The sequence below is a fragment of the Collinsella sp. WCA1-178-WT-3 (M1) genome (assembly GCF_009696325.1).
GTDB lineage: Bacteria > Actinomycetota > Coriobacteriia > Coriobacteriales > Coriobacteriaceae > Collinsella.
In genome coordinates this window covers 1-230,686 of sequence record NZ_VUME01000001.1, presented here as the reverse complement: position 1 = coordinate 230,686, position 230,686 = coordinate 1, and the positions used below count along the sequence as shown (strand labels likewise).

Genomic DNA, 230,686 nt, shown 5'->3' with positions numbered 1-230,686 from the left:
CCTCGGTCATGTTGTTCTTCCAGATGGAGTTGGCAAAGTGCAGCGACAGGTACTTCTCGGGGCGGCCGGTGTACTTGGCAAAGGTGCTCGGCAGCAGCGTGGAGGAGTTCGTCACGACAACGGTCTTTTGCGGGAGAACCGGGGCGAGCTTCTTGTAGAAGTCTATCTTTGCCTGGGTGTCCTCGGCCATCGACTCGATAACCAGATCGGCGTCGGCCACTGCCTTGGCAAGATCGAGCTCTAGCTTGAGTGTGGAGTAGGCACGCTCGACGGCGGCGAGCGCCGCCTCCTTGTCGAAGGGCTGGTCGCTATCGGCGATACCGGCACACCACTCGCCCGTGCCGTCCGCCATGCCCTCGATAGCCGCGATGTACTCCTCGCGCACATGATCGATCTTGGGCTGAGTGCGGCCGATGCTGCCCTCGCTGCGCAGCCAGATCGTCACATCGAAGCCGCAGTAGGCAGCCTGAAAGGCAATCTGGCTTCCCAACACGCCGCCACCGGCAACACAAACGGTCTTGTAGCTCATAGGAACAGTCCTCTCTTACGTAATTCCATGGATGTGTATTTATTCAACCGTAAGGATGATGCGTGCTGGGGGTGGGTTCCATAAACGGACGGTAATTTGCGGCGAACGGCTACATATGTTCATTATCTCAGAGTTCCAAGGGCGATTTTTGGTGCCACTGAGACGTCGCCTTCGGAAGAGGTGATAGTTGGGGCGTTTACGCAGCATATGTCCAGCAAAAACGGGTGGTAGCCGATACGGCTGCCACCCGTTTGTCTCATATCTAGCACATAGCAGGCCAACTACTTCTTAATGCCACGTCCCAGACGCTTGGCGACCGATGCAACAGCCTCCTCGCTGGCCGAGCCACAGCTCACGCAGCCATCATGGGTACGCATCTGGCCGGTGACCTCGTCCATCGCGAGCGGCGCCACCTTCTCGAGCTTAAAGCCCTTACCGGCGCGCATATTTTCCTTGGCCACGCTGATCATGAGCTTAATGCGGTTGAGCTGGTTGACCTCGGACGCGCCGGGGTCGTAGTCCACCGCGACAATGTTGCTCTCGGGGTGCTGACGGCGCAGCTCCTTGATCACGGCCTTGCCCACCACGTGGTTAGGCAGGCACGCAAAGGGCTGCGTGCAGATGATGTTGGGCGCGCCATGGTCAATCAGGTCGAGCATCTCGGCCGTGAGCAGCCAGCCTTCGCCCATGTTGTTGCACACCGAAAGCACCGTACGGGCCTTGTCCGCCATGGTGCCGATGCGCTCGGGCGCCTCAAAGCGGCGGGACTTTTGGAGCAGCTCCTCCACCGGCGTACGCATCCAGTCCACGAGCTTGATGAGCGCCTGCATACCAGCGCGCGTGGTTGCAGAGCTTCCGAGCTCATCCTTCTGCAGCTCGGCGTTGCTCATGGAGTACAGGAAGAAGTCCAGCAGGCCCGGCACCACGGCCTCGCAGCCCTCGCGCTCGATAACGTCGACCACGTGGTTGTTGGCTGTGGGGTGGAACTTGACCAAGATCTCGCCGACCACGCCCACGCGCGGCTTGGTGCCCTCACCCACGAGCGGCATGGTGTCGAACGCGCGGATGGCCTCGCGGCACAGCTTGGTGTAGTTGTGGCGGTTGAACTTGGGCGCCAGCTTGCGGGCGCGCGCCATGTACTCCTCGTAGAGTGCGTTGGCGGCACCGGGCGTAGCCTCGTATGGACGACAGCGATAAAGCATCTGCATCATCACGTCGCCAAAGAGCACCGCGTAGACTGCCTGCTTAAGCAGCGCCGGCGTAATTTTAAAGCCGGGGTTGTCCTCACCGAGCGCCACCGCCGAAAGCGAGATCACCGGAATCTCGGGGTGGCCGCTCTCGCGCAGGGCCTTGCGGATGAGTGCGATGTAGTTGGTGGCACGGCAGCCGCCGCCGGTCTGGCTGATAACCACGGCCGTCTTGGACAGGTCGTACCGGCCGCTCTCGATGGCCTCCATAATCTGGCCGGTCACCAAAATGGACGGATAGCAAATGTCATTGTTCACATAGCGCAGGCCGGCCTCGACGGCGTCGTGATCGGTCGAGGGCAGCAGCTCCAAGTTGTAGCCGGCACCGCGGAACACCTCTTTGACCAGGTCAAAGTGGATCGGCGCCATCTGCGGGCACAGGATGGTGTAGCCCTCCTCGCGCATCTGCTCGGTAAAGGGCACCTTGGGCCACGCGGTCGATGCGCTCTCGCGCTGAGCCTCGAACGTGTACTTGCGGCTCGCGAATGCGGGGGCATCCGTGGAGGGAGCCACCGGTGCGGCATCGCCCTGCTCGTAGGTCTCGCCCGCGGCCTCGGCCTCGGCCAAGCGCTCGGCCTCCTGGTCCTTAAGCGCGGCCATGAGCGAGCGGATGCGGATGCGCGCGGCGCCCAGGTTGGACACCTCGTCGATCTTGAGCACGGTGTAGATCTTGCCGCTGGCCTCCAGAATCTCCTGCACCTGATCGGTAGTCAGAGCGTCCAGGCCGCAGCCGAAAGAGTTGAGCTGGATCAGGTCCAGGTCGTTGCGCATCGTCACAAAACGGGCGACGGCGTACAGGCGGCTGTGGTACATCCACTGGTCGACGACGCGGATGGGGCGCTCGGGCTTCACCAGGTGCGCAAGCGAATCCTCGGTAAAGACCGCAAAGCCAAAGCTCGAGATAAGCTCGGGCAGGGCGTGGTTGATCTCGGGGTCGTTGTGGTAGGGGCGGCCGGCGAGCACGATGCCGTGACCGCCGTGGTCCTCGACCCACTTAAGGGCCTCCTCGCCCATGGTCTGGATGTCCTCGTGGAAGCGCGCATCGGCCTCAAAGGCAGCGTTGACGGCGGCATCGACCTCGGAGCGCGTGATCTTGGGACCGCGCACGCGGCCGCGACCGGCCTCAGCATCGGCCACGCGGTCGACGGCAAGCACCTGGTACAAGCGGCGCTTGAGCTCGGTCTTGTCGTGATAGGGCACAAACGGGTACAGGAACTCGATGTTCTGCTCACGGATCTCGTCGATGTTGAGCGCCAGCGCCGTGGGGTAGCTCATGACGATGGGGCAGTTATAGCAATTGCCAGCCGTCGGATCCTCCTTGCGCTCCCAGCGCACGCACGGCATCCAAATAAAGTCGACATCGCGGTCGATAAGGTTCATCACGTGGCCGTGGCTCATCTTGGCCGGATAGCACACGCTCTCGGACGGCATGGACTCGATGCCCGCCTGGTAGGTCTTCTTGCTCGACTGGTCGGACAGCTGCACGCTAAAGCCCAAGCGCGTAAAGAACGCGTGCCAGAAGGGGTAGTTCTCGTACATGTTGAGTGCGCGCGGGATACCCACGGTGCCGCGCGGGGCCTCGTCGGGGCTCAGCACCTCGCGATTAAAGAGCAGCTCGTTTTTCTTTTTGAAGAGGTTAGGGGCCTCGGTCTTTTGCTTTTTGTGGCCGGCGCCCTTCTCGCAGCGGTTGCCGGTAATGAAGCGCCTGCCGCCGCCAAAGTCATTGACGGTGAGCTGGCAGTTGTTGGAGCAACGGCCGCAGCGGACGTGCTTTTGCGTCACAGTGAGGTGCGCGATGTCCTCGGCCGAAAGGATGGTCGAGGTGCCGTCGGCGCCAGCGCGATCACGGGCGAGCAAGGCCGCACCATAGGCGCCCATGCAGCCGGCGATGTCGGGACGCACGGCGTGAACGCCGGTGAGCTGCTCAAACGCGCGCAGCGTGGCATCGGACATAAAGGTGCCGCCCTGGACGATCACCTGGCTTCCGATCTCCTTGGGATCGCGCAGCTTAATGACCTTGAACAGGGCATTCTTAATGACGGAATAGGACAGACCGGCCGCGATGTCGCCCACCGTGGCGCCTTCCTTTTGCGCCTGCTTAACACGCGAATTCATAAAGACCGTGCAGCGACTGCCCAGGTCCACCGGAGCCTTGGCATGGATGGCTGCGTCGGCGAACGCGCGCACGTCCATGTTCATAGAGACGGCGAAGCTCTCGATAAAGCTACCGCAGCCCGACGAGCAGGCCTCGTTGAGCATGATGTGCTCGATAACGCCGTCCTTGACGCGCAGGCACTTCATGTCCTGGCCGCCGATGTCCAGGATAAACTCGACGCCGGGCAGGAATGCCTTGGCTCCGCGCAGGTGCGCGACGGTCTCGATCTCGCCGGAATCAGCCTTGAGGGCCTCGATGAGCAGCGCCTCGCCGTAACCCGTGGTGGTCACGTGGCCGATGGTGCAGCCGGCGGGGATGTGGTTGTAGAAATCGGCCATGATGACCTTGGCCGTACCCAGGATGTCACCGTTGTTATTGCCGTACCAGGTATGCAGCAACTGGCCGTCCTCACCCACAAGCGCGGCCTTCATGGTGGTGGAACCGGCGTCGATACCGATGAACACGCGACCGGTGTAGCCTTCGAGCTTGCCCTTGGGGACGACCTCGGTGTCGTGGCGGGTCTTGAACTCGGCAAAGTCCTCGTCGGTGGCAAAGAGCGGATCCAGACGCTCGACCTCGGCGCCCTGTGTGTCACCCAGGGCATCGATGGCCTCGATGAGCTGCGGGAACGTGCTGAGCTTATTGGACTCGTGCGCCATGGCGGCACCGCTCGCCACAAACAGGTGAGCATTTTGGGGCACGATGCGGTGCTCCTCGTCCAGGTTGAGCGTGAGGTAGAAGCGATGGCGCAGCTCGGAGAGATACTGCAGCGGGCCGCCCAGGAAGGCGACGTTACCGCGGATGGGACGGCCGCACGCCAGGCCCGAGATGGTCTGGGTCACGACGGCTTGGAAGATGGAGGCGGCCACGTCCTCGGGGCGGGCGCCCTCGTTGAGCAGCGGCTGGACGTCGGTCTTGGCAAAAACGCCGCAGCGGCTGGCGATAGGATAGATGGTGGTGGCGTTGGCCGCGAGTTCGTTAAGGCCGCTGGCGTCGGTGTGCAGCAGGGTTGCCATCTGGTCGATGAACGCACCCGTGCCGCCGGCGCAGGTGCCGTTCATGCGCTGCTCGATGCCGTTATCGAAGTAGATGATCTTGGCGTCCTCGCCGCCCAGCTCAATGGCGACATCGGTGGCCGGGATGAGGGTCTCGACGGCGCGTTTGCTGGCGATGACCTCTTGGACAAACTCCAGGTCGAGCCATTGGGACAGCAGCAGGCCGCCCGAGCCGGTGATGGCGCAGGTCATCTGGGCCGTCGGCAGCACAGTCGCGGCGCCCTCGAACAGGTCGCGGGCGCAGGCGCGAACATCGGTGTGATGGCGCTGGTACTTGGCGTAGACGAGCTGGTTGTCATCGTTGAGCACGGCGAGCTTAACGGTGGTGGAGCCCACGTCGATGCCCAGGTGCAGGTTGCCGTGGGCGTTGTCGGGGTTGAAGATTGCGCCTTCGGGGGCGTGGGCGGCGGCTGCGGGCTCGCTAGCGACGGACGTCTCCCCTGCCGCGTTCTTGGCATCGGCAACTGCCTCGGCAACTTTCTCGGCAGCCGCGGTCGCGGCCTTCTGCGCGGCGTCCACCACGGTGGGCGCAGCCTCGCGTGCGGCGGCGACCATACGGTCCTTGATGCCCTCGACGAGTTTGCTCATTGTCTCTCCTCTTAGTTGTTGGACTCGACGGTTACGGCGGTGTCGGCCGCGTCCTCGAGCTGCAAGTTCAATAGCTTCATGCCGTACTCCGGCACGTTGATATCGATGGGTTGGCCATACAGGTCACCAGGACGCACAAAAGCGAGCACCGTCATCATGCGCGCCATGGCCTCGGGCGATTCGGTGAGCCCACGCTCAAACCAGCGCTGAATCATGCCGACCTCGGCACTCACGACGTAGGTGACGTAGTAGTCAAAGAACGTGCCCAGCGCCAGGCCCAAAATGCCCGTCTGTGCACGCGGCACCACAGCCTCACGCGCGGTGTCGATAATCCTTTTAATGAAGGCCTGGTCGCCGCCCGGACCCAGCAGAGCACCGATCAAGTCGCGGTTGGCCGCAAGATAACGCAGTAGCTCAACCGAACCGGGCGCCGGCTCGAGCTCATCGATGTTGTGATAGAGATCGGGCAGCCGAGCTGCGGTGATGAGCTCAATACGCTCACGGATCTCGGCCAGCAAGCCGTCCTCGATTTGATTGATAAAGTCGGGGATATCGCGGTAATGCGAATAGAACGTACGGCGCGTAAGGCCGGCGCGCTCGGTGAGCGACGCGACGTTAATGCGCGAAAGGTCGCCGCTTTCGGCAAGCTCGCTGGCAAGTGCCTGGCGAAGGGCACGCTGCGAGCGAAGGGACCGGCGATCGCATTTCTCGAGCTGGGACAAGCGTCCTCCTTGTTACTCTGCCTGTGCGCTATTGCACAGTGCGAGTATTATTGCACACCGTGTGTATCAACACGTAAAGGCAATATTTGGATGCGACGAAGGGGCAGTCCCTTTGCCACATCGAGCCGCTGCTTGGTCCCGTTAATGGGACCAACAATCGCCACGCCCGTTTCATCATGCCGGTAATGATCGATAAGGAGGCCGACATGAACAATCAGGCATGCGATGGCATCACCGATGCCGGCAAGGACCTCGTCCTCAGCTGCATCAAGAGCCAAGAGCTGCGCGACCACATGCGTAAATACCTATACTGGCCAGCGCCAATCATCGCCGGCTCTCTTAAGACGCTTGATGAAAAACGCACCATGCTCGAGCAACTCCGCAAGGAGGTTTCGCCGGAACTGGTCGAAGATATCGATTCGCATCTCGCCCAGCTCAACAGCGCACTCGATATGCTTCACAACATCGAGCGCGACCGCGGAATCCTCCTGCTATACGTCATGTTCTACAACGAGGAGGAGCGTGACGCCGACGCCCTTGACGGCCCCTTCCCCACCGCATCGTGGGAGGTCGCGCAGGCACTCATGAAGCGCTACATCGAAGAGTATCCTGAAGACGACTGGTCCGAATCGTACTGGAAGATCGACCTATACACCCCAGAAGACCTTCACGAACATCAAACGGCGCAGTCCTCCCTGGCGTTTGCGGCAACCAAGGATGGTGAGCTTATATTTCTCCGCGATCAGCGCAATAACCGCACTCGCAAATCGTATGTCGAAAGCGCCTGGCGAAACGATAGCAGACGGTTCTGCGACAGCAACGAACCCATCTATACGCCGTGGGTCCCAGGCGACATCCTCAAAATCGACGGTCGCCCCTTTGATCACGGGCCTCGCTTTGCCATTGTGCTCGAAAACGACTACGAGCACACGCTCCGGGGACAGATCTGGTGCGCAGGGCCTAGTAAAGATCACGGCGTTAAGGAGGGTTCACTTTCATCCGGCACCTACAGCGACAGTCTCCTGGACCCCTTCATCCCCTCCGCCCTCTACACCGCCGAGTGCTACACCGGTGAGCTGCCGGACGACTGCGCTTTTATGCTCGAGCTTTCGCAGATGCTGCACGACAACCCCGACTACGGCAAGCAATGGTCCGAAGGCTCGGTCGGACATGACTGCCTTCAGCCGTATCGCAAGCCCGCCAACCAAAGCGAGCTGGATATTCGTCCGGACATCTTCGAGTTTTTAGACTCGCAAAGTATTAAGGAGCATCTTCAACGAATTAACTACGAGCTCACCACGCCCGTAGCGGCTTTCATTGTCAATTGCTCGCATAAAGCAACGCTGCAGCAAAAGCTCGAAGGCTGGCAAAAGATCATCGACAATATGCCCAATTGCGCCATGAGCCGCAGAAACGACACGGTCGTCATCCCGGACTTCCATGCCTTTCTGCGCAATGTCATCAAACAGGAGAAACGAAAACTCGCGCACCTTAAAAGGACGGACGGTCAAAGCCTGTACTTCTTTGAGGACTACTCGTGGGACTGGCGCGGGCAGGTCGGCTATCTTTACGGCCCGTACAGCAGTTATCAAAAGTGCTTCGATGCCATCTGGAAAGAGCTCGACGGTGACGATCCCAAAGCCATCAGGATCACCCGTCGTCCCATCGACCCAGAAGAAGACCACTATGCCGACGACATGGTCTTACTCAATGCGAACGGCGAAGTAATGTCTTGCGATTACCGCAACAAAAGCGAGTGGGACGAGGCGGGCACCGCCAGCGATTTCGAGGACATGTGGTTTGATATCCCGACGCCTTTCCATGCCGGAGACATCGTCTGCAACCTCCAACGCCCCGACAATCCGATGGTGCTGTTTGACCTGCAAACTTGGGGATCCGAACGAGTCGACAAAGAGCTGGCCTCCTCCGTCTACAAAGAGCGCCTCGTTCAAAAGGCCGACAAGCTATTGCGCTGGCACCGATATGACGGCGACACCAGCGACATGTACGCCTACGGCTGCCAAGTCTCATCCGCCTTGCATTTCCCCTTCTACATTGGGGAGCCTGAGGGCTTTCTTTTGGACATCGACTATTACCGCAAGCCGCTCAAATCAGAGGAGCGAATCCTTTACGGCGTCAGGGCATATGTCAAAGGCGACCTGGCGGTTGATTCGCTCGCCGCAATGGCCAGCGCATGCGAGCTACAGGCGCTGGCGGAGAAAAAGGCGCGTGGCTTCGAGGACGCAGACAGCTGGCTCAAGGACCGCTACCCAGAACTGTTCGATGCGACGGCCGATCCCTTCTTAGAGGGAGGTTGCACCAGTTACGCTTAGTTTTTGAAACGCCACTACCGATTGTCCTTTCAGTACGCGCACACTCATGTACCAGTGCGTTTCCAAAAGTATGTTTGACGCGAGATTCATATCAGACCCGTTAATGGGACCACAAAGCACAACCTCTGATGGATGCTAACGGCAACGACCGAATTGGAGGTTGCAATGGACAGCCAAGCAGATACCGTGATCACCGATGCCGGCAGGGAGCTCGTTTGCAGTTGCATCAAGGACGATGAGCTGCGTGCTCATATGTTCAAACACATGGGAATGGCAGATGGCTCCCTCTGTAAAACCATCGGCGGCTCCCTCAAGACGCTCGACGAAAAACGGACCATGCTCGAGCAGCTTCGCAAAGAAGTCTCATCGGATTACGCTGAAGCGATTGACTCCGGCCTCGAACAACTCGACACTGCACTCGATATGCTTTACAACGTTGACCGTGACCTCGGTATCTTGCTGGTCTCCGGCGTGTTTTACAGTGAAGACGAGCGCGGGCACGACACCTTTGATGGCCCCTTCCCCGTTGCCTCTTGGGGAGCTGCGCAAACCCTCATGAAGCAATACGTCGATGACGACCCCGATGAAGATTGGTCCGAATCATTCTGGCAGATTAAGCTCTATACCGCCGAAGACTTACACGACCGTCCACGTGCTCAAGCCTCGCTGATATTCGCCGCAACCATAGCTGGCGATTTGGTCTTTTTGAGCGATCGCCGGAATCAGCGGACTCCGCACCAAAGCATCGATCACTTGCCGTGGAACAATAGCAAGCACTTCTGCGCCAATGGCGAGGTCTTTTACACTCCCTGGGTCCCCGGCGACATCATCAAGATCGACGGTCGGCCCTTCGATCACGGTCCCCGTTTTGCCATCGTGCTCGAAGACGACTACGATAGTTCGTTCAAAGGCCAGGTTTGGTGCGCCTATCCGAGCAAAATCTACGGCGTTGAGGAAGGCAATCTCCGCTTGAGGGATTTCACGGACGGCTTCCTCGACGACTTCACACCCTCTGCGCTCTACACCGCCGAACGCTATATCGGCGACTTGCCCGATGATTGCTCCTTTATGCTCGAACTCTCGAAAAAGCTGCACGATGACCCCGGCTGTGGCAAACATTGGTCGGATGGATCGGTCGTACACGACTGCTTGCAGCCATATCGCACATCGGCCGGCGCCGGCGTCAACGCCATACGTTCGGACATTCTCGAGTTTCTCGACTCGCCTGACATCAAGGAGCATTTGAGAGACATCGGCTACGAGTTCACCACGTCCGAGGCGGCATTTATTGTTGCCCGTTCGAACGAAAAGGCGCTACGGCAGAAGATCAAGGGCTGGCAAAAGATTATCAACAACATGCCCAATTGTGCGATGAACAGGCGATACGGCACGTTCAATATCCCCAACTTCCATGTCTTTCTTCGCGACGTCATCAGATGGGAGCGCAAGAAAATCGCCCGGTTCAAACAGCCTGGCAAGCACATGTATTTCTTTGAGGACAAGACGGGAAGTCCCCATGAGAGCGGGTGCAATTATGGCCCCTACACCAGCTACGAAAAATGTTTCGAGGCAATCTGGAATGAGCTTGAGGAGGAGAATCCTACCTCGATAGAAATAACGCGCCGCCCTATCGATCCGGATGAAGACTACTATGCCGCCGACAGGCTCATGCTCAACGCAAAAGGCGAAATTATGGACTGCCAGCTGAGCTGCATCGACATGGAACGCGAGGGCGAAGACCCCACTTTCGCTTTTGAGTTGATGTGGTTTGACATCCCGACGCCATTCCACGCCGGCGACATCATTTGTCGTCACGGCGACCCTGGCGACCCCATGCTGCTTCTCAATATGCAAACATGGACCACGAAGCGGGTCATGGATGAGCTTCCGCCTTCCATCTACAGGGAAAGCGCAGCAAAAAAATGCCGACGACCTGCTCAGGCACCATCGGCAAAATGGCGATACGAGCGACATGTACGCCTACGGTTCTCAGATTGAATATCTCCTGGAGTACCCCGTCTATATCGGAGAGCCGAGTTGTTTTCTTCTCGATATGGAATACTGCCGTACCCCACTCAAGCCGGAAGCGAGAATTCTGTACGGCGTGCGGGCATATCTCGACGGCAATCTGGGTCTTGACTCACTTATTGCGCTATCAAGTCTTTGCGAGCTGCAGGCGCTGGTCAAGAAAAAAGCCGAGCGGTTTGAAGGGGAAGACGGCGGGCTCAAGACCCGCTATCCGGAGCTGTTCGATGACACGATAGCCCCGCCGGCACGATTCAAAACAAAGAGGAGCTAACCATGGACATCTTGGATTTTGTGGACTCCCGGGACATTCGGGAGCATCTCCGCCGCATCAGTTTTCAACCCGACACCATCGAGGCCGCCTATCTGGTTTGGTTTTCGAAGACCGCCACGCTCGATCAGAAATGCGAAGCCTGGCAAGAGATCGCTCGCACTATGCCCAATTGTTCGCTGGAGGCAACCCATGCCGGTCTTGGAAGGCCGACCATCCCCGATTTCCATACTTTTTTGCGCTGGACAATCGATTACAACAAGCGGTGCGTCGATGCGTTTGCGAGTGGGACGGGCTACGTTTATCAATATGAAGAGGAGATTGTGCCCGACGGGCAACTTTGTGGGGCCTTCGGCGCGCCATTCAGCTGTTATGAGAAATGTGCCGAGGCGTTGCGCAGTGATGATGAACTGGCGAGCCGTCCAGAGGCACGCGTACGCATCACCCGGTGCCCGCTCGATGCCGATGAAGAACATCACCGGGAAGATTGGCTCCTAGTGAACGGCAAAGGTGAGGCCCTTTCCGTTTATTGCCCTTCAGCCGGCCCCATTGAGAACGATTGGGAGATCGCATTCGAGTTCATCTGGGTCGATATCCCCACGCCGTTCCACACCGGCGATATCGTCTGGACGCCGCAAGGCAGTGCCCGTGAGCCGTTCATGCTGTTCGATCTGCCCACGTGGGACCGGACAAAGCTCGAGGCAGAGCTTCGTCAGGCAGACCGTTCTGACGAATGGCTTGATCATGCGCAGCAGCGCCTCGAGCACTATCGCCATGCAGGGGATATCAGCAACATGCGTGCCACTGGCTGCTCGATTACCTACAACGAGACGTTTCCCCTCTACATAGGCGAGCCAGACCCGCTTTACCTGAATCTTGAGTACTATCGCAAACCACTCGAAGACGAGCAGCGAATTTTAATCGCCGCCCAGGCCTACCTGCGCGGCGACCTGTATGCCGACTCACTCATCGCGTTTATCGACACCATAAGGATGGAGTCCAAGGCGAAGCGCAACCTGGAAGAGCTACGTCTTGATCAGGCGCCGCTCAAGGAGAAGTACCCGCAGCTATTTGAATAAAGGCCGCCATGTCCGAATCCACAAGAAGTCGCACCAATAACTCGGAGACTATCGTGCACGAAGAAATAATCAACCTGATCGAATCTCCGGAGCTGCGAGAGCATTTGCTGCATAATCCGCAGCTCCTGAGTGGCGATCACTACATGCAGATTGTCGGCGGAGCACCGGTTGAAATTATCCGCAAACGAGAGCTACTCGGCAGACTGGTTGCTGACGGGTGCAACTCGTCAGACGACACCCCTTACTGGCACTATCGGCAGATTTGCATCGACTACATCGATGACTGTCTAGACGCGCTAAAGGTCGTCGACGGAAACAAGAAAATGCTGCTTGTCAGCGAAATTAGCTTTATCGACAGCGAAGTTGGATCTGCGATCACGCATGGCCCCTTCCCCGTGGCATCGTGGCAGGCCGCCCTTGCGGCAATGAAGGCATACGCAGACAAGTGGAGCGAAATGACAGACTTATCGTCCTCATACTGGATGATCGAGCTGTTCAACCTTGCCAACGACCCGAGCTGTTCATATCCATACGACGGCTTTCTACAGCCAGACTACACTTACTACGCAAACGCCTCCGGCGAAATCCAGTACATCTGTAGGGAAGAAGAGGGCGAATGTGGCGAGGTGCTCGACTGCATTGTGGGTGGAATCTTTGGGCCATGGTTCAAAGGGGCGTACGTTGACCTGCCCACGCCGTACAGAAAGGGCGACATTCTTGAGATCGACTGCAGACCGTGGGCACCGGGACCTTGCTATTGCCTGGTAGCAAACTCGAAATTGGACTGTCTGTACCTCGATGCCGATGGGCAGATTGGCTGCGGCTCTATCCCCTACGGCAGTTGCTTTGCCGGATGGGCACATACGAACCTGATGCTGTCGCCCGTGTTCAGGGCGAGGAGGGTAGCGCGGCCCTTGCCGGAAGCATGCGCGACCTTGCAAGCGATTGAACTGAATCAGATAGATAACCTGCTAGAAGAGTGCGCCAGCAGCAAAGAGGAAGAGCCGATTTGGCTAGACATATATCGGCATCGCGCTCGATGATGAATCATTTGGGCGGAGCTTCAAAGGCGGCAAACAGTGACGACACCAGCTCTTCCGGCAACGCAGCATTCGCAGTACCCCATCGATGGAGGCCCGAGCCACGCGCGGCTCGGGGGAGGCATACCAAGGTCATCCGCATCTCAGGCCAGAACCTTCGAGGCATTCTGCCAGAAAATAGCCTCGATATCCAAACGAACAAATAGTCCTCGCCCAAAAGGTGGGACGAGGACTATTTCATGCAATATTTGCTAGCACCCCTAATAATCGATTGAAGCCAAAGCCTGCTTTACACGCTTGCCGCTTGCACCCTTGAAGTAATACCAAATTAACCGGTCAACTTCACGGTAGCCAATTTCGCCATTCTGATTGTTTTCAGAGCGCCATTTATTGATACCCTCGAGAACGGCATCGTACAAGTTCCTATATTTGGTATATCCATCATCATCTTTTTTGTAATTCTCGATTGTGCTTACGAGTTCTTGCCCGCCCTTGCCCCGCTTAATCTTTTTCATCCTGCAACAGTCCCAGCTAGCCAGCTCCCCGCTCGCATAGTTATCCACAAAATATGGGAGAACACTGGCGACGACATTATCGTAAATGCAATACTTATCGCCCAACTCCAAATACTGACAAGTCCAATGGCAAAACTTTGTGGCAAACGAGAAATTAATCTTGTTAGCATCTGCCACATGAGCCTCATTCAGGTAGGTTGTCGAGGCATGTGAAATTTCGAAGACAAGCCGATCGTCGCCTACGCTTAATCGCTCCTTGAGATTCTCAATGCCGGCAATAATCTGAGACGTAAAAAGTACACCACCAGTTATTGTCTTTTTCTTTTCACCGTCATCAATCGTCTTTTTCTCTTCATCATCATCGGGCTCTGTCATCTCAACCGGTTTCAAATTTAGCTTTTTCATAAGGTCGTCGATTTTATACAGGCCAACAGCAGTTAAACGGGTCGAGTTTTCATTGTCGATTTCGTAAACCGCTCTTCCTATACACGCCATTCGATGATCCGCGTTGCCAACAAACATGCCTTCGAATATTTTGCAAAGTTCATCTTTGTCCGTCTGGTTGTAATTCGAATCGTTCTCAACCATGCCGTTGACAAAGGCGATGTTTTTATCCGTAAAAAGAGGCACGCCGTTCTGGTCCAGGTCAAACTTATATGGGTCAGCCGTTCGCTCCGCATCTTTCACGTAAGGCATCACCATTTTGTTTACGCCATTGACCTCTTCCATCACCGGATTAAAAAACATTTCTTGACGACTCATGTGAACTCCTTCCCAGAACTGTTCAGACATACTGCCGACAGAACATAACGCCTAATATTGATGATAATTCTTGACCCGCCCAGTAGTTTCTCTTTGGCTGTTCAGCGGTCATTTTCTGCTGCTAGACGCGCTGCTGGCCGAGCAGTTGTTATTGGCTATGACCTCAGCCGAAGGCTCGCGTGCAGGACGGCTCCATGCCATCGGAACTTATGCGGACCAGAGCATCTGCATTGCAGTGGGTCTCGGCGAATGCCGCATCGTTGTCCCTGTCCTCCACCGCAAAGCAGCCTGCTAAGATCGCCGCCGTTGGGCTGAGCATGTTGCGCAGGTCGCGCAGGATCGCATTTATCGGACGGTTGTCGTCGAGCATTTCGAGTCCGTCGATTACGACTACGACGTCCTTTAGCACCGCCCTATTCCACGCCTGGTCGCCGAGCAGCCAGCTCGTTAAAAGGTCTATGGTCATGTTGTCTTCGGCAAAGATGCCCAAGTCGCGCTGCTTGAGGCGCATCGTTGCGCGGATTGCCTCAACCTGTTGTTCCTCAGGATCCTCTGACACCTTGTCATCCATCTCGGCACGAATAAGCCGGGCAACCGCATCCTCTTCACGCTCCCGCATCGGCACGTAAAGCACAGTGCACTGCTCGCTCAGACATAAAACCGCATGCGCCAGTACGTTCGAAACGTCTTCATGCGCGCCGCCAATCACGCTAAGCTTGCCTAGTCCAATACCGCCGCCCAGGATGTCATCAACAGGCATACCAGTCTTCAATACCTGTAGGACCTCGAACACCGATGTTTCCATGGCATGATCGAGCCCGGAAGTCAGTCGATCATGGAAACGGCTTATGTCAAAGCCGCCATCGCCCCGCTCTTCACGAATCCAACCACGCTGGCTCGCATCTGTCGGCGGTATCACGCCTGATAGGCCCAGCATCTCGCCCAAACTCACAGAACGGCCAATTCGGTCGTCCCTGGAGTCCATCTTTAGCGTCATCGCAACCCTCCTAACGCCTACCGCGCTTACCAGTAGCCTTAAAATTCCAGATCGGCTTGAGTCGGTGAATAACATCAACCGTCGGGTCCATGAGTCTCAGTACATCATCCGCAGGCTTATACGCTTCGGGCGACTCATCGAGCGTCGTCTCGCATGCACTCGGACAGTAGATGCCGGCATCGTGCGTCTCGTTAACGAACGACCTGGTGTCGAGCGTTTGGAACGCTTTGGTGCGGCTCATCGCGCGACCCGTCCCGTGCGGCGCCGAACAGTTCCAGTCCTCGTTTCCCTTGCCGCGTGCGATAACGGCACCGTCGCGCATGTTGAACGGAATCAGCACCATCTCGCCCGCATGAGCGCTAATGGCGCCCTTGCGAATCATGCCGCCTTCCGAGATGTAGTTGTGCATGGTGGTAAAGCCGTCTCCGTCGAGCCGAATTCCCGTACGCTCAATAATCTGTGCGACAATCGCCTTGCGGTTCTGATTCGAGAAGCGTTGGCAGTTATGCATATCGACGAGATACTCGGCAGAAAGATCTCCCACGAGATACTTAAGCTCGTCGGGGATATCCGCCGTGCACGTCTTCTGCGCCAGCGCCTGATGATGCTCCGCCGTCTGCTTGCCCATGTTGCGCGAGCCGGTGTGCACGACCAGATATTGGCACCCATCCTCGTCCTCGTCGAGTTCAATGAAGTGATTGCCGCCGCCCAGCGTGCCCATGGAGCGCTCAACCTTGCGCTTGTCCTGAAGCCAATCACGCGACCCCATATCAAAGTCCGCGAGTGCGCAGGCAGGATCGCGATGAAGGCAAAAGCCCGTGGGCACCGCGCGCTTCACATCGCGATTGAACTGAATGAGGTCATCGCGAGCAATGGTCTCCGCAAGCGGCACACAATACATCCCGCATCCGATGTCGACCCCCACCAGGTTGGGAATCACCTTGTCGCCCAAGTTTGCCGTAAAGCCAATCACGCAGCCCTTGCCCCTATGGGCATCGGGCATGATGCGGATCTTGGCACCTTCAAACGCCGGGCAGCTGGAAATCTCCTCGATCTGCTCCTTGGTTGAATCCTCAAGATTCTCGGCAAAGACTTTGATGTCTGCCATCGCATTTCTCCTGTTCTGATCCTTGTAAACCGGAACCGGCCCCAAGCCAATAGAGCGCATGTCACACCATCCAGCCAAACCGCCGATTTCCGTTTAACCACCTTTCGCCCTATTCGAGCTCTTATTGCTGCGAATACTACGGTCGCGCGGACTACAATGAGTCCCAATAACGGGTCTTGTTTTGTATCTCCGGTTGGTATCCTGCCGGCGAAAGGAGACAACGTGGCGAACAGACCAAATCAAAAGCTCAGGCTTCTGTTCCTGCTTAAAACCTTGATGGAAAAGACCGACAGCACGCACGGGCTCACAACGCAGCAGATCATCGAGGAGCTCGCCTATCACGACCTCGAAGCCGAACGCAAGGCCATCTATCGCGACCTGCAAACGCTTCGCGACTTTGGGCTCAACATCGACCAGCGCGGTGGCAGGGAATGGGCGCTGGTCTCACGCCCGCTCGACCTGCAAGAGCTCATCATGCTTGTTGACGCCGTGCAGAGTTCGCCGTTTTTGACCGATGAGTTGACCGACCACCTCATCGGCAAGCTGCAGAGCCTCGCCAGCCTGGGCGAACGCGAGCTGATGCACAAGCGCGTCGATGTGCCTTCGCGCGTGAAGATGCAAAACTCTGATGCCCTGCTCAACATCGACTTGATTCAGCAGGCTATGCGCGAAAAACGCAAGATTCGGTTTCGTTACTTCCACTACGACGCCGCCAAGCAAAAGGCCCTTAATCATGACGGAAAGGCCTACGAACTCACACCCGTGCGCCTTATCTACTCCGACGAACTCTATTACATGATTGGCTTTAGAGATAAATGGGCTAATGCCGGCTCGGGTCATCAGCCGTTCACGCCCTACCGCGTCGACCGCATGCTCGATGTTGCGGTGTCCGAAGAGTCCGCGACCAAAGACCCGCGTATCGCGGGCTATGTGCTCGAAGATCACGTTTCGCCGTCGTTTGGAGTCTATGCGGCCGATAAGACCACCGTGGTGCTGGAACTCGATGACCGCGCAATGAACCCGCTCATCGACAAGTTCGGGCTCGATGCCGTTGTGTTTGAGAACCAGGATGGGCGCCTGTTGGCGACCGTCAAAGCCCCGCTGTCGCCTCAGTTCTTTGGCTGGCTGCTGCAGCTCAGCACCTTCATTAAGATCGTTCAACCTCAAAGTGCCATCGATACGTATCTTGACTATCTCGATAGCACGCGTGCGCTCTACCAGGAAGACAGGTAATACTGCCATGAACATGACCCCCAACTTTAACGTATCGTTCGAGCGCCTGAATCCCGAACAGCGCGAGGCCGTCGAATGCCTAGATGGTCCGTTGCTCGTCATTGCCGGCCCCGGCACCGGCAAGACGCAGCTGCTGAGCCTGCGCGCGGCGAACATCTTGGCCAAACGCGACGCCGCCCCTAGCAACATCCTCTGCCTCACCTATACCGAGGCGGGCGCGGAGGCCATGCGCAAGCGCCTGATTGAGCTCATCGGCCGCGACGCCTACGGCATCGAAGTCAGTACGTTCCACGGATTTGCAAGCAGCATCAGGTCGCGCTATCCCGAGTACTTCATGCGCCCTTCGACCGACACGCTTGTTACCAGCCTGCACCAGCAAGAGATTTTTGATCGGCTGCTCAAATCGCTGCCCTTTGGTTCTCCGTTAGGCGGAGGGTCACCTGATATGCCTGCACAAAACATCGGTAAGATGATCGGCTTTGTCTCCAAAATCAAACGCAGTGGCCTGGACTACGACACGCTGAGCGCCATCGCACAGCAGAATATCGACGCCGCTGCCTGGCTCACCGAGTATTCCGAGCTGCTTACGCTCGTCTGTGGAAGGGCAAGCGCCGTGTTAGCCGAACGCTTTGAGGAAGAGGTCGAGCGTGCCTGCGGCATGGCGCCCACATCGCTCACCCGCCCGATCGGCTGTCCTGCTGGCACGTATGTGCCGTACATTCTTGAGTTGCGCGACACCGTTCGCCGGGCCGAGCTCATCGATGAGAAGGGCAAATCCTCGGGATACACCAAGGTGCGCGATGCCTTCTTTGGAGGCAGCAACTCTCAGGGGCGCACGTTTAAGATTGCGGAGCAGAGCGAGCGACTCAAGACCGCTTGCGACGTCGCGCGTCGCTACCAGAGCGAGATCGACCAGCACCATCTCTACGATTACGACGACATGATCGGCGACTTTGTTAACGCCGTCGAACACAACGACGCGTTGCGCCAAGTGCTCCAGGACACCTATACCTATATCCAGGTCGATGAGTTCCAGGACACCAATGGCGCCCAGATGCGCATCATCGAGTTGCTCTGCGACGGCGTTGATACGCCCAATATCATGGCCGTCGGTGATGACGATCAGGCCATTATGCGTTTTCAGGGCGCCACGATCGAGTGTGCCAACCAGTTTGCGGCCGAGTTCTCGCCCCGGAGCATCGTGCTCAAGACCAACTATCGCTCCACGCCCGCCATCGTTGAGCTTGGTCAAGCTATCGCACGGCAAATTGAGTATCGCCTCGATGCCAGCTCGAACAAATCGATCGTGGCGTTTAGGCCCCAAGGTGATCAGGTCGGCTTTAGCGAGAACGTTTACACCGGCAAAGCCGAGGAATACGCCGCCGTCGCCGCAAGCATTAAGCAGCGACTTGAGGCCGGTTACCTCAATGACTGCGAAGATCCCAATGAAGGAATTGCAGTCATCTCTGCCAAACACGCCGCATTGCGCTCGCTGATTCCCTTCCTCGTTAAGGAGAACGTGCCGTTTTCCTATCGCGAACGACAGAATCTCTTTGCTTCCGAGCGCATGCAGACGACGCTGGCGCTGCTGCGCTGCGTTGCCGCGCTTACTCGCGGGAAGAAGGAGCTCGCCAGCAGCTATCTTCCGCAGATCATCTGTGCCACCGAGCTGGGCGGCGACCATCCATCGTCCGTGACGTTTGCGCTCAGCGCCAAGCGAGACCAGCATGGCGACTGGATGGCCGCCATGCGCGAGAGCAATATCGCCCGCGTCAAAGAGCTGCACGACGACCTTATGCAGTGGGCGGCCGAGGCCGGCGCCTCCCCGGTCAGAGCGTTGCTCTTTAAGATTGTAGAACGCAGCCTTGGCTATTATCAGGATCATAAAAAACAGGATCCGCTGGGTGCCGCCGAATTCAATGCCGGCATCCGCGCCCTGCTCACCTTTGCCGAAGGTGAAATGGGAGACGCGCGCCGCATGGGACGCGCGCTTCGCCTGCCCGATATTGTCGACAAGCTCGATGCCGCTCAAAAGTTTGGCGTGAGTATCGACGCATCGATCGACCTCGGCACGCCGGGAGCTGTTCGCCTCACCAGCGCCCATAGCTCTAAGGGCCTGGAATTCGACTGCGTCTACCTGCTCGATGCCGACGACTCCACTTGGCACAAAGGCGCCGGCGGCATGAGCTTGTACCCGTCCAACCTGCTTATTCGCGATGAAAAGGATGACGACGACGCGCGCCGCCTGTTGTTTGTCGCCATCACGCGCGCTAAACGACACCTCGAGCTGTGCCGCGCCGGCGGATCGGCGCTGCAGGAGCTCACGGGACTTATCGACTCTTGCGAAGTTTCTGCTGAAGCAAACCAGCTCAGCGTTGCAATCGAAACCGAGTGGCGCGACAACTACGTGCTCGATACGCCCGAGCTCCGCGCGCTTCTGGAACCTCATACCGACGTGAAGTTTCTTTCTGCCACAGCGCTCAACAACTTTGTGACGTACGAACCTGGATGCGCAAATAGTCTGCACTTCCCTGAGAAGCAGATTGTGCGCCTGCCCACGGCGCCCACGATCCAAACCGAATTCGGCACCATCGTTCACGCGATGTTCGAGGAGATCGTTAATAGAATGGCAGCCGATGGCGAGGCGGCGATTGAGACAATTGAGGCCGAGTATCGCCAGCAGATTTCGTGGCTCGATTTTGCCCCCGAGGACGTCCATCGCTATTCGGAGCGCTTCGAACGCATTTGTCGTGCATTCGTCCCCTGGCTTGTCGAGCATGTACATGGCTATCGCTGCGTCACAGAGGCGAATATGCAGTGCCTGACCACCGAAGGAACTCCGCTCTTTGGTTTTCTCGACCTGCTCCTCGTTGACGATGCAGTTAAAACGGTACAGATCGTTGACTACAAGACTGGCTTTGGCAAAGAAGTCCCTGCAGGCTACCAGCGTCAGCTCAAGTTTTACAAACTGCTGGTCGAAGCATCACCCGAGTTTTATGGCTACACCGTCACTTCCATGGGCGACTACTATGTAGAACCCGACAAGACAACGGGCGAGCTCCGCCCGCCGTTCGCGACAACCGCCAACGCCGACGACATTGCCGAGCTCGAACAACTCATTGATGCCGTATGGTCGCGCATTGAACACGGTGCTTGGGACACCAGCGCCTTTGAGCAGAGTGGTGCTTATGGACTGGCCGTTGAGGAACAAAAGGGCTGCCGCAAAAAAGCCGATAAAACCGAGGTCATGCAGCGCGCCTACGAGCACTGGCTAGTCGAGAACCCCGGAATGTGACGAAGGGGCAGTCCCTTTGTCACATTATTCGATGACGGTGCGGGAGTTTTGCTTGCGCATGGTGGCGAGCATGTGTTTGGGGACGGCGTGGACCATGCAGCTGCCGATAGTCGCGCTCGCGGCGGCCTTGGCCGCGTCACTGCCGTTTTTGGTCGTGTAGCTGTGGCGGAAGCGCTTGAGCATGGCGATGTCGTTGCCGCCGTCGCCGTAAACCGCGACCTCGTCCTCGGCAATGCCGTAGTAGCCCGCCAGCCAGGCCACGCTCTCACCCTTGTTGCACGCCACGTCCGTGATCTCAAACATCACCGGATCGAACGGCGCGTTGACCACGCGGTCCGAGCGCTCGGCCAAATACGCCTTAAGGTCGCGCTCCAGCTCGGGCGAGGTCACGCGACAATTGATCTTGCATACGTCATGGCGCAGGATGTCACCGATCGACTGGTCGAAATATTGCTCCTCGTGATACCCCCCACGTGCACGCATGCCGCGCATCACGATGCGCCTGATAGGACTGTCCTTTTTAAAGCCCGCCTGGTGCATCTCGAACGATCCGCTCGAGAACATGCCATCGGGCGTGGAGCAGTCGAAGCAAATGTCCGGGAACGCCTTGAGCAGCTCCTCGGTAACCTGCGGGTCGATGGTCCAGGTCTTGAGCACCTCGCCATGGCTGTTGCGCACGATGGATCCGTTGGAGCAGCAGGCGTCGAGTGCCAGACCTGTAAAGCCATGTTCGCCGATCGGCAACGTCGAGCGCCCGGTCGCGGGAACCACATGCAGGCCAGCCTCGGTCAGCTCGCGAATGGCACGGCGGATGGTCCCATCTGCCTCGTGCAGGGCGTTCAGCAGCGTTCCGTCTAAGTCACTCGCAAACATCTTGATCATGGGCATGCCTCTCCTTCGTCTGCACGATATTGTAGACGAGAACGGGCGCGCCCCAAGAGAAGCACACCCGTCAGGCGGTCGATTCTACACCGCGGCGGGGCCGTGTTCGCCGGTGCGGATGCGGATAACTTCCTCGACCGGCTCGACCCAAATCTTGCCGTCTCCAACGGCACCGGTGCGAGCGGCGTTGCAGATAATCTCGACAATTCCGTCGACATGTTCATCGGCGCAAATGAGCGTGAACTGCACCTTAGGGATCGTGTTGACAAGCAACTCGTTGCCGCGCACGTATTCCTTCCAGCCATGCTGCGCGCCGCAGCCCTGCACCTGGTTAATAGTCATGCCACGAACATCAGCAGCAAACAGCGCATCTTTAAGAACCTCAAGCTTCCCGGCACGAACAATCGCCGTAATTTTCTTCATAGTGAATTCCTCTCAATAAAAGAAATGAATTGCCATTCAACGACGCGGGTTTTCGAGGTGCCCGAGATTGCCCCGAAAGAGGAGCGCCGCGTACTTCGGTACGCAAGCGACGGTTTGAGGGGTAAGGTCGGGTGCCTGGAAAAGCCGCGCGACGATTGAACGGCAAGGTGCGGTGCTTGGGGAAGCTGCTAATCGAGCCCGGAGAACGAGGGATACGCGCTCTCGCCGTGCTGACTCGCATCCAGGCCCAGCGCCTCGTCTGCCTCGTCCACGCGCAGGCTACCGTGGAACAGCGCCTTGACCACCGCAGCGATCACCAAGTCGAGCACCAGTACAAGAGCGACCGTCACCACAATGCCCAAGATCTGCGAGATGAGCAGCGACACGTCGCCCGTGTAGAACAGGCCGCCCTTACCGGTCCACGAGAGCTCCGGCACGCAGAACAGGCCCGTGAGCACGCCGCCCAAGATGCCGCCGATGCCGTGGCAGCCAAACGCGTCGAGCGCATCGTCGTAGCCAGACTTGGTCTTGAGATGGCTAATGGCCAGGTAGCAGACAGGCGATACGATCAGGCCCATGACCAGCGCTGCCCACGGCTCGACAAAGCCCGCACCCGGCGTGACCACCACAAGGCCCGCAACCAGACCGGTGCTGGCACCCACCAGCGTGGGGCGACCGGTGCGCACGCGCTCAACGGCAAGCCACGAGACCATGCCCGCCGCGCTGGCCGTCACGGTGTTGAGGATGGCGAGCGCGGCCACGGCGTCGGCCTTAAACTCGCTGCCGCCGTTAAAGCCAAACCAGCCAAACCAAAGCAGACCGGCGCCCAGCGCCACAAACGGCACGTTATGCGGGCGGTAGCTCACCATGCCAAAGCCGCGACGACGGCCGAGCATTAAGCAGAGAATCAGGCCCGTGAGACCGGACGAGATGTGCACCACGTCGCCGCCCGCAAAGTCGAGCGCGCCGATGATGTCGCCGATAAAGGAACCCTCACCGCCCCAGACCATGTGGGCGAGCGGCGCATAGACCACGAGCAGCCAAATGCCCAGGAAGGCCGTCATGGCACCAAACTTAACGCGGCCGGCCAGGCTGCCCGTGACGATAGCAGCCGTGATCATGGCAAACGCCATTTGGAAGGTGATGTTGATGATTTGAGGGTAGACGGCACCGTCCGCAGCATTGCCCTCGGCCGCCTGCAGCACCTGGTTGAGCACCGGCAAGCACAGCAGCTGGTCAAGGCCTCCAATAAACGGGCTCGAGCCGTCGCCGCCGTAGGCCAGCGACCAGCCGGCAACAATCCACAGCACACCGACCAGACCAATGGTGCCAAAGCACATAAGCATGGTGTTGATAACATTTTTGCGCCTGGACAGGCCGCCATAGAAAAACGCCAGACCCGGTGTCATTAAAAACACGAGCATGGTGCAGATGAGCATAAACGTTGTCGATCCCGTATCGTACATTCGCTCCCCCTTGATCGCATGAACGTTGTCGGCGCCCATAATGCGGCCGAGGGGCAACTGGTGTAGACCAGATACGGCGTTGTTAAACGCTGCGTTGTCGAATGGAAACGGTGCCGCAATCTTGGAAACGGCGCGGCAACGGACGCGAAACGAACGGGAAATACGCGAGCAAGAGAGCCGTGTGCGCGCCCATCCCGGCTAGCGCCGAAACAGCTCGTGGGCGCGGTCGCGGAGATTAGTTGCTCGAATGACGCCCTCGTAGCGATTGATGCGCAAGCGCGGGAAAGCATTGAAGAAGCGCAGGTCGCGACGGCTGAGCGACACACTCGGCACCGGACGGCTCATGCGCTTACCGGCAAGGCGACGACTGAGCGACGGACGCGGCATGCTCGGCGCAGCATCGGCCACGCGGCGGGCGGCAAGCGCCAGGCCGCGAGCACCATCCGAGATAAACGTCGGCATCGAAGCCTTCTCACGAAGGGCATCGAGCGCCGCGTCGCCCAGCTCGGCCAGCCACGCGTTAACGGCGCGGCTACGGATATGCGTCTGCGCTACCGAGTCGATCGTCGAATCGGGAATACGTTCGAGCATGGAGTCCGAGGCATCGGCAAGCGACTCATTGATGCGGTCGGCAAGGTCGGCGCGCACACGCTCCAGCTGATCGGACAGGCGACGCCAACTGGCCAAAGAGAACACCGCGTCGACCATCATCGCAACCGCGACGATAAAGGCGGACAGCCGCACAATCAGCACCGGCAGATGGCCAAGCAGTCCCAGCAATGCCGGCTCCACTAAACGACAAATGCACAACGCGCCCAGGCCAAACGCGCAGGCCCAGTACAGGCAGATACGTCCGTGCAAGTTAAACGGCAGGTGCGAGTAGTCCCAAAAGCGTGCGCCTGTTGTCTTTTCCAGCAGCACGCCCACGCTGTACTCAATCACGCTGCATACGAGCGCTGCCGCGACAAACTGGCTCGACGCGTCAGGAATTCCGCGCAACAGCAGCCAGCAGGCAATGCCGCCCGCGCCATAGATAGGGCAGCACGGCCCCAGCAAAAAGCCACTGTTGGCAAAGCGTCCTTGGTTGAGCATGGCGCAGACTGTTGACTCCCATGCCCAACCACAAAACCCGTAAAAGGCAAACGAGAGCACCAGTGCCGAGAGCGGGCAGGCGGCAAGCGTCGCGCCGTCAAATGCCATGTCGATCGCGGTCCCCACCGTCTACCCTCTCCTCTTTTCGCTCGATTCTTCACTCACGCCATCGTCTGCCTCGTCCTTGCGCGGCAGACGGCCGGCGACCGTCTCGCGCAGAGCACACCATTTATCCGCCAGGCACACAATCCATGCCTCACGACACGTCGGCGGCACCGGCACCAGCGGAAACATATGACGCACAATAATATTCCGCTCGCGAGACGTCAGCTCAAAATCTTCCTCCGCACGCGCCAGGGCAAAAAACGGATGCCGAAATCCGTGCAGGCGATGGCTTGGGTCGGGATCGTGCCAATCGTAGAGAAAGTAATCGTGCAGCAGGGCCCCGCGCAGCAACGAGGCGCGGTCGACCGAGATACCGACACGGCCCAAGCGCTCGGCAAAGGACAGGCTCGCCCGCGCTACCGAAGTCACATGTGCATAGACCGTCACGTCGCCATGCTGGATAAACTCGTGCGTCAAGTCCAAGCGGCCCGCCTGGGCGAGCTGACGGGCGGCACAGTCGACCTCCTGCGCGATTTTCTCGGCACGAACGACATCGGACATGCTGCCTCCTTCCAGCGACTCACGGCGACAAGCCACAGCCTGCACGCATTGAATTAATCATCATCGAATCTACCAGTATGGCATCGGACAAAACGTTTTGCCCCACCAGTTGGCGAATTACCGCGCCGCCGTCACATATCAAACGCCAAAATGTGCGAGACTGTTTTGTGCAATTGTGCCGGCCGAGGGAGCGCCGGCGCTCGATTCGCATGGAGTAACCCACAACGATGCTGCTTACGCAAACGACAACGCCCGAGGACGTCAAGGCTCTCGACCGCGCCGAGCTTCCGCTGCTCTGCGGCGAGATCCGCCAGGCAATCCTCGAAAGCTCCGCCGCCGCCGGTGGGCACGTTGCCCCCAACCTGGGCGTCGTTGAGCTTACGGTTGCGCTTCATCGCGTGTTTAACTCCCCCATCGACAAGATTGTCTTTGACGTTTCGCACCAGACCTACGCCCACAAGGCGCTGACGGGGCGCGCGTACACCTATATCGATCCGGAGCGTTATGGTGAGGCTTCTGGCTTTGCCAATCCCGACGAGTCCGAGCACGACCTGTTTGCCATGGGCCATACCTCCACGTCGGTGAGCCTGGGCTGCGGCCTTGCGCACGCTCGTGACCTGGCGGGCGACGCGTACAACGTCATTACCATCATTGGCGACGGTTCGCTTTCGGGCGGCCTGGCGTTTGAGGGCTTTAACAACGCCGCCGAGCTCGACAGCAACCTGATCATCATCGTCAACGATAACGACCAGTCCATCGCCGAAAACCATGGCGGCCTGTATCGCAATCTGGCCGAGCTGCGCGCCAGCAACGGCACCTGTGAGCGCAACGTTTTCCGCGCGATGGGGCTCGACTACCGCTATCTGGACACCGGTAACGATGTGTTAGCCCTCGTCGACGCGCTGCAGGAACTGCGCAATATCGATCATCCCATCGTGCTGCACGTCTCCACCGCCAAGGGCAAGGGCTTTGAGCCGGCCCAGAGCGACCCCGAGCGCTGGCACCATGTGGGTCCGTTTGACATGGCAACCGGGCGCAAGCTCTGCCCGGGCCATCCGAGCGAGCCTGCGCCGCGCACCTATGCCGACATTACGGGCGAGGCACTCAGCGCCGCCATCGAGCGCGATCCACAGGTCGTGGGCATCACGGCCGCCACGCCCTACATCATGGGCTTTACACCCGAGCTTCGCGCTGCCGCCGGCAAACAGTTCGTCGATGTGGGCATTGCCGAGGAGCACGCCGTGACCTTTGCCACCGCGCTTGCGCGCTCGGGCGCCAAGCCAGTCTTTGGTGTGTACGGCACGTTTTTGCAGCGCGCCTACGACGAGCTGTGGCACGACCTGTGCCTCAACGACACCCCCGCAACCATCCTGGTGTTTGGCGCGTCGATCTTTGGCACCACATCCGAGACGCACCTCTCGTTCTTTGATATATCCATGCTGGGCGGACTTCCCAACATGCGCTATCTGGCACCGGCCTGCATGGAGGAATACCTGTCCATGCTGAGCTGGTCGCTCGACCACCGCGAGCATCCCGTGGCGATCCGCGTTCCGGGCATTGGCCTGGTTAGCCGCCCCGATTTGGCGCCCGCCGAGGACACCGACTACAGCGCCGTTCGCTACGACGTGGTGCGTCAGGGCCGCGACGTTGCCGTGCTCGCGCTTGGCGATTTCTTTGAGCTGGGCGAGCGCGTGACAAACCGCTTGGCTGCCGAATACGGCATAGAGGCCACGCTCGTCAACCCGCGCTTTGCAACCGAGCTTGACCGCGAGTCTCTCGATGGCCTTGCCGCCGAGCATCGCGTTGTCGTCACCCTCGAGGACGGTATCTTGGACGGTGGCTGGGGCGAGCGCGTCGCGTGCTACTTGTCCTGCACGCCCGTGCGCACGCGCACCTTTGGCATCGCCAAGGGCTTTCCCGACCGCTACGATCCCAACGAGTTGCTTGCTCAGAACGGCATGACGGTCGAGAACATGGCCGCCGAAGCGGTACGCCTGCTGAACGAGTAGAAAAACCTCCGCAAGGGAAGCACCCCTGCGGAGGTTTTTATTTTCCCAACTCAATTGTCTCGATCTGTAACACCTAGAGGACAAATCCTCGCCCAATTGTTACAGATCTAGACAAACCGTCTTTGCCCCTGTTGTTTGTCTCAATCTGTAACAGATAGAGACCTTTTGTCCGTCCAGATGTTACAGATCGAGACACTCAAATCCCCCTAAAGAGAAAATCTCAATCTGTAACAGTTACTCGGCAAAAATGGCTGCAGATGTTACAGATTGAGACAAAACAGCGAGGCAGGCCGCCACATCTGCAAGAATCACCACAAAGGTGCCCGTCCCCTTTGTGGTAGTTTTAAGTCATGGTCGGCGCGAAAAACGAATAGCCATTCATACGCGATCTCCTTACTTATATATGTCGCGTTGCCGCCATTATAGCGACCGCCGCGAGCGACCATGCCGTCCGCAAAACGCTATCTCAGCTGCAATAACTGACGTTGCCCAGATAAAACCTGCCAAAATAAACCTGTCCCTTTTTGGTAGGTAGAATTACCCATAAGGTAAGTATGTTTCTGAGTTATTTCGTGTTGACCCATTTGAGCGCGATGGGGTATAACTCTATTCAACCGCTAGGGATTTTATTGAGAAAGGTGTTCTACCATGAGCAAGAACCTCTCCCAGCAGGTCGTTTTCGACCGTCGTGGCTTCATCGCCGCCACCTTTGCAACCGTCGCCGGCCTTGGTCTTGCCGGCTGCTCCGACACCAGCGCCGAGGCCGACAAGGGTTCCGCCGCCGGCTCCTCCAAGAGCCCCGAGGACACCGAGGCTTCCACCACGCTCGATGCCAAGGCATTCGACAAGCTCGTCGACAACGGCCCCAAGGCCGATGATGACGCCATCGCCGCCAGCACCTGGGCCACGGCCGTCAAGGACGCCGGCGTCTTTAAGATCGGTGGCGTTCAGACCTCCACGCTCTTCTCCCTCCTCAACGAGAAGGACGGCAAAACCCGTGGCTTCGACGCCGGCATCGCGCAGCTCCTGTCCAACTACATTCTGGGCGAGAACAAGGTCGAGATCACCCAGGTGACCTCGGACACGCGTGAGTCCGTCCTGCAGAACGGCCAGGTCGATGCCGTCTTTGCCACCTACACCATTACCGATGAGCGCAAGAAGCTTGTCTCCTTTGCCGGCCCCTACTACTACACCCAGCAGGCCATCCTGGTGCTCGCCGACAACGACGACATCAAGAGCGTCGACGACCTGGCCGACAAGAACGTCGCCGTCCAGTCCGGCTCCAACGGCCCCGCCATCCTGGAGGAGTTCGCCCCCAAGGCCAGCCAGCAGGAGTTCAAGACCGACGAGGAGGCCCGCCAGGCACTTCAGCAGGGCCGCGTTGACGCCTACGTCATCGACAACAACATGCAGCAGAGCGCCCTGGTCCGCGAGCCCGGTAAGTACAAGATCGCCGGCAAGCCCTTCGGCAGCAAAGAGCCCTACGGCATCGGCCTGCCGCTCGATTCCGACGGCGTCGCCTTTGTCAACGACTTCCTTAAGAAGATCGAGGACGATGGCACCTGGACCGAGCTGTGGCAGATCTGCATCGGCGATCGCACGGGCGACACCAACGTTCCCGAGCTGCCCGAGATCGGCGCCTAGACAGCGAGCCCAGTAACGGCCGCTACGAAACCATACGGAAACGCACGATGCGCTTTATTGCGCTAAACTGTTTCCACACTGAGTTGTCGGGGCTTCCGTACACACGGGAGCCCCTTTCCTTATCGGCGGGAGGTCCGCATGAGTCTCTCCGAGCTCTGGTCGCTCTATGGCCAGAACTATATCGACGCGCTGCTAGCAACCTGGGGCATGACGCTTGAGTCGTTTGCCATCGCCATGGTGCTGGCCGTCGCTGTCACCGTGATGCGCGTGTCGCCGCTCAAGCCGCTGCGCATTTTTGGCGACCTGTATGTTCAGGTCTTCCGTAACATCCCCGGCATCGCGCTGCTTATCATCGTCGTCTATGCGCTGCCGCCGCTCAAGGTCGTCCTGCCCTACCGCACCTGCGTTATCGTCGCCACGGTCCTTTTGGGCTCGGCCTTTGGCTCCGAGAACTTTATGAGCGGCATCAACACCGTCGGCGTCGGCCAGGTGGAAGCCGCGCGCTCGCTCGGCATGAGCTTCAGCCGTATCCTCGCCAAGATCGTGATTCCGCAGGCGCTGCGCTCGAGCGTGCTGCCCATGACCAACCTCTTTATCGCCGTCATGCTCACCACCGCACTCGGCAGCCAGGTGCCGCTTCAACCACAGGAGCTCACCGGCGTGGTGAGCTACATCAACACGCGCTCGCTCGGCGGCGTCGCCGCGTTCTTTATCTCGGCGCTCGGCTACCTGGGCACGGCCTTTGTGGTGAGCCACATTGGCAACTACATCGATAAGAAGGTGAGGATCCTCCGATGAGCAAGCATTCCACCTCCGCGCTCACCATGCGCGATGCGCTCTACGAGGCCCCCGGCCCCAAGATGCGTGCCAAGATTCGCATCGGCACCGCCATCTCGCTTGTTGCCGTCGCCGCACTCGCCGTCCTCGTGTTGCAGCGCTTTTATGTGACCGGTCAGCTTTCGGTCCACTATTGGTATTTCTTTACGCACCTCACCACCTGGAAGTTCCTGCTTGCCGGCTTTGAGGGCACCGTTAAAGTCGCACTCACCGCTGGCGCCATCGCGCTGTTGTTGGGCCTAGCCCTTATGCTCGGCCGCACCAGCGACATTAAGCCGCTGCAGCTGGTCTGCCGCGTGCTCACCGATTTCTTCCGCGGTGTGCCGAGCCTGCTGTTCATCTACTTCTTCTTTTTGGTGCTGCCTCAGTACAAGATCGCGCTGCCGTCGTTTTGGATGCTTACGCTCCCCGTCGCGCTCGCTGCAGCCGGCGTGCTGGCCGAGATCTTTCGCGCGGGCGTCAACGCCGTGCCGCGCGGGCAGGTCGAGGCAGCCCAAGCGCTCGGTCTCTCCAAAGCTAAAATCACCTTTAAAATCGTGCTGCCGCAGGCGATTCGGTTTATCATTCCGTCGTTGATTTCGCAGCTTGTGGTCGTAGTCAAAGACACCACCGTCGCTTACGTGGTGAGCTACCCCGACCTCATGCAAAATGCCCGCGTGCTCATTACCAACTACGACGCCCTCGTGTCGGTCTACCTGGTAATCGCGGTCATCTACATCCTCATCAACGTCGCGATCAACAAGGCCGCTGTCTACGTTTCGCACAAGACCGGCGCGACCATCATCCGCTAACGCTTTACCATTTCCAGTCATAAGGAGCCGAGCACCATGGCACAGAGCACCTCTTCCACCGGCAATCAGCCGCTGATCGAGCTCAAGCACGTCGATAAGCACTATGGCGATCTGCACGTCCTCAACGACATCAATCTCTCGGTCGACCGCGGCGAGGTCGTCGTCGTGATCGGCCCCTCGGGCTCGGGCAAGTCGACCATGTGCCGAACCATCAACCGCTTGGAAACCATCGACTCGGGCGAGATCCTCATCGAGGGCGAGCCCCTGCCGCAGGAAGGCAAGGACCTTGCCCGTATGCGTGCCGAGCTGGGCATGGTGTTTCAGCAGTTCAACCTGTTCGCACATATGACCGTGCTGCAGAACGTCATGCTGGGACCGGTCGACGTGCTGGGCGTCTCCAAGGACGAGGCCCGCGAGCGCGCCATGGACCTGCTGGGCCGCGTGGGCGTTGCCGAACAGGCCGATAAGGTGCCCGCACAGCTCTCGGGCGGCCAGCAGCAGCGCGTAGCCATCGCCCGCTCGCTTGCCATGCAACCCAAGGCCATGCTTTTTGACGAGCCCACGAGCGCCCTTGACCCCGAGATGATCAACGAGGTGCTCGAGGTCATGGTCCGTCTGGCCCAGCAGGGCATGACGATGATCGTCATTACGCACGAGATGAACTTTGCCCGCCGCGTGGCCGATCGCGTCGTGTTTATGGCCGACGGCCAAATCGTGGAAACCGGCACGCCCGACGAGTTCTTCGACCACCCCCAGACCAAGCGCGCCCAGGACTTCCTCAACTCCATCAAGGGCCACTAACCAGCAACCCCGTGGGACAAATCCATTGAAAGTGTTGTCCCACGTCTCTCATGCGCCCTGTCACCTTCAGATTCGAAAGCAGCACCTATGATCGGAACACGTACTTCCTCGTCCTATACGCCGCACGTCGACGTTGCCCCCGCCGACCGCCCGCTCATCCTGGTGGCGCCGCGTTGGGAAGAGGCAAAGCCGTTTTTGAGCGAGACGCTCTCCCCCAACGAGGAAATCGCCAGTGTCTTTGTCGATGCCATCCTTGCCGCCGGCGGCCTGCCGCTGCAGATGTCCATCACCGAGGACATTGAGGTCATCCGTCATTACGTCGATATCGCCGACGGCATCGCCATTCCCGGCGGCCCCGATGTCAATCCCAAACGTTGGGGCGATGATCGACCCTACGACCCCACCCTCTGCTGCGAGATCCGCGATAGCTTTGAGTTTAAGCTGGTCGACGAGGTGCTCCGCGCCAAAAAGCCGCTCTTTACCACCTGCCGCGGCACGCAGCTGCTCAATGTCGCCACCGGCGGCACCCTGTGCATGGACGTACCGAGCCTGGGCGCGCGCGAGGGCCGCACGCAGTGGCGCCATACCCACGTGCTCAACGACCCCGTGCATCCCGTCGAGGTCGTGCCAGGCTCGCTTCTGGAGCGCGCGGTTGGCGGGCACAGGCTTATCCAGACCAACTCGGCACACCACTGCTGCGTCGAGCGTCTGGGTAAGAGCACGCGCTTGGTCGCCAAGGCAACCGACGGCGTTCCCGAGTGCATCGAAGTCGAAGGCCAGCCTTTCTGCCTGGGCGTGCAATGGCACCCTGAGTACACGTGGAAGACGCTCGAGACCGACTTTAACCTGTGGAAGTCGTTTGTCGAGGCGGCGGCAAAGGTTAAGCAGGCCCGTTAGTTCACGAACCGCACAACAGATAAGGACGCCCCGCCGGCCACATGGTCCGACGGGGCGTCCCTTTGCCTAGCTAAACCGAAGGGAACGCGACAACGTCCGCAGGACGCTCCAGCGTCTCGGCAATGCGATCCCGCACTTCGAGCAGACACTCGATAAGCAACGGATTGAAAGCGCCGCACTCACCGTCCAGAATCATCCGAATCGCCTCTTCTTGCGAAATGGCGTCCTTGTACACACGCACGCTCGTCAACGCATCGTACACATCGGCCACCGAGACCACCTGAGCGGCAATGGGGATATCGTCGCCCTTAAGACCGTCAGGATAGCCCGTACCATCCCAACGTTCATGATGCCAGCGGGCGATTTGGTACGCATAGTCCAAAAGGGCACTTCCTTCATGGTTTCTGCCCAGATTGCGCAGCATGTCGGCGCCAATGGTAGTATGCGTCTTCATTATTTCAAACTCTTCGGGCGTCAGACGTCCGGGCTTGTTGAGAATCGCATCGTCGATCGACATCTTGCCAATATCGTGCAGCGACGACGCCAACGCAATCGAAGAACGCTCCTCGTTGCCAAGAGAGTACTTGTCGCTCCGTCGCGCCAAGTCGCCAAGCAGCAGCTCAGTCAACTTCTCGATATGCGTGACATGCCTGCCGCTTTCGCCATTACGGACCTCCATGACGCTCGCCATGATGTCGACGAGTATACGGCTGTTATTGACGCGCGCATTGTACTGCTGCGACAGCAGACTCGTCAGACGACGCTGTTTGGCATACAGTCGAATAATATTGTTGACGCGACGACGCACAATGCGGTCATCGAACGGGCGACTGATATAGTCCGAGGCGCCCAGCTCGTACGCGCGCAGAACCATATCATCGGAATCTTCGCTCGAAATCATGATGACAGGTAGATTGTCACTAACCGATCGGCGCGACAGATCGGCCAGCACCTCAAAGCCGCTTACGCCCGGCATGACAATATCCAGCAGCACGAGCGACAACTCATCGCCATAGCGGTCGACCATGTCGAGCGCCGCACAACCGTTATCAGCCTCGAGGATGCAATACTCATCCTTAAGCATCTCGTTGAGAATGGCTCGGTTCATCTCGGAGTCATCGACAATAAGCACCAAAGGCTTTTCGCTTTGGAAGGCCTCGATGGAATCGGCATCGGTCACGACCGTACCGGCTTTTGCCTTAGCGCGGCTCAATAACTGGACGGCGCGGCCAACGCCCTCATCGACCGTCTCGCCATGAATGAGAACGCCACCAACACATGCCGTCAAGCTCGCGTGCTCATGGCCCGGAATAATCGTGGCATGAACGGCATCGGATACCTGATGCAGGCGACGGGTGAAGTCATCGGAGGGAATATTGGGCATGACAACCACAAACTTGTCGCAGCCATAGTGCACAAGCTCGTCAGTCGAACGGATTCCGCTGCGCATGGCTGTCGCCACAGCACCGAGCGCAAGGTCGCCGGCATGACGGCCACACGTATCGTTGAAGACCCTAAAATCATCAAGGTCGATCATCGCAACGCCGGCATTCATGCGGGCGCTACGGAGCTTTTCCTCGTAATATCGGCGATTGCGCACGCCCGTCAGCACGTCGGTGTAGACAAGGTCCTCTTCTGTGGCCTCTTGCTCATCAATCGGACGCACCATCAGCAAGACGTGAGGCTCACCCTCGACCTTTAGAGGGCGCAGACGGGCGCGGTACTCAACACCATCGTTGAGCAGTTGCTCCGACACCTCACCCGAATCTGCCAAGGCCTCAAGACTCGACTGACGCAGACAAGGGCAGCGATCGCCGGCGAGTAGGCAGTTAGGCTCGCTCTTAATCTGATCGGCCGACAGCAAACGCACCACGGGGTAGGTCTTCGCGACGCGGGCGACCTCAGCGGCAGCCTCCTCGTCGGTTAGATTTGCCTCGTGATTATTGAGCATATGGGGCCCTTTCTATCGTCACGCACGGCAACGGCGCATATCATATGATACAAGGGTATCATCTAACAGCTGCAGGCAAATGCGCGATTATCGTTGCATTTTTATGACCTGGCAAACAGCGGTAATGGAGCCGCGGGCGCGCGGTTATGGGCGCATTCGTTAACAATGACGAAACGCCAACAGTCCCCCTCCCCGCAGGTCATCGAGCGCGCTAACGCTCCAAGACATCGCGAACGGCGTTTGCCGCCGTAACGGGACGATCGCGCAGACCGTTATGCGCGCCCGGGATCGTCACGAGGGGGCAATCGAGATATTCGGCAGCCGCTCGCGTACCAGCCTCGCGGGGCGTACCGACCGAAAGCTCGCCGAGAAGCACAGCAGCAACGGACTTCGATGCGCGGACACTATCCCAATTGGGAACGTAAGTCATATTTGTTCCGTATTCATTGGCCATGAAGCAGCGACCATTGCGCAGGGCATGTTTGGCTTCCGCTTCGGTCGTCCCAGGAGCCTCGGGGTCCAAGTCGCCGAGGGCTCCCAAGAAAAGCCGGAGCGCCCTTGAAACCTTTCCAGCCGCAATCATATCGAGCAAAACCGGAGCTGCGCCCATGCCGACGCCTTCGGCCGACACAGCCGGCTCATGCAGAATCGCACGGGCGACGAGATGGGGTTCGGTGCGAAGAAGCTCCAGCGCCACCAACGTACCGGCGCTATGCGCAAGCACATTTGTCGAAGCGCCAACGTGTTCGATCACGGCCTGCAGGTCGGCGGCCTGAGTGGAAAGATCATAGCTGCCGTCTGCCGCTTCGCTGCTGCCACCACAGCCGCGGCGGTCGTAGGCAATTACGCGGTAGTTGCGGCTGAGCTCACAAGCGATGCCGTCGAAAAATGTGCCGTCGACACAAGCACCGTGCACGCACACCAAGGCAGGAGTATCAGGCGACACATCCGGGCCGGCATATTCGCGACAGGCAATCGTGGTGCCCGCATTTTCGACCGTAAAATCCATGTTGTGCCCCCATCATCAATGCCCATCCAGTTGCACGTCAGTACGGTTGGATGGACCCGCATTGCCTTATGCCTTGTTAACAGATTAACTGTACCCGAGCCGAGGCTTTTCATGGCACAGCATCATGAGCGACGTGAAAAAACGAAACTTGTAAAGCAAGAGCCCGCACCTTGTTTTGGAGCCGATGCTATGCTTAGGCACAATTGTCTAGAGGAGCATATGCCTATGTCTACGTTTTTGAATGCCAGCCCTATCTTTGGGCCCGTCCGCAGCCGTCGCCTTGGTCTCTCGCTCGGCGTCAACATGATGCCGGCCAGCGGCAAAATCTGCACGTTCGACTGCATGTACTGCGAAAACGGCCTCAACGCCGAGCGCCCCTGCCATGAGCCGTGCAACACAGCCGCCGTAGTACTCGACGCGCTCGAAGCAAAGCTGCGCGAGATGGCAGCCGAGGGCGAGCTCCCCGATGTGATCACCTTCGCAGGCAACGGCGAGCCCACTGCCGCACCGGAGTTTCCGCAGGCCATCGCCGGTGCCGTCGCGCTGCGCGACGAGCTTGCCCCAAACACCAAGATTGCCGTGCTTTCCAACGGCACGCGCGCCGACCGTCCCCAGGTGCATGATGCGCTCATGATGGTCGACGACAACATCCTCAAGCTCGATACGGTCGATCCGGCATTTATCCAGCTGCTCGACCAGCCCGTTGGTCCCTACGACGTCGAGCACCAGATCGAGACGTTCGCGAGCTTTGATGGCCACGTTATCATTCAGACGATATTCCTCACCGGCGAGTACCAAGGCAAGTCTATTGACAACACGGGCGACGAATACGTCGGCCCTTGGCTTGCGGCGCTCGAGCGCATTCGTCCGCAGGAGGCGACCATTTACACGGTGGCGCGCGAGACACCGATCGCTGGCCTTGCTAAAGCGGCTCCCGAGGCGCTCGACGCGATTGCCACGCGCGTGCGCGCCCTCGGCATCCCCTGCCAGGTGAGTTACTAGCACCCGTCTGCCCAAGAGCAGCTAATTTGGGACGGGGCTTTTTTGACTGCTTTTGGGAGCGATATGGGCGGCGCAAGGCCGCGCGGACAAAAGCAGTCAAAAAAGCCCCGTCCCAAATTAGCTGCTCTGCGGGTGGGCTATACTAGCTGCGAATGAAAGGAAGTTAGCCATGTTTGACAATGGACCCGTGCCTGGCCGCAACGACGCTTGCTGGTGCGGCAGCGGCAAAAAATACAAGAAATGTCACAGCTCCTTTGATGAGCGCCTCGAGCGCCTGTGGGAAGAGGGCTGGAACGTCCTGCCCCGCACGCTCTATAAGACGCCTGCCGATATCGAGGGCATCAAGCGCTCGGCCGCCATCAACGTGGGCGTGCTCGATTATGTGGGTGAGCATATCACCGCGGGCATGACCACCAACCAGATCGACCAGATGATCTATGACTACACCGTCGAGCATGGTGGAACGCCGGCCGACCTCAACTACGAGGGCTACCCCAAGAGCGTGTGCACCTCGATCAATGACGTCGTCTGCCACGGCATTCCCTGCGATACGGACGTACTGCACGAGGGCGACATCATCAACGTGGACTGCTCAACAATCTTAGACGGCTATTTTAGCGACTCGAGCCGCATGTTCTGCATCGGCAAGGTCTCGGCCGAGCGCCAGCGCTTGGTCGACGTCACCCGCGCCAGCGTGGAGGCGGGTCTGGCAGCCGTCAAGCCATGGCTGCCGCTCTCCGTGATGGCCGAGGCCGTTCAAAAGACGGTCGAGGACGCCGGTTTTAGCGTGGTGCGCGAGTACGGTGGCCACGGCATTGGCAAGGAGTTCCACGAGGACCCGTTTGTGGGCTTTACCACCGAGGCGCCCGATGTGGACACCATCATGGTTCCGGGCATGGTCTTTACTATCGAGCCCATGGTCAACGCCGGAGCACCCGACATTAAGATTAGCAAGGGCGATGGGTGGTGCGTGCGCACCAAGGACGGCAGCGACTCGGCGCAGTGCGAGGTACAGCTCGTGGTGACCGAGGACGGCTACGATCTGCTGAGCTGGTAGCCGTAGATGCGCCAGGTACTGACGGGCACGCTCGTCTTGCCTCCGGTGTTTTATTTGAACGTTTTGCCAGATAAAACCTGCCAAAATAAACCTGTCCCTTTTTGGCAGGTTGAGCGGAGAGGAATGCTTGTGAACATCCTGGTTTTGCTGCCCGTCAACGACCGCCATCGTGCAATTCTTGAGTCGAGCGCTCCGGGCGAGAATTTTATCTACACGAGCGCCGGCGATATCACGCGCGAACAGGTCGCCGATGCCGACGTGATCCTGGGCAACATCGACCCTGACATGCTCACGGCATGCGATCATCTCCAGCTGTTGCAATTGCAGACCGCCGGCTATGACGACTACCTTGCCGCCGGCACCGTGCCGGCTGAAGCCAAGCTGTCTTGCTCGATCGGCGCCTACGGTCAGGCCGTGAGCGAGCACATGTTTGCCATGGTCCTTTCCATGATGAAGCGCCTGCCCGGCTATCACGACTTGCAGCGCGAGCATCGCTGGGAGGATTTGGGGCCGGTCACCTCGCTCAAAAACGCCAACGTGCTGGTGCTGGGCGCAGGCGATATCGGTGGCCACTTTGCCACGCTCTGCCGCAGCATGGGTGCGCACGTCCGCGGCATCAAGCGCCATCCGCTCGTCTACCCCATTGTGTTTGAGGACATGGACGGCATGGATGCCCTGTCTGAGCGCCTGGCAGAGGCCGACATCGTCGCATCCTTTATGCCCAGCACGCCCGAGACCCGTGGTCTGGCGAACGCCGAGTTCTTCGCCGCGATGAAACCGGGCGCGTTCTTTGCCAACGGCGGCCGCGGCGATCTTGTGGTCGCCGACGACCTGGTTGCCGCTCTGGAATCGGGACATCTCGCCGGCGCCGCGGTCGACGTCACCGATCCCGAGCCGCTGCCCGCCACAAGCCCGCTGTGGGATGCACCCAACATGCTCATCACGCCGCACGTCTCGGGTTGGTTCCACCTGGCCGCCACGCTCAATAACGTGGTCGACATCGCCGCGGAGAATCTGCGTCACCTGCTGGCCGGCGAAACTTTACGTTGTTGGATTGAGCATTAGATTGTTCCGGCGTTTTACCAAACGCCGGAACCCCTCGACGCTGCGAGCCCGCCGTTTGGCCAATCTGCCGTTCAATTTCAAAGGCGCGACCAGAAGGTCAGCGCCTTTTCATTTCACGGCACCTTGGCTCAAACGGCGGGCTCTCGCTGACTTTTGCTCTACCTGCGGCGGTTCCGCTGGCGTCGGCTTCATCTGCAAGCCTTAGCAGCTCCGTCTTACCGTTGACATTGCGGCATTTGCCCAGATAAAACCTGCCAAAATAAACCCGTCCTTTTTTGGCAGGTTTTAAAGCTCCACACTTTCGGCACCGTTGATGTTTAGGTCGCGCTCGTAGAAAGCCGTGAGGGCGCGGATCGCGTACATCACGTCGCGCACGCCACCGGTCTCGTAGCTCGAGTGCATGGCCAGCTGCGGCAGGCCCACGTCCACGGCGTGCATGCTCGCCTGCATATTGGACAGATTGCCGAGCGTGGAGCCACCCGCCATATCGCTCTTGTTGGCAAAGGCTTGCGTAGGCACATCTGCGTCATCGCAGATGGCCTGGAACACTGCGCGGCTAAAGGCATCGGTGCAGTAGTGCTGGTTGGCGGCTTCCTTGATGACGATACCGCCGTTGAGCACGACCTGGTTGTGGGCATCGCACTTCTCGGCGTGGTTGGGATGCACGGCGTGCGCGTTGTCGCAGCTCACGAGCATCGAGGCGGCAAGCGCACGGTGGTACGACTCGTCATCAAAGCCCAGCGACCCGTTAATGCGACGCAACGCATCGGCCAAGAACGTCGACATGGCGCCCTGCTTGGTCTCGGAGCCAACCTCCTCGTTGTCGAAGCAGCAAAAGACCGAGATGTCGTGCGCATTCTCGGCACCCAAAAATGCCTGCAGCGAGGTGTAGGCGCAGGCTAGGTCGTCGAGCTTGGGCGTCGAGATAAACTCGTCGGCCCAGCCCCAAATGCGCGCGTCCTGACGATTGACCAGGAACAGATCGCGGCCCAAAATCTGTTCGGGCTCGACGTCCAGTTCGTCGGCGATCAGAGCATCAAAGTCGCCCTGCTTAAGCTCGCCGGCGCTGATGAGCGGGCACAAGTCGACAGCGCGGTTGGGTGCAAAGCCCTCATTGACGCCACGGTTCATATGGATAGCAAGGCTCGGAATGATAGCGACCTCGCGCTCGGTGGCAAGCAGGCGGCTCTCAATACGGTCGCCCTCGCGCACCAGCACGCGTCCAGCCAGTGCCAACGGGCGATCGAACCAGGTGTAGTCGATCATGCCGCCGTAGGCCTCGGTGTTCAGGCGCAGCGTCTCGCCCGCGCCGTCAAGCTCGGGCACGGCCTTGACCTTAAACGTCGGAGAATCGCTGTGCGACGCCGTGAGCTGAAAATGATAGTCACCGGCAACGCCGTCCTCGCCCCACGTCGCGGCCAGGTCCTCGCCCACCTTAAAGGCGATAACGCTCGAGGTGTTGCGCTGCATGTAATAACGCCCGCCCGGCTCGATGTCCCACGCCGCATTCTCGGGCAGGTAGGTAAAGCCCGCCTCGTCGAGCTCGGCCATAATGGTCGCCGCCGTATGGAACATGCTGGGGCACGCCTCGATAAAGTCGATAAGGTCGTTGGCGGCCTCGATATCGTCGGCCGTCACATGCGCGCGTTCGGGCGTTTCCTGATCCGTCATGCTCTCCCCTTTCGCTGGGTTGATGGTCCCCTCCAGCATACCCCGCCACGCCAGCGCCGCACTCTTCATTCCATGTTTAATCCCGTGCCACTCACCAGGTTGAGCCATCATGCCCGCGCTCCTTTTGCGATAATTACGCTAACAGGACGAGAGGAGCCGTCATGAAGCCACGTAACATTGCCATCGCCTGCGGTGTCGCGGGAGTCGCCGTCGGCCTTGCCGCTGCCACCGGTATCGTTTACCGCAAGCAAATCAAGTCCGCCGCGTCGCTCAAACGCTTGACCGGCTACGCGGATGGCTATGACCTGTACGCAATCGACATCGCCTACGACTACGATCTTGATCGCATCATCGCCGCTGGCGTGCGCGACGACCAGGCCTACATCGATGCCGTGGTGGCGCAGGTGCTGCCCGGTGTGCCGGCACATGTCCAGGCTCCCCAGTTTGCCTGCAGCGCTTTTGTCGCCGTAGATGCCGAAGGCCGCGTGCGCACCGGTCGCAATTACGACTTTAAGGACGACACCTCGGCGCTGCTGGTGCGCAATCACCCACGCGGCGGCTATGCCTCCATCGGGTTTGCCGCCCTTAACAACCTGGGCGATAACACTCCGCTTGACTCCGTCGCCGGACGCGCCGCCGCACTCATGGGTCCGTTTGCCCAGCTCGACGGTGTTAACGAATGCGGCGTGTCCGTTGCCGTACTCACCCTGGATTCCAAGCCCTGTGACCAGGACACGCAACGCCCTGTCATCAATACCTCGCTCGCCATCCGTCTGGTGCTCGACCGTGCCGCCACCACGCAAGGAGCTGTCGACCTGCTTTCCGCCTACGACATGCACGCCATGGCAGGACGCGATTATCACTTCTTTATCAACGACGCCACCGGTGACGCGCGCGTAGCAGAGTGGGATCCGCACGATCCGGACCGCGCTTTCAAAGCGACTCCTGTACGCCAGGTTACGAACTTCTACCCCTGCTATGGCGACGAAGTGCTGCCCAACCAAAAGAACGGCGAACTGGGCCATGGTAAAGAGCGCGCCATCGCAATCGCCGATGTCCTTGACGCCCATGTCGGTGCCCAGGACGAAACGATTGCCTGGGAAGCCCTGCGCGCCGCAGCTCAAGAGCCCAAACAGGGAGACATCACCAGCAATACGCAATGGTCGGTCGTCTTTGACAATACCGAACCCGCCGCCGCTATTACGCTGCGCCGCCACTGGGGCGACGTCGACGCCTTCGCACTGTAAGGAGCCAGGCCCGTCGACCTTACGCTCGCCTGACGTTGTTTACATTTCTATACGCTTGAGCTAACACGTTTTACCCCCGTATCAACAGTGTGCGGGGGTAAACTTATGCGCATGTTATAACTTGCCCGGAAGGATTCATCATGCTTAGGATCGGTCTTCTTACCAGTGGCGGCGACTGTCAGGCGCTCAACGCCACCATGCGCGGCATCGTCAAAACGCTTATGACCAATAGCGAAGAACCTATCGAGATCTATGGTTTTGAGGACGGCTACCAGGGCCTTATCTACAGCAGGTTCCGCGTCATGACGCCCGCCGATTTTAGCGGCATCCTCACCCGCGGCGGCACCATTTTGGGCACGAGCCGCACGCCGTTCAAGCGCCTGGACATTCCCGAGGCCGACGGTGTCGAGAAGGTGCCCGCGATGGTCCACACCTATCACAAGCTGCAACTCGACTGCCTGTTTATGCTGGGCGGCAACGGCTCCACCAAGACCGCCAACCGCCTGCGCGAAGAGGGCCTCAACGTTATCGCTCTGCCCAAGACCATCGATAACGACACCTGGGGCACCGAAATGACGTTTGGCTTTACGAGCGCCATCGACGTCGCCACCAAGTGCATCGACGACATCCACACCACCGCCTCGAGTCACGGCCGCGTGTTCGTTATCGAGATCATGGGCCACAAGGTTGGCTGGATCCCGCTGTACGCCGGCGTCGCGGGCGGCGCGGACGTCATCCTGATTCCCGAGATTCCCTACGACATGGGTAACGTCATCAAGACCATCGAGCATCGCATGGAGACCGGCAGCCGCTTTACGATCGTGGCCGTCGCCGAGGGCGCTATCTCCAAGGAGGACGCGGCGCTGCCCAAGAAGGAGTACAAGAAGAAGCTCGCCGAGCGCACGAGTCCGTCGATTGTCTACGACATTGCCAAGGAAATCGAGGCCAAGACCGGTCGCGAGACCCGCGTCGCCATCCCCGGCCACACGCAGCGCGGCGGTCAGCCCGACGCCCAGGACCGCATCTTTGCGACCCAGTGCGGCGTTGAGGCGGCACTGGGCTGCCTACGCGGCGAGTTTGGCTACATGATTGCCCTGCGTGACGGCAAGATGTGCCACATGCCGCTCGAGGAGGTCGCCGGCAAGCTCAAGTTTGTCGATCCCCAGAGCGACCTGGTACGCGAGGCCAAGGCGCTGGGCATCAGCTTCGGCGACGAATAGCCTCGGCCGAAATCCATCCCATCGGGCCCTCCGACCCCGCCCGACGTATTTCGATTTGGCTCCTCCCTTGACTCCGTCAAAGGTCGCCAATCGAAATCGTCGGTCGGGGTCGGAGGGCCCTGCGTTTACATGCTCGCCGAGGCTATTCGACTTCTTGCTGCGGGTGCCTGGTCTGAAATTCAGTTGCGGTGAAATAGTTCCTGCTCAGCCCCGCAAATGGCTGAATCTAGAAGCTATTCCACCGCAATTTACTGAGTGGGGCTCTTGGCTGCTACTTGCACTGACATTTGTCCTGAAATGGCTGGTCGTTAGGGGTTGCTACCGGTAGTTGCGGTAGGGTTGGAGCAAATTCTAACTAGAAATGGTGGTCGCTACCGGTTGTTCTCGGCATACTCGGCTCATTCGATTACGATCACCACATGAAAGGAACTGCCATGGATCTTGCGATGGCGCAGCGGCTCGTTGATCGCCGCAAGGCTGCCGGGCTTTCTCAGGAGGCGCTTGCTGCCCAGCTGGGCGTGAGTCGTCAGGCTGTCAGTAAATGGGAGCGCAGCGAATCCTCACCCGATACCGATAACCTTATTGCGCTCGCCGCGCTGTATGGCGTGTCGTTGGATGAGCTGTTGTATGGGGAGGCGGTGGATAGCACTGACGACTCGCAAGCTGATGATGAGGCACAGAACAGCAACGCCGGCACCAAAGCTTCAGATGAGGCTGAAGAGGCTGAGGCTTCTACTGAGCACGCTGGTTACAGCGATAAACCACTTGTCGATATTTCCCTCGCGCGCGGTATCCACGTTATTGATCCCAACAAAGGCGAGGAAGTCCATGTTGGCTGGAGTGGCATCCATGTGGCTAACGAGCGGAAGGGTGAAGAGGTCCATGTGGGGCCAGGCGGATTGCATATCGACACGCTTGAGGACGATGGGCATAGCGTGCATACCAACGACGACAGCACCGTCACCATCGACGGCGAGACGTTTTCCAGCTGGAAGGAAGCACACGACAAGCTCGACCATCATGGCAAGCATTTCCACACCAAGGTCGGACGTGCATGGAACAAATTCCCCTTCCCCGCACTTGTCACTCTCGCCTATCTGGTGCTCGGCATTGTCTACGGCACATGGGCTACGGGACTCTTCCTCGTCTTTTTGATTCCCGTCTATTACGCGCTTGGCGACTTTATCGACCAACGCCACTTATCTAAGCTGATCGATGTCGTCTATTCGGTCAGTGCCGAGGCATGGTTCCTCTACATGTGGCTCTGCCTGGGGCAACCCCATCCCGCCTGGGTAATACTCATTACCATCCCGGTCGTAAAAGCACTCATGCGTTGGTGCCGTAAACAATGGAAGCATCGCGAGCGTGCCTAAACCATCCCAGCCCGACGGCAGCACCCAACTAGTACCCCCCCGCCCATCCCTCCTAAGTTGCGGTGATATAGTTCCGTTTTTGGCCTTAAGTAGTCGAGTTTAGGAACTATTCCACCGCAACTTACGAATGATCGGAGCGGCTACAGCACAAGCGTCGGCGTTCGTTTGATAGTTCGCCACGAAAAGGGGCCATCTACTACGTTTAACTCGATAGGGCCAACCATGACCGCCTTTTATGAAAATCAACAGGCCTTCTACCTGCGGTTTTATTTTTCGTTTTCCCGGCATGGTTGAGGGTATCCAATTAAACGTAGTAGATAGGCCCGTTTTGTGGCATACGACCCATTCAGGCCCAATCTCGAAGGCTAAAGAGAGTCTCTCATCCACGCCTGCGAGCAGAAGATAGCAAAGCAACAAACGCCGGGTCGCCCGTAGGTGTCCGGCGTTTGCCCAGATAAAACCTGCCAAAATAAACCTGTCCCTTTTTGGTAGGTTACTCGGCGCTTTTGAGGGCACCGACCATGTCAATCTTGTTGAGGGTTCGGTTGGTGACGAGGTTGACGATAAACGTAAAGCCAAACGAAAGCACCACAGCGAGCACGAAACTCAGCGGCTCGACCTCAACATCAAAGTACAGCGACGGCATCTGAAGAACGTACGTAAAGCTCTCGGCAAGCAGGCCACCCAGCGGCACGCCCAGTGCGGTGCCAATCGCCGTAAGGATCAACGTCTCCTTATTGACGTAGTGGTGCACCTCGCCACGGCGGAAGCCCAGCACCTTGATGGTCGCCAGCTCGCGTTCGCGCTCCGAAATATTCGTATTAGACAGCGTAAACACCACCACAAACGACAGGCACGCCGCCATAAAGGTCACAAGCACTACGACCGAATTGATAATCGTAAAGTTCGCCTCATAGTTCTCCCAATGCTCGGCCGTACTCGAAATCGTAAGCCAACCGTCGCTCTTAAGCTTCTTGCTAAACGCAATCTGGTCGGCCGACGAGCCCTTAAGCAGCACAAAGATGCCGTTAAGACGCGCGCTTCGACCGAACGCGCGCTCATAGGTGCCCTGCGTCATATAAAGCGTGTTGCCCAAATAATTGAGCGAGATATCGCTAACCTTGACCTTGGTAACATTGAGCGACGAATCCTGGACCTGCGCCGTATCGCCCGGCTGAATCCCCAGCACCAGCTGTGAACTCTTGCTTAAATACACGTCCCCGTCACGCAGGGCGAGCGGTTCTTTGGACTCATCCTCCAGGCGCACGTAATCGTCCAGGTCATTCGTGCGGTCGTCGGGAATCACAATGAGCTGTACGGTCTCGCTCTTACCGCCAAACGTAAAGGTGACGTTGTCGGTCATAATCGGCAGGGTCGAGGTCACGCGTACGCCGGAGTCGCTGGCCGCGCTACGCTCTTCCAGCGCCGCACACGTCTGAGCATAGTCATCGGGATTGGCGACCGCCAGCAAGTCATAGCGCGTGATATGCCCGTACTGTTTGGGCGAAAGCGCCACCGACGTATCGCGGATGCCCATACCGCAGATCACAAGCGCCGTGCAGCCGGCGATACCGAAGATGGTCATAAAGGCACGTTTTTTGTAGCGGAACAGGTTACGTGCTGCCACCTTGTTCAAAAAGCCCATGCGGCGCCAAATAAAGCCGATGCGCTCAAGCAAGATGCGCGAGCCGGCTCGCGGGGCCTTGGGACGCATAAGCGAGGCTGGGGTCTCGGCCATCTCGTGGCGGCAGGCGATAATCGTGGCACCCACCACGCCCACGGCAAACAGCGCCACCGAGACGATCGAGGACACGATGTCGTACGAAAGCAGCATCTGGGGCAGTGAGTACATGTCGTCGAACACCGTAAACAGGAACAGCGGCAACCCCACAAATCCGATGATGTTGCCGAGTACGCCGCCGAACAGACATGCCCACAGCGAGTAGTCCACGTATTTGGACAGGATTCGCCCGCGTGAATAGCCGAGCGCCTTGTACAAGCCAATGAGCGTGCGCTCCTCCTCGACCATACGAGTAGCGGTGGTAAGGCTGATGAGTACGGCTACGACAAAGAAAATAAATGGGAAAACCGTGGCGATGGCCTCAATCGAAGAACTGTCGCTCTCGACGCTTGAGTAGCTTGCGATGTTACCGCGATCCTGGATGTACCAAGTGCATTCGCCCAGATCGGAAAGCTCGGCGCGTGCATCGGCAAACTGCTGGTCGGTGGCGGCGCGGCGCTGGTCCAAATCGGCCTGAGCCCGAGCGCGCTCCTCACTGCCCTGGGGCATGCGGTTGATGTTGTCCTGCTCAATCCCAAAGAGCATATTCGCCTGGCGCTCGGAGGCATCCAAGCTTGCCGGCGCGTCGACCGTCAGCTCTTGGGCGCGCACCTTCTCACGCTCGTCGCGAATCTTCTCGATATTACCCTTGACCTCGTTGATCTTTGTCGTGTAGGTATCTGAATAGGAGTTGAGGCTCTTGGCTCCCTCGACGATCACGTGGACCGCGGAGTAGGAAGAAGATGTCGCGGCATCCTCGCTCACATAGAACTTATAGTCCGCAGCCGAAGCAGCGCGAAAGGCGTTGACTGTCGAGTCGGAGCTCACATCAGTAGGATCGAGGACCTCGGCCGTAATGGTGTAATCACCCGCGGCAAACTGGTCCTTGGCGCTTTGGTTCGACGAGCTCGCGTCATTGGCGGCAAAACTCACCGTGTCGCCGAGCTTTTTGCCCGAAGCCTTCAGGAACTTCGAAGTCACCGCGACCTCGCCGGCGCTCTCGGGCAAATCGCCGCTCACCAGCACCGGTTGATCGATATTCTTCCCGGAAAGGCTCTGCACGACTACACGCTCGCGCGTGGTACCCACGGCGGTGTAGGCGGTCTCGGTGTAGATGCCCTCGGCCGTCTCGACGCCGTCGACCTCTTGGATAGCCGCAAGATCGTCGCGCGTAAGGCCATAGGTCGACCGCACGTTAATGTCATAGACATTCTGCTGGTCAAAATAGACGTCGACCGAATCGCGCAGATCCTCGCAGCCCGCCTTAAGACCGCACATCACGCTCACGCCGAGCGCGGTAATGACCACGATAGATAGGAAGCGCTTAAGACTGCCTCGGATTGTGCGGGAGATGCCACGGCGAAAAACCGTCGGCGCCATATCATTTGAGCTTTGAGCGGTACGGTAGGTCGCGAGCTCCCGATCGTGACCCACGTGCTCCGTATCGTGGTTTTGGCTGTTTTGGCGATCTTGGTCCATGGGCGCTACCACTCGATCGTCTCGATAGGCACGGGATTTTGCTGGACCGTCTCGCTCTCCACACGACCGCTCTTAAAGCAGATCAGGCGATCGGCCATGGGCGCGAGCGCGGAGTTGTGCGTGATGATGATGACCGTAATGCCCTGCTTGCGGCAGGTATCCTGCAGCAGCTGCAAAATCTGCTTGCCGGTTTTGTAGTCGAGCGCGCCCGTGGGCTCGTCGCACAGGAGCAGCTTGGGGTTCTTGGCCAGTGCGCGGGCGATGGACACGCGCTGCTGCTCGCCGCCCGAAAGCTGCGCGGGGAAGTTGGCGAGGCGCTCGCCCAGGCCAACCTGGCGAAGTGCCTGTTCGGCATCGAACGAATCGGGGCAGATTTGCGCCGCAAGCTCGACGTTTTCGAGCGCCGTCAGGTTGGGAACCAGGTTATAGAACTGGAAGACAAAGCCGACGTCGGCGCGGCGGTATTCCACGAGCTGCGCCTCATTGGCGGAACTCACGTCGCGCCCATCCACCGTTACGGTGCCGGAAGTCGCCGTATCCATGCCGCCCAGAATGTTGAGCGCCGTGGTCTTGCCGGCACCCGAAGCACCCAAAATGATGGCGAGCTCACCGCGCTCGACCGTAAAGCTCGCGCCATCGAGCGCGTGAATGCGGGCGTCACCCTCGCCGTATGCTTTGACGACGTCCTTGAATTCGATATAAGCCATCGATTAATTCCCATCTGGTCGGATAACTCTTTAGTATTACCCATTTCGCACCGACCAAAAAGGGACAGGTTTATTTTGGCAGGTTTTATATGGGGAAACGGCAGCTATAGATGAGGCGCCGGGGAGGCAGAGAAATCATCGACGGGGTCAGGTCGACCGCCAAACACAATGCACGCATCTCAATCTGTCAGCCAAATCATTCGAACAGCTGTTCGTTTCTATGATATGATTCAGCTATCTAAGCAGGCCAATACGCAGAAAGGCGGCCAACATGGCGTTCGACTTTAAGAAGGAATGCAAGGAGCTCTACAAACCTGCAAGCAAGCCGAGTATCGTAACTGTCCCGCCTATGAGCTACGTTGCCGTTCGCGGAAAGGGCAACCCAAATATCGAAGGTGGCGAGTATCAAAACGCCCTGCCGCTACTTTACGGCATCGCCTATACCGTCAAGATGTCGAAGAAAGGCTCAAGGAGTATCGAAGGCTATTTCGACTTTGTGGTACCGCCGCTCGAGGGTTTCTGGTGGCAAGAGTCCCCGAGCGGCGACATCGATTATGTACACAAGGACGATTTCAACTTTATCTCGTGCATCCGCCTGCCCGATTTCGTCACCCGAGATGACTTTGACTGGGCGGTCGCGGAAGCCACGACCAAAAAGAAACTGGACTTTTCCGCCGTCGAACTGCTTAAAGTTGACGAGGGCCTCTGCGTTCAATGCATGCACACCGGGCCCTACGACAACGAGCCGGCAACCGTAGACGCCATGCATGAATATGCGACCGAGCAGGGCTATGTCCCCGACTTCTCAGACACCCGTTTACATCACGAAATCTATCTCTCCGATCCACGCAAATGTGCACCGGAGAAACTTAAGACTGTGGTTCGTCATCCTATCAAGCGCGCTGAATAGCGTGGGGCGTCATTTCACGCGCTAGGTTTTAAGCCATCCAACCAGCCGCCTCCTAGGCCGTCCGGTAATAATCTTGACGCAGCCCGTCGCATCTTATAAGTTAGTTTTGCTAAAGCTGGAAAGCCTCTCAACGATGCGCAACTCCAGCTCTTTTTCTATCAAGAGAGCAAGTGTCGGAAAGCAAAATGTCAGAAAGCAGCGCATCGAGCAGAATCAAACGTCTGCTCAACACCTATAGCGGTCTTGTGCTTATGGGTGCCGTCGGAATCCCCGTCGGTATCATCGTTGGCGCCATCTGCGCGCTCTTTGGACGCGTGCTTTTGGCGATCGGCGCCTTCCGCGACGAACACATCACCCTGCTCCTCCCCTTCCTCGCCCTTATGGGCCTTGCCATCGTGTTTGCCTACCGCGCTTGGGGCAAGGGCGCCGACCGCGGCATGAGCCTGGTATTCGACGTAGGCCACGGGCGTGAGGACGCCATCTCGCCGCGCTTGGTGCCGCTCATTATGCTGAGCACGTGGGGGACGCACCTCTTTGGCGGCAGTGCGGGACGCGAGGGCGTGGCCGTGCAGATCGGTGCAACCGTCTCACATTGGATCGGCCGACGTCTACCTTTCCGAGACCCCGGCAACACGTTTTTGCTTATCGGCATGGCCGCCGGCTTTGCCGGGCTCTTTCGAACGCCCCTTGCTGCCACGGTCTTTGCTATCGAAGTACTGGTCGCAGGACGCATGGAATACCGCGCGCTGTTTCCCGCGCTTACAGCCTCGCTCGCCGCAAGTATGACCTCCGGTGCCCTGGGACTCGAGAAGTTCGAGGTCGCCGTTGTCGCCTCATGCGCGCTTGATCTCCCCGGCCTTGGACGGCTTGCGGTACTAGGCATCGCGTTTGGCATGGTAGGCGGTGCCTTTGCCTGGTGCCTTGCCCATGCCAAGACCCTTGCGGCGCGGCTGCTCCCCAACCCCTATGCGCGCATCGCCGCTATCGGCATCGCGCTATCGGCGATTCTGTTCGCACTGTGGCAGGGTCGATACTGCGGCCTTGGCACCAACCTGATATCGGCGGCGCTCAACGGTAACGGTAAGGTCGCCATCATGCCTTGGGACTGGGCGCTCAAATTCGTACTCACCATCGCCACACTTGCCGCAGGATATCAGGGTGGTGAGGTGACGCCGCTGTTTTCCATCGGAGCCAGCCTGGGCGTCGTACTCGCCGGGATTCTCGGCATGCCCGTCGAGCTCTGCGCCGCGCTGGGCTACGCAGCCGTCTTTGGCAGCGCCACCAATACGCTGCTCGCACCCATCCTTATTGGCTGCGAAGTCTTCGGCTTTGGTAATCTGCCGATGTTCTTTATTGTCTGCGTCGTGGCTTACCTGTTCAACATGGATAAGTCGATCTACGCCCTGCAAGAGCGAGCGTAGAAAGATGTCCAAGCAGGTGGTCTCAACCGGAAACGACGTCCCACTCTGAGGCTGTATTCCGGGACACGGTTTCCGCTTGGGACGCCATTCGGAAAGCGCATCCCGCTTTAAAACGGAATTCCGGGACGTGGTTTCCGTCTGAGTCTCCATTCGGAAAGCGTGTCCCGTTCTTTCACGGCATCTTGGCTATGCAAAGTGTTCGAGCGCTAGTCCTCGTACGCGCCCTCAAGCCGAAGCAGCCACTCCTTGCGATCGAGCCCGCCGGCATATCCGTTAAGCGCGCCGTCGGCGGCAACCACGCGATGGCACGGCACGATAATCGAAATAGGGTTGCGAGCGACCGCAGCCCCCACCGCACGAGGAGACATAACGGGGTCCTCGTTCCCCGGCACCCGATGGCGGGCGGCGACACGAGCCGCAATCTCGCCATACGTGGCGACCTCGCCACGCGGAATAGAAAGCAGCTCAAACCAGACTTCACGCTGAAACGCCGTACCGATCATATGCAACGGCGGCGTATACCGAGGCTCCTGCCCTGCAAAATAAGCATTCAGCCAAGCCCACGAACGCTCAAGCACCGAAGAAGCCGTACCATGAGCCGGACTCGCCGACGACATGCCACCAGCACCGGAAACCGCATCGGCCCCTTCAACATGTTCGGAGTCTTCCCGGAGAAGCGTGGAGCCAAAGTGCTCCTGCCCCTCAAACCAAAGCCCCGTCAGGCCGCGGCCATCAGCGGCAAGCAGGATTTCGCCCAAAGGCGAAGCAAACGTCGTCGTGACCACCAGCGGCTCCTTTCAAAACTCCGCACTATAATACCGCGAATTGTGCAGACAACCTGTCTGATACGCCCGGGCAGGAACGCAATTGCTTAAGCGAGGCCACTTTCCCCAATCAAGAGAAGAAGACGCGGGGCTTCGACGCCAGAGCGGTACCCATGCCAGCTGAGCTCTAATACTTTTCCCGAGAAGTGAACGAGTAAAAACGAGGCCCCGAAGCATCCACACCTTTAGACCGTAAAACCGCAGGATTCGCGCAGCAAAACCGCAGGAAATAGCGGTCAAAATATGCCAATGCTTCGGGGGTCCAAAATAGGTCGTTCACTTCTCGGGAAAAGTATTCAACTTCAATTCACCCCAACCCCAAAGTCACCTCAGGCAGCAGGCGCGAAGCGCCGCAGCTGCCGTCACGGACCCGCAGTCCCCAAAGGAGGCAGGCGCAAAGCGCCGAGGCCGCCGCCGGGACCAGGGCCCGCAACGGCCACGTGCCCTCACATCAGCCCAGCGGCCCCAACCAACAACGGCCCCATCGCAGGCCGCTCGCAGCCGAGTCACTGCAGGCGGGGCCGGGCTCAGCTTTCAGAACACTCCGCAGACCAGTGCGGCGCCTTGTCCGCGGCTCCGAAGGAGCAGGACAAGGCGCCGCACATGGTCGAGGACGTTCTGAAAGCTAAGCCCGGCCACCGCCGGACAGTTCCACCGCTACTCGCAGAGCAGCTTGGCGATCTGGACGGCGTTGGTTGCCGCGCCCTTACGGATTTGGTCGCCACAGCACCAGAAGGTGATGCCACGCGCGGCCTCGGGGTTCGAGATGTCGCGGCGCACGCGACCGACCCAAATCAGGTCCTGGTCGGAGGTGTCCATCGGCATGGGGAATCGGTCGTGCGCATCCTCGGCGCCCAAGTCGTCGACCAGCTTGACACCCGGGGCAGAAGCCAGCGCAGCACGGGCTTCCTCGACCGTAATGTCGCGCTCAAACTCGAGCGTAATGCTCTCGGAGTGCGAGCGCAGCACAGGCACGCGCACACAAGTGCAGTTCACGCGCAGCTCGGGCAGGTGCATAATCTTGCGACCCTCGTTTTGCAACTTCATCTCCTCGGAGGTAAAGCCCTCCTCCTTGACGCCGCCAATCTGCGGAATCAGGTTGCTCGCCAACTGGGCGGCAAATGCGCGCGGCTCGGGAATCTCCTCGCCACGACCCAGGGCGGCCAGCTGGGCCTCGAGCTCGGCCATACCGGGAGCACCAGCGCCCGAAGCCGCCTGGTACGTCGAGACGATCATGCGCTTCACGCCGGCGAGCTTGTGCAGCGGCCAGGTGGGAACCAGGCCGATGATAGTTGCACAGTTAGGGTTAGCGATAAGGCCGTGATGCCACTTGATGTCGTCGGCATTGATCTCGGGCACGACGAGCGGCACCTCGGGATCCATGCGGAAGGCGTGGCTGTTGTCGACCACGACGGCGCCACGCTTGACGGCCTCGGGCAGCAGCTCCTTGGCGATATCGTCGCCGGCAGCGCCGAGTACGATGTCGCAGCCCTCAAAGGCCTCGGGGCAAGCCTCCTCAATAACAACCTGCTCGCCGCGGAACTCGACGGTCTTGCCCGCAGAGCGCGCGCTCGCCAGCAGCTTGAGCTTGCCAACCGGAAACTCCTGCTCGTTGAGGCACTCGAGCATCTGGGTGCCCACGGCCCCCGTCGCGCCCAAAATAGCAACCGTGTACTGTTTCATGCTTCCCCCTTTGAAGGTTGTGGCTTTTGCCCGCACGCCAAGCAGGCAGGATATTCTTGCCCAGTGTATACAAGAACGGGGCGGACACGAAACCCACCCCGTCGAAACGAAACCGAAACGAAACGCCCCGCGCTAGATTTTTTGGAACATGCCTCAAAAACCCACTCATGCGCCAAAAGGTAGATTTCTAGACATATCCCAAAAATCTACCGGGATGGTCGCTATTTGTGGAGGGCAGCCAGGGCGGGTTCAATCGGTGCAGGAGCCTCCAGATCGGAGACCTTCACAATGCCGTTCTCGTCGGAGAAGGCACGGTAAATGGTCTGAATCGCCAGGTCGAAGTCCTTATCCTCGACACCGATAATGATGTTGATCTCGTCGCAGCTCTGCGAAATCATGCGCACGCTCACGCCAGCCTGGCCGAGCATGCCAAACAGGTGGCCAGAAATACCTGCGCGGCCGCGCAGGTTACGGCCGACGGTCGCGATGAGCGCCAGGCCCTCGACAACCTCAATCTCGAGCGGCTCAACCTCCTGCTGGATGTCGCCCACGAGCGAGTACAGCGAATCGTGCACATCCTGCTCCTGTACCACGGCGCCAAAGCGGTCGACGCCGGTGGGCATGTGCTCGACGGAAACGTCATAGCGCTCGAAGACCGAAAGTGCACGGCGCATAAAGCCGACGCGGGGCTTGGTGCGATCGCGGGCCACGTTGATGGCGACAAAACCGCGCTTGCCGGTCACGCCGGTAATGATGGGCTCCGCCTCGCCCTCATCAGCCGTCTCGCTAATGATGGTGCCGGGGTCCTGCGGCGCATTGGTGTTCTTGATGACCAGCGGAATACCCGCCTCGCGCACGGGGAACACGGCCTCCTCGTGAAGGACGCTTGCGCCCATGTACGAAAGCTCGCGCAGTTCCTCGTAGGTAACGCGCGCAATGGGCTGAGCCTCGGGAACAATACGCGGATCGGCAGAGTAGAAGCCCGAGACGTCGGTCCAGTTCTCGTAAAGGTCGGCGTCCAGACACTTGGCCAGAATCGAGCCCGAGATATCGCCGCCGCCACGATCGAGCAGCTTAATCTGGCCCTCACGCGTCGCGCCGTAGAAACCGGGCATAACAAAGCCGCCCTGCTGACCGTACTCCTGCACCAGCTCGGAGGTGCGGTTCATGCTGAGCGTACCGTCGTGATGGAACGCCACAACCGTCGCGGCGTCCAGGAACGGCAGGCCCAGGTACTCGGCCATCAGGCGAGCGGTGAAGTACTCGCCGCGGCTCACAAGCTCCTCGGTGGAGTAGCCGCCCGAGCGGGCGCGCTCGGCAAAGGCCGCGAACTCCTCACGGATGGGATAGGTGAGCTCCAGCTCGTCAGCGATATCAAAATAGCGCTGGCCAATGTCCTCGAGCAGCTCCTCACACGACACGTGATACTTAACGTGCGCGTTAACCAGGTAGAGCAGGTCGGTCACCTTGGTGTCGCCCTTAAAGCGGCGACCGCAGGCGGAAACCACCACAAAACGGCGGGCCGGGTCGGCATCGACGATGGCCTTGATCTTCTTAAAGTGTTCGGCGTCGGCGACCGACGAGCCGCCAAACTTGGCAATCTTAATCATGGGCTGGAGGTTACCTTTCTAAAAGCCTCTGCGAACCTATTTTGCGCGCTCTGATACCATGGTTTCACCGATTGGGACCAAGGCATCCGAGGAGCAGTGTTATATGGGAACTTATCATAGTACACGAGGACGCACTTTATCGTGCTCAAGTAAGGTGGCAATCCGCACCGGCATCGCTCCCGACGGGGGTTTGTTTGTCTCGGACGAGCTCGGCACCCAGCAGGTCGATATCAGCTCGCTTGCAGATAAATCGTACTTTGAAATCGCTCAAGATGTGTTGGGAATGTTACTGAATGATTACACGGGCGAAGAAATTTCGGCCTGTGTGAATGAGGCATATCGCGGCACGTTCGCGAGTGAAGAGGTTACGCCGCTCGTCAAACTCGACGCTGCGCCGGGCGCTGACGCCCCTCAGACCTATGTGATGGAGCTCTTTGGCGGCCCCACGAGTGCCTTTAAGGACGTCGCCCTGCAGATGCTCCCCCGCCTCATGGCCCGCACTTCCGCCAAGGACGGCGGCGCCGAGCGCATCATGATCGTCACCGCCACGTCGGGCGACACCGGCAAGGCCGCACTCGCCGGTTTTGCCGACGCTCCGGGCACGGGCATCACCGTCTTTTATCCCGAAGGCAAAGTCAGCCGCGTGCAGAATCTGCAGATGTCCACACAGGAAGGCGATAACGTCGCCGTCTGCGGCATTCGCGGCAACTTCGACGATGCCCAGAGTGCCGTCAAGCGCATCTTTGCCGATAAGGAGCTTGCCGAGCGCTTGGAGGCCGCCGGAACGGTGCTCTCGAGTGCCAACTCCATCAACGTCGGCCGTCTGGTGCCGCAGGTCGTCTACTACTTTGCCGCCTATGCGCAGCTGTTGCGCGCCGGCGCCATCGAGGCCGGCGACGCCGTGGAGTTCTGCGTACCGACCGGCAACTTTGGCGATATCCTGGCCGGCTACTATGCCAAGCGCATGGGTTTGCCCGTCGCCAAGCTCATTGTCGCGAGCGACAAGAACAACGTGCTGGCTGACTTCCTGACCACCGGCGTCTACGACCGCAACCGTCCGTTCTTCACGACCATCTCGCCGTCGATGGACATCCTCATCAGCTCCAACCTGGAACGCATGCTCTACTTCCTGTCCGATGGCGACTGCGAGCTTGTTGCCGGCCTTATGGAGCTGCTGGCAAAGACTGGTCACTATGAGGTTCCCGCCGACCTGCTGGCAAAGATTCAGAGCGTCTTTGGCTGCGGCTGGGCCAGCGAGGACGAGGTGCGCGCTGCCATCAAGAGCTGCTGGGATGCGAACGGCTACGTGATCGACCCGCACACCGCTTGCGGCTATCACGTCTTTGAAAAGGTCGCTCCCGCCGAGGGCGCCAAGGCCCGTGTGCTGCTTTCGACCGCCAGCCCCTACAAGTTCCCGCGTGCCTGCTGCGACGCTCTGGGTCTCAACGTTCCCGAGGACGACTTTGAGGCCATGCGCGTGCTCGAGCAGGCCACCAATACGGCCGCACCGGCACAGCTCGCCGAGCTCGAGTCCAAACCTGTCCGCTTCGAAGACGTCTGCGACGTCGATGAGATGGCAAGCTACGTCGAGTCTGCAGCAAAAAAGATGTCTACCAACTAAACCCCTCATTAGGCGCCGGCGAAAGCCGGCGCGCCTTCTTTTATCAGATAACCCCCGGGATGATGACGAACGCCCACAGCGTGCCTGGCTGTTTAGTTCGTCGCGAGTTCCGCACGCAAAGGAAAGCACTTAATGTGCTTTCCGTCTTGCGCAGGACTGCCCGAGCAGCGAACTAAACAGCCAGGCACGCCAGGAGGACCCACATGATCAAAATCACCGTCCCAGCAACCAGCGCCAACCTAGGCATCGGCTACGACACCCTCGGCATGGCCGTCAGCCTCTACTCGCACTTCACCTTTGAGCGCGCTGACAAGCTCACCATCACGGGCTGCCCCGAGGAGTTCCAAAACGAGAACAACCTGGTCTACGTCAGCTTTGTCGATGCGCTGGCCGCATGGGGCGAGCCGGCCTTTCCCGTTGCCATCGACATTCAAACCGATGTACCCGTCGCTCGCGGCCTGGGTTCCAGCTCCACTTGCGTCGTCGCTGGCATTATGGCCGCCGCCGCACTGACAGGCCACACCGTCGACCGCGCTGAGCTCGTCCGCATTGCCACCGAGGTCGAGGGCCATCCCGATAACGTCGCTCCCGCCATCCTGGGCGGCGCCGTCTGCTCCTTTACGCCGACCGATTCGCTCCCCCAGTGCCTGCGCTACGAGGTGAGCGATCGCTTGCGTTTTATTACCGTGATTCCGCCCTACGAGGTTCACACGAGCGAGGCGCGCAAGGTCGTGCCGCAGGAGATTCCGCTCTCCACCGCCGTATGGCAAATGGGCCGTATCGCCGGCATGACACGAGGCCTGGAGGCCGGCGACCTCGACCTGATTGCCGCCGCCAATGACGACCGCATCCAGGAGCCCTATCGTCGTCGCCTGATTCCCGACTACAACGCTGTGCGCGACACCTGCCTTAACGGCGGCGCCAAGACCATCTGGATCAGCGGTTCGGGCTCTACCCTTATGGCTGTGACCGACGACACCATCGTGGCAAAATTCCTGCAGGTCAAGCTGCGTGAGCAGTTCCCCAAGTGTGAGACGCACATTCTGACGTGCGACACCGAGGGCGCTCAAATCGAGTACCTGTAGCGCCCTGTCTCATTGCTCTCACCGGTCTCCTTGGGGCTTCCCCTGAAAACGTCCTCGATCATGAATTGCCCCGTCGTGCGCTTCGCGCGACGGGGCAATTCGATCTGCGGATTGTTTTCAGGGGAAGCCCCAAGGAGACCTACGCGACCTCGACAGGATAATCGCATTCGCTGATTTAATATTGCGCTCCTTCGGAGCTGCGGATAAGCGGGCCTCGTGCTGCGGAATGTTTTTAAGGGGATGCCCCCGGGTGGCCCTATGGCAACGTGGCTAGCGATGTCTATAGGGACCCACGCTTTGAAGGGGCGTCGGGCTGAAATTATGGCCCTTTATTGATAGGGGCTCTTGCTAGGCTGGAGCACTTACTAGTGACAGGCTTCGACTATGTGCTTGGTTTACGCCGCACTGGGTTCCTTGTATTCGAAGACTGGTTCTAGAAGGTCTTCGATGTTGCAGTGGAGGGCTTTTGCTATGGCTCTTACGCTTGTTACCGAAGCTTCATTGATGTTTCTCTGGCGCTGCTCGTACATTTGGATTGAGCGGAGTGACACACCCGATTCGTATGCTAGGTCTTGTTGGGTTTTCTTAAGCTTCTTTCTTGCTAACGCAAGTTTGGTTTGCCTGGACGCTTTTTTCGCCATATCGCAGACGAGGCGGACCACTCGTTCCTCCGAGGCTTCGTGCCAGGGGTAATACAGACTGCGCAGCACATCAAATGGAACGACATGCAGCAAATCTTCGAAAGACTCTCCTAGGCGCCACTGCAGGTATGCCAGCATCCAGCCCGCCCAATATTCCGGCGTCTTCTCAAATCGATAGGTGCAGTCCGGTATAGACCTGTTTTGATAGCCCGACCTTTCAGCGATAAGCGCGAACAGCTCAACACCCGATTTTCCCGACACGACCCATGCGTTGCCGCGTTCAAACTCGCGAGCAACCCCGCTCAGGCAAAAGAGTTCAGCAACTTCAGATCCTTCTGCTCCATAGTCATTGACGGCATAGTCGAAGCAGTCGCCGAGGTTGTTCATTGCGTCCTCGAGGTAGTAGACGGGATATGTCCTACTCAGTCCACGATCTGTTAACTCTTGGATCATTTAAATCAACCCTCCCTGCCATTAAATCCCTAATGTCGATGCCTTCGGAATCGAACCCATTGACCGTATCCAAGTATTTGCGTCGTGCATTCTGCTCTCGCTCAAAACGCTTGGGATAAAACTCAGACCCCGAAGCCCGCTTCCAATCGCAGAATCTAATCATCGAAAATGCGCACTCGCTCATAAGGGCATATTGGATACCCAAATCGCCCAAGCACATGATACGTTGCAGCTGTCTGAGCGATATCATGCCGCTGACAAACTGTCTTGCAAACGAAAAATAGGAGTCGTCAGCACGATAGCCTCGAATAACGTCATAAGGAGATGTATCAATTAAGCAGTTATCAAGTAGATAGCGAAGCCCTTCACGCGCCAATGGCGTCGAAACATTGAACTCTCTGTTATTCGCCAGAATTGCAAGCCAATTGAGGATTGAAAACTCCCCAGACTCCAAATCCAAGACCGAAAGGCCATCTAAATCAAGCTCATATCGATTGACAACGCCATCAGACTCGGTCCGGCATGCCCATTCCATCGCCATTTCCTCATGTGACGCGCAATAAAACCCGCGCCCATAGTCATTGAATTGTCTGCATTTATCCAACGACGGACGTTCGACAACAACCTCCGACCCGTGCCAAAGCTCCATATCGACCTCCGAATAAAAATATCACCCCAGTGATAGTGTACCAACAACTATCACTGGGGTGATATAGATAGATGCAAACTATTGTCTGCCAAGAGCCCCTACTAGAGGCAGGCCTCGGCAATGCGGCGCTTGAGCTCGTCGATGCCGGTGCCGGTCTGGGAGCTTGTGATGATTACGTTTTCGGCCGGGACGTTGAGTTGCTTTTTGATGGCTGCCGCTTGGCGTGCCTGCTGGGTGCGGCTGAGCTTGTCGGCCTTGGTGAGGCAGACGATAAAGTTGAACTCGTTGCCCTGCAGGTAGTCGATCATGTCATGGTCGAGCTTGCTGGGGTCATGGCGAATGTCCACCAGCGACACAACCAGGTTAAAGCTGCGATCGGAGTCGAAGAAGTCGCCGATGAGCTCGGCCCAGCGGTCGCGCTCGGCCTTGGAACGACGGGCGAAACCGTAGCCCGGCAGGTCCACAAAGTGCACGTCGTCGGCCTCGAAGAAATTGATATTGCTCGTCTTGCCCGGCGTGCTCGAAACCTTGACCAGGTTCTTGCGGCCAAAGAGCTTGTTCATGATGGACGACTTGCCCACATTGGAGCGGCCCACAAAGCTCACCTCGGGACAGGTGGACTCGGGGATCTGCGAAACCTTGCCGTAGCTGGCGACGAACTTGGCAAGCTGGTAGTTAATGGAATCGGCCATGGATACTCCTTGGTCGTAGGTTCTTACAATAGGGATGCACGATTACGCAGCGGCGATGCAGCGGACGATATCGAGTGTAATGCCGCTCGCGGTGCGGGCGTACTCGTCCAAATCGAACTCTCGCTCGCAAAACGCGTCATATGCCTCGTCACAATTATCGCTGATAGCACGCAGCACCAGACAATCGACACCGTTCTTGGCTGCAATATGGGCAATCGCAGCACCTTCCATCTCAACGCAATCGGCATGCGTCGCCTCGATGGCGGCGGTGCGCATGGCGTCGCCCGTTACAAAGCGGTCGCCTGTAGCGATAGTGCCAACCAGGAACTGTTTAGGGTCCTTCTCCGCAGCGGAATCAGAAGCGTAAGCATCGATAAACCCATGTTCGGCAAGCACGGTGGTGGCGATGTCAACCAGAGCCGGTGTCGAGGCAAACTCCTCAAGCTCCGGCGCCGACTCGGCGATGAGCGCCGTGTCGGTATCCAGATAGCGCAGGCACTTGCCAATAACCACGTCATTGATATGGAGTTTGGAGTTTAAGCCACCCGCAATGCCCGAAAACACAACGGCCTGCGGAGCATATCTGCTGATGAGATGCTGTGTTGCACCAGCGGCGTTTACGGTTCCCATGCCAGCGGTCGTGGCGACCACCGACAGACCGTTGAGCTCGCCGCTTACAACGCTCAAGCCCGCCTCTTGCGACACACGGGCGCCGTTCAGTTCTTCTTTAATCTGCGCAACCTCTTTTTCGAGTGCACCGATGATTGCGATGGTAGGCATACCATCCCCCAAACCTGTGAAAACTGTTTATCCACGGTATGGTACCAGCATTTTGACTCAACCGCGCAATACGAAGCCGTTAGGCCAGCGCAGCGCGGGTATCGTAGAGCGCCTTGGCGATGGCGGCCACGGCCTCACTCGAACGGTCACTCCACGGCATCGACGTCATGATGCTCATAATGTAGGTGTCGCCATCGACATCGATGAGGCCAGCATCGCACGTCGCATTGCAACCTGCCTCGCTGATCCAACCGGCTTTGTTACGCACCATGGCATGGTCGTCCGCAATGCCGTCACGGATAAAGGACCGGGTCGTAGAGGCCAGAAGGCCCGACAGCCATTGCGACGTCTCGCTCTCGCGGCTCAAATACTCGCTCATCTCGCGCCACAACTTGACCGAGGTGCGCGGGCAGTAGGTTGGGAAATCGCTCATCGAATCGAGTGCGACCTCGTCTTCGACGCCGAGTGCGGCAATCCAATCCTCGTAGCCATCTTGATCAAACGTTGCACGCAACGCGACAAACGAGTCGTTATCCGAGTTGACGACCGAGGTCTCGATCAGGTCGCGAACCGTCAGCCAACCCATACTGTAGCCGCCATAGGTGCCCAGAGTATCATCGAGCGATACTTGCCCTGTCTCGACCAGTAACTCGCAGACGTAGAGTACATAGAGCGCCTTGTAGCTGCTCGCACCGTACACCTCGGCGTCCGCGTTATACGTCACGCCCTTGCCGCTCGACAGATTGTAAAACACCACGCCCACGTCGCCCAATTCCTGGGCCTGATCAAGGGTATCTTGGAGCGCGGCGAGGCTCTCATCCTCCAGGACGGGGATCTGGTCATCAACCAGTGAGAAGGTCTGCACGGTATCGCCTGAGGGAATATCGTTAAAGTCCGCCTTCGAAAGCCTCGTCTTGAGGCTCGCTGTCGACAGGGTTTGACTTGCGGTGGCTTTAGATTTAGAGACCTTTTTGTTTTGCGTCTGTACCGTTGACGCATCTGAGTGTGCCGTTCGCTCCGACGCGTAGGTTTTAGCGGTAATTCCGAGGATAATAACCGCCAACGTTAGCATCCCCATGGCGGCAATCTTCATCACGCGGATGCGAGCGTCGGCAAGGCCACGCGAAGACGTGCCCTTCGTCTCATATCTGCTGCTATGCTGCGGCACATGCTCGTCCCGCGATGCGTCGTTTCGCACGTGGTCTCCTGGCTGCTCCCGTTCATATACGAGCAGCATAATACCGAGCAGGCATTTCTTTCCAAAGATATTCAGAAGCGTTTAAGGTGTCTTTAAAGAAACCACAAGCGTATTTATCCAAATGGCACGATTCTGTTGCACATCTCACCGCAACCCAGAGAGCAGTCTTTTTAGGACGGGGCTCTTTTAGCTACTTCTCCACCCTACCGGCCCCAAATGAGCTACCCCTAGCCGATAGCGTTTTTGAGTTCCGCGCGGCGCTTTTTCATGCCCGTCATGACGGCGTTGCGCAGCTCGGGCATGCGCGCGGTATCCATCTGTGGAACGCCCTCGAGCTTATAGGGAATCCCCAGCTGCTCATACTTGACGACGCCCATCGTGTGATACGGCAGCATTTCCAGGCCCACCACGTTATGCCACGGGGCAATCAGACGACCGAGTGCCTCGCACTCCTCTGCCGTGTCGGTAATGCCCGGTACTACCACGTGACGGATAACGACCTTGATCCTGCGACGCGCCAGCTCATCGCCAAACGCCAGGATGCGCGCAGGATCGCAACCGGTCAGCTTTTTATGCTCGACGGGATCGGCGTGTTTAATGTCGAACAGCACCATATCGGTCTCGTTGAGTACGGCATCGAACTTCTCGGGATGCGCGGGGTCGAACGCATAGCCGCAACTATCCAAGCAGGTATGTACGCGACCATCGGGGTTGTTGTGCATTGCGCGGAACAGGTCGGCCAAGAACTCAGGCTGCAGGAGCGGCTCGCCGCCGGATACCGTAATACCACCGCTGCGGTAAAACTCATGGTTGCTCTGGAACTCGTCTATCAGGTGCTCGACGGTCACCATGGTGCCGCCGTTAACCGACCAGGTATCGGGGTTGTGGCAATACGCACAGCGCATGGGGCAGCCCTGAACAAACACCACAAAGCGGATGCCGGGTCCATCGACCGTTCCCATCGTCTCGATCGAATGCACGCGGCCCAGGGCAAACGCGGAGTCCTCAGGACGAGCGTCCATACCCTCGAGCTTCATCTCAGCCATTCCCGCTACCTTGCCTCTCATTGGTTTTAGCTACATAAATGCCAGAGTCATTCTAGCCTATATGCTTGATGGCGAAACGGTTTAGCGGTCAATTGGATTGTCCTATTTGGCCCCATGCAAAAGCGGCGGGAAGGTTGTCGCAACCCGCCCGCCGCCGAGGCAATAGAAATCGATAGACGCCAGGCGTTACGCCTTGAGCGTGAGCACCGCGCCGAAGGCGGTCGGGCCGCAATGGCTCGAGATGACGCCGCCGACCTGAGTCCAGGTAACGTCCCTAAAGCCCAGGTCGTGCGCATAGACTTCCATGTCGTCGCGCAGCTCCTCGGAAAGGCCTACCGAATACGCCAGGCCAATGTGCGAGTAGTCAATTTCGCCCTTCGCAACCATGTGGTCAATAAAGGCGCGGGCGCACTTGAGCATAGAGCCGCGGAACTTCTTGGTCGCCACGAACTTGCCGCCCGTTACCTCAATGCAGGGCTTAATCTTGAGCAGATGGGCGCCTAGGAACGCGACGTTGGACAAGCGACCGCCCGCCTTAAGGAAGGCAAGGTCGGTAGGAACAAAGCCCAGCAACACGCGGTCCATAACGGAGCTCGCGAAGGCGAAGATCTCGTCGACGGTGGCATCGGGATGAGCCTCGATGTATTTGGCGGTCTCGACGACAACAAGCGACTGGCCCACCGAGACAAAACGCGTGTCCATGGAGAACACGTAGTCGCGCCCCTCTGCCGCGATCTTCGAGGACTGATGCGAACAGGTCGTGGCCTCGGAATACGCAAGATGCAAAATGGTCGCGTCGGGCTGTTCGGCGTGAATGCGGTCGTACACGCGAGAGAAATCTGCCGGCGCGCAGCCGCTGGTCTTGGGCATCACGCCAAACTCGTTGCAGCGCGAATAGATCTCGAGCGGATCGATCGAGCCGTCCTCGACGGTCTCGTCACCAATCGTGACATGCATGGGCACACGCACGATGCCGTAGCGTTCGCAGAGCTCTGGCGTCACATCCGAACCAGATTCAACCACGATTACGTACTTGCCCATTCTTATCACGACCCATCTCGACGTTGACTTTTTAATATGTGACGCACGTCCGCCGTCCTGCTACAGAACGGCCTCCAAGTGCCAAAGAGACGCCGTCCCTTGCACACAACAAAGGACAGCGTCTCCCTGGAAAACTCCGTTCTTACGTGAGATTTTACACGGTTTATTACTAAGTGTTACTTACTCCGCAAACGGTAGCTATACGCGATAAACGGTAGCAGGTAAGTATCCAGAACGCTCAACCCATTAGGAGAGTTCCGCCTAAAGGGTGACTACACAGGACCCCCGCCGGGGCTGTTTGGGCTACCCCCCAAAACATTCCGCAGGACGCAAGAAGCCCTCGCCGCACGAAGTGCACAGCGAGGGCTTCTTGCATGTCCGAGGACACCAATTAAATTTAGCGTGGTTCCCTAAAGTGCGATAACGCAGGAGACCCGGCAAGGCCGGGAGCACTTTGCCTCGAAAACATTCCGCAGCCGCGAAGCGGCGAGGACGTTTGAGAGGCAAAGTGCGTAGGCCTTACCGGGTCTCCGGTGGGAGTTGAGTCCCTTTAGAACTTGTTGTGGAAGGTACGCGAAATGACCTCGTCCTGCTGCTCCTTGGTGAGCGTGTGGAAGTTCACGGCATAGCCGGAAACGCGGATGGTCAGCTGCGGGTACTTCTCGGGGTGAGCCTGAGCGTCGAGCAGCGTCTCACGGTTGAAGACGTTGATGTTCAGGTGGTGGCCACCCTTCTCGGCGTAAGCGTCGAGCATGTGGACCAAGTTATCGGCCTGAGTCTCGGAAACTTCAGAAACCTTCATAATGTGTCTCCTTCAATCGATCGGCGCCGGCCGAAACCGGCGCACTAATCAGTAATCGTTATTGTTAGTATAGCACTAACAATAGTTACTCGCCCAGCTGATCAAGGTCGATATCACCAAAGAACACCTGGTCCTCCTTGCCGAGCGCGCCCGGGATGATGGAGAAGGTGTTGGAGATGCCGTCCTGGGCATCGCGGAACGGGAGCTTGGAAACCGAAGACAGCGAAGCGATGGCGCCCTGGCTATCGCGCTTGTGCATGGGGTTAGCACCCGGGGCGAACGGCTGGCCAGCCTTGCGGCCGTCGGGCGTGGAGCCGGTCTTCTTACCGTACACGACGTTGGAGGTAATGGTCAGAACCGAGGTCGTGGGCACGGAGTTGCGGTAGGTGTCGTTCATGCGGATGTACTCCATGAACTGGTGCACAACGTCGTGAGCGATCTGGTCGACGCGGTCGTCGTCGTTACCGTACTTGGGGAACTCGCCCTCGGTCTCGAAGTCGACGATGATGCCGTTCTCGTCACGGACGGGGTGAACCTTGGCGTACTTGATGGCGGACAGGGAGTCAGCCACGACGGAAAGGCCAGCGATGCCCGTAGCGAACCAGCGGTGCACGTGCTTGTCGTGCAGAGCCATCTGGATGCGCTCGTAGCAATACTTGTCGTGCATGTAGTGAATGATGTTCAGCGAGTTGACGTACACGCCAGCGAGCCACTTCATCATGTCGTTGTACTTGGCCATAACGTCATCGTAATCGAGCGTGTCGCCCTCGACGGCGCGATACTTGGGGCCGACCTGCTTCTTGGAGACCTCGTCAACACCGCCGTTGAGTGCGTACAGCAGGCACTTGGCCAGGTTGGCACGAGCGCCGAAGAACTGCATCTCCTTGCCAATGCGCATGGAGGACACGCAGCAGGCGATGCCGTAGTCGTCGCCGTGGTAAACGCGCATGAGGTCGTCGTTCTCGTACTGGACCGAGGAGCTGGCGACAGAAGTCTTGGCGCAGAACTTCTTGAAGTTCTCGGGAAGACGGGTCGACCACAGAACGGTCATGTTGGGCTCGGGGCTGGTGCCCATGTTCTCGAGCGTGTGCAGGTAGCGGAAGCTCATCTTGGTAACGAGCGTACGGCCGTCAACACCCATGCCGCCGATGGACTCGGTGACCCACTGCGGATCGCCGGTAAACAGGGCCTGGTACTCGGGGGTACGGGCAAACTTGACCATGCGGAGCTTCATGATGAAGTGATCCACGAACTCCTGGATCTGCTCCTCGGTAAAGGTACCGTTGGCAAGGTCGCGCTCAGCGTAGATGTCGATGAACGTAGAGGTACGGCCGATGGACATAGCGGCGCCGTTCTGCTCCTTGACGGCAGCGAGGTAGGCGAAGTACATCCACTGGATGGCCTCCTGCGTGTTGGTAGCAGGTTTGGAAATATCGAAACCATAGGTCTCGGCCATCATCTTGAGCTCGCCGAGGGCGCGGATCTGCTCCTGCAGCTCCTCGCGATCGCGGATGTTGTCGGCGGTCATGACCGTCGGGGTGGAAGCCTTCTGGGCCTCCTTATCCTTGATCAGGTAGTCGACGCCGTACAGGGCGACACGACGGTAGTCACCGATGATGCGGCCGCGGCCATAGCCATCGGGCAGACCGGTGATGATGTGAGCCGAGCGGCAAGCACGCATCTCGGGGGTGTAGACATCGAAGACGCCGGCGTTGTGGGTCTTGCGCTCGAAGGTGTAGCGCTCGACAACGTTCTCGTCGACCTTGTAGCCGTGCTGGCTGGCAGCCTGGCAAGCGATGCGGATACCACCGTTGACGTGCAGAGCGCGCTTGAGCGGCTTGTCAGTCTGGAGGCCGACAATGGTCTCCTTCTCGCGGTGGGCGTTATCGATGTAGCCAGCGGGGTGGCTCACGATACCCGTGACAGTCTTGGTGTCCATATCGAGGACGCCGCCCTGCTCGCGCTCCTTGAGCAGCAGGTCGAGGACCTCGCCCCACAGCTCCTTGGTACGCTCGGTCGGACCGGCGAGGAACGATTCGTCGCCCTCGTAGGGGGTGTAGTTCTTCTGGATGAAGTCTCGGACGTCAACCTCTCCCGTCCAGATGCCTTCCTTGAAGCCTTCCCATGCCTCCTGCATTGTGTAACCACGCTCCTAGTTACGTATAATGCGGCGCTCTCTCACACCGCTGCTTATTGAATTCTTGAATATTCGGGTTGCATGACCGGCTTCATTCGCCTTCCATCGCGCGTTAGCACAGGAAAAAACGTTTGTCCACCTTGGAACTGCAACCCAAAACCCAAGATTTCACCCGTTTGAGAAGGATAACATAGCCACCCCCTTCATCAGGGCTGTTATATGTTTCTTTTTTTATACCATTAGGGCGTTTTTAACAAATCCGCAGGAAATGCGAGCGTGAACAACTACCGTTCACCGATTTGTTTGGTATTTTTCCTTGCCTTTGTACGACGTTCACTCTAGCTGTTATGCCAGCTTTAGCAGGGTAAAGTGCCCCAGAGACCCACAGAAACTGCAGGGCGGCCACGGGATTTCCCCCGGGGCCGCCCTGTGGCGTGGCTAGTTATTTAGCTTTGATTGCCGCTTGGCATTAGGCGGCTGCGGTGACCTTGTCGGCCGCGGCCTTTTTGCTGTCGCCGTGACCCTGGCCCTCAAAATGCTTGAAGCACCAGCTGGTGACCAGCGGGGTCAAAATGGCCGTCACGATGGCGCACGCTGCAACCTGCGCCGTAGCCGTCGCAAGCACGGCACCACCGTACATGGCCTCGTTGACGCTTGCCATGGCGGCAGGCGTGGCAACATTGGCTCCGGCGCAGCTCGAAATGGCCGCACCTGCGACACCCGTACCGCCCGTGAACTTATCGACCGCGATGACGGGAATTGCAAAGACCACCGAGCAGATCACGCCGAGCAGGATGCCGGGAAGACCGCCGTTGATGAGCTGGCCAAAGGTCATGGTCGAGCCCATGGCAAAGAAGACGAGCACGATGATGGCGGAAAGTGCCGGAGCCATCATCTTCTTAAAGCTCGGGAAGAGGTTACCCAGAATAATGCCGACGACGATCGGCAGGATGGCGCCCACGAGCGACCAGCCGATCGGAGCCTGGCCAGCAGCGCCGAGCACGATCATTGTGACCGGAGGGCCGACAACGAGTGTGGTGATGGCGACGGCGCCACGTTCGGCCTCGTTGCCCATGGTGCCCATCAGACCAGCGTACATAGCGTTGTTGGCGCCGGTGCAAGCCGCCAGCATCACCATGGCAGAGATGCCAAACAGGTTGTCGTTGAATACATAAAGGATGAGCAGCGACACGGCAACGACCACGATCTGCTTGACAGCGATGATGATGGCGCCGCGTGCAGCGGCGGCAGGAGCACTTTTAAACGAAATCGTCGTACCGACGATGAGCAAAAAAGCGCCCACGAGCGGGCTTGCACCCTGCTGGGTCATGCCAAGCGTAAAGCTGCCGAGCGTTTTGAACAGGTCGGGGAATAGCGTGTTGAGCAAGCAGCCCAGCAAAAGCGGCACCAAAATATTGGCGCCCGGGATGGAGGACATCTTAAAGAACGGCTCCTTTGCAGCCGGCGCCTCCACCGCAGTCGATTCACTCATATATATCTCCTTTGGATGCATGCGAATCGTAGCCGCACGCGCCTATGTCAGAAAGAAGGCGACAACCCCGAGTCGCCAGGGTCGCCGCCAAACGATTACCGCGGGGTATTACCCGTCCAGGACGATGCCGCCGTCGCAGTCACCGATCTCGCCGTTCACGAAGCTGGCGAGGTCGGAAGCGAAGAACAGCACCATCTGCGCAGGCTCGCTGGCCTGGGCGGCGCGACCCAGAGGAATACCGTTGATGATGCGCTGAGAGTTCTCGTCAGAAAGGATCGACGTCATGTCGGTAAGCGTGAGCGACGGGCACACAGCGTTGCAGCGGACGCCGAACTTACCGCCCTCCTTGGCGACCGCCTTGGTAAGGCCGTTGACACCGGCCTTGGAGCTCGCGTAGGCCGCGGTGCCGAGCAGGCCGCCGCCGATCTTGCCAGCAACGGAGCTCACGTTGACGATAGTGCCGGCATGTGCCGCCTTAAAGTGCGGGTACACGGCATTCATCATGGTAAAGGTGCCGTTGAGGTTGATGTCGATGGTGCGACGCCACTCGGTGTCGTCGATCTCGTCAAACTTCTTGGTGCTGATGACACCGGCGCAGTTGATCAGGATGTTGGTTTGCGGCAGGTCCGTAAAAATCTGCTCGACGGTCTCGCGCGCCTTGGGCGCATCGGCGACATCGAGCTGATAGAACTTGTTGCCCTCGCCAAGCTCGGCCACAGCCGCCTCGCCCTTAGCAGCGTTCCTTGCGATGAGCGCGACGTGTCCGCCGCCCGCAACGATACCCTTGGCAATCTCGAGGCCAATGCCCTGAGTGCCACCGGTAACGATCGCGGTTTTACCCGTGAAGTCAAATGCCATGACTCCAACCCCCTTGATTCAGGTGTCTCCTTGCGGGAAGTTGGAGCATCGCACATGGCGATAAATGAGTCCCAGTCGTCATGGTGGTGACAACCCCTCGCCTAACCGCGGGCATAATAGTTCTTTGAAACGCTTCAGCAATTGAATTATTTTAGGTCTTTATGCGCTCTTAATATTGCCCACTGCATGAGGCCCGCATATGGGGGTATCATCTTCTACCAAAAATAGTTTCTAGTGTTAGGGGTTTTCGGTGAAAGATACCGATTTCCGTGAACTTGGGCGTCAACTCCTTACCGAGTTCGGCAGCATGCATCAGCGCATTTCGCGCTTTGCGGACAAAGCCCTCAGTGGTGAGATGGCCGTCATGCGCGCCCTCATGCTCGCTGGCGGTTCGCTCACGCCAAGCGAACTCGCCGATCGTGCCTGGGTCTCGAGCGCCCGCATCGCCAATATCCTGCGTGCTCTCGAAGCCAAAGGCTGGGTCGAACGCGAGCACTCAAAGACCGACCGTCGTCGCGTACACGTCACGGTGACCGACAAGGGATTCCATGATCTCGAAATCAAGCATCGGGAATTCGAGGACCGCACCGCGGCCTTCCTTGAGCAGCTCGGCGAAACAGATACCCAAGAGATGGTGCGCCTTCTTAGGCGTGCCAACGAAATTATCGACCGCAATCAAGAAAGGAGAGATGCCGAGTGAGGATTCTCAAGCTCTTTAAAAAACATGTCCTGGCACTGTTCGCAGCTATCGTACTTATCGTAATCAGCTGCAACGCCGATCTGGCGCTGCCTACGTATATGAGCGACATCGTCGACGTGGGCGTGCAGCAAGGCGGTATCGCCTCGCCCGTACCTGACACCATTCGCACCGAATCGCTCGACGACCTCGAACTCTTTATGAGCGATAAGGACGCCAAAGCTGTGGAGGCCGTGTTTAGCAAGGCAGATAATAATGGCATTCGAACGTACAAGGGCACCGAGGAGGAGCGCGCCGACGGCGGCAAGATTGCCGACATCGTGAGCCTGCCCGAGACCGTCGTCCTTTCGTTCAACCAGGGCATTGACGCCAACTCCATGGATGACATGATGGGTTCGTCCAGCGAGAAAAACAACAACGCCGCCCAGGCCATGCCCACCCCCGAGCAGATGGCGGCAATGACGCCCGAGCAGCTCGCCGAGATGCAGCAGAAGGCCGCGGCAGCGCAGAACATGCAAAAGCAGATTGATACCGACGGCGGTAAGATCACCATGAAGAGCCTGCGCCTAGGCGTTGAAGGCGGCCTAATCGACCAGGGCAAGCTCGTCGAGGGTGCCAACGATATGGCGGACAAAATGGGCTCCATGTCGGGTTCCATCGTGACCCAACGCGCCGTGAGCTATGTACAAGACGAATACAAGGCGCAGGGCATCGACCCCGCCGACGTGCAGAACGCCTATCTGGGCTGCATGGCAACCACGATGTTTGGTCTGTGCCTGATCTCGCTCATCGCCACCATCCTGACCGGCGCCGTGGCCTCGCGCACCGCCTGTTCCATCGCACGCGACCTGCGCCGCGAGACCTTCAACAAGGTTATGCACTTCTCGCCGGCCGAGGTGGGCAAGTTTAGCCAGGCCTCGCTCATCACCCGCTGCACCAACGACATTCAGCAGATTCAGATGGCCGCAACCCTGTTTATCCGCATGTGCCTGATGGCCCCCGTCATGGGCATCGTCGCCGTCATGCGCGTCCTGGCCAACCACACCGGCCTGGAGTGGACCATCGCCGTAGCCATCATCGCGGTCTCGGCCGTCGTCGGCGTGCTTATGGGCCTCACCATGCCCAAGTTCAAAAAGATGCAGAGCTATGTGGACCGCGTGAACCTCACCGCCCGCGAGCTGCTCGACGGCCTTATGCCCATCCGCTCGTTCAACCGCGAGGAGCATGAGCTCGAGCGTTTTGACAAGGCTTCGCTCGACCTAATGACCACGCAGCTCTACACCAATCGTGCCATGAGCTTTATGATGCCGCTCATGATGCTCGTCATGAACTGCATCACCGTGCTTATCGTCTGGTTTGGCGCGCAGGGCGTGTCCGATGGCGTGATGCAGGTCGGCAACATGATGGCGTTTATCTCCTACACCATGCAGATCGTCATGGCGTTTATGATCCTCACCATGGTTTCGGTCATCCTGCCCCGCGCCGAGGTCGCAGCCGAGCGCGTGGAAGAGGTCATCACCTGCCCCACGAGCATCAACGACCCCGCCTCGCCCAAACTGCCCGCCGCCAGCGCACCGCGCGGTGAGCTCACCTTCCGCGACGTGAGCTTCCAGTATCCCGATGCCCGCGCCGACGTCATTAGCGGCGTGAACTTCACCACGCATGCCGGTCAGATGCTCGGCATCATTGGTTCCACGGGCTCGGGCAAGTCCACGCTCGTACAGCTGATTCCGCGCTTATACGACGTCACGGGCGGCAGCATTTCGCTCGACGGCATCGACGTGCGCGATATGACCCTTTCCGAGCTTCGCCGCCGCATTGGTTACATCCCTCAGCAGGGGCGTCTGTTCTCGGGCACCGTGGAGAGCAACCTTAAGTTTGCCGGCGACATGGTAAGCGACGAGAACATGCGCGAGGCCGCGCGCATCGCCCAAGCCGAGGACTTTATCGCCGAGCGCGAGGGCGGCTACGACTCCCCCATCAGCCAGGGCGGCTCCAATGTCTCGGGCGGTCAGCGCCAGCGTCTGGCCATCGCCCGCGCGTTGGCAAAAAAGCCCGAGGTCCTGGTGTTCGATGACTCGTTTAGCGCCCTCGACTACAAGACCGACGCGCGCCTGCGCGAAGAGCTTGCCAAAAACGTTACCGACGCCGCACTCGTTGTCGTAGCCCAGCGCATCGCGACCATCATGCACGCCGACCAGATCATCGTGCTCGACGACGGTCACGTGGTGGGCACTGGTACGCACGAGGAGCTGCTGCACAGCTGCCCGGCGTACCTGGAGATCGCACAGTCGCAGCTTTCCGCCGAGGAGCTGGGGCTCACTCAAGAAGAAATTGCAGCCGTTATGGAGGGAGGCGAGCACTAATGGCAGACGAGACCAAGACTCAGATTCCCAAGCCCACCCGCCAGCGCGGTCCCATGGGCCGCATGGGTGGCATGGGCCGCGGCGAGAAGGCCAAGGACTTTAAGGGCGCCATGCGGCAGTTGCTCGGCTATATCGGTCAACACAAGGTTGCCGTGCTTGCCGCCGTCGCCTTTGCCGTGTGCTCGGTCGTCTTTAACATTGTGGGACCCAAGGTGCTCGGCCAGGTTACGACCAAGCTGTTCGAAGGCCTGGTCGCCAAGGTCAACGGTACCGGCGATGTCGACTTTGCCTGGATCGCCAAGACGCTCGGCTTTTTGCTCTGCCTGTATCTGGCAAGCTCTGTTTGCAGCCTCATCCAGGGCTGGCTCATGACCGGCGTCACGCAAAAGATTTGCTACCGCATGCGCAAGGAGATCGCCGCCAAGATCGCTGTCGTGCCGATGAGCTACTTTAACGGACACAGCAAGGGCGATGTGCTCAGCCGCATCACCAACGACGTCGATACGCTGGGTCAGTCGCTCAACCAGAGCGTGACGCAGCTCATCACGTCGGTGACGCAGATTATCGGCGTGCTCGTCATGATGCTGTCGATCAGCCTGCCGCTTACCGGCGTCACCGTGCTCACACTGCCGGCCGCCGCGATTATCCTGACCGTGATGATTCATTTCTCGCAGCCGTACTTCCGCGAGCAGCAGCAGGTCCTGGGCACCGTCAACGGCATTATCGAGGAGGACTTTGCCGGCCAGAACGTCATTCAGGTGTTCGACCGCGCCGAGGCCTCAATCGAAGAGTTCGACCGTCAAAACGACCGCCTCTTTATTAGTGGCTGGCGCTCGCAGTTCCTGTCGGGCCTGATGATGCCGCTTATGAGCTTGGTGGGCAACATGGGCTACGTGGGCGTCGTCGTGGTGGGCGCACAGCTCGCGCTGACCGGCAATGCCACGCCCGGCGACATCCAGAGCTTTATCCAGTACGTTCGCAACTTTACGCAACCCGTGCAGCAGCTGGGCAACGTGAGCAACACGATGCAGTCTATGGCCGCTGCCACCGAGCGCGTCTTTGAGTTCCTGGCCGCGCCCGAGGAGGAGCAGAAGGCCGACGCGCAGATTCCCGAAAAGCGCCCTGGCCATGTGGAGTTTGACCACGTCAAGTTTGGCTACACGCCCGACAAGACCATCATCCACGACTTTAGCTGCGAGGCACAGCCCGGCCAGACCATCGCCATCGTCGGTCCCACCGGCGCCGGCAAGACCACGCTCATTAAGCTGCTACAGCGCTTCTACGATGTGGACGGCGGCTCGCTGCGCGTCGATGGCGTCGACGTACGCGATTGGGACCGCGCGGCACTGCGCGGCGAGTTTGCCATGGTGCTGCAGGATACGTGGCTCTTTAACGGCACCATCCGCGAGAACATCCGCTACGGACGCCCCGATGCAAGCGATGCCGAGGTCGAGGCCGCTGCACGCGCTGCACGCTGCGACCACTTTATCCATACGCTCGCCGGCGGTTACAACTTTATGATCAACGAGGAAGGCACCAACCTTTCGCAGGGCCAACGCCAACTCGTGACCATTGCCCGCGCCATTTTGGCCGACCGCCCGGCGCTGATTTTGGACGAGGCGACATCCAACGTCGATACCCGCACCGAGGAGCTTATTCAGCGCGCCACGGATGCGCTGATGCAGGGCCGTACCAGCTTTGTTATCGCACACCGCCTGTCCACGATCCGCAACGCCGACGTGATCTTGGTAATTCGCGACGGCGACATCGTCGAGAAGGGCACGCACGACGAGCTGCTCGCCCAAGGCGGCTTCTACGCCGACCTGTACAACTCGCAGTTCGACGAAGCGGCGTAAATTCTGCCGCAGGGAACGAATAACACCCGAGAACGGGGGCGCAGGACAACCTGCGCCCCCGTTTTCGTTCTGCGACCCTCAAACCGCCTCCCCTGGGACCAAATTGACGACCTCTTCCAAGCCACGTGGCATCATTCCATTCCAGGGTCAGTTGACGTTTGACCAGATAAAACCTGCCAAAATAAACCTGTCCCTTTTTGGCAGGTTTTGGGGTGACGAGGGCTTGCACTTTAGCGTGCGACAGCGGATAATGCCGAGCATTCGACAATGCACACTTTGTCTTATTTGATTGAGGAGGCCCCGTATGGCCATGGAATTCAAGCGCAGGTTGCCGATCCCCATGGAAATCCGCGAGGAAATGCCGCTTTCCGCCGATCTTACCGCCAAAAAACAGGCATTCGACGCCGAGGTCGCCAAGGTCTTTACCGGCGAGGACGCGCGCAAGGTGCTCATCATCGGCCCGTGCTCTGCCGACCGCGAGGACTCGGTGCTTGAGTACATGAGCCGACTGGCCAAGGTCGCCGAAGAGGTCAAGGACAAACTCATCATCATTCCGCGCGTCTATACCAACAAGCCGCGCACCAAGGGCACTGGCTACAAGGGCCTGCTGCACAACCCCGACCCCGAGGCTCCCGACGACCTGCTCGAGGGCGTCAAGGCCATCCGCCATATGCACCTGCGCGTCATCGAGGAGACCGGTTTCTTTACCGCCGATGAGATGCTCTACCCGTCCAACTACCAGTACCTCGTCGACCTGCTGAGCTACGTCGCCGTGGGCGCGCGCTCGGTCGAGAACCAGGAGCATCGTCTGGTGTCGAGCGGCATTTCGGTGCCTGTGGGCATGAAGAACCCCACCGCCGGTTCCACCACCGTTATGCTCAACTCCATCTACGCCGCCCAGGCACATCAAAGCTTCATCTTCCGCAACTGGGAGGTCGAGTGCGACGGCAATCCGCTCGCGCACGCCGTCATGCGTGGCTACATTGGTCTCGACGGTCGTACCTACCCCAATTACCACTACGAGCATCTGGAGCGTCTGGCTGAGCGCTATACCGAGCATGCCGGCTACGCCAACCCGGCGGCGATCATCGACTGCAACCACGACAACTCGGGCAAGCGCCCGCTGGAGCAGCACCGCATCTGCAAGGAGGTGCTCGACAGCTGCCGCCGCAACGAGTCCATCTCCAAGCTGGTCAAGGGCTTTATGATCGAATCCTACCTGGAGGACGGCAACCAGTCTGTCGACGGCGGCGTCTTTGGCAAGTCCATCACCGACCCGTGCCTGGGCTGGGAAAAGACCGACTACCTCATCCACGAGATCGCAGAGCGGGTTTAGTTACGCGGTTTTACCAAACCGCGTAACTACTCGACGCTGCGCGGGCCGCATTTGGACAATCTGACGCTCAACTTCAAGGGCGCGACCAGAAGGTCAGCGCCCTTTCGTTTCACGTCACCTTGTCTCAAATGCGGCCCGCTCGCTGTCCGTCCTCTACCTGCGGCGCCGTCTTGCTCCGAACGCGACAGTTAGGGACGTTCCTTTTCTGCCGGCAGTCTGGGACATTCCTTGGGGTAGTCGTTGGGGACGTTCTTGTTTGACTAGTCGTTTAAGAACGTCCCCCATGACCACCGCAAAAAAGCGCCGCCGCGGACGCTCACGCATCCGCGGCGGCCTGCACTAAATCGCGACGACGGCTGGCGCCTAGCGTTCTACCGAGCAGATCGTCCGCTCTTTACCTCGATCGACCGATTATCCCTCGTATACGATACGGCCATCGGAGACAGTGAACAGAATCTTGGTATCGGAGATCTTCTTGGGATCGCAATGAAGAATGTCTTGGTCGAGCACCGTGATGTCGGCGAGCTTGCCCACCTCGAGCGTACCGATTTTATCCTCCATGTAGTTCTCGAAGGCAACGTTTTTGGTGTATGCCTCGAGCGCCTGATATGCCGTGATGGCCTGCTCGGGCCAACGGTACATATCGGTGTCCTCCTCCTCGGGATACGGGCTGTTGCGCGTAACGGCCACCTCGATCTCCTCGAGCGGCGCATAGCCGGTGACCGGGCCATCGCTCGCACCGGAGATAAAGCAGCCGGCCTCGAGCATATTCTTGACGGGGTAGAACTTCATGGCGCGATCCTCGCCCACAAAGGCGATCTCGAGGTCGCACAAAGGATCGTGATACATCCACAGGAACTGCAACGCGCACACAATGTCGAGATCGACGACGCGCTGAATGTCCTCGTCGGTGATTGCACACACATGCGTCATGGTGTTGCGGCGATCATCGCGCTCACCGTTCTCCTTGACGCAGCGCTCGTAGGCATCGAGTGTATTGTGGACGGCGCCATCTCCGATCGCGTGAACATGAATCTGAACACCCTCTTTGTCGAGAGCGGCCACCATGTCGCTGAACTCCTGCTGATCCCAGACGGACTCGCCGTGCCAGTTATCGCCCTTACCGGCGGCGGAGGTATATGGCTCGAGCATCACGGCGCTGCCGCCCTCGGTAACGCCATCGGAGTAGATCTTAACCGTACCGGTAGAGATCATGTTGCTATCGAACTTCTTGAGGTCCTTCACGGTTTTAATGGCCTCTTCAGCCGTAATGCCGGGCCTAATGGTAGGAAGTACTCGCATGCGCAGGTTAAGCTTGCCATCTTTCTCAAGGTCAGTATAGAACTGGCAATCCTCTGCCGTAGAATCTCCCACGACGCTTATGTTGGTAATGCCGGTGATGCCGTATTTCGTAGCCACCTGCTGGTACTTGTCGATAGCGTTCTCAAGCTCCTTGTCCGTATGCTCGACGGAGACAACCTCCCTCACCATACCTGCAGCAGAATCGATCAAGTAGCCAGTCGCCTCGCCGTTTGCATCGCGGGTGATGATGCCGCCCGTGGGATTGGGGGTATCGTTATCGATGCCCGCAAGCTCGAGCGCACGGCTGTTGACCCACACCGAATGATAGGAAACATCGGTCAGCATGATGGGCTTATCGGAGCAGATCTCATCGAGGATGGACTTGTTGGGGCCGGGATTGGTGCCATCCTCTTGCTCGAAGGCGTTGATCATGAACGAGCCGCCAACGTAAGCCTCATCATCGGGATGCTTGGTTACAAAATCACTGACCGCCTTCTTATACTCATCGATCGTGGTAGCCTTGGTAAGATCGATTTCGTACAGCGCGGTCACCCAGTTGCCCGGAGCGTGGATATGCCCGTCCATAAAGCCGGGGATCACCATACCGCCATCAAGATCGATGACGCGCGTGTTGTCATCGATGTACTCGTCAACACCGGAGTCTTCGCCTACATATACGATCTTGTTGCCCGAGACAGCCAGGGCGGCCGCGGTGTCGCCCTCTTTGACCATCGTCTGAATCGTGCCGTTACGAAAGACGATGGATGCCTTGTCGGAACTCGCGCTGCCGGTGCTTCCGGCATTTGAAGAATTGTTGGCGCAACCGGCGGCACCCACCGCAACAGCCGCGGCGCCCAACGTGCTCAGGCCGAGAAAGCTTCTACGGGATACGGGGGGAATAGAGGTCTTCATATAACCCACCTTTCTGTTGACATCGCCGCGCTTTCGCGACGCTTGCTATCACCTGAATAGCACCCCCGGGTATAAACTTGTCTGCACAAACGGGGTTATTGCCGTAAGCGGAGGCTTATATCCCCTATAACCCTGCCTTTAACCTGCCCAAAAGCTCTGAAGAAGCTCGGACCGCGATGAGACACCGCATTTACGGAATATCGTGTGAACATGCGATTTGACCGTGCCGACAGAGATAAACAATTCATTCGCTATGGCGCGGTTATCCTGGCCATCGAGCAGAAGGTCGAGCACTTCGCGTTCACGCGCGGAGATATCGTGCTGGTCGCAGAATGCCGAGAAGCGGACCTCCGCAATCTGCTTGGCAGAGGTGCCAGACGTTGTGGGCGGAGCAGAAAAGCGCAACGACAAGATCCGCGACGCCGCACGAACGGTATACATCGCGGCCACCACGCTCATGATGTTCTCTGGGATGTTTCTGCCGTAGGCAAAATACAGGTAATCAATGACTTCGATCCGCCCGATATTCAGCCCGAGAACGCGTACATCCTCGATCAGAACAAACACCGTCAACACAGCCATCACAATAAGAAACCTGCCGTAGCGTGCATAGAAGCTCTTTCGCGCCAACGGCTTGCTTTTGCGGTAGCAGACGAAAATCATGCCAAACGCCACGAACATGAACAAGGAGCGCAACGCATAAAATGCGAGTTGTTTGATTGAATCGGGCTGCAAAACAAGCGACATGGCCTCGAAAGCAGAAAAGACGATGCAGGGCACGAGCATGTGAAGCCGGCTCGTCTTGTTTGCGATCGCCAATGCAAATGCCCACATGCTCGCCATGATTCCAATCGATAGGACGAGTTTCGTTATGGGGTGAGTCATGGGAAATTGGCTGCTGAGGATATCTGCCATCATCTTACTGCCCTGATACTCATCGAGGAATACGAGGGCGCTTTCGAGCATGTCGAAGAAAAAGAAGGCCGAGACCGTCAAGTAGCTTGTTCGATGTGAGACGAGGTATGCGCATACCGATACGCACACCGCCACCATGCAAACCAAGACGAATGTGATTCCGTAGAAGAAGTTGAACGTACTCACTACCGGGCCTTTCGCTTATTGATATGTGCTAAGGATAAACTTTACGCCAAAGACATGCAGATCGCTGTCTTCAGCGCAAAATCCAGCCAAAGAAAGGAAGGATGGAAGACGCATATCCCCCACCCCAGCGTATGGGCGAAACTAGCCAGTGATGCGGGTGCCGGAGAGGCCGGCCATGGTCTCGGCGATGGTAGTCGTTGGGGACGTTCTTGTTTGACTAGTCGTTTAAGAACGTCCCCAACGACTACCCAGAATGAGAGTGGATAATCTCCCGTTTTTGGCCTATATCAGCGCTAAAAGTGGGAGATTATCCACTCTCGTCGAGCGGGCGTCCGATAATCCACTCTCATTCTCTCTTGGAACCCTCCGTCCCCGAGGAATCGAGGCTCGTCTGCCGAATGGTCGATGCGGCCGTCCTGCGTCCATGTCAAACTCATAGATGGCCTGACCCAACTTGGAAGGAGTCTCCATGAGCCTTGAGAACGTAGCCCTGCGCGCCGCCACACTTGATGACCTGACCGGCATCGCCGCCATCTACAACCAGCTGTGGTGCAACACGCTGCGCAACCGCGGCGACGTCGAAGCCGCCGATTTCTGCGCACGCTTTAACATCGCCATGCAGCTGCAGCGTTCCCCCATCGTACTCGTCGCCGAGGCCGAGGGCCGCATTATCGCCGCCTGCTGCATCGGCATCTTCGAGGACGGCAAGCCGCGTACCAATCCCACCTGGGAGCCCTGTTACGACGAGCTGTTTATCCAGGCAACCGAGATGGCAAAGACCGCCGATGCCAAGCTCGAGGGCTCGCTCTTTGGCGACAGTCGTGAAAAGGCCACGGCCGACCGCTTTGCCGCCACGGGCAACGAGTATGCCCAGGGCCAGCTCAACCTGATCATCATTGCGCCCGAGTGGCAGGGCAAGGGACTCGGCCGCGAGCTCATCGACCTTACGCGCGCTGAGCTCGCCAAGGCAGGCTGCACCAAGTTCTTCCTGATGAGCGACTGCAACGCCGACTGGCAGTTCTACGAGCACCTCAACATGAAGCGCATCCTAGAAGATCACAGCCAGGACACCGGCGACGGCTTTATCGTTTACATGTACGGAGGCGACACGCAGGATTAGCCCGCACATCCAAGCCGCACGGCCCGCCGTTCAGCTGAAACCACCACACAAAAAGTCCGCCGACCATTGAAGTCGGCGGACTTTCGCGTGCGGACAATCAAGCGCTGTTCACCATGGAACTGCTATTTACAGCGCGCCTTAGGCTGCTGCTGGGTGATGCAGTGGATGTTGCCGCCGCCGTAGATAACTTCACGGGTCATGATACCGATGACTTCGCGGTCCGGATAAGCAGCTTGGATATCCTTGAGCGCCTGGGCGTCATTGGGATCGCCGAACTGCGGTACAAGCACCGCACCGTTGATGGGCAGGAAATTGAGATAGCTCGGTTCGAAAGCGTCCTCGGGAGTACGCGGCAGCACGCCCTCGACGGGATCGATCGTGCTGGCCTCTTCTTCGGTCATATATACCGATGTCGCAGGCATGATCACCTTGTGGATCTTGAGCTTGCGACCCTTGGCATCCGTGGCCTCGGAGAGCGTCTTGTACGCCTCCTGGCACTCCTTGTAGAACTTGTGGTTGGGATCGTCGGTCCACATGCAGCAGACTTCGCCGGGCGCACTAAAGCATGCGACGTCGTCCACATGGCCGTTCGTTTCGTACGGATCGATTCCGTCCTTGATCCAGATAACCTTCTCGATACCGAGATACTCAGAGAGCTTCTCCTCAATCTGCTCCTTGGTGTACTGCGGGTTGCGATCCTCGTTGAGCAGACACATCTCGGTGGTCACGACGGTGCCTTGACCATCACAGTTGAACGAGCCGCCCTCGAGGATGTAATCCTCGGGACGATAACGGTTAACCTGCTCAAGCTGTGCCACCTGCAGGCCAATGGAAGCGTCCTTGTCCCACGGGAAATACAGGCCGTCAATGAAACCGCCGTAAGCATTAAAGTGGAAGTGCGAAAGGGCCACCTCACCATTGTCATTAACGAGGAATGCCGGGCCGGGATCACGAATCCAGCTGTCGTTGTACTCCATGTGGATAACGCGCACGTTCTCAACGCCGTCGAAGATCTCACACACCGCGGGGAAGTCTTCGGTGTTGACGCCCACAGTGATGGGCTGAAAGCGTGCAACGGTCTTGATGATCTCGGTGAAGACCTTCTGCGCCGGCTTGGCGCCGCAACGCCACACGTCGGAGCGGTGCGGCCATAGAATCCAGGTGCGCTCCTGCTCCTCATACTCACCGGGCATATAGAACCCGTCCTTCTTAGGCGTGGATTCACTCTCGTAGATTGTCTTCATTTCAAGCTCCTAAATCTCGGTGCTTTTGCTTGACGAGACCATGATGCGGCCGCACCGAGATGTTCTCAATGGTCCCTCGAGCCCCTTTCAGCGACCGACGGTATACCATTCGCTGACCTAAAGTTCTATTCAGGCCGAGAACATGACATACTGGGTTCCACAATGGAAAGGACGCCCTATGCCCCCATGCAATAAACAGCAGACTATTGAGTTGGACAGTACGACCTGGACTGCTCTCAACGAGCTCGCGCTTGCAATCCACGCATCACACGGTATTGATAAGCTGCAAAAGGAGACCCTCGAGGGAACGACAGGGCTCGTGCCCCATCGGATCGCCATGTTCGACCTGATCGAGGCGGCGGGCAGTGATGCCCCGCGCTACGTCCACCCCGCAAGCAGCGGAATGGACGACCGCGCACTGAGCGACTACTACAACCGCTACGCCGCGATGGACTATACAACATGGAGCTTTGACCTACATAAGGTCGGCGTTTACCGCGACCTCGACCTCGTCGACGTCGAACGACGCAATGCCACGCCCATCTATCGCAAATGGATGGAACCGCAGGGTGTCTACTTTGGCTGTACGGCCACGCTCGCGCACAACGACAGCCCGCTAGGAAGCATCGCCCTGTTTCGCGAACGCACGGCCGGAGACTTCACCGACACCGAGCTCGCAATCCTGCTCGAAATCGCTCGGCACGCGAGCCTCGCGCTCGCCAACCTCTATCCTCGGGGCATTAAACTCACCCAGACCGAAGACACAAACCAGCTGAATGCTTTCATTACAGAACATAATATCCAACCGCGTGAAGCCGAAGTCATGCGGCTCATGCTCGACGGCAAAACGAACAAACAGATGGCAAACGAGCTATTCATAAGCGAGTCGACCGTAAAGAAGCACGTCAACGCCATCTATCGCAAGCTCGGCGTCAGCAACCGACTGGGTCTTATGACGGCCGCGCAAAACATCCTGCGATAAAAAAGGCGCCCCTCCATACGGAGAACGCCCTTTGATTTCGCCATTTGAATTAGTGCCGGCTCTGGCTCAAAGAGTAGACGGGGTGATTTTGGTAGGTTTTATCTGGGTGAACGCCGATACGACACCCAAACCTCTACGGAAGGAACAGGCACTTATGTGGTGGTTCAGAAGGAAAACGGCCCGCTCCGGCGGTATATCTCAATCTGTAACAAGTAGAGGCGATTTATTAAGTTAGACGTTACAGATTGAGACGTTGGAGACAGCGCAGTAATAGCCGTCGAATTTGTGTTGGTTTTGAACTCTCCGCGACGGAATGCTAGACTGGCGACGTATACATTCGCGCCAGAACACGGGTCGCATGAAGAAAAGGAGATGCCATGGCGCCTATCGCACCGCTCAAGATGCTCGTCGCTCCTGCCGCCAAGGCCATCGTCCGCCTGAGCGACTCACTCACCTACGACGATGTCCCCTGTCTTGTCGACGAACGTACGGACTGCTGCCCTTACCTGGGACACGTCCCCTACTTTGCGCCTAAACTCGCTTTTGACCCCGAGCACCGCGAGCGGTAATCCAAGATGCAGCAAACGCCGCGCAGCTCGCGGCGTTACTGTTTTGGTGCAAAGAAACCTGTCCCCCTTGCACCAACGCCGGGATTATCGAGGCTGCGGCCGCGGCGCGATATGAGGCGCGAGACCTCGCCCAACAACACGCCGATTACCACGCCCACGAGAATCGGCAACTTTGTCATCTCGGCGGGTGAGCTGTTGAGCGGCACAATGGTGGCGACAATCGAAAGCACAAGCTCCACTACGGGAATCGCAAGTGCCACCGCGAGCACCTTGCCCTCGAAGGGCGCGCGGAACACACGCGGGCGATCGTCGTATTTGCGCAGGCGCCAAAACGCCGGGAACATCGGAATATAGCTCATAAGCAGGAAGACGACGTTCATCGAGAAGAAAACCCAAAAGACGTCGGAGCCCTCGCCCAGCGGAATCTGAAGCAGTAGTACCAGGCTGGCAAAACAACCGTTAATGAGTGCCGAGCCATTGGGCATGCCGGTCTTCTTGGACACCAGCGCAAAGGGACGCGGCATATTGCCGTGACGCGCGGCATAGCTCGCCACGTTGTTGACGCCAAAGCTCCAGCAGATCATGTTGGCGAACAGCGTCACCAAAAAGGCCGCGCCCACGACCATCGTCAGCGGATGGCTGCGCCCCAACATGGCGGCGACCGCGTCCACAATGCCCGAATCGAGCGAAAGCCGCTCGGTGGGAACCGCGGCTCCAATGCCGATGCCGCAGATAATGTAGATTGCCGCAATGGCGACGCCACCGGCGATAACCGCCTTGGGGATATCACGCGACGGGTTTTTCATCGTGCTGGCAAAGGTCGCGACCACTTCGAAACCCATAAAGTTGAACAGGATGATCGATAGGTACGTCAACGAATTGGTGTCGCCCAAATCTGGAATGAAGGTCTTAAACGACATGTCGTTGGCAAAGCCGTTATTACAGGCAAACCAGATGCCGACGATCCCCACCACGGCGGTAATGAGCACCTTGATGACGGCACCGCCGTCCATGACCCAATCGGCCTCGGCCACCGGGTGCATCGCCATGACCGTGACGCCCCACACAAAGGCAAGCTCGATGGCAATTCGGGCCCCAAGCGAAAATTCGATGCCCCATACCGAATTGATGACACTGGGGAACATACAGGCGATACTTGCAACCCACAGTGGAAAGTTGACCCAGTAGCACCAGGAGCAGTAGGCACCCCAACGGTCGCCCAAGCCCAGACGAACCCAATCGTACAGGCCGCCCTCGGAATCGAACGCCGTACCGAGCTCGGCCACCACCAGGCCATAGGGAAGCAAAAACGTAATGATGAGGAAGATCCACCAGAAGAACTGCACGTTACCCATGGCAGATGCCGGAGCAGCCGCCTCGATGGTAAATACGACGCATATAACCGAGAGGATGACCTCGAACAGGGAGAACTTTTTACCTGCCATGGCACGCTCCCCCTACAGCAAAAAAGATGGCATCTGCACCGAAGGCGCAGCCCAAGGTAGGGTTACAGGCCGCGTCACCGGTGCAGGTGCCATCCCAAGGAGAAGAAGGGATGCAATTGTTGGACCAACGCTCGCGGAACAGGCGCGTGTAGATGACGATACGCTGGTACATAGATACTCCGATCAAGACGGCCGCGCATACGACCGGGAACTTTCGGCAATTGGATACGCGTCTGACCTGGGATATCCAAGCGAACAATAGGCCTAACCCGCGATAGGTCCCAGGCCAGGCGGGTATTCAATCGAAGGGGAAGGGCACTCCGGTGTGGAGGCAACGGAGTGCCCAGGAAAGCCCGGCCGGCCGGCCAGGCGGCCCCGTTCGCCGGCCCCGTTCGCCTGGCCGGCGGGCCTCCGGGGTGCGGCGGATTCCCGTGAAAGAGGGGCGCCGCGCCCCGGCAAGCCAGGCTATTAGGCGGACGGCTCCTGCTGCGTGATGCAGTGGATGTTGCCGCCGCCGTAGACGACCTGGTCGGACTTGACGCCCACGCACTTGTAGACGCCCTCGCCCCAGACCTCGTCGTAGATCTCCTGGAGCGTGTCGACGGCCAGCTGGTCGTTCTCGTCGCCGTACTGCGGGACGATGACGCCGTGGTTGGTCACGAGGTAGTTCATGTAGGAGGCGATCAGCGGCTCGTCGGGGACGCGCGGCTCGGCGTTCTCGTCGGCGTCGATGGTGTCGCAGGAGGCCTGGTCCATGTACAGCGGCTTCACGGGCATGCAGAGCTTGTAGACCTTCAGCTTGCGGCCCTTGGCGTCAACCGCGTTGGAGAGGGTCTCGTAGGCGGCGTGGCACTGCTCGTAGAACGGGTACTCGGGGTCGTCGGTCCAGATGCAGACCATGACGCCCGGGGCGATGAAGGTGGCGACGTCGTCGATGTGGCCGTTGGTCTCCTCGGGGTCGATGCCCTCCTTGACCCAGATGACCTTCTCGACGCCGAGGTAGTCCTTGAGGTGCTCGGTCATGTACTCGCGAAGCTCCTCGCTCCAGGGCTCGAACTTCTTGCGGTACTTGGGCCAGAGGGACTCGGGGTCCTCCTCCTCCTCGAGCACCGCGGAGCAGGTGCGGCCGGGGGACAGGAGGCACTGGTCGGTGACGACGAGGGTGCCCTCGCCGTCGACGGTGATGGAGCCGCCCTCGAGGATCATGTCGTCGGGGCGGTAGCGGCGGCAGCCGGAGAGCTCGGCCATCTTGAGGGCGATCTGCTCGTCCTTGTCCCACGGGAAGTAGAGGCCGTCGATGAGGCCGCCGTAGCCGTTGAAGTGCCAGTGGTTGGCGCGCTTATCGCCCTTGCCGTTGATGACGTAGGTGGCGCCGGTGTCGCGGAACCAGGCGTCGTCGGTGGTCATCTCGACGACGGTGACGTTCTCGTCGTTCTCGAAGACGGCCTTGCAGTTGGCGTAGTCGACCTGGTTGGCGCACATGTAGACCGGGGTGAACTCGGAGATGGCGCGGGCGATGGCGGCATACTGCTTCTGGGCGGGCTTGGCGCCGTGGGCCCAGGTGTCGGTGCGGTGGGGCCAGCCTATCCACACGCGGTCCTGGGGGGCGAACTCGGCGGGCATGAAGAAGCCGTCGGCCCTCGGGGTGGACTCGGACTCGGTGATCGTACGCATAAGATTTCCTCCAAACCGAACGATCGTCTGCCGCGGGCGGGCTGCCCGCGGCCTAGGACCAAGAGATGGCGGGCGCCCGTCCCCCGGCAGAGGTCGGGGCGCCCGGCGCCGGTTTTCACGGGGTCGCACCGGCGGGCGACGACGTAGCCAGGTGCGCGGAGACAGGACGCACGAGGGATACGGGAGAGGGGTCGGGGCGGTCGGCGGCTGCCGGAGCTATCGCCTGCACCCGCCCCGGGGAATGGTTGGCGAACCTGTCGCCCGGGCACGCCTCCGGAGAGGCCGGGGTGCCCGGGGCCGGGTGCCCTAGTTCTCCTCGGCCTCCTCGGCGAGGCGCTGGGCGGCCAGCTCGGGGGTGAGGCCCTTGTACTCGGTCTCGCGGCCCTTGGCGCTGACGACGCGGACGACCTCGCCGATGAGCATGAGCACGATGAAGATGATGATCATCGGGACCTTCTCGCCGATCTCGGCGGCGGAGAACGGCACCAGCGTCGCGACGATGGCCAGGATCAGCTCGATGCAGGGGATGGCCAGCATGACCTTCATCATCGCGCCCTTGAACGGGAACGTGAAGATGCGCTCGCGGTTGGGGTCGTTCTTGCGGAGGTTGAGGAACGCCGGGAACATCGGGATGTAGGTGAGCAGCAGGAAGACGACGGAGGTGCCGAAGAGCATCCAGAAGACACCGTCGGAGATGGCGTCGACGGGAACGAGCTGCAGGCAGAGGACCAGGGAGGCGACGACGGCGTTGACCAGGTTGGCGCCGTTGGGCATGTCGTCCTCGGAGACCATCGAGGCGAAGACCTTGGGCATGTTGCCGTGCTCGGCGGCGTAGCGGGCGACGGAGTTGACGCCGAAGGACCAGGCGGCCATGTTGGCGAACAGGGTGATCAGGAAGGCGATGCAGATGACCTTGAAGAGCACGGAATCGCCCACCATGGTCTGGACTGCGAAGATCATGCCGTAGTCGGGGTCGATGGAGTCGGCCGGGATGGCGGCGCCGATGCCGAAGCCAGCGAACAGGTAGATGACGGCAATAGCCACGCCACCGACGACGATAGCCTTGGGGATATCGCGAGCGGGATCGGCCATGTCGTCGGTCATGGTGCAGATAACCTCGAAGCCCATGAAGTTAAAGATGATGATGGACAGGTAGCCCAGGGCGTTGGTGTTGGTGAGCTCGGGCAGGAAGGTGGCGGCGGACATGTCGTTCGCGAAACCGTTCTCCATGGCATACCAGATGCCCAGGGCGCCGACGATAACGGCTACGGCGACCTTGATCAGGGCGCCACCGTTGAGGACCCACTCGGAGTCGGCCGCCTTGGAGCGGCCCATGAGGTAGACGATCCACACGAAGGCAAGCTCGATGCCCATCTTGGCGATCAGGTTGAACTCGACGCCAAAGACCATGCCCAGGATGTCGGGGAACATGGTCGCCAGCGAGGCGATCCACAGCGGGTAGTTGACCCAGTAGTAGTACGAAATGCGGGCGCCCCACTTGTCGCCCAGGCCATCGCGTACCCAGTCGTAAATGCCGCCCTCGCCGTCATAGGTGGTGCCGAGCTCGGCGACGACCATGCCGTAAGGGAGCAGGAAGGTCAGGATCAGGAAGATCCACCAGAAGAACTGCTGGTTGCCAATGGCAGCAGCAGGAGCGGCGGCCTCGCAAACGAAGACGACGCAGATGATGGTCGAAATGACCGTCAGGAAGGAAAGCTTTTTCTTTCCGTCACTCATATTTAATCCTTTGCTCAGTCTTGGACAGATTCGAGGCCCTAAGTTATTAAGAATAGCTTGGGCCTCGGTGAGCGGGCGACAGGAGACGAGCATCCACCGCCCGCAAACGTGCTTTTAGAAGCCTTGAGGCTTAGAGCTGCTCGAGAGCCTCGAGAGCGGCGTGGAGCTCAGCCTTGGCGGAGTACTCGACACCCTCGTCGTTGAGCGGAGTGCGCTTGCCCAGGGCGGCAAGGAGAGCACGGATGGAGTGCTTGCGGTTCTCGGCCTCGACCCAGCACAGGGAGCGCTCGGGATCGTCCATGACCTCGTCGACGACTTCCTCGCCACGGGTGGCCGGCAGGCAGTGCATGAACTTGGAGTTGGGGCCGGCGAAGTTCATCATGTCCATGGTGACCTGATACTTGGGATAGAACACGTCCATGTAGTTCTCGCCCGAGACCTCCTCGTCGTACAGGCCATACCACACGTCGGTGTAGATGAAGTCGGCGCCCTTGATGCACTCGATGTCGTCAGAGATGACAACAGAGCCGCCGGAGACCTTGCAGTTCTCCTCGGCGATGGCCATCATCTGCTTGCCGAACTCGGCGCGCTCCTCGGCGGTGCCAACGTGCAGGCCGCCGTCGGGGATCTGGTGGCCCTTAGGTCCAAACTGGACAAACTTCATGCCGACCTTGGAGGCGATGAACATGAGGGAGACGCAGACCTGGGTGGCATCGCCGATGAAGGCCAGGGTGCAGTCCTCGATCTTCTTGCCCTCGGGGAGGTTCTCGAGCATGGTCATGAGGTCGCCCATCTCCTGCGTGGGATGGTTGAACTCGGACATGCCGTTGATGACGGGCACAGCGGAGCCCTCGGCGAGGCCGACGACGTCCTTGTGACGGTCAACGCGAGCCATCATGATGTCGAGCAGCGAGCCCATAACGCGAGCGGTGTCGCCCAGGGACTCGTGACCGCCGAGCTGGATGGTGCCAGGGCCATAGAACTGAGCATGTCCGCCGAGGTCGGTCATAGCGGTCTCGAAGGAAAGACGGGTGCGGGTGGAGACCTGCTGGAAGATCATGCCAAGGCTCTGGTTGCGGAGCAGGTGAGGATAATAACCGTCAACCTTGATGGCCTTCTTCATTGCCAGGCCAAGATCCTCGATAGCCAGGATCTGCTCTTTGGTAAAGTCGTTGGTGTCGATGAAATCCTTAGGCAGTGCCATATCGATTTCCTTTCCGCCGGTCTTGCCGACTTATTTACTGTGAGGCGCTCGTACTTCACACCTCGTGTTGACAAGACCATCATTCACCCGCGTGCAATTTTTACCTAGTTTATTCGGGATTAAAGACCGTTCACGGAGTTACACCCTCTATAAACCAATTTAAACCCGCAGGCAGCGGGCTTGCAGGGGGTTTACCGTCTGGAACCGCGAACGGTATACGGCTATGCTATGTCAGGCGTCTAATCCGCAATGGAACGACCGGCTGAGACAAGTATACCCGTGGGATATAGCGGGCTCCATAAGAGTTCAAATGAGACAGGACGGTGACAAATGGACACGCTCATGTTCTTCTATACCTTAGCGATACTCGTAATCTGTATTGTGACGGCAGTGCTTTCGCTTGCCGCCTACGCCTCGTCCCATCGACGCTTCTTTATCTATGGCAGCGGCGTCTTTATTTGCTACGCCATCGAGATGACCGAGATCTTCTTTTTTGAATACACGTTGCAAAACGAGACTTTTCCGGCCAGCGACTATTACGCAATTACCATGCCTGCGTTTCGGACCCTTGTGGCGACCATTTCACAGGCTTTTATTTGGCTGATTGCCATGGACTTGCTCGATAAGCATTCAAAAAAGCAGTTCGCTATCCCCGTCTTAACATTTTTGCTGTTAGAGTCGCTGACTATCGTCGCTGTCCCCTCCGGCCCCATGCGTCAGTGGCTCTACTACACGATGCGTCAGGTATTTCTTCTCTTTGTGGGACTGTATATCTTTTGGACGGCTCATAAAAGTACGGAGGTTGAGCTGAAGGCACGCGTTAACAACCAGCGAAAGCACCTGATTATCGGCGCTATTCTGGTCGGTTGCATCGTTGCCGAAGATTTCTACAACATCCTTGTCATCCCCATGAGTCTGGCACCCTCTTGGCTGCAGCTTTATCTATCCGAGCGCAACTTTAGCGAGAACGTCTTTGCGTGCTACTTTGCGATTCTGCTGATCATCTACTCATACCACGTGCTTTCAATTCGCATGGAGAAGGCGCCCGAGGAAAAGAACGTCAACGATCTTGATCGACACATCGAAGAGCAAATGCCCTTCTATCGCAACGCCTACAGGCTCTCCAACCGCGAGGCCGAGGTTTTGCGTCTGGTTGTGCTGGGCAAGTCGAACCAAGAGATTGCTGACGAGCTATTCCTTGCCGTTGGCACCGTCAAGACCCACATCCACAACATCCTGGTCAAAACCGAGCAGCAAAACCGCACCACGCTCATCCTCCACTTTTGGAAGCGTTAACCTGCCAAAAAGGGACAGGTTTATTTTGGTAGGTTTTATCTGGGCAAACGCCAGCCGCCGCAAGAGAGCTGCTTTCCCTTGCGGCGGTCTTCTAGCAGTAAGACCAAGTGAGTAGACTTTTTGCAGGAGGTCGAGCACAGCCCAAAACGCCGCGGCTCTGACCTGCAATTTTATTGAACATTTATCGCGATGTGCTCGGCATATCTAAATAAGTCTACTCACTTGCATCCGAGACGCACCAGATAGGCAAATAACCGCCGCGAAGGAAGGGTTATGCGGTTTTACCAAACCGCATAACGGCTCGACGCTGCAAGCGCCCCTGAGCGAGCAATCTGACGTTCAGTCGTCGGTCGCGTACAAAAGTACGCTTCCCTCCTCTTTCACGTCACCTTACTCGCTTAGGGGCGCTTTCGCTGACTTATGCTCAACCTACAATGATTCCAAACTGGATGAGTTACTCGCTGTAGCGGGTGGCTATGGCAGCTCGCACCATTCCGGTGCTCATGAGGTAGGTCACCAGGAAGTAGCCACCGTATGCTGCCAGGAAGATCGCGCAGGTGAGGCCCACAGTGCCGCCGATGCTCATATTTCCGAATATGCTCACCAGCTCGATAATCACCTTAAGTGCCACAAAGGAGTGCGCCAGACCCACTGCCAGCGGGAACAGGAAGAATACCGCCTGCTGCGCCATCACCGAATGGCGAATCTGGCGGTCGTCGCAGCCGATCTGTGCCAGCACACGATAGCTGCGGCTGCCGTCGGCCACGTTGGAGAGTTGCTGGATCGACAGAATCGCCGCGCATGCAACGACCAATACAAAGCCGATGTAGATGGCTAGGTAGCTAATCATGCCGTTCATTTGCGCTGCTTGCGCGTACATCTCGGAGCGTGTGATGAAGATTCCCCACGATCCCGGCTCCTTGCCGTCAACGAGCAGATTGTCGAGCACAGTGTATTCAATGCTCTCGTCTGCCTCGGTCGTATCCATCCCCTGTTTGTAGTTAACGAGCAGGCTACTGGAATACGGCTGCAGATTGAGTTGGGACAACAGCTCGTCGGCAACGACGACGGTACCCGGATTACTGCCCATCGCCGAGTTGGCGATGGCCGCCGTGTCCTCGTCCGACTTATCGGTTGCGGGCTTGAGCGTATGCCCGCCCAAGGTAAGGGCATGGCCGCCGGCCATATACTTGGTGTACAGGTCGACCAGCTCACCGCCCATATCACACGTAAGCAAGTACTGGTCGCGGCCAATGCTCACCGGCTCCTCGCCCATCATCTGACGCAGCTTGTTGTACTGGCTCGCCGGCGTCACAAACAGACCCATCGCATCGGCCTTGCTACCCCCGAACGCCTTGGGAAGCTTTTCGCCCATGGTCTTGCACATCTCACCCGCAGACACCGAAGGGCTCGAACCGCCAAACGGGTAACTTAGATACGAATCGATCTGCACATGCTCACCGGCAACATCGGCGATATTGACCTTCTTGCCGGTCTCGTCGTTGTTGTCCGCCGACTTGTCCTTACCGTGCCATGCGGGGTACAAATCGACCGTTGTATCGGCCAGCACCATGCGATCGGCCTCAGACGGATTGACGTACTCCTTGTAGTAGTCGAGCGTATCGGTCGTGTAATAGACATACGTCTGCGACATATCGGCCGGCGTATAGCGCTCCAGATTCTCATTCATCACATTGGCAATCGACATACCGCACGTCACCGAGGTGATGGCCAAAAACAGGAGCATCGCGATGACGCCCATCGAAAAGCACACCGTGTTGACCTTGGCCGCAAGCTGGCGCACGATAAACATGTTGAGGCCGCGCCAATACACGCCGCGCAGGCTCTGCAGCAGCTTGATAAGCATGCCCGAGAGTCCCCAGAACAGGGCAAAGGTGCCCACGGTAACCATAGCGGTCGTAATGCCAAACTGGTTCATGGCCTCTTGCAGCTTGCTGTCCGTCGCGGTTAGCGGGAACCCATCACGTAGCAGACGGTAATAGGCCACGCCCACAAGCACCACGCCCACGGCAAAGATGGCAATCGCGATCCAGGGGTTGCGTGTCTTGATGCTCTCGTTGCGACGCTCGGCACCCATAAGCTCGATGAGTTTGGTACGACGCACGGCGCGAAGGTTCAGCAGTAGCGTGAGCACAAACATTACGAGCATGCAGGCAAGGGTCAGGTTGAACGCATGCACCGAGAAAAAGAAGTGGAAATTGGCGATCTGTGTCTTAAAGAGCGAGGCCGTAAAGAACGTCATGAGCTGGGAGAGTCCCACACCCAGCACAATGCCGGCGACAAAGGCCACAACCGATACTATCACGGTCTCGAGCGCCATGATCGTGGCGACGCGCCCGCGCCCCATACCGAGCACCTGGTACAGGCCAAACTCCTTCTTGCGGCGTTTCATGATGAAGTTATTGGCATACACCATCAAAAAGGCCATGACACCGGCCAAAAAGTACGTCAGGTAGCCGAGCATGCTGCCCATAACCTGCGCCAAGCCCTCTTCATCGATTCCGGCGATGTCGACCTGCATCGAGATGGTGTTAAAGGCATAGAAGACCGTGACACCCAGGGTGAGCGTCAAAAGGTAGACGAGGTAGTCGCGGCCGGCGCGGCGGACGTTGCCCCAAGCGAGTTTACAGAGCATCGGAGCCCTCACCGCCCATCATGGCAACGACCTCCATAATGCGGTCGAAGAACTCGCGGCGGTCGGTGTCTCCGCGGCGCAGCTCGGTGAAGATCTTGCCGTCGCGAATAAACAGCACACGGCTCGTGTAGCTGGCGGCAAAGCTGTCGTGCGTGACCATGAGCACGGTGGCGCGCAGGCGGCGGTTAAGGGCCTCCAGGCTCTCGAGCAGCAGGCGAGCGCTCTTGGAATCGAGGGCGCCGGTGGGCTCGTCGGCCATGATCATGGTGGGGTCGGTGACGAGCGCGCGAGCCGCGGCAACGCGCTGCTGCTGGCCGCCGGACATCTGGTAGGGATACTTGTCGAGCACCTGACTGATGGACAGGCGCGCTGCCACATCCTGCACGCGGGTCGAGATCTCTGCCGAGTTTGTGCGGGCGATGGTGAGCGGCAGGGCGATGTTCTCGCGTGCCGTGAGCGTATCGAGCAGGTTGGAGTCCTGAAAGATAAAGCCAAGCTCCTCGCGACGGAACTGCGAAAGCTTAGCCTGCTTCATGCGCGTCACGTCCTGGCCGTTGATGCGGATCGCGCCGCTTGTGGCACTATCGATGGTCGACACGCAGTTGAGCAACGTCGACTTACCCGAGCCCGAAGCGCCCATGATGCCAACGAATTCGCCGCGGTTGACGGTAAAGCTGACGTCGTTGAGCGCGCGGGTCACGTTGCCCAGCGCTCCGTATACCTTTTCGAGATGCACGACTTCCAGTACCGGGGTCGCCATGTGCGTGGTTTGCATACCGAGTCCTTTCTTGCGATTAGTCTACGGCATCTATAGTCGCAAGAAGCCGAGTCGGCTACCATCGATATCGCTTACGCTTGCCTTACCGTTGCGTAAGGTAGGGGTAGTCTTTTTGGGACGGGGCTTTTTTAGCTACCCTATCCGTAGCCTTCGAAGCATGAGGCCGCATTTGACATAGGGCAGCTAAAAAAGCCCCGTCCCAAAAAGACTACCCAAATGAGCTACCCTGCCACGTGTCGATGTTGAGAGAGGACTCCTGTTGAAGACTGTTCATGTTGCCGCTGGGATCATTCGCAAGGAAGGATCTGACGAGCTGCTTGCCGTGCAGCGCGGCTATGGCGACATGCAGGGACTTTGGGAGTTTCCCGGCGGCAAGCTCATGCGCGGCGAGACGCCCGAGGACGCCGTACGCCGCGAGCTCATGGAAGAGTTGCAGGTAAAAGTCACCAACCTGCGCGATTTTTACACCGTTGAGTATGACTACCCCGATTTTCATCTCTCAATGGAGTGTTACTACTGCTCGCTGGCTAAAGAATCCGATGAGCCCCAGAAGCACGACCGCCAGCTCGATATCCGCTGGATTCCGCGCACCTCGCTTGCCACCGTTGAGTGGATGCCCGCCGACAAGGGGCTCATCGATGCTCTGATTGAGTTGAAGGAAGATCGGCTTGAGGCCAACGGCGCCGCCGATGACGCCACGCCCAACACGGCCGACAAACCCGCCACCAAGCCCAAGCGCGCACCTAAGCGCCGCAGCAAAAAGCGTCCCAAGCCAGGTCTGCTCGACGGCATCGATACCTCGGACCTCTCCGCTGACGAGCGCGAACTGGTGCGCCGTCGCGCCGCTATAAAAAAGTCCATGAAGGGCAACAAGCGCGCCAACACCAAACCCGAACTGCTCGTTCGCCAGCGCCTGCGGGCAGCGGGCCTTACGGGATACCGTCTGGAATGGAAGGTACCCGGCAAGCCTGACATCGCCTTTCCCGGGCGCAAGATCGCCATTTTCGTCAACGGCTGCTTTTGGCATCGCTGCCCTAAGTGCAATCCGAGCCAGCCCAAGCGCAATGTTGAGTTTTGGGAGGCAAAGTTTCGCCGCAACGTCGAGCGCGACCGAGCCGCCATCGACGCGCTTACCCAAATGGGCTGGACGCCCATCACCGTCTGGGAATGTGAGCTCAAGAAAGACCGCATTGACGCCACCATGGAAAAGGTCATCGAACAGGTACGCGCCGCCGCACCGCAGCGCTAACAGCGATCATTCACACGCTCCGCACGTCCGCGCCACATCCGAGCCGCAAACCTTAGAAAGCCCTTAAGCTCAAAACCTTTCAAGAGTGTTATTCGATACCTTTGACCTGCGGTTTCATTGTTATATCAAACCTGATTAAGCCTTTCTTTAGCGCTTCTTTGCAGCAGCCGCGGCATAATACTGCCAACGAACGGGACCTAGCAGCACACCCCGTGCACAACCTTTTGGTGGACATCGAGACGGAGGAAGCCCCGCAGCGCGTAGCGCGCAGCGGGGCTTCCGACATGTCCGAGGACGTTCTGAGAGATAGGCCCTTTTCCGTTTCCGGACGGCCCGGTGGGATCAGAGTACCCTTGCTGTTACTCTGCTTTGCCCACAGAGTTGAGGTTGGTCATGCGGATCTTAACCAGCTCGGTGATCTCACGCATGCCCTCCTTGGCCGGCTTCTTGGGATCGAAGCAGGCGGGGTTCTCGGCCATGTAGGCCATGAAGCCCTTGGTGTAGGCCTGACGCAGCTCGGTAGCGTAGTTAACCTTGCAGATGCCGTTCTTCACAGCCTCGGCAACCTGCTCATCGGGCACACCGGAAGTGCCGTGCAGAACCAGCGGCACGTCGACGGCGTCGCGGATGGCCTTGACCACGGACTGCTCGATGTGCGGATCGCTCGTGTACACGCCGTGGCTGGTGCCAACGCCAATGGCCAGCGAGGTGCAGCCGGTGCGCTCGACGAACTCCTTGGCCTCGGCAGGATCGGTGTAGGGGCTCTCGCCCTCAACCGCGGGACCGTCGTCCTCCTTGCCGCCGACCTTGCCGAGCTCGGCCTCGACGGGCACGCCCATGGCGCGGCCAGCGTCGGCGACGGACTTGGTCAGGGCAATGTTGTCCTCGAAGGACTCGTGCGAGCCGTCGATCATGACGGAGGTGTAGCCCGTGCGGAAAGCCTGCATGCAGCGGTCATAGCCATCGCCGTGATCGAGGTGCAGAGCGACGGGCACGGAAGCGCGCTCGGCAGCGGCCTTCACCATGCCGTAGAAGTAGTCCAGACCAGCGGTCTTGATGGTGCCCGGGGTGGTCTGCATGATGACGGGGGACTTGGTCTCCTCGGCAGCGGCCAGAACGGCCATAACAAACTCGAGGTTCTCGACGTTGAACGCGCCGACGGCGTAGTGGCCGGCCTGAGCGTCCTTGAGCATCTTTTCGGTGGTAACAAGTGCCATGAGCGTTTGCTCCTCTCCCTCGCCCGCATCTGGACATCGGGCGTAGTTGTTCACAAGGCGTTTTACCTTGCGTTTTACTGCGCTCATTGTATGAAATTCAGCGGCTTTGCACGTGCGAGATATTGAGTCCATGCAGGCCAATACAGTCGTTTTTGAAAAGTAAACGGAAGGAATCGGAACCGAGTGGGCGTGTTCGATATTGAATTTTGAGCGTTTAGCGTCTTTCTTTTATAGAAAAGATAAGTAATCGAAAGGTGTTTTCTTACTCAAAAAGAAAATGAACGAAAATAGAGTCAACACAATTCCTGCAAATTTAGCCGAGAATGGAGCAAACATGGCCCAAGCTACCAACCGTGCTTTTGCTGACGAGCGCCGTACCGCCATTATGGAAATACTCGAGCATAACGCCTCGGTGCAGGTAGCAGAAATCGCCCAGACCTTTGGCGTGTCCTCCGTCACCGCCCGCGCCGACCTGGACGCGCTCGCCGAAGCAGGCAAGCTGCGTCGCACACATGGTGGTGCCGTATCGCTCCACAAACGCCTGACCGTCTCCACGCAAGATCGCCGCATCAATGTCAACGTCGCCGCCAAGCAGGCCATCGCGCAATGCGCCATCGAGCTCGTTAATGACGGCGACACGCTGCTCGTCGACTCGGGCACCACGGCGCTCGAATTCGTCCGGCTCCTCGATCAGCGCGACGGCATCACCGTTATCACGGCCGACATTACCATCGCCGATTATATTGACGAGAGCATGCCCTCGGTCGATGTCGTCATGCTGGGCGGGGCACTGCGCAAAGGTCATCGCTATCTGTACGGCCCACTTACCATGCAGGCGCTCCAAATGGTCCACGCCGACCTTGCCGTCATGTGTCCTGGCGCTTTTGTTCCCGGCTGCGGCTTTACGACCGACTTTCCGCAGATGGCCGAGACCAAAGCGGCTATGGTCGGTGCCACCCGTCAAAGCGTCGCCCTCATGGATGTCAGTAAGGTCAACGGACGCGGCATGTACCGTTTTGCCGAGCTTGCCGACGTCGACATCATCGTGATGGACAGCGACCCCGACGCCGCCGTCGCCACCTCAATCGCCGAGGCCGCCGACAGCGCACGTCCAGCCCTCATCATCGCCGGCGCTTAAACAAAAACCACCACAAAGGGCCTGTCCCTTTGTGGTGGTTTTGCCCGTTAAAAGCGAAATATCGCTACTTGGAAAGCTCGTCGGCGAGGGCCTCGATCTGGGCGCGCGATGTGTCGTTGAGCGATCCCAGCACGGTCACCTTGTTCTGCGCCAGGGTGATGTCCTTCATGCCCTCGAGCTCCTTGGTCATAACCTTGGCAGCGGTGGGCGCCCAGGAACCGGCCTCGACGAGCGCCACGGTGCGGTTCTGGTAGGCATGCTCGGCGAGCGTGTGGATAAAGGTGCTCATGAACGGGAAGATCTCGCCCTGATAGGTGATAGAGGCGAGCACCAGGCGGTCATAGCGGAACGCATCCTCAACGGCCTCGGCCATGTCGTCGCGAGCCAGGTCAAAGACGGAAACCTTCTGGCCGCGAGCCTCGAGCGCTGCGGCGAGCTCCTCGACAGCGGCCTTCAGATGGCCGTAGACGCTCGCGTAGGCAATGGTGATGCCCTCGTCCTCGGGCTGGTAGCTCGACCAGGTGTTATAGGTGTCGAGGTAATAGCCCAGGTTCTCGGTAAGGACAGGACCGTGGAGCGGGCAGATGATCTGAATATCCAGATCGGCAGCCTTTTTGAGCACGGCCTGCACAAACTTGCCAAACTTTCCCACGATGCCAAAGTAGTAGCGGCGAGCCTCGCAAGCCCAACCCTCGGGATCCTCGATGTCGTTGGCGCCAAACTTGCCAAAGCCGTCGGCGCTAAAGAGCACCTTGTCGGTGGCCTCATAGGAGAAGAGTACCTCGGGCCAGTGAACGTTGGGGGCGCCGATAAAGGTCAGGCTGTGGCCGCCCAGGTCGAGCACGTCGCCCTCTTTGACAACCATTTTGCGCTCGGGGAAGTCGGTGCCAAAGTAGTTGACCATCATGCGGAAAGCACCCATGCTGGCCACAATCTGCGCCTGGGGATAGCGCTCCATAAAGGCGGCGATACCGGCGGAGTGATCAGGCTCCATATGATGGATGACCAGGTAGTCGGGCGTACGGCCATCGAGCGCGGCCTCGAGGTTGCCGAGCCACTCGTCGACAAAACCACCGTCGACCGAATCGGCGACAGCGATCTTTTCGCCCAAGATAACGTAGCTGTTGTATGCCATACCGTTCTCGGACACATCGTACTGGCCCTCGAACAGGTCAATGTCGTGGTCGTCGACGCCAATGTAGCGGATATCCTTGGTGATCTCCATCAGACAAAGCCTCCTAGATAGACAAAATAACTTGTCTATCATAGCACTTGGCAGCATTCCAACTGTTATCTGCCGGCATCCTTACCGATTGTTATTGAAATACGATAAATCGTCGTTTACCTGCGCAAACTATGAGCGTGGCATCGCCGTGCTATGTCGAATAATGAGCTGGCCGGGAATACGGATAGCAACGGTTTTGCCCGCCGTACCCGCCTCGGGAACCGCGTGCTCAAACACCTCGCGTCCACGCTGATGTAAATCGAATCGAACGGTCGTGAGCTCGTTATGCGCGACAAAGTCGTCGAGCGAATCGTCGACGCCCACCACGCTTACGTCCTCGGGCACGCGCAGGCCGCTATCACGCAGCGCGGCAATCGCGCCATTTGCCATCTGATCGTTTGCCGCATAAATCGCCGTCATGGTGCGATCGTGCTCGGCCAGGTACCTGCCGGCCTCGTAGCCGCTGTTGGCAGACCAGTCGCCCTCGAGCGGCGCCTGCGGCTTAATGTGCTTATGCTCGAGCGCATCCTGCCAGCCGGCGCGACGAAATTGCTCGTCGACCGAGAACGACGGGCCGCCAATATAGCGAATTTGCTCGTGCCCCAGCTCAAACAGATGATCCATAAGCAAGAGCGAGCAGCCGTAATGGTCGGAGTCGACCGTGGTCACCCGCGGGTGCGCGTACATGGTAACAATAACCGTGCCAATGCCCGGCAGCGGATCAAACGTCTCAAAATCGGGCGCCATGCGGCTCATGCCGATGATGATGCCGTCCACCGGCAGCGCAGCCATACGACGCGTGGCCTCGGCAAGCGAAAACTCCTCGGTCTTGGACATCTCGACCAGCGTGATGGCGCAATTATGCTCTCGAGCAGCGCTGGCGATGCCATCGATCATTGAGAGGTTGCCAAACTTGGTGATATCGTTGACGCACAGACCGACCGAATGGTAACGGCCGTCGCGCAGCGAGCGGCCGGCATAACTCGGACGAAAACCGAGCTCTTGCATAGCGGCCTGCACGCGCTGGCGCGTCTGCTCGTTAACGTTGGGCAAGCCGTTGGCGACGCGCGAAACCGTCTGCTGCGAAACACCGGCAGCGCGGGCGACGTCGGCCATGGAGACCGGACGCGTACCTGTATCGTTGGACGAGTGCCTTGCCACAGGATCACCTTCACCCTTGCGAGATCTGAATAGCGTGCATGCCGGCCCGGGCAGAAATATATCCCGCTCCGAGGCCCGCTATCGTCGGACGCATGTTAACGTACTCTACTTTTTCTATCTGTATCTCTTCTGCTTTATAAGTCCATACGGCGGTACCGTTCACGGCTGTAATTCTACCGACTACCAGATTCTCAAAAAGTGACAAGCGATCTGTTATGAGTACGTTAACATAGCCCGTAACGTGCGGCATCGTGAACACTTGGTTCATGCCGCTTCAAGTTGTTAACGTACTCATAGCGACGCAAAACTCACCCGTGCGCGCCAAGGAAAGGACTCCCATGACCACCCCCGACGAAAAGACACTCACCATGCTCACCAAGCTGTTTGAGGAGGAGTTTGGACCCATCGGCGACCGCCAGGTGCTCTACGTGCACGCGCCCGGGCGTTCTGAGATCAGCGGCAATCACACCGACCACGAGGGCGGCCATGTTATCGCCGGCTCGCTCGATGTCGCCGTTGACGGTATCGCCGTGGCAACCGACTCCAACAAGATCCGCGTCGCCGACGAGGGCTATCCTACCTTTGAGATCACGCTCGATACGCTAGATGTTCAGGAGTCCGAGAAGGGCACGTCCGCGAGCCTCGTCCGCGGTATGGCCCACGAAATCGCTGCTCTGGGCGTTGAGCCCCAGGGCTTCGACTTCGCCTTCACCTGCTCCGTCCCCTCGGGCGGCGGCCTTTCGAGCTCTGCTGCTGTCGAGGCGGCGTACGGTCGTGCCATGGAGACGCTCTGGGGCGCACCCGCCATTGAGCCCGTCGCGCTCGCCCAGATGAGCCAGCGCACCGAGAACAACTATTACGGCAAGCCCTGCGGTCTGATGGACCAGGCCGCCGTTTGCTTGGGCGGCCTCGCCTACATGGACTTTGAGGACCAGGCTCAGCCTAAAACCCAGAAGCTCGAACTCAACTTTGAGGATCACGGCTACGCGCTCGTGCTCGTTAAGGTTGGCGCCGACCATGTGGCCGCCACCGACGACTACGCCGCCGTTCCGCGCGAGATGCAGGACATCGCCGCCGAGTTTGGCAAGGCACGCCTATGCGAGGTAAACGTGGCGGATTTTGACGCCAAGCTCCCCGAGCTACGCGCCAAGCTGGGCGACCGTGCCTGCCTGCGCGCCGTTCACTACTGGTACGAGAACGGCCTGGTCGATAAGCGCTGGGCAGCCCTTAGCGCCGGCGACATCGACCAGTTCCTGGTCCTGACGCGCGAGTCCGGTGCCAGCTCCGCCATGTACCTGCAGAATGTCGTCGCCAAACTGGGCTCCGAGCAACCTTCCATGTATGCCTTGGCGCTGGCCGAGCATGTGCTCGACGGCCGCGGCGCCGTCCGCATCCACGGTGGCGGCTTTGGTGGCACCATCCAGGCCTTCGTGCCGCTCGACCTGGTCGACACCTTCATCACCAAGATGAACGGCTGGCTGGGCGAGGGCTCTGCCCGCCACTACGCAATTTCTGACAAGGGGGCTTACGCGGCATGGCTGTAATGACTGATGTGCGCGAGGCCGCGCAGGGCCTGATTGAGTATGCCATCCATCGATCCATGATCGGACAGGATGACCGCATCTGGGCCTACAACACCATTCTCGAGTGCATCGGCGCCACGGGTCCTGCCCTCGACATGGCTTGGGCGATGCAGAACGAGAAGCTCTCGCTCTTGCACCCCGATACGCTCCCCAATTTTGATCTGGAGGGCACGCTTGCCGCGCTTTCCGAGGACGCCGTTGCCAACGGCGCTGCCGAGGACACGGCGTCGGGCCGTGACCGCATCGCCATGCGCATCATGGGCGCGCTCATGCCGAGGCCTTCGGTTGTAAACGAGGAGTTCAACGGACGCATGGGCGTCAACGAGCCCCGCGCCGCGACCGACTGGTTCTATGGTCTGTGCTGTGACGCCGGTTACGTGCGCCGCGCCGCCATCGCGCGCAATATCAAATGGAGCACCCCCACCAACTGGGGCGACCTGGAAATCACCATCAACCTGTCGAAGCCCGAGAAGGACCCGCGCGACATTGCCGCGGCCGGCGCCGCAAAGAACACGGGCGAGAAGTATCCCGCCTGTCAACTGTGCATCGAGAACGAGGGCTACCCTGGACGCTCCGCCGCAGCCGACGGCGGCGCCCATCCCGCTCGCCAGAACCTGCGCGTTATCCCCATCCAGCTCAACGGCGAGCGCTGGGGCTTCCAGTACAGCCCGTACGCGTACTTTAACGAGCACTGCATCGCTATGAGCGCCGAGCATCGCCCGATGCACGTCGACCGTAAGGGACTGACCTGCCTGCTCGATTTTGTGGACCTGTTCCCGCACTACTTTATTGGCTCCAACGCCGACCTGCCCATCGTGGGCGGCTCGATTCTGTCGCACGATCACTTCCAGGGCGGCGCGCACGAGTTCCCCATGATGCATGCCGCCGAGGTCTCGCAGTTTAACGTGCCCGGCTTTGACCAGGTCAGCGGCACCGTGTTGCAGTGGCCGCTTTCGGTGCTGAGACTGCGCTCGCACGACCGCGCCCAGCTGCTCGACGCCGCCGAGAAGATTATCCTCGCCTGGCGCGAGTGGACCGATGAGTCTGTGGGCGTCATCGCACACACGGCCGACGGCGTGGCCCACAACACCGTGACGCCCGTCATCCGCCGCGTCGACTCTCGCGGCAATGCCGGCGGCGCGATCTACGAGGCCTACCTGGCGCTTCGCTGCAATATCACAACCGACGAGCATCCGCTGGGCGTATTTCACCCGCATGCCGAGTACCACCATATTAAGAAGGAGAACATCGGCTTGATCGAGGTCATGGGCCTGGCCATTTTGCCGCCGCGCTTGGTTCCCGAGCTCGGCGCTGTCCGCGAGCACTTGCTGGCAGCCAAGGCCGATGTCAGTTACGACCTTGCCGGCGCGCTCGAGGGCGACGACCTTTGCCGCAGCCACGCCGCATGGGCCGAGGACGTCTTTGCCCGCCGCGCCGACGAGCTTACGGCGGATAGCGCCATCGACATCCTGCACGAGGAGGTCGGCATGGTGTTTGGCCACGTGCTCGACAACGCCGGCGTCTTTAAATGGGACGAAGCCGGTCGCGCCGCCCAGCAGCGCTTTATCGACTCGCTGTAGAGAACGGGTCCGAACGTTCAACAGCAGCCCGCACGACATAGCCACCTATACGACAACGGCGCCTGCCGGCAATATCGCCGGCGGGCGCCGCTTTTGGTGCAAGGGCAGCTAATTTGGGACGGGGCTATTTTGACTACTTTGCATCTAGAAGTAGTCAAAATAGCCCCGTCCCAAATTAGCTGCCTCTCATGAGAGTGGAAAATCTCCCACTCTAAGCCCGCTTGCGAGCCCAAAATGGGAGATTATCCACTCTCGTTTTGTTCGGTACGCCGTAACTCTAAAGTTCGGTTACCTCTACGCTGTTGTAGACCTCGTCCCAGCGGTCCATGACCAGGTGGCCGGTCTTGGGATCCATAGCGTTGAGCTTGCCGCAGGTATTGGCGGTCTTGAGCACCGTGACGTCGTCGGCACCAGCAGCAATGGCATGCGCAAAACCGGCGATGGTCGAGTCACCGGAACCCGTCGCGTTTACAGCCGCAATCGCGGGCGTCTTGGCGCGGAACGCGCGGCCCTCATGGAAGCCCACCGAGCCGGCAGCGCCCATCGAAACGACGACCCAGGGGATACCGGCAAAACGGTCATCGGCGGCAAGCGCCTCGCGCAGGGCATCGACATCATCGGTCGTAAAGGACGTACCCAGCAGGCCGTTAATCTCGGTCAGGTTGGGCTTTACGAGCTCAGGCTTAGCGTCGGACTCCAGCGCGGCCTCCAGCGATGCACCCGAAGTGTCGAGCAGCACCTTGGCACCCGCCTCCTCGGCGATCTTGACGAGCTCGGCATAGTAGCCGGCATCGACGCCGCGCGGCAGCGAGCCCGAAAGCGTCACAACGTCCGCCTTCGCTGCAAGCTCGGCGAACTTGGCCGTAAAGGCCTCGAGCTCTGCCGGGGCGATCTGCGGGCCGCTCTCCAGCAGCTCGGTCTGATTGCCCTCGTGCAGAATATTCAGGCAAATGCGCGTCTCGCCGGCAATGGGCACAAAGTCGTTCTTGACGCCGTCGGCATCCATGAGCTCGGCCATATAGGCACCCATGTGACCGCCAAGCAGGCCAGTCGCGAGCACGTCGTCGCCCAGCTGCAGCAGCACGCGGCTCACGTTGAGGCCCTTACCGCCAGCGGTCTTTTCGGGCGTCACACGGTTAACATCGTCGATGACCAGCTTATCGAGCTGATAGCGCGTATCAATCGACGGGTTCATGGTAACAGTCAGAATCATATTGAACTCCTGTTTCCGGGGCACGACACGCGCGACCCCAAACATACGATAGCTCGTTAAAGGATCTCGATCTCAAAGCCGCGGGTGACGGTCTCCCCCGGCTTGGCCACCAGGCAGCCGCGCTTGTGCTCCAGAATATCGTCCTCGTCGGAGCAGGTGGACAGGCCGCCCCACGGTTCCACGGCCACAAAGTCACCCTCGGGCTTGCTCCACACAATCAGGTACGGCATATCGGGGAACGTCAGGCGCACGCCCTTGTCCTCGGTCTTCTTGGTCAGCGTAACCACGCGGCTCTCGAGCACGTCAAAGATGGTCTCCGCGAAGTCAAAGAGTTCGTGGGTCAGCGGCAGGTCATGGCCAACCATCGGGTTCTTGCTGCGATGCTCAACATCAATCAGGCCCGTCGAGGGAACGGCAGTGCAGAGGTCGGTGGCCTCACGCTGCTCAAAACGAAGCTCGTAGTCGTCATAGGACTCGCCCTCGTCGAGCGGGCACTTAAAGCCGGGGTGACCGCCCACAAAGAACGGCATGTCCTCGGTGCCCTCATTGGTCACCTCGTACGACACGGCAACCTTTTCCGAATCGATCGTGTAACGAGCAACGATCTTAAACGGATACGGGTACTGCTCGAGCAACTCGGCATGGTCGGCAGAGCTTAAGCTCAGCGCAACCATGTTGTCGCTCTGTTCCTCGAGCTTCCACTCCTGCTTGCGCGCAAAGCCGTGGCGGGCGAGCCTTACCTCGCGGCCGCCCATGGTCATTGCGTGGCCGTCACGAAGGCCACCGCAGATCGGGAAGCAAATGGGGGCCTGGCCCGACCAGACTGCCGGATCACCCTGCCACAGGTACTCACGGCCGTTGGCCGCAATAGAAGTGAACGACCCGCCCGCCGTGCTCAGTGCCACGCGGATAGAACCGTTATCAAGAACAAACTCCATAGGAGCCTTCCCTTTCTTACGACAGCCCACCAAGTCAATAGGGCTGATAGAAAACCGGCCCGCGCCCCCTCACAGAAACGCGAGCCGTCAATTGAAAAGCTGCAGAATGCCGGGTACCGCCAAGAGCGAAGCACTCAAGCCAAGCAAGCAAACGTGTTATCGGAGCAGCTAGCCCGCCAGATGGCTTCGCAGCGTCGGCCGGTCCGGCGTTCGGTAGAACGCCGGAACCTAATTAGTCGTGGTATTCGCCGCGGTCCCACTTCTCGAGGAACTCGTCAAAGAAGTGTGGGTCAGCCTGAGCCTCGGCGTCGGCCTTATTGCAGGCATCGATCTTGGCGATCAGGGCATCGTGCTCGGGGGTCTTCTCGTAAGGCTCCTCCAGGAAGGCAAGCATGATGTCGGCCATCAGGAACTCGCCGGTGATCTTGCCACCAAAGCCCACGATGTTGGCGTTGAGCTCACGACGGGCATACAGGGCAGAGGTCATGTCGCGAACCAGGGCGCAGCGGGCGCCGGGAACCTTGTTGACGGCGTTGGTGATGCCGATGCCGGTGCCGCACAGGGCCACGCCAAAGTCGGCCTTGCCGCTGGCAACAGCCTCGCCCACGGCCTTGCCGTAGATGGGATAGTGCGTACGGGTGTGGCTGTAGGTGCCGCAGTCGAGCACCTTGTAGCCAGCCTGCTCCAGGCGGTCGGCCAGATAGATCTTCTCGTCCGTAACGATATGGTCGCAACCGATTGCGATGGTCTTCTTCATCAGAACGTCCTTTCGTCTGAATTCACAAGTTGAGGTAGAAGTTCGAGTTCTCGGTGGCTCTCGTTAGGCCATCTTGTTGAGCATGTCGACACGGATCTGGTGACGGCCGCCGGCGTACTGTGCACGCAGGAACTCGCGGGCGATCTTCTTGGCGACCTCGGTGCCCACAACGCCCGGGCCCATGGTGACCATGCGCGAGCCGTTGTGCTCGCGGGTCATGTAGGCGGAACGCTCGTCGGAAATGTTAGCGACGACCATGCCCTTGATCTTGACGGCGGCCATATAGGAGCCGACACCGTACTTATCGAATGCGAAGCCCTGGGAATCCTTGTGCTCCAGCAGGTCCTTGGCAACGGCGGTAGCGGAATCGACAAAGTCCGCGGCAGGGGTCTCGGAATAGTCGACGACCTCGTGACCATCGGCGATGAGCATCTCCTTGATGGACTCCTTCATCGACATACCGTCGGCATCGGAAGCGATTACAACCCTCATGACATCCTCCTTGAGAGATACGCAGGTGCGTAGTTTCTGTTTGGAAGTGTTGAATCTCGTTCAGGTCCGGGCATCTGAATGTGCGATTCTTCACTGTTCATGTTTATTTGAACACATTCGAACAGTAACTGCAACAACTTTTTGTTTATCTTTGTTCTTTTTTGAACAAATACCGTTCACGGATGATTGCTGACCGTTTGGACCGGGCGCGGGAGTAGCGACCATGTGTTCAACAAACAAAAGGGCGGCCGAGAACGTGTCTCGGCCGCCCTTCGGCGGTATTCCCCGGTATATACGGCAGCTTTAGCTACTAGGACTGGCCGCCCTTCTTGGCATGCTTGGACGGAGTGCCCAGAAAGCGGCCCGTCAAATAATTCGTCGGCCCGGAAATATCAATCCCCAGCAGTGTGTGCCCCAGCCACAAAAACGCCGCGAGCACCAGCAATGGAATAACGCACGAGGTCACTATCATCACTATGACACCTTCGATAAGGTCGGTCACCTGCTGCACGATCTCGTCGGTCATCTGCTTGGCGCCGCTGGTCACCGTCGTGACGAGACCCGAGGCGCCGTCGGCAAGCTGTTCAAGCACGTTCTTGGACTCTGCGGACTCGGTCTTTTTCTTGTTTGCTTTGGAGCTATCGCTATCTGCCGCACTCGCAGCGTCAGTCGCCTTTTGCTCGGCCGCCTCGATGCTCACTCGATACGTTTCATCGACCTTCTGCGACACCCATACGCTCGCGGGCACCAACACCATGCTAATGATGGCGACCACCAGCACACGCGTTGCCACGCGACGAATGACCGTGCTCGTGCTCCAGCGTCCGTGAATGCCAAGCGACGCTGCAAAGAGCACCAGCGCAAACGGGATCAGGATGCCCAGGCCAACCGACCACAAAATCGTGAGTAAATATTTCTCTAGGTATAGCACGGCAAGCACGATACCAAGATTACCCGAAAGCTGAGCGAGCTGCTCGGCAACCGGCGTTCCCGTATCGCCTGGCAGCGCAGTGATACCCGCAGATAGGGCGACGCACGAGGTCGTGAGCGCCAATACATTGCCCTTCTTTTGATCGATGACCTCGATGGTAGAGTCCCAAGTCTTGGTATCGGCAAAATGCGGACGAGCCACAAACCCCGACAGCAGCGCCAGTACCACGAGCGCAACGATAAAGCCAATCTGCAGCTTTTTGTTTGCGCACACGACATCGGACAGGCTGGGCTGCAGCTCGGTCACCGTTGTTTGCTCGGTTATCTGGACAGGACGCCCATGAGCCATCTCGCTCGCGTCTCTCTTTTGAATCGATCCGTTGTCCGGCATTTGGATACCTCCTCATTCCGGCCTGTATTGCGGATGGAAGTATACCCACCCAGCGAAAAACCGAACGGCAAGAGGCGCAACAGACTGCTGCATGACCTGCCCGCCATGAAATGGGCCCATCTACTACGTTTAACTGCCCATCCCCGACCATGCCCCGTGGCGTAAAAACAAAACCACAGGTAGAACGCCTGCAGTTTTTCATGAAACGCAGGTGTGTTCGGGGGCACCGGGTTAAACGTAGTAGATGGTCCAGTTTCGTGGCGACGCTGCCAACCGATCCCCTGGGGACGGAGGAGAACGGATCATTTTGGGCCGTCAGCCCCTATTTCACCGCAACTTGGAGGAGAACAGAAAAAGCCCTGCCGCGGATAGCGGCAGGGCTTTTGGAAGGGGACTTGGTTGTGCGGGCTCGTTAGGCGAGCTTGGCCTCGAGCTCGGCGATGCGCTTGTAGGCATCGATGGTAAAGCGGGCCTGCTTCTCCAAGATCATAGTGGTCATGAGAGTGTCCTGAGCGTGAGCCATGATGAAGGTCATCTCCATCTCGCCGCCGCCGGCCTCCTGCGAAAGCAGCTTGGTCTGCGTGTCGTGGGCGCCGATAAGCGCATCGCTGGCATCCTTGTGCAGCTGTTCGGCCTTCTCAAAATCACCCTCGCGAGCAGCATCGAGCGCTGCAAGCAGATCAGTCTGGGCGTCACCCGCGTATGCGACAATCTCGAATCCAACCATCGAGATTTCTTCTTTGGTTGCCATATTGCGTTCCTTTCACATATGAACCAACGGAGAGCACCGCGTCCGGGCATACGCGCTGCGCTGTGTATGACAGAAACAATAACATTCAAACAAATAAGAACAATACAAAACGTAATTTCGAGCTATGAACGGTCGCTTTTCACCCGCGAACGGTTTCCAAACCATTTCGAACAATATCAAACATGATTAACGGAAACCCAAACAGGACCGCGCCCTAACGCAAATCGTGCACCGTATCGCCCTCTACGAGCGCGCCGGGGATCAGCATGTGCTCCACGCCAGACGCAACTCCCTCGGCGCCGGCAATCTTGTCGACTGCCCACATGCCGACACGCTTGTTGTCAAAGCGCACGGTGGTCAGGCGACGATCGGGCACGATGTCGCCCAGACTATCATCAACCCCCACCACGCTCACGTCCTCGGGCACACGCCTTCCGCGCGACTCGAGTCCGCGAATGCAGCCGTAGGCCATGGCGTCATTGGAGGCATAGATGGCAGTACAGGTCGGATCGTCCGCCAGAGCCTGGCCTGCGGCATATCCACTCCGCGCCGTCCAGTCGCCACGGATGAGTCGCGGCAGCTCAATACCATGCGCGCGCAATGTCTCGCGCCAGCCCTCCTCGCGCTGCATGCCCGAAAGCGAGCGTTCGGGACACGAGATAAAGTGCACGGTCTTGTGCCCCTGCCCCAGCAAGTACTCGACAACCTGGCGCGAACAATCGAACTGATCGTTATCGACCGTCGAGCACAGCGGGTGCTCCAGCATGGTAACGAGCACCGTCTGCATACCAGGCAGCGGCTCAAAGGTGCCAAAGTCCGCCGGCATGCGATTCATGATCACGACCATGCCATCCACCGGCAGTGCGCTCATGCGCGACGATGCGCTCTCGAGGGTATACGGATGCCCATCTACTTTAGTGAGGGTAATGGCGTAGCCGTGCTTATCGGCGGCGGCGGCAAAGCCCTCCATACGGTCGAGGTTGCCGGTACCGGTAATGTTGAACATGGCGACGCCGACGGTCTTAAACTTGCCGCGGCGCAGCGATCGACCGGCAAAATTGGGGCGATACCCCAGCTCGCGCATGGCGGCACGCACGCGCTCCTTGGTCTCGGGGCGCACGCTGAGCGAATCGTGGACGGTGCGCGAGACCGTCTGTTCTGAGACGCCCGCGAGGCGCGCCACATCCTTAACGGAAACCGATTTTTTAACAGCGGCCATAGGTCGATCTTTCTATGTCAACGATGCCATTGGTGGCACCCTACGCAGTCAAATGAAACGTCTTCAAGTATATCTAACGCCTCCCCCACCATACGCTCACCACCCAAAACCTACCGTTCACCGACATTTTTGCTTCCCCGAACGGCTTTTATCGTCCAAATGTTAACGTTGCCATTGTGCAAACACAGGGCCACCGGGCGGCTCAAATGTTTACGCGCAAGAAATCGACGGTCCGCAGGCACAGGGGCCATCGGTTCGCGTCTTATTTTGTGTCACAAAATGGCAACGTCAACATTTTGGCAACCAAACGTCAAAAGTTACCATCGTTGCTAACCCACCGACTCTTAGGAGCTTTGCATGGAGCAACTCATCGCCACCATCGAAAAGGGCCAGCCCTTTTTCAACGCGATCGCCCGCAACAAGTACCTCAAGGCGATCCGCGACGGTTTTATCTCCGTCATCCCCATCATCATCTTCTCGTCCATCTTCTGCCTGGTAGCCTCGGTCCCCAACATCTGGGGTTTCTACTGGCCCGATGACATCAACAACGCCCTGTGGAAGTGCTACAACTACTCCATGGGCATCCTGGCCATCGCCTGCGCCGCTACCACGGCCAAGCATTTCGCCGACGCCCAGAACCGCGATCTGCCCAAGAATAACCAGATCAACTTTATCTCGTGCATGTGCGCGGCCATCATCGGCTTCTTGCTCCTTTCGAGCGACACCATCGCCACGGATGCTGCCAGCGGTTTCAACACCACCTACCTTGGTTCCAAGGGCCTGCTGACCGCCTTCATCGCTGCGTTTGTGACCGGCATCATCTACAAGTTCTTTATCAAGCGCAACATCACCGTCAAGATGCCCGAGCAGGTTCCGCCCAACATCTCGCAGACCTTTAAGGACATCATCCCCTTCTCCGTCTGCATCACCGTCTTTTGGGTCTTTGACATCGTCTTCCGCGCTGCCTTTGGCTTCTGCTTTGCCCAGGGCGTCATCCAGGTGTTCCAGCCCCTGTTCACCGCTGCCGACGGCTACATCGGCCTTGCTGTGATTTACGGCGCCATGAGCCTGTTCTGGTTCGTGGGCGTCCACGGCCCCTCGATCGTCGAGCCCGCCATCGCCGCCGCCCTTGTTGCCAACATGACCGACAACCTGGCTGCGTTCCAGGCCGGCCAGCACGCTTCCGCTGTTCTGACCCAGGGTGCCCAGTACTTCGTCGTCTGCATGGGCGGCACCGGCGCCACGCTCGTCCTGGTCTTTATGTTCTGCTTCCTGGCCAAGTCCCAGGAGATGCGCGCCGTTGGTAAGGCCGCTATCGTCCCCGTGTGCTTTGCCGTCAACGAGCCGCTGCTGTTCGCCGCGCCTATCGTGCTCAACCCCGTCTTCTTTGTCCCGTTTGTCTTTGCCCCGATCGCCAACATCTGGATCCTCAAGATCTTTATCGACTTCTTGGGCATGAACGGCTTTATGTACACCCTGCCCTGGACCGTCCCCGGCCCCATCGGCACCATCATGGGCCTGGGCTTCCAGCCGCTCGCCTTTGTGATGCTCGCCCTTATCCTGGTCGTCGACTTCGTTCTGTACTATCCGTTCTTCCGTGCCTATGACGCCCAGAAGTGCGCCGAGGAGGCCGAGATTTCCCAGGAGGAGCTCGCCGCCAAGAACGCCGAGAAGGCCGCCAAGCTCAACGATGCCTTCCAGGGCAAGGCTGACGCCAAGAGCGTTGCCGCCGGCGCTGCTGCCGAGGCCGTGGAAGCCGGCGCTCCCGCCGCTTCCGCAGCACCCGCTGCCGAGGCAACGGCCACCAGCGACCTCAACGGCAAGCGCGTGCTCGTGCTCTGTCAGGGTGGCGGTACCTCGGGCCTGCTCGCCAACGCGCTGGCCAAGGCCGCCAAGGAGCGCGGCATCAATCTTGAAACCGCTGCCGAGGCCTATGGCAACCACGTGGACATGCTCCCCGACTTCGATCTGATCGTCCTGGCCCCGCAGGCCGCAAGCTACCTGGCAGACCTGCAGAAGGACTGCGAGCGCGTGGGCAACAAGTGCGTCGCCTGCCGCGGTAAGCAGTACATTGAGCTTTCCCAGAACGGCGATAAGTCTCTCGCCTTCGTCGCCGAGCAACTCTCGAAGTAAGTAACGCACAGGGCCAGCCGACCATCCAAGACCGGCTGGCCCTTCGATTTAGACGATTGGATCATCATGTCCGTTAACCCTGCTAGCGTTACCAACCCGCCTGCGCAGTTTCCCGAGGACTTTGTCTTTGGCGGCGCCACTGCTGCCTACCAGGTAGAGGGCGAGACCCGCACCCACGGTAAAGGCAAGGTTGCCTGGGACGACTTCCTGGAGGCCCAGGGGCGCTTTTCCCCCGATCCCGCTTCGGACTTCTACAACCAGTACCCCGTCGATCTGGAGCTGTGCGAGGAGTTCGGCATCAACGGCATTCGCCTCTCCATTGCCTGGAGCCGCATCTTCCCCAACGGCACCGGCGAGATCAACCCCGAGGGCGTGCAGTTCTACCACGATCTCTTCGCCGAGTGCCACAAGCACCACGTTGAGCCGTTTGTCACGCTGCATCACTTCGACACGCCGCTTGCCCTCTTTGAGAAGGGCGACTTCCTCAACCGCGAGACCATCGATGCCTTTGTGGACTTTGCCACCTTCTGCTTTAAGGAGTACGCCGACCAGGTGACCTACTGGTTCACCTTTAACGAGATTTGGGCCGATGCCTCCAACACCTACATCGAGGGCACCTTCCCCGGCGGCGTCAAGGCGCATCTGGCCGAGGCTTTCCAGTGCGAGCACAACATGATGCTCGCCCACGCCAAGGCCGTACTGGCCTTCCACAACGGCGGTTTTAAGGGCAAGATCGGCGTCATTCAGTCGTTGGAGTTTAAGTATCCGCTCAACGAGAACGACCCCGCCGACATCAAAGCCGCCAACAACGAGCACGTGTTGCAGAACCAGTTCTTGCTCGACGCCACCTTCCGCGGCGACTACGCGCCCGACACCCTCGAGTGCGCCAACCGTCTGGCTGCCGTCTCGGGCGGCACCATCGAGATCCTGGACGAGGACCTCGAGATTATGCGCGAGGCCGCGCTCTACAACGATTACCTGGGCGTCAACAACTACCAGTGCCGCTTCTTGAAGGCTTACGACGGCGAGAACGACCTACACCACAACGGTACGGGCGAGAAGGGCACCGGCCGCTGGCGCGTTAAGGGTATTGGCGAGCACGTGAACAAGCCTGGCATCCCCACCACCGACTGGGACTGGATCATCTATCCCGAGGGCCTGTTCGATCTGCTCGTCTACATTAAGCAGCGCTACCCCAACTACAAGCAGATCTTCATTACAGAAAACGGCATGGGCTACAAGGACCCCTACAAGGACGGTTTTGTGGACGACCAGCCGCGCATCGACTACATCGAGCAGCACTTGCGCTGGCTGCTCAAGGCCATGGAGGTGGGCGTCAACGTGGGCGGCTACTTCCTGTGGAGTCTGCAGGATCAGTTCTCCTGGACCAATGGTTACAACAAGCGCTATGGCTTCTTCTACGTTGACTTTGAAACCCAGAAGCGCACGCCCAAGGCAAGCGCCTACTGGTACAAGCACGTGGCGCAGACCCGTCGTCTGGACTAGCGGCTGGCGACCAGCGGAATTGCCCCGCTCACATAACCTGTCCCCATTTCTCAGCCGGGGGTGGCACGTCACACGGCGCGCCGCCCCCGGCCTTTTGTTTTTGTTCGGCTGGGGGGCCGTTTGTCTCGATCTGTAACATCTAGCCGAGTTTTTGGTCCCTAGCTGTTACAAATCAAGACAAACCGGGAAGACGGGGCCGAATTGTCTAAATCTGTAACACTAAAACCGGTTTTGGACGTCTGGTTGTTACAGATTGAGATAAACGCACAGGACAATCCTCTCAATCTCGATCTGTAACATCTAGCCGAGTATTTCGGTCCTAACTGTTACAGATTGAGATGAACGAGCCGAGCACGTCTACACCCGCAGGTCCTTCACGCTGGAACGCTCGACCAACACGCCCGAGACGAGCGTACGGCTTCTGGAGCTCGGGACTTCCAGACCTGCGACGACCTCGTTAAGTGCACGGATGCCCAGCTCGCGGTGACGAAACTTCACCGACGTCAGAATCGAGTTGGGAATCGTCTTGTAGAGCTCATCGTCGAAGCCGATCACGGACACGTCGTCGGGCACACTGAGTCCTTTGTCACGTAGAGCCATCATCACGCCGTTTGCCATGCAGTCGTTAGCAGCGAGGACCGCCGTGCAATCGGGTTTATCGGCAAGCACAAGGCCCGCGGCATAGCCACTATCCGCATTCCAATCACCTTGCAGAGGCTCGGGCGGCTCAATGCCACGCGTCTCGAGTGCTGCACGCCAACCTTTTATACGGCACTGGCTCGACAGCGACTCTTTTTTACCAGAAACGAAATACACGTTCTTGTGCCCGTGGTTCAAGAAGTACTCGCACGCCATGCGCGCGCCGCCCTCTTGGTCGTCGCTGACGGTGGAGCAGGTAGGATGCTCCATCGGCGTAATGATCACCGTCTTGAGGTCTTTCGGCGCCTCAAAGGTATCAAAGTCATCGACCATCTGACGCAGGTTGAAGATCATGCCATCAACAGGCAGCTGCGACATTCTACGCGCCGCTTCGGCAAGGGTCATCTTCTCCCCCGCCCGCTTTTTGATCATCGTGAGCGCAAAGCCGCGTTCTTCGGCGGCATCGGCGATACCGTCAATCATGTCCACGGCGCCGCCCGATAAGTGGAACATCACCACGCCGATGCACCCGTAACGGCCCAACTTGAGTGAACGCGCGGCAAAGTTCGCCCGGAACCCAAGCGCCTCCATGGCATCATGGACCCTATCGCGTGTCGACTCTCGTACGCTATCGGGCTCGTTGATTACGCGCGACACCGTCTTGAGAGAAACGCCCGCGGCAATCGCCACATCATTCATTGAGACATTTTTCTTGTCCATCGTTGCCACTGCTTCTCCAGTCGGTTTTGCATCGCTTGTTTTTTGTGTTCTAGCATACACTACCTGCCTGACTGATAAATCAGCCGTTTATCGGACGATATCGACCGTTCACCTGTAAATCCTTGTTGCTCATCCAAAAATGTCTTACGTTGTCATTAGCGAAATGACAACGTTGTCATTTCGCAATGCCTTCCTTAAGCAGGAAGGTTTCCGGGCAGTCCTAACAATCCATCGACGACCAGTTCCATCCACATGCATCGCGCATCAAGCAGCAAAGGAGCTCTATGGACGCCATCGTAAAGATGCTCGAAAAGCATCAACCGTTCTTCGAGAAGATCTCGAGAAACATCTACCTCCAGGCCATCAAAGACGGATTCCTTGGGTGCATGCCCATCGTCCTCACCTCTTCGATTTTTTTGCTAATCGCCACGCTTCCCGGCGTGGTCGGCATCACGTTGCCCCAACCGCTCATCGACTGGTGCAACAAGCTGTACAACTTCACCATGGGCGTCATGGGCATCATGGTTGCCGGCACCACTGCCAAGAACTTTACGGCTTCTATGAACCGTCGCATGCCCGCCGGCAAAGTGCTCAACGACGGCTCCACCATGGTGGCCGCCCAGTGCAGCATGCTGCTGCTCGCTGTTACGCAGTTCACCACCAAGTTCGACGGCTCCGAGCTTTCGGTCTTCGATTGCACCAGCATGGGTACGCGCGGTCTGTTCTCGGCTTATATCGCCGCGTTCATTACCGTGTGGGTCTATAAGTTCTGCGTCTCGCGCGATCTGACCATTAAGCTGCCCAAGGAGGTTCCGGGCGCCATCGCTCAGAACTTCCGCGACATCATCCCCTTTGGCGGCGCCGTCATCATCTGCGGCATCATCGATGTCGTCGTGCGCAACCTCATGGGCGTTCCGTTCTCCGAGCTGCTCATCAAACTGCTCTCCCCGCTCTTTACCGCTGCAGAAACCTATCCTGGCCTTATCCTTATCCAGGCAGCCACCGCGTTCTTCTGGTTCATCGGTGTCCACGGTCCTTCGATTGTCCAGCCGGGCATCGACCCCATCCGTCTTGCCAACCAGGCCGAGAACCTGCAGGTTCTGCTGGCCGGTGGTCACCCCGCCCATTCCCTCACCTTCAACATGTCGCTCGTGGGTGAGTTCGGCGGCACCGGCGCCACGTTCATCGTGCCGCTTCTGCTGATTCTCTTCATGAAGTCCAAGCAGCTCAAAGCCGTCGGTAAGGCTTCGATTGTTCCTGTTGCCTTCGCCGTCAACGAACCGCTTCTCTTTGGCGCGCCGATGATCCTTAACCCCTACATGCTCATCCCCTTTGTTGCCGCCGGCTGCGTCAACGTAAGTGTTGCCAAGTTCTTTATCGATAATGTGGGCATGAACGGCTTCTCCTTCGTGGTGCCTTGGGCCACCCCCGCCCCCATCGGCATTTTCATCACCACGAACTTCCAGCTTATTGCCCTGGTATTTGTCGCGATCATCATCTTGCTGGACGCCATCATCTACCTGCCGTTCTTGAAGGCATACGACAAGCTGCTCTGCGACCAGGAGGCCGAGCGCGCCGCCGAGCTGGGTCTTGAGTCCAATGGCGCCGCTGCCATCGCCGCCAACGCCTCTGCGCCCGCTGCCGAGCAGACTACCGCTTCCGTCGAGACGACCGTTGCCGCTGCCGACAGCAAGCCTGTCGCCGATCAGCCCGAGCCCGTCGTCGAAGCATCCGCTAAGAAGGATGTCGACGGCCTGAAAGTCCTCGTCCTGTGCGCCGGTGCCGGCACCTCTGCCATGCTTGCCAACGCCATCAAGGAAGGTGCTGCGCAGACCGGAGAGAACATTGCTTCCTCCGCAGGCGCCTATGGCCAGCACACTGCCATCATGGATCAGTACGACGTTATCGTGCTTGCCCCGCAGGTTCGTAGCTACTACAACGACATGAAGGCCGACACCGATCGTCTGGGCATTAAGCTGCTCGCCCCGCGCGGTAAGGAATATATCGACCTTACCCGCGACCCCGCTGGCGCCATCAAGTGGCTCCGTGAGAACCTCGACTAGCTCCTCCCTCTGTTGGTGCCCGGATCCCCAGTTCGGGCACCTCTCCCTATTCGTATCCCACAGAAAGGATGCCTCATGACCAATCCCATGCAGTTCCCCGACGGCTTTGTGTTTGGCGGCGCCACTGCCGCTTACCAAGTTGAGGGCGAGACCCGCACGCACGGCAAGGGCAAAGTGCCCTGGGACGATTTCCTGGCAGCTCAGGGTCGCTTCTCCCCCGACCCCGCAAGCGACTTCTACAACAAGTATCCGGTCGATATCGACCTGTGCCAGCGCTTCGGCATCAACGGTATCCGCGTCTCCATCGCTTGGAGCCGCATCTTTCCCAACGGCACCGGTGAGATTAACCCCGAGGGTGTCGCCTTCTATCACGAGCTCTTTGCCACCTGCAACAATGCCGGCGTTATCCCCTATGTCACGCTCGATCACTTTGATACGCCCGAGGCCTTTTACCAGAACGGCGGCGAAGGCTTCCTGACGCGCACGACGATCGACGCCTTTGTCGAGTACGCCAAGTTCTGCTTTGCCGAGTTCACCGAGGTCAAGCACTGGTTTACCTTTAACGAGATTCCCGCGACCGCCGAGGGCAGTTTTATCGTCGGCAACTGGCCGCACGGCGAGAAGTATCGCCTGGACAAGGCCTTCCAGCTTATGCACAACATGATGGTGGCCCACGCCAAGGCTGTCGTCGCCTTCCATGAGGGCGGCTTTGAGGGCGAGATCGGCATTGTCCAGAACCTGGAGCCCAAGTATCCCCTCGACCCCAACAACGCCGCCGACTGCGAGGCAGCTCGCATGGCCGACGTCATCAACAACCGCTGGGTACTCGATGCCACCTTCCGCGGCCACTATGCAGCCGACACCATGGAAGCCGCGACCAAGCTTGCCCATATCGCCGGCGGCGAGCTCGACGTTCGCGACGAGGACATCGCCGCGCTGACCGCCGCGCTCCCCTACAACGATTGCCTGGGCGTCAACACCTACAAGTGCCAGTTCCTGCGTGCTGCCGAGGGCGAAAACGACATCAACCACAATGGCACCGGCGACAAGGGATCTTCGCGCTGGTTCCTCAAGGGCGTGGGCGAGTCGTGCGTGCGCGAAGGCGTTCCCACCACCGATTGGGACTGGATCATCTATCCCGAGGGCCTGTACGACCTGCTACTGCGCATTAAGAACGATTACCCCAACTACAAGAAGATCTACATCACCGAGAACGGCATGGGCTATAAGGACGACTTTGAGGACGGCTTTATCGATGACGCCCCTCGCATCGACTATATGCGTCAGCATCTCGCATGGATCCTCAAGGCAATCGACGGCGGCGTAAACGTCGACGGTTACTTTGTGTGGTCGCTGCAGGACCAGTTCTCCTGGACCAACGGCTACAACAAGCGCTACGGCCTGTTCTACATCGACTTTGAGACCCAGGCCCGCTATCCCAAGGCAAGCGCATACTGGTACAAGAACGTCGCGGAGACCGGCCTGCTCATGGCCTAGTTTTCGCCGCATATCCCCTGTCGGCCGCATGCGAATCCCTCCACGGGTTCGTATGCGGCCTCTTTTGTTTTGGCGCGGCCCGAGCAGGTCGTTTGTCTCGATTTGTAACATCTAACCGAATATTTCGGCCCTAGCTGTTACAAATCGAGACAAACAGAACGCCCGAGCAGAAATATCTCAATCTGTAACATCTAACTCGCTTTTAACCGTCTAACTGTTACAGATCAAGACAAAGGTGATGGCTGGATAGACAAAATCTCGATCTGTAACACATAGTCGAGTTTTTGGATCCTAGCTGTTACAGATTGAGACAAACGGAATAGGCCGGGCCAAAAATCTCAATCTGTAACATCTGGTTGGTGACTTCACCCCTACCTGTTACAGGTTGAGACAATTTGATAGCGAAGTCCCCATTTGCGCGTCATATCGCATAGCGCTGGCGCGCCGATTCCCCACAATGACAGGGGGGCAAAAGTCCTCACACAGCGCTTGCTAGCAATCCTGCAGCGCTAGCTAGCAAATAACCTGCGTATGCTCCTCGATGGCGGCGCGATCCTCGGCGGCGATACTCGGCTCGCACACCACGGCGTCCAAATTGTCCAGGCGGCAGAAGGTGTAGAAGTCGCGCTTGCCGATCTTGCTGGAATCGGCGATCAGATAGCGCGAGTCGGCCTTGCTAAAGGCGAGCTGCTGGATACGACCCTCTTCCATGTTAGACGTAGACACGTCGCCGTCCAAAATGCCGTTTGCGCCGATAAAGGCTGCGTCGATCCCCAGTGCGCGCAAGGTGTCCTCGGCCGTGGGGCCCACAAAGGCGGCAGTGCGTCGGCGGTACACGCCGCCCACCAGGCACAGTTCGCAGTCTTCGCGCGCCTCGAGCAGGTTAAACACCGAAAGCGAGTTGGTCACAATGCGCAGGCGGCACGCCGGCAGCATCGAGGCCATCTGCTCAACCGTAGTGCCCGTGCCCAAAAAGATGGTCGAACCTTCCTCGATAAGCTCCACGGCGCGGCGCGCAATCTGCAGCTTTTCCTCGGCATGCTTGGTGCGCTTTTCGCTGTGCGAGTACTCGTGGCGCAGCATAGCGTGGGGACGACCCTGCGCACTGCGGGCGCCGCCGTGCACGCGCTCGATTTCGCCCAGGCTCGCAAGCTCCTCTAGATCACGGCGGATCGTCATATCCGAGACGCCCAGTGCATCCGAAATCTCCTTGACCGAGACCGTGCCCTGCTCCTCGAGCAGCTGACGAACCTTATCCTGTCGCTCCGCTTTAATCACGATGAATCCTCGCCGTTCTTTGCGCGCATATCATTCAAACAGTAACGAACAAATTGTATCAGACTCGTGCGCGTCAAAAATGAACGCCCGCACGGCTCCAATCATCACTTTTTTGAGAAAAATACCCCCTGCTTTAGTGGGATGTAGTGATAATCTCACCTGTTCGCGCTACAGTTTGTCGGAAATACCTCGATGTTAGGAACCAAATGATCACTTCTGAGCTTTTCGGCACCGCGCCGTGCGGTACCCCCGTTCATCGTTACACCCTCAACGGGCCCGAGATCTGCGTTCGCATTATGGACTATGGCGCCACCGTGCTGGGTATCGATGTTCCCGACATTCCCGGCAACGTGCGCGATGTGGTGCTGGGCTTCGATAAGCTCGAGGATTACTTTGACAACCCCGCCTGCTTTGGCGCGACCATCGGCCCCGTGGCAAACCGCACTGCGGGCGCCACGATCACCATCGACGGTACGGACTGGCATATGCCCGCCAACGAGGGCACCAACAACCTGCACAGCGATCTTGAGCACGGCCTGCACAAGCGCGTGTGGGATGTTGAGCTCGACGAGGCTCACAACGCCGTGCGCATGACCACCTCGCTTGAGGATGGCGAGTTGGGCCTGCCCGGCAACCGCACCTTTACGGCCGTGTTTACCGTGACGCACACCGGCCGCTTCCGTATCGAATATGGCTGCGAGAGCGACCGCGCCACGTACGTGTCCATAACCAACCACACGTACTTTAACCTTGCCGGCCATAACGCCGGCATGGACTGCGAGCACTTCTTTGTTGCCAACGCCGCCCACTACCTGCCCATTGACGACCAGAACATTCCTACTGGCGAGATTGCTCCGGTCGAGGGAACACCGTTTGATTTTCGCGAGTTACGCCCCGTCGCGCCCGGCATGGAGGCCGACGATCCGCAGATCAAGCAGGCACGCGGCTACGACCACTGCCTGTGCATTGGCGGCTATCAGTACGGCCGCAACCTGCGTCGCGCTCTGCACGTCGAGGAGATGTGGACCGGTCGTGAGCTGGACTACTACACCACCGCCCCGGGCGTGCAGCTCTACACCGGCAACTGGCTGGGCGACGAGCACGCCAAGGACGATGCTAACTATGGCTGGGGCGCCGGCTTTGCCCTCGAGGCCGAGATGTACCCCGACACGCCGCACCAGCCGCTGTTCCCGCAGGGCATTGTGGGCCCGGATCACCCCTACAGCAATGTGATCGAATACCACTTTATGAGGCACTAAGCCCACAACGCGACATATCGCACAGCAACGCCCGCCGGCACACCGCCGACGGGCGTTTTTCTACCTAGTTGTAGGCAACCAGACACATCCCGGCTTGAATGATTGGTGCATTTAACGTGAGAAAAGCTGTCAGAACACTTGCGCGGATTTGCGATGTCCCGTATCATAGACAGCCGTTGACGCCTCAGCTGCGTCACCACATGGCCGCCAGCGTAGCTCAGTTGGTAGAGCACCGCTCTCGTAAAGCGGGGGTCACCGGTTCGAGCCCGGTCGCTGGCTCCATCGCACAAGACAGCCGCCTTCGGGCGGCTTTTTTGTTTTCGATTTTGAGTGCGCGCGCCTACCCACGCATCGCAACAGCGTCAGCTCCCCTATTCAAAAACAGAAACCCCGTTAATCGTGATTCCCCTAGGGAAAACACGATTAACGGGGTCGTAGCGTGCTTCCCTTAGGGAAAACACGCCAGCATACGAACAGCTCAGTCGGGCAGCGCGCTATTCCTCCCAGTAAGCGTCTGCAAGCAGCTTAAAGCAGATCTTCTTGACCGGCTGCGCGCCATCGCCCGGGAACTCGAGCGTGGGCATGTGAGGCTCGCCGGCAACAAACAGCGCAAACTTGTCGTCGGCAAGATCGCCGGCGATCGAGGCGTCGGAATCGACCAGATCGTAGTCGTCCTTCTCGTCAAACTCCTGGACCAGCGTCAGGCTGCCCGTGGCGACCTTAAAGGCCTCGCGACCCTCGACGTCGATCTGCAGGTCGTGATAGCGCTGATGCGTCTCATAGTGAGCCTCGGCCTCGGGACGCGTCGTGGGAGCCATGACGTTTGCAAAGACCTTGTCGCCCAGAATCGGATGGCTGCCGACCTCGAGCTCCGCCGGGTCGTTCTCCTCGAGCCAGTCGATCAGCACGTCGAGGCCCTTGAGCATTCCGCGGTACTCCTCGATATCGCCCAATGCACCGTAAATCATCTAAATCCCCTCTCGGATCGTTTCTTTGGCGGCTACTCGGCAAACGCGTTACCAAAGCTGTTGCCGCCCGCATACGTCTCGACCAGGGTAAGGTCGGGAATGAACACGACAGCATCGGCGTCGCGCCCCGGCATAATGCTACCGCACTTGTCGTTGGCTCTAACCACAAGCAAACAACCGATGCCGGAGCCGACGCCCAAGTTCTTACAGCTCGGCCACGACAACGCCGTTGTAGACCTCGTCCCAACGGTCCATGACCAGATGACCGGTCATGGGATCCATGGCATTGAGCTTGCCGCAGGTGTTGGCGGTACGCAGCACCGTCTCGTCGTCCGCGCCGGCAGCGATGGCATGCGCGAAACCGGCGATAGTGGAGTCGCCGGAACCCGTAGCGTTAACGGCGGGGATATCGGGGGTCTTGGCACGGAACGCACGTCCGTTGTGGAAGCCCACGGAGCCGGCAGCGCCCATGGACACGACGACCCAGGGGATATCGGAGAAGCGGGCATCAGAGGCAAGTGCGGCCCGGAGCTCGTCCACATCATCGGTGGTAAAGCTCGTGCCCAGAAGGCCGTTGATCTCGGTTAGGTTAGGCTTAACCAGCTCGGGCTTGACCTCGGACTTGAGGGCAGCCTCTAGCGAAGCGCCCGAGGTATCGAGCAGCACCTTTGCGCCGGCATTCTCGGCAATGCCAGTGATCTTGGCGTAGTAGTCCGCCTCGACGCCGCGGGGCAGCGAACCCGAAATAGTGACGACGTCGGCCTTGCCAGCCAGCTCGGTAAACTTGGCGGTAAAGGCATCCAGCTCCTCGGGGGCAATCGTCGGGCCGCTCTCGAGCAGCTCGGTCTGGTTGCCGGCGTGGAGGATGTTGAGGCAAATGCGAGTCTCGCCTTTGATGGGCACAAAGTCGTTGTTAATACCGTTGGCATCCATGAGCTCTGCCATATAGGCGCCCATATGGCCACCGAGCAGACCGGTTGCCACAACGTCGTCGCCCAGCTGGCCCAGCACACGGGCCACGTTGAGACCCTTGCCGCCGGCGGTCTTTTCGGGCGTCACACGGTTGACGTCGTCGATAATGAGCTCATCGAGCTGATAGCGCGTATCGACAGACGGGTTCATCGTAACGGTGAGGATCATTTTAGCTCCTTATCTCGCGGGCTCCTTGTGCCTCGCGATACGAGTCGACAAAACGGAATTACAGAATCTCAATCGTGAACGAGCGAACGACAGTCTCCTTGGGCTTGGCGACAAGGCAGCCGCGCTTATGCTCAAGTACGTCGTCCTCATCGGAGCAGGTCGAGAGGCCGCCCCAGGGCTCAACTGCCACAAAATCGCCCTCGGGCTTACTCCACACGATGAGGTACGGGAAACCCTCAAAACTCAAGCGAACGCCCTTGTCCTCGCCCTTCTTGGAAAGCGTGACCTGACGACTCTCGAGCACGTCAAAGATGGTCTCCGCAAAATCGAAGAGCTCATGCGACAGGGGTAGCGTCTTTCCCACCATGGGGTTCTTTGAACGGTTAGCTACATCAATCAAGCCAGTCGAGGGTACGGCGGTGCAAAGCTCCGCAGCCTCGTCTTTCTCGAAGCGCAACTCGTAGTCCGTATAGGCCTCGCCCTCGTCGAGCGGGCACCTAAAGCCGGGGTGTCCACCGATAAAGAACGGCATGTCCTCGGTGCCCTCGTTGGTCACCTCATAGGAAACGCGCACGGCAGCGTCCTCGAGCGTATAACGAGCGACAAGCTTAAACGGGTAGGGATAATCTCTCAGCAGCGCGGCGTTATCCTCCGAAGCCAGGCACATAGCCAGCTCGTTTGCGCTTTGGCTCAGCAGCTTCCACTCCTGTTTGCGCGCAAACCCGTGGCGAGCGAGCTTTACATGATGCCCGGCAAACGTCATGGCGCTGCCATCGCGCAGGCCTCCGCAAATCGGGAAGCAAATCGGTGCCTGGCCGGACCACACGGCGGGATCGCCCTGCCACAAGTACTCGCGGCCTCCGGCCTCAATCGAGGTAAACGAACCACCAGCCGTGGACACCTTAATGGAAATCGAATCGTTGGAGAGAGCGTATACCATTGCCCATCCTTTCGAACAACTGCTTTTGCTCGCAAGTATCCGTCTCGGCCCTGACCAAAGGACAAACCCGCACGCTCAGCGATGTGTCCGGTATCCCAGCCATGCAACGGGGTACCATACAGACATTGATGCAATTACAGCTGGAAGGCCTTCTTATGCGAACCATCATCCTCTACGCCTCGCGCCATCACGGCAATACGAAAAAGCTCGTGGACGCCATCGTCGAGGCACACCCCGAGATCGATACCCTCGACGTCAAGGCGCTCGGCAAAAACGAGTATCCCAACCTGCACGAATATCATCTGATCGGTGTCGCCACGGGCATCTATTACTCCGAGATCGACAAGGATATGGCACGCGTGCTCACTAACGTGCTGCAGCCGCAGGACAAGGTGTTTGGCCTTATGACCTACGGTGGCAAAAACAAGTGGTACGGCAAGGATATCGATGGCATCTGCCGCATGAGGCAGGCCATCTTTATGGGTGTCTACGGCTGCCCCGGCTTTGATACGTGGGGGCCGTTCAAACTCACCGGTGGTGTCCAAAAGGGACACCCGACCGCTGAGGAAATTAAGGGCGCCGTCGACTTCTTCGACAAGATCGAAGACGAGTATGGCGACATCATCGTCGAAGAGTACGCCAAGCGCGAGAAGCGCCTAGCATACGAGAAGGAGCATCCTGCAGGAGGCCTGGTGGCCGGCGTTAAGCGCACGGTAAAGAAGATCGCTAACAAGCTGTAACTGTGAAGGTACTTTTGAGCGTTTAACCCATGCGGCGGGTCCGAGCAGATTCGGGCCCGCCGTCTTTTTCTATCGTTACTCGGTAAAGGCGTTACCGACGCTCTGACCGCCAACATACGTCTCGACGAGGGTGAGCTCATGGTCGAACACGACAAAGTCGGCGTCACGACCCGGCATGATGCTGCCGCACTTATCCTCGATGTGCACGGAGCGTGCCGGCACCTCGGTTGCCATGCGAATGGCGATATCGGCACTGGCAATGCCCCAGTCGACGATGTTCTTAACGCCCTGGGCAAGCGTGAGCACCGAGCCGGCAATGCTCTTGCCGTCGGCGAGCCAGCACAGGTTGTCCTTCATGATGACGTCCATGCCGCCACTGGTGTAGCTGCCCTCGGGCATGCCGCCGCAACCCAGGCAGTCGGTGATGAGCACCGTATGCTGCCAGCCCTTTGCCTGCAGCAGCGCCTTGATAGCGCCAGGGTTTACGTGCTTGCCGTCACAGATGATCTCGGCGTAGGTCTCGGGCGTGGACATGGCAGCACCCACAACACCGGGCTCACGGTGATGCAGTCCGCGCTGGCCGTTATAGGTATGCGTAAAGCAGCTGGCACCGGCGTTGATGGCGGCGATGCACTCATCGTAGGTGGCGTCGGAGTGACCGATGCTGGTCACCACACCCTTGGCGTTCAGAGCAGCCGCATAAGCAGCGGCACCGTCGTGCTCGGCTGCCATGGCGCTCTTAACGATGCGACCACCCGCAGCCTCCTGCCACTGATCGAAGACCTCCTCGGAGGGATCGATAAGATAAGCGGGGTTCTGCGCGCCCACGTGCTTCATGGTAAAGAAAGGGCCCTCCAGGTAGATGCCCTGAATGCGAGCACCGCAGAAGTCGGGGCCACGGCCCTCGTCCGCCTGAGCGATGGCGGCGCAGGCGTCCTTGATCTGCTCGACGCCATCGGTGAATGTCGTGGGCAGCCAGCTGGTGGTACCGCGACGGGCGAGCTCGGTCGAGCTGATATCGATGCCCTCGGGATCGTTATCGGTAGTCGAATGGTTATAGAAGCCATGGATGTGGGTGTCGACCATGCCCGGCGCGATCCACGACCCCGTGTAGTCCTTGATCTCGCAGGAGGGCTCGTCGGCCTGCCAAGCGCCAAAGACGCCGTCCTCGACCATAAGATAGCCGCCCAGTTGCGGGCCTGCCGGCAAGAAGAACTTGTCAGCCTTAATTGCGTACGTGCTCATATGTACTCCTTACTTCTAAAGCAGTTGACTGTGGTGATGTTTATACCCAGCTCACGTAAAACAAAAAGCGCCCGCCCGCCGTTATGAGCGGACGGGCGCCCTTACAGGGGGACGCGATTAAGCGGTGAAGGGGTGAATCGTCACGCCCTTGACCACGCGGTTGACCGTGCCGGTGGGGCTCGGCGTGTCGGGCGTGTTGCCCACGCGCACGGAGTTAAGCAGGCTGATAGCCTGAGCAAACATCACGAACGGCAGAGCAAGGTAGCCCTCGGGAAGTGCCTCGTAGCCCTTAAAGGTGAAGGACTCACCCTCGTAGACAGTAGCGCCATCCTGCTGAACGGCAACGGTGTGCTGAGCAATATCGTCGCCACCGATCTCATTGAGGATGTCGATGTCGTACTGACGGGTGTAGGCGTCGTTGTTGACGAACACGAACACGAGGGTCTTGTCGTCGACGAAGGACTTGGGTCCGTGACGATAGCCCATGGAAGTGTCGTAAGAAGTGGCAACCAGGCCGTGAGCGAGCTCGAGGATCTTGAGCTGGCTCTCCTGGGCAAGGCCACCGAAGGAGCCAGAACCCAAGTAGGTCACGCGGTTGAAGTCTCCAGCGAGGTAATCGGCGACCTCTGGCTCACGGGAGATGACCTCCTCGCCCATCTTGGCGATGGTCTCGACCCACTCGGCCTTCTGCTCGTCAGAGGCAGTGTCGAAAATAAGGGTGGCGAGCAGGGTCATGCAGGAATAAGAACCGGTCATGGCGAAGCCCTTGTCGTTGGCGCGCGGAATGAGCAGCGTCAGCGCGTTGGGATCATCGGCAGACTCGACGGCGAGCTTGCCCTCGGGAGCGCAGGTGATGTTGAGGAATTTGACGTTGTGGACAAGCTCCTTGGCAACGGCAACGGCGGCAAGGCTCTCGGGGCTGTTGCCAGAGCGGGCAAAGGAAACCACGAGCGTGGGATCCTCGGCGCGCAGGAAGTCGCGCGGGGCGCTCACGATGTCGGTCGTGGCAATGGGCTTAAAGTCGTAGAGATCAGTGTTGCCAGCGTGACGCAGGTACGGGGCGCAGGTATCGCCAACGTAGTCAGACGTACCGGCACCGGTGAAGACAACGGACAGACGGCCCTCGCCCATGGCGCGAGCCTCGGCCAGAAAGGCCTCGATGGCCTCCTTGTTCTCACGATAGATGTTGAGCGTATCACGCCAAAGCTCGGGCTGCTGAGCAATCTCGGCCGTGGTGATCTGGGCGCCGAGCTCGGTGAGCTCCTCGACACTCTTCTCGAACATTTCTAATACCTCTCTCTAGAAGTAATCCTCTGACGTGCAATTATACACTTCAGTTGGTTATCTGGTAGTAACCAGTTAACTGCAAGGAATCACCATATGGAAACGATGCGAACACTAGTTGCTACGCTGGTGGTAAACCTTGTATTTAAACTGATCGGCACGAGCAACCGAGAGCGTATACTCCACAACCTCGTTTGACTCGTTATACGTAGTCCTGACCAAATCGAGCACAGGCGACCCCTCGACAATTGCCAAAAGGTGGGCATCGGTGGGACGAGCTATGCTCGCATAGAACTCCTCTTCGGCCACGCGAATCTTTTGCTGAAAGTCCTGCTCAATCACATCGTAAAGCGGCTTACTCTCCAGCAGTGGTCGCTTTAGGGACAGAAATTGACGAACCGGCAGATAGCTGCGTTCGACCATCATGGGCATGTTGTCGGCAGAACGAAGGCGCTTGAGCTTAAAAACGCGATCACCGATATGCAATCCCATATGCTCGGCTAGATTCTTATCGGCCTCCATCTCGCAAAACTCGAGAATCGTGGTCTCGGGGTCACGACCCATCGCGCGCATCTGTTCGGTAAAGCTGTAGGACTGCATAAGATTGGTTGCCTTTGCCGAACGGTCGGTCACAAAGGTACCGCGACCGTGCTGCCGAACCACCAGTCCTAAACGCTCCAGTTCCTGCAGAGCCAGGCGTACCGTGGTGCGCGAGAGACCATAGCGCTCCGAAAGTTCGCGCTCGGAAGGAATCATGTCACCGGCACGATATTCATGGTCAATCTTTTCGGTCAGAATATCGACCAGCTGATCGTACAGCGGTTGCTTACGCGCCCCGATCGCCATCCTATCCTCCCATTTTCTCAAACTCGGCTACTACCTTGGGTGGTTAACATTATCTGTCTGCCACATCCGAATCATCAAGAAAACAAAAGCCGCGCGCTCTTTCGAGCACGCGGCTTTTAACATACACATGGCTTAAGGGGTCGGGGTGTGAGCCGCGTAGGGACACACCCCTCAAGCTAGAGCCTTACCAGATGCTCGGCCAGAGACCAAGCGGGCCAGCGCCCAGGATGCCCAGGACGAAGAGCAGCAGAATGCCCTTGGTCGGGGTCCAGCTGTGCTTAGCGAACATGTAGTAAAGCAGCAGCGTAAGCATAAGCGGGACGAGCTTCGGGACGATGGTGTTGAGGGTGTCGGCAACAGAGAAGTTGACCGGATCCTCGGTAACGGTGCCGTAGGTCACGGACTCCATGCCGTTGCCCAGATCGGTGACGCCGCACTCGACAGCGTTGCCGTCGGCATCGGAAGCGGTGAGGGCGTTGCCGTCCTTATCGGTCATGGCGATGGTTCCGGCCTCAGCGGTCTCGGTATCGATGCCCTCCATACCGGTGAAGTTCTCGGCCTCCTTCTCGGAGACGATCACGGTAGTAGCGGAGAGGCCACGGGTGGTGCCGTTGGGAATCTGGAGGTTGATCTGGGTGCCACCCATGGTGACGACCAGGCAACCGACGACGAAGACGCCCATGATGGAAGCGGCGCGCGTGAAGGCCTGCATGTTGGCGGTCAGAGCGTCAATAGCGCTGGTGCCAAGCTTGTAGGACCAGTTCATGAGCCAGAAGCGCAGTGCGAACTGGACGGCGTTGAAGATCACCAGGAAGATGATCGGCGCAGCGGCGTTGCCGTTGATGGCCATGTTGGAGGTGATGCCAGCCGTGATAGGCACGAGCGTCAGCCAGAACAGGGCGTCACCGATGCCACCGAGCGGGCCCATTGCGGCGACGCGGACGGCGCGAATCGTGGGGATGTCAACCTTGTTCTGCTCGAGCGAAAGCACGATGCCCATAACAAAGGTGACGAGGAACGGGTGAGTGTTGAAGAACTCCAGGTTGTGGCTCATGGAAGCCGCGAGGTCGTTCTTGTTGGTGTGGATCTTCTCCAGACCGGGGATGATGGAGTAGAGCCAGCCAGCGGCCTGCATACGCTCGTAGTTGAACGAGGCCTGCAGGAAGCAGGAGCGCCAAGCCATCTTGTTGAGGGTCTTCTGGTCGAGCTGCGGAGCAGGAGTGAGATCCTCGTAGTGCTCCGGGATCACATACTCATTAGATGCCATCTTCGAAGTCACCTCCGTCAGAAACAGCTGCACCCTTCAGCTCGGTCTGCTGCTGGAAGTCCCAGAAAGCGATGCCGAAGCCGATGAGAGCGAGGATGAGCAGGGCAGGAGTTGCCAGAGAATCGTTGGCAACGGTGATGATCGCGAGGCCAAAGCCCATGAGGAAGAAGCCCCACATATCGCGGTTCATCATAACCTTGAGCAGGACGGCGAAGCCGACGAAGCGCATCATGCCGCCTGCAGCGGAGAGACCGGTCTGCAGCCAAGCCGGGATGGCGGAAGCGATGGTCTGACCGATGGTAGCGCCAGCGATGAAGAACAGGGTGACGACGATAGCGAAGATCAGGCCGAGCAGAGCCATGGCGAAGTAGTTCAGACGCTCGATACCCTTGGTGTCAGCGTTGTGAGCCATGTTGTCCGCGGAGGACATGAGCGGCGACATAAGCGTGAAGACCAGGGTAACGCCAAGCTGACCAAGCAGAGCGAACGGAATGGCAAGGCCGACTGCCGCGTTGGGCTCGAGGCCCGTGGCGATTGCGAGAATGGCTGCCATGATGCCGCCGATGACGGCGTTAGGCGGCTGAGCGCCTCCGATCGGCATGTTGCCGATCGTCATGAGCTGATAGGTACCACCCACGAGAAGACCGGTGTTGAGGTCGCCAAGGATAAGACCGATGACGGCGCCGGTGACGATGGGCTGATAGAGAGACTCGAGGAAGTTGAACTGGTCGATTGCCGCGACGAACGTGACGATGAAGACCAGAGCGACCTGGATGATCGAGTATTCCATCTTGCTCCTCCTTTCAAAATGCATGTACGCACTTTTGATATCACGTACAGAACGTCAGGGTTTCACTCCTGACAATGTGGATCACGAGGATTACGAGAAGAGCTTGCTCGTGTCCTCAACAGGCGTGCTCGGAACGCGCCTGATCTCCAGCTCCACCCCCAATTCCTGCAGCTCTTTAAACGCAGCGACATCCTCGTCGTTAACTGCGACGGAGGTGGCGACTTGGCGCTTTCCTTCCGACATGTGCATGTTGCCGATGTTTACCTTCTTTATAGGCACACCGCCCTTGACGAGCGTAAGCACGTCTTCCGGTGTTTCGGCCACGATGAAGATCTTCTGGCGCGGGCTCGCCTTGCCGATGACGTCGATGGTCTTCTGCAGGGAGAAGAAACGCGTAGCGACGCCGGCGGGAGCGGCCATCTTCATGAGGTTCTGGCGCATGGTATTGGTCGAAACGTCGTCGTTGGCGACGAGGATGAGGTTGGAGCCCAAAGTGGAGTTCCACTGGGTGGCAACCTGACCATGAATCAGTCGGTTATCGATGCGGGTAAGAAGAATGTTGGGTTCTGCCATGTTGATCAGCTTCCTTTCGCTATTTGCTGACGACAGTTACTTGATCTCCTGAATCGCGTAACGCGAAACATCTACGATGGCTCCGGATCGGACTTTGATCTGGACCTTCTCGCCTTCGATGCCCTTGACGGTTCCGTAGATACCGCCGGCGAAAAGAACCTCCTGACCCGGCTTGAGCTCGGCGTGCAGCTCCTTGAAGTACTTCTGCTTCTTCTTCATGTTGATTTGCGACCAGATGGTGTAAATCAAGCCCATGATGACAAGCAGGCCTAAAAGAGCGACCGAGGAGCTCAGGACGTTGGCTCCGAAATCGGCCATTAGATGCCGTCCTCGTCGCCGAAGATATCCTCTTCGTCGGAGCCGGCAACGGATGCGACCGTCTGGGCGGTGATGCCCGTCTGACCAACGGTCACTGCCTGCTCACCAAGCTCGGCGAGCGTGGCATTGCCGCGGAGGAACAGAAGCTCAATAACCATGGGGAGGTTAGTGCCGGTCAGAACTTCGACGTTGTCGACATCCTGGGCAATCATCATCGACTGGTTAAACGGGGTGCCGCCAAGCAGGTCGGTAAAGACGAGCACGCCATCGCACTCCTCGCGCATGGCGGTAATAGCTGCGCGGAGATCCTCACCGTAGGAAGCAGCCTGATCGCCCTCAAAAGGAACGACGGTAAAAGCGGGCTGGTCACCGGCAACCATAGCGATAGCGCTTGCGAGACCGGGTGCGAACTGTCCATGACCGGTAAGAATAAAGCCAACCATTCAAATTTCCCTTCCGAAGGTGTGTACGATCTGAGTCCGATGATTTTCGGAAGCCAGCGGGCGCTCGCCCTTAAAGCTTCTTGGAAAGCGTTCTTTGAAGACCAGTGGTTTCTCAACTGGTAGTAACCACGTGACGTGTTGTTGTCACTATATCACCCCAGAAGAGGTCGCTTTCGTTGATTCATACAGTAAAACGTTTTTGCACCGCTCACGGTGATATTTCGACCGTTTACCGGTCGTTAACACATCTACCTGCGGTTTTGAAACCGTTTCGAAATGCTTTGGCAAAAGATCGGATCTTTTTCCGTGTCTAAACAACGCAGGGCGGCTAAAAATAGCGTGTAGAAAAATTGCAGGTCATTGTGAAGATATGTGAATTGGTCTTTTTGACTTAATACCAGTCTGAACCAGTTTTGAGATTATCGGCGAACGGTCGTTTTCGACCGTTCACCGGTTACTTGCAATCGTTTGCAGTTGTTTTCCCAGATGAATTAGGGAGACCCGATGAAGCACGTGCGTGATCATTCAATCTGCCCTTTCCGTCTCAATAGATAGCCCTCCAACGCAAAAAGCCCCCTAGAACGATGTCCGTTCTAGGGGGCTTCATCAGATATTTCGGCTTCGTACTCGAAGGCTCAGGTAATCTTTACGCAAACAGGCCGTAGATGCTGATATTGGCCTTGGCGTAGAGGCCGTTGGCGTACTCGGTCCACTTGGAGCTGGCGCTCGAAGCCTGCGAAGAGTACTGCTGGTAGGCGGTGTAATAGGCGGTCATGGCCTGCTTATAGGTAGCGCTATCGGCCGTAAAGGCATCGTCGGCAAAAGCCTTAGCGTAGGTGCTGTCCTTGTCCTTCCAGGTGCCCTTCTTGCTATCCCACTCGTCACCGGCAAGGTTGATGATGTAGTCGGCGTAGTCCTTGCTCGCGGTGTCCTCGTTGCCGTCAGAAGGCTCGGTCGGAGCGATCGGCATGCTAGCGGAGCTATCGCCCACCTTCTTCTTGTAGAGCTTCTGCAGCGTCGCGGACTGGCGGACGATCTGCTTGGCCTGGTCCTTGGACACGCCATACTGCGTGGCCATGGTCTTGTAGTCCGAAGTGCCGATAGAATCCTCGGCGTACTCCTTCATCTCCTTAGAAGAGACGGTGATGCCCTCATCCTCGGCAGCGTCCAGCAGAATCTGGTTGCGCACGTAGGACAGGATAACGTCGGCAGAGGGAGCGGTGTAGTTGCCATCGCTATCCTTGACGGTGTCGAGGCTGTACTGGCTCTCGATGGCCTCGCGCGCGGTGATGTCGCTCTTCTTGCCGTTGTAGCTGTAGCTTGCCACGGTCGAATCGAGCTGGTCCTCGGTGAGGGTCGCCGAGCCGACGCCCTTGCCGCCAAAACCACCGTTGCCGATAAAGAAGCCGACCACAGCAGCGATCACGATGGCGACCACAAAGGCGGCAATCATCGTCTTCTTGTGCTTGGATGCGCTGTCGTCCACGTCGGAGTCATCGTCCTCGTCCTGCTCCTCAGGCATGAGGTTCTCGTCGGCGGCATCCGCGGCAATCTGAGCCTCCAGGCGGGCGTCCTCCTCCTCGGCGGTCGTGCCGGCAGCAATGTGCTCGGCAGACGTACCTGCGACCAGATCGATCTTCTCGTCCTCGTCACCGTCGGGGCCTTCGCCGCGCTCGATGATCTGGATGCCGTCGATCTCGTCCTTCTCGTCCTTCTTTTGAATCAGACCCATATCAGTTACTCCTTGTTAAGAAACATAGTCCTCAATAGAATACGCCCGACAGAGCGCCGGGCGTATTCATTCTCAGGTTATCCGCAAACGTATAAGTACCGCTTAGGCGTTTGAAGCCGTATCCCCTTAGGCAAGATGCGCGATAACGGCATCGGCAAAGGCCTGCGTGCCCACGGCGCCCTCAATGGAGCCGGTCTGGGCACGACGCACGTCACCGGTAACCTGCTCGCCCTCGTCGAGCGTGGCAGATACGGCGGCGCGAATGCGATTGGCAGCGTCGTTCTCGCCCAGGTGATCGAGCATCATAGCCGCAGACAGAATCTCGGCCGTGGGGTTAGCGATATCCTGGCCAGCGATATCGGGCGCGGAGCCATGCGTGGCCTCAAAGATGGCACAGTCGGCTCCGATATTGGAGCCGGGGGCCATGCCAAGGCCGCCTACAAGACCGGCGCACAAGTCGCTGACGATATCGCCATACAAATTGGGCAGGACCAGAACATCGAAGTCGTTGGGGTTCTGAACCAGACCCATGCAGGTGGCGTCGACGATCTTGTCGTTGAACTCGATATCGGGATAGTTGGCAGCCACCTCGCGAGCCACGCGCAGGAACAGGCCGTCAGTCGCCTTCATGATGTTGGCCTTATGCACGGCCGTCACCTTTTTGCGTCCGCAGCGGCGAGCATACTCAAAGGCGTACTCCACAATACGGCGGCTCTTGGCGATGGAGATGGGCTTGATCGAGATGGCGGAATCCGCGGCGAAGGTTTTCTGACCCGAGCGCTCGACAAGCTGTGAGAGCTCCTCGACCTCGGCAGCGCTCTCGTCGAACTCAATACCAGCGTAGAGGTCCTCGGTGTTCTCGCGCACGATAACCAGGTCGACATCGCGGAAGCGCGAGCCATCGCCCGGTTGCGACTGGCAGGGGCGCACGCAGGCGTACAGATCGAAGTACTTACGCAGGGCAACGTTGACGCTGCGGAACCCCGTACCGACCGGCGTGGTGATGGGGCCCTTGATGGCAACTTTGGTCTGGGCGACGGCATCGAGCACATGCTGGGGCAGCGGCGTGCCAAACTCGTCCATGACGCCGGCACCGGCCTCCTGGACGTTCCAATTGATCTGGACACCGGCGGCCTCGACCACGCGGCGCATGGCCTGCGTAATCTCGGGACCGATACCGTCACCGGGAATCAGGACTACATCGTGCGCCATAATCTGTTACTCCTCGTCTTCGGCGTCGTCAGATTTTTTAACGCTAGCACGCTTCTTCTTTTTGGAGAGATCCAGGCCAAAACGTTTAACAAGCATTTCGCAAATCTCGCTCGAACGGGCCTTGAGATAGCTGCCCTTGCCGTTCTCGGCATCGAACTTAAGGCGCAGCGCAAGCTTCTCGGCGATCTCGGCATCGATCTCACCTTTGCCAAACTCGTACAGGCAGCCGAGCATATCGCGATACTCGAGGTCACCGTGGTAGCACTGGATGGCCTCGTCCAGGATGGGCCAAGCCTCGAGCGAACGCTCGACGCTCGTGGCACCCCACACGCACAGCAGGCGGAAGGCGGCATAGCGCAGCGTGGAGGAAATCTCGTCAAACAGTGCGGTCTCGGCGCCCTCAAAGGCATCGCCCAGCTGGTCGGGGCAGGTGGTGGCGAGCGCCGCCAGGGCATCGAGGGCCTCCCAGCGAGTCTGAGCCTCGGGCCGGTCGAGCGCCTCGATCAGCGCGGGCACGCAGGGCACGACGCGCTGCGGATCGCGCTCGGCAAGCAGGTGCAGCACGCGGGCGGCAAACTGGCGGATACGGCGCGTGGGGCAGCCGAGCTCCTGGACCAAGCGGTCGACGGTGTTCTCGTTCTCCTCTGCCAGCTGAAGCTGTGCCAGCTCCTCGTCGGTGAGCTGTTCGTCTTTGTTTTCTGCCATAGTTACCTCTTCTTACTATTTCTTAGTGTGCCTGCCAGCACCCTTGCTGTCATCGGTGACCGAGACGAGCTGTCGGTCAGCCGCGCCATTGCGACGCGCGCGGCGGCGCTCCTCGGCGTCGCCTGCGTCGGCGGCGGCGCGGTGAGCCTTGTTGACGTTAAAGACCTCATCGTGCTTGCGCCACGGACCAACGGACTCGCCAAAGCTCATCTTAAGGCCGGCGATAAAGCCGCCAAGCCAGCCGATCGGCGCAAACTGCACCAGCGGGAACAGCGAGAACACCCAGGTCAGCAGGACGACTGCCGCCGCTCCTGCAAAGTTGGCAATCCAGTAGTCGCGCTTGGTGATGACGCGCTTTTCGCACGCCCACTGGCCGCACAAAAAGCCAATGTAGATCGCAAAGAGAAAGAGCACTAGCGCAAGCACCACGAACGTCCAGCTCATGGGCGCTACTCCTCGTGATGGCGGCCGCAGCAGCACTCGTGGCCGTCGTCATGGCCGTGGCCGCCGCAGCACTCGTGGTCCTCGCCATGGTGGTGGCCACAACCGCACTCGTGGTCGTCGCCATGCTCGCCGCAACCACAGCCTTCCTCGTGAGCACCATGCTCCTCGGGACGATACTGCGACCAGTCCAGACCGGCGGCAATGGCGTCGGCCTCCTCTTTATAGAGGACATTGATGGCCTGGGTACCCAGCTTGGCACCACCGATGGCGTCGAGCATGTCATAGAGCGTAAAGGCCACGTCGGCGCCGGGCAGCGCAAGCTCGCGGTCGTCGGCATAGGCGAGCGCCAAGCGCAGGTCCTTGATGAAGTGCTCCACCATAAAACCGGGCTTGTAGTCGCCGTCGAGCGCCTTGGGCGCCAAGCTCTCCATGGCACCGGACTTGCCGGTGCCGCCCAGGATCATCTGACGGGTCTTCTCCATATCAAGGCCGCTCAGCTCGGCAAACGCCAACGCATCGGCCATGCCGACCATGCAGGCGCCCAGCGACACCTGGTTGGCGAGCTTGGCAGCCTGGCCCTTGCCGGCGCCGTCGAAGCAGCAGATGGTTGCCGCAAAGGTGGAAAGGATATCGCGGACCGGGGCAATGTCGTTCTCGGTAGCGCCCACGATAGCCGTAAGCGTGCCGGCGATAGCACCCGACTCGCCGCCGGTGACGGGGCAGTCAAACGCCATGCGGCCGGAAACCTGGGCGGCCTCGGCAATGTCGCGCGCCAGCTCGGGCGAGCTCGTGGTGAGGTCGATCAGGACCGCACCGGGCTTAGTGCACGCGAGCAGACCGTCGCCCGCCAGGTAGAGCTCCTCGACCTCGGAGGGATAGCCCACCATGGTAAAGACGACGTCGGCGTTCGCCGCGGCATCTGCCGGCGTATCGGCCCAGACGGCACCGCGCTCAACAAGCGCTGCAGCCTTGGACTTGGTGCGGTTGTTGACCGTGACGGGATAGCCGGCGTCCAGAATGTGGCCGGCGATAGGGGCACCCATGATTCCGGTGCCGATAAATGCGACAGAGAGCTTGTTTGCCATGAAACCTTTCCTTTTGGGTTGGGTGTTATTACCAGGTTGAATACTCGTTGCCAGCGTTTGAGCTGTGAGTCGAGGGCGATTACGGACGCAGCGCTTGCCTACTGGCCGCGCACGCGGCGGGCGATGCGGTCGGAAAGCGACGCCTTGTCGGTGCGGTTCTTGCCCCAAAACGCGCAGGCCACCATGCCGGGGCCCACGTGCGAGCCGATGGTGGGGCCCACGGAGCTGCGAATGATCGTGACGTCGGCGCAGCCCTCCTCCTTGCGGATGGCGGCTTCGAGCCAATCGCCGTCCTTTTCGGCATCGGCCGTCATGATGGCGATGGGCATGGTGCGATCGGGCACGTAGTTCTCGCGGAACGACTTGAGGATGGACTTGAGCGCCTTCTTGCGGCCGCGGTTGACGCCGATCAGCGACAGCGAGCCGGCAAGGTCGTAGGAGAGCTCGGGCTTGACGTCGAGCTTTGCCGTGAGCTGCGCCGCCGTGGGCGGAATGCGGCCGCCGGCAGCCAGCGCATCGAAGCTCTCGAGTGTAAAGTAGCCGTGCACGTAGGTCTTGGCCTCGTTTGCCCAATCGACCAGCTGCTTGGCAGTCAGTCCCGCCGAACGCTGGCGCACGGCCTCAAGCGCCAGGAGCTCGCCGGTCGCGCAGGGCAGAGCGTTGTCGACCACGTAGAGCTCAAAGTTGGGATACTCGGCGCGCACGGCATCTGCCGCCTGGCACGCGGAGTTGTAGCTCGACGACAGCGCCGAGGTAAAGCACAGGTAAACCGTGGGCGTGCCCTCTTTGGCGCACTCGGTAAAGAACTCGATATAGCGACCGAGCGACACAGCCGAGGTGGACACGCGGGCACCGGCGCGCATGCGGTCGTAGAACTCCTTAGGGCTCATGCTCGACCAGATGTCGTCCGTGCGCTCCTCGCCATCGATAATGAAAGGGAAGCCCAAGATATCGACATCGAGGTTCGCGGCGACCTCGGGGTTAAAGTCGCAACAGGTATCGACGACGATACGGCAACGGTCCGAATGACCGGCGGATGCGGCCTTGTCCATCAAAGCGACTCCTTACGTAAAAAAGGCGGCCACCCGCATGGGATGGCCGCCAACCGTTAACTCATGCAAGTTAACGTATTTTACTCGTCAAGTGTTTCGATGCGGGGCTTGATGATGCCATATCCACCATTCTTACGGTGATACACCACATTGACGAGGCCAGTCGTCGCGTTCTCGAACACGTAGAAGTCGTGGCCGAGCAGATCGGTCTGCACCAGCGCCTGCTCCTCAGTCATCGGGGTGACATCGATGACCTTCTCGCGGACGAGCAGGTCGTCGTCCTCCTCGGGCAGCAGCAGGTCGGCCAGATCCTCGACGCGCTCGACCGGTGCGACATCCGCGGCGCTGGCACCGCCCTGGCGGTTGTCCACAACCTTGGTCTTGAACTTGCGCAGCTGGCGGGTGACCTTATCGGCGGAGAGATCGATGGCGGCATACATATCTGCGCCGTGCTCGGCGACGCGAATCACAGAGCCGCGGGCACGAACCGTGACCTCGACGATTGCCGGGTTGGGGTTCGAGGGGTTCTTCTCATAACGAAGCACGACGTCGACTGTCATGGGCTCGATATCGAAAACCTTGAGCGCCTCGCCGATCTTCTCGTCCACATGCGCACGCAGAGCATCGGTTACCGTCGTCTTGCGTCCAGAAACCTTGATATCCATACGTGGCTCCAATCTGCCTCGGGGACTTACTGTACTGGCTATGTACCCATTGCCATGCATTTAATCACCCGAATTCCCAAAGGCCCGAATAACGACTGCTTGATACCGCATACCGAAGTCTCGCACTTTTCCGCGGCAAAGTGCGCTATATGAGGGCGTCGGCGGAGTTGGTTTTTCTCCTGGAAATTGCCCTTGAGCTGCTGGTTTTATCAAAATTGAAAAGCCGGGCTCCCCTATGGGGGAGACCCGGCCATGCGTGTTGAAACCGTGAAGAAGCGCCTTGTTCAATGTATGGCAGGCGCCACCCCTACCAATAACTAGCTATTGAGCTTGTTGATGTCATCGTCGGTGATGGCGCCCTCCTGGCTAGACGAGGGGCTGTCGCCGTTGTTATCGGAGGTGTCGCCATCGGAGGACTCGGTCTCGTTGGACGTGGATTCGGATGCCTGCACATTGGCCCCCGAAACAGTCTTGGCGGTAAGGTCATAGGGCATCTGTCCGTACCAGACGCAGTGGACCGCCTCGAGCGTGCCGTCGACCGTGATGTCGTCGAGGGCATCGCCCACGGCACGGCACAGCTCATCGTTAGAGCTAAGGCCTGCGACGCCAAGCGTGGAGGGTGTCTCGAGCGTGCCGACACAGGAGATCTGGCTCATCAGGCGCGCGAGGTAACCACCGGCCGTGGAATCACAGACCACGTAATCGACCTCGCCCGACTCGAGTGCCTCGAAGCACTCGTTGATGTTGGAGAAGGTCTTTTGGTTGGCCGTGATGCTCTGCTTGGCGAGCGCTTCCTGCGAGGCCGAGAAGGTCTGAACGCCCAGGGTAGCGGTGTTAAGCGTTTCGGTGGAAACGCTCGGCGACTCGCCGTCAGTGCTCTTGCCGAATACGGCGGGGGCGTCGTACAGACAGGTGCCAAGCGAGCTGATATCGCCGTCCGTAGAGCTGACGTCGCCAATGAAGATATCGGCCTTTTTATCGCTGAGCGCGGAATCGGCCGAGGACGCATCGACAAAAGCGACCTTGAGACCCATGCGGCATGCGAGGGCACGAGCGGCATCGACCGCATAGCCCGTGAGGTTTCCGTCGGCATCCTGCATGGCTTGCGGGGCATCGGAAGTATCGAGGGCGACCGTCAGGGTTCCCGGCGTGACCAGGGCATCGTCCGATACCGTGGGGGTAACGGTCTCGCGCTCGATCTGGTCGATCGTGGGTGTCGTGAACGTGGACAGTGGATTGAACGCGCATCCATTCAGGCCCAAAACGGCAATGACCGCCGCGGTCCCAGCACCCAACCGAGCTGCATGCATCAAGCTGCCCCTCACCATGTCCGCTACCCTGCCTTCTGTGTCGTATACGATCCGTGCCCTGCACGGAATACCGGGTTGTTCCCACCAGCTGACCTGGTATTTGACCCCACACTTGCGCACCGGGGCGTTTGCTCGGGAGGCCGCAGCCACCTTCACGACTGGCCCGCTCGCCCGCGAGGCGGTATTGCCCCAAAGAAAGTAGAACGGACGGTGCGGCTTACATCTAGGACGCGCCATGATCGCGCCGCGCGCACGCGGTCGCTTACGTGGATCCCTTTGACCGCGTCTGTCTTGGACTTGGATGGGCGCATTGCCCGTCCGCAACCACAGCCTGGCGGGAACGTAGCGCATTATAGCTAAGTTCAAGCTAAAGTTTAAGGTTAGGTCGTCATTCGCACCGCGAGTACAGATTTCGCAGGTCGAGGCGGGCAGCACACGGCGCTCTTCATCGGGATGGAAGTCCCTCCAACTGATGTGACCCATATGCCGGCGCTCGGCGCGCATCATGCGTAGCGCCGAGGCGCCGGTAAGGATCACAGAGGCTGCCAGTTGCTCGCCTGCCGGCTCGACGCGCCGCGCAATCTTCACTGCCACAAAACACCCCTACCAAACGCGTGCGATAGCGAGGCCATCGACGGCTTTGACGCCGGCGCGCTTAAGCTCCGCCGAGGCCGCTGCCATTGTCGCGCCCGTGGTAATGACATCGTCGATGAGCAGCAGACGACAGCCACGTACATCCTCGACCGTCTCGTACATGTCCCGGGCATGTTCCCGGCGCTCGGCGCGACCGAGTTCGCGCTGGTCGCCATGACCGTATTTGACCAAGGCGTCCAGCAATGGCACGCCCGAAAGATCGCAAAACGAGCGAGCGATTGCTTCCATGTGATCAAATCCACGCCGCCGAAACGCCGCCGCAGTTGCGGGCACAAATACCACCGCGTCGGCACCGGACAGCACGCCGCCGTAACGGTCGGGGGCTGCTGCCTGGGCATGCAATGCGGTGTCGTAGAGCAGCTCTGCCAGATACGGTGCCAGACGGCGCTCGCCCGCATCCTTGTATGCCTTGATGATGCGCGGCAACGGATGTGCATAGACAGCGCACGCCAGGCAGCGATCGAGGGCCTTAGCCACCGTCGAAGACGCACCCTCGACCGAGCACTCGGTACACAGCAGGTCTCCAAACGGAGCGCCGCACCTCGTGCAGCTGTGGCGCGGATCGACAAGCGTGAGCGACGCCAGGCACTCCCGACAAATAAGCGCACCGGCACGCTCGCAACCGGCGCATCGCGTGGGCGAAAGAACCTCGAGTGCCTCATGCGCCGCGCGCTCGGCAAACGGTAGCAATTCATCCGCAAACGGCAAGATGTCGGCACTCCGTAAGCGGCTCAAACCATTCAGATAGTTATTTATGACAAAACCCTCCCTACGCTTGGGCGAAGGGAGGGCTGTCGATTCAGTGCCATGATACCCCGTTGCACTTGGGGTCAGACAAGTCGAATCCACTTGCGGGCGCTATTCGCCGGCAGGCGGTTGCGGTGCGGACGAGGTGTGGGTCGAGCCTTCGCCACCATCCTGGCGCGGCTTGCGGGAACGGCGACGGCGACGGCGCTTCTGACTCTGGTCGGCCGAACCCTCGCCACTGCGATCCTCACGCGGTTCGCGCTCGTCGCGAGCACCGCCGCGCGAAGCCTTGGCGGCAGCTCCTCCGCCATCGCCGGGGCGACGGCGCGTGACCTTGACTTCACCATCCGAAACCTGATCGGCCACAGAAGGAACCGAGGGTTTCTGCTGCGTGCCCGAGGAATGGCGACGGCGCGGACGCGGCGCACGCTCCTCCTCGCCACGTGGCCTGCCAGCCTTGTCGGCAGGCGCGTCGGAGGCCGAGGCGCCCTTGGGAGCGGCACCGGCCTCGCGAGCGGCTGCGGCGCGGAAGGCGTCCTCGCGCTCCTCGCTCGACAGGTGGTGGCGACGACGGCGCGTGGGGTTCATGCCGCCGCCGCGGTTTTGCTGCTGGGGCTGCTGAGCCTCGCGCTCGCGAGAGGCGTTCTTGCCCGCGGTCTCGCCGTTGTCGACGGACGCCGCGCGCTTGCGGCGACGACGGCCGCCGGCCGCCTCCTCGGCCTCGGGCGCCTCGGCCTTGCCGCGGCCCTTTCCGCGGCCACGACCCTCGCCCTGGCCCTGACTGGCACAAGCATCGGATTCGGCATCGCGACGACGGCGCTTGGGCATCGACGTGCCGGCCAGACGGTCGGCACTCGACAGGCCATCGCCCACGTCGACGCCGTTCTCGCGATCGAGCTCCATGAGCGCCAGGCGCATCTCGGGCGACTCGATACGCTCGAGCACATCGCGCGTCACGCAGTCGGGGCGGCAGCTGCAGCCCTGCTCGGCGGCCTTCTTTTTGCAGCCCTCCGAGCACGTCATATCGGCCAGGTTGACCTTAAAGACTTTACCGTTCTCCAGGCGCAGCACCAGCTGCTCACGAGGCGTGTCATATTCCTGGATACGCGCCTTGCCGAGCGGCGTATCGATGAGCGTCTTCTTTTTGGGCGCACGGCTCTTAAAGTCCTTGTACGCCTCGAACTCATAGCGCAGGCAGCACATCAGGCGGCCGCACACGCCGCTGATCTTAGACGAATTGAGCGGCAGGTCCTGCTCTTTTGCCATGCGAATCGAGACGGGCTCAAACTGTCCGCCAAAGCGCGTGCAGCAGAGCTCCTGTCCGCATTGGGCATAGCCGCCCACCAAGCGGGTCTCGTCGCGCACGCCAATCTGGCGCATGTCAACGCGAATGTGCAGCGTCGAGGACAGGTCCTTGACGAGCTGACGAAAATCGACGCGCTCCTCGGCCGCAAAGTAGAACACGGCTTTCTCGCCGCCAAACAGGTATTCGACACCCACCGGCTTCATCTCGAGGTCGAGATCTTTGACCAGACGGCGGAAATCGACCATGGCCTCATCGCCCTGGATGGCCAGGTCGTCGGCAAGCTGCAGGTCGATATCGCTCGCCACACGCAGCACGGGCTTGAGCGGCTGACCGATCTCGTCTTGCGGCACCTCGAAGGGATCGGCCGTGACCAGGCCGATCTCGGTTCCGCGCTCGGTGGAGCAAATGGCATAATCGGCCTCGAGGATATCCAGATCCTGCGGGTCAAACCACAGGTCGCGCGAGGCGTAGGTAAACTTAACGGGTACGACTAACGGCATTTCAGTGCCTTCCTGATATCGAACAGCATGACCTCGATGGCCAGCTGGGGAGTAACGTTTCTGGCAATGTTGCGCTCGGCGGTCGCGACCGCCTCGAGCGCCCGGGTGGCACCCGCAACATTCGTCGCGGCGGCAAGCCGCCCGATCGTGTCGCGCACGTCCTCGTTCACAATGTCTGCCGCCTCATCCTGAAGCGTCAGCAGCACGTCGCGCATGAGCGTCCGCGCGCTCGCCAGCGCTTCCATGATACCCGAACGCTCGCGCGCATTGAGTTCGCGCTTGTTGCGGTCCTCAAGCTGCTTCAATGCTCCACGCGACAGATAATCGGCGTTTTGCTCGAGCACCTTTTCCTGCGTGGACTTGACCTCGGCGAGCGGAGCCTTAACGGCGACGATGAGCGACTTGGCACGGCTGAGTACATCGGCCTCGTCGGCGGCGATGAGCGAATCGATGGCGCGGACCATCTGGCGGCGAGCATCCTGACGCTCGGCGCTCTTAAGGAACTCGATGCCGCGCGTGGGGCTCCCCGCCACGGCGACCGCCATGCGACAGCGTGCGAGATCCTGGCCCGTCGCGCGGCTCACGGCCTTCGTGGCCACGGCGGGCGACACCAGCCGAAACGGCACGCACTGGCAGCGGCTCACGATGGTGGGCAACATCACGTCTGCCGAGGTGCCCAGCAAGATAAACATAACGCCCTCGGGCGGCTCCTCGAGCGTCTTGAGCAGTGCGTTGGCGGTGTTGGCGCGCAGCTGCTCGGCACGGTCGATGATGTAGACCTTGGCCTTGGCACGGATGGGCGCCAGCGGCACGTCGTCGAGCAGCTCGCGGGTCTGGGCGATGAGGTAGCCCGTGGCGCTCTCGGGCGTGTAATAGTGCACGTCGGGGTGCGTATGGCGGGCGACACGCACACAGCTATCGCATGAGCCGCAGCCGTCCTGCTCGCACAGGAAGGCTTGGGCGAGCGCCCAGGCGGCATCGAGCTTGCCGGCACCGGGAGCGCCCAAAAACAGGTAGGCGTGCGATGCGCGGCCGCTGGCGACGGCGTTGGTCAAAAAATCGCGTACGCGCTCTTGGGTGTCGAGCTTGGCCAGCAGGCTTGTCTGAGCGGGGGCCATGTTACTCGGCCTCCTGGGCAAGCGAGGCGGTGACGGCGTCCTGGGAAATGTCGAGACCGTACGCGCGAACCTGCTCGACCGTCTGCGCGAAGACGTCCTCGATGGAAGCGGTGGCATCGATGAGCTTCACGCGATCTGGTTCCTCGGCGGCAATGGCACTAAATCCCTGGTAAACGCGCTCCTGGAACGCCATGCCCTTGGCCTCCATGCGGTCGACCGCACCACGGGCGGACATGCGCAGCGCCGCTTGCTCGGGCGTGATGTGATAGACGAGCGTGAGTGCCGGGTGCGTCCCCGCGACAGCAAGGTTGTTGGCGTCGCGTACCATCTGGCGATCGAGGCCGTCGGCAAACGCCTGATAGCAGGTCGTGGAATCGTAGAAACGGTCGCACAGGACCACCTTGCCGGCAGCGAGGGCGGGAGATATGACCTCGTGCACCAGCTGGGCGCGTGCGGCCTCGTAGAGCAGCAGCTCGCAGGTATCCCCCATCGCCGTATTGGCGGGGTCGAGCAGCAGAGCACGGATCTTTTCACTAATGGCGGTACCACCCGGCTCACGCAGGGTCACGACCTGGTAGCCAGCGAGCTCGAGCGCACGGGCCAGCAGGCGCGCCTGCGTGGACTTACCGGCACCATCGACGCCCTCGAGCGTGATAAAGCTATGTTGAGCGGGCTCAAAAGCCATGGGCGCAGTCCCTTCCTACAAGGCGCGAAAGTGCAAGTTATAGCAACCAAGCCATGATACCCCAGCGTCCGGCGCACCCCAAATACGGCCTGGTCGCTAGGCGGCAGTTAGGGACGTTCCTAAAGTGCCGGCCGAAGAGGAACGTCCTTAACTGCCGACCCTCTAAGTTGCGGTGAAATAGGGACTGAATACGCCTTCTAACAGCAAATACAATCCCTATTTCACCGCAAGTTAGGAGTGGGCGCGAGCGTTGATGGCGAAGGAAATATCGCGCTCAAGGGCTAGGGCCTGCTCGCGTTCGAGGTCTTGGGTGAGGATTGCCAGCACGTAAGGGCGCTCGGCGTAGATGATTGCGGCATCGTGCTGAGCATTCGCCAGGCTGCCCGTTTTGTGCGCGACCAAAACGCCGCCGGGAACGCCCTCGACAATACCGCGCGCGTCTTCCTGCGCCAGCAGATATCCGCGCGCTCGCTCGCACAGCTCGGGCGTCGCGATTGTCCCCGCCGCCAGCTGCTGCAACACGGCCGCAGCATCACGGGCGCTCGTATAGTTCTCGCGACCTTGTGCCTGGGCCTCGGCATCCATCATCAAACGAGCGAGCACGGTCTGGGTCAGCCCCAATGCGGCACACGTTTCGTTGACCGTATCCATGCCAAGCCTGCCGATAACAAGGTTCGCTGCCACGTTATCGCTCTGGGCGATCATGGCGTGCAGTAGCTCGTCAATACTGTACGACACACCCGCGCCGCGCGACTGAATGTTGCCGCTGCCACCCACGATATCCTGTTGCGCTACCGTTATCTGCTCGTCGAGGGACAGCTCGCCCGCCGCCACGGTCTCGAGCGCACAAGCGAGAACGGGAAGCTTGATGATGCTTGCCGCCACATGTCGCGCGTCCGGCGCCACAGCGACTTCACCATCGAGCGACGTGAACGTTTGAGGATCAAGCGCCACAGCATAGACCGAGGTAGACCCACCATACGGCTCGACAAGGGCTTCGATATCTTGCTGGAGGCCGGCAATCCAAGAAGCCCGGGAGACAGCTTCCGCCTTTTGAGCGGACGGATGATTCGCTTTTTGTTTGACAGGGACAGCGGAGCCCTCAGCCTCGTTGCGGCGCGCGGCACAACCGCCGAGACTCATCACCGAGGCAAGCGCTCCGGTCAACATTCCGGCACAAAACACTCGACGCGAGCAATCGCGCGCAGTGAGGGGTGCATCCCCCGGCGGGAACCGGAACGCCTCTACGCTGTCGCCGCCACCCCGACCTTGCTCGCCGCAGTACACAGACTCACTCCCCACCATCGCATTCTACCGAGCCGTCGATAAACGGCCGCGCCGGACACCCAGCACGCCGCACTCATTGTGACGCATGCGACAGGGCTTGCGCGACATGATCATCCTCACATAACCAGTTGGGTCGGCGCGGCCCAACCGCACCTGAACCATCTTATAATCTAGCCAACACATCGAATGGAAGGAACCATCATGCCCCGGTTTTGTACCCATTGCGGCAAGCTTCTGAATGACGACGAGCGTTTTTGCACCAGCTGCGGAACGCCGGTAACCGATGATGGCCAGGCCTCTCAGTCGCAAGAGAATGCACAGGCAGCCGAACATGCCGCCGCACCCAACGCCGCCTTCGACACCGCCGCGACCACGGTTCAGTCTGCGCAGCAGCCCACGGCGACTCAGCCCCAACCGGCAGACGTGACCGTACAGTCTGCCCATCAACCCGCACCCGCTTCCCAGCCCGAAGTCGGCACGACGCAGCAATGGGCTGCGGCCAACGCCGCGGCTCAGCAACCCATTCCGACCGCTGCTCCGCAGTCCGGTGCTCCCGCCGCGCCCAAAAACAACAACGCTCTGTTTATCGGCATCATCGCCGTGTTGGTCGTCGTGATTATCGCGCTGGTCGCATTCTTCATGATCGGACCGTTCAACAAGAACGCCGACGATTCCAAGGGCACAACCATCGAGAAGGTCAAGATCGACCACGATGACGACGATGTGTCCGTCAAGGGCGACCCCAACAAGCTTGACGATGATAACGATGACGCCCACGATGCCGCCACCATCAGCGAGCAGAACGTCTACGACCAGCTGAGCTCCTACTACAGCAGGCTCTCCGATCTTGATCAGCAGGTTCGCGACTGCGCCACCACATTCAACACGTATTACCTTAAGGATGACCGAAGCTCGCGTCAGTCGGCCAGCGATGCCGCCGAGGCGCTCGAGGATCAGATCGGCGACCTCAAGGACGGGGTCGAGGATCTGGACGTTCCCATCGACTCGCAGAACTACAGCTCGTGGAAAGACATCATCGCGCTCTACGACGACCTGGAGAATCGCATTGACGTCATTTGCGACGCTTGGGAGATCAGCCTTGAGTACTCCAGCCCCGCCAACCACAAGGACGAGATCGTGGCGCCGCTGGCGCGCGACAACGTAGCGGGCACCAACGACAACAAATACCGTCTGGACTTTGAGGACCGCTACCCCGGCGCCGCACCCGTCGAGGTGAAGTAATCCCAACAACTGATCAAAACTTGCGGTGAAATAGGGATCAATTAGGCCTTTTGCCAGCAAAAACAGTCCCTATTTCACCGCAACTTAGAAGTGGGGCCGGGCGCGCATTTGCATTTGCGCGCCCGGCCCCGCCGTGTCTATATGTGCTCGGTTACTTGTCGGCAGCGGTCTTTTTGGTAGCCGACTTCTTGGCCGTCGTCTTTTTGGCCGTCGTCTTTTTGGCCGCCGTGGTCTTCTTCGCAGTCGTCGTCTTCTTTGCCGTGCTCGCCTTGGTCGTCGTCTTGCGGCCGCGGGCGGGCTTCTTCTCCTTGGTCGGGCAGTCCATGTTGACGCAGATACGCCACGGACCGCGCGCCGTGTTGACCACCACGATGGGAGCGCCGCACTCGGGACAGGTCTCGCCCGTCGCCTCGAGTTTGCCACGCGCCGGCAGCGGATAGCTCACGCCGCAATCGTCATAGTTGGTGCAGCGGATAAAGCGCTTGCCGCTCTTCTCGCTCTTGTGCGCAATCAGATCGCCATGGCGTCCGGCCTCGGCACACACCTTGCACTCGCCCACCTTAAGGTCGGGCTCGTAATTGGTGGGACACGTGGGGTTCACGCAGATCTCGAAAGCCTTCTGGCGGAACGGCTGGCACTTAATGCGCGGTGCGCCGCACTCGGGGCACACGGCCGCCTCGCCCTCGAGCGGGCTTACCTTGACGCCGCTCGGCACCGGATAGGTCACGTCGCAGTCGGGCCAGCCCATGCAGCCGATAAAGCTGCCGCGGGTCTTGGCGCTCGTCTTCATAACCAGATCCTTGCCGCACTTGGGGCAGGCGCCCACGCGCGCATCGGCCGTGACGGCATCGCTGATGGCGTCGCCCAGCTCCTGCGTATGCTTGAGCAGCTCATCGAGCACGCCGGCCAGCAGCGCGCGCGAGTGCGTCACGACATGCTCTTCGGTATCTTCGCCGCGCTCCACGCGGGTCATGTCGCCGTCGAGCTCGCTGGTCATATCGGGGCTCGTGATGCGCGGGGCAAACTGCGACAGTGCATCGATGATGGCGATACCCAGCTGACTCGGCTCCACGGGATCGTTTTTGAGGTAGCGCACGGCGTACAGGCGCTCGATGATGCTCGCGCGCGTGGACTTGGTGCCCAGGCCGCGCTTTTCCATCTCCTGCACGAGCTTGCCCTGGCTGTAGCGTGCGGGCGGCTCGGTCTGCTTGGCCTCGAGCTTAATGTCGAATACGTCGACCGTGTCGCCCTGCTCCAGCGGCGGCATCTGCTCGTCGCGCTTGAGTCCGTACGGGTATGCCTCGCGGAAACCCGGGGTCACGAGCACATCGCCCGAAGCCACGAACGGCTCGCCGTTCACGTCGAGCTCGAGCTTGGTGTTCTCGATGGTGGCGGGGCCCATAAGCGTCGCCAGGAAGCGACGAGTGATGAGGTCGTAGAGCTTGCGCTGGCCACCGTCGAGCGTGGACGGATCGCCCTCGCCCGTGGGATAGATAGGCGGGTGGTCGGTGGTCTCGACCTTGCCGCGCGTGGGCTTCATGGGACCGGCGAGCACCTTTTTGCATACGGGCGCCAGCGCCGGGTTGATCTTTGCCAGATCGCTCACCACGGCGCCCAGATCGAGCGTCGCGGGGTACACGGTGTTGTCGACACGCGGATAGCTGATAAGACCCGCCATGTAGAGGGACTCGGCGATGCGCATGGTGCGTGCGGGCGATATGCCCTCGGCCGCAGCGGCTGCCTGCAGCGAGGTGGTCGCAAACGGCGTGGGCGGCTGCTGCTTGCGCGAGCGCTTGGTCACCGCGGCAACGGTTGCCGTCTTGGCACCGTCAACGTGACCGTACGCCGTCTCAGCAGCATCCTTGTCGGTAAAACGCGCCGTCTTGTGCGCGATCTTAAAGCGGTCGTCCTCGGCAGCAGCCTGCGCGGCAGCCATGCCGCGGATCTGCCAGTAGTCCTCGGGCACAAACGCCATGCGCTCGCGCTCGCGCTCGACCACCAAGGCGAGCGTCGGGGTCTGCACGCGGCCGGCAGAACGCACGTTGCCAAAGCCGCCAAACTTGGCGAGCGTCAGGTAGCGCGTGAGCACCGCACCCCAAATGAGGTCGATGTGCTGACGGCTCTCGCCGGCATCGGCCAGGTTCTGGTCGAGCGAGACGAGGTTATCAAAGGCCTGCGTGATCTCGGCCTTGGTAAACGAAGAGTACTGGGCGCGGGCAACCGGCAAGTCGGGCGCAACCTCGCGCACCTTGTTGAGGGCGTCCGAACCAATCAGCTCGCCCTCGCGATCGAAGTCCGTAGCGATGATGACGCTGTCGGACTTCTTGGCAAGGTTCTTGAGCGAGCGAATGAGTTCTTTCTCGGCCGGTAGCTTGATAACGGGCGCCCAGGTAAGGTAGGGCAGGCTCTCGAGCTTCCAGCCTTTGATGGAGATACCGTCGGCAAGGAACGGTTTGCGCTTGGTGTCATAGGGAGGACGCGCCAGGCCATCGGGCATGTCGGCCGGCAGCATCTCGCCGTCCTCGGTGACCGAATACCAACCCAGCTTTTTATCGAACAGCACGCTGTCGCAAAAATCGGGCGCAAGGATGTGACCGGCAAGGCCGATTGTCACGCACTCCTCGCCCTTCCACTCAAAACGGTAGATGGGGGTGTTGTACACCTTGTCCTTTTTGGGCTTACCCGTGGAAAGACGCTCGGCAATCTGACGCGCGGCGTCGTTTTTCTCGGCGATGATGAGCTTCAAAAGAGGCTCCTATCTCGTGTGTCTGCGGCTGCGACCGCACGTACGACGGCCGACTTACGCCCTTGTTTGTTCGATCTGCCCGATGAGCCAATCGCACCAGGCATCCATGCCCTCGCCCTTGCGTGCGCTCACGGCAAACCGCGGCGCCTGCGGATTGAGGTCATCGAGTGTCTTAGTATACCTATCCATGTCAAAATCGAAAGCCGGGGCCACATCGACCTTGTTGAGCAGCTGTGCGCCAGCGTGCTGGAAGATGCCCGGGTACTTAATGGGCTTGTCGTCGCCCTCGGGCACCGAGAGAATCATGATGGACAGGTTCTCGCCCAGGTCAAAGTCGACCGGACAGACCAGATTGCCCACGTTTTCGATAAAGATAACATCGATGTTTTGAAGGCCCACTGCCTGGTCAAACGCATCAACGGCCTCCATGATCATGTTGCCCTCGAGGTGGCACAGACCGCCCGTGTTGATCTGAATGGCGGGCATGCCGGCTTCCTTCATGGTGATGGCGTCGACATCCGAGGCGATATCGCCCTCGATGACGGCACAGCGCAGGCCGGCTTTGTCGCGCAGGCGCTCGTTGGTGCCCAGAATCGTGGTGGTCTTACCAGAGCCGGGACTCGACAGCACATTGATCACATAGGTGCCTGTCTCTTTGAATCGCTGACGCAGCTGATCTGCCAGGCGCTCATTGCGCGACAGAATCGGCGATGCGATATCAATAGTTTTCTCGGCCATACTCGGCACTCCTTACTTCTACCATTTATACCCCGTCCCCAAATGGCAGGCTGGTTAATTGTCGGGGGTTTCAATCTCGATGCTGGCGATGTCGAGCTCGCGGCCGTGCAGCAGGCGCACGTTGGTGCCGCCACACTGAGGACAGCGGCAATGGAAGCGGTCGTGTTCAAAGACCTCGCGGCAGTCCAGGCACTCGCTTTGTGGATGGACTTCCTCCACGGCAAGCTCGCAGCCGCGCGTGAGCATGTCCTCGTCGCGAAACGTCTCCCACGCAAAGTCGAGCGCCTCACGCACAACTTCGGTCATATCCCCAATGCGCAGCGTTACCAAAACAGCGCGCGAGGCCCCCGCCCCACGCGCCGCGCGAATCACTGTATCGAGTATGCCGTTGACAATGCCAACCTCGTGCATACGGATTTACTCCTCGTCGTCCTCGTCGTCGTTCGAGAACAGATCCAGACGGCTCACAAACAAGCCTTCCTTGCCATCGCGCGCGGTAATGACCACGCGGGCGATGGCGAGCGAAATCTCGTAGAGCGAGAGCAGGGCGCCATACATGAGACCCAGCGTAACGGGCGAGCCGTCGGGCGTAATCACAGCCGAGCCCGCAAGCAGGCCAACGTATACGTAACGCCAGGCACCGCGGAAGGCCGCATAGGACACGATATGGAAGACAGACAGGTAGAAGATGATGAGCGGCAGCTCAAACGCCACACCAAAGCCGATCATAAAGAGCAGCTCCATGTTGACGTAGTTCTCCAGATCGGGCAGCGCCGTAGCGACGGCCGAGGTTTCGCCGATGAGCCACTCAAAGCCCGCAGGGATGATGATGAAGTAGCAAAAGATTGCGCCCAGGAAGAACAGCACCGTCGAGGCGAGCACCGTGGGCACAACCCACTTGCGCTCGTTGGGGCGAAGCGCCGGCAGGAAAAACGCCAGAATCTGCCAAATGATCATAGGCGTGCACATGACAACGGCCATCTTGAGGGCCAGCGAAAAGCGCAGACCAAAGCCGCCGAGCGTGGTGGTGATGTAGAACTTACCGTCCGGCACAAAGGAGCGGATGGGGTCTTCCAGGATGTCGAGCACCACGGGCGTGGCGAAATACAGCACGATGGCGGCGGCAAAGACCGACACGACCACGATGGTCAGGCGGCGACGGAGCTCACCCAGATGATCGAAGAGCGGCATGCGCGCAGGTCCGATAGGCATTACTCATCGCCTCCCTTCGGGGCATGGGCGGCAGCGGCGTCGTCCTCGGCCTCGAGCTCGCGAGCGAGCTGGTCGACGACGGCCTTGCGCTTGCGGGGACGACGGGCGTAGAGGTCAGCCGTCGTGGGCTCTGCCGGCTCGGGCTCGGGCTCCGGCTCTGCAGCAGGCTCGGGCTCGACGGCGGCAGCGGCAGACTCGGCGCCCTCAGCCTCACCAGCAGCACCTTCGTCCTCGGCAGCACCCTCACTCGCGGCCTTCTCGGCGGCAAGGCGGGCACGGCGCTCGGCAAAGGTCTCCTTCTTTGCGGGCGCGGCCGTCTCGACGGCATCCTCGTCCGTATCGGAATCGTCATCGACGGCAGCCTTCTTGGGCTTGACCGGAGCCGAAGCGGCCTCGCTTACCGGATCGATAATCTCGGACTGAACAACAGCCGTCATCTTTTCCTGCGTCTCGCGGAACTGACGGATGGCACGGCCGATCGTGCGGCCCATCTGCGGGAGCTTATCCGGGCCAAACAGCAAAAAGCCGAAGACCACGATGATCGCGAGCTCACCCTCTCCAATACCAAACACACATACCTCCAAGGCTCGATGTGAGTCGAGCCCGCACCGCGCCATTCGGCCGGAACTCGTCTATTCATTCGGTCAAGTATAGCGCCCGGACGTCAAAACATCCGAGCGCATCACAAACATATACCAAACGGCACGCCCTTTTTGGGGCAGGGCTTATGCCGCCGTAATTGAAATCTCCTGGTCGACACCCAGCAACTGAACCACGCGCATCACCGGGGGCTGCACGTTGACGCAGCCAAACCGCTTGTCGTGATCGGCTGCGTGGTGCGCGGCGCCCACAAGTACGCCAATACCTGTCGAGTCGATATAGCTCACCTGGGCAAAGTCGAGCTCAACGGCCTCGGTGGGCTGCTCGAGCGCCAAGTCGATGGCGTTACGCAAGCTGTCGGCGTTAGAGATATCAATCTCACCGGTCACCCTGATGGTGTAGAGCTCCGGCGTGGGGTTGGTGGAAATACCCAAATCCATGTATACGCTCCTTTGCGTATCGAGAGTGCGGATGGTACTGGACGCGTATTTGCGGGGCCCTACGCGTTAGGCGCGCTCGGCACGAGCAAGCTCGGCAGCGACAAGCTTGACGGCCAGCACCAGCACGTCGAGTGCGGCCTCTAGGTCCTCGACCGTGGGATAACTCGGCGCGATGCGGATGTTGGTGTCGCGCGGATCCTTGCCATAAGGCCAGGTGGCACCTGCCGGCGTGAGCTTGACACCCAGGTCGGCGCAAAGCGCGGCGACCTTTTGGGCCGAGCCCTCGGGGCCATCAAAGCTCACAAAGTAGCCGCCGCGGGGATGCGTCCAAGTAGCGCAACCCGTATCGCCCAGGCCCTCAGTGAGCTTGCGCTCGACGGCCTCAAAGCGCGGACGCAAGAACTCGGCATGCTTTTTCATGTGCTCCTTGACCGCCTCGATGGTGGGAAGGAAGCGCACGTGGCGTAGCTGGTTGAGCTTGTCGGCGCTGATAAGACCGGCCTTCAGGCGCTTGGAGAACTCCGCGATGACCGCGGGACTCGCACCGATAAAGCCGATGCCCGCGCCCGGGAAGGTGATCTTGGACGTCGAGGCGAATGCCACCACGCGGTCCTCGGTATCCGCCGCGCGGGCAAGATCGAAGATGTTGGCGAGCTCGTCGGTCTCGTCGTACAGGTCGTGCACGCAGTAGGCGTTGTCCCAAAAGATGCGAAAATCGGGCGCGGCCGTGGGCATCTCGACCAAGCGGCGCACGGTGTCCTCGCTAAAGGTGATGCCCGTGGGGTTGGAATACTTGGGCACGCACCAGATGCCCTTGATGGAGTCGTCGGTGGCAACCAGGCGCTCTACCTCGTCCATGTCGGGGCCGCTGCCGGTCATCGCGACGGGGACGTTCTCGATACCCAGGTCGGCGGTGATGCCAAAATGACGGTCGTAGCCGGGAACCGGGCACAGGAACTTGACCTTCTTACCGTCGTGCGCGGCCTCATAAGCCTCCCAAGGCTCGCTGCCGCACGAGCCGCAGCGCCAGAACATACCGGCGATATCGTGCTCGATCAAAAGGCTCGACGAACCCAGTACGAGCGTCTGATCGGCGGGGCAACCCAGGAACTCCCCCGCCAGCTTGCGTGCCGAGGGGATGCCCTCAAAGCAGCCGTAGTTGGAGCAGTCGACGTTACCGTCGTGCAGATCGGCGTCGGCATTGAGGATATCGAGCATGGGGCGCGAGATGTCCACCTGGGAGGGCGACGGCTTGCCGCGCGCCATGTCGAGCGCCAGGCCCTTGGCCTTGACCTCGGCAACCTCGGCTTTGAGAGCCTCGATGGCGGCATCGAGTTCGGTGGTTTCCATCTTCTGGTAGATCGTCTGCATGGGTGCGACCTTTCGCAAAGCGGGACGTTGCAGTTTGTCTAAGTATAGACCGCTACCGCCGCAACGGTATGAAGCCGTGATAGATTAAGTCCATCGCAATGAATTACGATATCCACCGTATGACCCGTATAGCCGCATGGCACATCCAAGGAGGCAGTATGGAATACGGCTCTTTTCAAGCCGAGGAGTTCGGAGACCTGCAGCGTCTGGTCGACGGCTTGTTTTATGACCGTAAGGCCATTGACCGCCTGGATCTAATCGTTCAGGCGGAGATCTTGGACCTGGCGCCCGATCTCATGGAAATCGTGAATCTTTTGCCGCCCGGCCACTACGACCGCCAATCGCTTTGCGACCAGCTTAACTCGGCCCTTGCCGCCCACGGCTGGGGCGCCGTCTACGGCACCGTGGAATAAAAATGGCAAATAAATGAAATGCCGTTTGTGACAGTGCTCACAAACGGCATTTTTTCACACGAGGGCATCCGGGGCATGTCCGGCCCCGGTTTTCGCGCTCCTACTCGTCCTTGGGCGAAGGGTGCTTGCAGACCACGCTCATGTAGATCATGCCCAGCACGGCCGCGGTAACAGAACCGGCAAGAATGGCGGCCTTGGCGGCCAGAACCTCGAACTGGGCCGTCGGGAAGGCGAGGCCGCTGATGAGGATCGACATGGTAAAGCCGATGCCACCCAAAATGCCCACGCCGGCGATCATATGCCAGTTAACGTTATGAGGCAGCTCGCAAGCCTTAAGCTTGACCAGGGCAAACGTCACGCCAAAGATACCGATCGGCTTACCCAGCAGCATGCCAAAGTACACGCCGAGGGTCACCGGGTCGGTAAGCAGCACGCTCATGTCCACGCCCACCAGGCGAACCTGCGCGTTGACAAACGCAAAGATCGGCAGGATCACAAAGTTGACCGGCGTGGAGATCAGGCGCTCCATGCGGATGAGCGGCGGGGTCACACGGTGCATGACACGCTCGACCTTGGTGGTCGAAAGGGTAAAGTCGTGCTGGCCCAGGATGTGCGCCTCGTCGTCGTAACGGTCGTCGAGCAACGGCAGGTACTCGCCTAGCCAATCGGTAAGGCTATCGAGCTTAACACCGCACTTGGCCGGGATGGTGAAGGCCAGGATGACACCGGCAAGCGTGGCGTGCACGCCGCTCTTAAACATGCAAAACCACAGCAGCAGACCAAGCACCGAGTACGGGGCAAGGCGATAATGCTGAGTCTTGTTGAGCCACACAAGTGCGCAGGTCACAACTGCAGCGGCACCCAGCCAAAACGGACTGGGGCTCTGGCCGTAGAAAATGGCGATGGCGGCGATGGAGATGAGGTCGTCGGCGATGGCGAGCGTCGAGAAGAACACGCGCACGCCGTTGGGCACGCGATTGCCCAAAAGCGACAGCACGCCCAGCGCAAAGGCAATATCGGTTGCCATGGGGATGGCCCAACCGTTGCGGGCGCCGGCATGGTTAAAGATCAGGTAGATGCAGGCGGGAACGACGACGCCGCCCACGGCTGCCAGCATGGGAAGCATGGCCTGACGCGGATTCTTGAGCTCGCCGACCGTCATCTCGTACTTAAGCTCAATGCCCACCAACAAAAAGAAGATCGCCATGAGAAAGTCGTTGACGAAAAGCTCGACGGTGAGGCCAGCCGTAAGGTTGCCCAGACCCACATACAGCGGGGTCTCCAAAAAGTGATGGATAGCCTCGTAGACATCGGTGTTGGCGCAGATAACGGCGGCGATGGCGGCGATGACCATGACGGCGGCGGAAATCGTGCCGTTCTCGGCGATGCGCTCCCAGATGTCATGACGTTCAAAGCGCTTGCGCTCACGAACGTTGAACAGCTGCTCAGTTGCTGCCATGGGCGGCTCCTTTCACGGGAAAGCTCCCGTCTTAAAAAAGCACGGCCCGCCCAAGTGGCGGCACCGCGCTCCAACGTATTACGCTTGCATCTAGCCTACCCTGCACGACAAGCACGCAGGCGTGGCCGAAAAGCGGAACCACAGGTTGAACATTATTTGCCCAACGGTACGGGCGCCCCTGTCCAATAGAGGACGCGGTCCCGCGCACAAAAAACGACCGGAGCGCGGGGCGTCCGCGGTCCGGTCGTAGCAGGCTACAAAACCTAGCAGGCGGCCATGATGGGGGCAGCGACCTGCTTCTTACGGGAGAGGACGCCCGGCATCCAGACGCCGTCGTGCTCGTCGGCAATGCCCAGGCCCTTCTGAGCGGCCTCGGTCTCGCCCTCGAGCAGGACCTGCGAGCCCTCCTCCATGATGTCGGTGATGCACAGGACGATGCCGTCGGCACCCTTCTCGGCGGCGTAGGCGCGCATGGCCTCGCGGATCTCGTCGATCATGCCGAGCGCACGGCTCTTGTCGACGGTCTCGTACTGGCCGATGAGCAGCTTCTTGCCGGCGGGCTCGAACATCTTGATGTCGTTGCCGACCATCTCGGCTGCGGTGAAGGAGCCGGACGGACGGGTGAGGAAGACCTCCATGCCAAACTTGACCGGGTCGACGCCCACCTGCTCGCCGAGCTTGGCGGCGACGGCGCGGTCGACATCGGTGGTGGTGGGGCTCTTGAGCATGAGCGTGTCGGTCATCATGGCCGAGAGCAGCAGCTTGGCCTGAACGTCGGAAAGCTCAACGCCGAGCACGCCGGCGAGCTTAGTGACGATGGTGCAGCTGGAACCCCAGGGCAGGCAGATGTAGTGCAGCGGGCCGGCGGTCTCAAAGTCGCCGATGCGGTGATGGTCAACGACGCCAAAGACCGTGGCGTCCTTAAGGCCGGCGACGGACTGGGCGGACTCGTTATGGTCGGTGAGAACGACAAGCTGGCCGGCCTCGACGGACTCAATCATGCGGGGCTCGGCAATGCCGGCGTCTGCGAGCAGCTTGGCGGACTCTGCCGGAAGCTGACCAAGAGCGCAGACCTCATAGGTGTTGCCGGCATACTCAACCTGGTTGAGCAGCTGAGACAGAACGACGGCGCTCATGATGGCGTCGTTATCGGGGTTCTGGTGACCAAAGACAAGAACGTTTGCCATGGGTATCCTCCACTTGGTATGTGTACTTAGACGTAGCTATGGTAGCACGCTGGCAGCTGGCCTTTGGGGACGGAAGGGCCACGGCATATTTTGTGGCAGGTATGGGGGCCAAGGCTGTCCCTTTTGCACCATGTTGGTGCAAAGTAACCTGGCCCCCTTGCACCAGCTATTTACCGGCAGCGCGCAGGGCTACGTAGGCAGAACCGATGATGCCGGCGTCGTTTCCGAGCGAGGCAACCTTAATGGGCGTCTCGCGCGAAGCGGAAAGCGCGTAGCGCTGGAAGTACTCGCGAACCTTATCGAGGTAGACATCGGCCGAGGCGGAGGCGCCGCCGCCGATCAGGAACATCTCGGGATCGACCACGTTGGCAATAAGCGCCAGGGCGCGGCCGAGATAGTCGGCCATGGTATCGGCCGCGGCCAGCGCGAGCTTATCACCCTCGCGGCAGGCTTGGAACACGTCCTTGGAATCGGAGGGGCCGGTGAGCTCGATGGGCTCGACGCCCGCCTTCTTGCACTCGGCAAGGTAGTTGCTCACCACGCCGGTGGCGCTGGAATACTGCTCCAGGTGGCCATGGCCGCCGCAGCCGCAAGTGCGCTCCTCAGCCGGATTCAGGCACATATGGCCAATCTCGCCGCCGGCGCCCACAACACCCGACACCACATCGCCGTTGACGATAACGCCGCCGCCCACGCCGGTACCGATGGTGACCATCACCACATTCTGCACGTCCTTGGCAGAACCGAGCCAAGCCTCGCCCATGGCAGCGGCGTTGGCATCGTTCTCGTACTTAACGACCGCATCGGGGCAGTGCTCCTGAATGGCGATCTTCAAGTCGGGCAGGTTAATGGCAATGTTGGCCTTGACCTTGGCATCGCCCGCTGCCGGAATGGGGCACGGAACAGCAAGGCCAATGCCCGCCACAAAGGCGCGCGGAATCTGTGCCTTGGCGACCACCTGGTCGATAGCCTCGGTCACCGCGGCAAAGCCCGCAGCGTCAACGATGGGAGGCGTGGGCACGCTGACCTTCGCAAGCAGGTTGCCATCCCCGTCGAACAGGCCCCCCTTAACCGAAGTGCCGCCGACGTCGATGCCGATGTAGTACTGCTTAGGTTCCATAGGGGCCCGCCTTTCTCGTTTAAACATTGTCTGTATGGTACCGCTCCCAAGGCAAAAACCTACCAAAAAGGGACAGGTTTGTTTTGGTAGGTTTTATCTGGGGAAATGCAGAATAGAGGATTCGGTTCGCTGGGTGCTAAATCGGTTCGGCCCCGTCCTCGGACCGATTAGATTTCTCAACACGACATTATTCGAATGTATATTTATTTAGAGCGCTTTTATTTTTAGAGCAAAGCGACTTTTAGTAATACATCTATCGAACTTTTCAATGACTCAATAGGGATACTTAGGTGTTGAGTATACTTTCTTTTATACTCAATCAAGTCGGAAAGGAGGTTCCATGATTCCCAAATACGAGGCGATAGCTGCAGATATTCGTCGAAGTATTGAGGATGGCGCTCTTAAACCAGGCGACAAGCTTCCCACCGTCGTTGAGTTCTGCGAGCTCTATAGCGTTTCCAAAATCACCGTCAAACGAGCTATCGAGCAAATCACCGAGGAAGGTCTTGTTACCAGCCGACGCGGATCGGGTACCTACGTTAAGGACACGGCGGGACTTCCCGGCCAAGCGTTTTTCCAGGGCAAAAACGACCGTGCCCAGGGCTTTTCGTATGAGCACCGCGGGGAGAAGGTGACCTCGGTGGTCTACGATTTCTCGATTGTTAATCCACCAGCGGACATCGCAGCCCAGCTGGGAATTGCCGAGGATGACTTTGCCTATCACATCGTGCGCGTGCGTCAGGCCGATGAGAAGCCCATCGTTATCGAGTACACCTACATGCCCCTCGAGCTGATTCCGGGCCTTAAAAAGAAGGACCTGTACGGATCGGTCTACCGCTTTGTCCGCGAGCAATGTGGGCTGAAGATCTCGAGCTTCCACCGTACCATTCGCGCCGTGGCAGCAACCGAGGAAGAAGCCGAGCGCCTGGACACCAAACCTGGCTCTCCCCTGCTCGAGCTCAACCAGATTGGCTTTTTGGACAGCGGCGCGGCCTTTGAGTATTCGGTCTCGCGCAACGTTGGCGACCGCTTTGAGTTGCACAACGTAACGTTGGCATAGGTTTTTGTAGTCATGCGGGCGCTCGTTTTGAGCTGTTTGTGCAACGCCCGCGCAACACAATGGGGTATGAATATGTCCGATTTGATTAAACTCACGCCGATCTTCCACGAGAAGATCTGGGGCGGCCGCCAGCTCGAAACCGTATTTGGCTACGACATTCCCGATGGACCCATCGGTGAGTGTTGGGCCATCTCGGCCCACCCCAACGGCGACTGCCAGATTGCGGAAGGCCCGTATGCAGGCCACACGCTGTCGTGGCTGTGGGCCGAGCACCGCGAGCTCTTTGGCAGGTGCGAGGGCAAGGAGTTCCCGCTGCTCGTTAAGATTCTGGACGCCAAGGACGACCTTTCGATCCAGATTCATCCCAACGACGAGTACGCTGCCAAGCACGAGGACGGCAGCCTGGGCAAAACCGAGTGCTGGTATGTGCTGGACTGCGAGCCCGGCGCCACAATCATCGTCGGCCAGCGCGCGCATGACCGCGCCGAGGCCGCGCAGATGATCGAGGACGGCCGCTGGGACGACATGCTCAACGTACTGCCGATCCACAAGGGCGACTTTTTCCAGATTGATTCCGGTACCGTGCATGCCATCAAGACCGGCACGCTCATTTTGGAGACGCAGCAGTCAAGCGACGTGACGTATCGCCTGTACGACTACGACCGTCCCGGCACCGATGGCAAGCTGCGTCCGCTGCACATTGAGCAGAGCCTCGACTGCATCGATTTTGACGCTCAGGCTCCGACCGACGGCACGATAACCGCGCCCGAGGTGAACGGCGTAACCGAGCTCGAGTCTAACTCCTGCTACACCGTCGATCGCGTGCGCGTCGACGGCAGCAAGACCTTGGAGCAGCGCTGGCCCTTCATGTGCCTGTCAGTCATCGACGGCAAAGGCTCCGTCTGCGGCGACCCCGTCCACAAGGGAAGTCACCTGCTGGCACCCAGCGCCGTCAGCTCCATTGACCTCGAAGGCCAGATGGAACTGATTATCAGCCACCTCTAGGTCGCGCCAACAACCAAAACGCAACAAGGGGCTCTCCCGACCATGTACGGAAGAGCCCCTACTCGTATCTATCTATCAGCCCACCCGGCTCTCCAGATCAAAAAACGAACGAGCAGAGCGACGTTCGCAAGCTGCAGGCCAAAACGCCACAAGGAAGAGGGCGCGCCGGGGGCTTTGGTCGATCGCGAGTTCCGCACGAGCCGGAGAGCACTTAATGTGCTCTCCGTGCGAGCAGGACTGTCCGAGCAGGCGACCAAAGCCCCCGGCGCGCCCGGCCAACCTCGCAGTTAGGCATTCAGCTTAACGATCGGCGCAAAGCCCTTCATAAGCTTTTTGGTCTGGCCGGTCTTTTCGAATTGGACCTCGATCATGTCTCCAGCGACCGAGATCACGGTGCCCGTGCCAAAGGTCTTATGACTCACGGTATCGCCCGCGGCAAAGTCCTGCGACGCGCTGGCGCGATCGACCTTGCGCTCCACTGTCGGGGACACCTTGGACGACGGCTTTTTGGCTCGCGGTGCGCCCGAGCCAAAGGTCGAGGCAACGCGACCGGCGTCGGGCGAGACCCCACGATGGCGCTCGGTCCCGTAGCTGCTGCCGCCAAAGAAATCGTCGAAGCTCGATCCGCCGCGCGAACCGGAACCGCCGGTCGAGCGCGTATGCGAACCAAACACCTTGCCGCCATACATATCCGAACCCATGCCCGAGCCAAAGGTGCCGCGACGGTCGCCGCGCTTCTCCCAGCCCGTGCCCTCAAAACCGGCAGAACCGATACCGCTAAACTCGATATCCTCAAACGGAATCTCGTTGAGAAAGCGCGAACGCGGGTTGGCGGAGGTCGAACCGTAGGTGCGACGCGTGGCCGCATAGGTCAAGAACAGGCGCTTGCGGGCACGCGTGATGGCGACGTAGGCCAGGCGACGCTCCTCCTCGAGCTTGCCCGGATCATCGCTGCCGCCAAAGTCGTGCACGTGCGGAAAGATACCCTCCTCCATGCCGGCCACAAACACCGCCGGAAACTCCAGGCCCTTGGCGGAGTGGATAGTCATCATGGTAATGGCATGCGTCTCGCCGGCCAGGGAATCCAAGTCGGAGCGCAAGGCCAGCCACTCCATGAGTGCCGGCAGCGCCTTACAGGTGAGCGGACCGTAGGTACGCTCGATCTCGCCGGCATGCACGGCACCCGCCGGCAGCTCCGTCGGCGTGGCATACGCGTTGCCTGCGATGGCGGCGGCCAGGGCATCCTGCGGAGACAGCGCCGGAGCGGCCAAGCCATCGAGCGGATTGGAGCCCACGGCGTCACGGGCGCCGACGAGCGCCTCAAACGAGGATGCCGGGACAGATGGCCCCGGTTCGGGCGCAGGCGCGCTCACCACGACGGGCTCGGGCTCGGCGCCGGCAGGCACGTCGGCAACACCGGCTGCGCGCAGCTCTTCTAGGCTCTCGAGCGTACCCTCGATATCCTCGTGCGTCTCCTCAAATTCGGCGGCAACGCCCAGAAATTCCTGGATGTTCTCGGCGCGGCTCTCGGACTCCATGGTGCCCTCGGCGCGAAACGCCTGCAGCAGGCCCGTCTTATCGACGATCATCTCGACAACATCCTTGAGCTCGCCGTCCATGCGGCGGCCCTCGCGCACCAGTGAGACAAAGCTCGACAGGCCGTTGCGCACCTTGGCACTAAACATGCCGGTTTCGGCGCACGCGATCTCACAAGCCTGGAAGAACGAGCAACGGTTGTCGCGTGCCAGCTGCTCGATCTTTTGGATTGAGGTGGAGCCAATGCCGCGGCGCGGTGTGTTGATGACGCGCTTGACACTCATCTCGTCGGCCGGGTTCACGATCATCTTGAGGTAGGCCATGACGTCGCGAATCTCGGCACGGTCGAAGAATCGAGTGCCGCCCACAATCTTGTAGGGCACGCCCGCGCGCAGAAACATATCTTCGAGAATACGCGACTGGGCGTTGGTGCGATAAAACACGGCGATGTCGTCGTAGCTCGTGCCTTTGGCATGCAGTTTCTCGATCTCACCGGCAATCCAGCGGCCCTCGTCGCGCTCGTCGCTCGCCTGGAAGGCCTGAATCTTCTCGCCATCGCCCTCAGCCGTAAACAGGCGCTTGTCCTTGCGCTGCGAGTTGTGGCGCACCACGGCGTTGGCGGCGTTTAGGATATGGCCCGTAGAGCGGTAGTTCTGCTCGAGCTTAACGGTCTTGCAGTTTTTAAAGTCCTGCTCAAAGTCCAAGATGTTGGTGATGTCGGCGCCACGCCAGCTGTAAATGGACTGGTCATCGTCGCCCACAACCATGAGGTTTTGGTACTTGGCGGCCAGAAGGTTGGCGATTTCGTACTGGACGTGGTTGGTGTCCTGATACTCGTCGACGCTAATGTAGCGGAAGCGCTCCTGGTACTTGTCGAGCACCTCGGGGCGGGTGCGCAGCAGTTCGAGTGTGCGCACGAGCAAATCGTCGAAGTCCATCGCGTTGGCGGCGCGCAGGCGGCGCTCCAGCTCCAGGTAGACCTGCGCGGCCTTTTTATCGTTGGGGCTATCGGCGGATTTGAGCATGTCCTCGGGGCCGATCATGGCGTTTTTGGCCGAACTGATCTTGCTGCGAATCATGTTGATGGGGAACTGCTTTTGCTCGATGCCGAGCGCCTGCATAATGTCACGCACCATGCGCTTTGAGTCATCGTCATCGTAGATGGTGAATTGACCGGTGTAACCCAGCAGGTCGGCGTCCTCGCGCAGCATGCGCACGCACATGGCGTGGAAGGTGCACACCCACATGCCGCGGGTACCGCTGGGAATGAGCGCCGTCAGACGCTCGCGCATCTCGGCCGCGGCTTTGTTGGTAAACGTGATGGCAAGAACCTGCCAAGGCTTAACACCCAGGTCGCCGAGCATATGCGCGATGCGGAAGGTCAGGACGCGGGTCTTGCCCGAGCCTGCGCCGGCGAGGACCAGCAACGGGCCCTCGGTGGTCAGGACGGCCTCGCGCTGGGCGGGATTAAGGCTGTCGATGTCGACGAGCGGCTTGACGGGCTTGGGTGCCGGCGCGGGAGCGTCGTAGATGTCGAGCGGAACGAGCTCGGGCTCCGGCGCAGCGGGGGCGGTGTATGCATCGAGCGGCACGGGTTCCGGCGCGGGCGGCACGGGTACTGCGGCGTTCTTTTCCCAGGGCAAGGGCTGGGTCATGGGCGACTCCTCATCTGACGGACGGCGCGCCTGCGGGCGGCGCCATAGTTTGAGCCGTACCAGTATACCGAGCCGCGCGGACACCGATGCAAATCACACCACGACTCCGTGCGCCGCGCTCTGGGCCACCCCAGCGGATTTGGCGCAATGGGGTCAGGTTACTTTGCACCAATCTATTGACAATCACGAAACCGCCGATGTCGTGACAGCAGCAGCGAGCGGCAGCCAGGGCGAACAAATTGGCATGAAAAGGGGGCGGCATAGACCTTATGGTCATGCCGCCCCCTTTGAATGACAAGTTGTCGCCCTGGCCGCCGCGCAGCGTCGACTAAGTTACAGGCCGAGCATAGGCTCCAGAACAAAGAAGTACGCGAGCACCACGATGCCCAGAATAATGCGGTAGACGCCAAAGCACTTAAAGTCGTGACGGCGAACGAAGCCCATGAGCCACTTGATGGCAATAAGCGAAACCACAAAGGCCACGACGCAGCCCACGCCCAGAATGGCAATCTCGTTGGTGCCAAACGTACCGCCCTTAACGAAGTACTTGACCAGCTTGAGCGCGCTCGCGCCAAACATAACGGGAATGGCCAGGAAAAACGTGAACTTGGACGCCACCGAGCGCGTGCAGCCCAGCAGCAGGCCGCCGATAATGGTAGAGCCGGAGCGTGATGTGCCCGGAATCAGCGAAAGCACCTGGAAGCAACCGATACCCAATGCGGTCTTCCAGCTCAGGTCCTCGAGCGTGGCGATGGATCCAAAATCCAAATCCTCGTCATTGTCATTGTCTTCGGCAATATCCGCCGCAGGCGCCGCGAAGTGTGCACCGGCGGAACGCCCGCCCGCCACCACAGCACGCGAACCAAACGAATCGGCAAGAGCGGCATTCTCGCGCTTACTCGCACGCCAGTTCTCAATCACGATAAACAACACGCCGTACACGATGAGTGCCAGCGCCACGACGGGAGCGTTATAGAAATGCTCCTCCATCCAGTCGTTGAGCGGCAGACCGATCGCCGCGGCGGGAATACAGCCAAGCACAATCTTGCCCCACAGCACCCAGGTGTCGCGACGACCCTCCTTGCCCTTGCTGGGCGAGAACGGATTTAAGTCGTAGAAGAACAGAACGCAGACGGCCAAAATGGCGCCAAGCTGAATCACGACCAGGAACATATTCCAGAATGTCTCGCTCACATTCATCTTGACGAACTCGTCCACCAAGATCATGTGGCCCGTCGACGAAACGGGCAGCCATTCGGTGATGCCCTCGACCAGGCCCATGAAGGCAGATTTTAGAAGCTCGATGATATCCAAAGGGACCCCCTCGTTTGTCACCCGCCGATAGTTGTTCTGCGGACGGTTGCGGGCGATGTCCCATTATCAACCGTTCGGCCGCGGCCGCGCCCACCCTTACCAAAAATCTCGCCCGTTCACAGAATTGCGAGCGGTCAAACCGAAATCCTTGGGTATAACTGCAACAAGCTAAAGTGTCCGGCGGCCAACACGTCGCCCGATGCGCGAGCCCCGCGCCCGTGCGATAGACCAAGGAGGAAACCATGAACGAGGGCTATACCAAGGTATTTGTTTCACTCGACGGTACTGAGCAGCAGGATTTTGTGCTCACACGCGCTATCAAGGTCGCCGCAAACAATGGCGCCAAGCTGATCATCGGTCACGTCATCGATTCCACGGCGCTCGAGAGCGCCGGTTCCTATCCGGTCGACCTGGTCAACGGCCTGGAGGAGGCCTTTAAGAACTCCATTGCCAAGCAGCTCGAAGAGGCCAAGGCTAATCCCAACATTCCCGAGGTCGAAGTCATGATTCGCGCCGGCCGTATTCGCGAGACGCTCAAGGACGAGATGCTCGACGTGGTCAAGCCCGATCTGGTGCTCTGCGGCGCTCGTGGCCTTTCCTCGATCAAGTATGCGCTCCTGGGTTCGATTTCGACATTCCTGCTGCGCAACACCGACTGCGACATCTTGGTCGTGAAGTAGGTTCCTTCCCGCCGGCGCAAGGCCTGCGGGGTTATCACGCCGACGTCCTCGCCGCTTCGCGGCTGCGGGATGTCGGCTTAGATAACCCCTCCCGGCCTTGCGCCTTCGTCACCGTACTTCAGCGAGTTAGCTGAATAGAGAGATGGCGTGCCGCCCCAAACGGGGCGGCGCGTTTTGTTCGGGGCGGCACGTTTTTGTTTGGGCTGACGTCTGCCGCGTGCACTACTCGAAGTATTGGAACTTGTTGGTCGAGAAAGCGAATGTTACGACAAAGCCTTCGCCCGGCTCCGATGCCGCGGTGACGTCGATGCCCATCTTGGAACACAGGCGCGCCACCAGGTAGAGGCCGATGCCCGTTGCGCGCTTGGTGGTGCGGCCGTTATCGCCGGTAAAGCCCTTCTCGAACACGCGCGGCAGGTCAGCCGCGCTCACGCCGCAGCCGTTGTCCGCGACGGTAAGCTCGATGCGCTCGCTTGCCAGGCCCTCGTCCAGCAACGCACCCGAAAACACAATCTTCGCGCCGTCCTCACGCGCATATTTAATGCTGTTCTGAATGAGCTGGCCCAGAATAAACTCGAGCCATTTCTCGTCGGTGAACACCTCAAAGTCGAGGTTCTCGCACACCGGAGCCACGTGCGCCGCGATGAGCTCGCGCGCGTTGGCTTTAATCGCGCCCGTCACCAAGCTCTTGAGACCCCAGCGGCGAATCAGGTAGTCGCGCTCTACGACTTCCGAGCGCGCATAGTACAGCGCCTGATCGATATAGCGCTCCACGCGAGCTAGCTCGCGACCCAGGTCATCCACGCGCGACAGGTCGTCTTCGCTGCCGTCCAGGTTTTCTAAAATCAGATGAGCCGCCGCCAGGGGCAGCTTGGCCTCGTGGACCCAGCTCTCGATATAGTCGCGGTAGTCATCGGTCTGGCGCCGGCCTTCCGCCACCTCGTCGCAAGCGGCTTTGCCCACCCGGCGCAAGACCTCATATTCGAGCTCGCCCTCGGCATAGGTCGGGCATTGCACCATCTCCTGCACCCAAGCGGGGCTCCCCAGCTCCTCTGCCGCGCGCTCCAGCTGGCACAGAAAACGACGACGGCGCACGTACTCGATCACGATGCCCAGCATGCCAAAGATAAAGGACACACCGACCGCCACGACCACGATGGATGCCGGGGCGCCGGCGACCGTCAGTACAAAACAGCTCAGCAGCACGCCGCAGGTCCACACGGCAATGGGAAGCAGTGCATCTTTAAAGAACTTGGCAAACGACATAACCGGCTCCTAGACCGAATAGCCTTGGCCGCGATGCGTCGTCAAATACCCCTTGATGCCGATTTTTTCGAGCGTGGTGCGCAGGCGGTTGATATTGACGGTGAGCGTATTGTCGTCCACGAAGGCGTCGGAGTCCCACAGGTCCTGCATGATAGCCGAGCGCGAGACAATCTTGCCCGCGCGGCCCAAGAGCAGCGAGAGGATACGCAGCTCGTTTTTGGTGAGCTCGGTACTGTCGCCGGTTGCCGTATTGGTGACCATGGAGCGGGCGAGGTCGAGCTCCAGCCCCTTGTGGACGAGCGTGCTGCGATCGCCCGCCGCCGCGGTGCGGCGCAGCAACGCATTGATGTGCGCCACGAGCACACGGGCGCTGTAAGGCTTGGGAACAAAGTCGTCCGCGCCAAGCGTCATGGCCATGACCTCGTCGATCTCGGTCGTGCGCGACGTGAGGACGATGATAGGAACCTCGGATTCGTGGCGAACCTCGTGGCAGATATGTTGGCCGTCCTTGACGGGAAGCGTGAGGTCAAGCAACACCAGGTCGGGCGCGGCGGCAAGGATATCGCGCGAGACATGCTCAAACGATTCGCAGGCCTCGATTTCAAACCCGGCGCGGGCAAGGATGTCGACAAGCTCACGACGAATGCGCTCGTCGTCCTCAACGACATAGATCAGCGCCATGTGTCCTCCCATTTCGCGCAACTTGCACTTTCCACACCATTATGCCCACGGCGTCGCAGCGATACGACCCCGTGGGCACCTAATGTGACAAAAGCGTTCGGTAGCCTTGAGAGAAAATAGGGGCCGACCGGTCCTAAACCGATCGGCCCCATCACTTCGACCTTGAGCCTCTACTCGAGTGTACGCATGTACGCAGAGATGGCATCCAGGCCCTTCTGCAGGTCGTCGGTGTTATCGGAGTATGCATAGCCGATACGCATGCTCTTGGGCTCCTCGAAGCAATCGCCCGGGGTGACGAGCGCGCCGGACTTCTTAATCATGTCGGTGCAGAACGTCCTGGAGTCGATATCGTAGTCGTAATACACAAGTGCGGTGCTACCCGCCTCGGGCTTGACGAACGACAGGTGCGGCTCGCTCTCGACCCACTTTTCCAGAACAGCAAGGTTCTGACGGACGATGCGACGGCTGCGCTCAAGGATCACGGAAGCGTTACCCAGAATCAACTCCGCCACCGACTCGCTGAATATGCCTTTCTGGACGAAGCGGTCGCCCTGTTCGCATCGTTTGCAGAGCCCCTCGACCCGCGTACGTTTTTGCAAATCGAACGTCTCTGTTCAAAATCGACCCTCGCCGAATGCCACAACATGCTGGCACCCTATGACGGAGGTCTGCTATTCGTAGCGACAAGCGACTCGGAGCAGACGCTCGATGTGGAGCGAATCGCGCAGGCGCTCACGGAGCTCATCGAGGTTAGCGGTATCGATGGCGGAGCGGAAGGGCTCGGCATCAGCGATATTCTGTTTGGAGACGAGGCGGTGGCGCAGGCGATCTCACAGGCGATTTACGCACAGCGCCTATCTTGTCAACGAGCCGAGGGTCCCGTCCGCTATACGCAGCTCGGCATCCTGAAAACCGTGATGCCTTTTGCGGAAACCCCGGAGATGCGATCGTTCTCGGAGGCGATTCTCTCGCCGATACGCGAGCACGACAGCGAGCATGGCAGCGAACTGGAATCCACGCTCGCCGCATTCATCGAGAACGACCGACGTATCGAGCGAACCGCCAAGCAGACGAGCCAGCACCCGAACACGATTCGATATCGCCTCGATAAGGTGACAGCTCTCACCGGACTGAGCTACAAATGCGCCCCGGAGATGGAGCAGCTGTCGCTCGCCTACGCCATCGAACGCGCTCGCTCGCTTCAGTAAGCCCACCCCGCCTTGAGGTTAGAAGCGGCAGGCACGGAGCTTTTCGTAGCCTTCGGCAAAGAAGGCAACCGTAGCGGCGTCGGACTCGACGGCGTCCGTCTCGGCGGCAGGGACCACGCCGTGCTCGTCACTCACCAGGAACAGCGCGCCCTTGAGCTGCGCGGGAATGTCCACGCGCGTGACCGGGATGCCCTTGGTCTGAGCCAGCTGCTCGATAAGCGTCGCCGTGCCACACAGGCACTCGTCCGCCGGTGCCACAAAGGCCAGCTCGCCGTTGTTGACGGCGGCGAGCAGCTCGGGTGCCACGCCGGTTTCGTCGGCCTCGGAGCGGGCCTCGGCGGAGCGGGCACGCAGCGCCTTGGCCGAAGTATCGGCCAGCGGCTCGTACTCCCCCACCGTCATGGCGGCATTGCCGTTAACGTCGATCACCAGCATGAGCACGCCGTCGCGCGCGGTGTAATCGCCCTCGGCAAGCGACCACTCAACGTGCTGCTTGGCCCAGCTGAGCATATTATGGGTGAGCGGCTCGCCCTGCACCAGGCGCTCGGACAGCGCACGAATGTGACGGTTGAGCATGGGCACCTTTTTGTTGGACATGCGCCAACGGCAGACAAGCGCGGGCTTGTCGAGCGTAAACTTCTCGACCGCCTCCTGATTGGCGCAAAAGTCCTCGTACGCACGCTGGTCCTCGGCATTGCCAAACAGCTCGGCATCATCCACAACGGCCATATCCAACCTTTCTCAAAAACATACACCGCACCGTTATACCCAAAAAAGCCGCCTGCACCAACCGGCACAGGCGGCAATAGATAGCTTTAGTTCGGGGCGAGCCAATACCGCTGGTGGAGCATAAGCCAGCGAGCCGGACCCAAGTGCCTCAGGTCGCCGCAAAAGAGGAGCGACGCGTACTTCTGTACGCGAGCGACGGTTTGAGCGGCGAGATGAGGTGCTTGGGGCCGGCGCAGCGTCGAGCAGTTACGCGGTTTGGTAAAACCGCGTAACGATCATTAGTGGCGGAAGTGGCGGGCGCCCGTGAAGACCATTGCGATGCCATGCTCGTTGCAAGCCTGGATGCTCTCGTCGTCGCGCTTGGAGCCGCCGGGCTGGATGATGCAGGTCACGCCGTGCTCAGCAAGCACGTCGACGTTGTCGCGGAACGGGAAGAACGCGTCGCTTGCGCAGGCAAAGCCGCCCTTCTCCACGCCCTCGCGCTCGCAGAAGTCCTCGGCGCGCTCGCAGGCAAGCAGTGCGGAGTCAACGCGGTTGGGCTGGCCCGGGCCCATGCCAATGCCGGCCTTACCCTTGGAGACCAGGATGGCGTTGGACTTGACGCCCTTGCAGACCTTCCAGGCAAACTCAAGCTCGGCCATCTCGGCATCGGTGGGCTTGCGGTCGGTGGGGAACGTAAAGGTCGCGGGATCCTCGATCACGTGGTCGACCTCCTGCACCAGCATGCCGCCGTCGATGGAGCGCAACTCCACCTTGGCGCCGTGGTCCACGCCGCCGGTAGCCAGCACGCGCAGGTTGGGGCGCTTGGCCATGCGCTCGAGCGCCTCGGCGGTGTAGCTCGGGGCGATGATGACCTCGACGAACTGCTTGTTCTGATCGGCAAAGTGCTCAACCAGCTCAAAGGGAACCTCGCAGTTGCAGGCGATGATGCCGCCGAAAGCGCTCTTGGGATCGCAGGCAAAGGCGCGGTCGTAGGCAGCCGTGATGTCCTCGGCAACGGCGGAGCCGCAGGGGTTCTGATGCTTGAGGATCACGCAGGCAGGCTCGTCGAACTCGCGAACCAGGTTCCAAGCGGCATCGGCGTCCAAATAGTTGTTGTAGCTGAGCGGCTTGCCCTGAATCTGCTCGGAGCCCACGAGCGGGAACTGCGAGCTCGCGGAGTTCTCGCAGCCATCGGCAAAGCGGTAGACCGTAGCCTTCTGCTGAGGATTCTCGCCATAGCGCAGGTCGTCGACCTTCTCCAGCGAGACCTCGAGTTTGGCAGAGGTGTCCGCCACGTCGCTTGCCTGGGCAGCAAGCCAACGGGAGATAGCCGTGTCGTAGGCGGCGGTGGTCTGGTAGACCTTCACCTGCAGGCGACGACGGGTGGAAAGCGTGGTGCAGCCACCGGTCTCGCGCATCTCGGCCAGGACGGCATCATAGTCGGCCGGGTCGGAGATGACGGTAACGCTCGCGGCGTTCTTGGCGGCAGAGCGAAGCATGGAGGGGCCACCGATATCGATGTGCTCGATGGCATCCGCGAAGGTGACCTCGGGGTTGGCGACGGTCTTCTCGAACTCGTACAGGTTGACGACGACCAGGTCGATCAGCTTAATGCCGTGCTGAGCTGCCTCCTGCATGTGCTGCTCGGAATCGCGGCGAGCCAGCAGCGCGCCGTGAACCTTGGGGTGCAGCGTCTTGACGCGGCCGTCCATCATCTCGGGATAGCCCGTGAACTCCTCGATGGGGGTTACGGGAACGCCCGCGTCCTCGATGGCACGAGCCGTGCCGCCCGTAGAGATGATCTCGACGCCAAAGTCGTCAACCAGCGTCCGTGCGAAATCGACGACGCCCGTCTTATCGGTAACCGAGATCAACGCGCGTGCGATCTTCACATCAGATCCCATGCAGTCCTCCTGTCTGGTACGCCGCCGTGCTCTGTGAGTCGGTGATACGTCGATCTGCAGCGCTCGCGCAGCGGCATTGAAAATACTGATTCAATGTAGCGCATCGAGCGCATCGATGCACCCCGTAACGGGCGCATGTGCAGAAAAAGCTTGCGAGCGGGGGTTGCAGGAGCGCCACTGGGCACGGTGAGTTGATGGAACACAGGGGCACCATAATTAGATGCCAATGGCGTGGTAGAACTGTGCTCGATATGCATCCGCAATAGAAAGAGGCACTATGGTCTCGCGGGTTCTCTACCGACCGTTTGATACCGAAGACTTCGACGCCATCGCGCTGATCTTGCAGCAGCTTTGGCATAACAATTCGGATAACGAAGAGTACAACCGCCTTGAGGCCGCGTGCGATCTTGCCTATTGCCTTTCTTCCTCGACGTTTTCGCAGGTCGCCGTAATCGACGGCCAGGCGCGCGGCATTGCACTCGCACGTGCGGGGCAAAGCAGCGGCGCCACCGTTAAGGAGCATTGGATGGATACCGAACGCGCATTGCTGTCGCAGATGCGTGAGCTGGAGCCCGATGCCTGTGCCGAGTATCTCTCGTTTGTGCGCGCCACCATTCGGACCAACAACCGCCTGCTCGAGAGCAGCCCGCTGCCGCATGACAACGAGGTCACGTTGCTTGCCGTGGATCGCGATGTCCACGGCCTGGGCGTTGGCTCGGTTCTGCTCGATGCCGCGGTCTCGTACCTGTCCTCGCGCGGAGCGTCGAGAGCGCACCTGTATACCGACTCCAACTGCTCGTGGAAGTTCTACGAGCTGCACGGCTTTAAGCGCACGGCCACGCACCGCGCCAACCGCGAAGAGCGCCGCCACGACATGCCGCGCGAAAGCTTCCTCTACGAACTCGACCTGACAGCCTAAAACCGGCAGTTAGGGACGTCCCCTTTGTGCCGGCGCCCCGGGACACTCCTTGGCAGCAACCACACCTAGTCGTTGGGGACGTTCTTAAATGACTAGTCGCCGGGGACAGTCTTGAACAAAAGAGTCACCGAAACCCTCGCTGGCATCACCCTATAGAGGATTCTGCAAATAGCGGTGGGCAAAAGTAAAAGATCGGCGCATTTTGGCGCATAAAAAGGGGACGGGCTTTCCCCGACGGCTGCCGAGAAAAGCCCATCCCATATTTTAGGACCGTTAGAACGTTCCGCCGCCGCCTCCGCCGACGCCGCCGCCCCCGCCGCCCGAGAAGCCACCACCGCCGCCGCCGCTCGAGCTATCGGAACTCGAAGCCAGCTCACGGATGCTCTCGTGATACACGCCATCGAACGAATCGAGCGGAGACTGGTTTCCGTAGTGATGGTAGTACCACCAGTAGCAGGGGTAATTGTCGTAGAAGCCGTCGGCCTCGCGCACCTCGGGCGGCACGGCCTCGGCAAGCTGACGCAGAACTTCCTTGGAAACGCCCAGCGCCGCACCCATCACCAGAAGTTTATTCCACAGCACCAGATCGCCGGGGACGGCTTCCTTTAGACGCGTGAAGTCCTCGAGCCAATGCTTGAGCGCCTTGCAGCGAGCCGCCACCTCGGCGCCCTCCGGCGTAAGGCGGCGGAACGTAAGGCCCACGCCAATACCCACCAGCACAATCGGCACCGAGATAACCGCGGCGACAATGTTCACCTGTGCGCCGTCGGTAAAGAAGATGGATCCCACGGGAACAAAGGCGATCAGAGTACCAAGAACCAGGCAAAACACCATTGCGACAATGCCGTCCGAGGCAACGTACTCGCTATCGGCCAGTTTGCCCTTAACGGTGCTCTGATAGTCCTTGAGCTTGTCGCCCACGGGCGTAGCGTGCTGCTTAACATAGTGTTGCAGCTCGTCAAACGTGCGCGAGCGATCGCCGTTCTCGTCGGGCTTAGCACCGGCAAAGAAGACCTTGAGCACCATGCGGTCAATGCCCTTGGCCGACTTCCAGCCCGCATCGCTCACCGTCACACGATACGTCTGCTCCTCTTTTTCGCGACGGAGCAGGCCCTTCTTGCCCTTGGTCGCGATTGCCTCCTCTAACTTGATCACGCGATCGTCGGTGAGCTTCATGAGCGTGGCGATATATGCCTGATCGGGCACCTCGTTCCAGCTCATGAGGGCCGAAAGCACGGCGGGATGGTCGGCCGAGGGCACGTCGCGGAAGTATTCGTCCTGGAACAGCGGTTTGGGCTTGCGTTTGCGCAACTTGAGCACGACGATTGTGCCGGTAAAGGCCACCGCCGCGACAACGCTAACCGCGGCAAGTGCATTGGCGATCATGCGAGCGTGAGCGCGGCGGGCGTTGGCCTCCTCGGCCCACGCCTTCTCCTCGCCCAGAATTGTCGACATGCGTTCCTTGCCCGAGGCGGCGAGCTGCGGCACCCAATCGCTGGGGAAGGCGATGCGCGCCTCGGCGAATTCGCCCTGATGCACGCAGGGTATGGTATAGGTGACCATGGGCTCGTCCGCGTCGAGCGACACGTCGCCCGTGAGCGGACCGTGGCCCCACGCACGGAAGTTATCGCCCTTGACGGCCGCCGTTCCGGCAGCGGCATTTGCGAAGTAAACTTCCATCTCGACGTCATCGGAGTCCGCAGACCAGCCGTCGCCCACAAACTTCCAGTAGAGCTCAGCGGTATCGGACCAGTTCATAACCGCACCGGTCATGGTGTAGCTCACGTAATAGATCGCGCTGTCGCCGCTCTCGTGGGGGCTGAACACCTTGATCTTTACGCCGCCGTCGGACTGCTCAACCGTATAGACGCCGTTGTCGCCTTTGTTTGCATAGTCAACCCTGCTAAACGCGGCATCATCTTCCTCGACGCTCAGCACATCGACACCCGCCGTACCACCCTGCTGGTTGGTGCCCGTATTGATATCCCAATACACGCCGTTGATGTCGTCGTCGAAATCAAACCGGCGTCCCTCGACAACGGTCAGCGACCCATCGGCTTCAACCGTGGCACCGATATAGGTTTGGGTCATGGAATACCCGTCGGCGCATGCGGCGGCGGGCAACAGCAGCAGCACGCACGCGACGAGTGCGCAAATGGAAGCAAATCGCGCAAGCAGGCAGCGCTGCCGACAAGCATTGGCAACGGGGGCGTTCATAGGCACATCCTTTGTCTGTAAAACCAACAGCGCCATTGTCCCACGTTTGCGGGTACACATGACGAACATCTAGGCGACCGGAGCGCCAAACGGGATGAAAGTCATGCCTGCCGCCAGCAGCTAATCATTGGGTAGTCATTGGGGACGTTCTTAAATGACTAGTCATGAGGGACACCCTTGGCATGGCCCGCGCCAGCAATAGATACCACTTCACAGCTCCGTCACAGGTGTAGCAGCTTTGTGTGGGCGCGGCACGCGCTGATTGAGCCGCCAGCCGAGGGGCATAAAGCAGTTGAGCGAAACCGGTTTGCCCCTTTGCCGTTCGCTCGAGGATCATGTCCCCCTTTTCCGCGGAAACCCCGGCAGTTGCGAAGAGCTGCCGGGGTTTCTGTTGTCTAAGGTACTGAGTTGATCGACAGGAATCAAAGCACCGAGCCTGCGGCCCACCATACGCAATGCGGGGCCTCGACAACTTGCGGACCACAGTGACGCCTCCCCATCGCGCCCCGCGCTATACTCGTCCGCATGGATATCAACGCACGCAACATAGCAACGCCCGCCGCGAACGCGCCAACGATGCAGCCCGCCTCCGTTCCCGTACCTGTCGTAGGCCGTTTTGCCCCGTCGCCCTCGGGCCGCATGCACCTGGGCAACGTGTTCAGCTGCCTGTGCTCGTGGCTTTCGGCCCGCAGCCAAGGCGGCAGCATCGTGTTGCGCATCGAGGACCTGGACGATCGCTGCAAGCGCCCGGAACTTGCCGCTCAATTGATTGACGACCTGGCCTGGCTAGGGCTTGAGTGGGACGAAGGCCCCTACTACCAGCACGATCGTCTGGACCTGTACGAAAGCGCCTTGCGCCGGCTGAATGACGCCGACCTCACCTATCCCTGCTTTTGTACGCGTGCCGAACTCCACGCCGCGAGCGCGCCGCATGCCAGCGACGGCACGCCCATCTACCGCGGCGCCTGTCGAAACCTTTCTGTCGAAGAGATCGCCCGCCGCAGCGTTCTGCGCGCCCCGGCCACGCGTCTGCGCGTGCCTACCGTCGATGACCTCGCCGGCGACGTGATCGAATTCGTGGACCGTACGTACGGCGCCCAATGCGAGGCACTCGCCACCGAGTGCGGCGACTTTTTGGTGCGCCGCAGCGACGGCGTTTTTGCCTACCAACTAGCCGTGGTGGTCGACGACGCTGCCATGGGCGTCACCGAGGTCGTGCGCGGATGCGACCTGCTGGGCTCCACGCCCCGCCAAATCTACCTGCAACATCTGCTGGGACTTCCCACGCCGCATTACGCGCACATTCCGCTGCTCATGTCGCCGGACGGCCGCCGCCTTTCCAAGCGCGACCGCGATCTGGACCTGGGCGAGCTACGCGCACGCTTTGGCACGCCCGAGGCACTGCTGGGATGGCTCGCCGGGCAAACGGGCATCGCGCCGGACACCACGTCGCGCTCTGCCGAGCAGCTGGTCGAGCACTTTAGCTGGAATGTCATCCGCGCGCACCGCGAGAACATCACTGTAACGGCCGAGTAGCCAAATACCTCGCCCCTACGCAACGTCCCAGGGCTGGAGTTCGTCGCCCAAGCGAACGATGCAGTCGTAGAGCACGGTATGGCGCTCGGCAGGGTTGGCATCCCGATGAAAATGCCCGTAGTACCAGCGCTTGTAGTCCAAGCGGTCTTCCAGCTCATCGAAAAATGCTGTAAGTCGGTCGACGTCGGGGCAATTCCAGCCAGGCCCCGGATAGAGCGTGGGCGAAAGCATGCGCGTAGAGCAGGTGTGGGTGACCACGTAGTCAACCTTCCAGCCCACGCTGTCGAGCTTTGTCCGCGCCTCCTCAAAGTTGCGCTCGTCCGGCAGCTCCTGTGGCCACCAGCTGGAATAGGGAATGCGGTATTCCTTATCCACGCTCGTGGCGCCGCCCATGGTAAAGATCGTTGAGCCGTCGAGCTCAAAAACCTCGCCGCGCGTCAGGCGCCGTATGGGAGAGGTATCCGACAGGCGCTGCGTCAGCCCACCGTGCCAAAGCTCCATGGGGCGCTCCGCCCAGTGATCGAAACGCTCGTGGTTTCCATCGACAAACAGCACGGTGTAGGGGCGCGACTCCAGCCAGGCGATATCGGCGCATTCCTCGGCAGAGAAATCCCACGGAAAGCCAAAGTCGCCCGCGACAATCAGATGGTCGTCGCTCGTCAGACTATCCCCAAGATCCCAGTCGCGCAGCTTTTGCATGTCGAGGCCGCCGTGAATATCGCCCGTCACATAGACCGTCATCGGATTACCACTTCCCTGTAAGTCGCTAGACCGCATTCTGCACGATCACTAAGCCAATCGTTCCAGCCCTTCCATCCCTTAGGGCTTACCCCTCGTTCTTCCATCCAAACGGGTCAAGCACCCAAAAAACCAGATCGAGCACGCCGCCGGTCATAATAGCGCCGGCAAGGGCCATGCAAACGTGCAGAGAACCGGCACTTCGGAGCACGTCGAATGGTCCCAGAACAGCCAACAGCGCGACCGCTGCGCCGACCACGCACAGCGCGAGGCACGGCCCCGCGTCCTTGACGCACTTCTTTGCGAGATGCTTGGTGCTATCACTCATCAATATCGGACTCCTTAGAGGGCCGTTGTTTGAGTACATGCCGCCGCGGCAGAGCAGGGCGGCAGGGTAAGTGTCACATGCCGTGCGGACATCAATGGAGAAACCGCGCCCCTCAGACCAAAGCCGGCAATCAATACCGTCATATGCCCAAAACACGAACGATCGATCTGTTATCCTGGCGCCAACATAGTCTTTCGAAAGGTTTGGCCGGGATGACTACGCAGCAGCAGATTGATATTGAATTCGACTCGCTTGCACGCGAGAACGATTCACCCAAGCTCATCGCCAACTCGAAGGCGACAGGCGGAACACTACTATCCGCTATCAAAGAGCAGCTCTCAACCTGCAGCTCCTTTGACTTTTGTGTAGCGTTTGTTGCAGACGGCGGTCTTCAAATCCTGGTCGAGGCGTTCCAGGAGCTCAAACAGCGTGGCATTAAGGGCAGGCTGCTCACGTCCACCTATCTCAACTTCAACTCACCCGATGCGTTTCGCAAGCTCCTGGAATACGACAACATGGAAGTTCGCGTATTCCAAGGTAATTTGCATGCCAAGGGATATATTTTTGATAAGGGCGAAACCAGCACGGTCATCATCGGCAGCTCGAACATGACGCAGACCGCCCTCACCTGTAATAAAGAATGGAACGTGCTGTATCAGACTGTCGAGAACAGCCGCTTACTCGGCGAACTGAGGGGCGAGTTCAATTCGTTGTGGAACGACACCTCAACCGTTTTGCTTTCCCAAGACTGGATTGAGAACTATGCCGCATATCGATCGGCACGTCCGCCAAAGCCCAAATCGAAACCGACATTCAGATCTGCGGAAACGCCGGTGCAGAATGACCTCGAAGAAATCAAGCCCAATAAAATGCAGCAGCGCGCCCTTGAGGCGCTCGGCGTAATCCACCGCAAGGGCGAGACCCGCGCCCTGCTGGTCTCGGCAACCGGCACCGGCAAGACCTTCCTTTCGGCGTTCGACGTGCTCGCAACTAAACCCCGGCGCGTCCTCTTTCTTGCGCACCGCCGGCGCATTATCGACGCCTCCCGCGCAAGCTACGAACGCCTCTTAGGTAGTACCTATACGTTCGACACCTATCAAACTGGCAAGAATATAAGCAATGCTACCTGCGTGTTTGCCATGTGTTCTTCGGTCGCCAAACATCTGAGCGATTTCCGTCCCGATGAGTTCGACTACATCATCATCGACGAGGCCCACCGCACGGGATCCCAGGGTTACCAATCCATCATGTCGCACTTTACGCCTCGGTTTTATCTGGGCATGACCGCTACACCCAATCGCACCGACGGCTATGACGTCTTTGCTCTTTTCAATCACGTCATCGCGTTCCAGATCACGCTGCAGGACGCTTTGGCCGAGGAGATGCTTGCCCCCTTCCATTATTTTGGCATTCACGATCTGGAGATTGACGACGAAACGGTCGAAGATATCGCCCTGTTCGGGCGCTTGACGTCCGACGAGCGCGTGCGTCATATCACCGAGAAGATCGAAGAATATAGCGTCACCAAAAGCAATCGCAGGGGCTTAATTTTTTGCAATCGAAACGCCGAGGCCAAGGAACTGTCACGCAAATTCAACGCTCTCGGATATCGAACGGTTGCGATTAGCGGTCAAGATCCCGATGAGGTCCGCGATGCCGCGATCAGCCGACTTGAAGCCGGAGAGCTCGAGTACATTTTCTCGGTCGATATCATGAACGAAGGCGTCGACATCCCCTCGCTCAATCAAATCATCATGCTTCGACGCACCGACTCCGCAATCATCTTTATTCAGCAGCTCGGACGAGGTTTGCGCTTGAATGATGGTAAGGAATACGCACTGGTGCTCGACTTTATTGGCAACTACCAGAGCAACTTCCTGGTGCCCATCGCGCTTTCGGGTGACAAGACATATAACAAAGACCGCCTGCGCCGTCTTGTTCAAGAGGGCGATTCGGCGATCCCCGGATGCTCGACCGTGAGCTTCGATCGTATTTCCGAGGCACGCATTTACAAGGCCATCGACGGCGGCGATTTCACCTCCGTCAGGTTTTTGAAAAACGAATATCTCGACTTGCGCCAAAAACTCGGCAAGATTCCCTCGCTGCTCGAATTTGATCGTAACGGCTCCATCGATCCGCTGCTTATCTTCAAGAATAGCGGCCTGGGCTCCTACCACGTATTTCTTTCCAAATACGAGCCGGACTACACGGTTCAATTTTCCTCTGATCAAACCAAGATTCTCAAATTTATTTCTCAAAAACTTGCCACGGGCAAGCGATTCGAAGACCTCTATTTGCTTCAAACGCTCGTCGAAGCCGGACACGAGGGCTACCGGCATATGCGCGAGGCTGCGCTTAGGAACTACCGCGCACAGCTTAAGGACAGCGCCGTTAGGTCGGCAATCGCAGTCCTTAAGGGCGACTTTGCCACTCCTAAGGATTTCGTTTCCCTGCTCATTGACGATGGAACCGGACCTCGTCTGACCGAAGTGTTTGCGACCGCCCTGCGCAACGCAGAGTTCAAACGTCAGATTCTTGAGGTGCTGGATTTTGGTATCGCGCGCAACCGACTCGACTATGCCGAGACGTACGAAAACACAAATTTCGTTCTCAACGCCAAGTACACGTACGAAGAGGTTTGCCGCTTGATGAACTGGGAAAAGAACATCAACGGCCAAAATCTTGGCGGCTATTTTTACGACGAAAAGACCAATACATTCCCTGTGTTTATTAACTATGACAAGGCGCCCGACATTAGTGAGTCAATTCAGTATGAAGATCGCTTTGTTTCGCCGAGCAAGCTTATCGCAATCTCCAAGGGCAACCGTACACTCAACTCTCCCGAGATTCTGCGACTGCAGGTATGGCCGGAAAACGGCCTGAAGACGTATTTGTTTATGCGAAAGAATAAGGACGATAAGGGTGGCAAGGAGTTCTATTTCTTAGGCGAAATGCATCCGACCGGTGAGTTCGAAGCTATTAAAACTAAGAGCGGCGACAACGCCGTTGAAATCGAATATGAGCTCAATGTGCCTGTACGACAGGACATCTACGAGTTTATGCTCAGCGATTTGAGCGAGGCCGAGTAAAAAAGAGCGGCCGCCATGTGGCGCCCGCCCCTTTCTTACATAAGCCCGAGTTTCTTTTCGAGCTCCTTAACGACTTTAACGTCTGCCGGAAGCCAATCGACATCCCACAGGTTATTGGTATCAAGCCATTTCATATCCTCGTGAGCATGCTCTTTGAACTCCCCCGAAAGAATGGTAGCTAGGTAGCACTGCATCGACAGGTGGAACGTCTCGTAATCGTGTTCGACCGTGCAAAGATAGTCGAGGTTACCGATCGTGACCTCGAGCTCTTCTTGAATCTCGCGCACAATTGCCTGCTCGCCGGTCTCGCCCGGCTCGAGCTTGCCGCCCGGAAATTCCCAGCCGTCTTTAAACTCGCCATAGCCGCGCTGGCAGCTCAGGATCTTCCCATCCTTCTGAATAATCGCCGCTGCAACATTGATTGATTTCATAACTAGTTATCACCTCTCCAGTTGAGCCCAACCAGTATAGGTGATCAACCGCCCGCCATGTCCCAGTCGCCTGAAAACCACCTGCTCGACCAACCCTTAACGCCGTTTTGCACCGGCACCCCATCCCCCGCTATCGAGGTCTAATACTTTTCCGCGAAGTGAACGTCTGTTTTAGGACCCCTGAAGCATCCACATTTTTCGTCGGCAAAATCGCAGGATTTCAGCATCGAAACCGCAGGAAACGGCACCTCTAAAGTGTCGATGCTTCGGGGGTCCGTTTTAGCTCGTTCACTTCTCGGGAAAAGTATTAGACCTCGTCGGCAGCAGTCTAAAAGGCGAGTCGTTTCTCCCCCGCGCAACCCAATAGACACATTCCGCTCCTCCCTCACACCACCCAAAAACTCATCCAACATTAATCTTGGCTCAAGAATCGCTTAATCTATAACCTGCACTATAGAGTTCGACCAAGGGCGGGGCGGCGCCGCGCAACGCAGGCCGCCGAACGCAACGCTCGCGCCCGGGCAGATCGCCCGACGTCGCGCCCATCGAACGAAAGGACAGGTCATGGACGACCTCGAAAAAGTTGAAACCATCCGCACCAAGTGCAACGTGAGCTACACCGATGCCAAGGCCGCGCTCGACGCCGCCGACGGCAACGTTTTGGACGCCATCATTTGGCTCGAATCGCAAGGCAAGACCCAGACCACGTCGGCGCATGCCGCCACCGAGGCCGCGCCAGTCGATGAGCCCTCGGCCGAGATGGTCGCCGCGCAGGCAGCCTACGAGAAGTCGAGCGAAAAGACCGACTTCTCCAAGAAGATGGACAGCGTGTGGGAGTACCTCAAAAAGCTCTTCCGCCTGAGCCTGGACACCAAGTTTATCGCCACGCGCCGCGACGCCATCATCCTCAACATCCCCATCCTGATCCCCATCGTCGCCCTGTTTGCCTGGGGCGCCACGATATGGCTCATGCTGATTGGCCTATTCTTTGGCATGCGCTACCGCATCGATAGCGACGGCGACGTGCCCGGCAGCATCAACAACCTTATGAATCACGCCGCTGACGCCGCGGACGACATCAAGCAAAACCTGAACGACGACAAGTAATCGCAGACGGGGACACGCATGGCACAGATCCTGATCGTAGAGGACGAGGAGAAAATCGCCCGCTTTGTGACGCTCGAGCTGGAGCACGAGGGCTACCAGGTGGAGCACGCCGCCGACGGCCGCACCGCCGTGGACCTGGCGCTGGAGCGCGACTACGATCTGATTCTGCTCGATGTGCTGTTGCCGCAGCTCAACGGCATGGAGGTCCTGCGGCGTGTCCGCAAGCACAAGGATGTGCCGGTGATTATGGTCACCGCGCGCGATACCGTGATGGACAAGGTGGCCGGGCTCGATGCCGGTGCCGACGATTACCTGACCAAGCCGTTTGCGATTGAGGAGCTGTTCGCACGGATTCGCGTGGCGCTGAAGCGCGCGGAGGCCGTGCGGGCGGCTTCGGGCGTTGGCGGCGCCGGCGCTGGGGCGGGCATGGCGGGCAGCGCGGGCGGCGACGCCGCTGCGGTGCCCCCGGTCAGCGAGTCGACCAAGGCTTCCGTCGCGCCCTCCCCCGCCGCGCTCACCGTGGGCTCGGTCGTGCTCGACCCCGACCGCCGCGAAGTCACGGTCGGCGGCTCGCCCATCGCGCTCACGGCCCGCGAGTTCGACGTTCTCGCCCTGCTTATGGCACATGCTGAAACCGTGCTCACACGCGAGCGCATCGCGCACGAGGCGCTGGGCTACGAATACGTGGGCGACACCAACAACGTCGACGTACACATCGCGCACCTGCGTGCCAAGATCGAGGACGCCGGCGGCGCCCGCATCATCCAGACCGTGCGCGGGGTGGGCTATGCCTGCCGTGCGTAACGCCGAGGCCAAGCGTGTCACCTCCATCGCCCGCGCCATCAACTGGAGCTATATATGGCGCCGCCTGATGAGCTACGTCTGGCTCGATCTGCTGCTGATGGTGATTGCGGCGGCGATCCTCGTCTATGGATACAACCAGACGTTGCCCGACGGTGCGTTTACCGCAGGATGGATCCCCAGCGCCGCCGTTCACAGCATGTCGCTGAAGCCCGCGCGCGACTGGGACCTGACAACGCTCACCTATACCGTCGAACTTGCTACCACCAAGACTTTCCCCCTCGCGCAGGACCTCGTCGCGCTATGGCCTCTCTACCTTGTCGTTGTGGGTTGGCAGGTCATCAGCGTGCTCAACATGCTCGGCGGCGCGAGGCACGTGCGTCGCACCATGGCGCCGCTCAACGACTTGGCCCTGCGCGTGGACGAACTCGGCCGCATGCAACTCTCCGGCGGCAAAATGGAAACGCTGGAACAGGCCATCGAGCGTGCAAGCGTCGACTCGCCGAGCGTCACCACCGGCGACGCCGACCTGGCAAGCATCGAGGTCGCGCTCAACCGGCTGCTGCGCCAGATGCAAGAGGCCAAGCTGCAGCAGATGCGCTTTGTCAACGATGCAAGCCACGAGCTGCGCACGCCCATCGCGGTGATTCAGGGCTACGTAAACATGCTCGACCGCTGGGGCAAAGACGACCCGGACGTGCTGGCGGAATCCATCGCGTCCCTCAAGGCCGAAAGCGAGCATATGCAGGAGCTCGTGGAGCAGCTGCTGTTTTTGGCACGCGGCGATGCCGGGCGCACGGTCCTGCGGCGTGCGCATACCAACCTGGCCGCACTGGTCGGCGAGGTGTGCGAGGAATCGCAGATGATCGACGCCGCGCACACGTATCGGCTGGCTTTTGACGCTGCATTTGCCAACGATCCGCGCTGCGATGCACCTGTCGACGTGGCGCTTGTGAAGCAGGCTCTGCGCGTGATCGTGCAGAACGCCGCCAAGTATTCGAACGCGGGAACGACCGTCACGTTTGCCATAACTCCCGATACGGGCACGGGCGCGATCGACATAAGTGTTGAGGACGAGGGTATCGGTATGAACCAGGAGTCCGCAGCTCACGCGTTTGAACGGTTCTACCGCGCCGACAACGCACGTGATGCCGGCGCGCAGGGCTCGGGCCTGGGGCTTGCCATTGCTAAGTGGATTGTCGATAGCCATGGCGGCGCCATTGGCGTGACCTCGGTCGAGGGCGTCGGTAGCCGCTTTACGATTCGCCTGCCACGGTAGGAAGCCCCCTCGTGAATCGAGGTCTAATACTTTTCCGGAGAAGTGAACGAGCGTATTTGGACCCCTGAAGCATCCACATTTTTCGACGGGAAAGTCGCAGGATTCCAGCATCAAAACCGCAGGAAACGGTACCCTCAAAGTGTCGATGCTTCGGGGGTCCAATTCTGCTCGTTCACTTCTCGGGAAAAGTATTAGACCCCGATTTCATGTCCCCTCAAAAGGTTGCCCCCTCGGCATAAAAAAGGGATAGGGCCATGCGGCCCTATCCCTTTTTTCGTTATAGCAGCTTGTGCGCTACTCGTGACACAGGTGCACGGCGAAGCCGGCGAACTCGCGCTTAAAGTACACAAGCTTGGTGCCGCCGTCGGGCAGCAGCACGCGCGACTCCTCGTTGACCTCGAGCCCGTGCTCGGCAAACCACTTCTCGGCAGCATCGATGTCGTTGACGGCAAAGCCTATGTGGCCCTTGGCGCCACGACCGTTCTGCTTCATGATCTCGACCAGCGAGTCGTTAAAGTACGAAATCGGGGTCTCGCTGACGGGCAGGCCCATCATCGTCGAGAACAGCTCCGCGATCTCCAGGGCGTCTGCCGGGTCGGTGGCGTTAATGCCCACATGGGCAACGCGCATGCCAAAGAGCTCGACCGGGTTGGCGTTCTGCTCGTTCATACAGGCAGCGTCTACTGAGCCATGACGTCGAGAACGGCCTTCTCGGCAGCGACGCGGTTCATGCCGGTCATAAAGGGCACGCCGCTCACGTACGGGCAGGTGAGGCCCTCGGGGGCAACGGTGGTGGCGATCAGCAGGTCGGCGCCCTCGTCGCAAGCGTCCTTGGCCTCGGAAATGGCGCACTGCACGATCTCATACTTGCCGGCGTAACCGTTGGCGTCGAGCATGGTGGCGACCTTCTGGGCAACGAGCGTGGAAGTAGCAGCGCCAGCACCGCAAGCCAAAACGATCTTCTTCATAGGTAATGTCTCCCTTCATGGTTTACTTTAGGTAAGTGTACCGCAGCGAGCGATGGCGCTCGGCCTCGATGCACTTTTGTGCCAGTTTGCTTGCACGCTGCGTATAATACATCTAGTACGTTTTGTCATACCGCTTGTTTTACGAGCGACCGAGGAGCTCAATATGCCCGATTCCCGCACACTCTGGACCGTCGTCGTTGTCATCTGTATCGTCGTGTCGCTGCTCTTTAGCATCAAAAAACGCACCACGTTTAAACGCCTGCAGCGGCTCATGGCCGCCAAACAGTGGGACGAGTTCGATCGTTTGCTCGACGGCAAACTCACCAGCATGCTGTACCCGCGCTACAACCGCGACTACCTGCGCCTGAACTCCTATCTGCTGCGCGAGGACCACGAGCGCGCCGACGAGATGTTTGACCTGCTGCTGGGGCTCAACCTGCCCAAGATGCAGCGCGTCGATCTGGTGATCAAGGCCTTTAACTACTACGTTGGCCAGGAGGACCGCAAAAAGTCCAAGGAGCTGCTGCACGAGATCAAGGGCTTTGAGGGCGGCCAAGCCGAGGCAGTCGCGCACGAATGCCAGCTGATGTACGACACGATGATCCTCAAGCGCCACAACGACATTCCCGAGCTGGAGCGCATGCTCGAGGATGTCGGCAACGACCCGGTCAAGCGCTGCCGACTGGAGTACCTGCTGGCCCTGCAGTACCAAAACAAGGGCGACGAGGCAAAGTTCCAAGAGTTCCTCGAGAAGTCGGGCCAACACTCGATGGCCGTCAACGCGTAACGGACGGCTTGTGCTAGACTTCTAGTCTTACGGGGGCGTGGCGGAATTGGCATACGCAGGAGACTTAAAATCTCTCGCCGCAAGGATTGTGGGTTCGAGTCCCACCGCCCCTACCACGTATTGTTTACGAGCCCGTGTCCCCCAGGGATGCGGGCTCGTTTCTTTTGGACACCGTCAAGCCTCTAAGAAGTTGCGGTGGAATAGTTCCTGTTTTGGCAGTTTATCAGCCCATTTAGGAACTATTTCACCGCAACTTATGAGGGGATGGTTAAAGGACGCTGAGGTTGGGGGTCCAGGCGATGGTGGGGGTCGCGCCGTCGAGAACCTCGTTGATGGTGGCGGCCATTCCGGCGAGCAGACTGTTCTCGCTTACAGTGAGCGCGTCGTAGCCGCCGGCTCGCATGAGCTCGCGAATCACCACAGCACCAGCCAGGATCACGCCCGCGCGCTTGGGTTGCACGCCTGGCAACGCGGCGATGCCCGCAACATCCAGCGAGGACATGCGCTCGATAGCGGCCGAAACCTGGTCCAGCGAAAGCTCGCGCAGGTGCACAAAACTCGAATCATACGGCTCCAGCTCGTGAACGAGCGCAACGAGCGTGGTGACGGTGCCACCCACCGCGACCAGGCGCTCGGCTCGCTCAAAGTCGACAGGTAAGCTCTTAAAGTAGCCCGCAAACTGCTCGTTTGCCCACGCGCCAGCGGCGGCAAGCTCGCTGCCCGTTGGCGGCAGCGCCGAGAAAAACCGCTCCGTCACGCGGCGACAACCGATGTCCAGCGAGCGCGTTCCCTCCAGCGCAAAGACCCCACGCTCCGGCGCATAGACGCCCGTCGCGAGCTCCGTGGATCCGCCACCCGAATCGGTAACAATGATGCGCTCGCCGGCAAAGTCGTGCGCCACGCCAAAAAACGTCAGGCGCGCCTCGACCTCGCCCGGAATCACCTGCGGCTCGAGCCCCAGCTCGCGCAGGCCGTCCAGCAGCAGCGCGGCATTGGACGCATCGCGCGCGGCGCTCGTGCACGTGGTGCAGATGCACGCGGCCCCAAAGGCACGGGCCTCGTCCACAAACATTCGGCACGCAGCGAGCACGCGCCCAACGGCCGCCTCGCAAAAGCGCCCCGTTGCGTCCACGCCCTCGCCCAAGTCGGTAATCTCGGTATGCTTGGACGATTCCACGATCGCCCCGTCCTCGACCTGGGCCAGCACCAGTCGCGACGACACCGTTCCCAGGTCAATCGCCGCCACCTTATATCGTTTGCAATTCGTCATTGCGGCCCCCCTCCGGGCGCTACTCGCCATTGGACACGACTGCCTGGCCCTCGACGCCGTTAAATCCAAACAGCATGTCGAGCGTCTGGATGTACCACGGCGCGTCCTTGCCGACCTCTTCGATTTCCTTGGCAACTTCGCTGGCCTTCTTGGCGTTCGACGACTTCTGGCTCGACGAGGTATCGGAATCGTCGTCTAGGCCCTGCACTTCAATCCTCTTCTCGCCGGGCATCACCAGACCCAGGTCCTCGGTCGCCGCGTCCTTAATGCCCTCCTCCGAGAGCAGCTTGTCGACGCTTTTTTGCAGGTCGTCATTATATTGCTCGCGAATCTCGACCTGCTTGGCCAAGATGTCGCTCGAGCGTTTTGCCACATACAGGTCGCGCACCGGGAAGTACAGGCTCACGAGCGCCAGGGCGACGACAATGCCAACAAACAGCCCTCGCTGGGGACCGTGGGTAAAATCATAGATTGCCTTGACCACCGCGTTATCGTTGGCGTAGTGCATAAAGTCCGAGCCCGAAAGACGGCTTGAGGGACGGCGCGGCTTGTCGGACGCCTGGGTCGAAGGGCGCGACGCATGCTTGGAACGCGATGGGCGCACCGGACTGTCCGAGGAACTATTTGGCTGAGCATTGGGATGCGAAGTCGCCGGCGAGCTATACCTGGAGCGATCAGCGCCAGCATAACCAGACCCGCCAAGCTGCACCGAATGCGCACGGCGAGGTGACGGTTCGCGCGAACCGGCGGAATAGTGCCTGTTGTCGTAAATCTGATCCATGTGCGCCTTGTGCGGTTGAGGTTTGTTTGCGCTAAGTCCTTTAGTTATAGCACGCGGGCGGACCAGCCGGACGAGCCGTAGGACAAATCCATTACTCGAGCGCGCGTGGTCGCCAACGGGCAAGTCAACGGGACGCCGCCCTTACGCCCCGCCGACCAACACCGTGTCCTACTCCTCTGCCTTTGCGGCATCCCACAGGTCGTTGAGCCCGTGGGTCGAAAGCTCGGCAAGATCAACATGGGCATCGGCCGCCATCTGCTCCATTGCGGCCCAACGGCGGCGGAACTTGGCCGTGCTCGCGCGCAGGGCGCTCTCGGCGTCGATGCCCTCTTTGCGCGCAACGTTGACCAGGGCAAAGAGCAGGTCGCCAAACTCCATCTCGCGCTCGGGCGAGCCGGGTTCCTCGGCCTCAAACTCGGCACGTTCCTCGGCGACCTCGTCCCACACATCTTGGACGGTCTCCCACTCAAAGCCCACGGCAGCCGCCTTGCGCGACACCTTCTGAGCCTGCATCAGCGCCGGCAGATGCGTGGGCACGCCGTCGAGCAGGCCCTCGGGCGCAGCCTCGCCCGCCGCCACGGCCTGGTCCTTGGCGGCCTTCTCGGCAAGCTTGACCTCGTCCCAAATCTTGAGCACCTCGTCGGAGTTGTCGGCATCCACATCGCCAAACACGTGCGGATGGCGGCGAATGAGCTTGGCGTCGATATCGCGCGCCACGTCGGCCAGCGTAAACTCGCCGGCGTCCGCCGCGATCTGCGCATGCAACACGACCTGCATGAGCACATCGCCCAGCTCCTCGCGAAGATGGGCCGCGTCATCCGCCTCGATGCAGTCGAGCGCCTCGTAGGCCTCCTCGATCATGTTCTTGCCAATGCTCTGGTGCGTCTGCTCGCGGTCCCACGGGCAGCCGTCGGGCTGACGCAGGCGCCAGATAGTCTGTACCAGATGTTGTAACTCGGCCGATGCATCGACCAGCGTGGACAGGTCGCGCGAACCTTCGGCATTTTGCTGAGCCATGTGCTCGGCCATGGTTAGTCCTCCTCCATGATCACATGGCGGAACGCGCCGCCCTCGTAGATACCATAGCTGTGCGTGCCGTCCTTGGGGATGCTCACGCTGCCGGGATTGAAGAGCCACAGACCCGGGTGCGCGGTGCTTTCCTCGTTGACCTTGACGTGCGTGTGGCCGTAGACGAGCGCGGAGCCCTCGGGCAGCGCGGGCACGTGGTCGACGCTGTTGTGCATGCCGGCGCCAAAGACGTGGCCGTGCGTCAGGAACAGCTCGCGGCCGACCTCGTCGAACAGTGTGGCGTAGTCGGCCATGACGGGAAAGTCGAGAACCATCTGGTCGACCTCGGCGTCGCAGTTGCCGCGCACCGCGATAATGCGGTCGGCCAGGGCGTTGAGCAACGGAATCACGCGCTTGGGAGCGTAGTCGCGCGGCAGGTCGTTGCGCGGACCGTGATAAAGCAGGTCGCCCAGCAGGACGATGCGGTCGGGCTGCTCGGCTTCGATGGCGGCGCAGAGGCGCTCGGTCCAATATGCCGAGCCGTGGATGTCAGAAGCGATGAGGTATTTCATGGAGGTCCTTTCGGGGTGAGGGTGGGGTTGACGTGGCCGAGCGCGGAATGTCGCCACCAGCCGCGTTATTCAAATCGCAGTGCCGCGCTCTGGGCCGCCTGCATCACGCGTAGGAGCGGCACATTGTGCTCACGGGCAAGGCGGGCGCAGTCTTCGTACTCGGGCGCCGCACGCTCACTGCCGTCGGGCAAGGTGGCCACCTTGACGGACACCTCGCCCCACGGCGTCGTTACGCGCTCAAAGTAGCGCGGCAGGCAAACGCGCTCCATAACCTGGCGGCGGATGCCATTGGTCGTGGTTTCCAAAAAGATGATCGTCTGCAGGCACTCGATATCCTCGTGGGTGCAGATTACCTGCAACTGCCAGCCAGGGCGGCCTTTCTTGCAATAGAGGGGCAGCCAGTGCACCTCGCGCGCGCCGGCCTCGCGCAGGCGGTCGGAGGCGTAGGCGAGCACCTCGGGCGACGCGTCGTCGATGTCGCACTCCAGCTTGACGATGGTTTCGGGCGCATCGGTCTCGCGGGACAGCGGAGATGTAGTTCCACGTTGCATACGGTCCGGCTCCTTTCCGCACGGGCTCGTTTTATTCACCCAAACGCTAGCACATCGCGAGCGGCGCAAGTGTGGCGGCGCGCGATGAGCGCGATTTTCCTTGTCTGCAAGAACCGACACTCCACCGCCTCGGCCAAACATGTACATCAGCCTCCAAACATGTCATTTTTTGTCGGTTTTGGAGGCTGAGGTACATGATTCGAAGCAAGGCCGATGTCGCGAGCTCGCCCTTATGCGCCGCCCGTCTTTCCAGTCGATTTCGGCCCCCGGCGCGTACATCGCACTGGGGGCCGCGCCGTTACAATGGAGCAGATTCGCTTGACGTAAAGGAGCCGCCATGCCTGCTTGCCCGCTGGTCGATTGCCATACTCACACCTCGTTTTCGGACGGACACGCCTCGTTTGAAGACAACGTCCGCGCCGCTGCTGCGGCCGGTTGCCACACCATGGTCTCGTCCGATCACCTTACCCTGCCTGCCAGCATGGATGCCACCTGCGAGGTGCAGGTTGTCGAGGGCGACCTGCCGGCGCATCGTCTGGCTTTTGAGGATGCCCGCAAGCTTGCCGCGCAGATTGCGCCGGAGCTTGAGCTTGTCTATGGCTTTGAGTGCGATTGGTACGAAGGCTGCGAGCCTTTGGTTGAGCGATGGTCCCGGGGCGCCGTCGTACGCCTGGGCAGCGTGCATTGGATTGGTAACCCGGGCAATATCATGGCAGGCGCTGCGGGCACGACGGGGACAGAGGGCGTCGCACGCCCCGATACGCCCGACTCACGCTGCGGCTGGATCGACGACGACACCAACCTGCACGTTTGGGAAAACTTAGGTGTGCGCGGCGTGTGGGAGCGCTACGTCGATGAATGGTGCCGCGCCTGCGAAAGCTCGCTCAACTTTGATGTGATGGCTCACCCCGACCTGGTCATGCGCTTTTCGAAGGAAGGCTTTGCGCCCGATTTTGACCCCGCACCGTTTTGGCAGCAGATGGCCGAGTGTGCGCACGATACGGGCCGCCGCGTTGAGGTCTCGACCGCCGCACCGCGCAAGGGGCTCGACGACTACTATCCCGCGACCGGCCTTTTGCGCTGCTTTGCCCATGCTGAGGCGCCCATTACCTTTGGCTCGGATGCGCACCGCGCCTGTGATATTTGCTGGAATATCCGCGAGGCCCAAGCCCATGCCTACGACTGCGGCTACCGAACCTTCGACATCCCCCACCCCACCGGCGAATGGGAGTCCACACCCCTCGCCTAGCCATCCCTTCATAAGTTGCGGTGAAATAGCTCCTATTTATAGCCCTAAGACCGTCTAACAAGAACTATTCCACCGCAACTTCTATGGTCATCGGGGACGTTCTTTAACGACTAGTGGCGGCGGGCGTTGAGTTCGCCGGCCAGCTCGTCGAGGGTAATGCCGTAGCGCTCAAGCGTCACGAGCAGGTGGTAGACCAGGTCGCCAGCCTCGTAGCGAATGTGATCATGGTCGTTATCCTTGCAGGCCATGATCACCTCGCTCGCCTCCTCGGCAAGCTTCTTGAGCAGCTCGTCCTCGACGTCAGTCAGCAGTCGAGCGGTATAGCTTTCCTGCGGCGACGCATCGCGACGACCGTGAATCACCTCGGCCAGCCCCGTTAGCGTCTCGCCGATATTTCCATCCTGAACATTTGCGGTACGCACACCCATGGTTCAATCCTTTCTGGTCGGCCAAGCGCCTGGTCGAGCGCCCGCCCTACGCGAGTTTCTTAAAGAAGCAGGTACGGTTGCCGGTATGGCAGGCCGGACCCGGCGAGTCAACCTTGACCAGCAGCGTATCGCTATCGCAGTCGGCCCAGAGTTCGCGAACCTCCTGCATGTTGCCGCTCGTCGCGCCCTTGTTCCAGAGCTCCTGGCGACTGCGGCTCCAAAACCACGTGGTGCCGGTCTTGAGCGTCAGCCCCACCGACTCCTCGTTCATCCAGGCAACCATGAGCACCTCGCCGGTGTCATACTGCTGAACCACACAAGGAATCAGCCCGCGGGCGTCGTACGCAAGCTTTGAAGGATCGGTTATCTCTTCCATTTCTCTCCCCAAATTCAAACTTCGCAGGTCGGCGAGGGTTGTCCAGGTGCCCGAGATTCCGAGCGACAAGCCCGACGACGCGTACTTAAGTACGCGAGGAGGGTTGGAGCCGGAAGGTCGGGTGCCTAGGCAAGCCGCAGCGCTAGAAGTCCAACCTGACAGGGATGCCCTGCGAGGCCATATACTCCTTCACCTGGCGAATGCTGAAGGTTCCAAAGTGAAAGACGCTCGCCGCCAGCACGGCGTCGGCCTCGCCCTCGATCACGCCCTCGGCAAAATGCTCGAGCGTGCCCACGCCGCCGCTCGCGATGACGGGGATTGGCACCGCGCGGGCCACGGCGCGGGTGAGCGCCAAATCAAAGCCGGCCTTGGTGCCGTCGCGGTCCATGCTGGTGAGCAAGATCTCGCCGGCGCCGCGACGAGCCGCCTCCTCGGCCCACGCCACCGCGTCGATGCCCGTGGCGTTGCGACCTCCTGCGGTAAAGACCTCCCACTTGTCGGCACCGGATGCGCCGGGCAAGCCGACGCGCTTGGCATCGATCGCCACGACCACGGCCTGGCTGCCAAACGCCGCGGCAGCCTGGCTAATCAGCGACGGATCGCGCACGGCCGCCGAGTTGAGCGACACCTTGTCGGCACCGGCGGCAACCATGGTGCGCATGCCCGCCAGGTCGCGAAAGCCGCCGCCCACGGTATAGGGAATGGCGAGCTCCTCGGCCGCATGTGCCGCCATCTCGATGGTCGTCGCGCGGTTGTCGCTCGTCGCGGTAATGTCCAGGAAGACGACCTCGTCCGCACCCTCGCGGTCGTAGGCACGCGCCAGTTCCACCGGATCGCCCGCATCGCGCAAGCTCACAAAGTTAACTCCCTTGACCACGCGGCCGTCCTTGACGTCCAGACAGGGAATTACGCGCTTGGTAAGCATGGGCTACTCCTCCCCTCGGGCGGCGACCAGCGCCTGGGCCAGCGTAAAGTTGCCCTCGTAGAGCGCACGGCCGGTAATAGCGCCTTCAATCGCGCCCTCACCCACCGCGGCCAGTGCGCGGATGTCGTCGAGCGTCGAGATGCCGCCCGAAGCCACGACGGGAAAGCCCGCGACCTCGGCCACATGGCGATACGCCGCCACATCGATACCCGTCTGCATGCCATCGCGCGCGATGTCGGTATACACCAGATGCTTAAAGCCCAGCTCGGAAAGCTGCGCCACGGCATCGTCGAGCGCCACACCTGCGCCGTCGCGCCAGCCGTTCACCTTGACCTGACCGTCGCGCGCGGCGATGTCTGCCACCAGCAACTCGCCAAAGCCTTGGGCTGCCACTTCGGCAAAACCCGGCTCGGTCACCAGCACGGTGCCCAGCGCGATACGGCATGCGCCGTAGCCTGCCAACTCGTCGATGCGCGCAAGCGAGCGGACGCCGCCGCCCACGTCCACGGACAGACCGTCGACGCCGCAGATGGCCTTAATCGCCGCCGAGTTGGCAGCGCGTGCGCCCTCGTCCTCGCCAAAGGCAGCGGACAGGTCGACGACGTGCACCCAGCTCGCGCCCTGTTCGGCAAACGTGCGGGCAACGGCCACGGGATCGTCGGAATATACCTTGCAGCGGCTGCGGTCACCGCGCTCCAGTCGCACGACCTTGCCGCCGATCAGATCGATTGCGGGAAACAGGATCATCGGCCAACCTCCTCGACGATGCTCACAAAGTTCTTAAGGATGCGCTGACCCAGCGCGGAGGATTTCTCGGGATGGAACTGGCAGCCCCACACGTTGCCATGGCGCACGATGCACGGGAAGCTCCGCGTATAGTGTGTGCACGCCAGCACATCGGCGGCATCGGCGTCGTCAGCCACCGCGTAGCTGTGGGTGAAGTACATGTTGGCACCCTCGGCAAAACCGGCAAGCAGCGGATCGGCCGCACCGGTGGGCGTCATGTGCACCTGGTCCCAGCCCACGTGCGGCACCTTCAGGCGGCTCGACTCCAAGCGCGTGCACGAACCGCGCATAATGCCCAGGCCATCGACCCAGGGACCGCCAGCCTGCTCGGGGGCGCTGCCGTCGGCGACCGCGCCCTCGTCCGCAGGCACGCCCTCGTTGCCGCGCTCAAAAAATAGCTGAAGGCCCAGGCAGATGCCGAACAGCGGGGTTCCGGCGGCGACGGCGTCGAACACGGCCGCCTCCTCGCCACTCTGGCGCATAAAGGCGATCGCGTCATAGAACGCACCCACGCCCGGGATGACCAGGCCGTCGGCGCGGCGGATCTGCTCCGGATCGTCCGACGTGCAGGCGGCGGCACCGGCGCGCACAAGCCCGCGCACGACGCTCGACAAGTTGCCCTTGTGGTAGTCGACCACCACGATCTTCGGTTCGCCCACGCGACCCTCCTTTTTCCCATTCAAAACCTGCCAAAAAGGGACAGGTTTATTTTGGTCGGTTAAACGTTCACCCACCGTATAAGACAGCATTTCCGCAGATAAAACCTGCCAAAATAAACCTGTCCCTTTTTGGCAGGTTACAGTGAGCCCTTGGTGCTGGGGATGCCCTGCACGCGGGGATCGAGCTCGCAGGCGTGGCGCATCGTGCGGCCCACGGCCTTAAAGGCGGCCTCGATAATGTGATGCGAGTTGCCGCCTGCGAGCTCGCGCACGTGCAGCGTGAGCTTGGCATCGCGCGCAAAGGCATAGAAGAACTCGACGGCCAGCTCGGTATCGAAGCTGCCCACACGTTCGGTCGGCATGGGCAGCTCGCAGTAGGCCTGGCCGCGACCCGAAATGTCCACGGCGGCCATCACGAGCGTCTCGTCCATGGCAATCGCCGCGTCTGCAAAGCGCGTAATACCCGCCTTGTCGCCCAGCGCTTGGCAAAACGCCTCACCCAGCACAATGCCCGTGTCCTCGACGGTATGGTGCGCGTCGACCTCCACGTCGCCTACTGCATGCACCGTTAAATCAAACAGGCCATGGCGGCCAAAGGCGTTGAGCATGTGGTCGAAAAACGGCACGCCGGTCGAGATATCGCACACGCCGCATCCGTCCAGGTCGAGTTTGACAACAATGTCGGTCTCCCCCGTCTTGCGGGTCACCTCGGCATAACGGCTCATCTACATCTCCTCCTTCACCAGCGCGGCAAACGCAGCCAGCACCTCATCGTTTTCCTGCGGGGTACCCACGGTAATGCGCAGACAGTCTGCAAGCCCCGGCGCGTAGCTAAAGTCGCGCACCAAAATCGAATACTCGTCGCGCAGGCGCTCACGCACGCGCGTAGCATGCGGCGTGCGCACGAGCACAAAGTTCGCCGCACTCGGCCATGCCTCCACGGGCAGACCCCCGGCAGCCATTGCGCGCAGGGCACACAGTTCGCGCTCGCGCTCGGATGCGACCCGTGCCACCACGGGCGCATACGCATCGCGGGCGCGCACGCAGGCAAGCGCCGCCGCCTGGCTCAGCACGTTGACCGAATAGATCTGGCGAATCGCCGCGAACACGTCGATGACCTCGGGCGCCGCAATCACATAGCCCAGACGCGTGCCGGCGGCGCCAAACGCCTTGGACAGCGTATGCAGGATCACCAGGTTGGGATGCTCGGCGATAAGTCCCTGCGCTGTGGTGGCCGTGCCAAACGAATCATCGGCAAACTCCACGTAGGCCTCGTCGACCATCACCACGCCGGGGCACGCATCGCACAGGGCCGCGACAAAGTCGAGCGGTGCCACGTCACCCGTGGGGTTATTGGGCGAGGTCACTATGGCCAGGTTGCACTCGGGCGCCGCCGCGAGCACGGCAGCCTGGTCGAGCTCAAAGGTCGCCGGGTCGCGCCACACGTCGCGCACCTCGGTCTGACAGAGCGACGCAAAGAACGCATACTCGCTAAAACACGGCGGGCAGTTGAGCAGGGTCCGCCCCGCGCCGCCAAACGCCAGCAGGTAGTTATAGAGCAGCTCGTCGCCGCCGTTGCCCACGCAGATATTCTCGCGCGCCACGCCATGCCAAGCGGCAAGCTCGTCGCGCAGGTCGTTCGACATGGGATCGGGGTAGCGGTTGAGCGGCGTGGCAGCCAGGGCGGCGTCGACCGCCTCGCGCACGCCAGCCGGCACGGGATAGGTGTTCTCGTTGGCCGAAAGGTTGATACGCGTGGGCGTAAAGTTGGGATCGTAGGGCTCAATGCCAGCCAAGTAGGGCTGGACGAGCCCCTTCATGCGAGACGTCAGCTCGGCCATATTAGGCCTCCTCGCCGGTCGCGCCAGCGCCATCCGCGCTTGCAGCCGCTAGGTCCACACCCTCGGCGACCGTCGCCACGGCGTCGCCCGGCCAGGCGACCTTGGTCAGGTCGGCCGCGGCCAGAGACTCAGCACTCACGGCACCCTCGCCCTGCTCCAGCACACGGCGACGCAGCGCGGCGGAAAGCGCGTGCGCCCACAGGCCCTCGGCCTCGGCCAGGCGCTGCGTCGCGGGAGCGTCCGAGAGCAGGCCCTCGGGCGTATAGCAAATGACGCTCGAGCGCTTGACGAATTCTTCGACCGAAAGCGGGTTGGAGAACATGGCCGTGCCGCCGGTCGGCAGCGTGTGGTTGGGGCCGGCAACATAATCGCCAAGCGGCTCGGAGCTCCAAGCGCCCACAAAGATGGCGCCGGCGTTGCGAATGCCGCCGAGCAGGCCCATCGCATCCTTGCAGTGCAGCTCCAGGTGCTCGGGCGCCACGGTGTTCACCGCCTCGACGGCAGCAGCCATATCGGCGGCCACCACGATGGTGCCCTCGTTGTCGAGCGAGGCGCGCGTGATCTCGGCACGCGGGGACTGTGCCACCAGAATGTCGATACCCGCCTCGACCTCGCGCGCAAACTGCTCGTCGCAGGTCACCAGATAGCAGGCTGCTAGCGGATCGTGCTCGGCCTGGGCCATCAGGTCGGCCGCGACCACCATGGGCTTGGCCGTGGCATCTGCCAGCACGCAGACCTCGGAGGGACCGGCGACCATGTCGATGCCCACGTCGCCCGAGACAATCTGCTTGGCCGCGGCAACAAAGGCGTTGCCCGGACCGGTGATTTTGTCGACGCGCGGAATGGTCTCGGTACCGTATGCCAGCGCGGCCACGGCCTGAGCGCCGCCCACCATATAGATTTCGTCCACGCCGCCGAGCTTTGCCGCGGCGAGCGTGTAGGGGCTGATCAGGCCATCTTTTTGCGGCGGGGTCACCATGACCACGCGCTCGACGCCGGCGACCTTGGCGGGAATGGCATTCATGAGCACCGTGGAGGGATACTGCGCGCGACCGCCCGGCACGTAGATGCCGGCCGCCGCAAGCGGGGTCACCTTAACGCCGAGCATGGTGCCGTCTGCACGCGTGGTAAACCAGCTCTGCTCGACCTCGCGCTGGTGGAACTCGCGAATCTGGCGCGCAGCCTTCTCGAGCGCCGCGACAAAGGACGGGTCGAGGCCTTCGAGCGCGGCATCGATCTGCTCTTGCGGCAGACGGAAGCTCTGCAGCTCTACACCGTCAAAACGCTGACAGTAATCGCGCACCGCGGCATCGCCGTTGGCGCGCACGTTGGCCACAATATCACGGGCGGCGTCGACGATGTTTTGCGGCAGCACGCCCTTACGGTTGAGCTGGTTGGTAACGAGACGCTCACCGGGAGCAAGCTTGATAGTCTTCATGTCGGTATCCCCTATCGGTCGAGGTTGTGTTCGAAAAACGAGAGGCCGGGCGGCGGCGCCCATCGGCCCGCAGCCCAGACGTTGGGGCGCCCGTGCGTGCTCGCGCTATTGTGCCGAGCCCGCAACGGGCTCAAAATGCTTGTCCTTAACGGCCGCCGCCAAGCGATCTGCCAGATTGCGTACGCGCGGATCCAAGCGAGCGGCACCCGGGTTGACAAAAAAGCGCGCCGTGCAGTCCATAATGCGGCCGGTGATGACCAAATCGTTGTCGCGCAGCGTGGCACCCGTGGCGGTAATATCCACGATACGGTCGGTCATGCCGACAATGGGGCCCAGCTCGATGTTGCCGTGCAGCGAAACGATATCGGCGTTCACACCGCGCTCGGCATACCAGGCACTCGCGATGCGCGGATATTTGGTAGCCACGCGAAGCGAACCGCGGCGGGCATAGTTGCGCTCGGCCTGGCCGGCGCGCCACGCGGGCTCCGCCTCGATAAAGGTGCACAGGCCATAGCCCAAATCGACCAGCTGCAGCAGGTTGAGGTCTGCCTCGATGAGCGAATCCCAGCCGCAGATGCCGCAATCGGCGCCGCCGCAGCCCACAAAGGCAGGCGCATCGCTGGGACGCACGATAACAAACTCGATATCGCTGACCGTGCCCTCGCCGGCACGCGTGTCGCGGCCTCGCACGATCAGGTGACGGCCGGGGTCACGCAACTCAGAGACGTCCAGGCCCGCGGCCTCGAGCACGTCGAGCGTGTCTGCCTTAAGCGAGCCCTTGGGCACGGCAATGCGCAGCGGACCCTCGGCGCCGCGACCCACGGCATGGTCACCATCGGAAGCAGCGTCCTCGGCCGAGGTATGCGCGGCCTCCAGACGCTCGAGCGAAAAGGCGAAGCCCGCCGCCGGCACCTCGATGCCGTCGCCAAATGCGCCGGTAAAGATGGAGTCGTAGCGTCCGCCCGAACCCACCGGATCGGGCAAGCCACCGGCATAGGCCTTAAAGACCAGGCCCGTGTAGTAATCGAAAGAGTTCATGATGGAGAAATCGAACGACAGCACCTGGGCGTCCTCGGGTGCCAGGCCCTCGAGCAGGGCACGCAGCTCGCGCGTCGGCGGCGCGACGATACCGGCGGCCTCCAGCAGCGCGTCCACGCGGTCGAGCACCTCGGCACCACCGTGCAGGCGCGGCAGCTCGCTAATGGCGGCCTTGACGGCATCAGACTCGGTGCTGGCAGCCACGCGGGCATCGAGGCCCACAAAGTCGTTGGCATGCACGCAGCGCAGGGCCTCGGCTGCCAGCTCGCGATCCTCGCACGCCGCGAGCAGCTCCTTAAAAGGACGCACGCTACCTGCGATAATACGAGCATCGGGAAGCGCCAGCCTACGCACGGCCTCGGCCACCAGCGAAACAATCTCTACATCGCCCGCGGTATCGCCCGCACCGATAAGCTCAAAGCCCAGCTGCGTAAACTGACGCGAGCCACCGGCATTGCGCTGGCACTCGCGAACCACCGGCGCCTCGTAGCGAAGGCGCAGGGGCAGATCGGCCGCACGCATGCGGGTCGAAACCAGGCGCACGATCGGCAGCGTGTTGTCGGGACGGACCACTAGCAGGCGGCCGTCGTCATCAAAGAGCTTAAACGGCGTGTCCGCAATGCGGCCGCCCTCCTCGAGCGAACCCTTGTCCTCGAGCAGCGGCGTCTCGACCGGAAGGTAATGATGCTCCCTAAAGCAGCCCTTCACCGTATACGCGATCTCCTCGCGTGCCTGAGCCTCCTCGGGCAATATGTCCAGGAATCCCCACGGTGTGGCCGTCATCTGGTGAGCCTCCTCATGCTGTGTTTCATATAGAACGAAAGACCGGCATAGCTCCGCCGGTCTTCTGGGTACTTTAGCATACTAGAGTGCTTGCGGGGAGAACCGTCGCCCTCGGCTCACAGCGTATTCATTTGGAAACATAGGGCAAGCGATTAGCAGCAGTCTCTTGTTACAACGCAAAAAGGGCGCCCGTGCAATCGCGGACGCCCTTGTGCAGGGTTGAGATATCAACCAGCCAAGATATCGGACCCGTGACCAGCTCTTAGTAGTCGAACTGGTGGTAGTAGCGGCGGTACTTGAGGTTGTGCTTGGTGACCAGCTCGTAGTTGCGCGAGAGGCGGTCGGTGGTCAGCACGGACAGGATCCACGGCGACACGATGACGCGGAAGTCGTCGTCCAGGCCCGGGATCGCGTACTCGGCGGTGTCGATGATGACGTAGTCCTCGTCGCCGGTCACGCCGCTGGTGAGGAAGGCGCGGACGCGCTCGTCGAGGGCGCGGCACTCGTCCTCGCCCATGAACAGGAACACCGGGACGCCGGGCTCGAGCAGCTCGAGCGTGCCGTGGAAGAAGTCGTGCGAGGTGATGTGGCGGATGCGCTTCCACTGCATCTCCTCGAGCAGGCACATGGAGTACAGGATGGTCTCGCCCCAGAGGGCCCCCGAGCCGATGAACATGGTGTAGTCGGCCAGCGCGTACTTCCTGGCGATCTCCTCGGCGCGCGGCTCGAAGCGCTTGCGGATGTCGAGCAAGTCCTTCCAGACGTCCTTCGTCTGCTCGATGAACAGGTCGAACTTGGGGAAGCAGCCGCGGCGGTTGAGCAGGCGCAGGCCGAAGCAGTCGGCGAGGTAGTAGCCCTTCTCGCAGCCGCCGGCGCCGTGGTCGGAGGCCATCATGACGCAGTTCTCGGCGCCCACGGCCTGCCCGATCTTGCCCTCGGGGTTGGTCATGGCGAAGACGCGCACGCCCATCTCCTTCATCTTGCCGATGGCCTCGAGCACCTCGGGGGTGGTGCCGGACTCGGAGGCGGTCAGCACGACGGATTTGTCGGTCATGCGCTTGTGGCCCATGACGTTCCACTCGGCGGCGTGGATCAGGTAGACCTCGAGGTCGCGGTCGCCGAACTTGTTCATGAGGTACTCGAGCTGCATGAACTCGTCCCAGGTGCCGCCGACGCCCATCAGGAAGACGGCGTCGTAGCCCTCCTCGTGCACGCGGTCGGCCAGGGCGGTCATCCGCTTGCCGGCCTCGTAGACGTTCCTGCCGTCCTCGAGGTAGCCCTCCTGGTCGAAGTGCATGATCTCGATCTTCTCGGTCTCCTTCATGTGTGTCCTCCCATCACATGTGCGCAATTCTATACATCGCGCTTCTTGCTGATACCAATTATAGCCATACGATTGCTTGTTATTTAATACCAATCTAAACTCACGGAGATTTGCGGCGAACGGTCGGTTTCCTCGTCCGAGTGGTATTACAACGCCAATAGTTGTCTATTTCGAGCGCTACTGCCAACGGGCTCCCCACAACTCGCCAGCTATAAAAGCGTTGCGCCAGACCCGCCCAAGCGTTTCCGGCGCAACCGCGCAGTTTAGTTATTCGGCCTCCATCTCCGCTGTCACACGGCGATACATCTCGATAACCTGAGTCGTCGCCTTGGACGGATCCTGATAGTAGCGGCCATCACACGTCTCGGCCGAGACATAGCCCGTATAGCCGTGGCGCATGAGTGCCTCGAGGTCGGCACGCATATCACGCTCGCCGTCGCCCCAGGCAAGATGCGTCGTGCCGCCGCCCACATCTACAAAGTGGGTGTGAACGATCTTGTTGCCCAAAACCTCAAAGTAGCCGTCGATCGTGTCGCCGGCAACTTCCATGGCGCCAAAGTCGATACAAGCCTTCAGGTTGGGGCGATCGACCGCCTCGAGGAGGCGCGCCACATCCTGTGCAGTGTTGACCAGCACGGACTCCGACGGCTGCAGCGCCTCGAGCGCGACGCGAATACCGCGCGTGTCGGCGTAGTCGCACACCGAGCGCAGCATGGCAACGCTACGGGCCCAGGCGTCCTCAGCCGGCTCGTCCAGATAGGCCCAACCACTCGTCACCAGAATCTGCGGCGCGCCCAATTCAACGGCTACGTCGATCACATTCTTAAAGTACGAGAGGATGCGTTTTTGGCCCGCCTCGCCGCGCACCGCGACGTTCCACGGCTTGGGGTTGTTCTGCTCGGGGCACACGCACACGATCTTGATGCCGTACTGGGCGGCAAGATCGCGAATCTTATCCACCGATTCGTGCTCATGGCAATCCACATACAGGTGCATCGAGCCGGTCCACAGCTCGATATTGCGATAGCCGGCCTCACCTGCAGCCTTAAAAAACGTCTCGATGCTGTAGTAACGATGGTTGATGTTCATGAGCGAAAGCTCGGGTACGACCATAGCCCTCCCCTTTCGTACGGAGTTTTAAAAAACAGGGGGCCGCCGCAGATGCGACAAGCCCCCAAAGATCGACGCAACCGTTAGACGCGATGGAAGCGCGATTCGAACATATTAGGCAAGCACGCCAAAGTAAGCACCGATGATGCCCACGACCATGGTGCAGAGGATCAAGACCATCGGGTTGATCTTCTTGGAGAGCAGCCAGTAGTAGAGCCAGAAGGCGGCCATGCCGAGCATACCGGGCATGATGCCGTCCAGGATGTCCTGGAGAGTCTGGGCGGAGTCGCCCTGACCGATAGCGACGGGCAGCGAAGCCCAGAACATGTCCTTGCTCATGGCGCCAACGACCATGACGCCGACGATGCCGACGCAGGCCATGATCTTTTGCATCAGGCCGGTCTTCTGAGCCTCGTCGAGGAAGCCAATGCCCAGCTCATAACCCTTGATAGCGCCAAAGATACGAATCAGGAACGCCGGGATGTTGTAGATGAGCAGGAAAGCGATGGGGCCAAAGACGTTTCCGGCCTGGCACAGGCTGATGCCCACGGCAGCGGCGACGACGCGCAGGGTGGACAGGAAGAAGGAGTCACCCAGGCCGGAAAGCGGGCCCATAAGGGCGGCCTTGATGTCGTTGACGCTCTCGGGCTCAACCTCGCCACGAGCGACTTTCTCCTCCATGGCCATCGCGATGCCGCCCACGAAGGGAGCGAGCTGCGGGGTGATGTTGAAGAACGCGCTGTGACGGTGCAGGGCCTCGGCGTAATCGTCGGGACGGCCGGCATAGATCTTCTTGAGCATGTTGGCGACCATCAGGCAGAAGGCAATGTTCATCTGCTTGTAGTAGGTCCAGGAGAATTCCATGCCCAGGGCGCCGGTGTTCACGGCGCTCTTAATGAGGTCGGAGCGAGTAATCTGGTTCTCGGAATTAGAAGTCATCGTCCTCATCCCCTTCCACAGAAAGCTGGGGCTGGGCGCCACCAAGGCCCAGCAGGTCGTACTTGTCGATGCCGATGATGATTGCGATCAGAGCGACGCCGAGGACGGGCACGTTGGCATAGGAGCACAGCAGGAAGCCCAGGAAGTAGAACGGCACGAGCTGCTTGGTAAGCACCAGACGGCCGAGCATGGCGAAGCCCATGGCAGGCAGGATGTTGGCTGCGACGCCAAAGCCATCGAGGACGAACGTCGGGATGAAGTCGAGCAGGCCCTGAACAGCGTCGGCACCCAGATAGAAGGAGACGGAGCACAGGACAAAGGCCAGAACGACAATCACGAGACCGATAATCCAGTGCATAGCGTAGATACCCTTGAGGTTACCCTTGCTGGCAAAGACGTCGGCACGGTCGACCAGAAGGGGCATACCGGCATTGACGACGTTCTTGATAGCCAGGGTCAGAGTGGCGATGGGCATCGCGAGCGCGATAGCGGCCTCGGTGCTCTGACCCAGCTGAATAGCGAAGGCGCAGGCAAGCACGCCGCCAATCGTCTCATCGGGCGGCACATAAGCGCCGATGGCGATAGAACCCATGAAGAGCAGCTCGAGGCTCGCACCGATGGCGAGGCCGGACTGTAGGTCCCCGAGGACTATGCCGACGAGCGGGCACAGAACGATCGGGCGGAACGCATAGAGCGTACCGAGCTGATAATCGAGCTTACCGAAGGCAGCGATAAGTCCGATGAGGATCGCTTGAACAAGCATTGTTCCTCCCTTTGATCCCTCTTGGATCCGCGTGGCGATTCCCGACTTGTCAGCGCGCCCTTTTCCATGCCGACAATCGCCCAGACAGATCCAGCTTGTACCGGTGTGCTGTTAACACCTAAACCGGTGCAAATGATTTGATACCAATTATATAGTCATGCGATAACTATTTAATACCAATCGCTCAACGGGCAGGTACTCCCGGTGAACGGTAGATGGGGCAACGGGTAAAGCGTTTATCCGGTACGCCCACGAGCAGGGCGGCGCCGTACGCGCCGCCCCGTGGTTCCCAATTAGAGGGCGCTTAGAGCATCGACCTTGGGGTCGTCGGCCAGAGCGCGAATCTCGACCTCGATTCCGCGGCCGACGAGCTCGCGAATGTCCTCTTCCTCGACAGCGGTCACAAAGATCTGACGGGAGATCTTACGGGCATCGGGACGCTGCTCATCCTTGGACTTGGTGTTGCCCAGGTTGATGGAGGTAATCTGCGGGCAGCCTTCGGCAAGCTGCTTGGCCTCAGCGATGCTGGCGACGCAGATGATCATCTTGTACTTATCGGTGACACCGGAGTTAATAGCCTCGATGGCGTGCTCCATGTCCTTGATGACGAGCTTGGCGTTGGCCGGCTTTCCCATCTTGAGCGTGGTCTTCCAGACGGGATCGTTGGCAACCTTGTCGCCAACGCAGAAGATGCAGTCGGAGCCCAGGCCCTGGACCCAAGAGACGGCCACCTGGCCATGAAGCAGACGATGGTCGACGCGAACCAATTGAATCATGATTGACCCCCAAAGGTCTCATGCCGGAAACCCGGCCCCATTATTAGCAGGCGGTGACTAGAACTCTTCCTCGTCATCCGCATCGGTCAGCAGGTCGTTGACAAACTTGACGCGCGTGTCGTCAGCCGCGAGGATCTCGCGGATAACCTGGTCGGCGGGAGCCTCCTGGTCCGAGAAGAGCAACTGAATCAGCAGCGGCAGATTCATGTTGGCAATCAGGTAGGTGTTGGGGCGCGTCTGGACGATCTTGGTGAACTCGTTGTTGACGCTGCCGCCAAACAGGTCGGTGCACACGATCACATCGTCGGCGGGATCGATAGTCGCCAGGAGCTTGGCGGCCTCCTCGGCGACGTCGGTGCGGCCGTCGACAAACATCGACAGATCGTGGACGTTATCGCGCGCGCCCGAGAGTAGCTCGGTGCTCTCCTTGATGCCGGTCGCAAAATGCGCGTGGCTGGCAAAGATGTATTGCCTCATTGCGGTTTCCCCCAAATAGAATTAGTAGTCGAACTGGTGGTAGTAGCGGCGGTACTTGAGGTTGTGCTTGGTGACCAGCTCGTAGTTGCGCGAGAGGCGGTCGGTGGTCAGCACGGACAGGATCCACGGCGACACGATGACGCGGAAGTCGTCGTCCAGGCCCGGGATCGCGTACTCGGCGGTGTCGATGATGACGTAGTCCTCGTCGCCGGTCACGCCGCTGGTGAGGAAGGCGCGGACGCGCTCGTCGAGGGCGCGGCACTCGTCCTCGCCCATGAACAGGAACACCGGGACGCCGGGCTCGAGCAGCTCGAGCGTGCCGTGGAAGAAGTCGTGCGAGGTGATGTGGCGGATGCGCTTCCACTGCATCTCCTCGAGCAGGCACATGGAGTACAGGATGGTCTCGCCCCAGAGGGCCCCCGAGCCGATGAACATGGTGTAGTCGGCCAGCGCGTACTTCCTGGCGATCTCCTCGGCGCGCGGCTCGAAGCGCTTGCGGATGTCGAGCAAGTCCTTCCAGACGTCCTTCGTCTGCTCGATGAACAGGTCGAACTTGGGGAAGCAGCCGCGGCGGTTGAGCAGGCGCAGGCCGAAGCAGTCGGCGAGGTAGTAGCCCTTCTCGCAGCCGCCGGCGCCGTGGTCGGAGGCCATCATGACGCAGTTCTCGGCGCCCACGGCCTGCCCGATCTTGCCCTCGGGGTTGGTCATGGCGAAGACGCGCACGCCCATCTCCTTCATCTTGCCGATGGCCTCGAGCACCTCGGGGGTGGTGCCGGACTCGGAGGCGGTCAGCACGACGGATTTGTCGGTCATGCGCTTGTGGCCCATGACGTTCCACTCGGCGGCGTGGATCAGGTAGACCTCGAGGTCGCGGTCGCCGAACTTGTTCATGAGGTACTCGAGCTGCATGAACTCGTCCCAGGTGCCGCCGACGCCCATCAGGAAGACGGCGTCGTAGCCCTCCTCGTGCACGCGGTCGGCCAGGGCGGTCATCCGCTTGCCGGCCTCGTAGACGTTCCTGCCGTCCTCGAGGTAGCCCTCCTGGTCGAAGTGCATGATCTCGATCTTCTCGGTCTCCTTCATTCCCGTTCCTTTCACGAGCAGTTCGAATTGTCGCACGGACTGGCCGGGCTTGCCGCCCCGTCGCGCCGCTTAACCTTGTGGACATCTTGGCCCCAAGCTCAACAATTCAAAGGTTCTTAATACCAGTGAACGATTACAGGTTAGCCGTTTTTAATACCGATTTTTTGATTTCGTCCTCCCGTCTCGGTAGACGGTCAGTTTTTGCCGCTCATCGGTCATGCGACACATGTCCGTAAAAAAATGAGCACCCCGCCGTGTACGAGGATGCTCTAAACGCTAATAGTTGTAGGTATATCCGCCGGCATCGCCGCGGTTAAAAGACTTGGCATGCTCAATCGGCTGCCCACTCGAGTCATAGGTCAGGCATTCCAGTACGAGCGCCAGATCGCCCGGCTCAAGATTGAGCAAACTCGCATCGCGTGCGCCCAGCGCTTCAATATCGAGTTTCTCAATCGACTTGTCCGGCTTGCGCCCCAACATGTCATAGGTCTCGAACAGGCTGAAGACCGAAATGTCCACGTCTTCGATGCCCGGAAACAGCAGACACGGAATCAGCGTCATCTCGATCGATACGGGCTCACCATCAATGCAGTTGAGACGGCGCACCGAGTAAAGCAGATCGTCCTCGGCGATGTCAAACAGGTCGGCGTAATACGGGCCGGCGTAGCGTTTGGAGCGCGCCAGGATGCGCACCGACGGCGTCGCACCCGACGCCAGAACCGACTGGCGGAAGCCGCCCTTGCGTTCGTGCTCGTCAAACCACTTGTGTCCCACAAAGGCGCCCTTGCCCTGTACCCGACGAATCTGGCCACTTTTGACCAGCTCGTCCATGGCGCTTCGGATTGTCAGGCGCGTCGTGCCAAACTCCTCGGCCAGCTCGTTTTCGGACGGAATCATCGAGCCTGTCGGGTAGTCGCCGCGCTCAATTCGCTCCGCAATGCAGCGGCGAATTTGCTTGTAAACCGGCAAGTCTTCTACTGCATCAGCCATTCGACACCCACCTTCGTCGCAACGCCGTCCGCCTCGCCGTTATCGGCAAAACGATACTTGGTCGGCAGAATCACGGATTTGCAATACTCGACAAAGCCATCGTTCTCGTCACGCTCGTGCGAAGCTTTGTAAAACACCGGCGTGCCCTCCTGGGCACCCAGCAACTTGGCCTCGTCGGCGTTCAGACGGCTGATGGAAATATACTCCTTGCCGTGCGCCACATGGACATTCCCCTCTTTGAGCAAAACGTCGTAGAGGCTTTCCTGCTCAAAATCGTGATCGGGAAGCGAGGGGCACAAAGACAGGTTGACGTGAGCCGTCTCAATCGACGCCGGGGAACCATTAACCACGCGCACACGTCGAATGCAGAAGAGCGGCGTGCCCAGGTCGATCTGGGCTTTTTGGGCCAAATCGATATCGGCGTACACGACCTTGGACCAAACCAGGCGCGCGGTCGACTTTGAGCCAACCCTCTCCACCGCCTGCGTATAGTTCCATGTTTCCTGAAAGATGTTCAGCGGTTTGGGAGGACACACATAGGTGCCCGAACCGCGGCGGCTTTCCAAAGTTCCGCACGAAATCAGACGCGTGATCGCAGCGCGCAACGCCGTGCGTGACACGCCCAGCTCTTCACAGAGCACACGCTCGGCGGGCAGCCGGTCACCACCCTGCAGGTCATAATGTTTGATATACCAAAGAATGCCCTCAAAGGCGCGATCTTTGGGCGGAATCGCATATGGTTCACTCGACATGGGCAAGGCTCCTCAACCGCTTGATGCTGCGGGCATCATTGCTCCGGACGCCCCATGGCGTCGAAGGCTTCTTTGATCTGCTCCGCAACGTTCCGATACGACCGATATAGGCCGGAGTCTCGCTTGACTTCGCCCGCGGTCACCGGAATCTCAAGCTTCGAAATCTCATCCTCGCCGGTTTGCACGGCAACGATGACACCCATACCAAGGCACATATTACGCTTGGCAGCGTTGTTTTTGGTAGCCTGAGCTGGATTAATCAAAATCTGCTGAGCTAGTTCGCGATTGCTAAGCTCCGGCACATCCTCGGGATTTCCGGTCTCGACAATCTCGCACTGCAGCACGTCCGCATAGTCAAAAATCTTCGGCTCGCCGCCGCGCTGATGCACGGCCCACTTGCGACGCGTGGCATCCTGGTAGATAGCCGGCAAAAACGTAAACCGCGGCGGGTCCAAAATCGTATCCGTGATGGTAAACACATCGGGATCAAAGGCATCCTGCGGGTTTTTCTTCTTGAACAGCCCCATATCAGCCTCCCGTACTAGTATTAAACAACTCAAGTTGAATATAGCACCAATTTCAAGCCGCCGCTTTACCGCATCGGTGCGTGGTGTCTATGGCTCGCCCAGCGGAAAAGTTCACGGACGAGGGCGGGGTGCTTGGTTTTGGAAGTGGGCTCCGCGAACTTCTCAAAACAAAGCATGCCTCCCCGGCCCCGGCAATGTAATTTTGGCTAACCATAGTTAGATGCACGGCTTCTAAGGCAGCGTAAGCAAGGTCCCCATTACATAAAAAAGAATCAGCCCCCGCAGATCGAAACGGTCGAGAGGGCCGCCTCCGGGCGGGTGCCTTCCTCTGAGAAGTTCGCGAAGCCCACTTCCCGGAGCAAGGCAACCCGCCCGGAGCAGGCCCCAGCGCGAGACCGTCCCGGATGCTATTCGTTGTCGCCAGCAGTTAGCTGCGTTGCGGAGAGTACGCCGTCGGCAGCGGTTGCGGCTGCGGCGTCGGGCCAGACCCAGTCGGTAAAGGCCGGGTGATCGAAGCCCTCGTCGCACGCGAACTCAAAGGCCTCGGTGCGGAAGGCCTCCCACTCATCAATCTGCTCGGCAAACTTATCGGCGTCAACCATGCGCAGCACGTCGGCGGCCAGGGCCCAGCGGTCCATGTTGTTCAGGCGCAGCATGTCAAACGGCGTGGTCGTGGAGCCCTTCTCCTCGTAGCCGTGGACGCGGAAGGCATCGTGGCCGGGGCGGTTCCAGATCAGGCGGCGAATCGTGCCGGCATAAGCGTGGAATGCGAAGAGCACGGGCTTCTCGCCGCGGCCAAACAGCTCAGCCCAGCGCTCATCGCTGATGGCTTGGTCGTTCTCGCAGACGTTCTGGATCTTGAGCAGATCGACCACGTTGACAAACCAGACCTTGATGCCCAGCCCGCGCAGCATATCGGTTGCGGCCAGTGCCTCGAGCGTCGGCACGTCACCGCAAGTAGCGACCACGACGTCGGCCTCGGCGAGCGAGTCGGCAGTCGATGCCCACTCCCAGGTCGCTACGCCCTCGGCGAGCTCAGACTTGGCCTCATCGACCGTCTGGAAGGTGGGGGCGGGCTGCTTGCCACAGAAGATGGCATTGACGCAGTCGGTGGACTGGTAGACGCGCTCGGCCACAGCAAGGGCCATATTGGCATCGGCCGGATAATAAGCATTCACGACATGCGTGTCGTTGGCCTTGTTGAGCAGCAGGTCGATAAAGCCGGGGTCCTGGTGCGAAAAGCCGTTGTGGTCCTGGCGCCAGACATGGCTCGACAGCAAAATGTTGAGGCCGCTGATAGGAGCGCGCCACGGAATCTCGCGCTTGGTTGCTTCGAGCCATTTGCAGTGCTGGTTGACCATGGAATCGACCACGTGGACAAAGCTCTCGTAGGAGCTCCACACACCGGAGCGGCCGGTGAGCACGTAGGCCTCGAGGAAGCCCTCGCACTGGTGCTCGGACAGCTGCTCGACAACCTTACCGGAACCGGCCAGCAGCTCGTCGTTGGCGTCGTCCTCGTAGAAACCGGCATCCCACTGCTTCTTGGTCACCTTATAGGCAGCCTGCAGGCGGTTGGACGCGGTCTCGTCGGGACCGAAGATGCGGAAATCATCCATGTTCTTGGCCAGAACATCGGCAGTGTACTCACCAAAGACGCGGGCGGCCTCGGTGGAGCCCCAGCCGTGGCCCTTACTTGCAACGGGGATCTCGTGAGCGTGAATATCGGGAAGCTCGAGCTCGCGGCGTACCTTGCCGCCGTTCGCGTTGGGATTGGCGCCGATACGCAGCTCGCCGGTCGGCATAAAGGCCGTCACCTCGGGGCGCACCTGGCCCTCGGGCGTAAAGAGCTCCTCGGGCTTGTAGGAGCGCAGCCACTCGCGCAGCACGCGGAAGTGCTCGTGGGTGTCCTTGGCACTCGCCAGCGGCACCTGATGGGCGCGCCAGGAGTCCTCGGTCTTCTTGCCATCAATCTGCTTGGGGCAGGTCCAACCCTTGGGCGTACGGAACACGATCATGGGATAGGCCGGACGGACCACGGTCTCGCCCGCAGTGGCCTGAGCCATAGCGGTGGCCTTGATATCGCAGATCTCATCGAAGACCTGCTCGAACAGGGCGGCGAAACGCGCATGAATGCTCGCATGGCTCTCGTCGTCAAAGCCGGCGACAAAGAAATGCGGCTTATAGCCCATGCCCTCAAAGAACTTGGTGAGCTCCTCGTCGGACACGCGGGCAAGAATGGTGGGGTTGGCGATCTTGTAGCCGTTGAGGTGCAGGATCGGCAGGACGATACCATCGGTTGCCGGGTTCACGAGCTTGTTAGACTGCCAAGAGGTCGCGAGCGGACCGATCTCGGACTCGCCGTCGCCCACCACAGCCACGGCCAGCAGGCTCGGGTTATCCATGACGGCACCGTAGGCGTGGCTGAGCGTGTAGCCGAGCTCGCCGCCCTCGTGGATGGAGCCAGGCGTCTCAGGCGCAAAATGGCTCGGAATACCGCCGGGGTAGGAAAACTGGCGGAAGAACTTCTGCAGGCCGGCCTCGTCATTGGTAATGTCGGGGCGAATCTCGCGATAGGTACCATCGAGCAACGACTGGGCGGTGCCAGCGGGGCCACCGTGGCCCGGGCCCATCAAGAAGATCGCGTTCTGGTTGTGATCGGCGATGAGGCGGTTGACATGACCGAACAGGAAGTTGATGCCGGGCGTGGTGCCCCAGTGACCGACCAGGCGGTGCTTAACGTCCGGGCGACCAAAGTCACGCACCTCGCCGGTTTTCTCATCGACAAAGTCGGGGCGCATGAGCGGGTTAGAGCGAAGGTAGATCTGACCGACGGACAGATAATTCGATGCACGCCAATACAGGTCGACGCCCTCGAGCTCGGAAGCCGGCACCTCGTGGCCCAGCTTTTTCCACGGCGTCCCCAGTGTTTTAGCCATTGTTTATGTCCCTCCGCTGTGCGGTCGCCCTCCAATACGGCAACCATTCGTTGGGACTAGTATATTTGCTAAAACGTTTTATCATGGTGAAAAAACGTTTTATCACCCTTATCAATCACATCGATCAACAAAACGCGACATTCACCTGCGGCATTGTCTGCCACAGGTGCTCCACATTCGGTCTCTGCAAATTGATAAACGTGTTTAGTTATGTTTAGTAAGCTCGAGCACGCTGCCCTTAACGATAAGCGCCGGCTCCAGGACGACCTCTTCGGCACGCCTACCGCCCCTACCGGCAAGACGCTTGGACATGCAGCCAAAAGCATGTTCCGCGAGGACACCAGGATCCTGCTCAATGGCGGTCAGCGCCGGCTCAAAGAGAACGTCGGCCGCCGAGTTATCATAGCTCACCACCGAAATATCGCCCGGGATGCTCTTCCCCATCTCGTGCAAACGCTTGAGCAAACCGAGGGCAATGTTGTCCGAGCTTGCGAATACGGCAGTGGCGTCGGTTGCGAGCACCGCCTCCGAGGCCTCGTAGGCGCTCGGAATGTAGTACTCGCTCTCAAACTCCAAACGCGCGTCGATAGGCAGGCCAACCTCGCGCAGCGCGCGCTCATAGCCGGCAAGTCGCTTGCGACCCGTATTGGAACGACGCGCATTAACCAAGCAGGCAATGCGACGGTGGCCCTGCTCGATCAGATAGCGGGTAGCCATATAGCCACCCATCTCGTGGTCGAACATCACCTTGTCGCACTCGAGCCCCTCAATGGCGCGGTCGACCATCACGGCAGGGATGGGTAGATGGCTGACCTCTTCGCGCAGGGCACGGTCGTCCGAGAACTCGTCGCCTACCACCAGGAAGACACCATCGACGCCGCGCGTCACCAGCTGGCGCAGCAGTTCCAGGTCGTCGTCGGCGCTTCCGCCCGAGCTGGTAATAAAGAGCGCATAGCCGTCCTCGCGGCAGCGCTTTTCCAAGCTACCGGCAAGTGAGGCAAAAAATCGGCTCTCGATGTTGGGGACGATAAGACCCAGGGTGCGTGACTCGCGCATGACCAGGCTGCGCGCAATCTGGTTGGGAACATAGTGGTTGCGCGCCGCGACCTCCTTGATGAGCTTGCGGTTTTCTTCCGAGATGCGACAAGGCCGATTGTTGAGAACAAGCGAGACCGACGAGGGGGAAAGCCCCACCTCCTGGGCGATCTGCTTGAGGGTGACTTTGTTGGCCATCTCGCTCCTTCCGGGTTTACGCGCAATCTCTTGAAAGTATAGCGACTGCCCCTCTACCTTGATGATAAACACTTTACCAATCCGGTAGACGGCTGTTTTATCGCCGCCAGCGCACCAAATACGTCCAGGTGGGGTATATTGCAATCGATTGATGACAACGACCACCAAAAGGCGGATATTCGGATGCACGAGAACGACTTTTTTAACGAGGACCTGCTGTGCGCGCTCGCTGGCGTTGCCGGCGAGGACAACGTGTTGATGAGCGAGCCCATGCGCGAGCACACCACGTTTAAGATTGGCGGCCCGGCCGACGTCTTTGTCACGCCCGACACCGAGCAGGGCCTCGTCGCCACGCTCGATACCTGCTATCGCTGCGATCTGCCACTCACCATCGTGGGCAACGGCTCCGACCTACTCGTCGGCGACAAGGGCATACGCGGCGTCGTCGTAGCGCTAGGCGAGGGCCTCTCCGCCATTACCGTCGACGGCACGCACGTTACGGCAGCAGCCGGTGCGCTGCTTTCGGATGTTGCGGCCGCGGCAGCCGAGGCCGGTCTCACCGGCATGGAGCCCATCTCGGGCATCCCCGGATCGGTCGGCGGCGCCTGCTACATGAACGCCGGCGCCTACGGTGCCTGCATGGCCGACGTGCTGGAGTCTGTACGCGTCTACAAGCCCGCCCGCATGCTCGACGACGGCACCCGCGGTAGCGGCAGCATCATCGAGTTCGATGTCGACGAGCTCAATCTGGGCTATCGCAAGAGCCGCATCGCCGACGACGGCTTCATCGTGCTTTCGGCCACCTTCAATCTCGCCCCGGGCAACGCCGCGATGATCAAGGCCGACATGGACGACTACCGCCAACGCCGCGAGGACAAGCAGCCGCTCGACATGCCGAGTGCCGGCTCCACTTTCAAGCGCCCCGAGGGCCACTTTGCCGGCAAGCTCATCATGGATGCCGGCCTGCGCGGCCATGCCGTCGGCGGCGCCCAGGTGAGCGAAAAACACTGCGGCTTCATCGTCAACGCCGACCACGCCACCGCCGCCGACGTCGACGAACTCATCCGCCACATCCAAGCAACCGTCAAAGACCAATTCGGCGTAGACCTAGAACCCGAAGTCCACCGAGTAGGCGAATTTTTATAAAAAGAAGGCCCCAAAAGGGGCCTTCACTTTCTTTAATTCAGACAACCAGTCCGGTGTGTCGCGCCTTGAACCCGGAAGGTCCGGGACTGCGGGCGAGGCATAAGGTTGGTCGCGAGTTCCGCACGCAAAGAAGGCCACTTAATGTGGCCTTCGTCTTGCGCAGGACTGCCCGAGCAGGCAACCTTATGCCTCGCCCGCAGTCCCGGACCAAGCCGCAGCTACGACAGCGCGATACCGCCGAGCCAGCCCCAGCGCACACCAGAGCCAGTACCGTAAAAGCTAATGAACGAGTCAAGCGACCTCGACGTGATGGCGCCTTCGTTGCTCATAACGATGCCGCCGCCAACATAGATGCCCACATGTCCGTACAGCAGACCCGGCATACCGGTGCCACTGTGCGACGAGTCGGCCACGATCATGCCCACCTGCAGCGCCGAACGATCGGAGCTGTAGCACCAGGCGTTAAACATGTCGCACGCGTTGCCGCCAAAGTAGCCCACGCCGGCGTTGCGGAAGACGTTGGTGACCCAGGCGGCGCACCAGTTCAGGCCAGGCGAAGGCGTGGAGTAGCATGCGTTGACGACAGCCTGCTGCTTGCCCGAGCCGGCATTCTGTTGCGGATTTCCGGGCGCATACGATCCGCCACCCGAGCTCGAACCACCCGAGTAGGAATTGTTCTTGTTTGCGGCAGCCGCAGCAGCGGCAGCCTTCTTGGCAGCCTCCTCAGCCTGGGCGGCAGCGAGAATCTCGGAATCGCGCTGAGCCATGAGCTCCTTGACATCGTCGGAGAGGCCGTTCAGAACCGTCTGGACCTCCTGCTGCTTGGCCTGCATGTCCTGCATCTGAGCAGTCTGCTGGTCCTTAAGCTTCTCCAAGTCGGCTTTTTGCGACTCGAGCTCGGACTTCTGCGTATCGAGCTCTTTCTGGATGGTCTGGATATCCTCGATGGCGTCGCGGTCGCTCTTGTTGATCTTCTCAACATAGTGCGCATTGGCGACGAGCTCCTCAAACGAGCCCGAGGCGAGCAGCAGCGACAGGATGTTGGTGCCGCCCGACTTATAGTTGGCGGAAACGCGATCGGAAAGATCGCCGCGCTTCTTTTTGAGCTCGGCCTTCTTTTCGTCAATCTGCGCCTGCGTGCTGTCAATCTGGCCCTGTACGCTCTCGATATCGTTGAGGGTCTGGGCGTTCTTGTTAGCCAGCGCCGCGTATTCATTTGCGATGCTGTCGAGCTGGGCCTGGACCTCGTCAAGCTGAGCCTGGGCCGCATTGAGCTTGTCGGTGGTTTCCTTGGTGGCCTCCGCAGCATGGGCGCGAGCGGGCAGACCAAAAAGAACGGCTGCAGAAGCGGCGCCGAACAAGGCCTTGAGGGCAGTGCGACGCGAAAGCTCCTGGGAAAGGATGGAATCGCTGTTTGGTGACATATCTACTCCGTTACATGTTTATTTATATGTCGCTCAACTCATACATATTAGCGTACATCGCGCTCGTCCCAACGATTTCCACGAACGGCAGGAAACCCCATGGTCGGCGGCTCGTATGCAAACGTCAAAGTCAAGGTTATGCCCACGCCAAACATTTCCATGAGTACGTTAGCATGTTCGTCTGCTTTTCCTGCCCTGCACGTTTTGGGTGCCCCTGCCTGCGCTATACTCCCTCAGGAAGTGTTCCTGATTCGATAGGAGACTACATGTCCAAAGCACTCGACCCCAAAGACACCTGCGTCCTCGTAACCGGTGGCGCCGGCTTTATCGGCTCGCACACCGTCGTTCAGCTGCTCGAGGGTGGCTACCAGGTCGTCATCGTCGACGACCTCTCCAACTCCAGCGCCGTCGCCGTCGACCGTGTCAAGACCATCGTGGGCGACAAGGCCGCCAAGAACCTCACCTTCTACGAGGCCAACGTGCTCGACCGCGATGCCATGAACAAGATCTTCGATACCCATCAGATCGACCGCGTCATCCACTTCGCCGGCTTTAAGGCCGTCGGCGAGTCGGTGAGCAAGCCCGTCGAGTACTACCACAACAACATCGAGAACACCCTGGTGCTCGTCGACGTTATGCGCAACCATGGCTGCAAGTCCATCATCTTCTCGAGCTCCTCGACCGTCTACGGCGATCCGGATAACCCGCCCGTCACCGAGGAAGACCCCAAGAAGCCCGCGACCAACCCCTATGGCTGGACCAAGTGGATGATTGAGCAGATCCTTATGGACGTTCACACCGCCGACCCCGAGTGGAACGTTGTGCTGCTCCGCTACTTCAACCCCATCGGCGCACATCCGTCGGGCCTGATCGGCGAGGACCCCAAGGGCATCCCCAACAACCTGGTGCCTTATGTCGCGCAGGTTGCCGTGGGCAAGCTCGAGGCCGTTCAGGTCTTTGGCAACGACTACCCCACCCCCGACGGCACCGGCGTGCGCGATTACATCCATGTGTGCGACCTGGCATCGGGCCATGTGGCCGCCCTCAACTGGATGAACGGCAAGACCGGCGTTGAGATCTTTAACCTGGGCACCGGCACCGGCACCTCGGTGCTCGAGGTCGTCGCCGCCTTCTCCAAGGCCTGTGGCAAAGAGCTGCCCTACGTGATTCGCGAGCGCCGCGCCGGCGACATCGCCGCCAACTGGTGTGATGCCTCCAAGGCCGAGCGCATGATGGGTTGGAAGGCACAGTACGACATCGCAGACATGTGCCGCGACAGCTGGAACTGGCAGAGCCACAACCCCAACGGCTTCGCCGACGCCGAGTAGCAAAAACCTACACACCGTTCTTGCCCCGATCTCACGATGTGAGACCGGGGCTTTTTCATGGCATGTAACCATTCGCCGAAAATCGACCAACTTATTTATCTTGCCTATACATGTTTAAACAACATGTATACAATAGGTGTATCGAATCAGAACATCGGAGGCGGACTGCACACCCATCGGCAGGCCGACCCCACAACAAGAAGGTTGGTGAGCGCATTCATGGAGCGTGCAAGCGGCGTCCTCATGCCCGTCTCATCTCTGCCCGGACCATACGGAATCGGCGGCTTTGGCTGGAATGCCTACGACTTCGTCGATTTTCTCGCCTCGTGCAAACAACATTACTGGCAAATCCTGCCCCTTACGACGACCAGCTATGGCGATTCGCCCTATCAGTCGTTCTCGGCCCGCGCAGGCAACCCCAACTTGATCGACTTTGCCGAGCTTATCGAAGCCGGCTATCTGGAGCAGCGTGACATCGACGGCGTCTTCCTTGGTTCCGACCCCAGCAACGTCGACTACGGCGCCATCTTTGTTGGCCGCCGTCAGATTCTCGATCGAGCCGCTGAGCGCTTTGCTGCCGACAAGCCGGCCGATTTCGACGACTTTATCCAGGCAAACGAGGACTGGCTCATTCCCTACTGCGAGTTTATGACCGTGAAGGAGGAGTGCGGACTCAAAGCCTTTTGGGAGTGGCCCGAGGAGCTCCGCCGCCGCGGCGCGGCATCCGCCAAGGTCTGCGCCACCCATCCCGAGCGCATGCTCTACCACCAGATGACGCAGTATTTCTTCGATCGCCAGTGGAGCCGCCTCAAGGCCTATGCCAACGAGCACGACATCCTGATCATCGGCGACCTGCCCATCTATGTCTCGCGCGACTCCGTCGAGATGTGGGCCACGCCCGAGCTCTTTAAGATCGACGCCGCCGGCAATCCCGTCAGCGTCGCGGGAACGCCGCCTGATCAGTTCTCGGCCACCGGCCAGTACTGGGGCAACCCCATCTATGACTGGGATGCTATGGAAGCAGACGGCTTCTCCTGGTGGGAAGACCGCGTCCGTGCTGCCCTCGACATGTACGACATCATCCGTCTGGACCACTTCCGCGGCTTTGAAGCCTTTTGGGAGGTGCCGTTCTCCTCTCCCGATTCGTCATATGGTTCATGGACGCAGGGACCCGGCCTCAAGCTCTTCAAGGTGCTCGAGGAAAAGCTCGGCACGCTTCCCATCATTGCCGAAGACCTGGGCTTTCTTACCCCCGGCGTCATCGACATGCGCGACACCACGGGCTTCCCCGGCATGAAGATTCTGCAGTTCGCTTTTGAAGGCAGCAACTCCTACTATCTGCCCCACAACTACATTGCCAACACCGTCGCCTACGTCGGAACGCATGACAACGAAACGGCACGCGGCTGGTATGAGGGGACGGCCACCCCGCGTCAGCGCGAGCAGGCGGCCCTGTATACCCACCAGCAGGCAGGCGAGTCCATGGCCGACGCGCTCAACCGCACCATCGCCGCCAGCGTGAGCGATACCTGTATCTACACCATGCAGGACCTGCTCAATCTGGGCAACGAGGCGCGCATTAACACCCCCGCCACCCTGGGCGGTAACTGGACGTGGCGCATGCTTGATGGCGCCATCACCCGCGAACTCGAGCGCAAGCTCACCGACTGGACCGAGACCTACTTCCGCATCCCGTCGGAAGCCGAAATCGAGCTTCCCCAATAGGAGCCACCGCGCCCGACCCCACCCCACCGTGTGGACGCGACCGCTTTTCCCGCGCGAGGCCATCCCAATCCCTCGCGCGGGCTTCTTTTGAATTTCTGACATGTAGTCGACTCACCACAGGAGGAAACATGCCCCGTATAAGCCTCGCAGAACTCGCCGAGCAGTCCTTTGGCACCTCGCTCGAGCAGCTCGATGACCGTCGTATTTATAAGCTGCTGGTCAAGCTCGTGCAGGAGCGCTCTGCCGCCTGTCCGCTCAACAACGGCAAGAAAAAGCTCTACTACATCTCTGCCGAGTTTTTGATCGGCAAGCTGCTCATCAACAATATGATCGACCTCGGCATCTATGACGAGGTTAAGGACCAGCTCGTCGCCGCCGGCCACGACCTCAACAAGATCGAGGAGTTTGAGGTCGAGCCTTCGCTCGGCAACGGCGGCTTGGGTCGTCTGGCCGCATGCTTCCTGGATTCCATTGCCACGCTGGGCCTCACCGGTGACGGCGTGGGCCTCAACTACCATTACGGCCTGTTCCGCCAGCGCTTTGCCGACAACCAGCAGAAGGCCGTCCCTGACGAGTGGCTCGGCGAGCAGGACATCCTGATCGATGACGACCGCTCCTACACCGTCGAGTTCGGTGATTTTGCCGTCACCTCCAAGCTCGTCAACATCGATGTGCCCGGTTATGGCCAGCCCACCAAGAACCGCCTGCGCCTGTTTGACCTGGCAAGTGTCGACGAGGGCCTGGTCCCCGGCAGCTCCATCGACTTCGACAAGACCAAGATCGCCAAGAACCTCACCCTGTTCCTCTATCCGGATGATTCCGATGAGCAGGGCCGCCTGCTTCGCATCTACCAGGAGTACTTCATGGTGAGCAATGCCGCCCAGCTCCTGATCGACGAGGCCGTAGAACGCGGCAGCAACCTGCACGATCTGGCCGACTACGCCGTGGTCCAGATCAACGATACGCACCCCACCATGGTCATTCCCGAGCTCATCCGGCTGCTCACCACCGAGCACGACATCGAGTTTGACGAAGCCGTTACCATCGTGCGATCCATGGTCGCCTACACCAACCACACGATCCTTGCCGAGGCGCTCGAGAAATGGCCGCTCACCAGCCTGCAGAAGGTCTCCCCTGTCATCGCCGACATCATCGTCAAGCTCGATGAGATTGCCAAGGCCGAGCATGGCGACCCGCGCGTCGCCATCATCGACGAGTACGGCACCGTCCACATGGCCCACATGGGCATTCACTTTGGCTTCTCCATCAATGGCGTCGCCGCACTCCACACCAAGATCCTGGAGGACACCGAGCTTCGCCCGTTCTACGAGATCTATCCCGAAAAGTTCTCCAACAAGACCAACGGCATCACCTTCCGCCGCTGGATCCAGGGAGCCAACCCCGCACTTGCCAGCCTGCTCGACGATGTAATCGGTACCGATTGGCGCAGCACCGGCGACCTGAGCAAGCTCGCCGAATTCGCCGACGACAAGGACGTTCTTGAGCGCCTGGCCGCCACCAAGGCCGAGGCCAAGGCCATCATGCGCCAGTTCATGGCGCTCGAGCAGGGCGTGACCATTCCCTCCAACGCGATCATCGATGTTCAGGTCAAGCGTATCCACGAGTACAAGCGCCAGCAGATGCTCGCGCTCTACATCATCTGGAAGTACCTCGACATCAAGAACGGCAATAGACCTAAGCACCCCGTCACCATCATCTTTGGCGGCAAGGCGGCACCTGCCTACACTATCGCGCAGGACATCATCCATCTGATCCTGACGTTGTCGCAGTGGATCGCAAACGATCCCGACGTGGCTCCCTACCTGCAAGTTGTCATGATCGAGAACTATAACGTCACCGCTGCCGAGCGCGTGATTCCCGCCGCCGACATCTCCGAGCAGATCAGCCTGGCCTCCAAGGAGGCGAGCGGCACCTCCAACATGAAGTTCATGCTCAACGGTGCTTTGACCCTGTGCACGCTCGACGGCGCCAATGTCGAGATCGCCGAACTCGTGGGCGACGAGAACATCTACACCTTTGGCGCCTCGTCCAAACAGGTCGAGCAGCTCTACGCCGACGGCAGCTATAACGCCGGCACGCTCTACCTCAAGCCCGGTATTAAGCTACTGGTGGACTTTATTACCAACCCCGCTTTTATGGCGACCGGCAACGCGGAGCGCCTGCAGCGTCTGCACGACGACATCAAGGGCAAGGACTGGTTTATGTCCCTGCTCGACATTGAGGAGTACATCCAGACTAAGGAGCGCGTGCTGGCAGACTACGAGGACCGGGACGCTTGGATGCGCAAGGCGCTGATCAACATCGCCAACGCCGGCACTTTCTCGTCCGACCGCACAATATCCCAGTACAACGACGAGATTTGGCACCTGAGCTAATTTCGCTTCCATTACCCATCCTTTTGAAAGCGGAGTCGCGGCAACGCGGCTCCGCTTTTTGTGCCGATACGCCGGCCTGTGATTTGTCTCGACCAAATAATCTCGGCCTGTAACACCTAGACGGCAAAATTGGGTCAACCTGTTACAGAATGAGACAAACAGAATTGTTCCGGGAAACCGTCTCAATCTGTAACATCTAGGCCCAATTTGGCCCTCCTCCTGTTACAGATCGAGACAAACGACCGGCCAGACAGCCCCAGCACAAAGAAAGGTTCCCCTCTCGCTCAGCGGACGAGAGGGGAACCTTATATGTGACTACGGCAAAAGGATGGCAAAACCGCAGTCGCCCAAAAGGAGGGCCTGATTGAATCGGGCCTAGATAAGGTTCTTGCCAGAGACCTTATCGAAAAGGTGGGTCGCATTCTTCTCGAACTTGAACCAGATGGGGTCGCCGGCCTTGAGCGAACCCCTGGCCTCGAGGTCGACGACAGGGATGATCAGGACAAACTGGCCGTCGGGAGACGTCACATGAACGTGCTCGGTCGAACCCATGAGCTCGGTGACCTCGATGGTGCCCTGAAGCGCACCCTCCTCGCCCTTGTCGGCAAGCAGAATCTGCTCGGGACGCACGCCGGCCGTGATCTCCTTCATGTCCTCGCCGTCCCAGTTAAGCGCAAGCTGAGCGCAGGTCTCGGGGGCCAGTGCGACATTCATGTCGTCGGTCTTGACGGTAAAGCCCTCACCCGAGCGCACCAGCTGGGCATCGAAGAAGTTCATCTGCGGCACGCCGATGAAGCCGGCGACAAAGATGTTCGCGGGATGGTTGAAGACCTCCTGCGGCGTGGCGATCTGCTGAACAACGCCGTCCTTCATGACCACGATGCGGTCGCCGAGGGTCATAGCCTCGGTCTGGTCGTGGGTAACATAGATGAATGTGCCTTTGATCTCGTGGCGAAGCTTAATGAGCTCGGCACGCATCTGGTTACGAAGCTTGGCGTCCAGGTTGGACAGCGGCTCGTCCATCAGGAATACCTTGGGGTCACGCACGATGGCGCGGCCGATGGCAACGCGCTGACGCTGGCCGCCCGAAAGCGCCTTAGGCTTACGGTCGAGGTACTCGGTGATACCCAAAATCTCGGCAGCGGAGCGAACCTTGCGGTCAATCTCGTCTTTGGGGACCTTCTTGAGCTCAAGCGTAAACGCCATGTTCTCGTACACTGTCATGTTGGGGTACAGAGCGTAGCTCTGGAACACCATGGCAATGTCACGGTCCTTGGGTGCCACGTCGTTGACGCGCTTGCCGTCGATGAGCACGTCACCCGAGGTAATGTCCTCCAGGCCGGCAACCATGCGCATCGTCGTGGACTTACCGCAGCCAGAGGGACCAACGAGGACGATAAACTCCTGGTCGTGAACAGTGAGGTTGAAGTCCTCTACAGCGAGCACGCCATCCTCGGTAACCTTGAGGTTGTGCTTCTTCTCCTCGGTCTTCTTCTTTTTGCCAAAGAAGCCCTTCTTTTTGGACTCGTTGTTGGGATACACCTTCTGAACATGTTTGAGAACGATCTCGGCCATGTCTCTACCTTTCGATACGCGGCGCCACGCTGAGGGGCGCCGCAGAAACTTGCAAAACAGTTACGGCATCAGCCCTTGACGGCACCTGCCACCACGCCGTCGATGATGTACTTCTGGCAGAGGATGTACATGAGGACGATGGGGACAACGACCATCATGATGCAGGCCATCATGGGGCCGAGCTCGACGTGACCGTAGCCGCCGCGGAAGTACTGGATCAAGATAGGAATGGTCTTGTACTTGGTGGAGTCGAGGGTGAGGTAGGGCAGCAGATAGTCGTTCCAGACCCACATGGTCTCGAGAATGCCGACCGAAAGATAGGTGGGCTTCATGATGGGAAGGACGATCTTAAAGAACACCTGGACCGGGTTGCAGCCGTCGATCATGGCCGCCTCCTCGATCTCGAGCGGGATGTTCTTTACAAAGCCGGCGAACATAAAGACCGCTAGGCCCGCGCCAAATCCAAGGTAAATAAAGCAGATGTTGAACGGCGTGTTGAAGCCGATGCGGTCCGCCAAATTGGACAGCGTGAACATGAGCATCTGGAACGGTACGACCATCGAGAACACGAACAGGTAATAGAAGAAGTTCGAGATCTTGCTGTTGACGCGCACCACATACCAAGCGCACATGGAGCAGCACACCAAGATCAGCACGACCGACGTGACCGTGATGATGAGCGAGTACATAAACGCCGAGGCAAAGCCCTGCTCGTTAAGGGCGTGCACGTAGTTTGCAAGGCCGTTGAACGTCTCGGGCGTGAGCAGATCGAATGCCGTGGTGGTGCTGATTGCGGTCCCTTTCTTAAAGGAATTGAGCGCAATCATGAACACGGGGTAAATCCATGCGAGCGACAGGATCGTAAAGAAAATCGAGAGCGCACGGTTGATAGCCTTATCGCGTTTCATTACTGCTGCACCTCCTTGGACCTTGTGGCCTTAAGCTGGATCATGGAGATTGCTACGACCAGGATGCAGAAGATAACCGCCTTGGCCTGACCGATGCCCTGCCATGCGATGCCAGCACGCGAATAGAACGTGTTGTAGATGTTCAGGGCGAGCATCTCGGTGGAGTGCGCCGGGGCGCCACCGGTAAGGGCGAGGTTCTGGTCGAACAGTTTAAAGCCGTTGGTGATGGACAGGAACAGGCAGATGGTGATCGTCGGCATCAGGTTGGGGATCTTAACCTTCCAAAACGTCTGCCATGCCGTAGCGCCGTCGACCTTGGCGGCCTCGATGTAGTCTGACGGAATGGACTGCAGACCGGCGATGTAGATGATCATCATGTAGCCGACCTGCTGCCACAGGGTCAGGATGATAAGGCCCCAGAAGCCAGCAGCAGAGTTAAGGGCGATAAGATCGGCACCGATGTTGGAGAGCAGGCAGTTGATCAGAATCTGCCAAATGTAGCCCAGCACGATGCCGCCGATCAGGTTAGGCATGAAGAAGATCGTACGGAAGATGTTGGTGCCCTTGAGCGCCTTGCGGGTGAGCGCCTGCGCGATGGCGAGGGCGATCACGTTGATGAGCACCGTCGACAGGAAAGCAAACGCCACCGTAAAGAAGAACGACGTGGCAAACTGCGGATCGGACAGTGCACGCACGTAGTTCTCGATACCGACGAAGTGCGTGTTGTTAATGGTAATAAACTGGCAGAACGAGAGATAGAAACCCTGGATAAAGGGGATCACGAACCCGATCATAAACGCCAGGCACGTGGGCAGCATAAAGAGCGGCCACCAGCGCTTGAGTGCTTTGCCCATAGAAGGGTCCTTTCAATATGCAGGGGGCGGGCAAACCGACGTCTGCCCGCCCCCTGTCGCTAATCAGATAGCTTGGGCAGCAACTGCTTACTCGGAAGCAGCCTTCTCGGTCTTCCAGCCATCGACGAAGGCGTTCTTGACGCCGTCCCACTTGGTGTTATCGGCAGCATAGGCAATCAGAGCCTGCTTGAGGTTCTTCTTCCACTCCTCAGAGGGGATGTAAACGAAGTCCCAAGCGACGGTCTTCTTGCCGTCCTTAGCCATGGCAACAGCCTGCTGCGAGAAGACGTTGGTGGTGTCCTTGGCGCTCTTGAACGGGGCAGTCAGACCCATCTTGTCAGCGATGATGCTGGTGGCAGTCTCAGAAGTGACGCACCAATACATGAAGTCCTCGGTAGCCTTCTGGGCATCCTCGGAGGCCTGGGAGCTCACGCACCAGTAGTTCTCGCCGCCGGAGCACAGGCCCTGGTTCTCCTCGCCGTCGACACCGATGTAGATGGGCATCATGCCAATCTGATCGTCGGTCATGCCGGCCTTGATGAGGTCGGCGTAGGCCCAAGAGCCGTTCTGATAGAAGACGGCCTTGCCGGTTGCGAACTCGTTGGAGGCGTCGTCGCCGGTCTTGGAGGCAAGCTGCGAAGGATCGCAGGTGGAGTCGGTGATGTACAGGTCGAAGATCTGCTTAAAGTTGTCGAGATACTCGCCCTTAATCTCGTCATCCTCCTGGTTGTGCTCCTTCTCGAACTCGTAGTAGAGCGGGAGGTTAGCGAGGTGGGTGGTGTAGCGCCAGCTGGAGGAGTCATCCATGCCGGCGGAAGTGAAGGCACCGTCAACGCCAAGCTCGTCCTTGCGGGCCTGAATGTCATCGGCGCAAGCCTTCAGCTTGTCGAAGGAGTTGATGTCCTCGGCCTTGTAGCCAGCCTTCTCGAGGAGCTCCTTGTTGTAGATGATGCCGTAGCTCTCCTGGACCCAGTCGATACCTAGATCCTTGCCGTCGGACTGCAGAGCCAGGGAGTCGTCGACGAGCTCACCGCGGACCTTGGTATCGGACAGGTCGGCGCAGTAGTCCTTCCAGTTCTTAAGACCGGTGGGGCCGTTGACCTGGAACAAGGTCGGAGCGGAGCTCTTGGACATCTCGGACTTGAGCTTCTCCTCGTAGGTGTTGGAGGCGGCGGTCACGATCTTGACCTCGACGCCCTTCTCCTCCTTGTACGCCTTGGCGATCTCCTTCCACTCCTTGTCGACCTCGGGCTTGAATTGGAGGAAGTAGACCTCGGCAGCGTCACCAGAAGCAGAGGAGCCGGAGCCGGCGGAGCCACCGCAGCCCACGAGACCCAGGCCAAAGACCGTGGCCGCGGAGCCAGCGAAGCCCAGGAACTGCCTTCTGCTCATTTCGTTCTTCATTACAATCCACCCTTTCACACCGTGGCGGCACCCTTTGCCGCCGCCTTCGGAGATTGGCTCGGGGGCTTTGCCCCTTTTTCTGATTTGTACAATACGCTATTTGGCCAGTTGTTTGAACAAGTATTACTAGAGCGGTAGAAAAACTTCGGTGAACGGTTCTTGATACATTCGTACTTGACAAATATTGTCTAAACAATTAAAGCGCTCCGTGCGGCCGATATCCCATCGACCGCACGGAGCGCTTCATATCGAAACGCAAGCTTATGCGTCTGTTACCTATCGCTTGGAATTGACGCGGTAATGGAAGATCTCGGGGTGTGTGCGAGCATGCGTCACCTCAAACAAGATGCCATCCGATGTGTACGACTGACTCTCCATGACGGCAACGCAGTTGTATTTGCCGAGGTCAAGATAGCTGCAGTCTTCATCGTTGGCGAGCTCGACACTCACCGTACGGCGACTCGCCATCACTTTGATGCCGCGCTTGTGCTCCAGATAGTCGTAGATAGATTCTGCCGCGATCTCGGGGGTCAGACCCTTGGCAATCGACTCCAAAAAGTAGCCATGGTCCACTTGGCGCGCGCTGCCGTTGAGGCTTCGGACACGCACTACGCGAATCAGCTCCTCGCCCACCTTAAAGCCCAGGCGACGAGAGAGCTGCTCGGTGCAGACCAGATGTTCAAAGGACTTAACGTCCGTCGATGCAACGGCATTGTTGCGCTTTGCAAATTCGCCAAACGACTCGACTTCCTCGAGTGCGCCCAACATGTCGGTTTCGCCCTTGAGCCAAATAACGCGCACGCCCTTGCCGTGTATGGGCTGCACAAACATCTCGTCGGCCAGCATGCTCAAGGCGCGGCGGACGGTATTGCGCGTGCAGCCAAATTCCGCAGTCAGCTCGGCTTCGGTTGGCAGCATCTCCTGAAACGCATAGGTCCCGTTAATGATGCGCGAACGGATCTCGCGGTAGATTCCTTCGTAAATCGCTTTTGGCATGGCTTCACCTCTACATCTTCTTGCTGGCTAGGCACGATAGCATTTCTTGGGGTTGTTTAAACCGATTATCGGTAAAGCGACAGTATTGTAACCGTTGGCGGCTTCTGTCGTGCCCAAATCGGTCTCGTTCAAAACTGCCGACACGACAATCGTCTGGTCCTCTACAATGAATCCATTGTTTAAACGTTTCACCACCTGCAACGCACCTCGATGTTCGGGAGGCAGAACATGCTGCAGAAAATCCAACGCTTTGGCGGGGCAATGTTCGCGCCCGCCATGCTGTTTTCCATATCGGGCCTTATGGTCGGCGTCTCCGCCCTCGCAACGTCTGCGGACATCGTCGGCGACCTCGCCGTATACGGAACCCCTTGGTATGTTTTTTGGGCTATCATCCAGCGCGGCTCGTGGACGGTCTTTAAACGCCTCCCACTGCTTTTTGCCGTAGCGCTGCCCATCGGCCTTGCCCAAAAGCAACCGGCGCGCTGCTGCTTCGAGGCACTCGTGGCCTATTTTGCCTATTGCTTCTTTTTGAGCGAGATCATTAAGCTGAGCGGCGACAACCTTGGACTTAAGTACCCGTCGTCTTTGACCTCCGCCAGCGGCATCACCGTCATCGACGGCATCAAGACGCTCGACACCGGCATTATCGGCCCGCTGGCGGTATCGGCCACCGTCGTCGCCATCCATGACCGCTTCTACGATGCCAAGGTTCCCGATTGGCTCGGTACTTTCTCGGGCTCCTCGCTGGTCTACCTCATTAGCTTTTTTGCCGTATTCGCCCTTGCCGCTATCTCGGCCGCCATCGTGCCCATCGTATACGCAATGACCGAAACACTGCGCCATGCACTTACGGGCGTCGGTCCCTTCGGCGTGGGCGCCTTTGTGTTTTTAGAGCGAGCACTCGAGCCCGTGGGGCTGCATCACCTGCTCTACATGCCAATCTACTACGACAATTTGGTTATTACCGATGGCATCTACGCCACGTGGACCAACTTGCTTCCCATCCTCTCGCACAGCACGCGCCCCCTCAACGAGCTAGCGCCCTGGGCTGGTTTCACCGCCACCGGTTGGGTCAAGCTCTTTGGTCTTCCCGCCATCGCCGGAGCGTTCTACACCACGGCCAAACCCGAACGCCGTGCCAGCCTCAAGACCATCCTTCTGCCCGCCATCGTCGCCTCGATGGTCTGCGGCGTCACCGAGCCGCTCGAGTTTCTCTTTATGTTCACCTATCCCGGACTCTTTTTGCTCTACGCCGTCCTATCCTCCTGCCTTGCCATGGCCATGAACTTCTTTGGCGTCGTCGGCATCTTCTCGGGTGGCCTTATGGAGATGGCTGCCTTCAACTTTATCCCGCTCATGCGGACGCATGCCGGCTCCTACCTTTTGGCACTCGGAATCGGACTCGTCTTTAGCGTCATCTTCTTTCTGAGCTTTCGAGGTCTTATCCTGACCTTTGACCTTAAAACCCCGGGACGCGAGGACTACATTGCCAGCAACACGGCGCTCTCGCGCTTGACGGGAAACGACGTTGACGAAAAGCGCTTATCCGAAGCCGGCGCTTCCGACTGCCAGGCATCACAAGATCGTCTGCTCGCCGAGCAGGTTGTGGCGCTTCTGGGCGGCGTCTCCAACATTGTGGGCGCAACCAACTGCGCCACGCGGCTGCGCGTCGAAGTCGCGGACCCTTCTATCGTCGCGGACAACGCAACCTTTGTCGCAGCGGGCGCCAAAGGCCTCATCGTCACCGGCAAGACCGCCCAGGTAATCATCGGCGTCTCGGTCCCCCGCGTCAAAGAGCACTTTGATCAGATTATGGGACTCGAACCGGGTTTTGCATTTGCCACCCCGCTTTCTCATGCCGCCGATGACGCCAAAAAGCATGGCAATATCTGCTTCTTCGACATCGACGGTACGCTTGCCTGGCAAGATCCCAAACTTGCCCAAGAGCTCCCCGAGGGCGAGCGAGACCTTTCCCCCTATCCCAACGAAACGGTTGCACAGGCAATTCGCACGTTTGTCGCCAACGGCAACAAAGCCTTTATCTGCACGGGGCGCACCCTCAGCTGCATCCATCCCAAGCTGCTCGAGCTGCCGTGGGCGGGCATCGTATGTCTCGCGGGCGGCTACGTCGAACTCGAGGGGCGCATTGTGCGAAATGCGGCCATAAACCCCGGTCTGCTACAGCGCCTCGCCCCCTATCTCGAACAATCGGGTGAGGTCATTCGCTTTGAGGGCATCGATCGCGTCGTGCGCATGAGCGCAGATGCCCCCGAGACGTACGGATACGCGCGCACCGTGGGCGACGCCGTCACGCAACTCAAGCACTACAACGCTTATAAAATTCTTATGTCCACACCGCTCGCCAACCGCATCGCCCAAGATGAAGAGCTTGGGCCTCTGCTCTGCCTCAACGAGCTCGAACTCGAGGTCACGGAAATCTCGCCTCGCGAATGCACCAAACGGGCCGGAATCAAGGCCGTGCTTGACGCCCTGGGGCCAGATCACGGCACTGTGTACGGCATCGGCGACGCAAGCAACGACATCGCCCTCATGGAGGCGGTCGATGTTGGCGTCGCCATGGGCAACGCGCCGGACTTCCTCAAGGAAAAGGCCGACTACGTCACCGACAGCTTCGACCACGACGGCGTCGTCACCGCGCTCGAGCACTTTGGACTTATCTAGCCGCGCCTCTTGCCGCATTTGCGACAACATGGCTCAATCGTCTTCAACCGCCGCGCTCGATGCCCTAATGTGGCAATATGTTGTCTGCATAACGCAACGATGCAACCTAAGAAAGAATGCGAGAACCCGTGTCCAGTCCGTTTACCAGCTTTTTAGCCCAGCATTTTGACCAGATTAACGACTATCTGGCCACGTTCTTTGACGGACAGGCGACCTCTGCCGATATCGAGCGCTACCTGTATGGCCCGCTCTCGGCATTTACGGCCAATGCCGGCAAGCGCCACCGGCCGCTCATCTGCATGCTCGCCGCCACCGCAGTAGGCGGCAGCTTTGAGAGCGCCCGAAGCGCGGCGGCGGCCATCGAGCACTTTCAGTCGGGAGCGCTTATCCATGACGACATCGCCGACAACGGCCAGCTGCGCCGCGGCAAGCCCTGTATGCACCTTACCGAGGGTACGGGACTTGCCATCAACTGCGGCGACCTAGCGCTCACCATGGTTACCAAGACGGTTCTCGACGACCCCACGCTCGAGGCAGACGTGAAGCTCCGCGTGCTCCACGAGCTCACCGAGATGATCGTTCGCACCATCGAGGGTCAGGCGCTCGACCTGGGCTGGGTCCGCGATGGGCGCTTTGACATCTCGGTTGACGATTATCTGGACATGGCAATGCACAAGACCGCGTACTACAGCGGAGCCACGCCACTTGCCGCCGGAGCCATTATCGGTGGCGGCAGCGAAGACCAGATTGAGGCGCTGCGTGCCTTTGGCCTGCACACGGGCCTTGCCTTTCAGATCCAAGATGATCTGCTCAACCTTATTGGCACCAAGGAGGCCGCCAACAAGGACTTCCGCACCGATATCACAGAGGGCAAGCGCACGCTCGTCGCCGTGCATGCCCTGTCAGACGAGCGTTATCACGACGAAGTCGAGGCGATCCTTTCCTCGGGCACCGAGGACCCCGCGCAACTCGCACGCGCCGTGGAGATCTTCCAGCAGACCGGCTCTGTCGATTTCGCCCACACTTACGCACTTAACCTGACCGCCAAGGCCAAGGCCGCTATCGAAGGTGTCGAGCTCGACCCGCATGCACGCGAGCTGTTCGACTCCATGGCAGATTTCTTTGTGGAGCGCCTTAACTAGCGGGGGTTATAAAACCTGTCAGCAGCGCATTTGGGTACAACTTGCTACACTGTTGAGTGCAAGTTTATGCAACCCTTTGCGTTGTCTATCCGACATACGCTCAAATAGTACGAATGGTACGCCGAAAGGGGTTCGTTCATGGAACCTATCACAACGGGCATGCAGGGAGCAGCCGTCGAGGACGTCCAGTCCCGCCTTCTGCAGCTCGGCTATACAATCGATGACGCCGAGGTCGCCGACAAGCGCTTTGGCACCACCACCGAGCAGGCTGTTGGCACCTTTAGGCTCGACAGCGGCCTTGCCGCTGGCTACGCCGTCGATATCCCCTGTTGGAGCGCCCTGGTAGACGCCTCGTATAAGCTGGGCGACCGCACGCTTTATCTGCGCATGCCCAATTTCCATGGTGCCGACGTTCGGGCCCTGCAGAGGGCACTCAACGTTTTGGGTTTTGCCTGCGGTGAGGACGACGGCTACTTTGGCCCGCACACCGAGGCGGCCTTGCAGCAGTTCCAAGAAAATGTCGGCCTGTTTGCCGACGGCATGGCATTCCAGGATACCTACGCCTATATCAACCGTCTGCATCACGTGTGGGAGGGCAAACCCTCGGTTACCGAGGCCGAGTCGCGCATCGGCTTTGCCCGCGCCGCCAACGTGCTCGAGCGCTTCCAGATTGCCGTTATCGGTGAGGACCCCATCGCACGCAGCGTTGCATCGCGCATGTGGAACATCGCCACGGCGACGACCGACAACAGCGGCATGATGCTTTGCGATTCCGAGGTTCCGACCGACGTGGACCTGGTACTCGAGATCGCAAGCGATGAGCTGCCCGCAGATGCAGCCCCGCGCGCCACGATCGCCCTTGCCGAATGTCACAACCTGGCGCAGCGCATCCGCACTGCCAATATCGCCGCGCAACAAAAGCCTGCACGTATCCGCATTGAGCTCACGGGCATGACGCGCTACAACGGAACCTTCACCGCAAGCGATGCCCAGACACTCGCCGTACGCCTGCTCGATGGCGTTTGCGATGCCCTCGCAGATTAGGTAAACTAGACGAGCTGCTTTTGGGCAGCACCACACATTGGGACGTAGTTCAACGGTAGAACTCCGGTTTTTGGTGCCGGCTGTTGGGGGTTCGAATCCCTCCGTCCCAGCCAAGGTAACTGAGCGCCCCGGCTTTCATCAGCCCGGGGCGCTTTCTTGTGGGCATGCGGAGGGATTCGAACCCGCAAGGGTGCGGAGCTGAGGAAACGCGAAGCGTTTTCCAGCGCAGCACGCAAGGAGCGGAGCGACGCAGCGGGGCGCGGCCGCCGGCAGGCGGACGCGGAATCCCTCCGTCCCAGCCAAGGTAACTGAGCGCCCCGGGCTTTTATCAGCCCAGGGCGCTTTCTTGTGGGCATGCGGAGGGATTCGAACCCGCAAGGGTGCGGAGCTGAGGAAACGCGAAGCGTTTTCCAGCGCAGCACGCAAGGAGCGGAGCGACGCAGCGGGGCGCGGCCGCCGGCAG

The 230,686-nt window shown here is 59.6% G+C and carries 192 protein-coding genes and 3 tRNA genes (1 of these 195 cut by a window edge); 65 read left to right on the top strand and 130 right to left on the bottom strand.

All coding sequences use genetic code 11. The features are described 5' to 3' along the window. The 3 genes from FYJ40_RS00985 to FYJ40_RS00975 all read right to left on the bottom strand — a co-directional run. On the bottom strand, positions 1-529 hold the 5' portion of the coding sequence (locus FYJ40_RS00985) for a 3-hydroxyacyl-CoA dehydrogenase (RefSeq protein WP_154514839.1). The gene continues 431 nt to the left of window position 1, outside the view; the window shows 529 of its 960 coding nt (coding positions 1-529); it begins with the start codon at positions 527-529; its stop codon lies beyond the left edge, outside the window. 281 nt (positions 530-810) lie between these two features. Next, on the bottom strand, positions 811-5,574 hold the full coding sequence (locus FYJ40_RS00980) for a 2-hydroxyacyl-CoA dehydratase (RefSeq protein ID WP_154514841.1): 4,764 nt from the start codon (positions 5,572-5,574) through the stop codon (positions 811-813). Positions 5,575-5,585: 11 nt separating this feature from the next. Further along, the gene (locus FYJ40_RS00975) at positions 5,586-6,296 is read right to left on the bottom strand and encodes a TetR/AcrR family transcriptional regulator (RefSeq protein ID WP_154514843.1); all 711 of its coding nucleotides are present in this window, start codon (positions 6,294-6,296) and stop codon (positions 5,586-5,588) included. Positions 6,297-6,382: 86 nt separating this feature from the next. Between FYJ40_RS00975 and FYJ40_RS00970 the strand changes: the two genes are divergently transcribed. The 5 genes from FYJ40_RS00970 to FYJ40_RS00950 all read left to right on the top strand — a co-directional run bounded on the left by FYJ40_RS00970 (position 6,383) and on the right by FYJ40_RS00950 (position 13,047). Further along, a complete protein-coding gene (locus FYJ40_RS00970) occupies positions 6,383-8,629 on the top strand; it encodes a hypothetical protein (RefSeq protein ID WP_154514845.1) in 2,247 nt (748 codons plus the stop codon). Positions 8,630-8,794: 165 nt separating this feature from the next. Next, a complete protein-coding gene (locus FYJ40_RS00965) occupies positions 8,795-10,627 on the top strand; it encodes a hypothetical protein (RefSeq protein ID WP_154577077.1) in 1,833 nt (610 codons plus the stop codon). Further along, positions 10,602-10,928: a hypothetical protein gene (locus FYJ40_RS00960; protein ID WP_154514849.1), complete on the top strand. Its 327-nt coding sequence runs from the start codon at positions 10,602-10,604 to the stop codon at positions 10,926-10,928. The genes FYJ40_RS00965 and FYJ40_RS00960 overlap by 26 nt, the downstream gene beginning before the upstream one ends. A gap of 2 nt (positions 10,929-10,930) precedes the next feature. Next, on the top strand, positions 10,931-12,004 hold the full coding sequence (locus FYJ40_RS00955) for a hypothetical protein (protein ID WP_154514851.1): 1,074 nt from the start codon (positions 10,931-10,933) through the stop codon (positions 12,002-12,004). Between the two features lie 53 nt (positions 12,005-12,057). Then, positions 12,058-13,047, top strand: coding sequence for a hypothetical protein (locus FYJ40_RS00950; protein WP_154514853.1), 990 nt, complete (start codon positions 12,058-12,060; stop codon positions 13,045-13,047). Positions 13,048-13,304: 257 nt separating this feature from the next. Here the strand turns inward: FYJ40_RS00950 and FYJ40_RS00945 are convergent, their stop codons facing one another. The 3 genes from FYJ40_RS00945 to FYJ40_RS00935 all read right to left on the bottom strand — a co-directional run bounded on the left by FYJ40_RS00945 (position 13,305) and on the right by FYJ40_RS00935 (position 16,426). Next, the gene (locus tag FYJ40_RS00945) at positions 13,305-14,321 is read right to left on the bottom strand and encodes a hypothetical protein (protein ID WP_154514855.1); all 1,017 of its coding nucleotides are present in this window, start codon (positions 14,319-14,321) and stop codon (positions 13,305-13,307) included. Positions 14,322-14,484: 163 nt separating this feature from the next. Further along, positions 14,485-15,318 (bottom strand): hypothetical protein, encoded by an 834-nt coding sequence (locus FYJ40_RS00940; protein WP_154514857.1) that lies wholly within the window; start codon positions 15,316-15,318, stop codon positions 14,485-14,487. Positions 15,319-15,328: 10 nt separating this feature from the next. After that, positions 15,329-16,426, bottom strand: coding sequence for an RtcB family protein (locus tag FYJ40_RS00935; RefSeq protein WP_154514859.1), 1,098 nt, complete (start codon positions 16,424-16,426; stop codon positions 15,329-15,331). 222 nt (positions 16,427-16,648) lie between these two features. On the opposite strand from FYJ40_RS00935, the gene FYJ40_RS09190 reads away from it, so the two are divergent. Further along, positions 16,649-17,659: a WYL domain-containing protein gene (locus FYJ40_RS09190; RefSeq protein WP_195838502.1), complete on the top strand. Its 1,011-nt coding sequence runs from the start codon at positions 16,649-16,651 to the stop codon at positions 17,657-17,659. 7 nt (positions 17,660-17,666) lie between these two features. After that, a complete protein-coding gene (locus tag FYJ40_RS00925; protein ID WP_154514863.1) occupies positions 17,667-20,954 on the top strand; it encodes an ATP-dependent DNA helicase in 3,288 nt (1,095 codons plus the stop codon). A gap of 24 nt (positions 20,955-20,978) precedes the next feature. Here FYJ40_RS00925 and FYJ40_RS00920 read toward each other — a convergent pair whose 3' ends face one another. From FYJ40_RS00920 to FYJ40_RS00900, 5 genes are all read right to left on the bottom strand, one after another. Then, complete coding sequence (locus tag FYJ40_RS00920) at positions 20,979-21,836, bottom strand: HAD-IIB family hydrolase (protein WP_154514865.1); 858 nt, start codon at positions 21,834-21,836, stop codon at positions 20,979-20,981. Positions 21,837-21,920: 84 nt separating this feature from the next. Beyond that, the gene (locus tag FYJ40_RS00915) at positions 21,921-22,259 is read right to left on the bottom strand and encodes a P-II family nitrogen regulator (protein WP_154514867.1); all 339 of its coding nucleotides are present in this window, start codon (positions 22,257-22,259) and stop codon (positions 21,921-21,923) included. A gap of 188 nt (positions 22,260-22,447) precedes the next feature. Further along, complete coding sequence (locus FYJ40_RS00910; RefSeq protein ID WP_154514869.1) at positions 22,448-23,725, bottom strand: ammonium transporter; 1,278 nt, start codon at positions 23,723-23,725, stop codon at positions 22,448-22,450. 198 nt (positions 23,726-23,923) lie between these two features. Continuing rightward, on the bottom strand, positions 23,924-24,943 hold the full coding sequence (locus tag FYJ40_RS00905) for a putative ABC transporter permease (protein WP_370450541.1): 1,020 nt from the start codon (positions 24,941-24,943) through the stop codon (positions 23,924-23,926). A gap of 3 nt (positions 24,944-24,946) precedes the next feature. Then, the gene (locus FYJ40_RS00900) at positions 24,947-25,483 is read right to left on the bottom strand and encodes an HD domain-containing protein (RefSeq protein ID WP_154514871.1); all 537 of its coding nucleotides are present in this window, start codon (positions 25,481-25,483) and stop codon (positions 24,947-24,949) included. Positions 25,484-25,710: 227 nt separating this feature from the next. Between FYJ40_RS00900 and FYJ40_RS00895 the strand changes: the two genes are divergently transcribed. The 6 genes from FYJ40_RS00895 to FYJ40_RS00870 all read left to right on the top strand — a co-directional run bounded on the left by FYJ40_RS00895 (position 25,711) and on the right by FYJ40_RS00870 (position 32,462). Continuing rightward, complete coding sequence (locus FYJ40_RS00895; RefSeq protein ID WP_154514873.1) at positions 25,711-27,492, top strand: 1-deoxy-D-xylulose-5-phosphate synthase; 1,782 nt, start codon at positions 25,711-25,713, stop codon at positions 27,490-27,492. A gap of 648 nt (positions 27,493-28,140) precedes the next feature. Continuing rightward, positions 28,141-29,136 (top strand): glutamate ABC transporter substrate-binding protein, encoded by a 996-nt coding sequence (locus FYJ40_RS00890; protein ID WP_154514875.1) that lies wholly within the window; start codon positions 28,141-28,143, stop codon positions 29,134-29,136. Positions 29,137-29,274: 138 nt separating this feature from the next. Further along, positions 29,275-29,934 (top strand): amino acid ABC transporter permease, encoded by a 660-nt coding sequence (locus FYJ40_RS00885; protein WP_154514877.1) that lies wholly within the window; start codon positions 29,275-29,277, stop codon positions 29,932-29,934. Next, a complete protein-coding gene (locus tag FYJ40_RS00880; protein ID WP_154514879.1) occupies positions 29,931-30,764 on the top strand; it encodes an amino acid ABC transporter permease in 834 nt (277 codons plus the stop codon). The genes FYJ40_RS00885 and FYJ40_RS00880 overlap by 4 nt, the downstream gene beginning before the upstream one ends. Before the next feature lie 36 nt (positions 30,765-30,800). Further along, positions 30,801-31,565, top strand: coding sequence for an amino acid ABC transporter ATP-binding protein (locus FYJ40_RS00875; RefSeq protein ID WP_117840240.1), 765 nt, complete (start codon positions 30,801-30,803; stop codon positions 31,563-31,565). Between the two features lie 87 nt (positions 31,566-31,652). Then, positions 31,653-32,462 carry a gamma-glutamyl-gamma-aminobutyrate hydrolase family protein gene (locus FYJ40_RS00870; protein WP_154514881.1) on the top strand — a complete coding sequence of 270 codons (810 nt, stop codon included), beginning with the start codon at positions 31,653-31,655 and terminating at the stop codon, positions 32,460-32,462. A gap of 70 nt (positions 32,463-32,532) precedes the next feature. Here FYJ40_RS00870 and FYJ40_RS00865 read toward each other — a convergent pair whose 3' ends face one another. Continuing rightward, positions 32,533-34,413, bottom strand: coding sequence for an HD domain-containing phosphohydrolase (locus tag FYJ40_RS00865; protein ID WP_154514883.1), 1,881 nt, complete (start codon positions 34,411-34,413; stop codon positions 32,533-32,535). 211 nt (positions 34,414-34,624) lie between these two features. After that, positions 34,625-35,422, bottom strand: coding sequence for an alpha/beta fold hydrolase (locus FYJ40_RS00860; RefSeq protein WP_154514885.1), 798 nt, complete (start codon positions 35,420-35,422; stop codon positions 34,625-34,627). Between the two features lie 225 nt (positions 35,423-35,647). Between FYJ40_RS00860 and FYJ40_RS00855 the strand changes: the two genes are divergently transcribed. The 3 genes from FYJ40_RS00855 to FYJ40_RS00845 all read left to right on the top strand — a co-directional run bounded on the left by FYJ40_RS00855 (position 35,648) and on the right by FYJ40_RS00845 (position 38,546). Beyond that, on the top strand, positions 35,648-36,424 hold the full coding sequence (locus FYJ40_RS00855) for a radical SAM protein (protein WP_154514887.1): 777 nt from the start codon (positions 35,648-35,650) through the stop codon (positions 36,422-36,424). A gap of 169 nt (positions 36,425-36,593) precedes the next feature. Continuing rightward, positions 36,594-37,481 (top strand): type I methionyl aminopeptidase, encoded by an 888-nt coding sequence (gene map, locus FYJ40_RS00850; RefSeq protein ID WP_154514889.1) that lies wholly within the window; start codon positions 36,594-36,596, stop codon positions 37,479-37,481. A gap of 123 nt (positions 37,482-37,604) precedes the next feature. Then, positions 37,605-38,546, top strand: coding sequence for a D-2-hydroxyacid dehydrogenase (locus FYJ40_RS00845; RefSeq protein ID WP_154514890.1), 942 nt, complete (start codon positions 37,605-37,607; stop codon positions 38,544-38,546). Between the two features lie 285 nt (positions 38,547-38,831). On the opposite strand, the gene FYJ40_RS00840 is transcribed toward FYJ40_RS00845, so the two are convergent. Then, the gene (locus FYJ40_RS00840) at positions 38,832-40,217 is read right to left on the bottom strand and encodes a M18 family aminopeptidase (RefSeq protein ID WP_154514892.1); all 1,386 of its coding nucleotides are present in this window, start codon (positions 40,215-40,217) and stop codon (positions 38,832-38,834) included. A gap of 161 nt (positions 40,218-40,378) precedes the next feature. On the opposite strand from FYJ40_RS00840, the gene FYJ40_RS00835 reads away from it, so the two are divergent. From FYJ40_RS00835 to FYJ40_RS00825, 3 genes are all read left to right on the top strand, one after another. Beyond that, positions 40,379-41,464 carry a carcinine hydrolase/isopenicillin-N N-acyltransferase family protein gene (locus FYJ40_RS00835; RefSeq protein WP_154514894.1) on the top strand — a complete coding sequence of 362 codons (1,086 nt, stop codon included), beginning with the start codon at positions 40,379-40,381 and terminating at the stop codon, positions 41,462-41,464. A 140-nt stretch (positions 41,465-41,604) separates the two neighbouring features. Further along, the gene (locus FYJ40_RS00830) at positions 41,605-42,684 is read left to right on the top strand and encodes a 6-phosphofructokinase (RefSeq protein WP_154514896.1); all 1,080 of its coding nucleotides are present in this window, start codon (positions 41,605-41,607) and stop codon (positions 42,682-42,684) included. Positions 42,685-43,118: 434 nt separating this feature from the next. Then, entirely contained in the window at positions 43,119-44,057 is a 939-nt protein-coding gene (locus FYJ40_RS00825; protein ID WP_154514898.1) for a helix-turn-helix domain-containing protein, read from the top strand. Between the two features lie 493 nt (positions 44,058-44,550). On the opposite strand, the gene FYJ40_RS00820 is transcribed toward FYJ40_RS00825, so the two are convergent. Then, positions 44,551-47,316: an FtsX-like permease family protein gene (locus FYJ40_RS00820; protein WP_229770603.1), complete on the bottom strand. Its 2,766-nt coding sequence runs from the start codon at positions 47,314-47,316 to the stop codon at positions 44,551-44,553. Between the two features lie 5 nt (positions 47,317-47,321). Then, a complete protein-coding gene (locus tag FYJ40_RS00815; protein WP_154514900.1) occupies positions 47,322-48,023 on the bottom strand; it encodes an ABC transporter ATP-binding protein in 702 nt (233 codons plus the stop codon). A gap of 271 nt (positions 48,024-48,294) precedes the next feature. Here FYJ40_RS00815 and FYJ40_RS00810 point away from each other — a divergent pair, with 271 nt between their 5' ends. Both FYJ40_RS00810 and FYJ40_RS00805 read left to right on the top strand, forming a co-directional pair. Then, positions 48,295-48,933, top strand: coding sequence for a GyrI-like domain-containing protein (locus FYJ40_RS00810; RefSeq protein WP_154514902.1), 639 nt, complete (start codon positions 48,295-48,297; stop codon positions 48,931-48,933). Positions 48,934-49,118: 185 nt separating this feature from the next. After that, on the top strand, positions 49,119-50,354 hold the full coding sequence (locus FYJ40_RS00805; protein WP_154514904.1) for a chloride channel protein: 1,236 nt from the start codon (positions 49,119-49,121) through the stop codon (positions 50,352-50,354). A gap of 206 nt (positions 50,355-50,560) precedes the next feature. On the opposite strand, the gene FYJ40_RS00800 is transcribed toward FYJ40_RS00805, so the two are convergent. The 3 genes from FYJ40_RS00800 to FYJ40_RS00790 all read right to left on the bottom strand — a co-directional run bounded on the left by FYJ40_RS00800 (position 50,561) and on the right by FYJ40_RS00790 (position 54,471). Continuing rightward, positions 50,561-51,139 carry a methylated-DNA--[protein]-cysteine S-methyltransferase gene (locus FYJ40_RS00800; RefSeq protein WP_370450542.1) on the bottom strand — a complete coding sequence of 193 codons (579 nt, stop codon included), beginning with the start codon at positions 51,137-51,139 and terminating at the stop codon, positions 50,561-50,563. Between the two features lie 696 nt (positions 51,140-51,835). Beyond that, on the bottom strand, positions 51,836-52,861 hold the full coding sequence (locus FYJ40_RS00795; protein WP_154514908.1) for an aspartate-semialdehyde dehydrogenase: 1,026 nt from the start codon (positions 52,859-52,861) through the stop codon (positions 51,836-51,838). A gap of 221 nt (positions 52,862-53,082) precedes the next feature. Further along, positions 53,083-54,471: an aspartate kinase gene (locus tag FYJ40_RS00790; RefSeq protein ID WP_154514910.1), complete on the bottom strand. Its 1,389-nt coding sequence runs from the start codon at positions 54,469-54,471 to the stop codon at positions 53,083-53,085. Positions 54,472-54,574: 103 nt separating this feature from the next. Here FYJ40_RS00790 and thrC point away from each other — a divergent pair, with 103 nt between their 5' ends. Together thrC and thrB are read left to right on the top strand one after the other, a co-directional pair. Beyond that, a complete protein-coding gene (thrC, locus tag FYJ40_RS00785) occupies positions 54,575-56,092 on the top strand; it encodes a threonine synthase (RefSeq protein WP_154514912.1) in 1,518 nt (505 codons plus the stop codon). A 203-nt stretch (positions 56,093-56,295) separates the two neighbouring features. Continuing rightward, positions 56,296-57,177 carry a homoserine kinase gene (gene thrB / locus FYJ40_RS00780; protein WP_154514914.1) on the top strand — a complete coding sequence of 294 codons (882 nt, stop codon included), beginning with the start codon at positions 56,296-56,298 and terminating at the stop codon, positions 57,175-57,177. 395 nt (positions 57,178-57,572) lie between these two features. On the opposite strand, the gene FYJ40_RS00775 is transcribed toward thrB, so the two are convergent. From FYJ40_RS00775 to FYJ40_RS00725, 11 genes are all read right to left on the bottom strand, one after another. After that, positions 57,573-58,205, bottom strand: coding sequence for a helix-turn-helix transcriptional regulator (locus FYJ40_RS00775; protein ID WP_154514916.1), 633 nt, complete (start codon positions 58,203-58,205; stop codon positions 57,573-57,575). A 31-nt stretch (positions 58,206-58,236) separates the two neighbouring features. Next, the gene (locus FYJ40_RS00770) at positions 58,237-58,920 is read right to left on the bottom strand and encodes a DUF3990 domain-containing protein (protein ID WP_154514918.1); all 684 of its coding nucleotides are present in this window, start codon (positions 58,918-58,920) and stop codon (positions 58,237-58,239) included. Between the two features lie 101 nt (positions 58,921-59,021). Then, positions 59,022-59,612: a ribosome biogenesis GTP-binding protein YihA/YsxC gene (gene yihA, locus FYJ40_RS00765; RefSeq protein ID WP_154514920.1), complete on the bottom strand. Its 591-nt coding sequence runs from the start codon at positions 59,610-59,612 to the stop codon at positions 59,022-59,024. A 42-nt stretch (positions 59,613-59,654) separates the two neighbouring features. After that, a complete protein-coding gene (gene mtnN / locus FYJ40_RS00760; protein ID WP_154514922.1) occupies positions 59,655-60,392 on the bottom strand; it encodes a 5'-methylthioadenosine/S-adenosylhomocysteine nucleosidase in 738 nt (245 codons plus the stop codon). Positions 60,393-60,471: 79 nt separating this feature from the next. After that, positions 60,472-61,590, bottom strand: coding sequence for a serine hydrolase (locus tag FYJ40_RS00755; RefSeq protein WP_195838505.1), 1,119 nt, complete (start codon positions 61,588-61,590; stop codon positions 60,472-60,474). Positions 61,591-61,817: 227 nt separating this feature from the next. After that, the gene (gene pflA, locus FYJ40_RS00750; RefSeq protein WP_154514926.1) at positions 61,818-62,636 is read right to left on the bottom strand and encodes a pyruvate formate-lyase-activating protein; all 819 of its coding nucleotides are present in this window, start codon (positions 62,634-62,636) and stop codon (positions 61,818-61,820) included. Between the two features lie 186 nt (positions 62,637-62,822). Then, positions 62,823-63,677, bottom strand: a complete 855-nt coding sequence (locus tag FYJ40_RS00745; protein ID WP_154514928.1) for a DegV family protein — start codon at positions 63,675-63,677, stop codon at positions 62,823-62,825. Positions 63,678-64,227: 550 nt separating this feature from the next. Beyond that, entirely contained in the window at positions 64,228-64,479 is a 252-nt protein-coding gene (grcA3, locus tag FYJ40_RS00740; protein WP_055252439.1) for an autonomous glycyl radical cofactor GrcA3, read from the bottom strand. Between the two features lie 85 nt (positions 64,480-64,564). After that, on the bottom strand, positions 64,565-66,616 hold the full coding sequence (pflB, locus tag FYJ40_RS00735; protein WP_154514930.1) for a formate C-acetyltransferase: 2,052 nt from the start codon (positions 66,614-66,616) through the stop codon (positions 64,565-64,567). Positions 66,617-67,085: 469 nt separating this feature from the next. Next, positions 67,086-68,108: a 2-keto-3-deoxygluconate permease gene (locus FYJ40_RS00730; RefSeq protein WP_229770602.1), complete on the bottom strand. Its 1,023-nt coding sequence runs from the start codon at positions 68,106-68,108 to the stop codon at positions 67,086-67,088. Positions 68,109-68,216: 108 nt separating this feature from the next. Then, on the bottom strand, positions 68,217-68,966 hold the full coding sequence (locus FYJ40_RS00725; protein WP_006234857.1) for an SDR family NAD(P)-dependent oxidoreductase: 750 nt from the start codon (positions 68,964-68,966) through the stop codon (positions 68,217-68,219). Between the two features lie 250 nt (positions 68,967-69,216). Between FYJ40_RS00725 and FYJ40_RS00720 the strand changes: the two genes are divergently transcribed. The 4 genes from FYJ40_RS00720 (at position 69,217) to FYJ40_RS00705 (ending at position 75,221) form a co-directional block, all read left to right on the top strand. Next, a complete protein-coding gene (locus FYJ40_RS00720) occupies positions 69,217-69,666 on the top strand; it encodes a MarR family transcriptional regulator (RefSeq protein ID WP_154514934.1) in 450 nt (149 codons plus the stop codon). Continuing rightward, a complete protein-coding gene (locus tag FYJ40_RS00715; RefSeq protein WP_370450543.1) occupies positions 69,663-72,029 on the top strand; it encodes an ABC transporter ATP-binding protein in 2,367 nt (788 codons plus the stop codon). The genes FYJ40_RS00720 and FYJ40_RS00715 overlap by 4 nt, the downstream gene beginning before the upstream one ends. After that, a complete protein-coding gene (locus FYJ40_RS00710) occupies positions 72,029-73,885 on the top strand; it encodes an ABC transporter ATP-binding protein (protein WP_154514936.1) in 1,857 nt (618 codons plus the stop codon). The genes FYJ40_RS00715 and FYJ40_RS00710 overlap by 1 nt, the downstream gene beginning before the upstream one ends. A 304-nt stretch (positions 73,886-74,189) precedes the next feature. Further along, a complete protein-coding gene (locus tag FYJ40_RS00705) occupies positions 74,190-75,221 on the top strand; it encodes a 3-deoxy-7-phosphoheptulonate synthase (protein WP_154514938.1) in 1,032 nt (343 codons plus the stop codon). A 411-nt stretch (positions 75,222-75,632) separates the two neighbouring features. Here FYJ40_RS00705 and FYJ40_RS00700 read toward each other — a convergent pair whose 3' ends face one another. Together FYJ40_RS00700 and FYJ40_RS09185 are read right to left on the bottom strand one after the other, a co-directional pair. Next, positions 75,633-77,435 carry an amidohydrolase gene (locus FYJ40_RS00700; RefSeq protein ID WP_154514940.1) on the bottom strand — a complete coding sequence of 601 codons (1,803 nt, stop codon included), beginning with the start codon at positions 77,433-77,435 and terminating at the stop codon, positions 75,633-75,635. Positions 77,436-77,573: 138 nt separating this feature from the next. Beyond that, entirely contained in the window at positions 77,574-78,536 is a 963-nt protein-coding gene (locus FYJ40_RS09185) for a helix-turn-helix transcriptional regulator (protein WP_154514942.1), read from the bottom strand. A gap of 469 nt (positions 78,537-79,005) precedes the next feature. Between FYJ40_RS09185 and FYJ40_RS00690 the strand changes: the two genes are divergently transcribed. Further along, positions 79,006-79,656, top strand: coding sequence for a GNAT family N-acetyltransferase (locus FYJ40_RS00690; protein WP_154514944.1), 651 nt, complete (start codon positions 79,006-79,008; stop codon positions 79,654-79,656). 122 nt (positions 79,657-79,778) lie between these two features. On the opposite strand, the gene aguA is transcribed toward FYJ40_RS00690, so the two are convergent. After that, positions 79,779-80,900 (bottom strand): agmatine deiminase, encoded by a 1,122-nt coding sequence (aguA, locus tag FYJ40_RS00685; RefSeq protein WP_154514946.1) that lies wholly within the window; start codon positions 80,898-80,900, stop codon positions 79,779-79,781. Between the two features lie 178 nt (positions 80,901-81,078). Between aguA and FYJ40_RS09100 the strand changes: the two genes are divergently transcribed. Then, the gene (locus FYJ40_RS09100; RefSeq protein WP_255483096.1) at positions 81,079-81,882 is read left to right on the top strand and encodes a LuxR C-terminal-related transcriptional regulator; all 804 of its coding nucleotides are present in this window, start codon (positions 81,079-81,081) and stop codon (positions 81,880-81,882) included. A 377-nt stretch (positions 81,883-82,259) separates the two neighbouring features. Continuing rightward, positions 82,260-82,451, top strand: a complete 192-nt coding sequence (locus tag FYJ40_RS00675; RefSeq protein WP_154514948.1) for a hypothetical protein — start codon at positions 82,260-82,262, stop codon at positions 82,449-82,451. Between the two features lie 35 nt (positions 82,452-82,486). Here the strand turns inward: FYJ40_RS00675 and FYJ40_RS00670 are convergent, their stop codons facing one another. From FYJ40_RS00670 to ptcA, 4 genes are all read right to left on the bottom strand, one after another. Continuing rightward, positions 82,487-83,896, bottom strand: coding sequence for an APC family permease (locus FYJ40_RS00670; protein ID WP_154514950.1), 1,410 nt, complete (start codon positions 83,894-83,896; stop codon positions 82,487-82,489). Positions 83,897-84,364: 468 nt separating this feature from the next. Beyond that, the gene (locus FYJ40_RS00665) at positions 84,365-85,570 is read right to left on the bottom strand and encodes an agmatine deiminase family protein (RefSeq protein WP_154514952.1); all 1,206 of its coding nucleotides are present in this window, start codon (positions 85,568-85,570) and stop codon (positions 84,365-84,367) included. A gap of 306 nt (positions 85,571-85,876) precedes the next feature. Beyond that, positions 85,877-87,307 (bottom strand): APC family permease, encoded by a 1,431-nt coding sequence (locus FYJ40_RS00660; RefSeq protein WP_154514954.1) that lies wholly within the window; start codon positions 87,305-87,307, stop codon positions 85,877-85,879. A 130-nt stretch (positions 87,308-87,437) separates the two neighbouring features. After that, complete coding sequence (gene ptcA, locus FYJ40_RS00655; RefSeq protein ID WP_154514956.1) at positions 87,438-88,511, bottom strand: putrescine carbamoyltransferase; 1,074 nt, start codon at positions 88,509-88,511, stop codon at positions 87,438-87,440. Positions 88,512-88,841: 330 nt separating this feature from the next. On the opposite strand from ptcA, the gene FYJ40_RS00650 reads away from it, so the two are divergent. Then, positions 88,842-89,807, top strand: coding sequence for a response regulator transcription factor (locus FYJ40_RS00650; RefSeq protein WP_154514958.1), 966 nt, complete (start codon positions 88,842-88,844; stop codon positions 89,805-89,807). A gap of 454 nt (positions 89,808-90,261) precedes the next feature. Here the strand turns inward: FYJ40_RS00650 and FYJ40_RS00645 are convergent, their stop codons facing one another. Both FYJ40_RS00645 and FYJ40_RS00640 read right to left on the bottom strand, forming a co-directional pair. Beyond that, positions 90,262-92,463, bottom strand: coding sequence for an ABC transporter permease (locus FYJ40_RS00645; RefSeq protein WP_154514960.1), 2,202 nt, complete (start codon positions 92,461-92,463; stop codon positions 90,262-90,264). Further along, positions 92,453-93,238, bottom strand: a complete 786-nt coding sequence (locus tag FYJ40_RS00640; RefSeq protein WP_154514962.1) for an ABC transporter ATP-binding protein — start codon at positions 93,236-93,238, stop codon at positions 92,453-92,455. The genes FYJ40_RS00645 and FYJ40_RS00640 overlap by 11 nt, the downstream gene beginning before the upstream one ends. Positions 93,239-93,500: 262 nt before the next feature. Between FYJ40_RS00640 and vsr the strand changes: the two genes are divergently transcribed. Beyond that, positions 93,501-94,490 carry a DNA mismatch endonuclease Vsr gene (vsr, locus tag FYJ40_RS08975; RefSeq protein ID WP_229770601.1) on the top strand — a complete coding sequence of 330 codons (990 nt, stop codon included), beginning with the start codon at positions 93,501-93,503 and terminating at the stop codon, positions 94,488-94,490. Positions 94,491-94,849: 359 nt separating this feature from the next. On the opposite strand, the gene FYJ40_RS00625 is transcribed toward vsr, so the two are convergent. Continuing rightward, positions 94,850-95,707, bottom strand: a complete 858-nt coding sequence (locus tag FYJ40_RS00625) for a class II fructose-bisphosphate aldolase (RefSeq protein WP_022095149.1) — start codon at positions 95,705-95,707, stop codon at positions 94,850-94,852. A 334-nt stretch (positions 95,708-96,041) separates the two neighbouring features. On the opposite strand from FYJ40_RS00625, the gene FYJ40_RS00620 reads away from it, so the two are divergent. Then, positions 96,042-96,845 (top strand): DeoR/GlpR family DNA-binding transcription regulator, encoded by an 804-nt coding sequence (locus FYJ40_RS00620; RefSeq protein ID WP_154514964.1) that lies wholly within the window; start codon positions 96,042-96,044, stop codon positions 96,843-96,845. Between the two features lie 64 nt (positions 96,846-96,909). On the opposite strand, the gene FYJ40_RS00615 is transcribed toward FYJ40_RS00620, so the two are convergent. Both FYJ40_RS00615 and FYJ40_RS00610 read right to left on the bottom strand, forming a co-directional pair. Beyond that, positions 96,910-98,070, bottom strand: a complete 1,161-nt coding sequence (locus FYJ40_RS00615) for an FprA family A-type flavoprotein (protein ID WP_195838506.1) — start codon at positions 98,068-98,070, stop codon at positions 96,910-96,912. 129 nt (positions 98,071-98,199) lie between these two features. Then, positions 98,200-99,186 carry a LacI family DNA-binding transcriptional regulator gene (locus FYJ40_RS00610; RefSeq protein WP_154515200.1) on the bottom strand — a complete coding sequence of 329 codons (987 nt, stop codon included), beginning with the start codon at positions 99,184-99,186 and terminating at the stop codon, positions 98,200-98,202. Between the two features lie 383 nt (positions 99,187-99,569). Between FYJ40_RS00610 and FYJ40_RS00605 the strand changes: the two genes are divergently transcribed. Both FYJ40_RS00605 and FYJ40_RS00600 read left to right on the top strand, forming a co-directional pair. Further along, a complete protein-coding gene (locus tag FYJ40_RS00605; protein ID WP_195838507.1) occupies positions 99,570-100,775 on the top strand; it encodes a galactokinase family protein in 1,206 nt (401 codons plus the stop codon). Next, a complete protein-coding gene (locus FYJ40_RS00600; protein WP_229770600.1) occupies positions 100,766-102,394 on the top strand; it encodes a UDP-glucose--hexose-1-phosphate uridylyltransferase in 1,629 nt (542 codons plus the stop codon). Before FYJ40_RS00605 ends, FYJ40_RS00600 begins: the two co-directional genes overlap by 10 nt. Positions 102,395-102,671: 277 nt before the next feature. Here FYJ40_RS00600 and FYJ40_RS00595 read toward each other — a convergent pair whose 3' ends face one another. The 7 genes from FYJ40_RS00595 to FYJ40_RS00565 form a co-directional block, all read right to left on the bottom strand. Continuing rightward, the gene (locus FYJ40_RS00595; protein WP_154514968.1) at positions 102,672-103,607 is read right to left on the bottom strand and encodes a hexose kinase; all 936 of its coding nucleotides are present in this window, start codon (positions 103,605-103,607) and stop codon (positions 102,672-102,674) included. A 56-nt stretch (positions 103,608-103,663) separates the two neighbouring features. Beyond that, the gene (locus tag FYJ40_RS00590) at positions 103,664-104,545 is read right to left on the bottom strand and encodes an aldose 1-epimerase family protein (RefSeq protein WP_154514970.1); all 882 of its coding nucleotides are present in this window, start codon (positions 104,543-104,545) and stop codon (positions 103,664-103,666) included. Positions 104,546-104,777: 232 nt separating this feature from the next. Beyond that, positions 104,778-105,302 carry a galactose-6-phosphate isomerase subunit LacB gene (lacB, locus tag FYJ40_RS00585; RefSeq protein ID WP_006234831.1) on the bottom strand — a complete coding sequence of 175 codons (525 nt, stop codon included), beginning with the start codon at positions 105,300-105,302 and terminating at the stop codon, positions 104,778-104,780. A 63-nt stretch (positions 105,303-105,365) separates the two neighbouring features. Continuing rightward, the gene (lacA, locus tag FYJ40_RS00580) at positions 105,366-105,794 is read right to left on the bottom strand and encodes a galactose-6-phosphate isomerase subunit LacA (RefSeq protein WP_006234830.1); all 429 of its coding nucleotides are present in this window, start codon (positions 105,792-105,794) and stop codon (positions 105,366-105,368) included. A gap of 310 nt (positions 105,795-106,104) precedes the next feature. Further along, a complete protein-coding gene (locus FYJ40_RS00575; protein WP_154514972.1) occupies positions 106,105-107,115 on the bottom strand; it encodes a hypothetical protein in 1,011 nt (336 codons plus the stop codon). A gap of 412 nt (positions 107,116-107,527) precedes the next feature. Next, entirely contained in the window at positions 107,528-107,866 is a 339-nt protein-coding gene (locus tag FYJ40_RS00570; RefSeq protein WP_055252615.1) for a PTS lactose/cellobiose transporter subunit IIA, read from the bottom strand. 214 nt (positions 107,867-108,080) lie between these two features. Then, positions 108,081-109,085: a LacI family DNA-binding transcriptional regulator gene (locus FYJ40_RS00565; RefSeq protein WP_154514973.1), complete on the bottom strand. Its 1,005-nt coding sequence runs from the start codon at positions 109,083-109,085 to the stop codon at positions 108,081-108,083. A 357-nt stretch (positions 109,086-109,442) separates the two neighbouring features. Between FYJ40_RS00565 and FYJ40_RS00560 the strand changes: the two genes are divergently transcribed. Next, positions 109,443-111,218 (top strand): PTS transporter subunit EIIC, encoded by a 1,776-nt coding sequence (locus FYJ40_RS00560; RefSeq protein WP_154514975.1) that lies wholly within the window; start codon positions 109,443-109,445, stop codon positions 111,216-111,218. A 66-nt stretch (positions 111,219-111,284) separates the two neighbouring features. Beyond that, the gene (lacG, locus tag FYJ40_RS00555) at positions 111,285-112,724 is read left to right on the top strand and encodes a 6-phospho-beta-galactosidase (RefSeq protein ID WP_154514977.1); all 1,440 of its coding nucleotides are present in this window, start codon (positions 111,285-111,287) and stop codon (positions 112,722-112,724) included. A gap of 357 nt (positions 112,725-113,081) precedes the next feature. Here lacG (FYJ40_RS00555) and FYJ40_RS00550 read toward each other — a convergent pair whose 3' ends face one another. Next, entirely contained in the window at positions 113,082-114,083 is a 1,002-nt protein-coding gene (locus FYJ40_RS00550; RefSeq protein ID WP_154514979.1) for a LacI family DNA-binding transcriptional regulator, read from the bottom strand. A 284-nt stretch (positions 114,084-114,367) separates the two neighbouring features. Here FYJ40_RS00550 and FYJ40_RS00545 point away from each other — a divergent pair, with 284 nt between their 5' ends. Next, complete coding sequence (locus FYJ40_RS00545) at positions 114,368-116,146, top strand: PTS lactose transporter subunit IIBC (protein WP_154514981.1); 1,779 nt, start codon at positions 114,368-114,370, stop codon at positions 116,144-116,146. A 75-nt stretch (positions 116,147-116,221) separates the two neighbouring features. Next, a complete protein-coding gene (gene lacG, locus FYJ40_RS00540; protein WP_229770599.1) occupies positions 116,222-117,643 on the top strand; it encodes a 6-phospho-beta-galactosidase in 1,422 nt (473 codons plus the stop codon). 513 nt (positions 117,644-118,156) lie between these two features. Here lacG (FYJ40_RS00540) and FYJ40_RS00535 read toward each other — a convergent pair. Further along, positions 118,157-118,921, bottom strand: coding sequence for a DeoR/GlpR family DNA-binding transcription regulator (locus FYJ40_RS00535; RefSeq protein WP_370450545.1), 765 nt, complete (start codon positions 118,919-118,921; stop codon positions 118,157-118,159). 206 nt (positions 118,922-119,127) lie between these two features. On the opposite strand from FYJ40_RS00535, the gene FYJ40_RS00530 reads away from it, so the two are divergent. Both FYJ40_RS00530 and FYJ40_RS00525 read left to right on the top strand, forming a co-directional pair. After that, the gene (locus FYJ40_RS00530; RefSeq protein WP_154514983.1) at positions 119,128-120,180 is read left to right on the top strand and encodes an aldose epimerase family protein; all 1,053 of its coding nucleotides are present in this window, start codon (positions 119,128-119,130) and stop codon (positions 120,178-120,180) included. Between the two features lie 206 nt (positions 120,181-120,386). Next, positions 120,387-120,462: transfer RNA gene (locus FYJ40_RS00525), tRNA-Thr, on the top strand. A 212-nt stretch (positions 120,463-120,674) separates the two neighbouring features. On the opposite strand, the gene FYJ40_RS00520 is transcribed toward FYJ40_RS00525, so the two are convergent. From FYJ40_RS00520 to FYJ40_RS00505, 3 genes are all read right to left on the bottom strand, one after another. Then, a complete protein-coding gene (locus FYJ40_RS00520; protein WP_117778978.1) occupies positions 120,675-121,148 on the bottom strand; it encodes a YhcH/YjgK/YiaL family protein in 474 nt (157 codons plus the stop codon). Between the two features lie 204 nt (positions 121,149-121,352). Then, positions 121,353-122,288, bottom strand: a complete 936-nt coding sequence (locus FYJ40_RS00510; protein ID WP_154514985.1) for a hexose kinase — start codon at positions 122,286-122,288, stop codon at positions 121,353-121,355. A 58-nt stretch (positions 122,289-122,346) separates the two neighbouring features. Beyond that, a complete protein-coding gene (locus FYJ40_RS00505) occupies positions 122,347-123,228 on the bottom strand; it encodes an aldose 1-epimerase family protein (protein ID WP_154514986.1) in 882 nt (293 codons plus the stop codon). Positions 123,229-123,383: 155 nt separating this feature from the next. Here FYJ40_RS00505 and FYJ40_RS00500 point away from each other — a divergent pair, with 155 nt between their 5' ends. Next, on the top strand, positions 123,384-123,968 hold the full coding sequence (locus FYJ40_RS00500) for a flavodoxin domain-containing protein (protein ID WP_229770598.1): 585 nt from the start codon (positions 123,384-123,386) through the stop codon (positions 123,966-123,968). 75 nt (positions 123,969-124,043) lie between these two features. Here FYJ40_RS00500 and nagA read toward each other — a convergent pair whose 3' ends face one another. From nagA to FYJ40_RS00395, 21 genes are all read right to left on the bottom strand, one after another. Next, positions 124,044-125,213, bottom strand: coding sequence for an N-acetylglucosamine-6-phosphate deacetylase (gene nagA / locus FYJ40_RS00495; RefSeq protein WP_154514990.1), 1,170 nt, complete (start codon positions 125,211-125,213; stop codon positions 124,044-124,046). 117 nt (positions 125,214-125,330) lie between these two features. Then, entirely contained in the window at positions 125,331-126,497 is a 1,167-nt protein-coding gene (locus FYJ40_RS00490) for an SIS domain-containing protein (RefSeq protein WP_154514992.1), read from the bottom strand. A 114-nt stretch (positions 126,498-126,611) separates the two neighbouring features. Then, entirely contained in the window at positions 126,612-127,343 is a 732-nt protein-coding gene (locus FYJ40_RS00485; protein ID WP_154514994.1) for a GntR family transcriptional regulator, read from the bottom strand. A gap of 184 nt (positions 127,344-127,527) precedes the next feature. Next, positions 127,528-128,610 (bottom strand): PTS system mannose/fructose/sorbose family transporter subunit IID, encoded by a 1,083-nt coding sequence (locus FYJ40_RS00480; RefSeq protein WP_138374505.1) that lies wholly within the window; start codon positions 128,608-128,610, stop codon positions 127,528-127,530. Continuing rightward, complete coding sequence (locus FYJ40_RS00475; protein ID WP_154514996.1) at positions 128,600-129,400, bottom strand: PTS sugar transporter subunit IIC; 801 nt, start codon at positions 129,398-129,400, stop codon at positions 128,600-128,602. The genes FYJ40_RS00480 and FYJ40_RS00475 overlap by 11 nt, the downstream gene beginning before the upstream one ends. 90 nt (positions 129,401-129,490) lie before the next feature. Beyond that, positions 129,491-129,973 (bottom strand): PTS N-acetylgalactosamine transporter subunit IIB, encoded by a 483-nt coding sequence (agaV, locus tag FYJ40_RS00470; RefSeq protein WP_154514998.1) that lies wholly within the window; start codon positions 129,971-129,973, stop codon positions 129,491-129,493. A gap of 36 nt (positions 129,974-130,009) precedes the next feature. Then, positions 130,010-130,291: a preprotein translocase subunit YajC gene (gene yajC, locus FYJ40_RS00465; RefSeq protein WP_154515000.1), complete on the bottom strand. Its 282-nt coding sequence runs from the start codon at positions 130,289-130,291 to the stop codon at positions 130,010-130,012. Next, positions 130,291-130,734 (bottom strand): PTS fructose transporter subunit IIA, encoded by a 444-nt coding sequence (locus FYJ40_RS00460; RefSeq protein WP_117743271.1) that lies wholly within the window; start codon positions 130,732-130,734, stop codon positions 130,291-130,293. Before FYJ40_RS00460 ends, yajC begins: the two co-directional genes overlap by 1 nt. A gap of 646 nt (positions 130,735-131,380) precedes the next feature. Beyond that, on the bottom strand, positions 131,381-132,466 hold the full coding sequence (locus FYJ40_RS00455) for a hypothetical protein (RefSeq protein WP_154515002.1): 1,086 nt from the start codon (positions 132,464-132,466) through the stop codon (positions 131,381-131,383). Between the two features lie 126 nt (positions 132,467-132,592). Continuing rightward, entirely contained in the window at positions 132,593-133,678 is a 1,086-nt protein-coding gene (locus FYJ40_RS00450; protein WP_154515004.1) for an isocitrate/isopropylmalate dehydrogenase family protein, read from the bottom strand. 6 nt (positions 133,679-133,684) lie between these two features. Then, the gene (locus tag FYJ40_RS00445; protein WP_154515006.1) at positions 133,685-134,383 is read right to left on the bottom strand and encodes a hypothetical protein; all 699 of its coding nucleotides are present in this window, start codon (positions 134,381-134,383) and stop codon (positions 133,685-133,687) included. 15 nt (positions 134,384-134,398) lie between these two features. Next, positions 134,399-134,827, bottom strand: a complete 429-nt coding sequence (locus tag FYJ40_RS00440; RefSeq protein ID WP_154515008.1) for a hypothetical protein — start codon at positions 134,825-134,827, stop codon at positions 134,399-134,401. A gap of 5 nt (positions 134,828-134,832) precedes the next feature. Further along, positions 134,833-135,912 carry an NAD(P)-dependent oxidoreductase gene (locus tag FYJ40_RS00435; protein WP_154515010.1) on the bottom strand — a complete coding sequence of 360 codons (1,080 nt, stop codon included), beginning with the start codon at positions 135,910-135,912 and terminating at the stop codon, positions 134,833-134,835. A 98-nt stretch (positions 135,913-136,010) separates the two neighbouring features. After that, positions 136,011-136,964 carry a DegV family protein gene (locus FYJ40_RS00430; protein ID WP_154515012.1) on the bottom strand — a complete coding sequence of 318 codons (954 nt, stop codon included), beginning with the start codon at positions 136,962-136,964 and terminating at the stop codon, positions 136,011-136,013. A gap of 80 nt (positions 136,965-137,044) precedes the next feature. Continuing rightward, positions 137,045-137,629: a ribosome hibernation-promoting factor, HPF/YfiA family gene (hpf, locus tag FYJ40_RS00425; RefSeq protein ID WP_154515014.1), complete on the bottom strand. Its 585-nt coding sequence runs from the start codon at positions 137,627-137,629 to the stop codon at positions 137,045-137,047. Positions 137,630-137,946: 317 nt separating this feature from the next. Then, a complete protein-coding gene (locus FYJ40_RS08910; protein ID WP_195838509.1) occupies positions 137,947-138,939 on the bottom strand; it encodes an ABC transporter substrate-binding protein in 993 nt (330 codons plus the stop codon). A 603-nt stretch (positions 138,940-139,542) separates the two neighbouring features. Then, complete coding sequence (locus tag FYJ40_RS00415; RefSeq protein WP_229770597.1) at positions 139,543-140,301, bottom strand: ComF family protein; 759 nt, start codon at positions 140,299-140,301, stop codon at positions 139,543-139,545. A gap of 150 nt (positions 140,302-140,451) precedes the next feature. Further along, positions 140,452-142,146, bottom strand: coding sequence for a regulatory iron-sulfur-containing complex subunit RicT (locus FYJ40_RS00410; RefSeq protein WP_154515018.1), 1,695 nt, complete (start codon positions 142,144-142,146; stop codon positions 140,452-140,454). Next, positions 142,137-143,264 carry an ATP-binding protein gene (locus FYJ40_RS00405; RefSeq protein WP_154515020.1) on the bottom strand — a complete coding sequence of 376 codons (1,128 nt, stop codon included), beginning with the start codon at positions 143,262-143,264 and terminating at the stop codon, positions 142,137-142,139. Before FYJ40_RS00405 ends, FYJ40_RS00410 begins: the two co-directional genes overlap by 10 nt. A gap of 1 nt (position 143,265) precedes the next feature. Next, entirely contained in the window at positions 143,266-143,949 is a 684-nt protein-coding gene (gene tmk / locus FYJ40_RS00400; RefSeq protein ID WP_154515022.1) for a dTMP kinase, read from the bottom strand. A gap of 231 nt (positions 143,950-144,180) precedes the next feature. Beyond that, positions 144,181-145,092 (bottom strand): serine hydrolase, encoded by a 912-nt coding sequence (locus tag FYJ40_RS00395; protein WP_195838908.1) that lies wholly within the window; start codon positions 145,090-145,092, stop codon positions 144,181-144,183. A 345-nt stretch (positions 145,093-145,437) separates the two neighbouring features. Here FYJ40_RS00395 and FYJ40_RS00390 point away from each other — a divergent pair, with 345 nt between their 5' ends. Next, a complete protein-coding gene (locus FYJ40_RS00390) occupies positions 145,438-146,478 on the top strand; it encodes a zinc-ribbon domain-containing protein (protein WP_195838512.1) in 1,041 nt (346 codons plus the stop codon). 151 nt (positions 146,479-146,629) lie between these two features. On the opposite strand, the gene FYJ40_RS00385 is transcribed toward FYJ40_RS00390, so the two are convergent. The 7 genes from FYJ40_RS00385 to FYJ40_RS00355 form a co-directional block, all read right to left on the bottom strand. After that, positions 146,630-149,224, bottom strand: coding sequence for a DNA topoisomerase I (locus tag FYJ40_RS00385; protein WP_154515028.1), 2,595 nt, complete (start codon positions 149,222-149,224; stop codon positions 146,630-146,632). Positions 149,225-149,278: 54 nt separating this feature from the next. Continuing rightward, positions 149,279-149,962: a hydrogenase nickel incorporation protein HypB gene (hypB, locus tag FYJ40_RS00380; protein WP_152068470.1), complete on the bottom strand. Its 684-nt coding sequence runs from the start codon at positions 149,960-149,962 to the stop codon at positions 149,279-149,281. A gap of 54 nt (positions 149,963-150,016) precedes the next feature. Continuing rightward, the gene (gene hypA / locus FYJ40_RS00375; protein ID WP_152068469.1) at positions 150,017-150,373 is read right to left on the bottom strand and encodes a hydrogenase maturation nickel metallochaperone HypA; all 357 of its coding nucleotides are present in this window, start codon (positions 150,371-150,373) and stop codon (positions 150,017-150,019) included. 6 nt (positions 150,374-150,379) lie between these two features. Further along, complete coding sequence (gene tatC, locus FYJ40_RS00370) at positions 150,380-151,174, bottom strand: twin-arginine translocase subunit TatC (RefSeq protein WP_193221504.1); 795 nt, start codon at positions 151,172-151,174, stop codon at positions 150,380-150,382. Further along, on the bottom strand, positions 151,174-151,746 hold the full coding sequence (locus tag FYJ40_RS00365; protein ID WP_370450546.1) for a twin-arginine translocase TatA/TatE family subunit: 573 nt from the start codon (positions 151,744-151,746) through the stop codon (positions 151,174-151,176). Before FYJ40_RS00365 ends, tatC begins: the two co-directional genes overlap by 1 nt. 153 nt (positions 151,747-151,899) lie before the next feature. Continuing rightward, positions 151,900-152,214: an STAS domain-containing protein gene (locus FYJ40_RS00360; protein WP_154515032.1), complete on the bottom strand. Its 315-nt coding sequence runs from the start codon at positions 152,212-152,214 to the stop codon at positions 151,900-151,902. A 66-nt stretch (positions 152,215-152,280) separates the two neighbouring features. Continuing rightward, positions 152,281-153,585: an aminotransferase class I/II-fold pyridoxal phosphate-dependent enzyme gene (locus tag FYJ40_RS00355; protein WP_154515034.1), complete on the bottom strand. Its 1,305-nt coding sequence runs from the start codon at positions 153,583-153,585 to the stop codon at positions 152,281-152,283. 158 nt (positions 153,586-153,743) lie between these two features. Here FYJ40_RS00355 and FYJ40_RS00350 point away from each other — a divergent pair, with 158 nt between their 5' ends. Then, positions 153,744-153,998 carry a hypothetical protein gene (locus FYJ40_RS00350; protein WP_154515036.1) on the top strand — a complete coding sequence of 85 codons (255 nt, stop codon included), beginning with the start codon at positions 153,744-153,746 and terminating at the stop codon, positions 153,996-153,998. A gap of 100 nt (positions 153,999-154,098) precedes the next feature. Here the strand turns inward: FYJ40_RS00350 and nhaA are convergent, their stop codons facing one another. From nhaA to FYJ40_RS00335, 3 genes are all read right to left on the bottom strand, one after another. Beyond that, positions 154,099-155,457 carry a Na+/H+ antiporter NhaA gene (nhaA, locus tag FYJ40_RS00345; protein WP_154515038.1) on the bottom strand — a complete coding sequence of 453 codons (1,359 nt, stop codon included), beginning with the start codon at positions 155,455-155,457 and terminating at the stop codon, positions 154,099-154,101. A 263-nt stretch (positions 155,458-155,720) separates the two neighbouring features. Next, positions 155,721-156,644: a manganese-dependent inorganic pyrophosphatase gene (locus FYJ40_RS00340; RefSeq protein WP_154515040.1), complete on the bottom strand. Its 924-nt coding sequence runs from the start codon at positions 156,642-156,644 to the stop codon at positions 155,721-155,723. A gap of 166 nt (positions 156,645-156,810) precedes the next feature. Beyond that, positions 156,811-157,764 carry an ROK family protein gene (locus FYJ40_RS00335; RefSeq protein ID WP_229770596.1) on the bottom strand — a complete coding sequence of 318 codons (954 nt, stop codon included), beginning with the start codon at positions 157,762-157,764 and terminating at the stop codon, positions 156,811-156,813. Between the two features lie 340 nt (positions 157,765-158,104). On the opposite strand from FYJ40_RS00335, the gene FYJ40_RS00330 reads away from it, so the two are divergent. Both FYJ40_RS00330 and FYJ40_RS00325 read left to right on the top strand, forming a co-directional pair. Then, entirely contained in the window at positions 158,105-158,824 is a 720-nt protein-coding gene (locus FYJ40_RS00330) for a GntR family transcriptional regulator (RefSeq protein WP_154515044.1), read from the top strand. 72 nt (positions 158,825-158,896) lie between these two features. Beyond that, entirely contained in the window at positions 158,897-159,829 is a 933-nt protein-coding gene (locus FYJ40_RS00325; protein WP_370450547.1) for a type I phosphomannose isomerase catalytic subunit, read from the top strand. Positions 159,830-160,116: 287 nt separating this feature from the next. On the opposite strand, the gene FYJ40_RS00320 is transcribed toward FYJ40_RS00325, so the two are convergent. Both FYJ40_RS00320 and FYJ40_RS00315 read right to left on the bottom strand, forming a co-directional pair. Next, positions 160,117-163,020, bottom strand: coding sequence for an ATP-dependent helicase (locus FYJ40_RS00320; RefSeq protein ID WP_154515048.1), 2,904 nt, complete (start codon positions 163,018-163,020; stop codon positions 160,117-160,119). Between the two features lie 333 nt (positions 163,021-163,353). Continuing rightward, positions 163,354-164,334, bottom strand: a complete 981-nt coding sequence (locus FYJ40_RS00315) for an undecaprenyl-diphosphate phosphatase (RefSeq protein ID WP_154515050.1) — start codon at positions 164,332-164,334, stop codon at positions 163,354-163,356. Positions 164,335-164,576: 242 nt separating this feature from the next. On the opposite strand from FYJ40_RS00315, the gene FYJ40_RS00310 reads away from it, so the two are divergent. Then, the gene (locus FYJ40_RS00310) at positions 164,577-165,014 is read left to right on the top strand and encodes a universal stress protein (RefSeq protein WP_154515052.1); all 438 of its coding nucleotides are present in this window, start codon (positions 164,577-164,579) and stop codon (positions 165,012-165,014) included. A 222-nt stretch (positions 165,015-165,236) separates the two neighbouring features. On the opposite strand, the gene FYJ40_RS00305 is transcribed toward FYJ40_RS00310, so the two are convergent. The 3 genes from FYJ40_RS00305 to FYJ40_RS00295 all read right to left on the bottom strand — a co-directional run bounded on the left by FYJ40_RS00305 (position 165,237) and on the right by FYJ40_RS00295 (position 167,473). Then, positions 165,237-166,280, bottom strand: a complete 1,044-nt coding sequence (locus FYJ40_RS00305) for a sensor histidine kinase (protein WP_154515054.1) — start codon at positions 166,278-166,280, stop codon at positions 165,237-165,239. A gap of 9 nt (positions 166,281-166,289) precedes the next feature. Next, positions 166,290-166,961 carry a response regulator transcription factor gene (locus tag FYJ40_RS00300; RefSeq protein WP_154515056.1) on the bottom strand — a complete coding sequence of 224 codons (672 nt, stop codon included), beginning with the start codon at positions 166,959-166,961 and terminating at the stop codon, positions 166,290-166,292. A gap of 170 nt (positions 166,962-167,131) precedes the next feature. Then, entirely contained in the window at positions 167,132-167,473 is a 342-nt protein-coding gene (locus FYJ40_RS00295) for a hypothetical protein (RefSeq protein ID WP_229770595.1), read from the bottom strand. Between the two features lie 132 nt (positions 167,474-167,605). Between FYJ40_RS00295 and FYJ40_RS00290 the strand changes: the two genes are divergently transcribed. Beyond that, on the top strand, positions 167,606-168,169 hold the full coding sequence (locus FYJ40_RS00290) for a CdaR family transcriptional regulator (protein ID WP_154515058.1): 564 nt from the start codon (positions 167,606-167,608) through the stop codon (positions 168,167-168,169). An 18-nt stretch (positions 168,170-168,187) separates the two neighbouring features. Here FYJ40_RS00290 and FYJ40_RS00285 read toward each other — a convergent pair whose 3' ends face one another. Together FYJ40_RS00285 and purH are read right to left on the bottom strand one after the other, a co-directional pair. Beyond that, the gene (locus FYJ40_RS00285; RefSeq protein WP_195838513.1) at positions 168,188-168,898 is read right to left on the bottom strand and encodes a hypothetical protein; all 711 of its coding nucleotides are present in this window, start codon (positions 168,896-168,898) and stop codon (positions 168,188-168,190) included. Between the two features lie 278 nt (positions 168,899-169,176). Further along, positions 169,177-170,784, bottom strand: a complete 1,608-nt coding sequence (gene purH, locus FYJ40_RS00280; RefSeq protein WP_154515060.1) for a bifunctional phosphoribosylaminoimidazolecarboxamide formyltransferase/IMP cyclohydrolase — start codon at positions 170,782-170,784, stop codon at positions 169,177-169,179. 277 nt (positions 170,785-171,061) lie between these two features. Between purH and FYJ40_RS00275 the strand changes: the two genes are divergently transcribed. Next, positions 171,062-171,703, top strand: a complete 642-nt coding sequence (locus tag FYJ40_RS00275) for a GNAT family N-acetyltransferase (RefSeq protein ID WP_154515062.1) — start codon at positions 171,062-171,064, stop codon at positions 171,701-171,703. Between the two features lie 273 nt (positions 171,704-171,976). Here the strand turns inward: FYJ40_RS00275 and FYJ40_RS00270 are convergent, their stop codons facing one another. Continuing rightward, positions 171,977-173,920 (bottom strand): DUF2207 domain-containing protein, encoded by a 1,944-nt coding sequence (locus FYJ40_RS00270; protein WP_195838514.1) that lies wholly within the window; start codon positions 173,918-173,920, stop codon positions 171,977-171,979. Positions 173,921-174,496: 576 nt separating this feature from the next. Here FYJ40_RS00270 and gluQRS point away from each other — a divergent pair. Then, the gene (gene gluQRS, locus FYJ40_RS00265) at positions 174,497-175,456 is read left to right on the top strand and encodes a tRNA glutamyl-Q(34) synthetase GluQRS (protein WP_154515066.1); all 960 of its coding nucleotides are present in this window, start codon (positions 174,497-174,499) and stop codon (positions 175,454-175,456) included. Between the two features lie 15 nt (positions 175,457-175,471). On the opposite strand, the gene FYJ40_RS00260 is transcribed toward gluQRS, so the two are convergent. Beyond that, a complete protein-coding gene (locus tag FYJ40_RS00260) occupies positions 175,472-176,197 on the bottom strand; it encodes a metallophosphoesterase (RefSeq protein WP_154515068.1) in 726 nt (241 codons plus the stop codon). Between the two features lie 85 nt (positions 176,198-176,282). After that, entirely contained in the window at positions 176,283-176,522 is a 240-nt protein-coding gene (locus FYJ40_RS00255; RefSeq protein WP_154515070.1) for a hypothetical protein, read from the bottom strand. A gap of 29 nt (positions 176,523-176,551) precedes the next feature. Here FYJ40_RS00255 and FYJ40_RS00250 point away from each other — a divergent pair, with 29 nt between their 5' ends. Continuing rightward, positions 176,552-179,611 (top strand): DUF3427 domain-containing protein, encoded by a 3,060-nt coding sequence (locus tag FYJ40_RS00250; protein WP_154577075.1) that lies wholly within the window; start codon positions 176,552-176,554, stop codon positions 179,609-179,611. A 35-nt stretch (positions 179,612-179,646) separates the two neighbouring features. Here the strand turns inward: FYJ40_RS00250 and FYJ40_RS00245 are convergent, their stop codons facing one another. Continuing rightward, positions 179,647-180,042: a (deoxy)nucleoside triphosphate pyrophosphohydrolase gene (locus FYJ40_RS00245; protein ID WP_154515074.1), complete on the bottom strand. Its 396-nt coding sequence runs from the start codon at positions 180,040-180,042 to the stop codon at positions 179,647-179,649. Between the two features lie 564 nt (positions 180,043-180,606). Between FYJ40_RS00245 and FYJ40_RS00240 the strand changes: the two genes are divergently transcribed. Genes FYJ40_RS00240 through FYJ40_RS00230 form a run of 3 tightly spaced genes read left to right on the top strand, consistent with a single transcriptional unit; the run spans position 180,607 to position 183,229 of the window. Further along, complete coding sequence (locus tag FYJ40_RS00240) at positions 180,607-181,149, top strand: DUF4342 domain-containing protein (RefSeq protein ID WP_154515076.1); 543 nt, start codon at positions 180,607-180,609, stop codon at positions 181,147-181,149. Between the two features lie 18 nt (positions 181,150-181,167). Beyond that, positions 181,168-181,953, top strand: coding sequence for a response regulator transcription factor (locus FYJ40_RS00235; RefSeq protein ID WP_154515078.1), 786 nt, complete (start codon positions 181,168-181,170; stop codon positions 181,951-181,953). Then, positions 181,937-183,229 carry a cell wall metabolism sensor histidine kinase WalK gene (locus FYJ40_RS00230; protein WP_154515079.1) on the top strand — a complete coding sequence of 431 codons (1,293 nt, stop codon included), beginning with the start codon at positions 181,937-181,939 and terminating at the stop codon, positions 183,227-183,229. Before FYJ40_RS00235 ends, FYJ40_RS00230 begins: the two co-directional genes overlap by 17 nt. A 294-nt stretch (positions 183,230-183,523) precedes the next feature. On the opposite strand, the gene FYJ40_RS00225 is transcribed toward FYJ40_RS00230, so the two are convergent. Both FYJ40_RS00225 and FYJ40_RS00220 read right to left on the bottom strand, forming a co-directional pair. After that, the gene (locus FYJ40_RS00225) at positions 183,524-183,898 is read right to left on the bottom strand and encodes a VOC family protein (protein WP_154515081.1); all 375 of its coding nucleotides are present in this window, start codon (positions 183,896-183,898) and stop codon (positions 183,524-183,526) included. Positions 183,899-183,909: 11 nt separating this feature from the next. Further along, a complete protein-coding gene (locus FYJ40_RS00220; RefSeq protein ID WP_055252380.1) occupies positions 183,910-184,197 on the bottom strand; it encodes a PTS sugar transporter subunit IIB in 288 nt (95 codons plus the stop codon). Between the two features lie 163 nt (positions 184,198-184,360). On the opposite strand from FYJ40_RS00220, the gene FYJ40_RS00215 reads away from it, so the two are divergent. Both FYJ40_RS00215 and FYJ40_RS00210 read left to right on the top strand, forming a co-directional pair. Next, positions 184,361-184,984 (top strand): hypothetical protein, encoded by a 624-nt coding sequence (locus FYJ40_RS00215; protein ID WP_154515083.1) that lies wholly within the window; start codon positions 184,361-184,363, stop codon positions 184,982-184,984. A gap of 31 nt (positions 184,985-185,015) precedes the next feature. Further along, positions 185,016-185,100, top strand: a tRNA-Leu gene (locus FYJ40_RS00210). A 152-nt stretch (positions 185,101-185,252) separates the two neighbouring features. On the opposite strand, the gene FYJ40_RS00205 is transcribed toward FYJ40_RS00210, so the two are convergent. From FYJ40_RS00205 to larC, 5 genes are all read right to left on the bottom strand, one after another. After that, on the bottom strand, positions 185,253-186,254 hold the full coding sequence (locus FYJ40_RS00205) for a hypothetical protein (RefSeq protein WP_154515085.1): 1,002 nt from the start codon (positions 186,252-186,254) through the stop codon (positions 185,253-185,255). A gap of 19 nt (positions 186,255-186,273) precedes the next feature. Beyond that, the gene (locus FYJ40_RS08970; protein WP_229770594.1) at positions 186,274-187,035 is read right to left on the bottom strand and encodes a hypothetical protein; all 762 of its coding nucleotides are present in this window, start codon (positions 187,033-187,035) and stop codon (positions 186,274-186,276) included. A 168-nt stretch (positions 187,036-187,203) separates the two neighbouring features. Next, a complete protein-coding gene (mazG, locus tag FYJ40_RS00195; protein WP_154515087.1) occupies positions 187,204-188,064 on the bottom strand; it encodes a nucleoside triphosphate pyrophosphohydrolase in 861 nt (286 codons plus the stop codon). A 2-nt stretch (positions 188,065-188,066) separates the two neighbouring features. Next, positions 188,067-188,615, bottom strand: a complete 549-nt coding sequence (gene yfcE / locus FYJ40_RS00190) for a phosphodiesterase (protein WP_154515089.1) — start codon at positions 188,613-188,615, stop codon at positions 188,067-188,069. 65 nt (positions 188,616-188,680) lie between these two features. Next, the gene (gene larC / locus FYJ40_RS00185) at positions 188,681-189,166 is read right to left on the bottom strand and encodes a nickel insertion protein (RefSeq protein ID WP_229770593.1); all 486 of its coding nucleotides are present in this window, start codon (positions 189,164-189,166) and stop codon (positions 188,681-188,683) included. A gap of 337 nt (positions 189,167-189,503) precedes the next feature. On the opposite strand from larC, the gene FYJ40_RS00180 reads away from it, so the two are divergent. Beyond that, entirely contained in the window at positions 189,504-190,415 is a 912-nt protein-coding gene (locus tag FYJ40_RS00180; RefSeq protein ID WP_154515093.1) for a PHP domain-containing protein, read from the top strand. Positions 190,416-190,525: 110 nt separating this feature from the next. On the opposite strand, the gene hisE is transcribed toward FYJ40_RS00180, so the two are convergent. The 21 genes from hisE to FYJ40_RS00075 form a co-directional block, all read right to left on the bottom strand. Continuing rightward, complete coding sequence (gene hisE, locus FYJ40_RS00175; protein ID WP_006235893.1) at positions 190,526-190,843, bottom strand: phosphoribosyl-ATP diphosphatase; 318 nt, start codon at positions 190,841-190,843, stop codon at positions 190,526-190,528. 46 nt (positions 190,844-190,889) lie between these two features. Continuing rightward, positions 190,890-191,219, bottom strand: coding sequence for a phosphoribosyl-AMP cyclohydrolase (hisI, locus tag FYJ40_RS00170; RefSeq protein ID WP_154515095.1), 330 nt, complete (start codon positions 191,217-191,219; stop codon positions 190,890-190,892). A 142-nt stretch (positions 191,220-191,361) separates the two neighbouring features. Continuing rightward, complete coding sequence (gene hisF / locus FYJ40_RS00165) at positions 191,362-192,144, bottom strand: imidazole glycerol phosphate synthase subunit HisF (protein WP_117769949.1); 783 nt, start codon at positions 192,142-192,144, stop codon at positions 191,362-191,364. A 3-nt stretch (positions 192,145-192,147) separates the two neighbouring features. Continuing rightward, on the bottom strand, positions 192,148-192,891 hold the full coding sequence (locus FYJ40_RS00160; RefSeq protein ID WP_154515097.1) for a HisA/HisF-related TIM barrel protein: 744 nt from the start codon (positions 192,889-192,891) through the stop codon (positions 192,148-192,150). After that, entirely contained in the window at positions 192,888-193,589 is a 702-nt protein-coding gene (gene hisH, locus FYJ40_RS00155) for an imidazole glycerol phosphate synthase subunit HisH (protein WP_370450549.1), read from the bottom strand. The genes FYJ40_RS00160 and hisH overlap by 4 nt, the downstream gene beginning before the upstream one ends. A 137-nt stretch (positions 193,590-193,726) precedes the next feature. Then, positions 193,727-194,314 carry an imidazoleglycerol-phosphate dehydratase HisB gene (hisB, locus tag FYJ40_RS00150; RefSeq protein ID WP_154515101.1) on the bottom strand — a complete coding sequence of 196 codons (588 nt, stop codon included), beginning with the start codon at positions 194,312-194,314 and terminating at the stop codon, positions 193,727-193,729. Then, the gene (hisC, locus tag FYJ40_RS00145; protein ID WP_229770592.1) at positions 194,315-195,430 is read right to left on the bottom strand and encodes a histidinol-phosphate transaminase; all 1,116 of its coding nucleotides are present in this window, start codon (positions 195,428-195,430) and stop codon (positions 194,315-194,317) included. 1 nt (position 195,431) lies between these two features. Next, positions 195,432-196,868, bottom strand: coding sequence for a histidinol dehydrogenase (hisD, locus tag FYJ40_RS00140; RefSeq protein WP_154515105.1), 1,437 nt, complete (start codon positions 196,866-196,868; stop codon positions 195,432-195,434). 105 nt (positions 196,869-196,973) lie between these two features. Further along, the gene (gene hisG, locus FYJ40_RS00135) at positions 196,974-198,689 is read right to left on the bottom strand and encodes an ATP phosphoribosyltransferase (RefSeq protein ID WP_154515107.1); all 1,716 of its coding nucleotides are present in this window, start codon (positions 198,687-198,689) and stop codon (positions 196,974-196,976) included. 262 nt (positions 198,690-198,951) lie between these two features. Next, positions 198,952-200,013 carry an SIS domain-containing protein gene (locus FYJ40_RS00130; RefSeq protein WP_154515109.1) on the bottom strand — a complete coding sequence of 354 codons (1,062 nt, stop codon included), beginning with the start codon at positions 200,011-200,013 and terminating at the stop codon, positions 198,952-198,954. A 267-nt stretch (positions 200,014-200,280) separates the two neighbouring features. Continuing rightward, positions 200,281-201,126 (bottom strand): sugar phosphate isomerase/epimerase, encoded by an 846-nt coding sequence (locus FYJ40_RS00125; RefSeq protein ID WP_154515111.1) that lies wholly within the window; start codon positions 201,124-201,126, stop codon positions 200,281-200,283. A gap of 111 nt (positions 201,127-201,237) precedes the next feature. Then, complete coding sequence (locus tag FYJ40_RS00120) at positions 201,238-202,062, bottom strand: PTS system mannose/fructose/sorbose family transporter subunit IID (protein WP_370450550.1); 825 nt, start codon at positions 202,060-202,062, stop codon at positions 201,238-201,240. Further along, complete coding sequence (locus FYJ40_RS00115; protein WP_154515115.1) at positions 202,052-202,825, bottom strand: PTS sugar transporter subunit IIC; 774 nt, start codon at positions 202,823-202,825, stop codon at positions 202,052-202,054. The genes FYJ40_RS00120 and FYJ40_RS00115 overlap by 11 nt, the downstream gene beginning before the upstream one ends. Before the next feature lie 293 nt (positions 202,826-203,118). Then, on the bottom strand, positions 203,119-203,601 hold the full coding sequence (locus tag FYJ40_RS00110) for a PTS sugar transporter subunit IIB (RefSeq protein WP_154515117.1): 483 nt from the start codon (positions 203,599-203,601) through the stop codon (positions 203,119-203,121). A gap of 57 nt (positions 203,602-203,658) precedes the next feature. Then, positions 203,659-204,078, bottom strand: a complete 420-nt coding sequence (locus tag FYJ40_RS00105) for a PTS sugar transporter subunit IIA (RefSeq protein WP_154515120.1) — start codon at positions 204,076-204,078, stop codon at positions 203,659-203,661. A gap of 21 nt (positions 204,079-204,099) precedes the next feature. Continuing rightward, positions 204,100-205,161 carry an SIS domain-containing protein gene (locus tag FYJ40_RS00100; RefSeq protein ID WP_154515109.1) on the bottom strand — a complete coding sequence of 354 codons (1,062 nt, stop codon included), beginning with the start codon at positions 205,159-205,161 and terminating at the stop codon, positions 204,100-204,102. Positions 205,162-205,437: 276 nt separating this feature from the next. Next, positions 205,438-206,151: a GntR family transcriptional regulator gene (locus FYJ40_RS00095; RefSeq protein WP_154515122.1), complete on the bottom strand. Its 714-nt coding sequence runs from the start codon at positions 206,149-206,151 to the stop codon at positions 205,438-205,440. Beyond that, positions 206,136-206,903, bottom strand: a complete 768-nt coding sequence (locus FYJ40_RS00090) for a GntR family transcriptional regulator (RefSeq protein WP_154515124.1) — start codon at positions 206,901-206,903, stop codon at positions 206,136-206,138. Before FYJ40_RS00090 ends, FYJ40_RS00095 begins: the two co-directional genes overlap by 16 nt. A gap of 35 nt (positions 206,904-206,938) precedes the next feature. Further along, the gene (locus FYJ40_RS00085; RefSeq protein WP_154515126.1) at positions 206,939-207,430 is read right to left on the bottom strand and encodes a hypothetical protein; all 492 of its coding nucleotides are present in this window, start codon (positions 207,428-207,430) and stop codon (positions 206,939-206,941) included. A 407-nt stretch (positions 207,431-207,837) separates the two neighbouring features. Next, complete coding sequence (locus FYJ40_RS00080; protein ID WP_154515128.1) at positions 207,838-210,366, bottom strand: phosphoketolase; 2,529 nt, start codon at positions 210,364-210,366, stop codon at positions 207,838-207,840. A 204-nt stretch (positions 210,367-210,570) separates the two neighbouring features. Further along, complete coding sequence (locus tag FYJ40_RS00075) at positions 210,571-211,599, bottom strand: LacI family DNA-binding transcriptional regulator (protein ID WP_118388843.1); 1,029 nt, start codon at positions 211,597-211,599, stop codon at positions 210,571-210,573. Between the two features lie 183 nt (positions 211,600-211,782). On the opposite strand from FYJ40_RS00075, the gene murB reads away from it, so the two are divergent. Continuing rightward, positions 211,783-212,745 carry a UDP-N-acetylmuramate dehydrogenase gene (gene murB, locus FYJ40_RS00070; RefSeq protein ID WP_154515130.1) on the top strand — a complete coding sequence of 321 codons (963 nt, stop codon included), beginning with the start codon at positions 211,783-211,785 and terminating at the stop codon, positions 212,743-212,745. Between the two features lie 218 nt (positions 212,746-212,963). On the opposite strand, the gene FYJ40_RS00065 is transcribed toward murB, so the two are convergent. Then, positions 212,964-214,169, bottom strand: a complete 1,206-nt coding sequence (locus FYJ40_RS00065; RefSeq protein ID WP_154515132.1) for a hypothetical protein — start codon at positions 214,167-214,169, stop codon at positions 212,964-212,966. Between the two features lie 266 nt (positions 214,170-214,435). On the opposite strand from FYJ40_RS00065, the gene galE reads away from it, so the two are divergent. From galE to FYJ40_RS00050, 3 genes are all read left to right on the top strand, one after another. Further along, on the top strand, positions 214,436-215,497 hold the full coding sequence (galE, locus tag FYJ40_RS00060; protein ID WP_154515134.1) for a UDP-glucose 4-epimerase GalE: 1,062 nt from the start codon (positions 214,436-214,438) through the stop codon (positions 215,495-215,497). 207 nt (positions 215,498-215,704) lie between these two features. After that, positions 215,705-217,222, top strand: a complete 1,518-nt coding sequence (gene malQ / locus FYJ40_RS00055) for a 4-alpha-glucanotransferase (protein WP_370513634.1) — start codon at positions 215,705-215,707, stop codon at positions 217,220-217,222. A gap of 128 nt (positions 217,223-217,350) precedes the next feature. Continuing rightward, positions 217,351-219,618, top strand: a complete 2,268-nt coding sequence (locus tag FYJ40_RS00050; RefSeq protein ID WP_154515136.1) for a glycogen/starch/alpha-glucan phosphorylase — start codon at positions 217,351-217,353, stop codon at positions 219,616-219,618. 375 nt (positions 219,619-219,993) lie between these two features. Here FYJ40_RS00050 and FYJ40_RS00045 read toward each other — a convergent pair whose 3' ends face one another. The 5 genes from FYJ40_RS00045 to FYJ40_RS00025 form a co-directional block, all read right to left on the bottom strand. Further along, positions 219,994-221,193, bottom strand: coding sequence for an ABC transporter ATP-binding protein (locus FYJ40_RS00045; RefSeq protein WP_154515138.1), 1,200 nt, complete (start codon positions 221,191-221,193; stop codon positions 219,994-219,996). Positions 221,194-221,261: 68 nt separating this feature from the next. Further along, positions 221,262-222,101: a carbohydrate ABC transporter permease gene (locus tag FYJ40_RS00040; RefSeq protein WP_154515140.1), complete on the bottom strand. Its 840-nt coding sequence runs from the start codon at positions 222,099-222,101 to the stop codon at positions 221,262-221,264. After that, the gene (locus tag FYJ40_RS00035; RefSeq protein WP_152073297.1) at positions 222,101-222,955 is read right to left on the bottom strand and encodes a carbohydrate ABC transporter permease; all 855 of its coding nucleotides are present in this window, start codon (positions 222,953-222,955) and stop codon (positions 222,101-222,103) included. Before FYJ40_RS00035 ends, FYJ40_RS00040 begins: the two co-directional genes overlap by 1 nt. An 87-nt stretch (positions 222,956-223,042) precedes the next feature. Then, positions 223,043-224,359 carry an ABC transporter substrate-binding protein gene (locus FYJ40_RS00030; protein WP_154515142.1) on the bottom strand — a complete coding sequence of 439 codons (1,317 nt, stop codon included), beginning with the start codon at positions 224,357-224,359 and terminating at the stop codon, positions 223,043-223,045. Positions 224,360-224,635: 276 nt separating this feature from the next. After that, the gene (locus tag FYJ40_RS00025) at positions 224,636-225,355 is read right to left on the bottom strand and encodes a GntR family transcriptional regulator (protein WP_154515144.1); all 720 of its coding nucleotides are present in this window, start codon (positions 225,353-225,355) and stop codon (positions 224,636-224,638) included. A 228-nt stretch (positions 225,356-225,583) separates the two neighbouring features. Between FYJ40_RS00025 and FYJ40_RS00020 the strand changes: the two genes are divergently transcribed. The 4 genes from FYJ40_RS00020 to FYJ40_RS00005 all read left to right on the top strand — a co-directional run bounded on the left by FYJ40_RS00020 (position 225,584) and on the right by FYJ40_RS00005 (position 230,336). Further along, entirely contained in the window at positions 225,584-228,037 is a 2,454-nt protein-coding gene (locus FYJ40_RS00020; protein ID WP_195838516.1) for a PTS transporter subunit EIIC, read from the top strand. A 128-nt stretch (positions 228,038-228,165) separates the two neighbouring features. After that, the gene (locus FYJ40_RS00015) at positions 228,166-229,179 is read left to right on the top strand and encodes a polyprenyl synthetase family protein (protein ID WP_370450552.1); all 1,014 of its coding nucleotides are present in this window, start codon (positions 228,166-228,168) and stop codon (positions 229,177-229,179) included. 138 nt (positions 229,180-229,317) lie between these two features. Next, positions 229,318-230,223, top strand: a complete 906-nt coding sequence (locus tag FYJ40_RS00010; protein WP_195838517.1) for a peptidoglycan-binding protein — start codon at positions 229,318-229,320, stop codon at positions 230,221-230,223. Between the two features lie 38 nt (positions 230,224-230,261). Next, positions 230,262-230,336: transfer RNA gene (locus tag FYJ40_RS00005), tRNA-Gln, on the top strand. The last annotated feature ends 350 nt before the right edge of the window (positions 230,337-230,686 follow it).

Coding starts and splice junctions, on each gene's coding strand:
- FYJ40_RS00980 (WP_154514841.1), bottom strand. CDS start 5,574: ATGAGCAAACTCGTCGAGGGCATCAAGGACCGTATGGTCGCCGCCGCA.
- FYJ40_RS00965 (WP_154577077.1), top strand. CDS start 8,795: ATGGACAGCCAAGCAGATACCGTGATCACCGATGCCGGCAGGGAGCTC.
- FYJ40_RS00960 (WP_154514849.1), top strand. CDS start 10,602: ATGTACGCCTACGGTTCTCAGATTGAATATCTCCTGGAGTACCCCGTC.
- FYJ40_RS00955 (WP_154514851.1), top strand. CDS start 10,931: ATGGACATCTTGGATTTTGTGGACTCCCGGGACATTCGGGAGCATCTC.
- FYJ40_RS00945 (WP_154514855.1), bottom strand. CDS start 14,321: ATGAGTCGTCAAGAAATGTTTTTTAATCCGGTGATGGAAGAGGTCAAT.
- FYJ40_RS00940 (WP_154514857.1), bottom strand. CDS start 15,318: ATGACGCTAAAGATGGACTCCAGGGACGACCGAATTGGCCGTTCTGTG.
- FYJ40_RS00935 (WP_154514859.1), bottom strand. CDS start 16,426: ATGGCAGACATCAAAGTCTTTGCCGAGAATCTTGAGGATTCAACCAAG.
- FYJ40_RS00925 (WP_154514863.1), top strand. CDS start 17,667: ATGAACATGACCCCCAACTTTAACGTATCGTTCGAGCGCCTGAATCCC.
- FYJ40_RS00920 (WP_154514865.1), bottom strand. CDS start 21,836: ATGATCAAGATGTTTGCGAGTGACTTAGACGGAACGCTGCTGAACGCC.
- FYJ40_RS00915 (WP_154514867.1), bottom strand. CDS start 22,259: ATGAAGAAAATTACGGCGATTGTTCGTGCCGGGAAGCTTGAGGTTCTT.
- FYJ40_RS00910 (WP_154514869.1), bottom strand. CDS start 23,725: ATGTACGATACGGGATCGACAACGTTTATGCTCATCTGCACCATGCTC.
- FYJ40_RS00900 (WP_154514871.1), bottom strand. CDS start 25,483: ATGTCCGATGTCGTTCGTGCCGAGAAAATCGCGCAGGAGGTCGACTGT.
- FYJ40_RS00895 (WP_154514873.1), top strand. CDS start 25,711: ATGCTGCTTACGCAAACGACAACGCCCGAGGACGTCAAGGCTCTCGAC.
- FYJ40_RS00890 (WP_154514875.1), top strand. CDS start 28,141: ATGAGCAAGAACCTCTCCCAGCAGGTCGTTTTCGACCGTCGTGGCTTC.
- FYJ40_RS00885 (WP_154514877.1), top strand. CDS start 29,275: ATGAGTCTCTCCGAGCTCTGGTCGCTCTATGGCCAGAACTATATCGAC.
- FYJ40_RS00880 (WP_154514879.1), top strand. CDS start 29,931: ATGAGCAAGCATTCCACCTCCGCGCTCACCATGCGCGATGCGCTCTAC.
- FYJ40_RS00875 (WP_117840240.1), top strand. CDS start 30,801: ATGGCACAGAGCACCTCTTCCACCGGCAATCAGCCGCTGATCGAGCTC.
- FYJ40_RS00870 (WP_154514881.1), top strand. CDS start 31,653: ATGATCGGAACACGTACTTCCTCGTCCTATACGCCGCACGTCGACGTT.
- FYJ40_RS00865 (WP_154514883.1), bottom strand. CDS start 34,413: ATGCTCAATAATCACGAGGCAAATCTAACCGACGAGGAGGCTGCCGCT.
- FYJ40_RS00860 (WP_154514885.1), bottom strand. CDS start 35,422: ATGGATTTTACGGTCGAAAATGCGGGCACCACGATTGCCTGTCGCGAA.
- FYJ40_RS00855 (WP_154514887.1), top strand. CDS start 35,648: ATGTCTACGTTTTTGAATGCCAGCCCTATCTTTGGGCCCGTCCGCAGC.
- map (WP_154514889.1), top strand. CDS start 36,594: ATGTTTGACAATGGACCCGTGCCTGGCCGCAACGACGCTTGCTGGTGC.
- FYJ40_RS00845 (WP_154514890.1), top strand. CDS start 37,605: ATGCTTGTGAACATCCTGGTTTTGCTGCCCGTCAACGACCGCCATCGT.
- FYJ40_RS00840 (WP_154514892.1), bottom strand. CDS start 40,217: ATGACGGATCAGGAAACGCCCGAACGCGCGCATGTGACGGCCGACGAT.
- FYJ40_RS00835 (WP_154514894.1), top strand. CDS start 40,379: ATGAAGCCACGTAACATTGCCATCGCCTGCGGTGTCGCGGGAGTCGCC.
- FYJ40_RS00830 (WP_154514896.1), top strand. CDS start 41,605: ATGCTTAGGATCGGTCTTCTTACCAGTGGCGGCGACTGTCAGGCGCTC.
- FYJ40_RS00825 (WP_154514898.1), top strand. CDS start 43,119: ATGGATCTTGCGATGGCGCAGCGGCTCGTTGATCGCCGCAAGGCTGCC.
- FYJ40_RS00820 (WP_229770603.1), bottom strand. CDS start 47,316: ATGGACCAAGATCGCCAAAACAGCCAAAACCACGATACGGAGCACGTG.
- FYJ40_RS00815 (WP_154514900.1), bottom strand. CDS start 48,023: ATGGCTTATATCGAATTCAAGGACGTCGTCAAAGCATACGGCGAGGGT.
- FYJ40_RS00810 (WP_154514902.1), top strand. CDS start 48,295: ATGGCGTTCGACTTTAAGAAGGAATGCAAGGAGCTCTACAAACCTGCA.
- FYJ40_RS00805 (WP_154514904.1), top strand. CDS start 49,119: ATGTCAGAAAGCAGCGCATCGAGCAGAATCAAACGTCTGCTCAACACC.
- FYJ40_RS00795 (WP_154514908.1), bottom strand. CDS start 52,861: ATGAAACAGTACACGGTTGCTATTTTGGGCGCGACGGGGGCCGTGGGC.
- FYJ40_RS00790 (WP_154514910.1), bottom strand. CDS start 54,471: ATGATTAAGATTGCCAAGTTTGGCGGCTCGTCGGTCGCCGACGCCGAA.
- thrC (WP_154514912.1), top strand. CDS start 54,575: ATGGGAACTTATCATAGTACACGAGGACGCACTTTATCGTGCTCAAGT.
- thrB (WP_154514914.1), top strand. CDS start 56,296: ATGATCAAAATCACCGTCCCAGCAACCAGCGCCAACCTAGGCATCGGC.
- FYJ40_RS00775 (WP_154514916.1), bottom strand. CDS start 58,205: ATGAACAACCTCGGCGACTGCTTCGACTATGCCGTCAATGACTATGGA.
- FYJ40_RS00770 (WP_154514918.1), bottom strand. CDS start 58,920: ATGGAGCTTTGGCACGGGTCGGAGGTTGTTGTCGAACGTCCGTCGTTG.
- yihA (WP_154514920.1), bottom strand. CDS start 59,612: ATGGCCGATTCCATTAACTACCAGCTTGCCAAGTTCGTCGCCAGCTAC.
- mtnN (WP_154514922.1), bottom strand. CDS start 60,392: ATGCCTACCATCGCAATCATCGGTGCACTCGAAAAAGAGGTTGCGCAG.
- pflA (WP_154514926.1), bottom strand. CDS start 62,636: ATGGCTGAGATGAAGCTCGAGGGTATGGACGCTCGTCCTGAGGACTCC.
- FYJ40_RS00745 (WP_154514928.1), bottom strand. CDS start 63,677: ATGGGCAAGTACGTAATCGTGGTTGAATCTGGTTCGGATGTGACGCCA.
- grcA3 (WP_055252439.1), bottom strand. CDS start 64,479: ATGAAGGTTTCTGAAGTTTCCGAGACTCAGGCCGATAACTTGGTCCAC.
- pflB (WP_154514930.1), bottom strand. CDS start 66,616: ATGCAGGAGGCATGGGAAGGCTTCAAGGAAGGCATCTGGACGGGAGAG.
- FYJ40_RS00730 (WP_229770602.1), bottom strand. CDS start 68,108: ATGAGTGAATCGACTGCGGTGGAGGCGCCGGCTGCAAAGGAGCCGTTC.
- FYJ40_RS00725 (WP_006234857.1), bottom strand. CDS start 68,966: ATGGCATTTGACTTCACGGGTAAAACCGCGATCGTTACCGGTGGCACT.
- FYJ40_RS00710 (WP_154514936.1), top strand. CDS start 72,029: ATGGCAGACGAGACCAAGACTCAGATTCCCAAGCCCACCCGCCAGCGC.
- FYJ40_RS00705 (WP_154514938.1), top strand. CDS start 74,190: ATGGCCATGGAATTCAAGCGCAGGTTGCCGATCCCCATGGAAATCCGC.
- FYJ40_RS00700 (WP_154514940.1), bottom strand. CDS start 77,435: ATGAAGACCTCTATTCCCCCCGTATCCCGTAGAAGCTTTCTCGGCCTG.
- FYJ40_RS00690 (WP_154514944.1), top strand. CDS start 79,006: ATGAGCCTTGAGAACGTAGCCCTGCGCGCCGCCACACTTGATGACCTG.
- aguA (WP_154514946.1), bottom strand. CDS start 80,900: ATGAAGACAATCTACGAGAGTGAATCCACGCCTAAGAAGGACGGGTTC.
- FYJ40_RS09100 (WP_255483096.1), top strand. CDS start 81,079: ATGCCCCCATGCAATAAACAGCAGACTATTGAGTTGGACAGTACGACC.
- FYJ40_RS00675 (WP_154514948.1), top strand. CDS start 82,260: ATGGCGCCTATCGCACCGCTCAAGATGCTCGTCGCTCCTGCCGCCAAG.
- FYJ40_RS00670 (WP_154514950.1), bottom strand. CDS start 83,896: ATGGCAGGTAAAAAGTTCTCCCTGTTCGAGGTCATCCTCTCGGTTATA.
- FYJ40_RS00665 (WP_154514952.1), bottom strand. CDS start 85,570: ATGCGTACGATCACCGAGTCCGAGTCCACCCCGAGGGCCGACGGCTTC.
- FYJ40_RS00660 (WP_154514954.1), bottom strand. CDS start 87,307: ATGAGTGACGGAAAGAAAAAGCTTTCCTTCCTGACGGTCATTTCGACC.
- ptcA (WP_154514956.1), bottom strand. CDS start 88,511: ATGGCACTGCCTAAGGATTTCATCGACACCAACGACTTTACCAAAGAG.
- FYJ40_RS00650 (WP_154514958.1), top strand. CDS start 88,842: ATGGACACGCTCATGTTCTTCTATACCTTAGCGATACTCGTAATCTGT.
- FYJ40_RS00645 (WP_154514960.1), bottom strand. CDS start 92,463: ATGCTCTGTAAACTCGCTTGGGGCAACGTCCGCCGCGCCGGCCGCGAC.
- FYJ40_RS00640 (WP_154514962.1), bottom strand. CDS start 93,238: ATGCAAACCACGCACATGGCGACCCCGGTACTGGAAGTCGTGCATCTC.
- FYJ40_RS00625 (WP_022095149.1), bottom strand. CDS start 95,707: ATGGCACTTGTTACCACCGAAAAGATGCTCAAGGACGCTCAGGCCGGC.
- FYJ40_RS00620 (WP_154514964.1), top strand. CDS start 96,042: ATGGCCCAAGCTACCAACCGTGCTTTTGCTGACGAGCGCCGTACCGCC.
- FYJ40_RS00615 (WP_195838506.1), bottom strand. CDS start 98,070: ATGGAGATCACCAAGGATATCCGCTACATTGGCGTCGACGACCACGAC.
- FYJ40_RS00610 (WP_154515200.1), bottom strand. CDS start 99,186: ATGGCCGACGTCGCCCGCGCTGCCGGTGTTTCGCAGCAGACGGTTTCG.
- FYJ40_RS00605 (WP_195838507.1), top strand. CDS start 99,570: ATGACCACCCCCGACGAAAAGACACTCACCATGCTCACCAAGCTGTTT.
- FYJ40_RS00600 (WP_229770600.1), top strand. CDS start 100,766: ATGGCTGTAATGACTGATGTGCGCGAGGCCGCGCAGGGCCTGATTGAG.
- FYJ40_RS00595 (WP_154514968.1), bottom strand. CDS start 103,607: ATGATTCTGACTGTTACCATGAACCCGTCGATTGATACGCGCTATCAG.
- FYJ40_RS00590 (WP_154514970.1), bottom strand. CDS start 104,545: ATGGAGTTTGTTCTTGATAACGGTTCTATCCGCGTGGCACTGAGCACG.
- lacB (WP_006234831.1), bottom strand. CDS start 105,302: ATGAAGAAGACCATCGCAATCGGTTGCGACCATATCGTTACGGACGAG.
- lacA (WP_006234830.1), bottom strand. CDS start 105,794: ATGAGGGTTGTAATCGCTTCCGATGCCGACGGTATGTCGATGAAGGAG.
- FYJ40_RS00575 (WP_154514972.1), bottom strand. CDS start 107,115: ATGCCGGACAACGGATCGATTCAAAAGAGAGACGCGAGCGAGATGGCT.
- FYJ40_RS00570 (WP_055252615.1), bottom strand. CDS start 107,866: ATGGCAACCAAAGAAGAAATCTCGATGGTTGGATTCGAGATTGTCGCA.
- FYJ40_RS00565 (WP_154514973.1), bottom strand. CDS start 109,085: ATGGCCGCTGTTAAAAAATCGGTTTCCGTTAAGGATGTGGCGCGCCTC.
- FYJ40_RS00560 (WP_154514975.1), top strand. CDS start 109,443: ATGGAGCAACTCATCGCCACCATCGAAAAGGGCCAGCCCTTTTTCAAC.
- lacG (WP_154514977.1), top strand. CDS start 111,285: ATGTCCGTTAACCCTGCTAGCGTTACCAACCCGCCTGCGCAGTTTCCC.
- FYJ40_RS00550 (WP_154514979.1), bottom strand. CDS start 114,083: ATGGACAAGAAAAATGTCTCAATGAATGATGTGGCGATTGCCGCGGGC.
- FYJ40_RS00545 (WP_154514981.1), top strand. CDS start 114,368: ATGGACGCCATCGTAAAGATGCTCGAAAAGCATCAACCGTTCTTCGAG.
- lacG (WP_229770599.1), top strand. CDS start 116,222: ATGACCAATCCCATGCAGTTCCCCGACGGCTTTGTGTTTGGCGGCGCC.
- FYJ40_RS00530 (WP_154514983.1), top strand. CDS start 119,128: ATGATCACTTCTGAGCTTTTCGGCACCGCGCCGTGCGGTACCCCCGTT.
- FYJ40_RS00520 (WP_117778978.1), bottom strand. CDS start 121,148: ATGATTTACGGTGCATTGGGCGATATCGAGGAGTACCGCGGAATGCTC.
- FYJ40_RS00510 (WP_154514985.1), bottom strand. CDS start 122,288: ATGATCCTCACCGTTACGATGAACCCGTCTGTCGATACGCGCTATCAG.
- FYJ40_RS00505 (WP_154514986.1), bottom strand. CDS start 123,228: ATGGTATACGCTCTCTCCAACGATTCGATTTCCATTAAGGTGTCCACG.
- FYJ40_RS00500 (WP_229770598.1), top strand. CDS start 123,384: ATGCGAACCATCATCCTCTACGCCTCGCGCCATCACGGCAATACGAAA.
- nagA (WP_154514990.1), bottom strand. CDS start 125,213: ATGAGCACGTACGCAATTAAGGCTGACAAGTTCTTCTTGCCGGCAGGC.
- FYJ40_RS00490 (WP_154514992.1), bottom strand. CDS start 126,497: ATGTTCGAGAAGAGTGTCGAGGAGCTCACCGAGCTCGGCGCCCAGATC.
- FYJ40_RS00485 (WP_154514994.1), bottom strand. CDS start 127,343: ATGGCGATCGGGGCGCGTAAGCAACCGCTGTACGATCAGCTGGTCGAT.
- FYJ40_RS00480 (WP_138374505.1), bottom strand. CDS start 128,610: ATGGCATCTAATGAGTATGTGATCCCGGAGCACTACGAGGATCTCACT.
- FYJ40_RS00475 (WP_154514996.1), bottom strand. CDS start 129,400: ATGGAATACTCGATCATCCAGGTCGCTCTGGTCTTCATCGTCACGTTC.
- agaV (WP_154514998.1), bottom strand. CDS start 129,973: ATGGCAGAACCCAACATTCTTCTTACCCGCATCGATAACCGACTGATT.
- yajC (WP_154515000.1), bottom strand. CDS start 130,291: ATGGCCGATTTCGGAGCCAACGTCCTGAGCTCCTCGGTCGCTCTTTTA.
- FYJ40_RS00460 (WP_117743271.1), bottom strand. CDS start 130,734: ATGGTTGGCTTTATTCTTACCGGTCATGGACAGTTCGCACCCGGTCTC.
- FYJ40_RS00455 (WP_154515002.1), bottom strand. CDS start 132,466: ATGGGTCTGATTCAAAAGAAGGACGAGAAGGACGAGATCGACGGCATC.
- FYJ40_RS00450 (WP_154515004.1), bottom strand. CDS start 133,678: ATGGCGCACGATGTAGTCCTGATTCCCGGTGACGGTATCGGTCCCGAG.
- FYJ40_RS00445 (WP_154515006.1), bottom strand. CDS start 134,383: ATGGCAGAAAACAAAGACGAACAGCTCACCGACGAGGAGCTGGCACAG.
- FYJ40_RS00440 (WP_154515008.1), bottom strand. CDS start 134,827: ATGAGCTGGACGTTCGTGGTGCTTGCGCTAGTGCTCTTTCTCTTTGCG.
- FYJ40_RS00435 (WP_154515010.1), bottom strand. CDS start 135,912: ATGGCAAACAAGCTCTCTGTCGCATTTATCGGCACCGGAATCATGGGT.
- FYJ40_RS00430 (WP_154515012.1), bottom strand. CDS start 136,964: ATGGACAAGGCCGCATCCGCCGGTCATTCGGACCGTTGCCGTATCGTC.
- hpf (WP_154515014.1), bottom strand. CDS start 137,629: ATGGATATCAAGGTTTCTGGACGCAAGACGACGGTAACCGATGCTCTG.
- FYJ40_RS08910 (WP_195838509.1), bottom strand. CDS start 138,939: ATGCATGCAGCTCGGTTGGGTGCTGGGACCGCGGCGGTCATTGCCGTT.
- FYJ40_RS00410 (WP_154515018.1), bottom strand. CDS start 142,146: ATGCCGTTAGTCGTACCCGTTAAGTTTACCTACGCCTCGCGCGACCTG.
- FYJ40_RS00405 (WP_154515020.1), bottom strand. CDS start 143,264: ATGGCCCCCGCTCAGACAAGCCTGCTGGCCAAGCTCGACACCCAAGAG.
- tmk (WP_154515022.1), bottom strand. CDS start 143,949: ATGGCTTTTGAGCCCGCTCAACATAGCTTTATCACGCTCGAGGGCGTC.
- FYJ40_RS00395 (WP_195838908.1), bottom strand. CDS start 145,092: ATGAGTCTCGGCGGTTGTGCCGCGCGCCGCAACGAGGCTGAGGGCTCC.
- FYJ40_RS00390 (WP_195838512.1), top strand. CDS start 145,438: ATGCCCCGGTTTTGTACCCATTGCGGCAAGCTTCTGAATGACGACGAG.
- hypB (WP_152068470.1), bottom strand. CDS start 149,962: ATGGCCGAGAAAACTATTGATATCGCATCGCCGATTCTGTCGCGCAAT.
- hypA (WP_152068469.1), bottom strand. CDS start 150,373: ATGCACGAGGTTGGCATTGTCAACGGCATACTCGATACAGTGATTCGC.
- tatC (WP_193221504.1), bottom strand. CDS start 151,174: ATGCCTATCGGACCTGCGCGCATGCCGCTCTTCGATCATCTGGGTGAG.
- FYJ40_RS00360 (WP_154515032.1), bottom strand. CDS start 152,214: ATGGATTTGGGTATTTCCACCAACCCCACGCCGGAGCTCTACACCATC.
- FYJ40_RS00355 (WP_154515034.1), bottom strand. CDS start 153,585: ATGCAGACGATCTACCAGAAGATGGAAACCACCGAACTCGATGCCGCC.
- FYJ40_RS00350 (WP_154515036.1), top strand. CDS start 153,744: ATGGAATACGGCTCTTTTCAAGCCGAGGAGTTCGGAGACCTGCAGCGT.
- nhaA (WP_154515038.1), bottom strand. CDS start 155,457: ATGGCAGCAACTGAGCAGCTGTTCAACGTTCGTGAGCGCAAGCGCTTT.
- FYJ40_RS00340 (WP_154515040.1), bottom strand. CDS start 156,644: ATGGCAAACGTTCTTGTCTTTGGTCACCAGAACCCCGATAACGACGCC.
- FYJ40_RS00335 (WP_229770596.1), bottom strand. CDS start 157,764: ATGGAACCTAAGCAGTACTACATCGGCATCGACGTCGGCGGCACTTCG.
- FYJ40_RS00330 (WP_154515044.1), top strand. CDS start 158,105: ATGATTCCCAAATACGAGGCGATAGCTGCAGATATTCGTCGAAGTATT.
- FYJ40_RS00325 (WP_370450547.1), top strand. CDS start 158,897: ATGTCCGATTTGATTAAACTCACGCCGATCTTCCACGAGAAGATCTGG.
- FYJ40_RS00320 (WP_154515048.1), bottom strand. CDS start 163,020: ATGACCCAGCCCTTGCCCTGGGAAAAGAACGCCGCAGTACCCGTGCCG.
- FYJ40_RS00310 (WP_154515052.1), top strand. CDS start 164,577: ATGAACGAGGGCTATACCAAGGTATTTGTTTCACTCGACGGTACTGAG.
- FYJ40_RS00305 (WP_154515054.1), bottom strand. CDS start 166,280: ATGTCGTTTGCCAAGTTCTTTAAAGATGCACTGCTTCCCATTGCCGTG.
- FYJ40_RS00300 (WP_154515056.1), bottom strand. CDS start 166,961: ATGGCGCTGATCTATGTCGTTGAGGACGACGAGCGCATTCGTCGTGAG.
- FYJ40_RS00290 (WP_154515058.1), top strand. CDS start 167,606: ATGCTGGCACCCTATGACGGAGGTCTGCTATTCGTAGCGACAAGCGAC.
- FYJ40_RS00285 (WP_195838513.1), bottom strand. CDS start 168,898: ATGGCCGTTGTGGATGATGCCGAGCTGTTTGGCAATGCCGAGGACCAG.
- purH (WP_154515060.1), bottom strand. CDS start 170,784: ATGGGATCTGATGTGAAGATCGCACGCGCGTTGATCTCGGTTACCGAT.
- FYJ40_RS00275 (WP_154515062.1), top strand. CDS start 171,062: ATGGTCTCGCGGGTTCTCTACCGACCGTTTGATACCGAAGACTTCGAC.
- FYJ40_RS00270 (WP_195838514.1), bottom strand. CDS start 173,920: ATGAACGCCCCCGTTGCCAATGCTTGTCGGCAGCGCTGCCTGCTTGCG.
- gluQRS (WP_154515066.1), top strand. CDS start 174,497: ATGCAGCCCGCCTCCGTTCCCGTACCTGTCGTAGGCCGTTTTGCCCCG.
- FYJ40_RS00260 (WP_154515068.1), bottom strand. CDS start 176,197: ATGACGGTCTATGTGACGGGCGATATTCACGGCGGCCTCGACATGCAA.
- FYJ40_RS00255 (WP_154515070.1), bottom strand. CDS start 176,522: ATGAGTGATAGCACCAAGCATCTCGCAAAGAAGTGCGTCAAGGACGCG.
- FYJ40_RS00245 (WP_154515074.1), bottom strand. CDS start 180,042: ATGAAATCAATCAATGTTGCAGCGGCGATTATTCAGAAGGATGGGAAG.
- FYJ40_RS00240 (WP_154515076.1), top strand. CDS start 180,607: ATGGACGACCTCGAAAAAGTTGAAACCATCCGCACCAAGTGCAACGTG.
- FYJ40_RS00235 (WP_154515078.1), top strand. CDS start 181,168: ATGGCACAGATCCTGATCGTAGAGGACGAGGAGAAAATCGCCCGCTTT.
- FYJ40_RS00230 (WP_154515079.1), top strand. CDS start 181,937: ATGCCTGCCGTGCGTAACGCCGAGGCCAAGCGTGTCACCTCCATCGCC.
- FYJ40_RS00225 (WP_154515081.1), bottom strand. CDS start 183,898: ATGAACGAGCAGAACGCCAACCCGGTCGAGCTCTTTGGCATGCGCGTT.
- FYJ40_RS00220 (WP_055252380.1), bottom strand. CDS start 184,197: ATGAAGAAGATCGTTTTGGCTTGCGGTGCTGGCGCTGCTACTTCCACG.
- FYJ40_RS00215 (WP_154515083.1), top strand. CDS start 184,361: ATGCCCGATTCCCGCACACTCTGGACCGTCGTCGTTGTCATCTGTATC.
- FYJ40_RS00205 (WP_154515085.1), bottom strand. CDS start 186,254: ATGACGAATTGCAAACGATATAAGGTGGCGGCGATTGACCTGGGAACG.
- FYJ40_RS08970 (WP_229770594.1), bottom strand. CDS start 187,035: ATGGATCAGATTTACGACAACAGGCACTATTCCGCCGGTTCGCGCGAA.
- mazG (WP_154515087.1), bottom strand. CDS start 188,064: ATGGCCGAGCACATGGCTCAGCAAAATGCCGAAGGTTCGCGCGACCTG.
- yfcE (WP_154515089.1), bottom strand. CDS start 188,615: ATGAAATACCTCATCGCTTCTGACATCCACGGCTCGGCATATTGGACC.
- larC (WP_229770593.1), bottom strand. CDS start 189,166: ATGCAACGTGGAACTACATCTCCGCTGTCCCGCGAGACCGATGCGCCC.
- FYJ40_RS00180 (WP_154515093.1), top strand. CDS start 189,504: ATGCCTGCTTGCCCGCTGGTCGATTGCCATACTCACACCTCGTTTTCG.
- hisE (WP_006235893.1), bottom strand. CDS start 190,843: ATGGGTGTGCGTACCGCAAATGTTCAGGATGGAAATATCGGCGAGACG.
- hisI (WP_154515095.1), bottom strand. CDS start 191,219: ATGGAAGAGATAACCGATCCTTCAAAGCTTGCGTACGACGCCCGCGGG.
- hisF (WP_117769949.1), bottom strand. CDS start 192,144: ATGCTTACCAAGCGCGTAATTCCCTGTCTGGACGTCAAGGACGGCCGC.
- FYJ40_RS00160 (WP_154515097.1), bottom strand. CDS start 192,891: ATGATCCTGTTTCCCGCAATCGATCTGATCGGCGGCAAGGTCGTGCGA.
- hisB (WP_154515101.1), bottom strand. CDS start 194,314: ATGAGCCGTTATGCCGAGGTGACCCGCAAGACGGGGGAGACCGACATT.
- hisC (WP_229770592.1), bottom strand. CDS start 195,430: ATGGCCGAGCTGACGTCTCGCATGAAGGGGCTCGTCCAGCCCTACTTG.
- hisD (WP_154515105.1), bottom strand. CDS start 196,868: ATGAAGACTATCAAGCTTGCTCCCGGTGAGCGTCTCGTTACCAACCAG.
- hisG (WP_154515107.1), bottom strand. CDS start 198,689: ATGACGGCCACACCGTGGGGATTCCTGGACATATTGCCCGAGGAGGCT.
- FYJ40_RS00130 (WP_154515109.1), bottom strand. CDS start 200,013: ATGAAGGAGACCGAGAAGATCGAGATCATGCACTTCGACCAGGAGGGC.
- FYJ40_RS00125 (WP_154515111.1), bottom strand. CDS start 201,126: ATGGTCGTACCCGAGCTTTCGCTCATGAACATCAACCATCGTTACTAC.
- FYJ40_RS00120 (WP_370450550.1), bottom strand. CDS start 202,062: ATGACTTCTAATTCCGAGAACCAGATTACTCGCTCCGACCTCATTAAG.
- FYJ40_RS00115 (WP_154515115.1), bottom strand. CDS start 202,825: ATGCTTGTTCAAGCGATCCTCATCGGACTTATCGCTGCCTTCGGTAAG.
- FYJ40_RS00110 (WP_154515117.1), bottom strand. CDS start 203,601: ATGATTCAATTGGTTCGCGTCGACCATCGTCTGCTTCATGGCCAGGTG.
- FYJ40_RS00105 (WP_154515120.1), bottom strand. CDS start 204,078: ATGAGGCAATACATCTTTGCCAGCCACGCGCATTTTGCGACCGGCATC.
- FYJ40_RS00100 (WP_154515109.1), bottom strand. CDS start 205,161: ATGAAGGAGACCGAGAAGATCGAGATCATGCACTTCGACCAGGAGGGC.
- FYJ40_RS00095 (WP_154515122.1), bottom strand. CDS start 206,151: ATGGCTGATGCAGTAGAAGACTTGCCGGTTTACAAGCAAATTCGCCGC.
- FYJ40_RS00090 (WP_154515124.1), bottom strand. CDS start 206,903: ATGTCGAGTGAACCATATGCGATTCCGCCCAAAGATCGCGCCTTTGAG.
- FYJ40_RS00085 (WP_154515126.1), bottom strand. CDS start 207,430: ATGGGGCTGTTCAAGAAGAAAAACCCGCAGGATGCCTTTGATCCCGAT.
- FYJ40_RS00080 (WP_154515128.1), bottom strand. CDS start 210,366: ATGGCTAAAACACTGGGGACGCCGTGGAAAAAGCTGGGCCACGAGGTG.
- FYJ40_RS00075 (WP_118388843.1), bottom strand. CDS start 211,599: ATGGCCAACAAAGTCACCCTCAAGCAGATCGCCCAGGAGGTGGGGCTT.
- murB (WP_154515130.1), top strand. CDS start 211,783: ATGCACGAGAACGACTTTTTTAACGAGGACCTGCTGTGCGCGCTCGCT.
- FYJ40_RS00065 (WP_154515132.1), bottom strand. CDS start 214,169: ATGTCACCAAACAGCGATTCCATCCTTTCCCAGGAGCTTTCGCGTCGC.
- galE (WP_154515134.1), top strand. CDS start 214,436: ATGTCCAAAGCACTCGACCCCAAAGACACCTGCGTCCTCGTAACCGGT.
- FYJ40_RS00050 (WP_154515136.1), top strand. CDS start 217,351: ATGCCCCGTATAAGCCTCGCAGAACTCGCCGAGCAGTCCTTTGGCACC.
- FYJ40_RS00045 (WP_154515138.1), bottom strand. CDS start 221,193: ATGGCCGAGATCGTTCTCAAACATGTTCAGAAGGTGTATCCCAACAAC.
- FYJ40_RS00040 (WP_154515140.1), bottom strand. CDS start 222,101: ATGAAACGCGATAAGGCTATCAACCGTGCGCTCTCGATTTTCTTTACG.
- FYJ40_RS00035 (WP_152073297.1), bottom strand. CDS start 222,955: ATGGGCAAAGCACTCAAGCGCTGGTGGCCGCTCTTTATGCTGCCCACG.
- FYJ40_RS00030 (WP_154515142.1), bottom strand. CDS start 224,359: ATGAAGAACGAAATGAGCAGAAGGCAGTTCCTGGGCTTCGCTGGCTCC.
- FYJ40_RS00025 (WP_154515144.1), bottom strand. CDS start 225,355: ATGCCAAAAGCGATTTACGAAGGAATCTACCGCGAGATCCGTTCGCGC.
- FYJ40_RS00020 (WP_195838516.1), top strand. CDS start 225,584: ATGCTGCAGAAAATCCAACGCTTTGGCGGGGCAATGTTCGCGCCCGCC.
- FYJ40_RS00010 (WP_195838517.1), top strand. CDS start 229,318: ATGGAACCTATCACAACGGGCATGCAGGGAGCAGCCGTCGAGGACGTC.